Genomic DNA, 230,686 nt, shown 5'->3' with positions numbered 1-230,686 from the left:
CTCGGCATCGGCTGGTCCTCCCTGGTGGCCGCCGAGCTCGTGGCTGCCCAGGACGGGCTCGGTGCCGCCATCCAGAACGCGAGCAACTTCCTCGACGTGCCCCGGATGTACGCCGGGATCATCCTCATCGGGGCGGCGGCGCTCGCGATGGACCTCATCATCCGACTGATCGCCGCGCGCGTGCTGCGCTGGCAGGACAGGGGCGAACGATGACCGCATCCATGGACCTGGACGTCCGCGACCTCAGCGTCGGCTTCGGCCGGGGCAGCCGGCGGGTCAGCGTGCTCGAGAACATCAGCGTTTCCGTAGCCCAGGGGGAGTTCGTCGCGATCGTGGGCCCCAGCGGCTCCGGCAAGAGCACCCTGCTGAACGCCGTCGCCGGCTTCCTCTCCCCGGACGGGGGCACCGTCGAGGTAGGCGGCGAACCGGTCACCGGTCCGGGCCCGTCCCGGTGCGTGGTCTTCCAGGAGTACGCGGTGTTCCCGTGGCTCACGGTCGAGCGCAACATCGGCTTCGGCACCCGACTCGGCGCGTGGACGGGAGATCCGGCCCGGCGCACCGAGATCGTGGACCGCTATCTCGACCTGATGGGCCTGACCGCGTTCCGCGACGCCCTGCCCAAGACCCTGTCCGGTGGGATGCGCCAGCGGGTGGCCATCGCCCGTGCCTACGCGGTGGACCCGACCATCCTGCTGATGGACGAGCCCTTCGCGGCGCTCGATGCGCAGACCCGCGAGCACATGCAGGAAGCACTGCTGGACATTTCCAGGCAGGAGCACCGCACCGTCCTCTTCGTCACCCACCAGGTGGAGGAGGCGCTGTACCTGGCCGACCGGGTCGTCGTCATGGGCGCCCGGCCCGCCCGCATCCAGGAGGTCGTCGACGTCCCCTGGGGCGATCGACGCGACCACGACATCAAGCTCACCGACGAGTTCATCGGTCTGCGCCGGCATGTGGAGCACCTGCTCCACGACACCGAGCCGCAGGCCACCAACGAAAGGACACCATGATGATCAGTTCCCGTCTCAGCGCCGCGGCGGCCGTCACAGCGGCCGCCGCCCTTGCCCTGGCCGCCTGCTCCGGACCGGCAGAGGAGGAGGGAGGCACCACCGAGGGTGAGACGACCACCGTCCGGGTCGGCTACATCCCGGGCGCACACGACATCGCCCAGCTCTTCGTGGCCGACGAGGCCGGCTACTTCGCCGACGAAGGCATCGAGATCGAGGCGACGGCCTTCCAGACCGGCATCTCCCTCTCCCAGGCACTGACCGGCGGAAGCCTCGATGTGGGGGTGATGGGCGCCGTCATCGCCAACTTCCCCGCCAAGGGGCAAGGGCACGCCATCGTGCTGAACAATCAGCAGGTCGACATCCACCAGATCTGGGCCACACCCGAGTCCGGGATCACCAGCGTGGAGGAGCTTGCCGGCTCCACGATCGCCACCACCTCGGGAACCGCCTCGGATCTCATCCTGCAGGTCGCGCTGAACCAGGCGGGTCTCACCCGGGACGAGGTGGAGGTCGTCAACCTGGACATGCCGGCGGTCGCCAACACCTTCGTCACCGGAGGGGTCGATGCGGCCTCACTGTGGGCGCCGTTCGATCAGCAGGTGACCGAGAACCTGCCCGAGGCCACCTTGCTCGCCAGCGCCGCCGACCTGGACGCACCGATCTCCGGCGGGTGGGTCGCCTCGAACGAGTTCTACGAGGGGCAGACAGACCTGGTGGAGGGCATGGTGCGTGCGTGGCAGGCCGCAAACACCGACATCGTCGACGACCCGGCCGCCGCGCTGGACGTGTTTTGCCCGCGCATCGAGGAGAACATGGACCGCGCGCAGTGCGAGGCCCTGTACGCCCAGACCGAGGCCTACTCGAACGAGGAGTGGGCGCAACTGTACCAGGACGGCACCGTGCTGGAGTGGATCGGCACGATGCAGTCCACGTTCGAGGAGATCGGTGCGCTCGAGGGAGCCGAGCTCCAGCCCGAGGACTACATCGACACCACCACCTTCGTCGACGTGCTCGATGACTGATCGGCCGCGCCTGGCCCCCCGGACCGGCATCAACAACCAGACGGTCCCGGCGGCCAGCGCGGTGGAGGTGATCGAGGGCGCTGCCCGGCACGGCCTGGGATGCGTTGAGCTCACCGGCGAGGTGCTGGCGCAGGATCCCGACGGCGTCCCGGCCACCCTGCGTGAGCAGGGGGTTCGCCTCCTCGGCGTCTCACCCACGAAGGCTCTGCACGGGTGGCACGTGCAATGGGACGAGCAGGTGGGGGCGGGGATGCGAAGCGAGATGCAAGCCGCCGCCACCGCCGGGGCGGAGTTCTTCGTGATGCCGTTCATGCGGCCGGGCGGGGACGCGGACACTGTGACCGCGGGGCTGCGCCGGGCCGTACCGATCGCACGAGAGGCGGGCCTGCGGCTCGCCGTCGAACCGATCGGTCACCATGAGGTGCTCCGCCGCGCCGAGCAGCTCGCCCCCGTGCTGGCCCGCCTGGACCAGGACGTGATCGGCGTGCTGCTCGACTCGTTCCACTTCTTCAGGTCCGGTCAGTCCCTCGAGGACCTGCGTCACCTCGACGGCGTGGACGTCCTCGCCTTCCAGGTCTCCAACGCCAATGACCGTCCCGTTCCGGAGCTGCTCGGCTACCGCGACCGCACGTTCCCCCTGGATGGACCGTTCGACGTGGCCGGGTTGTGCGGGCAGGTGGCGCGTCGCTGGCCGAACGCACCGATCGTCGTCGAGGTGATCGGTGAGGTCGCGGCCGCCACACCGACCGCGACCGGTCTGCAGCGGGCGGCGACCCAGCTGCGCATGCTCACTGAACTCATCACACGAGAGGATGCTCGTCTTGTCTGACCGTCCCAATGTGCTCGTCATCATGGCTGACCAGATGGTGGCCGAGCTGACCGGCGTGTACGGCCACCCGGTGGTGCGCACCCCGAACCTGGACCGGCTGGCCCAGCAGGGCGTGCGCTTCGACGCCGCCTACTGCCCGGTCCCGGTGTGCTCGCCCTCGCGCAGCTCGATGCTCTCCGGGCGGTTCGCCTCCACGAACTGCGCCTGGGACAACGCCGCGCCGATCGCCTCGGACATCCCGATGCTGCCGCACTATCTCGGTACCGCCGGGTACGACTCGGCCCTCGCCGGAAAGATGCACTTCGTCGGCGCCGACCAGGTGCACGGCTTCGCGAAGCGGCTCACCACGGACATGTTCCCCAGCACCCTGGCCTGGACGCCGGATCGGGACGCCGTCGGGCGGTTCGTCCACCCCGGCAATCCCGACGGGCCGCCGATCGCGATCGACTACGTCAGCTCAGGGCCGGTGCAGTGGACTGAACAGCTGCAGTTCGATGAGGAGACCCACTACCGGGCGCTGGAGTACCTGCGGTCCCGGCGCACCTCACGGCGGGGCTCCCTGCAGGTGCCCACCCCGGAGCCCGAGTCCGACCCGTTCCTGCTGGTGGCGTCCTACCACCATCCGCACGAGCCGTTCCTGGCACCGCAGAAGTACTGGGACATGTACGCCGACGTCGCCACCGAGCCCGTGCGGGTGACGGCGGATGAGGATCTGCCGCGTTCGGCGATGGACGAGTGGGTGGACACCCTGCACGGCGTGGACGGGGTGGACCTCACCGACCCCGAGGAGGTGGCGCGCACGCGCCGCGCCTACTACGCGCTGGTCACCTACATCGACGACAAGGTCGGTGAGCTGCTGGACGTGCTGGAAGAGACCGGGCATGCCGAGGACACGTTGATCGTGTTCACCAGTGACCACGGCGACATGCTCGGCGAGCGAGGGATGGTGCAGAAGCGCACCTTCTACGAATGGTCCGCCCGGGTGCCGCTGATCATCGGCGGTGGCCCGGTGCAGGCCAGCGGCACCACCAGCAGCACCCCGGTCTCGCTCATCGACCTGGTGCCGACCGTGTGCGAACTGGTGGGCGTGCAGCCAGTACGGCCAGACGGTCGCAGTGTGCTCGCCGAGCTGCGAGGGGACACTGCCGAACCGGCACCAGTGTTCGTGGAGTACCACTCCGAGGGGGTGTACGCACCGTGCTGGATGCGGCGCGAGGGCCACCTCAAGTACATCTACGTGCACGGCCACGGTCACCAGCTGTTCGACCTCGCCACCGACCCGGACGAGCGGCACGACCTGGCGGAGGACCCGAGGTACGCCGATGCCGTGCAACGTGCTCGAGCCGACATCATCGATCGGTTCGACCCGGACGGGATCGAGCACCGGATCCGGCAGAGTCTCGCCGATCGACGGGTGGTGCGCAGCGCGATGGCCGCCTCCGGAGCGGTGTGGGCCTACGACCCGGACCCGGCGCTCTTCACCCAATACTGGCGCGAGACGTGAGCCGCGCCTGAGCGCTACCGCACGGTGAGCGCCCCCGAGTCCAGGCGGGCGGTCACCGTGGCGGTCTCGCCGATCTCCTCGCCGTCGATCTCGACGGCCTGGGCGCTGGAGAGCCGTACCCGCAGGGTGTGGGCCTGGTGCTGGGCCACGTTGTCGCTGGTCGCCGCCTCGTCGTCGGTGCCGGGGAGCAGGCGCTTGAGCCCGTTGTCCCAGGTGAGGGTCTTCAGTGCGTCGGCCCACCCGGTGATCCCGGCGGCGCTGACCATCAGCACGTCGAGGAGGCCGTCATCGGGGCGGGCGTCGGGCAGTAGCCGCATCCCGCCGGTGATGGTGCCGCAGTTGGCGATGAGCAGGGTGTGGCCCTGCACCTGTTGCGGGTCGGCCTCGTCGATACCCAGCTCGAGGTCCACCAGGTCACTGGCAGCGATCGCCCGGCCCATCGCCTCGGCGTAGGCCACCCAGCCGATCGTGTCCTTGAGGTTCTCGTCGGTCTCGGTGATCATCTGGGCGTCCACGCCGAAGCCGACCATCACCAGGAAACCGTGGGTCTGCTGTTCGCCGTCGATCTCCATCTCCGCCCACCCCATGTCGATCGCGCGACCGGGCTGGGTGAGCGCGTGTTCCACGGCCGCATCGATTCCCAACGGGATGTCGAGGTTGCGCGCCAGCAGGTTCCCGGTGCCCTGCGGGATGATCCCTAGGTGTGCCTCCGTGCCGGCGACCTCCTCGGCGACGGCCCGGACGGTGCCGTCCCCACCGGCCGCGATCACCAGGGTGCAGCCTGCTTCGAGCGCCTCGCGGGCCGGGCCATGCCCGGGGTCCTCGGCCGTGGTCTCGAACCAGTGGAGGCTGGCGGATGCGCCCTGCTCGTCGAGCACCTTCTGTGCCGGATCCTCGAGGTCCGAACGCTCGCACTTGGTGGGGTTCCAGACGATCCCGATGGTGGTGTCCATGCGAATCTCCTTCGACGGTAGTGATCCCCGCGCGGATAGCGCGCTCGGAGTTACAGTAAGTCCAGTGCGAGCGGTACGCGCTCTGTTGCGTCGGGAAACGCCGGGCGCCTCACGCCGGTGCTGGTGCACCGTCGCCCCCACGGGGAAGCACCCGGCGCAGGATGTCGGTGATCGTGACGACTCCCACGAACCGTTCGCCCTCGGTCACCACCGCGAGCTGTTCGCCGTGATCACGCATGAGCGCGAGTACCTCGTGCACCGGGGTCTGTCCGTCCAGGCTGAGTGGTTCCCGGGAGAGCTCGGCCGCGGGCCGGCGGGAATCCTCGAGCAGTGTGTCCCGCACGTGGACCACTTGGGGGCGGCCGGGCGCGTCGCGGTAGACCAGGATCCGCAGGTGGCCGGATCTGATCGAGGCCTGGCGAACATCGCCTACCGTCGCGTTCGGCGGTACCGCGGTGGGGATCGCCCCGGGGCGGATCAGGTCCACGATCTCGAGGGAGTCCAGGTCGATCGCTCGGGCGATCTGGGTGCGGAACGACGGCTCGATCGTGCCGACTGCGGCGGAGTGCTCCACGAGGTGGCGGATCGTGGCTGCATCCTGTCCGCCGACGGCTGCCTGGTTCACCGGCGTCACGCCCGTGGCAGCGACGAGCCGGTTCGCGATCATGTTGACCCACAGCAGCAGCGGACGGAACAGCCAGATGAACGCTCGAGCCGGGATTGCGATCGCCGTCGCCGACCCTTCTGGGTGCGCGATCGCCCACGACTTCGGGGCCATCTCGCCCACCACGAGGTGCAGGAACGTCACGATCAGCAGGGACAGTGCGAAGGCCACCGCATCGGCCGTCCACGTCGGCATGCCCCAGGTCTCGAACAGCGGTGTGAACCAGTGGTGGACGGCCGGTTTGGTGATGGCACCGAGGGCGAACGTGCAGGCGGTGATGCCGAGCTGGGCGCCGGCCAGCATCACGGTCAGCTCGTTCACCGACCGCAGCGCCGCCCGGGCGGACCGGCTGGTGACCGCCGCATCCTCCAGCCGGTGCCGCCGCGCGCCCAGCAGGGAGAACTCGACGATCACGAACAGGGCGCTGAGCACGATGATCGCCACGGTCACGCCGAGCACGAGCACGGGGTTGTCCATCAGCGTGCCCCCTCGTCCTCGGACGGGTCCTGCACCTGCACGGTGAGGCGGACCGTGGCCGGGACGTTCCGTTCGACGTCCATCACCTCGGCCAGGATGAGGTGGCGTTCGGGAGCGTCCTCGACGAGGTCTGCCGGGTCGAGCGGGAGCAGGATCTGCACCGTCTCGCCAGGGGCCAGCAGTGCCCCGTGCTCGGCGAGCAACAGCCCGGACACCGTTTCGTAGTCGCCCTGCGGCAGATCGTGTCCGATCGCTCGTTCCGCCTCGTCGACGTGGACGTCGCCGCCCATCACCCAGGTGGTCTCACCCTCGGCGGTGATGGTGCCCTCCTGCTCAGGGTCGTGCTCGTCGGTCACCTCACCGACCAGTTCCTCGGCGAGGTCCTCGATCGTGAGGATTCCGGTGAACCCGCCGTACTCATCGATCACGCAGGCGAGCTCGTCATGAGCGTGGGTGAGCTGAGTGAAGGCGTCCGGCAGGGTCATCGCTGTGGGCACCAGGACCGGTTCACGCATCAGACGGGTGACCGGGGCGTCGTCGGAAAGATTACTGGCCAGCAGGTCCCCGAGCTGGACCACCCCGACCGCCTGGTCGTGATCGTCGACCACCGGGTACCGCGTGTGCTCGGTGGCCATCCGCTGGCGCACGTCGGCGATGGTGGCGCGCACGGGGACCGTCCCGACCTGCGAGCGGGGGATCATCGCGTGCTCCGCGTCCCTGTCCGGGAAGTCGAGGATGCGGTCCAGCAGGATGGACAGTTCCTCCGGCAGGTCGCCGCTCTCCCGGGAGTCGGCCACGATGTGCTCCAGATCGTCCGGGGTGGCCGAGGAGTCCAGGTCATGCACCGGCTCCATCCGGAACAGCCGGAGGAGGCCGTTGGCGGCATGGTCGAACACGGTGATCAGCCAACCGAAGACGCTGAGATAGATCCTGGTGGACCTGGCGAGGGCCAACGCCAACGGTTCCGGGTTGGCGATCGCGAGGTTCTTCGGGAAGAGCTCACCGAAGATCATCTGCACCACGGTGGACAGGGCCAGTGCGGTGACGGTGCCGATCGAGATCCCGACGGCGGTCGGTACACCGGCTCCACCGAGGAGTTCCCCGAGTGCCTCACCCACCAGGGGTTCGGCCACGTAGCCGATCAGCAGACCGGTGACCGTGATACCCAGCTGGGCCCCGGAGAGCATGAACGAGGTGCGCCGGGTGACGGCGAGCGCGCGGGCCGCGGCGCTGTCGCCGGCTTCGGCGCGGGCACCGAGCCGGGAACGGTCCACGGACATGTAGGCGAACTCCTGGGCGACGAAGTACCCGTTCGCGGCGATGATCGCCAGGATCACCAGGATGCCGACGAGGAGCATCAGGACACTCATACCGGTATCACCGCCGTGGAGCTCGCCGGGATCGTCAGGCTGCGGTGGTCAGGACAGTGGGCGGCCGGGTCGGCCGCGGGACTGTCGTACTCCATCTGTGGTGGTGCCTCTCCTCGTTCCAGGAGTCCATCCTGCGCGATCGACGCCCCGTCGTCCAGGCACAAGCGCGAGACGACCCAGTCGGTCAGGGACCGTGCGCGGCTCCGGGATCGCGGGTCGCGTGGCCCACAGTGCTGGATAACTGCCGGCGTCGCGATCAGAATTGACGACGTCACGAGTCGATCGTGGTCACAGCACCTCGGGAGGAGAGCGATGACTGATCAACCGTCCCACGAATACACGCCAGGCCTGCACGGCCACATCACGCATACCGAACTCATCAGTGACGACCCGGAGGCCACCCGCGCCTTCGCGGCCCAGGTGTTCGGATGGCAGTTCCAGCCGGCATTCCCGAGCCCGGCCGGGCCCTACCACCTGTACGCCTACTCCGACGAGGGCGGCGGCGGGATCCGCGGCACCCAGGACGGAGAAGCGCCCGGGTCCACGCCGACCGTGCACGTGGACGACACCGACGCCGCGTTCCGGGCTGCGGTCGAGGCCGGTGCGACGGCCATCGGCGAGCCGAACGACATCATGCCCGGGGTACGGATCGCGCTGGTGCAGGCGCCCGGTGGGGTGGTGCTGGGGCTGTCCGGACCGACCGGCACCGACGCCTGACGCACCGCTCGGGCGAACCCTGCTCGATCTGCCCCTCCGCCGAGCGCAGCGTTCTGCGGCATCTGATGCATCAGATGCCGCACAACCCTGCGCTCGACGAGGGGTTGGGTGGGTGATCAGTTGCGGTGGGTGTTGCCCTGGCAGGAGTTGTCGGCCACGACCTCGCCGTCGGCGGTCAGGTCCAGGGTGACGACGTCGTCGTAGACGCGGCGCTCGGTACCGGTGACGGTGTACTCGGCGTCCATCTGCGGGAACAGGTAGACCGGGGTAAGCGTCAGTTCGGAGCCGCACCGGGTGCGCTCCAGATCGAGCTGGAGGTGGCCGTAGTGCAGGCCGCCGTCGACCAGTTGCGGGTTGCCGTTCGCGTCGTTCTCCCACAACTCCGGCTCGTCCACCGCGGCCATCCACTCGGAGTGGGTGTTGAACCGGATCGGCTCGAAGGTGCCGTCGGCGGTCTCGTACAGCTGCTCACCGCGCAGTCCGTCCGCGGCCACACCCACGTCGTACATCTGCACACCCACGCCGTCGCCGTCGGAGTCGACGAAGGAGCGTTCGAACATCTCATCGTGCCCGCTGATCACGGCGGCCACCCCGTACTCCTCGAACATCGGGGTGTACGCGCGCATCGCGACGCCGGACTGGTTGTCCGCGAACTCGTGGTTCGGCGGGGTGCCGTGCACGCCGCTGGAGTAGGCGGCGTGGTGGAACTGCACGAGCACCACCTGACCCTGGGCGCGGGCGTCGGCGAGTTGGGCCTGGGCCCACTCCCACTGGGCACTGCCTTCGCCTAGGTCCGGCAGGTCGGACTCGCTCGCGTCGGTGGCGTAGACGTTCGCGAACGCTGAGGCGTACTCCTCGGCGGTGAACGATCCCTGGGTGTCGGTGGACATCCGCTCCGGGGTCAGGTTCGTGTCGTCGCCGGAGAACACCTCACCGGAGAGCATGCCGGTGGTGGTGTCCTCGTCCGGGAGCCCGTTCGTGGAGTCCAGCGTGAGGATCGTCACCGGGCCGTGGTCCAGGCGGTAGTAGGAATCGCGGACCTGCGGGTTCGCCGGGTCGCCGGGGGTGACCATGTAGTCGAGGTAGCGGTTGCGGGCGACCACCACCGGGGAGCGGTCCTCCGGGGTGCCGTAGCCGCCGCTGATGCTCGCGTAGGTCTCCCAGTTCCCGATCGCGGTGACCAGGGGAACGTTGGAGGCGAGGTCGCTGGACTCACCGGCGAAGTGCCGCCAGAACTCGTCCCAGGCGGGCTGGTAACCCGAACCCTGGGTGAGGTCGCCGGCGATCAGCAGCAGGTCCGGGTCCTGCTCGGCGATGGTGGCGATGTTCGCGTCAAGGGCGTCGGCCTGGTTCATCGGATAGCGCACCAGCTCCTCGCCGTAGCGGACCGCGGTGCCGTACCGCTGCGCCCAGAGGGAGTCGATGCCGGGGCGCTCGGCCGAACCGTCCGCGAGACCGGCGTGGGCGGTCTCCCACTCCCGGTGCTCGATCCGCCCCGCGGGCTCGGTCTCGGTGTCCGAGAACGCCATCATCCGCACGTGGTCCCAGCGTTCGGCATCCGGGGCGGTGCTGAATCGGGCCGTGTGCTCGACGCCGTCCTGGGTGACGGTGTAGCGATAGGACTTGCCGGCCTGGAGCCCGTCGATCTCGACGACATGCTGGTAATTGGCGTCGGAGTGCAACCACGAGCCCTGATTGAGTCCATCGATCGTCTGGGCGAGCTCGGCGTCGGAGTACTCCATCAGGTCCAGATGCACCGGCTCGCTGGTCAACTCCTGCCGTCCACCGGGGCCGGTGACAGTCACCGTGCCCGGAGTGTCCAACTCGCTGATCCACACCAGGGTCATCGAGTCCGACGACGGCGCCTGCAGGTAGGGCAGCACGCGGAAGCCGGCCTGTGGTTCCACGGGGGAGGTTCCCGTCGACGGCAGCGGGGTCATCGGCTGATGCGCGCCCGGTGCAGCTGCGGCCGGTGCAGCCAGGGCGGCGGTCGCGCCCAGCGCGACCAGGATCGGGGCAAGCTTTCGGCGCACAGTGTCTCCCCACGTTGGATGTGCCCCATCGTCGGGGTACATGGTGACCTCATCATGGCCGAGGAGTGGCACGCAGGTGAAGGATGGAATTATCGACTGGCCTAAGCACACAGCTGCCAGATCTGGCAGGAACGCGCTCAGGCCAGTCGATAATCTCCCGGCGGGTGTCTATCCGGCCTGCACCGGGTGCGGAAACTCGGCCGCGCGGCCCTGGAAGGCGAGCACGTCGGGGTTGCGGATGTGACCGGCGGCGATCTCGGTGGCCCGGGTGATCGTCTCGCTCGCTGCCCAGCCGCTGGGGCCCTCCATCACGGTGCGCAGGAAAGGCAGCAACGCTTCGCTGTTCTCCCAGGTGGCGGACTCCCACAGGTGGGAGGGGCTGTGGTCAACGGCGTAGTAGTGCACGTTGTCACCCACTGTGAACATCGGGTCCACGAACGACGTCGCCCGGGCCCAGCTGAACCCCATGCCTTCGTCGCAGGAGACGTCCACGATGATGCTGCCGGGCCGGAACGCCGCCAGGTCCTCGTCGCGCAAGTAGGTGAGCGGGGCCAACGGGTCCTGCAGGGTGCAGTTGACCACGATGTCGCTCTCCGCCAGGAACGGAGCCAACGGCACCCGTCCCTTCTCGCTGATCACGTAGCGGGGATGGGTGGGGTCGTCGTCGTGGTCGAGTTGGAGGATCCGTACGGAGGGGATCGGTGATCCGACGGCGGCGACCTCCCGGTTCGTCAGCACCCGCACATCGTGGATGCCCTGGGCATGCAGGGCTGTCACCGCTCCCCGTGCGGTCGCCCCGAAACCGATGACGACGGCGCGCAGCCACCTGCCGTAGTTGCCGGTAAGTCCGCGCAGCTGCAGGGCGTGCAGCACCGAGGAGTACCCGGCCAGCTCGTTGTTCTTGTGGAAGACGTGCAGTCCGAAGCCGCCGTCGTGCTTCCAGTGGTTCATCGCCTCGAACGCGATCAGGGTGAGGCGCTTGTCCACGGCGAGCTGGGTGAGGTCCTGGTCCTGCACGCAGTGCGGCCACCCCCACAGCACCTGGCCCTCACGGACGTCGGCCAGGTCGCTCAGCTGCGGCTTGGGCAGGACCAGCACGTCCGAGCAGGCGATCACCTCGGCGCGTGGTCGCACGCTCGCCACATGGTCGGCCAGGACGGCATCGGTGATGCCGAATCGGTCGCCATAACCCGACTCGAGCACGAGGTGGGCGCGCAGATCTGGATCGATCCGCTCCAGGTGCGACGGGTGTAGAGCCTGACGGCGTTCGTCCGCCTTGGCCGATGTTCCCAGTACTCCGAGGGTGAGAAGGTCCGCGGGCACCCTCAGCGCTTCTTCTTCGCGACTACAGTCTCGATCGCGCTGGCGTGCTCGGCGTTCTTGGCCCGCTTGTCCGCCTTGTCGGCGCGCTTCTCCTTGAGGGACTTCCCGACCTTCTTGGCGTTGGACTTGTTGTTCACAACAGAACTCCCTCGTCACCGGGTCCGAAGAGGGCCCATATGCTGACAGTAGGCTACGGTGGCGCCCGAGCGATACCGATCCGCCCATCGACTCGGACACACCGGGCCTCCTGCGCTGCCACGGATAGGGTGACGGCACCCGACGAGAGGCGCCCTGTGATCAAGAAGCCAGTACTGGCAGTGCTCGGTGCGGTGTGGGCCGGTCAAGGGATCGGGTGGCTGCCCGGCAGCTCGATGACCGGCGACCGGACCTGGCTGCTGATCGGCACCGCGACCGTCGTCGTCGGCGCCGTGCTGGTCTTTCTCAGCACGCGCGGACGGTCCTGGCACAACCCGAACGGGCCCTCTGGTCAGGAGTGATCCACGCCGCGGTTACCGGAGCGTCAATGAACATGGCGGACCATCTCCGTGAAACGGGCGCGGTTGACCATCCAGGCGAGCGGACTGAGTGCGCCGCAGGACCCATGGCGGTTGCTCAGTATCGTCAGATCCGACTCGCCGGCACGTTCTGGGTGCACCTGAGGATCCGGAGGTTGCACCGACACGATGAGGTCTGAGTTCTCTTTGATCGTTTGGGACATGGGAATTTGCGCGAGCCCGGGGTGATCGATCTCGCTGCTGTCGGGATGCATACGCACCACTAGGACAACCGCGACGGCGAGTTCGCGTGCGGCTCGGCGGAGCGCCACGACCTCATCAGCGTCACGAAGTCTGCGATCCACCACGGCGAGCGTGAGCTGCGATTGTTCGGCGTGACGGCGTACTACCTGATCTGCGGGCTCATTGACACCCGACTCAGTTGCTTCAATGACGATCGGTGCGGTATCCAGTGCAGGTCGCGCCTTCTCCAACCGCCCGCTGTCCCAACCGCTGAGGTTGCCCGCGCGCAGAGCCCTCAGGTCCACGCCGGCATGAGCAGCGATCAGTCTCAGTAGAACCTCTGTGGCATCCATCTCGGTGGCGTGGACCAAAGTCGTCCAGCCGTCGACGAGTGCGCAGCTCCGCACGAGACCCAGTGCGAAGGTTGTTGATCCTGCGCCGGGTGGAGCCGTGACGACGCTGAGCCCTCCGACGCGCAGTCCTCCACCAGTGAACGTGTCGAGCTCTGCTAGGCCACACGAGATGCGCCGGTCGCGAGCCCGATAGGAGCCGTCGAGGAGCCAGCGGGTGAGTTCGCCCAACGTCGGTGGCTTCGGTGCCGAGTGATCGTTTGACATCAGCGCGCTCGTTCCAGGTTGGCACGCGAGTCGTGCAGCGTCGGCCGCGTCAGGCAACGGAAGTGAGCGCCCGTATACCCACGGTCCTCTCGCCACTGGAACGTCACGCCGTTCCCCTGGTCCGCATGCGGGAACTCTCGGCAATGGTCTTCGCTGTATGCGACTGGGCGATCTGGTGATTGATCATCGTGACTAATCCTTCCCTCAGGTGGGAGCGTGCTCGGAGTCGAGCATGCGAGGGCAGGCTATTGGCGGGGTCCGACAGTGGGCCCCGCCCGGCAGTTCGTTGGCTGGCGATGCGACGTGGTTGGTGATCGGTCCTACTCCCGCGGTGGGCGTTGCGCTCCTCGTCCTCAACACCCGAGGGCACATGCAGTCGCTGCCGCCAGCGCGACTACCTGTCCGCCACGGGGCCAGATCGCCCAGAAGCATAGCGCCAGATTGCATGGTCGAGCCGTGTGGGTGAGACATCGAGAACTTTCGCAGCCTCCGTCACCACAGCTGCGGCCTCGTCAGTGCGGAGCTGGCCTAGTTCGGTCTCCTGACGAATGAAGCGCAGAATCATGCGGTCTGGCTTTACCCCGGCAACCCCGGCAAGCATCAGCATGTACCTCCACGTTATCCCTGACCTCTGCCCGTGAAGACTCAGCCACTGACGTTTAAGATCGATGAGATCTTCGGATCCAATTGCCCGCAATTCTCTTGTGGTGGTCACACTCTGCTTGTGCAACGTCAGAGCTGCCGTCTCGATTACCTCGGCCTTGAGTACGCCGCCCCGACTTGACGTGAGGTTGCGGGTACCGATTGTCGCTACCCAACCCTGCACACCCCCCAGTCTGTCGAAGGTATCCAGAAGTTCTCGAGTGCCATCGCTTCGAGCGGTTTCGCCTCGATGATCGCGGTAGCGTCGTACAACACTCTCCACGGTGCCATAGTGGACGCTGGGCGACTGGATCGAATCAATGATGCACAGGGCTAGCGAGTCGGGATATCCGATGGGCAGAACCCATTCAGATCGATTCGGTAGCCGTCGGTGAGCCGCGTCGGCTACTTGTTGAGCGGGGGAGGCCTTCATAGTAGTATCCAATCACGGGATCTGCATTCAACATATGTATGAACTCGCTTCGACGCTACCGTGGCACACCGACGGTCACGTGATCGGGAAGTTCCCCGAGAATACGTTCTCCGGGTCCCAGGCACGCTTCAGCTCCCGCAACCGCGGCAGGTTCGCCCCGAACGCCGCCTCCAGCAGGTCCGGTCGGGCCGAGGTGTCGGCGGTGTCGAAGGACAGGTACAGCCCCTCGCCATGACCGACCATCTCGCCGTCCCACACTTCATCCAGTCGCTGCTGGTTCGCGCCCATGGCACTGAGCAGGAAGTTCTGATGCCGGTGCGGGTAGGCGGTGGCATCCGGAGCGAGATCATGCGAGGCGCCACCGGTGGCCCGGATCTGCAGGAAGTACGCCACCCCGGAACCCGCCACCCGAGCGAACGCGTCCGCAGCACCATCAAGATGTGTCACCAGGGCTGAGCGCACCGCCGGGTTGCCGCCACCGGAATGATTGCGGTCCCCGGCCCGCACCACCTGCGCATAGGGCAGCTGGTAGGCCTGGTGCCCGAGCACGGGTCCGGCGTCGGCCAACCGCTCCAGCTGACGCACTGCCATCTCGGTGTCACTGCTGGCCACCACAGTTATCAGCTGCGCCACGGCCGGTTGCCCGCGCCGCGCGGGGGAGAGGATGAGGAAGCTGGTCAACTCCCGCGGAGCGGCCTCCACCACCGCGCCCCAGCGCTGCAACAGGCCAGCGGTGTCGGTCGCGTCCAACGTCATCTGGGAGAACACCACGTCGCCGAGTTCCATTGGCGCAATGTCGACGGAGCTGACGATCCCGAGATTTCCACCCGCGCCGCGAAGCCCCCAGAACAGGTCGGGATGACTCTCCGGCGAGGCGTGCAGGAACTGGCCGTCCGCCGTCACCACCTGCGCCGCGCGCACCCGATCGATGGTGAGCCCGAAGGCGCGCCCGAGCAGTCCCACCCCACCGGTGGTCGCCAACCCGCCCACGCCCACGCCCCCGTAGTCACCGGAGCTGATCGCCAGCCCGTGCGGGGTGAGCGTCTCGGCCACCCGACCCCAGGTGGCCCCCGCACCTGCCCGCACGAGGCGAGGTGCGCCGTCGAGAACCTCCACAGACGCCAGCGCACGTAGATCAAGCACCAGTCCGCCGTCGTTGGTGGATCTGCCACTGATGCCGTGCCCACCGGAACGCACCCCGAGCGGCACCTCCTGCTCCCGCGCGAACGCCAGTGCGGACGCGACCTCCTCCGGGGTGCGCGGCTGCAGGATCAGCCCCGGCGATCCCGCGCGCAGGTAGTTGTGCTGCATCCCGCGATACGCCCGATCGCCCGGCTCGACGGCGGTCGCGGCCAGGGTGCGTGGCACGCCGTCGTAGTCGATTCCGTCCCGGCGCTTGGCCAGGGCTGCACTTCCGCGCTGCGCCGTGGCCGGGGTGGTGCCCCGCGCGCTCCGTTCCTTCCCGACGGCGTCCCGTACTGCCGGGGCGATCTCCTCACCGAAGGTCTGGATAAGCGTGGGGTCGTCGGTGCCGAGAATGACAGTGCCGATGCCGTGCTCTAGTGCCAGCGTGGTCAGCTCCTCGACCCACTGCTCCACGGGGCCGTTCAGGTGCCCCTGGGAGGTGGGGGAGATGGCGCCATTGATGTTGAGCAGGCGGCGGATCTCGGCGGGGTGGCGGCCGGCCTTCTCCGCAGCAGCGTCGATGGTGGCGTTGCCGCGGGCGAGGTCGCCGTCTTTCAGGTAGGACAGGGACGGCAGCCAGCCGTCGGCCTGGGTTGCGACCAGGCGGAGCATGCGGGGCTTGTAGGCGCCGAGCCAGATCGGCACCTCGCCCTTCGGTGCGGGGCCGCGTTTGGCACCGGTGAGCCGGTAGTGCTCACCCTCGGTGCGCAGGGGGCGGGGAGTGGTGGTGTCCCACAGTTCGCGGATCACCTCGATGGCCTCGGTGAGGGCGTCGACCGCTTCGGCAGGAGCGCGGCGCGGCGTGCCCAGGGCCTCGATCGCGTCCCAGAACGCGCCCGCGCCAAGGCCGAGTGCGGCCCGGCCACCGGAGAGCAGATCGAGCGAGGCGAGGGACTTCGCCAGCACCGCGGGAGGGCGCAGCGGAAGGTTCAGCACATTCCCGGCCAGAGTGACCCGCTCGGTCTGTGCCGCGATCCAGGTGAGCAGCGTCCAGGTGTCCAGGAAGCTCGGCTGGTACGGGTGGTCCTGCAGGGTGACCAGGTCGAGCCCCACCTGCTCGGTGAGCTGGGCGAGCGCCACCGGTGCCTGCGGGTTCGCTGCCTGCGGGGTGAGGAAGGTACCGAAGGTCAGGTCGTGACCGTAGTCAGTCATAGGTCCTCAAGAAGTTGAAAGTTGTATCGTATAGACGTCAACGCGGGGGCGCGCGAAATGTTCCAGTCCTAGCGGTCGAGCTGTAGGCGTGACCACGAGCTCGCGGTCAGTGCCGCGAACGCGACCGCGAGCACCACCACGAGGACCAGTTGCGGCACGGCGACCGTATCCGGAGCGAGGGCCCACAAGGCGGGTGCGGCAACAGGGAACCACGCGCCCACCCCAGCCACGGCCATCACCTGGCCGCAGATGACCAGACCGATGGTGGCGGCAATGCCCGGCAGCAGCCCTCGGCCGAGCGTCGCTGCCCACGCCGCGGGCACGGCGACCAGCCCGGTCAGCATCGTCAGCGCCAACTGGCGCACCAGCCCGGCGATCGCCTGCGCACCGGGGAACCCGTGGCCGACGGCGACCCCGGTGACACCGACGACAACAGCGACGGCCAGTGCAACGCCGACCACCCAGGCCAGATACACGGCGAGCTTCGCGAGCACGATTGCCGGCCGGGTCACCGGAAGGCCGAACAAGCCGGTGATGGTGCCGTCGGTGAACTCGCGTCCGACCAGCCAGCTCAGTGCCACACCGAAGGCGATCAGGGCGCCGGCCGCAGTGATCTGAGCGACCAGGCCGAGCATCCGCGGCCAGCCCTCCAGGGTGGCGAGCGGACCCAGCTGAGCGGTCACGTTCGGGTTGCCGGACTGGGCGCCGAGCTCAAGCCCCACCGTCAGCGCCGCCAGGCCGAGCACCAGGATCGCCGTGGTGGCGCACAGTACCCGGGAGGCGGTGGCCTTCCGTGCCTCGACCGCGACGGCGACCATGAAGCCGTTCACGTCGCCCCCTCGGTCACCGGGCGCCGTTCATCGTCGGCGAGGACGAGAGCGAAGAAGGACCTTTCGAGATCTGTGCCGCTCGGGTCCAGGGTGCCGATCGCCCGGCCCGCGTTCAGCACCGTGATGCGGTCGGCGATCCGGGCGACCTCGTCGAGGTGGTGGCTCGAGACGAGGATCCCGGCGCCCTCGGCGGCGCGCCGGCGTAACGACTCGCGCAGCAGGATCACTCCCGCCGGGTCGAGAGAGTTGCTCGGCTCGTCCAGCACGATGACCCGCGGCTCGTGCACCATGGCCGCGGCGATGCCCACACGCTGCCGGTTGCCGAGGGAGAGTCGCCGGGCGCGCACGCCGGCGTACCGCTCCAGTCCCAGCTCGGTGAGCACCTGCTCGACCGTGGCCTCCGCCTCACCGCGCGCGATCCCGTGCAGACGGGCAGCCAATACGAGGTTCTCCCGTCCGGTCAGCTCACCGTAGGTGAGGGGGTGCTCCACCAGATGACCGACCTCGCGCCACACCTGCGATCCCGCATCGGCGACCGCACAGCCGAGAAGGTGGACTCCGCCGGCATCGGGCCGCAGCATTCCGAGCAGCACCCGCATGAGCGTCGACTTGCCGGCCCCGTTCAGACCGACCAGGGCGTGGATCTCGCCAGCAGCCACCGTGAGGTCGACGCCATGCACCCCGGCGCCACCGGCGAACACGCGGCGCACTCGCATGGCTTGGAGTCGAGCAGTCATCGCGCGGTTCCGTCCAGCACGTCGAGGGCGCCGAGGACGGCATCGCCGAGCGTGCCGCCATCGGTCTCCGCCCAGTGCAGCAGTGCGGTGGTGAGTGCGGCCAGGGTGGCCGCCGCGGCGATCCGGGCGCGCTCCCTCGGCACGTCGCCGCTGACCAGGGCTTCGGTGATCGCCTCCTCCGTCGCGCGGGTGTTCGCATACAGCGCCGCGGTCAGGCTCGGGGTGTGTGCGGCGATGCGCACGCGCCGGCGGAGCTCCTCGGTGTCAGGTTCCGGGAGCGCGGCCCACGCGGTGCGCACGCCGGCGGTGGCCCGGGCCAGCGGGGGGAGCGAGGTGGGCTGGGCCGCCACCGCCTCGGCGATCGCCGGGTCGTACGGGTCGTCTGCGACCAGTCGTTCCTTCGCCGGGAAGTGGCGGAACAGGGTCATCTCGCTCACCCCCGCGGCGGCGGCGACCTGCGCGGTGGTGGTGGCGTCGTACCCGTGCTGCTCGAAGAGCTCGAGCGCGCAGGCGGCCAGGCGTGCGCGGGTACGTGCGGCGCGGCCGGTCGGCTCTCCCATCCTCGTATGTTAGTGACTAACATTTGCGGTCACAACCGTGCACTCCTGTCCAGCCGGGTGCCGACCAGGTCGCGAACCCGCGCCGTCGGCGTAGGCGCCCGACGGCGTCCGGTCACCCGACGGTGGTTCAGTCGGGTCGCCGTCAGAGATCCCAGGCCTCCACGGGCGGGTCCTCCAGGACGATGGAGACGTCCTCGTCGCCCGCGAACGGGACGCCGTCGGTGTCCACCGAGGCCGCTGCCAGGACGGCCTCGGCTACCGGGAGCACTGCGGTGGCGATCTCCGGCTCGGTCGGCCCGACCAGGGCGACCACGGCACGATCCGGCCGGGCGAACACCCACCGGATCGAGGTTTGGACACCGGTGCCCTCGGTGGAGGTCACCACCGCGGCCCGGGTCCCTCGACCGAGCCCCTCGATCGTGACGCGCTGACGTGTGGGTGGAAGGAAGGCCGGCGGGTCCAGCAGTTCGCGCTGCCGGTCCTCCCTGATCGGTTCGTCGAGAAGGAGCACACGCATCGTGGTGAACCGATGGTTCTCGGGCTCCACCAGCACCAGCCATGAGCCCGCACCGGGCTCGTCCCGGACGGCCTCCAGGATCTGCTGGACCGGTACGTCTTCGGACCACTCGTGTGCTTCGCGCACCTGCTGCGCCGTGGTGGCGGCCCAGTCCGGACCGGGCTCGGGTGGGATGACGATGGCCCATACGTCGTCGCCGAAGATCCCGATGCTGCTCATTCGACCTCCCAGGTGAACGTGCCGACGAACCCGTCAATCGCATTGAGCCATCGTTGCACCGCGGGGGAGGAGGCACTCTCCTCCAGCGAGTGGGTAACGATGCCGGTGAGCTGCAGGGCCTCTCGTTTGCGGGTGTTCGGTACCGGGACCAGGTAGTGCACGCTCGTGGTGCGCACGGTCTGCTGCGGGACGGGACGCTGGTCGGCCTCCACCCAGCGGAGGAACTGGCCCTGGTCGTCCGGGTGGGTGGCGCCCTGGGAGTCGACCAGGCTGCGGGCGAACTCGACCATCTCGACGCCCGAGGCGGCCGTCCGATGGGTGCCCAGGATGACGAACGGTGCCGGGCTCGCGTCCTGCACCACTGGTTGGAGCACCATCACCGCCTCCGAGTGACGGATGGACTCCAGGGCGTCCGGGGCCGCGTCCCGCAACCACTGCGGGACGCTCTCGTCGTGGCTGCTCATCGCGGCCTCCGCCTGCCGTGCCGCGTCCTCGACGCCCACGAACGCCCACCCTGCTGGGGTGAGCATCCGGAACTGGGGGAGTGATGCGCCGTTCATCGGCCAGGTCCCATCTCCGAACGATCGGGTGCCTCGCGCGGTCCGGATGACTCCAGCACCGCACCCACCCAGGACCCGAGACTCATCTGCTTCTCGGTCCCCGTGTGGCCGAGGGCGAGGTCCGCGGCACTGTCCGCTGTGCCCAGAATCCCGTCCTTGCGCTGGTTCAGGTCCATGGTCGCGACGCCGGCGAGGAGCAGCGATTGCGTCTCGGGGCTCAAGTTGTCGAAGTGATCCAGCATCCGCTCACCCTGGGCCGCGTACCGCGATCCTGCAAGGGGGTTCCGTGCGGTGAGGCGGAGCATGCCATTCGGGAGCGCCCTTTCCACCTTGTAGAACTTCGAGACCGGAATCGCACCGGCGCCCACCCACAGGACGTCCCCGGCGCTCGCTTCTCCCTGTGCGTACCGGTACGTCTCCACCCCGACCGGGGCGACCGTCAGCGCGACGCCCAGACGAGCGGCCCACGTCACCGTGGCGGCGCCCCACCCCATGGGGTTCCAACACATCACCACGGACAGCACCGTGCCGCCGACGGATACCCAGTCGAGGAACTTGTCTAACCCGGACGGCGGGTCCAGTTCCGACTCGGAGAGCACGATCCCGTAGCCGACCGTGGCTGTGGCCTTCTCGAGCGCCGACTCCCACTCCTGGTACAACATCTCGTACTGGTGGCGGAGGGACCCCATCTCGGCGCGGACTTCCTCCGGCGACTGCCCACCGGGGATGTCCTGGTCGATCCCGGCTGCGGCCGGTCCGATCATGACATTGAGATCGTCGAGCTCGGTGTACCTGTCGACGATCGGCTCCATCTCCTCTTGCACCGACTTGTGTACCGCCGCATACCAAGAGAGGCCCGAGCCGCAGTTGTAGTACTGCTCACTGGCGTTGCGGTACTGATCGCCGATCGACTCCCCGTGCTTGCGAAGCGCCTCGACGGACCGTGCAGCACTGGAATCGAGCTCGGCCGTGACGGTGTTCCGGAGGAAGTCGTCGGCACTCGCCAACGCTTCGGCGAAGGTGAGGATGCTCTGCGCTCGCTCCTCAATCGCCTCCGGGTCTCCCGGCAGGTACTCGACGTCATGTAAGGGCATCGGCCGTCACTCCGGTATGAAGGTTGTCGGAGGGGCGATGACGGGCTCCGGAGCGCAACTGGTGTCAAGGTCGCGCCACCCTGTCGCGACGGCCCGCGTGTGCTCCAAGGCCGTCTGAAGACTGGCCACGAGCTCGTCTCGTGCCATGTTCCAGTCCTCGTGGAAGAACTCGAGGGCATGTTTGAGATCGGACCTGCCGAACGGGTCGCCGACCTCTTCCGCGGCGCGTTCGAGGTAGTCGCGCTCGTGCTCCACATTGGTTGCCAGCATGCCGAGGTTGTTCTGGAACTCCTCCAGCTCGGCATAGGTGATACGGATGGTCATGACTCAACTCTTCCGGGATGGGGGAGATGAGCGGCACACACTCGGACGGGTCTCACCGAGCGGGGTACCGCGTGCGGTCGACTGGCTCGGGATTCTCCGGAGGAGCCGGGGGCGTGACAAGGCCCTCGAACTCGACGACCTCACCGGTGTCACGGTGCCGGTAGACCACATTGCCGGCCGCATCGACGCCACCGAACAGCCCGTCGAAGGTGTTCTTCATGTCGCCGTAAGCCGCGCCGGTGAGCAACAGCTGCGTCTGGGGGCTCAGCTGTCCGAAGGCTTCCAGCGACTCGTCCGACATGCCGGTGGTCTTCGCGAAGTTGACCCCCTTGCCCGGCACGATCTGGTAATTGCCGTCTGGGAGTGCCTTGAACTTGTAGAACCGACCGAATGGGATGACGCCGACGCCCGCGCCGGCGAGATCGCCGAGACTCGCATCTCCCTGGGAGTACCGGTATCCCTGGATCCCGAGTGAGGTGACCCCGGCGGCGGCGGCACCCCACCCCACCCCAGGGATCCAGATCGCCGCGATCGCCAGGATTGCACCGCCGATGGCCAACCAGTCGAGGACCTTCTCGAGCTTGGAGGGTTCGTCCAGTTCGGGTTCGGAGAGCTGGATGCCGGCGCCGATGAGAGTGGTGGCGTCCTGGAATGCCTGTTCCCACTCCTCGTACAGCTCGTTGTACTGCCCGCGCAGTTCGGCCTTCTCCGTCTGAATCTCCTGTGCCGACATGCCCTCGGGAAGGTCCTGCTCGATTCCGGCGGCCGCAGCCCCGCGGAGCACGTTGTAGCCATCGAGTTCGTTGTACCGCTCGACGATCGGTTCCATCGCCCGTTGCACCCAGTCGAGCGTCATCGCGTAGCGGGCGAGCCCGGTGGCGCAGAGGGCATATTGCGAGCTGGCGCTTCGGTACTGCTCACCGATCGACTCGGCCTGCTCCTGGAGCGCGTCGATCGACTTGGCCGCACTGGAGTCGAACTCACCGCTGACGTCATTGCGCAGGAACTGGTCCGCTCGGTCCAGAGCCTCTGCGAACTTCTCCATACGGATGGCGTTCGACTCGAGAGATTCGGGGTCTCCGGGCAGGTTCTCGATGTCGGGCATCATCCGCGGTCACTCCTGAATCGGACTGGCCACCGGCGGGTCCGGCAGGCTCGGTTTGGCGTTGGAGTCCAGGTTCCGCCACCCTTCGGCGACGTTCTGCGCGTTGTCCCTGGCATCCTCCAGGCTGGTGATCAACGCATCTCGTGCGGTGTTCCAGTCCTGGTGGAAGTACTCGATCGCGCTCTTCAGATCTGGATCGCCGAACGGCGTGCCCACAGCCTCGGCGGCCTCTTCGAGGAACTGGCTCTCGTTCTCCAAGCTCACCGCCAACGACGCGACATCGTCGTGGAACGCGTCCAGCTCGGAGTAGGTCACCTGGACCACTGGTCATCACCCCTCGGCTCTGCGTGCGTGTCCCGTCCACCGTAGGAGCACTCCGCACCGGACTGTCCATGGGGAGGACTACCCAGCATGCCTGGCTGCGCCGCCGCACGCAGGCTGAACACCCCGACGGCGGAGCCTCCTTGCGAGGGGTGGCTCACCGCGGCCTCGGGTTGGCAGGTCAGCGCGTCCGCGCCACCCGGCCCTCGTCCCAGACCGGCTCATCGCTCGGGTAGATCGAGCCGTCGGCCCCGAACACCAGGAACCGGTCCAGGCTGCGCGCGAACCACCGGTCGTGGGTCACGGCCAGCACCGTGCCCTCGAAGCTGGCGAGCCCGGCCTCGAGCGCCTCGGCTGATTCCAGGTCGAGGTTGTCGGTGGGTTCGTCCAGCAGCAGCAAGGTGGCGCCGGAGAGCTCCAGGAGCAGGATCTGCAGACGCGCCTGCTGCCCACCGGAGAGCGTCTCGAAACGTTGCTCGGCCGCCCGGGCCAGCTCATAGCGATCCAGCACCCGCGCCGCCTGCTCGCGCCCCATCCCCGCGCGGTGGTCGTCGCCTCGGTGCAAGATCTCCAGCAGCGTCCGGCCGAGCAGCTCAGGGTGGTGATGGGTCTGCGCGAACCAGCCCGGACGGACCCGCGCGCCCAGTCGTGCCTGACCGGTGTGCGCCACCGGCGCGATCTCCACCTCACCGACTGGCAGGTGCTCGACCTCCGGCTGACTGCCGCCACCGGCGAGCAGCCGCAGGAAGTGGGACTTTCCGGACCCGTTGGAACCGAGCACGCCGATCCGGTCGCCGAACCAGATCTCGGCGTCGAAGGGGTCCATCAGCCCGGTCAGCTCGAGAGCGTCGACCACCACGGCGCGCTTCCCTGTGCGGCCGCCGGACAGGCGCATCGCCACCTTCTGCTCCTGCGGGATCGTCTGCGGTGGCCCGGCCGCCTCGAACTTCTCCAGGCGGGTCACCGCCGCCTGCAACCGGCCCGCCATGTCGGCGTTGTAGGACGCCTTCTGCCGGTACATCACCACCAGCGCCTTGAGCTTGGCGTGCTCCTCGTCCCAGCGCCGGCGCAGCTCCTCGAAGCGGGCGAACCTGGCCCGGCGAGCCTCGGCGAACCCGGTGAACGAGCCGGGGTGCACCCACAGCGTGTTGCCAGCCGCGCCCAGCTCCAGCGCCGCGACCGAGGTGGCCGCCCGGGCGAGCAGCTCGCGGTCGTGGGAGACCAGCAGCACCGACTTGGTGGTCGTGCGCAGCTGCTCCTCGAGCCACCGCTTGCCGGGAACGTCCAGGTAGTTGTCCGGCTCGTCCAGCAGTAGCACCTCGTCCGGTCCACGTAGCAGCACCTCCAGGGCGAGACGCTTCTGTTCCCCGCCGGAGAGCGTGGTCACCTCACGCCACTTCACCCGGTCGTATCCAGCACCCAGCGCCGCGGTACAGCAGACGTCGAAGGTCACCTCCGCCTCGTACCCGCCGGCGTCGGCGTACTCGGCGAGCGCCGTGGCGTAGCGCAGCTGCAGGCCTTGCGAATCGTCCTCCATGAGCTGTTCCTCGAGGGCGTCCACGGTTGCGGTCGCCTCCCGCAGCCGCTGCGGCATCAGCCCCACGAGCAGGTCACGCACGGTGGAAGAGTCCCGGATGCTACCGATGAACTGCCGCATCACCCCCAGCCCGCCGCTGCGAGCGACCCCACCCGCGTCGGCAGGGAGGTCGCCGGCGATGATCTGCAACAACGTGGTCTTCCCAGCCCCGTTCGGACCAACGAGGGCCACCACGTCGCCGTCGCCGACTCGGAACGAGACCTCGTCCAGCAGCACCCGGCCATCAGGCAGGCTGACGGTGATCCCGGAAAGGTCGACGTGGCCCATGATCCACCGAGCCTAAGCACCACCACCGCCACGGTCGAGGGAATACTCCCGACCGTGCTGCCAGGTGCCACGACCCCTCGTACGGTGGGAGCCGTCGTCGGGAATCATCGCCCGACGTGCCGTGAACGAGGAGAGGACAGCACCTGTGACTGCTCAGCAGCACACCCTGGCAGGGCGACGCGTGATTGTGACCGGAGGCGGGGTCGGGATCGGCCTGGGCATCACCCGGCGGTTCGCTCGCGCCGGTGCACGCGTGGCGATCACCACCCACTCTCGGCCCGCCCGCGGCGTGGTCGAGGCGCTCGCAGCGGACGGGATCGAGGTGATCGGTGCCCAGCTGGACGCCCGGGACAGCGCCGAGGTGGACCGCGTGGTCGACGATCTGACCGCGCAGCTCGGCGGCCTGGATGTGCTGGTCAACAACGCCGGCGGACTCATCGCCCGCCACCCGATAGCGCAGATGAGTGACGAACACTGGCACCAGGTGATGACCCTCAACGTCACGTCCGTGTTCTACGCCAGCCGTGCCGCGCTGCGACACCTCGGCGACGGTGGCCGGATCCTCACCATCTCCTCTCTGGCCGGCAAGAATGGCGGCGGCAATGGATCAGCTGCCTATGCCACTGCCAAGTCCGCTCTCGACGGCTTCACCCGTGCGCTGGCGAAGGAAGCCGCACCGGCGGGCATCACCGTGAACGCCATCGCCCCCGGCCTCATCCTCGACACCCCGTTCCACGAGACGTTCACTCCACCAGAGGCGCAGCAGCACACGATCGACGGAATCCCGGTGGGCCGGGCTGGATACCCCGATGACGTCGCCGCCGCGGCCGAGTTCTATGCGCGAGCGGACTCCGGGTTCACCACGGGCACCTCGCTCGACCTCAACGGGGGCGCGTTCTTCAGCTAGCCCGGGTCTGTCGACCAGCCCCGATCCTCGCCCCGACTCAACCGCGACCCTAGGAATCCCCTTCCCGCCACCGAATCCCCGTGCCGCTTGCCGGAGGCGGGTTCGACGGCGGAAAGGGGATTCGACGAGAAGCGTCACGGGATGGGTGGGACACCGTCAACGAGCGGTCCAACGAAGCGCGGTGGCCGATACAGGGAGCTAGCTGGACTTCTTGCGCCGGTTCGCATTGAAGCGTGCCTTCTTGTGGCGATTCCCACACGTGTTCATGTCGCACCATCTGCGGGTACGGCTCCGGCTGGTGTCGAAGAAGGCGGCCTGGCAGGTGGGCGATGAACAGAGGGCCAATCGTCCGTCTCGCTCGCCGGCGATGATGCTGATCGCGTCGGCGGCGATGACGCTGAGCGCATCCTCCACGGCAGAGGTCGAGCTGAGCCGCCACTGCCGGTTCCTCTCGGGCGTCAGGATGGCCGCGGCTAGCCCCTGAGCGCTGCAGTCATTGATGACGCGCACAGCGGACGCCGGGAGTTCATCGTCGATCGCGGCCGCTGTTGCAGCGGCGTGAATCGCTTCTCGCAACTCCCGAGCGCGCGCGAGCTGGGCGGTGGTGCAGGACTCCACGGCGAGGCCGTTCACCGCCAGCCAGTCGGTGAGTCGCTGCGGTGTGGGGATGCGCTCCACTGCGTCGCCACGACGCTCCGTCAGCGTCGCCGTGAAGCTGGTCGCCAGCACGCTACCGAGGCGGAAGTCGGGGTACTCAGTGCGCATGGAACCACCTTAGCTGGTTGCGTCCAACGCCAACCTCGTGAAGAATGGAACCGCCTTAGCCGGTTCGTCCTAGTTCCCCGCCGGCTCCACGATGACCAGGAGGTCTCATGTCCAGTCCGAGCAGCGACGTGCACGGATTCGAAGCTCACGCCACCGATGCTGACCTCACCGATCTGCGCGCGCGCCTGGCCGCGGCGCGGCTGCCTGAGGCGGAGACGGTCTACCGCGCTGCGCCCCACTCGCGCCGCTGGGACCAGGGTGTTCCGCTGGCTGACCTGATCGATGTGGTGAACTACTGGCGTACCGAGTACGACTGGCGGTCGTTCGAAGATCGCCTCAACCGCCTCGGCCAGTTCCGCACGACGATCGAGGGACTGGGTATCCATTTCCTGCACCACCGATCCCCGCGCGCAGACGCCACACCGCTGCTCATGACCCACGGCTGGCCCGGCAGCATCGCCGAGTTCACCCACGTCATCGACGAGCTGGCGGACCCGAGAGATGCAGCCGCCCCGGCGTTCCACATCGTGGCTCCTTCACTCCCCGGCTTCGGCTACAGCGACAAGCCGGACACCACCGGGTGGGGCACCGAGAAGATCGCGGCAGCATGGGTCGAGCTGATGGGAAGGCTCGGCTACGGCACATTCCTGGCCCACGGCGGCGACTGGGGAGGCAATATCACCACGGTGCTCGGCGGCAGATTCCCGGACCAGGTTCTCGGGATCCATTCGACGTTCGCGCAGGGGCCACCCGGGTTGACAACGGATGGGCTGACTGCGCTCGAGCGCACGTGGGCCGAGAACACTCGCGATTTCTGGAGCCAGCGCGCGGCCTACGCGAAGCAGCAGGCCACCCGGCCGCAGACCATTGGCTATTCGCTGGTGGACTCCCCGGTCGGGCTGCTTGCCTGGATCCTGGACAAGTTCGCCGAGTGGTCCGACACCACCGACAGCCCGTTCGAAACGATCTCCCGAGACAGCATTCTCGACGACGTCACCCTGTACTGGCTCACGCGCACCGGGGCATCGGCGGCGCGTATCTACTACGAAAGCCACGCCTCACTCGATCCCGAACTGCGGGTCGACGTCCCGTCAGCGATCACGATGTACCCCGCGGACATTGAGAAGTGCCCTCGCCCCTGGGCGCAGGAGCGGTACCGGCGCATAGTCCGATGGAACTCGGCCGAGTCCGGTGGACACTTCCCCTCGCTGGAGGTTCCCGAGTACTTCGTCAAGGATCTCCAGGAGGGTCTCGCGGCAGTGCTCGGCGTCCATCGGTGAACAGGTCCGCCACCGCTACCTTGCTCGATCTCGACCGGTACGTCTTGGTCTGAGCCCGAGCCTCAGCTTTCGGAGACCGAGGCACGCCACGAAAGTGATCCACGGCCAGGTTGGCGTGAGGAGCTTCTCGATCGCCTGGTCGAGCACCCAGCGCTGGCTGGCCCGGAGGTTGCGTTCGTTCGTGCTCGTGTGGCGCGTGCTCGCGGCGATCTTGTATCGGCCTGCGCCGATATTCGCAGGTGCCGCAGGGTGCTTCCCAGTCATCCGGAGTTTCAGGCATTTGCGCAAGAGATCGAGTGACAGAGCGCCCGCAGTCGACCTTTTGCCTAAATTCGAGTCGCCCTTCTCATAGGCGTGGGGTCGAAATGAGTACGCCATATATCGGTTCCATGCGCACCGAGCGGATCGAGCGAGCGGTGCGCAAACCGTAGACCAGGGTGTGTCCAAACGGTCGTGTAGCGGGTCGAGTTGAGGGGGCAGTCGCCTGGTGTCGCAGGCCTGTCACTCGTGGGACCACAGCGTGGTGATCGGCAGCCCCCAGATGCGGTCGGCGAGCTGACGTCTGTGGGTGGACAGACCCAGGACGGCTCCGCCGATGAACCGAGTGCCGATCCTGTCGGCGAGAGCGCGCATCCCACGCGTGTGCTCGCTGCGGTAGGTGCTGGTGGCCTTCACCTCGATGAGGAAGACCGAGCCGTCGGCGAACTCGATGACCACGTCAACTTCCAGGCCGTTGCGGTCGCGGAAGTGGTACAGGTCGAATTCGCTCGAGGACCAGCCACGTTGGGCGGTCAGTTCCCCGACGACGAACGCTTCGAGCTGCATCCCGAGCACCGGTGCTGCGGTCAGCTGGGTGAGGGTGTCCAGGTGCAGACGCGCGAGTCGTGCAGCGAGACCTGCATCCGCCACGGACACCTTCCGGCGCCCGACCTCACGTTTGGTGAGGTTGGCCCGCCAGGGTGGGAGATCGTGGGTGAGGTACAGCGTGGACAGCGCCGAGAGATAAGCGGAGATGGAGGATCGGGGGATGGACAGCTCGCTCGCCAGCCGTGCGGGCACGAGTTCGCCACCCTGATTGGCGGCCACGAGTCGCAGCACGGCATCCAGACGGTCGCTGGAGAGTCCGCGTGAGACATCACCCACGTCGCGCGTCAGCAGCCGATCGAGGTAGCTGTCCAGCCACACCCCTCGGTGCCGCGCGTTCAGGAGCTGCAGCTCGGGGAAGCTGCCGCGGACGATCGCGGCCACATAGTCTTCACGGTCCCATGGAGAATCCGCCCCGCCCAGTTTTCCTGCACTGGCGTGCACCCACGCAGCGAAATCGTCGCGCTGGCCGAGAATCTCCCCCTGGGAGAGGCCGTGAAGGTCCAGCGTGACCGCTCGCCCCGCGAGGGAGTCCGGCGTCCGCGAAAGCCTCAGAAGGTCGGACGAACCCGTGAGCAGGAATCGTCCAGGGCGACGGTCGGTGTCGATCGCCGACTTGATCGCCAGCAGGAGGGACGGGTCGCGCTGGATCTCGTCGATGATCAGGAGGCCATCACCCGCCTGGGTGACGAAGGCTCGCGGATCGATCTGCGAAGCCTCCTGGGTGTCAACATCGTCGAGGGCGACTTGGGCGTGCGCGCGGTCGGCCGCCAACATCTGGGCGAAGGTGCTCTTTCCGACTTGCCGTGCACCCTGGACGACGACGGCTGGAAAGGTATCCAGCAGGTCTCGCCCCGTAGCGAGGAGGTGGCGTGGTATCAGCGGCTTCACAGCACCAGCCTACCGCCAGGTCGAACATTCGCTGCGGTCAGCTCGAACATTCGCTGGAGAGTCGTCGGCGTTCTGCTGCCCTGATTCGCCCTCCCGCCCTCAGGGCTACCAGGCCGGAACAACCTCGATACCGGCGCGCCGCAGCGCCCGGTGGAACACCTCGTCGCGGAGCAGGCGCAGCTCCCAGAGCCGCTTGCGCGCTTCCGCTGCAGGCAGCCACTCCGCAGCCGAGGGCGGGGACGGGTGCGTGATCAGTTCCGAGGTCCCGGCGGGCAGGCGACGCAGCTGGTGCAGCACCTCGGCGCGCAACTGCCCGTAGCTGAGCACCATCGTGCCCGGCAGCCAGGAACTCGCCAGTACCTCCGGCAGCCGCACCCGCAAGGTATCGGCTTGCTGCACGGCGCTGCGATGGGCGCGGCGAAGTCCGCGGACAGTGAGACCCAGGGTCCGGCTTAGCTTCCGGGGCATCCGGAAGTCCAGACCGTTCGCGGCGCAGAAGTCCACTGCCTGGCCGGCCATCGAGCGTCCGTACAGTCCGTACAGGGTGCCGGAGTGCGAGTCCAGCCCGGCCGGCCGCATCCCGAGCTGGCGCATCCAGTCGAGCTGGGCGAGTAGCTCGCGGGCGACGTCAGCCGCCGTGGCGCGCCGCTCGGCGTGTGCCGGGTCGAGCGCGAACATCCCCTCCCGGTCGGTCAGTGTGCTCACTCCAGGGGCGAGCGGGCGCCAGGCCGGCAGTCCCCGAGCGGAGGAGAACGTGACGTGCAGACGCGGCTGGGTCAAGCCCGCTGCCTTGAGTCGGCGGACAGCGTCCTCAGCAGCAGAGGCCACCGGGATGAGCGTGGTCGCCGAGACCACGCCCTCGCGCAGCAACTCGACGATGGTCGCGTTCGTCTCCGGATCGACGCCGAGGTCGTCCGCGGTGATCACGAGTCTGCGCTGCATCGCGGCCTTTCACGCGAAAGAAGGACCTTTCCAGGATACGTGGGCGGTCCGCGACATTCACCTCAGGTTCTCGCGTGACGGATTGTGCCCGGGCAAGTCGTACTCAGTGTCGGACCGCTGCACAGTGCGGCGGCAGCCAGAGGAGGCAGGAAGACGATGCAGACGGATTCAACACGGGGCGTGCTGGTGCTGCGGCTGGCGGTGCTGGTGGGAATGACGGCGATGCTGACGGCGAACCTGCTGAGCGGCGTCTCCGTCTAGAAGACCACGGCGGTCCGCGACAGTGGAGCCCATAGACTGGGCGTGATGAACCACTCGCGCGCTGCGGGCGCATACCAGCGCGCCGCCCTGGCCTTCCGCAACCCGACGCTCGACCTCCTGCACGGCCGGTACGCACCCTTCGTCGTCGCGACCCTGTCGCTGGTTTTCACGGCCGAGCGCACCGCGGTTGCGATCAGTGATGCGCACGTCGAGGTCGCCGAGATCGTCGACGAGCTGCGCGCGGCCGGCTATGACGAGGACGAGCGCCGCCTCCCGGCGGGCAACGGTCGCGAGATCTGCCGGTACTGGGTGCGGGTGGGCTGGCTCGTGCCGCAGATCAAGGATGACGTCGAGGTGTACCGTCTCTCGGCGCAGGCAGTGGGCGCCCTCGAGATCGCCGGACGGGCGGGCGGCGGCCGCGCACGCGTGTCGCGCTCGCGGGTACGCACGCTGCTCGACTCGATCGACGCGCTCGCCCGCGACGCCGAGGCCGATCCGGAGAAGCGCCGGGCCCGGCTCTTGGCTGACCGCGCGGCCATCGACGCTGAGCTCGCCGAGCTCGACGATGACCACGTCGAGCCAGCCGACGACGAGCAGCTCCTCGAAGAAGCCGAGAACGTGCTCCACCTGACGCGTGAGCTTCCGGCGGACTTCTCCCGTGTGGCGGAGTCGATCGCCGCCATGCAGCGCGACGTCGTCGCTGATCTGCGCCGCGACGTACGCCCGGCCGGTGAGGTGCTGCGGGAGTACCTCCATCGCGGACAGCACATCATGCAGTCCACATCCGAGGGGCGGGCCTTCTCCGGTGCGTTGCGTCTCATCGGGGACCCGGACCGGATCGACGAGCTCACCGACCAGCTCCACCGGCTGCTCGCGCAGCCGTTCGCCCGACTGATGGCGAGGGACCAGCAAGCCGAGCTCGCTGCGATCGCCCGGCGCGTCGAACAAGGCGTGGAGGAGGTGCTCACCGCACAGCGGCGCGCCTCCCACGTGATCACTGCCCAGGTGCGCACGCACGACCCGATCCGCGACCGGGAGGTCGACGATCTGCTCCGCGGTGCGATGTCCGCGTTGCAGGAGTGGACCCGGCACGCCGGATCGGCGGAGAAGGTGGAGCCGCTGCGCGGTTTCCCCGTGGCGCACGTGGCGGACCTGCGCCGCTCGCTCAGCGACCTGAGTCCATCCCGCGTGCCGGCCTGGCTCGCTACCGACGAGGAGGAACCGGAGTTCGTCGGCGGGGATTCCCGCGACTGGGGCGGCCCCGCTTACCCCGAGCTCGAGGCGTACGCTGCCACCCTCGGACCCGAGTTCGATCTGGCCACCGCCTTCGCCGGGGCGTCCGATGCGACCCGGCGCCCCGTTGATCTCGTGGGACTGCTCGAGATCGCCCATCGCCGTGGCATGTCCGAGAATGATGAGCTTTCCGTCGTCGAGGCGCTGCGCCCCGACGGCACGACGCGCCGATTCGCCTTCGGAGCCGTCACCGCCCGCACCGTGGAGGACCTAGCCGATGACTGACCTTGAGGCGACCACCGAGGATCCGTTCATCACCCCCGTGGCGATGGAGGACGACCCCGACGCGACCTTCCCCGGCGACCGCGGCGTGCTAGACCCTGCCGTGCGCCGGGTCCTCGTGCGCCTGCTGCAACGGCGTTTCCTGCTTGCCGACCGGAACAAGGAGGACTGGTCCGTCCTGATGGACAACCAGCAGGTGGTCGAGTCGCGTCTGCACGATGTGTTCGTGCGCCTCATCGTCGACGTCGAACGTGGCGTGGCGTACAAGCAGCAGGTGCGCTCGGAGGACCTCGAGGTGCCCATCCTGCTGCGCGACGAGGCGTACTCGCAGGCCGAGACGCTCGTGCTCGTCTACCTGCGCACGGTCTACCAGCGCGAGTCGACGGCGGGAGAGCGGTCCGCGCGCGTGGACGTGGAGGAGGTCGAGCAGACCGTGCTCACCTACTTCCCGGACGCCGACGGCGATATCGCCCGCCGCCAGCGGGCGGTCCGGGCAGCGCTCGGTCGCCTGCGCCAGGACGGCATCGTCGAGGAGGAGTCCGAAGGGCGCTATCTGATCAGCCCGCTCGTGGAGATCGTGATGAGCGCCGACAGGTTGCGCGAGTTCACCACCTGGCTGCGCGATCAGACCCAACCGGAGCAGAAGCCCGACCACACCGTGCCCGACCACACCCAGCCGGAGACCGCCTCGTGACCATGCTCGACACCCTCTTCGGGATGATCCCTGCCACCAGCCGTGGCCAGCAGTGGGTCGCGGACGAGCTCCAGCTCGTCAACTGGGGCGGCTATGAGGGCGTCCACCGGGTGAAGCTCTCGTCCGACGCCACGCTGCTCGTCGGCGGCTCTGGATCCGGCAAATCGACCCTCATGGACGCCTACATCGCGCTCATGATGCCGCACACCACCCCGTTCAACGGTGCATCCAACGGCGGGGTGACCGGCAGGCCGCGCGGTCAGGACCAGCGCAACATCGTCTCCTACGGTCGCGGAAAGATCGACGAGTCCCGCACCGAGGACGGCACCCAGGTGCGCGTGCTGCGCGGCGACGGTGAGGACACCTGGACCGCCGTCGCGATGACCTGGATCGACCACGACGGCTCCCGGTTCACCGCCGTACGCGCCTGGTACATCCCTGCCGGGGCGCGCCTGGTCGACGACACCGTGAAGGTACGCGCCACGACCGACGGCGACTTCGACCTGAGCACGCTCGAGACCGCAGCGATGCACCGGCTCGCCGATGCGGCCGTGGCCGCGACCGGGCTCGACACGGTGCCCACGGACCGGGAGTTCACCGCCCGGCTGCACGCGGTTCTCGGGATCGGCGCCGCCGGTGCCGGCCACAAGGCGATGAGCCTGCTCGCGCGCATCCAGGCCGGCCAACAGATCACCACCGTTGACGAGCTGTACAAGCGCATGGTCCTCGAGGAGCCCGAGACTCTCGCCACCGCCGATGCCGTGGTGAGCCACTTCGACGAGCTCGAGAGCACCCGTGAGCGCATGGTGACCGCGCGCAAGCAGGTCCGCACGCTGGAACCCATCCGTGAGATGAAGGCGCGCATCGTTGCCGCGGCCGACCGCCTGCGCTTGATCGACGAGGTCGGGCGCTTCACCGACCCGGAATCTCCCGCCACCTTGTGGCGTGCACAGAAGCGCCTCGGTCTGCTGCGGGACGTCGAAGCGGAGCTGCAGTCACGCAAGCGCGCGGCCGATGACACTGCTCGTGCCGCACGGGTGCAGGTGGATGCCGCCGAGCAGCAGCGCGATGCGCTCGCCGAGCTCCTGCGCGCCGCCGGTGGTGACCGATTGGTGACGGCGGAGCGAGAGTTGCGTAGTGCCGAACGCCACGCCGAGGAGGTCGCCAGAGAACGCGAGCGTTTCGATCAGATCCTCGACGGGATCGGTGCCACCGTCGAGACCGCCAAGCAGTTCGATGCTCTCGTTGCGCAGGCGCGGGGGAGTCTGGATGATCCGCGGGCGAAGGACACCGCGCGTGAGGCATGGGCCGCGGCACGGCAGCGGACTGGCGAGATCGACCAGGAGTTGCGCGAGCTGGAGGCGGAGGCGGCGCAGGCGGGGGAGCACGACGGCGCGATCCCGACGGCGCAGCACGAGGCCCGCACACTGCTCGCCGAGGCCGCCGGGCTCGACCTGGCGGACCTGCCGTTCGTCGGCGAGCTCATCGAGGTGCGCACCGAGTTCGAACCGTGGCGTGACGCCTTCAACCTCGCCCTCGGTGGATTCGCGACGACGCTGCTCATCGACCATGCGCACCTCGACCGGTTCCGCCGGGCGATCGACAGCGTGCCCACCCGCGTGCGGTTGCGCTATGAAGGGGTACACACCGGATCGCCGCGGCTGCCGGAGCTCGATCCGCGGCGCCTGCCCGGGCGCCTCGACTTCCGTGAGTCGCCGTTCACGGGGTGGCTGCAGGATCGCCTCGACCAGCGATTCGGGTTCCTGTGCGTGGACAGCGCGGCCGAGATGGCCCGCCACGACATGGCGGTGACGATCTCGGGGCAGATCTCGCAGGGTGCCCGCGGCGCGCACGGTGGGCACGGGCGCCGCAACGTGATTGGGTTCTCCAACCACCGTCGCCTCGACGAATTGTCGAAGGCGATCACCGACGCGCAGACCCGCCGCACGGCCGCACTCGAGGCGCAGCAGCGCGCCGCCGAGGCGCTGGATGAGCTTGATGCACGGCACACCGCCTACGGCAAGATCGTGGAGCTGACGTGGGCGCACGTCGATGCCGCATCCGCCGACGCCGGGCGGGACCGGTGGTCCGGACTGATCAACGAGATCTCGACGGGCAATCCCGAGATCACGAAGCTGCAGCGCCAGCTCGCCGAGGTGAAGACCACGCTGTCGATGCTGATGACCTCGGCCGCGCGCGCCGATGGTGAGGTGGAACGTCTCGGTGAGCAGTGGGCCCTCATCACCGACCAGGTTGATGACGCCCAACTGTTGCTCGATCGTGCCGAAAGCGCGGAGCGCACCCTCACCGAGGACCAGTCCGGGTATCTGGAGGAGCGGTTCGCGGTGGTCGCCCCGGTCGAGGGCGCGAGCCGGGCGCACGAGCTGGAGCGATTCGACCTCGCACTGGAGAACGCCTCACGCCTGCTGGCCGAGGACCAGCTCACCGCGCAAACGACGCTCTCGGAGCAGCGCGACGCCCTGCAGCGCACGTTCGAGTCGTTCCTGGAGAGTTGGCCGAACCCGAACCTTCGCGCCGACCCCGACACCTCCTACGGTGACTTCGAGCGGATCCTCACCGAACTCGAGACCAGCGGGCTGCATCAGCTCGAGGCGGAGTGGAAGGACAGCCTGCTGCAGCTGTCCGGCAACGACCTCACCAACCTTGACTCGACGCTCGGACGGGCGCTGCGGGAGATTCGTGACCGGATCCAGCCGATCAACCAGATCATGGCGGACCTCCCCTTCTACGACGACGCCCATCGCCTGCAGATCGCCGCACGTGAGACCTCCTCCGAAGCGCGCCGCCGCTTCCGCCGCGAGCTGCGCGAGGTACGCGGGCTCATCGACAGTGCCGAGACCGACACCGATCGGGAGGCCGTGTACGGCCGGATGGCGCGGCTGATCGCACGCATGCGGCGCTCGGCTCCCGATTTCGCCGAGCTCGTCGACGTGCGCAACCACGTACGGATCAGTGCGGAGAAGGTGCACGCTGACACGGGAGAGCACGCCGCCCTGTACGACCACATCGGCGAGAAGTCCGGTGGTGAGTCGCAGGAGCTGATCGCGTTCATCGTCGGCGCGGCGCTGCGCTACCAACTCGGGGACCCCGACTCCGAGCGCCCGCGCTACGCCCCGGTCTTCCTCGACGAGGCGCTCATCAAGGCCGACGCGCACTTCACGAAGCGGGCAATCGGCGCATGGCGGGGGCTGGGCTTCCAGCTGATCATCGGTGCGCCGAACGACAAGTACAGCGCGATCGAGCCCCACGTCGACGTGGAGTACGACATCCTCAAGGACACGCGCGGCCGGTCCTGGGCGAAGCCGAAGGTGGCGCTCGTCGGGTGAGCACGGTGTCGCTCCCGGGAATCAACGGCCTGGCTGCCGGGGCGGTGACGTAGCGAAGCCCTCCGCGGCGACCTCCGTCAGCGGAGGACGTCGTCGATGCTGGTGGCGTCGATGACCCGGTCGACCCAGGCGTCGAGCTGATCGGGGGTGGCGGACTCGATCCGAGCGGTCTGCTCGGACGTGAGCGGGCCGAATCGCCTGACCAGCAACCGCGTCAGAGTGCCTGCGACTCCCTTGGCAACTCCCTTGGCGACTCCTTCAGCGACACCCTCGGCTCTGCCTCGTTCGAGTGTGTTGGACATGTAGGCCTCCTGTGCGTCTGGTCCCAGGTCTTCGAAGTAGTGGCGCACCTGCGCCGGTGGGGTATCGCTGACCTGGTAGGCGTACTCCATGATAATCGTGAACATCTGATCCGCCCGGGTTCGCACCAGGTCCAGCACGTCCGGGGTGAACCGCTCCAGCACCTGAGCCAGGTGCTCCTGCCGGGGAGCGAACCGAAGCATCGCCAACGCCAGCCTGGCTGCCGGAGTCAACGGCGCCGCCAGCAACTCCTCCACCTCCACGCCGGTCAGATCCTGGAGCACGAACTGATGCCGGGGCAGAAACGAGCCGAGCGCTTGCTCGGAGGCATCGTCGTACAGGCCGTCCATTGCAGTGGGCGTGTTCCACCGGCGCCGGCCTTGATAGACCACCACCGGGAGGACCGGCGGCAACGTCCTGGCCGTTGCCCCGGGACGAGGTCGTGGTTTGTGCGGGTCGTCGGACTCGTCGCCGGCGTCGAGGTGGCGCCACCAGATCCGGGTGACGTATTCCAACACCCGCAACGCCATCAACGGGTCCGGGCTGGACTGGTGCTCGACCAGCACATACACCAGTGTCGGGTCGCGGTTGAGCCGGGTGGAGAACAGCAAGTCGGTGTGGCGCTGACGCATCTCCTCGTCCACGAAGCTGCCCGGCTCCAGTCGCAGCCCGTCCAGGTCCAATCCTCCCGTGATCTTCGCAGGGAGCGCCGAGGCCAGCACCGACGCCGCATTCGCCGGTACCCCCACCACCGCTCGGAACATCGCATCATGCGGGTTCGGAGTCTCGTTTCTCCTTGCCATTCGTGCACGGTAGAGGCCACGATCCCCACTCCGCCGGACTCACCCCAGGGGGTTGTGGACAACCCGTCATCCGGGTGCCGTCTCACCCTCGGGTATGCGCAACCAGCACCGCCGCGGGTTGGCTCAATGTCGAAACTCCGCGGATCCACGACACCCAGGCAACCCTCGTGAGCACGTACAAGTCAGTCCTTCCCACCGGATCCGTTCACTGGCCCGCGACGCCCTGGCTTGCTGACCCCAAACCTCCGTGCTACTGTCCTGGAATCGTTTCCAATGGAATCGTTTCCAAAGTCGCGGATGAAGCCGGAGGCACCCGATGGGCCGAGTGACCATCGCCGATGTGGCCAAGCGGGCGGGCGTCTCGCTCGCCTCCACCTCGCGCGCCCTCAACGGCCAGGTGGCCAGCGCCGCCACGGTGGAGAAGGTCCGCCAGGCCGCCACCGAGCTCGGCTACATCCCGGACACCGCCGCCCGCAGCCTGCGCACCCGCCGCACCGGCCAGCTCGCCTTCGCCGTCGCCGACATCGGCAACCCCGTCTACGTGGAGATGATGCGCGAGATCGAGTCTGTGGTCGCCGCCGAGGACTACCGCCTGGTGGTCTCCCGCACCGGTGACGCCGACGCCACCGTGGACCTCGTCCGCGACCTCAACCGCGGTTACGTCGACGGCCTCATCCTCTCCCCGCTGCGCGTGACCGACGCCCTGGTGGCGGCCCTCGAGGAGTCCACTGTGCCCGCCGTCGTCATCGGCCGCCTGCCCGACGGCGCCGGCGTGGATACCGTGATGGCCGACTCCGAAGGGGGAGTGGCCCTGGCGGTGGAGCACCTGCTGACCGGCGGCGCCCGCCGCATCGCCTTCCTGAACGGGCCCGCCGACACCACCCCGGGACGGTTCCGGCACGCCGGCTTCCTGCGCGCCACCGCCGGCAACGCCGACCTCGTCACCGCCGAATACTCTGCCGACGACTTCACCATCGACGCCGGATACGCCGCCGCCTCGGCGATGTTCGACTCAACCGAGGCCCCCTGGGACGCCGTGATCGCGGTGAACGACCTGGTCGGCATCGGCGTGATGCACGCCGCCGCGGAGCATGGCATCTCCGTACCGGAGGACCTGGCCGTGATCGGCATCGACAACACCGCACTCACCGAGGTCAGCCACCCGGGCCTGACCAGTGTGGACCTCGGTTCGGCCCGCCGTGGCCGCAAGGCCGCCCAGCTGCTGCTGGCGCGAATGGACGACCCCGAGCTGCCCACCCGCGCCGTGCGCGTCCCACCCTCATTACAGGTCCGGGGATCCACGACGGCGCAGCTCACCTCGGTCAGTGCCCTCGCCTCGGGTGAGGGGAGGACCACGTGAGCGCACCCGCTCCAGCCCTGACTCCGCCGTCGGGCGGCTCACCCCGCCGGAAGGCGGGCCTGGGACCACGGCAGAAGGCCGAACGCCGCGAGGCCATCGCCCTGGTGATCCCCGCCCTGCTGCCGATCATCGTGTTCTCGATGATCCCGCTGCTGGCGGGCGTGTACCTCGGGTTCACCAACGCCACCCTGGCGCGTAACGCCGAGATCGAGTTCACCGGCTTCGACAACTTCGTCCAACTCGCCCAGGACAAGCAGTTCTGGGATTCCTTCGGCATCGGCCTGATCTGGGCCGGGTCGGTGGCCGCGCTCACCGGGATGAGCGCGATCGCGCTGGCGCTGCTGCTGAACTCCAAGCTGCGGTTCAAGTCCCTCACCCGGATCATCGTGCTCATCCCGTGGGCGATGCCGCCGGTGGTGACCGGGATCCTCTGGCGGATGATCTACGACGTCAACTCCGGTCCGTTGAACGCGGCGCTCGGCTGGTTCGGGATCGACAAGGTGAACTGGCTCGGCGACTTCTCCACCGCGCTGCCGGCGGTGATCGTGGTGGGCATCTGGTCCGGCCTGCCGCAGACCACGGTGCTGCTGCTGGCCGGGATGCAGTCCATCCCGGGGGAGCTGCACGAGGCCGCCGCGCTGGACGGGGCGAACGCGGCGCGCCGGTTCTGGCACGTGACGCTTCCGGGCCTAGCGCCGGTGCTGATCGCCATCACCAGCATCGACTTCATCTGGAACTTCAACGACTTCGGCATCGTCTACGTGCTCACCGAGGGCGGACCGGGCGGCCGGACCATGATCCCGCCGCTGTTCACCTACCTGGAAGCCTTCCGCAACCGCGAGATCGGGTACGCCTCGGCGATGGGCGACGTGCTCGTGCTGGCGATCCTGCTGATCCTGAGCATCTACCTGGTGAACCAGTTCCGGCAGAACAAGGAGGGGCGGGCATGAACACCAACATGAAGACGCCCCTGCCGGTGACCGTGCTGCAGTACGTGGCGCTCGGCGGCTTCCTGCTGTTCCTCGGCTTCCCGGTGCTGTGGATCGTCTCGGCCTCGTTCAAGTCGTCCGCGGAACTCAACTCCCTGAGCGCGAACCTGATCCCGAACGAGTGGGTGTTCACCAACTTCACCGATGCGCTGGAGCGGCAGAACCTGCTCACCTCGGCGGGGAACTCGTTCCTGGTGGCGGTGAGCACGATGGTGATCGCGGTGATCGTCACGCTGCCGATGTCCTACGCGTTGGCCCGGTTGCGCGGGAAGCTGCGCGCGGCCGGCACCGTGTGGATCCTCGCCACCCAGGTGTTCCCGCAGATCCTGATCATCATCCCGTTGTTCCTGGTGCTGCGGGCGTTGATGCTGAACGACACCCTGCTCGGGCTGATCCTGGTCTACGTCACGTTCACGCTGCCGTTCACGCTGTGGATGATGCAGGGCTATGTGGCCGCCGTGCCGCGTGAGCTCGAGGACGCCGGCTCGATGGACGGGGCGAGCCGGTTCAAGGTGCTGGTGCACATCGTGTTCCCGTTGCTGCGGCCCGGGCTGATGGCCACCGCGATGTTCACGTTCGTCTCGGCGTGGAATGAGTTCTTCCTCGCCCTCGTGCTCCTGCAGAGCCCGGAGCTCTTCACGCTGCCGATCACTCTGCGTGCGTTCCTCGGTGCCGAGGGGCAGACCCAGCTGGGTCCGCTCGCCGCCGGCGCCGTGCTCGCGACGATCCCCTCCCTGATCGTCTTTTCCTTCCTCCAGAAGAAGCTCACCGGCGGGATGCTCGCCGGTGCCGTCAAGGGCTGACCTCCCCGGTGGCCCAGAAAGTGAGAATCTCATGAACAGCAAGAAGAGCATCGGCGCTCTCGCGCTGCTGACGGCAGGCGCGTTCGCCCTGACCGCCTGCCAGCAGGGCAGCGCCAGCGGTGGTGGCGGCGATTCCGAGGATGGTGTCGTCACGCTGCAGTTCCAGTCGCTCTCGGACCAGCCGGCCACCCAGGCCGCCATCCAGGAGGCCGTGGACTCGTGGAACTCCGACAACCCGGACGTGCAGGTGGAGATCATCCAGGCCGGCTGGGACGGCGCCTACGACAAGCTGATCACCCAGTTCACCGGCGGCACCGCCCCGGACATCGTGCACTTCGAGGCCGCTTCCATCGTGGCCTTCGCGCAGGACGGCTACCTCGCCGACCTCTCCGAGGGGCTGAGTGAGGAGACCATCGCGGACATCCCGGAGGGCATCTGGGACTCGGTGACCGTGAACGACGAGATCATCGCCTACCCCTCCACGATGCAGTCCTACGTGGCGTTCGCGAACGCGGACCTGCTGGAAGAGGCCGGCGTGGAGGTGCCCACCGGGGACTCGATGAGCTGGGACCAGCTCGCCGAGATCGCTGAGGCGACCACCACCGATGATGTCTACGGCCTCGGCTGGGGACTCGGTTCCCCGGCCGCGACTGTGATGACGCTCGCCCCGGGCTTCGGCGGCGACTTCTTCTCCGGCTCCGGTGATGACGTGCAGATCGAGGTCGGCGACGCCGAGCTCGAGGTGCCCGAGCGCATCCACGAGATGGCCTACGAGGACGAGTCGCTGGACCCGGTGAGCCTGACCCAGTCCGGTTCGGACGTGATGGCCTCGTTCTACGGCGGCACCGTGGCGATGACCCTGCAGGGTTCCTACCAGGCCGCGAACATGGCCACCGACGCCCCGGAGGACTTCAACTGGGTGGCGCTGCCGCCGCTGGAGGGCTCCGAGGGCGCGCTGCAGGCCGCCAACCCGCAGACCTACTCGGTGAACATCGACTCCGAGCACGTGGAGGAAGCGACCGCGTTCCTGGACTTCTTCGCCTCGGGGGAGACCCTCGCCGCGATCGCCCAGGCGGATGCGCTGATCCCGGCCTCGGAGTCGGCGCGTGAGGTCGTGGCCACCGAGACCGGCGGCGAGGACGGCTGGGAGCAGATCCTGGCCACCGCCGACGGCATGGTCGGCGCCCCGTTCCTGCAGGCGAACGGGTACGCCGAGTGGAAGGAAACGGTGCTGAACCCGGCGCTGCAGCAGTACCTGGGTGACCAGATCAGCTCCGAGGAGCTGGCGACTCAGCTCACCGACGGCTGGGGCTGACCCACCCGGTAGGTGCCGCCGCCTGAGCGCATGGCGACGGTGAGCGGCACCTACCCCGGGCCCGCCTGGGCACGAGGTGCCACCGGTTGTCGCTCTGGCTGCGGCGAGGCGACACCGAGCGGCACCTACCTCCGGCCGGCCCGGTGCGAGGTGCCACTCATCGTCGCCACGACCGGGACGAGGCGACACCGACTGACACCCACCGGGCGAGCCCGGGCACTGATCGATCGATGAACCACAGCGAATGGAGATCCAACGTGAGTTGGCTGGAAGACCGGGTGGCGGGCGTACTCGCCGGCGCCGCCGTCGGGGACGCGCTCGGGGGAGCCACGGAAGGGTGGACTCCGGAGCAGATCGAGGAACGGCACGGCGGGAGAGTGACCGGTATTGTCGGCCCATTCCTGCCCGACTGGCGCACCGCACGGCCGATCGCGCCCTATCACAAGGGCGACGGGCACGTCACCGATGACACCTTGATGACGCACGCGCTGATCGAGGTCTACGCCACGCACCACACCCACCTGGACGCCTATCACATGGCCTCCGACCTGGTGCCGCTGATGCTCGGCGAGCGCCGGTGGGTGCCCGAGTTGGAGGACGAAGCCCTCATCCTGCAGCGCGTGTTCCTCGCCGAGAAGCACCTGGTGGCCAAGCTGCACTACGGCCACGTCGACCCGCGCGAGGCCGGGGTAGGCAACATCGTCAACTGCGGCGCCACCATGTACATGGCCCCGGTCGGACTCGTGAACGCCGGCGACGCCGCAGGTGCTTACGCCGAGGCGATCGACCTGGCCGGGGCGCACCAGGTCTCCTATGGCCGTGAGGCTGCCGGCGTGTTCGCCGCCGCTGTCGCGGCCGCTCTGGTTCCTGGCACGACGGCGGAGCGCGCCGTGGACGAGGCTCGTCGCCTTGCCCATGACGGCACCCGGGCCGCGATCGACGCGGTGCTCGAGGCCGTCGCCGCCTTCCAGGCCGCCGGGGGACTGGCCGCACACGACGAACGCGAGCTGAACCGGGTGCTGCGCGCCGCGGTGGCCCCGTACGACACCGTGGGCGAGACCTACCGGCAGCCGGCGATGGACGCCCGCCTGCCCTCCCGCACGAAGTCGATCGAGGAGCTGCCGGTCGCGCTCGGGCTTGTGGTTGCCCACGACGGCGACGCGCGTGGTGCGATCTTGGATGCGGTGAACTACGGCCGCGACGCCGACTCGATCGCCACCATGGCCGGCGCCATCTGCGGTGCTCTCGCCGGCCGGGATGCCATTCCGGGGGACTGGGTGCAGGACGTCACGACGGCGAGCAAACTGGACCTGGACGCCGTGATCGCCTCGATGGACGCCAGCGTGCGCGCCATCGCCGCCGACGACGCCCGCCGGGCCCGGCAGCGCACCGAGGCCCTGAACGCCATGCTGGAGGAATCTGCGTGAGACTCACCTGGGCCCAGCCCGAGGACCTTGTCGCCCACGAGTTGGTGGCGCTGGCCGAACAGGGCGCCGACTCTGCGGCGCTCGATTCGGTGGCCCGCCGGTGGGAGGCCGCCGGGGGATCGGTGCAGCCCGAGCGCTCCGGAGCGAGCGCCCAGGCTGCCGACCCGCAGCTGCGGCTGATCGCCCGCCAGGTGCTCGCCCAGCTGGCCGAGCTCGACACCACCGACCCGGCCGAGCCGGATGACTGGGCCGACATCGCGGCGCAGATCCCCGCCACCCCCGCCGCACCGGGCGAGCCGGTGGCGGCGGACCTGGACCGGGTCGCCGGCGCCTGGTGGGGACGCTCGGTCGGCTGCCTGCTTGGCAAGCCGGTGGAGAAGATCCCGCGGCAGGGCATCGAGGAGATCGCCCGCGCCACCGGGAACTGGCCGCTGCAGGGGTACTTCACGGCGGAGGGTCTGCCGGAGGATGTGGCCGCCCGGTGGCCGTGGAACCGCCGTTCGGCGCCCACCTCGCTGGTCGAGAACATCAACGGCATGCCTGAGGACGACGACCTCAACTTCCCGCTGCTGGCGCTGGACCTGCTGGAGACCCACGGCTCGCACCTGACCACCACCGATGTGGCGCAGTCCTGGCTGGCGAACCTGCCCGGCGGGCGCGTCTTCACCGCCGAGCGGGCCGCCTACCGCAACCTCCTCGACGCCCGCGCGATCACCGAGACCGGTGCCTGCGAGACGGCCACCCACCTGAACCCGTTCCGCGAGTGGATCGGCGCCCTCATCCGCGCCGACGTGTACGGCTGGGCCCACCCCGGCGACGTGTACGCCGCCGCCCGGCTCGCCTGGGTGGACGCCCGCCTGAGCCACACCCGCAACGGCATCTACGGCGCCATGTGGGCCGCCGCCCTGTGCTCGGCCTCCCTGGTAGCGAGCTCGGTGGACGAGGTGCTCGACGCCGCCGAGTCGGTGCTGCCCCCGGCCTCCCGACTGCTCGAGGCCGTTCGCTCCGGCCGTGCGGCAGGGGAGGGCCTGCGCGAGGGCCGCATCGACGACGAGGAAGCACTCGACGCGCTGTATGAGCAGTACGGCCACCTGCACTGGGTGCACACGCTGAACAACGCTGCCCTGATCGCGATGGCCGTGGCTGCGTCGAACGGCGACCACACCCGCGGCATCACCCTCGCCGTGGCCGCCGGGTGGGACACCGACTCCGCCGGCGCCACCGTCGGCTCCGTCCTCGGTGCCCTCACCGGCAAGTCCGGTCTCGACCCCAGGTGGACCGACCCGCTGCACGGCCGGCTGCACACGTCCCTGCCTGGCCCGCAGACTCACGAGCTGGATGAGCTCGCTGCCCGCACCCACACAGTGTCTGATCGGATGATGACCTCATGAGCGGCGGCTTCGACCCCCTCGTCCCACGCCCCCTCGACCTGCCCACCGAGGTGCCGCGGACCGGCGACCTCACGAGCGGCGAGACCGCCGAGGCGCTGGACGAGGCAAAGATCCTCGCCGCCCCCGGCACCCAGGCTGACCCGCCCGACCAGGCCACCCTGGACGTCTGGCGCAAGCAGCTCCACGCATGGCGCGACGGCGCCCTCGCCCGCTACGGCACGCCCACCCGCTACGACGCCCCGGAAGCCCAGTGGGCGAACCGCTGCTTCACGGTGGCGCAGACCTGGCTGTGGGACGAGCTGTTCTTCGACTTCGACGCCCAGGTCTTCACCCCGGAAGGCTTCCTCGCCGACGCCCAGGAACGCTTCGGCGGGCTCGACGGCGTCGTGCTCTGGCACGCCTACCCGATCATCGGCATCGACGAGCGCAACCAGTGGGACTTCTACGACGTCCCCGGCCTGGCCGAGGCCGCCGCCACCCTGCACGAGCACGGGGTCGCGGTGTTCGTCGACTACAACCCGTGGGACACTGGCACCCGCCGCACCGGAAACACCGACGCCGAGGATCTCGCCACCGTCGTCCGCCACCTGAACGCCGACGGCGTCTTCCTCGACACCCTGAAGAAGGCCGACCCGGAGTTCGTCGCCGCGATGGAGGCGGCGCGCCCCGGCATCGGCCTGGAGGGGGAGTCGAAGCTGGTGACCGAGCGGGTCGCCGATCACGCCCTCTCCTGGGCGCAGTGGTTCGCCGATTCCGAGATCCCCGGGGTGCTGCGGGCGCGGTGGTTCGAGCGCCGGCACATGCAGCACCACATCCGCCGCTGGAACCGCGACCATGCCGCCGAGCTGCGCTCGGCCTGGCTGAACGGCGTCGGCGTGATGGTCTGGGAGGTCGTGTTCGGCGTCTGGGTCGGCTGGAACGAGCGCGACGCCGCCACGCTGCGCCGGATGCTGCCCGTGCAGCGCGCCATGCACCGCTGGCTCACCGACGGCGAGTGGACTCCGCTGGCGGTGTGCGAGCCACCCGTGTTCGCCTCGACCTTCGAGCTCGACGGCGTCACCCTCTACACGCTGGTCAACACCTGCGACGAGGACGTCACCTACCAGGCCGGTCCCGGCACGTGGGTCACTTTCGACGGCCCGCTCCAGCACGGGGAGGCCGAGGTAGTGGTGCCCGCCCAGGGCGTGGCAGTGTTGGTGCAGATCGCCGACGGCGCAGACCTCCCTAACGAGGTCGCCGACCTTCGCCTCGAGTCGCCCGTGCGCGACGCCTCGTTCCCGCACCGCCGCTCTGTCCGGCTCACGGCACCTGCCTGGACCGGCCCGACGGCGGAGCGCGCCACCGCGGACGCGTTGCGTGCCGAGGTGGTCGAGGTTCCCGCCGGTGAGCATGTGCTCACCGTCCGGCACCGCCAGCGCGAGACCGGCATGTACGACGGCGCCCCGTACGTGGAGGAGTGGAAGCCCCTCCCGCCACGCCTGCACGACCAGCGCACCCTCGAGCGCGTAGCGCAGATTGCCGACGGCGTCCGCGTGGCCGCGCGGGAGGTCTCGGCGGCCGAGTACGCCCAGTTCCTCGCGACCATCGGTGAGGCACCGGACTCCGACGTCGATGCGGTTGCTGATCGCCCGGCGACCGGGGTGACTTTCGCCCGCGCCCGGCAGTTCGCCGCCTGGGTGGGTGGCCGGTTGCCCACCGAGGACGAGTGGCAGCTCGCCGCCACCCAGCGCGGGTTCGAGCGCCGCACGCCCGTGGTGTGGAACTGGACCGAGTCGGAGCACTCGGATGGGCGGAGCCGGTTCGTGATGCTCAAGGGCGGCGCAGATCACCTCAGTGAGGGCTCGGACTGGTACGTCGACGGGGGAGTGCAGGCCCCGGAGTTCGCGCTGAAGTTCCTGCTGCCCGGTCTGGGCGTGGATGCCTCGCCCTCGATCGGCTTCAGGATCTGCTGGGACGGTGAGAACCGATGACTACTCCGCTCGATGACCTGCTGGTGGTGGATGCCTCCACCTTGTTCGCCGGCCCGATGGCGGCGATGCACCTGGGCGACATGGGCGCCCGGGTCATCAAGGTGGAGCACCCGCAGCGCCCGGACCCTTCGCGCGGGCACGGCCCGGCCAAGGACGGGGAAAACCTGTGGTGGAAGACCCTGGGGCGGAACAAGGAGACCGTCACGCTCGACCTGCACACCGCTGGCGGGGTGGAGGCGTTCCTGCGCCTGGCCGAGCGGGCGGACGTGGTGATCGAGAACTTCCGCCCCGGCACCCTGGAGAAGTGGGGGCTGGGGTATGAGCAGCTGTCGGCGAAGAACCCCGGGCTCGTGCTTGCGCGCGTCACGGGTTTCGGGCAGAAGGGCCCGTATCGGTCGCGCCCGGGCTTCGGCACCCTCGCGGAGGCGATGAGTGGGTTCGCGGCGATGACAGGTGAGCCCGACGGGCCGCCGACGCTGCCGCCATTCGGACTTGCGGACGGAATCGCCTCGCTGACCACGGCCTATGCGGTGATGACCGCACTGCACCATCGATCCCGTGTCGGTACGGGGCAGGAGATGGACATCGCGATCATCGAGCCGATTCTGGCGATGCTGGGTCCGCAGATCACGCGGTGGGACCAACTGGGCACGGTGCAGCCGCGGACCGGGAACCGGTCGGCGAACAACGCGCCACGGAATGCGTACCTGACGGCGGATGCGAAATGGGTGGCGGTCAGCACGAGCGCGCAGTCGATCGCCGAGCGGGTGATGGAGCTGGTCGGCCGGCCCGAGCTGACGCGGGAAACTTGGTTTGCCACCGGTGCCGGGCGTGCCCAGCACGCCGATGAGCTGGACGAGGCAGTGGGCGCGTGGATCGCCGAGCGCTCCCGCGATCAGGTGGTGGCCGAGTTCGAACGAGTGCACGCCGCGGTGGCGCCGATCTACGACGCCGGTGACATTATGGCCGACCCGCACTTCCAGGAACTCGGCACCATCCACGGGATCGAGGACCCGGTCCTCGGGGAGATGAAGATGCAGGGCCCGTTGTTCCGGATGTCGGGCGCTGACTCGCGGATCGCCTGGACCGGCCGCGCGCCGGGGGCGGACACCGACGCGCTGCTGGGGGAGCTGGGCTTCTCCGAGCAAGAGGTCGCCACCATGCGGGAGGACGGCGCATGCTGACCTCGCTCTACGTCCCCGGCGATCGGCCCGACCGCGTGGCCAAGGCCCTCAAATCCGGCGCCGACTGCGTGATCGTCGACCTCGAGGACGCGGTCGCGCCCTCGCACAAGCAGCTCGCGCGGGAGTCTCTGGCCGAGGCACTCGGTGGTGAACTGCCCGTGCCGGTCCAGGTGCGGGTAAACGCCCGTGGCTCGGCCTGGCACAAGGACGACCTCGCCGCGGTGGGGGAGTTGAAGGCAGACATCGGCGTTCGCCTGCCGAAGGTCAACGGCCCCGACGACGTCGCTGCCGTGCAGGATGCCCTGCCTGGTCGCGACGTGCATGCCCTGATCGAGACGGCCATCGGCGTCGAGCGGGCCTTCGACATCGCCAGAGCCGACGTGGCATCAGTGACCCTCGGCGAAGCCGACCTGCGCGCCGAACTCGGCCTCGCGGCCGGCGAGGCGGGGGAGCCGGGGCTGGCCTGGGTCCGCTCCCGGCTCGTCGTCGCTGCCGCGGCCGCGCGCCTACCGGCCCCACAGATGAGCGTGTGGGCCGACGTGAAGGACATGGACGGACTTGCCCGCAGTTGCGCGGCGGGCAAGGCGCTGGGATTCGCGGGGCGATCGGCGATTCACCCGGCACAGCTTCCGGTGATCCGGGACGCCTTCCGGCCTACCGAGGCCGAACTCGCCCGCGCCCAGGAGATCATCGACCGCGTCGGCTCCGCCGAAACCGATGGCGCTGGGACCGTCGTGCTGGACGATGGGACATTCTTGGACGCCGCGATGGTGCGCGGCGCTCGGCGGACCGTGCGCGTAGGTCGGGGTCAGGTCGCATGAAGCTCAACCCCGCCCCCTCATCGTCCTAGCCGCACAACAGAGATCGCCAGGTCGACGAGGGACTGCGCTCGGCGTACCAGGGGCTCGGCTTTCGATGCGTCGATCAAGGCAATTCCGTACTCGACATCTGCTTTGCCAGCGATCAGTTCGCGGAGCGCCCGCTCGGCTGTGGCTGCCTCGGGCCGATGCGCGAGGGCGCGGCCGAGTTCCTTCGCAGCCAGCGTGTGGTCGCGCCGCTTGCCGGTCGATCCCGTGAGCGCCGTCACGATGGCATCCTTCGCGCTGATCCCTGCGTGGATCGCGTCTCCGGCGGCGGGGGTGTGACGCTCCAGGTCGCGGTTGTCTTGGGCCGACGCCAGGTACTGCTCGGCCTTCTTGAGATAGGCGCGTGCATGATTGCGCTGCTCGGCTGTCGTCATCGTGTCTCCGCCAGGCGCGAGATCCTCGGCTTGTTCCCGATGAGCGCGACCCCGTCCCGCAGAATGTCGGTGACGACCGGCTCGGCCTGTGCGGCGCGTTCCTGGAACTCGTCTTGGGTGAACACGACCACGTCGCACTCGTTCCCGAGCCGGGTGCGGACGGCGTCCTGGAGATCGACGCGGCGGTCCCAGTGTGACGCGGAGATCACTGCCAAATCGATGTCACTGTCGATTCGCCCCTCGCCTCGGGCGAGAGAGCCGAAAAGCAACGCGGTCTGCGTTCCGGGATTAAGCATCTGCTCAAGTGTGGAGACTAGAGCCGCAATCGGGTCCACGAGTGCGCGTAGCGGAGCGACTGCTACGTGGTCCTCGTTGATTGTGTGAAGGCCAGCCCGACCGGCGGTATGAGTCTCGACGATGCCTAGCTCGGTGAGCGCCTTGAGCGCCTCCTGCACGGACCAGAGACCGACATCGTCACTGACCAAGGCATGGATCTGGCGCCCGGTGAGAGGCTCGGAGGTTCGAAGAAGAACCTCGAGCACCGCTCCTCGGGCACCGATGATGACCCCGCCGAACGGGGAACCGAAGTGCATGCCGCTATTCTAACGCGTCGTGATCGGCATGCCAATCATGTGATCGGCTCACCAATCATGACGGTGCCTGGAGTGGCAGCAATAGTCTGGAGTGGCAGCAATAGTAAGGAGCCGAACGTTCCTCATGCCCCAGGCCCCCATGCTCCATGCCGCAGTCAGCGTCTGCGAGCCGACAGTGCGACCGCAGCCAGACATCCCATCGCCAGCAGCACCAGCGCGCCGAGCATCAGCGGATAGCTGAACCACTGAGCCAGCGCGGCCAACGCGGCGGGCAGTAGGAAGCCCGAGTAGCTCAGCGTGTAGAAGATGCCGATGATGAGGCCCCGGTGCGAGGCGGGTGCGATGCGATCGACCTCCTGCAGGCCGGAGACGAGATTCAGGCCGTAACTCGAGCCCAGCATCACCGCCGCAGCGATTCCGAGCGCCGGGCTGCTGGCCATCCCCGCCGTAGCAGCAACCGCAGTACCGCCGGCAACCATCCCCAGTGCAATCAGGGTGGCGTACCCGCGCACCGGATCGTCGACCCGCCGAGCGAGCGGTTGCACGGCACCGCCGGCCGCGAAAGTGAGGGCGACGAGCAGCGTGGAGTAGGCCAAGGAGTACGGTTCGACCGCCTCGGCTACCACGACCGGCACGACGGCGAACGAAATGCCGTTGGCGCCGAAGATCCAGGGAGCGGAGGGCGCGACGACCCGCATGAAGCGGGATCGGTCGATGGCGACCGGCGCGCGCCCCGCCTGCCGGGCCGGGCGTACTGACTGCGAGGGATGGGGCGCGGCACGCAGCACAACCAGGCCGAGCACGGTGACGGCGACGTGCAGCAGGTAGGGCAGAACCTGCGGGGAAGGTCCCCACTGCACGCACGCTGCGGTGACCGCGGGCCCGACACCGAAGCCGATGGTGAGCGCGAGAGTCGTGCGCCTGGCGCCGGCTCGGGTGCCTGTTGCTGGGGCGAACGGGTCCCGGGAGATCTCCGCGATCCAACTCGTGGCCGAAGCCATCCCTGCCCCCACGGACAGTCCGGTCACGAAGCGCCCTACCAGGAGGAACCACGGGTCAATCGCCCCCAGCGCCATCAAGACCGAGCCTGTCACGGCAGTCGCGGCCGCAGCGACCAACACCCTTCGCGGTCCGAAGCGATCCGTCGCCCGCCCGCTGAGCAGCAGCGCCGGCGTGAGACCCAGGACATAGACACTGAGGATCGCGTTGACGGCGACGAGGGAGAGACTTGATGCCTCGCGGTAGTACAGGAGGAGGGGAGTGAACTGGTTCCCTCCCCACGCAATCACGGTCAGGGCAGTCGCGACGGGAGCCCACGGACGCTGCCAGAGGCGCCAGCGGCGGTTGCCTGTCATGGCCAACTGGAGAGGCGTCGTTTCACTGGGTGAGGGTCTCCGCCTGATGGATCCAACCGTCGATCGCCGCTGGCTTCATGATCTGCTCGATCACGGCCGTAGCGGCACCCTGAACTCCGGCGTCGTTACCCAGGGTGGCGCGCGTGATGACGAGGGATTCACTGGCGGCGGGCAGAGCGCCGGAATAGATCGCCTCACGAACGCCCGTCAGCAGGTACTCGCCGGCATCGTCCAGATAACCCCACACCGCCAGCACCTCGGGGTTGAGCAGATTCACCACTCCGGCAAGTACTTCGCCGACGTGCCGCCCGGCCTGCCGGATGGCATGAATCGCAGCAACGTCACCGGCAGCCGCCCGCTGCGCAACGTCGCGGGTCGAGAGGCTGGAGGAGCCGTCTTGGCCCCGCAACTGGGCCACCAACGCTGCACCGCTCGCGGTGGCGTTCAGGCAACCGATATTGCCGCAATCGCACTGATGCGTGCTGCCTTGGACCGGTGTGTGAGCGATCTCGCCTGAGAGGCCTGCTCCGCCGCGGAAGACCTCGTCGTTGAGCACGATGCCGCATCCGATCGTGGTGCCGACCTTGACGCACACGAAGACCTGCGTGCTTGGCCAGGACGAGCGGTGCTCAGACAGGGCCAACAGGTTGACGTCCTGGTCAACGTAGACGGGAACGTGCAGGGCGCTCTTGATGTGGCCAGCGACGTCGAAATCGCTCCATGGCCGCACCTGGTGCTCCCCCCGCGAACGGATGGAACTGAGTTCGGTGCGTCCCGGTACGCCCAGCCCGACGCCGCGGAGCTGCTCGCGCGTTGAACCTACGGCGCGCAGATCGTCGTCCAGCTCTTCGATGACGGTGTCGAAGACCCGTTGCGGTCCGAGGCTGAGGTCGACGTCAACGGTGCGGCTCGTGAGGACGCGCGCTGTGAGGTCGGTCAGCGCAATGCGTGCACCGGACATCCCCAGCTGAACGGCAAGGACGTACCCAGCTTGTGCGTTGAAGGCGTATCGCACGGGTGGACGGCCACGGCCGAGCGTCACTTCGCCGTCAGGCACGAGTAGCCCGTTGCGTACGAGCAGATCGATCCGTTCGCTGACGGTCGACCGGGCGAGGGACATCACCTCGGCGAGCTGCGTCGTCGTGGTCGCCTTCCCAGACCGAATGAGGCGGAGTACCTCACCAGCACGTGCCACGCGTACAGGCACATTGCCAGCTGCGCCGGTGAACCCGCTGACCTGCAGTGATACCTGCCCCACCGGCACCTCTCCTTAGAACCTGTCGCGCTGGAGACGACTGTACCCAACCTCGATGATCAGCGTAACAATACCTATTGACGGCGATGATCGACAGCATTATGTTGGCTATCAACGTAAATCGGAGATGTTCACCCAAAGGAGAGTGACCTGATGACGCGACGTCGCAGAGTGATCAGCACGGGCGTAGTAGCCGGGGTGCTGCTCCTCGCAGCGTGCGGGGGAACGGGGACGGCGGTAGCAGCGACGCCGACGGCGAGACCCTGACGGTGTGGAGCTACTTCACCTCACCCGGTCAGATCGCTGCGCTGGAGGAGCAGAACGCGTTGTTCGAGGCGGCGCATCCAGACGTCACGCTCGAAAGTGTGACGTTGCCTGGCGACCAGGTGGTGCAGCGGCTGTTGTCGACGGCGACGACGCAGGAAGGCCCTGACGTGGTCTTCGACAACGTTGTGGTCGATTTCCCCACGTTGGCGGGTTCCGGAGTGCTCTACGACATGAGCTCTTACTGGTCCGAGTACGAGCACGCGGACCAGTTCCCGGACAACGCCACCTGGGAGTACGAAGGTGGCATCTACAACGTGATGTCCTACACCAACCTGCTCGGGCTCTACTACAACGCGGACGCACTCGCAGAGATCGGCATCGAGCCGCCCACCACGATCGAGGAATTCGACGCTGCTCTGCATACCGTCCTGGAGGATGGCCGCTACACGCCGCTCGCCCTCTCCGGTGCGCCAGACGTCGGCTCCGCGTGGGTCACTTTCCCGCAGCTTCTCGGGGAAGGAGTCAACTACTGCAACATCTCCGAGGAGGCCACGGAGTCCGCCTTCTCCCGACTGCAGTCGTGGGCGGAGAGCGGCATCATTCCCCAGGATGCGGCCACCTGGGACCAGACTGACGCCTGGCAGCCGTTCATGACCGGCAACTATGCCTTCGCGATCAACGGCAACTGGCAGCTCGGAAACGTGCCCGATGCGAGTTTCGAGGTCGGTACGACCCGATACCCCGCCGGTTCAGAAGGCAGCCACGTGTTCCCCGGTGGAGAGGGCATCGCCATCGGCGAGTACGCCTCGAATCCCGACTTGGCCTGGGAGTACATCAAGACCGCGTTCATGTCCGATGAAGGCTCGGAGATCAACTACGAGAACTCCGGTCAGATCCCGATGCGTGCGGACGTCGCCGAGAACCTCGACCTGTCTGAGAACGAACTCGTGATCCCGTTCGTGGAGGCTGCCGCCGAGACTGGTGTGTGGCCGGCCAACGAGCAGACCGGGGAGATGCAGTTGCAGTTCGGCCAGGCGACCAGCGCAGTGATCTCGGGTCAGGCGCCGGCGAGCGAAGCCGCTGCGATGGCCGTCACTGGCATCGAGGAGGCCCGTGAGGCGGGCGGCGGCGGTTGCTGACGATGGTACGAACTGCTACCGCCGAGGCGCCTGCGCGCCAGCGGCCTGACCGCCTCGGCACGCGCAAGGCACTGGCGCCCGCCTCACCGGCGCTGTACCTGCTGCCGGCGGTCCTGGTCGCTGCGGCACTCTCGGTCTATCCACTGGTCGAGATGGTGCGGATGGCCCTGAGCTCGGTGGGCCCCACCGACCTGATCAGCCAGTGGGAGTTCCTGGGTCTGGAGAATTTCCGCAACGTCCTGGGTGATCCGCTGTTCTGGGAGTCCGTGCGCGCGACGGCGTTGCTCACCGTTGGTCTGATCTTCTCCAACCTGGTCGTGGGCTACTTGGGTGCGATGGTGCTGGCACGCCGGGGCAGGCTCGCCTCCGGTGTGCTGGCACTGATGGTGTTCGTGTGGGCACTGCCACCGCTGGTCTCGGGCTCGGTGTGGAAATTCATGCTCTCCGGTGACGGCGTCGCGAACGCGGCGTTGGGGCTGGTCGGGCTCGGACCGGTCAACTGGCTGAGCTCGCCGCAAGTGGCGCTCGGATCGGTCACGATGGTCACCGCCTGGGCGGCGCTGCCGTTCGCCATCCTGGTGATCCGCGGTGGTCTGCTGGGCATCTCACCGGAGGTGCTCGAGGCGGCAGCCATCGACGGCGCCGGACCGGTCCGGACCACGGTGAGCGTGATTGTGCCGCTGTTGCGGCCCACGTTCGGGGTGCTGTTGATCCTGACGATCCTGCACTCCTTCCGGAGCTTCGATTTCGTGTTCGTGATGACGAGCGGCGGCCCGGGCACCGTGACGAACACGTTGCCGTTCTTTGCTTACACGACGGCGTTCACCACCTATGACTTCGGCGTCGGGAGCGCAATCGCGGCGTTGGCCATGCTGATCATCGCGGTGCTGGCGATTCCCTACATCCTCAGTGTGCGCAGGGAGGAGCAGCAGTGATGCGATCCATGCGAAGCGTCCTGCCCGTGGGATTCACGCTGGTCCTGGGTGTCTTGTACATCGTCCCGCTGCTGTGGATCATCCTGACGACGTTCAAGAGCAACAGCCAGGTGCTGCAGGCGCCCAACAGCGTCATCTTCACGCCCACCTTGGATGCGCTCCAGGGCATCCTGTCGGCGGCGGCTGATTCGATCGTCATCTCGCTGATCGTCTCCAGCATTGTGACCGTGGTCGTGCTGGCGCTTGCTGTCCCGGCTGCGTATGCGCTGGCTCGGAGAGTCTCGGCAACCTGGGTCACGGTCGGGGCGATCGCGCTCGGTGCGTTCCTGGTCTTGCAGATGGTGCCGCAGCCGATGGCGGTGATCCCCATCTACGGCATCCTCGCCAACTGGGGCCTGGTCAATGAGATCGCCGGCCTCGTGCTCGCCGATACGGCGCTGTTCCTGCCGTTCGCGATCCTGCTGCTGCGCCCTTTCGTACTCGCCATCCCCACGGAGCTGTACGAGGCGGCGCAGATCGACGGCGCCAGTCAGTTCCGCTCGTTCCGGTCCATCGTCATCCCGCTCCTTCCGAACGGGATCGCGACTGTCGCGTCGTTGCTGTTCATCATCACGTGGGGGGAGTTCATCTACGCGACCACGTTGCTCGACCCGAGTTCCATGCCAGTCAGCGGTCTGCTTGCTCAACAGGTGTCGATGTACGGCATCAACTGGAACCAGATGATGGGCCTGGCCCTGTTGACGTCCCTGCCGTTGCTGGTGGTCTTTCTCATCGCCAAGCGATACCTGGTCGAAGGTCTATCCGTAGGAGCGGTCAAATGAGTCCCGAGAATGAGCCAGTCGAGACGGGGGAGTCCGCCACGATGCGCATCGCATTGATCGGCGCCCTCGACACCAAAGGCGAGGAGTACGCATTCCTCAAGGACGAGATCGAGGAGCTCGGTCACATCGCCGTGCTGATCGACGTCGGAGTACTCGGTGATCCGACGCTCGCTGCGGACGTCTCTCGCGAGGCGGTCGCGGAGAGTCAAGGCGCCTCGATCGAGCACCTGCAACAGGCGGGCGAGCGGGGCGCTGGAATGCGCGTCATGGCCGGCGGCGCAGCCGAAGTGGTGGCTGACCTGGTGGGCAAGGGGGCGGTCGGGGGAGTGTTGGCCGTCGGTGGATCCAATGCCGCGTACATCATGGCCCGGGTGAGCGAAGCGCTCCCCGTGGGACTGCCCAAGGTGTTGGTCTCCACGATGGCCTCTGGCGATACGCGCCCGTACGTCGGCTCGACTGACCTGACGATGATGAATTCCATCGTCGACATCAACGGGCTGAATCGCATCACCCGACCCGTTCTGCGCAATGCGGTCGGTGCGGTGGTGGGCATGGCGTCGGAGTGGTTCGGTGGGGCGAGCGATGCCCGATCGGCTGATGAAGCGCCGGTCGTGGCGATCTCGATGTTCGGAGTCACCACAGCGTGTGCTTCGCAGCTGGCACAGCACCTGCAGGCTCACGCAGATCCCTTGAGCTTCCATGCCAACGGTGCTGGTGGGCGTGCGCTCGAGGCGCTCGTGCGCCGGGGGCAGGTCCAAGCAGTTGCCGACATGACCACCACCGAGTTGGCTGACGAACTCTTCGGTGGCGTGTGCTCCGCGGGTCCGGATCGTCTGACGGCGGCCGGTGCGGCAGGTGTGCCGCAGGTGGTGAGCCTGGGCGCGCTGGACATGGTCAACTTCGGGGCCCGCGCGAGCGTGCCCGCGCACCTGGAAGGGCGGCTGTTCTACGAACACAACCCTGACGTGACACTGATGCGCACCAACGAGGAGGAGTGCGCACAGCTGGGTGCGTTGCTGGCACGGCGACTGAACGACGCCGAGGGACCCTGCGCCGTCGTGATTCCTACCCGGGGGGTCTCGATGATCTCGGTGGCGGGCGCTCCGTTCCATCACCCCGCGGCCGACGCCGCCCTGATCGAGAGTCTGCGCGCGGACCTCAACCCGGACGTTCACGTCACCACGCATGATACCGACATCAACGACCCGATCGTTGCCGACACCATCTCCACCCTCGTCGTGGACCACCTGAAGAAGGGACACCATGTCTGAAACCCGTACCGAGATCCTCTCGCGCCTCCACGACAAGATTCGCGCCGGACAGCCAGTCATCGGCGGCGGTGCTGGCACCGGGCTCTCGGCCAAGTGTGCCGAGGCTGCAGGGCTCGACCTGATCGTCATCTACAACTCCGGCCGCTACCGGATGGCCGGGCGGAGCTCCATGGCGGGACTCATGCCCTATGGCGACGCCAATGCGATCGTGATGGATATGGCCAAGGAAGTCCTGCCTGTCGTGAACCGAATGCCGGTCTTTGCGGGCGTGTGCGGGACGGACCCGTTCCGGATCATTCCCCGGTTCCTGGACGACGTCGTCAATGCGGGCTTCAGTGGTGTTCAGAACTATCCGACGGTGTGCCTCTTCGACGGGATCATCCGCGCGAACCTGGAAGAGACAGGCCTGGGTTTCGACAAGGAAGTCGACCTCATCCGCGCGGCACGTGAGCGCGACCTGTTGACCATGGCGTACGTCTCCGACGAGGAGGAAGCAACGGCCATGACCGAGGCCGGGGCTGACATCCTGGTGCCGCACATGGGCCTGACCACCTCCGGCATGATCGGTGCGCAGACGGCGATGACCCTCGATGATGCCACCGACCAGGTGGCCGAACTCCAGCGGGTGATCTCCAGCATTCGCTCGGAAGCGATCGTGCTGTGCCACGGCGGCCCCATCGCTGGTCCGGAGGAAGCGCGGCATGTCATCTCTCGAACGCGCGGTGTGCACGGATTCCTCGGTGCCTCAAGCATGGAGCGCCTGCCGACGGAGGTCGCGATGGTCGACCACATGCGGTCCTACTCCGACATCACCCTCCCGTCCTAAGCCCGCCGATCGTCAAAGAGGAGAGCCATCCATGTACCGCGTCAGTGTTCTGTACGGGCATCCTGAGAATCCCGAGGAGTTCGACTCCTACTACGAGAAGGTTCACATCCCGCTCGCGCAGCGAATGCCTGGGCTGGTGCGCTGGACCTTGACCAAGCCAGACCGCCAGGACGGTGAGATGGCAGGCGTCTACCTCATCGCCGATCTGTACGCCGAGACGAAGGAAAAGCTCGACGAGGTACTGGCCTCACCTGAGGGGCAGGCCGCCGCGGCGGACGTGGCGAACTTCGCCACCGGCGGTGCCACGTTCGTCTTCGGTGAGGAAAGGGAGATCGACCTGTCATGAGCGCTGCCATCAATATTGCTGTGGTCGGCCTCGGTTTCGGAGAGGCCTTCGTGCCGATCTATCAGGCCCATCCCTCGGTCGGGCGGATCGCCCTGGTGGACGTGTCCACGGAGCGGCTTGCCCGCGTGGGGGAGATGTACGGCGTCGAGAGTCGCTACACCAGCTACGAGGACATGCTGGCCGACTCGACCTGGGACGCCGTCCACATCCTGGCGCCGGTGTCGTTTCACGCCAACTACACGCTGGCCGCGCTGCGTGCCGGCAAACACGTCGCGTGTGCGGTGCCGATGGCGACCGACCTGGCCGATATCGACGAGATCATCGAGGCTCAGGCCGCGAGTGGCAAGCAGTACATGATGATGGAGACCTCGACGTTCGCGCGGGAGTTTCGCGCCGTGCAGAACCTGCTGCAGGACGGCAGCCTCGGGGACCTGACCTTGTACAAGGGCGTGCACATCCAGAACCTCGACGGATACCCGCCCTACTGGCTGGGCTTCCCGCCGATGCAGTACATCACCCATGCACTCTCGCCGGCGCTGCGGCTCACGGGCACCAGTGTTAAGGATGTCGTGGCGTACGGGAGTGGCCGACTGGATGAGGACCAGACGGGGACGTCACAGAACCCGTACCCGACGGAGGTCGGACTGTTCCGGCTCGATGGCCACGACCTTGTTCCGGAGGTGACCATGTCGTTCTTCAAGGTCGCACGCCCGTACATCGAGGGCTTCAGCGTCTATGGCAGCAAGGCGTCGGTGGAGTGGCCGCCCGTGGAGAAGACGACACCCCTGGTGTACGAACTCCAGGACCTGGACCCCAACCAAGCGGATACCGGGCTCCGAGGGCGACGCTCCACCACTGTGGAGCTAGCCGTCGATGATGGCACCGAGTTGCTCCCCGAGCCGTTGCGCCGCTTTGTGGACACCTATGAGGTCCTGCCCGCGAACGGGGACGCTCCGGTGTGGAAGTCAGCCGAACACGGCGGCTCCCACCCGCATCTCGTCCACGAGTTCATCTCCGCTGTCGTGGAGGGGTGTGTGCCGACCGTCGGGCCGGTGACAGCGGCCGAGTGGACTGCCCCTGGGATCTGCGCCCATGAATCTGCCATGAACGACGGCGAGCGGGTGGTGGTTCCTCAGTACCGGGGCAGGTCCGGCCGCTGATACCCGTGGCACCATGAGCGTCTGGGCCGACGTGAAGGACGTGGAAGGCCTGGCGCGCAGCTGTGCAGCAGGCAAAGCGCTCGGATCTTTGGGGCGGTCAGCCATCCACCCGGCTCAGTTGCCGGTGATCTGGGATTCCTTTCGGCCAACAGAGGCTGAAAGCGCGCGCGCCCAAGAGATCATCGACCGCGTCGGCTCTGCCGAAGCCGACGGCGCAGGAACTGTTGTGCTTGATGACGGGACGTTCCTGGACGTAGCGATGCCGCGTCTTGGCATCAGATCACGACGAAGGTCGAGCGCCATAGATCGCGGAGAGTGTCCAACGGTTTCATTGCCGTAGAGTCCCTTTGGGCACGAGAATTAGGAGAGCATCGGGGATGGCATCGAGGGGATCTGGCCGATATGTAGAGTTTCGATATACTGCCGAAGCGTCCGGTGTAACAGGCGGGGCAGATCACGGCTCGTTTTCTGACCAGTCTTCGTCCATTGAAGAGAGGTAAGCAAGTAGTCCGAGAAGATCGAATCCAAGAGATCTGAGTCGATCTGCCAACTCGTCCATTGATACCTGGTACTCCACCGAAAGTCGCCCGCCGAAGTGCCTAGTTGAGTCGCGTAGCTTTGCGATCTCGGTCGACGCTCCTTCGTCGACCCGAGTGCTTCGATACCCGAAGACCACCGATACGATCACCATCGCAAGGATTAGCCCTGCGGAGGCCCAGGCGAGTATGTTGGCGGCCGCTGCTATCGAGCCGTTCGGGGTGATGGCTGCAATCTCGCTCCCGTACATGGATGCGATCGAATACCGCACAAACGTAAGAAAGTTTGGATCTCCGGTGACTTGAAACTGTTGGGTGTCGATCGACCACACGGCAAGGTTGATTAGGGTGAACAAGTAGACGCCAAGAAATGCTGCTCCGACCATCGCGATAGCGCTGAAAGCGATGGAAGCGGCGCTTTTTCTGTATCGATCCAGCTTCGTTGCCCAGTAGTGCGCTACTCGATAGGAAATGAACCCGAATCCGGCAGCTTGAACGATCCTCTGACTCTCGCTAACGGTGAAAACCTCGCCGCGGTTCTCGCGAGCCTCGCTAGGGAACTGCACCACGCGCCAAACGACGCCGCTATCCAGCACTCTCTGTATGAGCGAACGCTGGGTTTGAACAAAGCTGCCGGGCGAGAACGCATAGCAAACCACTCGGTAAAGTGTGATCATCCAAACAGTAAAGACTGCAATGATCGCTGACCATCCAACCCATGGAGGCGCAGGCAACGTCACTGCGAGAGTTGAAAATGCGCATACCGTGAACAGGGTGAAGTTTGCCCTGAATGTGCGACCGAGCGCCGTGATGGCGTGTACTGCACCAATGGCTAGCGACATGCTGCGCCGTTTATAGATCGCGGAAGGTATGATCCAAAATATAACTATCAATGGGAAAAGTGTCACGTAGAGCGGGATCCAGAAATGTTTCCTGCGAAACATCATTAGGGCTAAGCTAGTCACCCCAAGTGCGATAAAGAACCGATAATCCAGGATCCATGCGTAGCCTGGGGCGGTTCGCTCAGCGATCCATGTATCAATATCTCCCACAAAAATGCGCGCTAGTGAATATAGCCATACCAGGACCGACACAATTTTCAGGAGTCGAAACTGTCGACGCCGGCGCCGCTTTTTTGCCGCGGCATCCTGCTCCTGGGTCGCTTCGTCGGATCCGGAGGAATGCGGGACTGCCGCAGGGCGGTAGTTGAGACGCTCCCACAGGTCATCATTTTCAGGCATCTATGCTCCGGAACAGTGGCAGGATCGGCTGGACTTGGGTTTAGTATGGCAGATGGCTGGGCGGTTCTTTGGGTGATCATCTCAATGCCCTTTGAGTAGCGAGGATCGCAAGCGACGTGCATGGCCTGCTTCGGATACGGGTGCTGCACGGCGCCGTTCGACGCCTCGCCCGCGCCAAGAAGTAAGGAAGTGGCGAGTCGGCGTGCGTCGCGTTCAGTCGCGAGACCCATTGAGTCGGGGCCATCTCGGGTCGGATCGTGGCCAGCGGTGCACAAGTTCGAAAGATGACCACTGTACCGCGACCTATACGGCAGGATGGCCCTGTGAAGACCGTTGCTGATCTCCTCGACAAGTTGTACTACGCCTCGACGTCCGAGGCCGACAAGGGCGCGAGGTTCGAGCGGCTGACGCAGGCGTTCCTTCGTGCGGACGTCTCGTGGGCGGACCGGTTCGCGGACGTGTGGCTGTGGACTGAGTGGCCGGGCAACGGTGGACGCCGGGACGCGGGGATCGATCTGGTGGCGCGTGAGCGCGAGAGCGATGAGCTGGTGGCGATCCAGTGCAAATTTTACGACCCGCAGACCAGGTTGACGAAGGCGCACATCGACTCGTTCCTCTCGGAGTCGGGTAAGGACCCGTTCGCGCGGCGGATCGTGGTCTCGACGGCGCTGGAGTGGGGGCCGAACGCGGAGGCGGCAATCCACGAGCAGACCAAGCCGGTCTCGCGGATGGGGTTGAGCGACTTCATCGAGTCCTCGATCGACTGGGAGCAGTTCTCCTTCGAGACCCCGGAGTTGTTGGAGCAGAAGGAGCGCAAGCAGCTGCGCCCGCACCAGCGCAAGGCGCTGGAGGAGGTGCGGGACGGTTTCACGGCCAGTGGCCGGGGCAAGCTGGTGATGGCTTGCGGGACGGGCAAGACGTTCACCGCTTTGAAGATTGCCGAGGACCAGGTGCCCCTGGGTGGGCGGGTGTTGTTCTTGGTGCCCTCGATCGCGTTGTTGTCGCAGACGTTGACGGAGTGGTCGATGGAGGCGGCGGAGTCGTTGCGCACGTTCGCGGTGTGCTCGGATGGCAAGGTCGGCCGAGGCGGCGCACGGGCGGGTGAGGACGTATCGGTGGTGGACCTTCCGATCCCAGCCACCACGGACCCCGTGAAGCTGGCAGCGGCTGCGAGTGATCCGGATCGGGAGTCGGGCCGGCTGACGGTTGTGTTGGCGACGTATCAGTCGATCGATGTGGTCCATCAGGCCCAGCAGCAGGGGTTGGGGGAGTTCGATCTGGTGATCTGCGACGAGGCGCATCGCACCACGGGCGCGACGCTGGCAGGGCAGGAGGAGTCGGCGTTCGTCCGGGTGCACAACGCCGACTACATCCGCGCGGCCAAGCGCCTGTACATGACCGCCACTCCCCGCATCTACGGTGATGCGTCCAAGACGAAGGCCGGTCAGGAGCAGGTGGTGCTGGCCTCGATGGATGACGAGGATCTGTTCGGGCCGGAGTTCCATCGGCTTGGGTTCGGGGAGGCGGTGGAGCTGAATCTGTTGACCGATTACCGGGTGCTTGTCCTCGCGGTCGATGAGGGTGCGGTCTCGCGCACGTTCCAGGGGGATTTCTCCGCGCACGGTGAGTTGAACCTGGATGATGCGGCGCGGATCGTGGGGTGCTGGAACGGGCTGGACAAGCGTGGCAACACCGACGGCGACTTCGCCTCGGATCCGGAGCCGATGCGCCGGGCGGTCGCGTTCGCCCGCGACATCAAGTCTTCCCGGGCGTTCAGTGAACTGTTCGCGTCGGTGACCTCGGACTACGCGCGCCTGTCCGGAGTGGGCGATGACGGTGACCGGGATCCGCTGTCGGCCGGGGTCCGGCACGTGGACGGTTCGATGAACATCATGCAGCGCACGGCCGCGCTGGATTGGCTGAAGGAGCCGGCCGGTGAGGACGAGGCCCGGGTGCTGTCCAATGCCCGGTGCCTGTCGGAGGGGGTGGACGTGCCGGCGCTGGATGCGGTGATGTTCCTCAACCCGCGCAAGTCCGAGGTGGACGTGGTGCAGTCGGTGGGGCGGGTGATGCGCCGCGCCCCGGGCAAGCGGTACGGCTACATCATCCTGCCGATCGGGATCCCGGCAGGGGTCAGCCCGGAGGAAGCGCTGGCCGACAACGACCGCTACCGGGTCGTCTGGGAGGTGCTGCAGGCCCTGCGCGCTCACGATGAACGGTTCGAGTCGATGATCAACAAGATCGACCTGAACACCGGCCGCGATGACCGGATCCAGATCATCGGCGTCGGCGGCGACGACGAGGACCTCGAGGGCGACTCCGCCTCTCCCGATCGGGGCGCCCAGGGCGTGTTCGACCTGGCCTCGTTGGGCGAGTACCAGGATGCGTTGTACGCGAAGATCGTGCGCAAGGTCGGCTCGCGCCGGTACTGGGAGGACTGGGCCAAGGACGTCGCCGACATCGCCGAACGCCATCGCACCCGGTTGCTGGACATCATTGCCACCGGCCACGCGGCCGAGGAGTTCGCCGAGTTCCACACCGCGCTTCGCCACAACCTGAACGAGGGCATCAGCCGCGAGGACGCGGTACAGATGCTCTCTCAGCACCTGATCACCAAACCGGTCTTCGACGCTCTGTTCACCGACTACGACTTCGCGGCCAACAACCCCGTCTCGCGGGTGATGCAGACGATGCTGGAGACCCTCGAGGGCGCCCAGCTGGAGTCCGAGACCGAATCCCTGGAAGGGTTCTATGAGTCCGTGCGGGCCCGGGCGGCGGGCATCGACAACGCGCAGGGCAAGCAGCGCATCATCGCCGACCTGTACGAGCGGTTCTTCTCCCTCGCCTTCCCCAAGGCCGCCGACGCCCTCGGCATCGTCTACACCCCGGTCGAAGTGGTCGACTTCATTCTCCGCTCCGTTGACCACCTGTCCAGGGCGCACTTCGGCAAGGGTCTGACCGATGAGGGCGTGCACGTGCTGGACCCGTTCACCGGCACTGGCACCTTCCTGACCCGGTTGATCGGCTCGGGGCTGATCTCCCCGCATGACCTGGCGCGCAAGTACGTCGGCGAGCTGCACGCCAACGAGATCATGCTGCTCGCCTACTACATCGCCGCCATCAACATCGAGACCACCTACCATCAGGCCCGCCGCGACCACGCCGGCAACGAGAATGAGCCGACGGCGGAGACTGCGCCCGTTGTGCCGGGGGAGCCGTTCGGCGGGATCGTCCTCACCGACACCTTCCAGATGACCGAGGACGACGAACTCGACGACCAAGCCGTCTTCACCACCAACAACGACCGCGTCAGCGCCCAACGCCGCCTCGACATCCGCGTCATCGTCGGCAACCCGCCCTACTCCAAAGGGCAGACCTCCGGCAACGACAACAACGCCAACCTCAAATACCCCAGCCTCGACCGCGCCATCGAGGAGACCTTCGCCGCCCGGTCGCGAGCGACGAACAAGAACTCCCTCTACGACTCCTACGTGCGCGCCATCCGCTGGGCCCTGACCCGCATCGGCGACGCCGGTGTCATCGGGTTCGTCACCAACGGCGGCTTCATCGACGCCAACACCGCCGACGGCCTGCGTCAGACCCTCGCCGAGGAGTGCACCGACATCTATGTCTACAACCTGCGCGGCAACCAACGCACCAGCGGCGAACAGTCCCGCAAGGAAGGCGGCAAGATCTTCGGCTCCGGATCCCGGAACACCGTCGCCGTGACCTTCCTCGTCAAAGACCCCACCAACACCGCGGGCAAGGCGACAATCCGCTATCGCGACGTTGGCGACTACCTCACCCGCGAACAGAAACTCGACACAGTCGCCAAGTCCACGATCGAGCAGCTCGACTGGCAGGACATCACCCCCAACGACGCCGGAGACTGGATCAACCAACGCACCGACGCCTTCGACACCTACCAACCCCTCGGCGACCGCACCGGAACCCCGATCTTCGCCACCTACTCGCGAGGTCTATCGAGTGGCCGCGACGCCTGGGTCTACAACGCCTCGACCGAGAAGCTCACCGCCAACGTCTCCCGCATGGTCGACTTCTACAACACCGAGGTCGACCGGTTCGAGCAGTTCGTAGACGAGCACCGCATTGCCGACCCTAAGAAGCACGTCGGCGACTTCATCAACAACGACCCCACCCGGTTCAGCTGGAACCGTGCCGATCGCACACAACTGGCACGCGGACGCCGCTACGAGGTGCGACCCGAGCGACAGTACGTCGGTCTCTACCGGCCCTTCACCAAGCAAGCAGCGTGGTTCGACGCCGAACTCAACGACATGGTCTATCGCATGCCGTCGATGTTCCCGACGCCGAACCACCCCAACTACGGCTTCGTAGTGGTGGCGCCTGGGTCTGATAAGCAGTTCAGCACCCTCGCTGTCGGCACGGTCCCTGATCTTTCATTCTGGGGCTCGGGGCCGAGCCAGTTCTTCGCTCGATACACGTACGAACGAGTCGACGACGGAACGCTAGAACTGGATGCCGACGTCATCGACGGTTACCGGCGGATCGACAACATCACCGATGTCACGCTCGCGACCTACCGACGCTGGTACGGCAACGACGTCACCAAGGACGAGATCTTCGCCTTCGTCTACGGCCTGCTGCACTCGACCGACTACCGCGAACGATTCGCCGCAGACCTCAAACGCTCCCTCCCACACATCCCACGCATCGCAGCCGACGATTTCGCTCCCTTCGCCGACGCAGGCCAGCGCCTGCTCGACCTCCACATCAACTATGCGTCAGCCGAGCCGTATCCGCTGACGGTCACCGGCGAACCTGCGTGCCTCGCCGGTGAAACGACCGAGGAAGCCTTTGACGCCTACCGAGTGCGGAAGCTGACCTATGCGGGCTCGGTTCGGAACAAGGACCGCTCCGTGATCGTCTACTCCCCGACGATCACGGTCACCGGGATACCCGAGGATGCGCACCAGTACGTCCTCGGCACGCGCACCGCCCTCGACTGGATCCTCGACCGCTACCAGATACGTACCGACAAGTCCTCCGGCATCGTCAATGACCCGAACGATTGGGCCCGCGAGGTAGGCAACCCACGCTATATCTTGGACTTGATTGCCCAGGTGACAGCAGTGTCCGTTGAGACTGTGCACCTCGTGGGATCGCTACCGCCCTTGCGGCTAGTGAATCAATCATGATGGCAATGAAATTGCTGAGATATGTGTTTTGGTTCCTATATACAAGTCGGCGGTCCGCAGCGCGCGCGAATTCGTTGAATAGCGATGCTCGCAGTTTCAAACGTAACTGCGTCGAGCCAGTAAGGGTTTGTACGCACGGCACGAACCGAGCCAGTGGAGGCAAAAATTGAAGTCAATTGCAGTGTTCAACAATAAGGGGGGCGTGGGTAAGACCACTCTTCTTTGTAATCTGGCGGCGCACCTAGCGTCGAGGCACAATAAGAAGGTGCTAGTGATCGACGCCGATCCGCAGTGCAACGCGACGCAGAGTCTATTCGATGATGAGACAGTAGAGGCCTTCTATAGCCGCGGCAAGTTCACGGTGTACAGCGTCGTTCAGCCACTTTCTCGTGGGAAGGGATTTTCGAAGGTTCTTCGACCTGAACGGAGTTCCAACTTTGGAATTGATCTGCTGGTCGGCGATCCAGAACTTGGATTGACGGAGGATCTTCTCGCAACAGACTGGGTACAGGGAACCGCGGGAGATGTACGTGGACTCCGAACCACACTCCTATTCTCGCACCTGCTCGAGCTGTGCGAGGAGTATGATTTCGTATTCTTCGACATGGGTCCTTCGCTTGGTTCAATCAACCGTGCCGTATTATTGAGTTGCGACTACTTCATCACGCCGATGTCCCTGGACATTTTTAGTCTCAAGGCGATTGAGAATATATCGAAATCGCTTCGAACTTGGAAGCTGCGATATCAACGAGGCCTGGATGCAATTGTCGATCCGAAAGAGGAGCTCGAAGTGGGGGATCCGCGGTGGCGCTTGTCTTTTGGAGGATATGTTACCCAGCAGTATACATTCAAGCGTGATTCCGATGGGCAGCCGCGTCCGGTTAAGGCTTTCGAGCGGATCATGCGCCGTGTTCCAGAGGTTATCAAAGAGAATCTGCTCGACGAGTCAATGCCAGATATGGCGGATGAAGATCTCCATCTTGGGTCGATTCCGACCCTTCATTCCTTGGTTCCTTTGAGCCAGTCTAGCCGGAAGCCCATATTCGAGCTTTCTGGCAGCGATGGAGTTGTTGGAGCCCATTTCAGTAAAGTCCGCGAGTTCGATCAGATTATTGGCAAGATTTCGACGAAGTTGCTTTCGAATCTTGAAGGTTCGCGATGAAGTGGCCCGATGAGCTGGTGGGCGATATTGCTCGGCGACGAGCTGTACTTTACTTGGGCGCCGGAGTCTCGGCATCTGCTGCGTCAGAAGATGATAGGAGGCCGCCGCAGTGGGAGGAGTTCCTATTGCGTGCAAGGCGTCGTCTCGGAAAGCGGGTTCCGTCAGACACTGTGAAGCAATTGATAGATTTGGGAGACCTCCTCGGTGCGTGCGAGCTGCTTAAAGCGTCTCTAGATGAGTCATGGCCAGAGTTGCTGAAGCAGGAGTTCGTTGCACCAAAGTTTCGCCCGAGTCGTTTGCACAGACGACTTCACGAGCTTGATCTTCCCATCGTTCTAACCCCTAATTTCGACGCTGTGTACGACAACTTTGTTTCAGCTGAGACCAATGGTACAACCGTGGTGAAGCAATACTATGATGCGGATCTTCCTCTCTTCTTGCGCAGGAGCTATCGATTCGTTCTCAAGATGCATGGATCAGTGTCCGAGCCGAGTAGAATGGTCTTCACTCGGAGTGAATATGCCCGCCTTCGATCTGAGCATGCTCGCTTCATGGAGTTGATGGGTTCGTTGATATTGACTCATACATTTCTGTTCGTCGGTACGAGCCTGAATGATCCCGACCTTCGACTATTCCTGGAAAACTATCATCATTCGCATCCGAATAGTCCGCCCCACTATATGACTAGTCCTCGTTCGGAAGTTTCGCCGCACCTCGATGACAGTATTCGCAAGAATATGAATTTGAAGCTACTACGGTACTCTCCCGAGAACGAGCATTCAGACCTAGTTGAGAGTATCTCGGATCTAATATTGCGCGTCGAGAGCGAGCGTCGAGTGATTGCCGACTCGGAGTCTTGGTGACTGCGAACTGCTGCTGAGTTGCTGGGTCTTTGGGCGACTTCATCGAGAGCGTCGTGCTCGTGCGGCGCTGATCTGGATAGTATTTGCGGACTGATCGGTTACGTATATGGCGAACTCTACTACAGGCCAATTGCGTTCGGGGCGCCGCTGGTGGCCGGTTTAAGGCGTGCAGATCCCTTGTTTTCATACCGTATGTGCAGCCCTGTTGGCCACGTCGCTGAATGCTCCCAGCGCCGCGTTCGGCACCCGCTCCAACACGCCCCCCGCCGTCCTCCTCAACTCCAGCAACCCCAGGTGGTTCCAGTGGTTGTCGGCGCTGTCGGTGTCGTACCGGTACAGCCAGTCGATCAACGAGAAGAACGGGAACCACGTGTACCCGGTGATCAGGACGCCGTCGGCACGCAGCTCCTCCAACGCCGCCAACGACTGCTGCAGCCACTGGATCTTCGCCTCGGGTGATTCGTTCCGTGAGGTCTCGGTGATCGCGATCGGGAACCCGTAGCGCTCGTGGTAGGCCCGCACCAGCTCCACGAGCCCCTCGACCCCGCCTTCGCCGGGCACCTCGGCACCGTCCGAGTCGAAGGACAGCGTCGTGAACCCGGGGTAGTAGTTCACGCCCATCACGTCCGGGGTCTTCGCGTTCTCCCGGAACCAGGCCAGTTTCTCGTCCGTCACCCCATGCTCACGCAGGTGTCCGAACAGCGAGTGCTCCTCATCCACCCGGCCAAGCACCAGATCCGTCGCGATGAACCGCCACTCCTCCAGGTGCTCGCGCGAGTGCCCCGGGAAGTGGTCACCGGCATACCGGAACCCCGCGTCCACGAACACGATCTCCGCCTCCGGTGCCACCGCATGGATAGCCTCCTGAGCCCGCGACATCCCCTCAGCCACCGCCGTCACGACCTTGACGAACCCGTCCTCACCGGTCAGGTACGGGGGCCAGCCGCCGTCGCGGCCGCACCACTGGGCGTTCACCAACGGCTCGTTCGCCGGCGTGAACGACGTGAACACGCCCCGGTAACGCTCGGCCACCGCCCCGGCATACCGGGCGAAGTACTCCGGGTACTTGGCATTGATGAACGAGTTGTCCAGCCACAGCGGTGTCCCGTAGTGCAGCAGGTCCACCACGCAGTGCAGCCCGATCTCCTGCATGTGGGCGGCCACCTCGTCGATCCATGAGAAGTCGAACTCCCCCGGGCGAGGCTCCACCTGGAACCACGGGATGCCCCACCGGATGAACTCCGCCCCGGCCTCCCTCGCCAGGTTCAGGTCCTCACGCCAGTACTGGTAATGCTGGGTGAGCTCGTACTCGTCCAGCTTGCGATGGCCCACCCGCTCCTGCGGGATGAACGTGTCCTCGATACCGACACCCATCGCGATCCGGTCCGGGGAGAAGAAGTGCGTCATGAGCTGCAAACAGTCCTAACTGGTCTCGTGCGTTACTTGATGCCGGTGGTGGCGATACCGGTGACGAACGTGCGTTGAATGAGGAGGAAGAACAGGATCAGGGGGATCAGCGCCAGCACCGAGCCGGCCATCAGCAGCCCGTACTCGACCACGTGCTGCCCGGCGAACAGCGCCAGCCCGGCCGGCAACGTCGCGCCGTCAATCGAGTTCGACATCACCAGCGGCCACAGCAGGTCGTTCCAGTTGAACTGGAAGTGGAACAACCCCAACGTCAGCAGCGCCGGTGTGGTCAGCGGCAGCATCACCCGGGTGAAGATCCGCCACTCACTCGCCCCATCGATCCGCGCCGCCTCCTCCAGGTTCTTCGGCAGGGCAAGGAAGAACTGGCGCATGAAGAACACCCCGAACGCATTCGCCGAGCGGGGCACGATCATCCCGGCCACGGTCTGACCCAGCCCGAGGGAGTGCACCAGGTCATACAGCGGGATGATCACCGCTTGGTAGGGGATCATCAGCATCACGATGATGGCGATGAACGCCGCCGTCTTGCCGCGGAAGTCGAACCGCGCCAGCGCATACCCGGCCATCGTGTCGAAGGCCAGGGAGAGCACCATCACCGAGCCGGCGAAGATGATCGTGTTCCCGTACAGCTGCGCGAACGGGATCGCCGACCAGATCTCGGAGAAGTTCTCCAGCGTCCACGTCTGCGGTAACAACATCGGGGAGGCCGACGCTGCTTCGGCGTTCGGTTTGAACGCCGTCAGGATCGACCACACGATCGGGAAGATCATCGCCAGCCCGATCGCGAGCATGGCCACGGTCAGCGCGACAGTCCACGCGCGGCGCAGCGCGGGGGATGTGGTGTGCATCAGTACCTCACCTGCTTACGTCCGAAGTAGAAGTACTGCGCCATCGACAGCACCAGGATCAGCAGCAGAAGCACCACCGACACCGCCGAGCCGTACCCGAACTCCAGGTTGTTGATCCCCACCCGGTTGACCATCACCACCAGCGTCTCGGTGCTCATCGCCGGCCCACCGTTGGTCATCACCTTGATCTGGTCGAACACCTGGAAACTGGCGATCGCGGCCAGGATGCTCACCAACATCGTCTGGTTGCTCAGCAAGGGCATGGTCACCGCACGGAACTTCTGCAGGCGACTTGCGCCGTCGAGCTGGGCGGCCTCGTAGAGGTCGCGGGGGATGGACTGCAGGCCCGCCAGGAACATCACCATGTAGAAGCCCACGTTCTTCCACACACCCACGGCCATGACGGCGGCCATCGCCGTACCCGGTTGGGCCAGGGCTCCCTGCGTGGGAGCCAGACCGACCCCGTCCAGCCAGTGCGTGACCAGCCCGTAGTTCGGGTCCAGCAGGAACCGGAACGCGATCGAGACGACGGCGAGCGAGACCACGAAGGGCACGAACACCGCCGTGCGCACCAGCCCACGCCCGAAGAACTTCGCGTTCAGCGCCATGGCCAGGCCCAGCGCCAGGGCGATGGTCACCGGAGTCACCACGACGGCGTAGATCACCGTGTTCTGGAAGGCGTTCGTGACCTGGTCGTCGCCCAGGAGCTCACGGTAGTTCGCCAGCCCCACCCACTCCGGGGGCGTGAGCAGGCTGTACTCGGTGAAGGACAGATAAGCCGTGCGCAGCAGCGGCCACGCCGTGAACAGGGTCAGCAGCACCAGCCCGGGGGCGAGGAACATCCACGCCGCCCGCGCCTGCCTGCCGGCAACCGTGCGACCGATTCTCATAGGTCATCCCGTGGTCGGTGGGTGGGCCCGTGTTTGCCAAACGAGGCAGGGCCCACCCGGGAGCGGATGGTCAGGAGCCGTCGTCGAGGATGGCCTGGATCTCCTCACCCGCGGCGGGGAAGAGATCGGCCACCTCACCGGTGCCGTTCAACGCCGACTGCAGCGCCGGGGTGAAGATGTCCTCGTTGATCTCACCCGAGCCGGGCACGCCCGTCAGGTAGGGGCGCACGTTGTCCAGCACCTCCGGTGCACCGAAGACGGCGGCCCATTCGTTGGTCACAGCACCCTCCGGCATGTCGGTGCGGATGGCGGGAAAGCCGGAGCCGTTGGCCCAGGTGGCCTGGCTCTCCACCGACTCCCAGAAGGCGAAGAACGTGAAGGCGGCGTCCTTCTCAGCGTCGGTGAGGCGCTGCGCGATGGTCATGGAGACCACGTCACCGAGGATCGACTGACCCTCCGGGCCCGCCATCGGCACCGTGACGTCGTAGTCCAGTCCGGCCTCGGTCAGGCCGGCCGTCATCCACGGTCCGTTGATGGTGATCGCGGCGAGCTCGGCCTGGAACAACTGGTCCGAATCGGCGCCGGACATGCCCACCGGGGTGATCTGCTCCTCGCGGATGAGATCCACCCAGCGCTCGGCGGCGGCCACGGTGGCCGGGTCGCCCAGCAGGGAGGTCGTGCCGTCGTCGGAGACCACACCGCCACCGCCGTTCCACAGGAAGCTCGGGAACACCGGGACCGTGGAGTGATCGCCCATGGCGAGCGGGTACTGCTCGGGGGTGCCGTCGCCGTCCTCGTCCACGGTCAGGTCCGGGATCATCTCCTCGAACTCGGCCCATGTGGTGGGCGGAGCCTCGGGGTCGAGCCCGGCTTCGTCGAACAGGGCCTTGTTCCAGTACATCAGGACCGGGCCGAGGTTCAGGGGTACTCCGTAGTTGACGCCGTCGTAGACGGAGGCCTGCACGGCGCCCTCGGCGAGGACGGAGGTGTCCATGTAGGTGTCGTCGGCGTAGAACTCGTCGGTGGAGCCGAGCACGCCGCGTTCGGCGTACTGGGGGAGCCGGGAGGCGCTCATCGCGACCAGGTCCGGTCCGTCGTCGGAGGTGGCTGCGGTGAGGAACTGCTGATAGAGGGAGTCCCAGGGGAGGGCCTCGGCCTCGATGGTGACCTCGTCCTGCGAGTCGTTGTAGGCGTCGACCACTTCCTGGAAGGCGGGGCCGTCCGGGCCGGTGAGGCCGTGCCACATGGTCAAGGTGACGGGGCCGCCGTCATCGGTAGAACCGCCGTCGCTGCAGGCGGCCAGGCCGGCCGCCAGAGCGAGCGCGGCAGCGGCAGCGGTGCCGGTACGTCGGGTGAGTCTCATGGTGCCTCCAGTGCTCTTGCAACGTTGAAAGACAGTGTCACTGTAGCCAACTGGAAGCGTTCGTGCAACGATGCAAGAAGGAAAGGGGATTCCATGGCAACTCTCAAAGATGTGGCGCAGCTGGCCGGAGTCTCACCACGCACGGTGAGTAACGTCGTCAACGATCAGCCGTATGTGGCGGGGGAGACCCGGGCGCGGGTGGAGGCGGCGCTGGCGGCGCTGGACTACCGGCCGAATCAACTGGCGAAGAGCCTGCGTACGGGCAAGATCGGGCTGCTCGGGTTCGTGGTGCCGGACCTGGCGCAGTCGCACTTCGCGCGGCTGGCGGCCGAAGTGGTGCAGGCGGCGACCGCCCGCGGTTACACGGTGGCCGTGGACCAGACGCATGGGGACATCGAGCGCGAGCGACGGCTGATCCAGCTCGGGCCGCGCGGTGCGATGTTCGACGGCGCGATCTTCCACCCCGAGGCGCTGCGGGCCGAGGACATCGAGCATCGCGAGTCGGAGTTCCCGCTGGTGCTGGTGGGGGAGCGGATCGCCGGAGATCACCTGGATCACGTGTATATCGACGACCGCGCGGCGGCGTATGAGGCGACGAAGAAGCTGATCGCTGACGGGCACCGGCGGATCGCTGCGATCGGGCTACGGCGGGCGGACTACGCAAGGACCGCGCACCTGCGCGAGGAGGGGGTGCGGGCGGCGTTGGCGGAGGCCGACGGCGTGGCAGCCGGGCATCACCAGTACGTGGAGCGCTACGACGCCGAGGATGGCTACGAGGCGATGGCGAACCTGGTCGACTCGGCCGAACGGCCGGATGCGGTGATCTGCTTCAACGACATGCTCGCCATGGGAGCGCTGCGGCGGTTGCACGAGCACGACGTCGACGTGCCAGGGGACATGGCCCTGGTGGGGTTCGACGACATCACCGAGGCGTCGTTCTCATTCCCGCCGCTGACGACCGTGGCGGCCGATCACGGTGAAATTGCCGAGACGGCGGTGAACGCGCTGATCGGGCGGATCGGGGAGCCGGGGGGAGCGGTGCGGGAATACCTGGTTTCGCATCGGTTGGTGGTGCGGGGGTCGACGCGAGGGTGAGGGATCGGCTAGCAACGGTACCTTGGTACCGCAGGGTTGACGGTAGCTCTCATGCGACATATGGTCGCGACTCGACCTAGGAGAACCTCATGACTCCCGCACTCGCACCTGTAAAGATCGACCCGGAGACGGACAACCTCCTCACGCATGCCTCCCACTTCCTTGGGGCTTCTAAGAAGGATGTGCTCGGACAGGCGCTGCGTGAGTACGTGGACAATCATCGCGACGAGATCCACGCAGGGGTGCGCGAAGCGCTCACCCACCTCGATGGCAGCACAGCGTCGGCTGTATCGCTGCTCACGGGTGCGAGTGCCGAGGAGATCGAGCGATACGGCGGGTTGCGCGAGTCCTGACGCGCTGCAGTGTCATGGGTCGCCGATACCTTCCGATCTATGACGAGCTGGCCAGGAGTACGCCCCACGATCCGATGCATCGAGTCTGACCTCGAGCTGACGCTGCCGCCGCTCGAGCAATCGCTGACAAGGCTCGATCACCCGATCGTCAAACGGGCGCAGGCGTTACCCGAAGAAGTTTCCGGGTCGCTCTGGCCACGCGATCGACCCGTGGGTACATGGCTACTTCAGCGCACCAGCGGTGAGGCCGCGCTCAAACTGCCGCTGGAAGGTCAGGTACGTGACGACGATCGGTAGGCACATCAGCGTGAGGGCCGCGAAGATCTTCGGCACATCTGACCCGTAGGTGCTCGTGAAGTACGTCGGGATCTGGGTGATGGCCTGCATCTCCTCTTCATGCATGAACAGCAAGGGCAGGAAGAACTCGTTCCAGGCGTTCAGGAACGACCAGATCACCACAACAGCGACAATCGCCTTCGACAGGGGGACGACGACGCGGACAAGAGTCACGAATGTGGTCGCTCCATCGATCTTTGCGGCATCGATCAGTTCATCGGGCACATTCGCCATGAAGTTGCGGGTCAGCAGGATCGTCATGGGCATGATGACAGCGGCAAGTGGGCCGATGACCGCGACATAGTTGTTGAACAACCCCAGTTCACGGACGACGATGAACATCGGCACTGTCAGCGCGATGCTCGGCAGCATCAGGCCGGCGACGATCGAAAGGAACAGCAACTGCTTGCCAGGCAGATCGAGCTTGGCCAGCGCGAAACCGGCGAGCACAGTGCACGCGGTCACAATCAGCACGGTGCCGGCGGAGATGATCACGCTGTTGACGATGAAGCGCAGGAAGGGCGTCTCGGTCAGAACTGCCGCATAGTTCGCCATCGCACCCTGGCCCTGGAAACTGATGGTCACGATCCAGAACAGCGGGAGGGCGAACGGCAGTATGAGGACGGTCGCCAGGACCTGATAGATGATGCGAGAGCGAAGTGTGACCCGTCCGAACATCAGCCCTCCCGGTCGAGTCGATAGATGCGCATCTGGATGACCGTGAGCAAGAGTGCGATCACGAGGACGACCATCGAGAGCGCTGCTCCGTAGCCGACGTTGAACTGCACGATCGCCTCCTTGTAGATGTAGGTGGTGAGGAACTCCGTGCTGCGGCCAGGGCCGCCCCCGGTGATCAGGAAGACGAAGTCGAACATCTTCAACGAGCCGATGACGCCGGTCAGCGCAAGCGTCACGTGGGTCATGCGCAGTTGCGGGACGACGACACTCCACACGGTTCTGACCGTGCCCGCGCCATCGAGTTGTGCGGCCTCCAAATGGCTGGTGTCGATCTGCGACAGCCCTGCTTGGTAGAGCAGGAAACTGAAGCCGGTCCAGGCGAAGATGTTCACGGCGGTCAGTGCGAACAGCGCGACGTCCGGGTCGGCGATCCAGGCGCGTTGAAGCGCGTCGAGGCCGACGATCCCGAGCAACTCATTGACCTTCCCGTCCGGATGGTAGAACTGCCGGAAGGCCGTCGAGACGGCGGCCGGTGCGAGCACCACGGGAATGAACACGATGGCTCGGTAGATGCCGCGGCCCACGACTGGACCGCTGAGGACCAGCGCGAGGAGCAGGCCGACGCCCATCTGGACCAGGATCGTCACGACGCCGAAGATCACGACGTTGGACAGCGCCGTCCAGAAGGTGGGGTCCGCAGCGATATCGGCGTAGTTTCCCGCGCCAACCGGTTCGGGGTCAGGGTCGATCCCGTTCCAGTCCAGCGTCGAGATCCAGGCGTTGTAGAACGCTCCGAAATAGACGATTCCTACGATGAACAGGAGCGCTGGCAGCACGTACAGATAGCCAGCGAGTCGAGTCCGCCGCGACCGCGTGGCCGAACGGCCCACCGTCGACGGCAGTTTCGCGGTAAGAGTCATGACTGTCCTCCCCGGGGCGAGGCTGGTCACGGCATCGCCCCCGGAATAGGTGGGCTACTGGCCGGAGGTGTCGATGGCAGCCTGGACAGCGGCCACGGCATCCTGCGGCGTCTGCTGGTCGGAGGCAACAGCGGACAAGGCATCGCCCAGTGCCGTGCGGACGTCAGCATCGTCGATCTCGCGCTGACCGACCATGTTCTCGAGAGCGGGGGCTTGCGCCTCGAGCGCGGCTTCCTGCTCCGCAGTCATGACGTCGGATACGTCAAGCGGCACGCTCGCCAGGGCAGGCTGTTGCACAGTGGCGGCCATGAGTTCCTGGCTGCTCGTGCCCGCCGTCAACCAGGTGACGAAGGATGCGGCTTCCTCCGTGACATCGCTCGCGGACGACACCGCGAAGCCCACGTCCGGCCCACCGAACAGCGTGCCCGTCTCGCCTCCTGGCACCATCTCCGGGAAGAAGTAGGGCATGAAGACGGTCTCGGTGTCGAAGTCCGAACCGTACGTCTCCGCGTAACTCTCCATCCGAGCGGTGGTGGTGTCCGCGTTCTGCCAGGTACCGAACGCGATCAAAGCTGCCTCACCCTGCTTGAAGGCATCGTTGGCGTCCGGGTACGCGGTGAGACCGAGTGCGCCTTCGTCGAAGATTCCCTCGGTGAAGAGCGACTGCCACACCTCGAAGGCTTCGACGAAGGGTTCGGAGGTGAAGTCACTCTCACCGGCGAGGGCCGTATAGAACTCACCGGGTGCGATCTGGTTGATGATTGCTTGGTAGACGTCGATGTTCTGCCAGGCATCCCGGCCGCCGTGCGCCATGCACGTCAGTCCTTCGGCCCGAATGTCACCGCAGAACGCGGTGAGTTCGTCGAACGTCGTCGGCACGGTCAGACCCAGTTCGTCGATGAGCGTCTGGTTCGCCCAGACCAGGCCGCCGCCGGTGACCATCCACGGCAGCGCCACCTGCTTCTCGTCTGCTCGCAGCTGATCGGCAGAGGTGAGTTGTTCGCTCCAGTCTGAGCCCAGTTCCTCCTCGATATACGGCGTGAGGTCCTCGGCGAGTGGCGCGAACTGATTGGTCAGCGCGCCCACCTGCAGGCCGAAGACGTCGGGGCCAGAGCCCGACTGGAGGGCCAGCTGGGTGGTGTTGACGTAGTCGGAGTACTGGATGAAGCGGTGGTCGATGGTGATGTTGTCGTGCTCGGCCTCGAATGCGTCGATGTACGGCCCCACGGTCTCGTCGCTGGGGTTCCACGACCAGAACGTGAGAGTGACGTCGCCGCCGTCCTCCACGGTGTCGTCACCGCTACCGCCGCAGGCAGAGAGCAGGAGCGTGGCGGCGGCTCCAGCCGCGAGCAGTGCCGCACCCTTGCGGCGTGGGTGGTGATGCATGATTGCTCCTTTCAACAGATGCGCCGTGGGCGGCGCACCAGGGTCAGTGACTGGTTGCCCACGGGAAACTGGTCCTGTCGATATCGAACTGGTAGTTGTGAATTCGTCCCGGCCCCGAGACTGCGAGATGGAGTTCGGCCGGCGGGTGTTGGCCGTCGTGCGCGATCTTGATCAGCACCTCGTTCCAACCCTCGCGAAGCTCCACCGCGGCACCGATCCCGTCGGCCGACTTCTGATTGGGACGGATCAGCCGGAACTCGTCGTTGCGGCCCGTCTCGACACCGTTGAGCCAGTACCGGATCGGAGTGCTGGGGTCGACGACGAGCCAGCCCGACCGGGCCGTGGGCACGTGCAGGAAGGCCTGCAGATACACCACGCCTGGTCCACTCCTGAAGGCATCAGCGATGCTCTGCCCGTGCCCCTCGGAGTGGATCTCTCGCCAGGTGCCGGGACGCCCGGCAGCAGTGGTGGCCTCGGCCGTAGCCTCCTCGGGCTCGAACACTGTGTCGAGCCAGGACCTCACGTCGCTGCCCTCGATCGGGTACACGCCCGTGAGGCGTGCGGCTGTCGTTCCGACCAGGACGACCGGGACCGTCGATGGGAGGGGATAGCCCTTCGGCGTCAGCTCGAGCGAGAGCCGGTTCGAGGGTGCGATCTGCTCCATCGTGAGCGCCGGGACCTGCCAGTTCAGGTCGATGCTCGCACCTGGCTCCACGGTGACCCGCTGGTCCTCCAGGGCAGGCCAGGACTCGGGCGCCCGCAATGCCGCCGTCACCTGGACCGGGTCGCGACGCCGGTTGCGCAACCGCGCACGGATCTCCCGGGCGGCGCCGGGTGCGATCGCCGGCGTACGCCCATAGTCGATCGTGACCTCGAGGTCGTCGCCTCCGAACGGCACCTGCATCGGGCTCGTTGCGTGCAACGCCTTGATGGTGTCGTCGGCGTACAGATCCTCAAGGGTCGTGGAGAAGGCTGCGGAGTCACCGAGGATCCCGTGGTGACGAAGCACCGGGCCGCTGACCTTCCGGATCCGAGCGACCAGATCGTCCAGATCGGCCGGGACAGGGTTGTCGCTGCCGCCGAGGTGGCGCACCCCGCCCCAGTCCTCGTTGGTGGAGATGCCGTTGCCGAGCGGCTCCACCCACTTCTGCGGCAGCCGGCTCGCGCCATGCAGGATGCCGAGGTAGCTGCCGATCGCGGCACCCGAGGAGTCGGTGTCGTAGCCGCAGTTGACCGTGATGCAGATGCCTTCGCCGAAGTCGGCCCCGTAGAGCAGTCCGATGACTTGGAAGCCGGTGTTGATCGGGGCGTACTGCGCGTTGTAATGCGGGGTCGCTGCCAGCACCGCCTTGCGCGCCTCCTGCCACGTGAGACCGGCATCTCGAGCGTCGACCGCCGCGTCGACCGCGACCCTCACCTGACTCTCCTTGGATACGTAGGACAGTGCGATGTCGATCAACAGCCGCGGGTCCTGCACGACGAACGCTGCCGACTCCAGAGCCGCGTTGAAGAGTTCGCCGTCGACCCCCTCGCCTCCGGCGTGGTCGCAAATGGCGTCCTGATAGGCCAGCAGCGCGGCCACGCGCGGGGCACCCGGTGCTACGCATGCCCAGATCTCAGACCTGATGGGGGAGCCCATGCAGTCGATGAACCAGTTGTTGTACCGGCCGCTGACCGGCGGCTCGAGTCCGAGGCGCAAGTTGAGCTTCGAGAGGCCGTACTCGTCGAAGTTGTAGCCGATGTGGTCGAGCCAGTAGCGCGAGAGGTCCCGCGCTGTCAGGCCGGGGCCGATCTCTTCGAGTGCTTTCAGCCAGACGAGCTGCATCTCGAAGTCGTCGTTGGGCAGTCCACCTTCCTGCAGCTCCGGGTACCACCAGACATCGAAGGGCTCCTCCTGACCCCAGGCGACCTCGAGCGGCGTACCGAGGGTGCCGCCGGCGTTCTTCCCCTGCCAACAGCCAAAGACTCGGTCGCGGTAGTCCTCGCTGTTGAGGTCAACGGTGAGCGTGCTCTGGTCGTGCGTCATTCGTGTCCTTCGTTCTCGTCGTCGGTGTGCGGTGTGCGGTGTGCGGTCAATGCGCAGATGCCTCGCTACGCCAGCGGTGCGCAGGACTCGCGGATGATGAGCTCGCTGTCGAGCCGCACCTCGGTAGGGGTGTCGTCAGCGGTGCCGGAGAGTCGGTCGAGCATCAGTCGCACTGCCTCCTCGCCGAGACGCCGGATCGGCTGGGCGACCGTTGTCAGCGGGGGAGTGGAGTGCGCCGCGAGGTCGACGTCGTCGTATCCGACAACCGAGAGGTCATCGGGCACCCGCAGGTGGTGTCGGTGAGCTGCCTGCACCACTCCGAGAGCGGTCGCGTCGTTGACGGCGAAGATCGCGGTAGGTCGAGGATGCTGGTCAAGGAGCGCCGTCATCGCATCGAAGCCGAAGTCGCGGTTCAACGGACCGACCTCGACCAGTGACTCGCGTACCGGGATACCGTGCTCGATCAGAGAATCTTCGTAGCCTCGGTAGCGCCCGCTTGCCATGGTCGCGCTGCCGATGAACGCGATGTCCCGGTGCCCCAGACCGGCCAGGTAGTCGACCGCCGTGCGCGATCCGGTGTAGGTATCAACCGTCACGAGGTCGATCGACATCGGCTCGGTGCGCAGTCCAATTCCGACGATCGGGACGTGGCGGATCGCTGCCAGGATTGCCGCCTCCAGTTCCGGACTCTCTGGTGGCGTGATGATGATTCCGTCGACGTCGTGGCTGCGCAGGAGGTCGATTGCCTCGATCGCGACGGTGGGGTCGGCCATCGAGTCCGACAGGACGACCCCGTAGCCGTGTGTCCGCGCATAGTGATTGATCGCCGCTGCCACCTCGGCGGTGAAGGGGTTGCGCAGATCGGAGACGACGAAGCCGATGAGTCCCGTCTTCCTCGTCTTGAGGCTTGCCGCAGTCCGGTTGTGCACGTATCCGAGTTCGGCGACGGCGGCCGCGATCTTCGTCCGACTCGTCTCGCCCACATAGCCGTTGCCCGTGAGATATCGCGACACGGTGCCGATCGAGACCCCAGCGAGTGTCGCGACGTCATACGCGGTGACCAATGCGATCTCCTTCGACCATGTGTAACTGGTTACATATGGAACCGGTTACACACTAGGTCGAAGGGTTCTCGTGGTCAAGGGCGGTCTTCGTCGTTGTCGTTTCCGGAGCGCCACGGAACGCGCTGGCCGGACTTACTCAGCTCGGGTCGGTGAACGTGCCGCGTCGGAGGCCCCGTGGCGACCGGACCACGCACTCGTGCGGAGCTGGGTAGGAGTCTGCCCCGTGGCCTGCTTGATCTTGCGGGCGAAGTGGAAGCTGGAAGCGAACCCGGCCCGCTCCGCGACCCTGGTGACCGGTAGTCCGCTGCTGGTGAGTAGCTCGACACCGAGCGTGACCCGGCGGTCCCACAGGTACTTCGTGGGCGTGGTCCCCATGTGCTCTCGGAACAGCCGGATGAGGTACGGGCCGGTGACGTGTGCGGATCCCGCGATGTCGGCGAGGGTGATGGGCCGGCCGAGATTGTCGTGGATGAAAAGGCGCGCCGCCTCGATCGGCTCCGGCAGTGCGGCGGGGAAGTTCTCGAACTCGGCGACGAATCGCCACAGCAGTGCTGTCGCCAGCGCGTCGACGAGTGCACCGTGCGCTGTGAGTCTGGTCTGCTCGCTGGCGACGGCCTCGCGTGAGATGTAGGTCAGGGCGGCAGAGAGCCGACGGGTCGGCCGGACGGACTCCAGCCATTCACGCATGCCATCAGTGAGGTCCACGGGGGTGCCGCGGACCAGTGTCTGACGCGTGAGTGCGTCGTCGGCGAAGGCGACAACGTCGGCATGCCCGGGCAACAAGATGCACATCTGGCCGGCAGGGACGACGTACGGCTCGCGATCGTCGACGGTCACGAACATGGCGCCTGCGTGGATGAGGAGCATCTGAATCTCGGTCTGGGTGCGCGGGCCGACAGTGGTGCCCGGTTCGTGCTCCACGGTGCGCGCGACGCAGTCAACAAGGCGCAGTCGGCGTGCCTCCAGGTCAATCCTGGACACAGACGGGTGTGGTGTGGCCATACCGGAATGTAACCACGGGCGCAAAGATGACGGCATGAAGAACATCCACGCGAAGGTGCTGGTCGTCGGTGGCGGGGTCGGCGGAGTTGCCGCTGCGCTGACCGCCGCTCGGCGCGGCCTCCATGTCGTTCTGTCGGAACCGACCCGCTGGATCGGTGGCGTGCTGACCTCCCAGGCAGTGCCACCGGACGAGCATCGATGGATCGAGCAGTTCGGCTGCACCGCCACCTATCGGCAGTTACGCGCCGATATCCGGGACTACTACCGGCGCCACTATCCGCTGACCGATACCGCTCGCGCGGACCGCTCCCTGAACCCCGGCGCCGCCAAGGTCTCCGACCTCTGCCACGAACCTCGGGTGACGCTCGCTGTACTCGAGGCGCTGCTGGCACCCCACCGGGCTTCCGGCCGGGTGGAGGTGCGGCTCGAGCACGCACCGGTCTCCGCCGAGGTCGACCAGGACGCGATCCAGGCGGTCACGCTCGAACACCTGCCGACCGGTGACCTCGTGACCGTCGCAGCCGACTGGGTGGTCGATGCCACCGAGACCGGAGATCTGCTGCCACTGGCCGGGGTCGAGTATGTGACCGGCGCCGAATCGGCTGAGACGACCGGGGAACCGCATGCCCCATCTGCGGCGGCCCCGCTCAACATGCAACCGGTCAGTGTCTGCTTCGCGGTCGACCACCGGCCGGGCGAGGACCACCGAATCGACAAGCCGGCGCTGTACCAGCACTTCGCGGATGCGCGAATCGAACACTGGCCCGGAAGTCAACTGTCGTTCGAAGCGCCGCACCCCAAGCTGCTCACTCCCGTCCAGCACTTCTTCGAGCCGAATCCTGACGGCGACCACACCGCAATCCGTCCCGACTATGCCGACGAGCGGGTCGGGAGCATGGACAAGAATCTGTGGACGTTCCGCCGTATCGCGGCTCGGCAGAACTTCCAGCCAGGCGCCTATCCCTCAGACATCACGCTCGTGAACTGGCCGCAGGTGGACTACTGGGAGGGCCCAGTCATCGAAGGTCCCGACGGCGCACGGCACGCCGAGCGAGCGCGCCACCTCTCGTTGTCCTTCCTGTACTGGTTGCAGACCGACGCGCCCCGTCCGGACGGTGGCACGGGATGGCCCGGCCTGAAACTCCGCGGTGACCTGCTCGGTGATAGCCCCGACGGACTAGCGCTCGCGCCTTACATCCGCGAGTCGCGGCGAATCGTTGCCGAACACACCATCACTGAGCAGGAGATCGCTCTTGAGGTGCGTGGTAACCACGGCGCCGCCGAGCACCGCGACTCGATCGGCATCGGCATGTACCGCATCGACCTGCACCCCTCCACTGGTGGAGACCCCTACATCGACATCCCATGCCTCCCGTTCCAGGTCCCGCTCGGCGGGCTGCTGCCCGTGCGGGTGCGCAACCTGCTCCCGGCGGCCAAGAACATCGGCACCACGCACATCACCAACGGTGCCTATCGCATGCCGCTGGTGGAGTGGAACATCGGTGAGGTGGACGCCCACCTCATTGCGTTCTGCGAAGGGCGCGGCTGCACACCTTCCCAGGTTCGCGCCAAGGACGACCTGCTCGCCGACTTCCAGTCCGAGCTCACCGCATCCGGGGTGGAACTCGCGTGGCCACGCATCGCCGGCTACTGAACGTGGGCCGTGCATCAATCACAGACACACCCGTTCGAACCGTCGAAGGAGACGAACATGTCCGCACGTGCACGTCGAACCACCGCAGGGGCGATCCTGGTGTCCGCCGCACTCACCCTGTCCGCCTGCGCAGGCGGATCGGCAGAGGAACAGGGCGACGAAATCGTGGTCACCTGTGCCACCTGCCAGGAATCACCCACCGACCCGTTCCTGCAGTACAACTTCGAGGCGGCGACCCGGTTCAACGAGCAGTTCGCCGGTCAGTACCGCATCGAGATGCTCAACAACGCCAACGCAGGCTCCAGCGAGGACCGACTGCAGTACTACCAGCGCCTTGCCCTGGCTGATGACCTCCCGGACATCTTCCAGCTCAACTCCGCGGAGATCGCTGCACTGTCCGAGACAGGCGAGCTGCACGACTTCACCGGCAACCTCGACGCCGATACCGCGTGGGCAGAGTCGTTCCAGCCGGGCTCGCTCGACGCGCTGACCGGTGATGACGGTCAGGTCTGGGCGATCCCGCAACAGCGGGACCCGATCGGCACCTACTGGAACACCGAGTTGTGGGGCTCGGTCGGTTTCGACGAGTTCCCGACCACCTGGGACGCCTTCGAGGAAGGCGCTGCGGCCCTCGCCGAACAGGGCGAGCTCGCGTTGGCGCTCGACGGTGATTGGGCCACGATGCTGACCTGGACCAACCTCATCGGCACACAACCCGGAGGAGTGGACTTCCTCACCGCTGAGATCGCTGGCGGCGACTGGAGCAGCAACGAGGTGGTCGTGGCCGCCACGGAGCGTCTGCGCCAGTGGCATGTCGACGGCTATGTGAACTCCGACGCCTTCAGTGGTGACTTCTCCAATGCCGCCGCGGCCTACCTCTCAGGCGATGCGGCCACTGTGCCGAACGGGCCCTGGTTCGTGAAGACCAACCTGCAGACCGAGGCCGCCGCCGAGGGCCTGTACGAGCGCACCGGCTACGCCGTCTCGCCGGGATGGGACGACGGCCAGGGAATCATCGTCGTCTCCGGTGCCGGCTGGGTCTCCGGCGCCACCGACGACCCGAGCCAGGAGGCGGTGATGGCGTTCATGCGCTTCGTGACCTCCCCCGAGGAGGCCCTCACACAGGCTGTCGAGACCGGGGCCAACCCTGCCGTCGTCGTCCCGGACGCCGACCTGGAGTCCGCCGACCTGGAGCCGCTCTCAGCCGGTCTGGTCCTCGCAGCGGCCGAAGCCGAGTTCTCCTACCCGCATGTGCGGGTGTTCGGACCAGCCGGTTTCGGGCCCGCGTGGAAGAACCTGTGGCCCGCATATGTCAACGGTGAGATGGACACCGGCACGTTCCTCTCCCGATTGTCCGCAGACGCCTCGGCGGGTTCCTGATGGTGTCACCGTCCCTAGCCCGGCCGCGCACCAGGCAGCCCACGCGCGCGGCCGGGCCCCGGGTTCCACGCGGCATGCGTGGCCCGATCCTCCTCTCGCTCCTGCCCGCGGTCGTCCTGTTCTGCGTCTTCTTCGCCGTCCCGCTCGTGGTGCTCGTCGGCACGGCGTTCACCGACTGGTCCGGCGCGCAGCTGGCGTTCGTCGGCTTCGACAACTTCGCCCGGCTCGCCGGCGACCCCGTGTTCGTGAAGGTCGTCGGCAACACGCTGTTCTACCTGGCGGCGTCAGTGGTGGTGCAAGTGCCGCTCGGCGTTGCCGTCGGCATCGTGCTCGCGACGAAGGTGCCCGGCTGGAGGGCCTTTCGCACCGTGCTGTTCATCCCGTTCGTCATCTCCGGTGCCGCCTACGCGCTGATCTTCTCGATGTTCTACAACCCACGCTTCGGCCTGTTGAACAACCTGCTCGTTCCGCTCGGGCTGCCGCAGCGCGACTGGCTCTACGAGACCGGCACGGCACGCTGGGCGATCGCCGGCACCTTCGTGTTCATCCTCGGCTTCGTCATCGTCGTGACCATGGCCGAGATCGCTTCGATCCCGGCCGAGCTCTACGAGGCTGCCGAGGTCGACGGCGCAACCGGCTGGCAGCGCGAGACCCGCATCACGCTGCCACTGCTTCGCAACGCCATCGGCACCTGCGTCCTCGTCCGGCTCCTCGCCGACATCGGGATGTTCGACCTTGTCTTCATCCTGACCGCCGGTGGTCCCGACGACACCACTGCCACGCTGGCGCTGTATGCCTACCGTGCCTACCTGAACGGAGAGTGGGGTCACGCCAACGCCGTCGGGCTGGTCATTCTGCTGCTCGGCGGCGCACTCATCGTCGCGGTACGCCGCGCGTTCAGAATCGGGGAGCGAGACCGATGACGACGATCACCCAGCGGCCTGCGGCCGGTACGACCTCGACCATGCCAACCAGGCCCACGCGACCCGGTCGGTCGAGGTGGGCGAGCATCGCTGTCTACGCCTTCCTGGCAGCGGTCACCGCCGTCTCGCTGACGCCCACCGTGTGGGTGATGTCCTCCGCGTTCAAGACGGCCATTCAGATCAACTCCGGCTCCGGATTGTGGCCCTCACCGTGGACGCTGCAGGGCTTCGCCGATGCGTTCACCGAAATCCACCTGCACGCCTACATCGGCAATTCGGTCCTGTACGCCGTCGGTGGCACTACTGGCGCGCTCGTCGCGGCCTTCCTGGCTGCCTACCCGTTGGCCCGCTATGCGTTCCGAGGTCGCAACGCGCTGGTCGCGACGTTCTCGCTCGCCCTGGCGATTCCGCTGGTCGGCCTGGCAACGCCGCTGTTCTTCGTGGTCCGCTCCCTGGAGCTGTTCGACTCCCGCCTCGGCCTGGTTATCTTCTACGCCGCGCTCGAGTTCCCGTTCACATTCATCGTGCTGCGATCGTTCCTGCTCTCGCTGCCGGGCGAGATCGAAGAGGCCGCGGTCATGGACGGCGCCGGCTATTTCACGATCGTGCGCCGGATCGTCGTGCCACTGTCACGGCCCGCCATCGCCACGGTCTGCGTGGTCGCGTTCGTCAAGATCTGGAATGAGTTCTACTTCGCGAACCTCCTGACCGTCTCGGCAGACAACCACAACGTCCAACTCGCCCTCGCCGGCTTCAAGAGTCAGTTCGGATTCAACATCACTGGGGCGCTGGCGGGCGCGGTGCTGGTGATGCTCGTCCCGATCGGTCTGTTCCTCATCCTGCAGCGACAAGTGATCGCCGGTCTGACCGCCGGTGCGGTCAAGTAGCGTCTCGTCGTCCGGTCAGGAATCGAGAAGCAGGGCCCGGGCCCCGACTCCTAGCGTGGAGACCAGGCGACCGGGCCGGTGACGACGTGATTCAGGAGTCTTGGTCTTCATGGCTAGAGGCCTGATCTGACCACCCGGAGGCCAAAGCAAGTTCCCCCGATCGTTGCGCGTCACGTTGTTCGGTCACCCAGAACTCGACGTGCTGCACAGATTGCGCGACGGGTCGGTCGGTGGTGTCGAGCAAATGGGTGCACCAACGGGGGTCCTCAGCGGACCACCCTGTCCAGCGGTGCCAGGCCATGCGCGGCCAGCTGCCGTCGATGATGACGTCAGGCTGGTAGCGAGGATCCATAGCGTGTCGGCGGTGCCAGGCGGCCCAGCCGGAGAAGGCGTCGATGGCCGACGCGTTCCACTGACCGGGGTCACGCTTTGTGAGCCTGTCTCGTCGCGACTCGTCACCGACATCGACCAGAGACACCGCGATCCCGTCCAGTAGCGGAGCTGATGGGGCGGCCAGGATCTCGCCGAGTGGGGACTGCCCGGCCAGCAGGAGGTCGATCCCTCGGTCTTGATACTCCAGCGCCCGACACACCCACCACTCGGTCATGCGATGGCGCCAGTGGTGATCAGGGTGCTCCGGTACACCGACCTCATCGAAGTCGTGCACGGCAACCTGCCGCAGCCGGTCGGCCACACCGAACGCGAGAGTGGACTTGCCCGAGCAACTGGATCCAGTCAGTGTGAGGAGCATCTCGTGAGGGTGCCACGCAGGGCCGTGATCCTTCGACCGAATTCCGCTGCTCCGAGCAGGGCTTCCAGGTTCGGGGTCTGGGGTGGGGAGTGAGCTCCCTGCACGGGATGGGCCGCTTGGCGTCAGCCCGGCGCCGGCAACCGCTCCACGACCGCCTCCCACAGGTCGCTCCCCGGATCGATCGGCGTGCCATGGTCGGCTTCGTCATCCACGACGTACTCGATGCCTGCCCCCGCCTCGCGTGCGCGCTCGACATAACCAGCCACGTACGGCTCGAGGATCACCGGATCGGCGCCCCCTTGGACAACCAGCTGAGGCACCGTCCCGGGCAAGCGTTCGGCAGGGGAGGCGGCCGCGTAGGCGGCCGGGACGTCGTCGGGCGTGCCGCCCACGAAGTCCGTAACGGCGCTGCCGCCCATCCCGGACTCAGCCGCGGTGACCAAGTCCGGCACCGGCGCCTGCCCGACCACCAGCACCGGCTCCACCTCGGTATCCTCCCGGGTACCGGCCCACAGGCTCAGGTGCCCGCCGGCCGAGTGTCCCACGACGACCACCTGATCCAGGTCGATCGGATGTGCGTCGGCCAGCGCGGCCAGGTGCTCGATCGCGGCGTCGACGTCCTCGAGCGTGCCCGGATACCCGCCGCCTGGTTCACCGACCTTGCGGTACTCGACGTTCCAGGTGACATACCCCCGCTCGACCAGATCCTCGGCCAATGGCTCCATGAAACCGAGTCCGGAACCGGCCTGCCAAAAGCCGCCGTGGATGAGCACCACCACCGGCCGGCTCTGCCCGCCAGGGATGCCACCGGGCACCCCCAGGTCGCCGAACTGTTCCGGCGCGGAACCGTACTCGATCCGGGAGGTGACCTCCGCCGTCGGGGGCTCCGGTGACGCGCTGCACGCGGCGAGCACGGCAGCGACAAGCACCAGCACGCCCAGCCGCCGTCTCATCGACCCAGGGTAGGCGGGCGGGACCGCAGCTCGACACCAGTCTTGACATACCCGACACACGCCCGAAATACTCGTTGTATACAACCTGGATACGACGTTGTTTCCACCAACGAGGAGGCGTGATGGTCACCGACGGCTATCGGCAGTTCCTGCGCCCGGTTGCCGTGCTCGCCATCGCGTGGTCGGTGTTTCAGCTCTACGCCGCCGCGGCCGGAGCCCCGCACGCGATGGTGTTCCGGCCCGTGCACGTGGCCATCGGGATGGCATTGGTGTTCGCGATCCATCCCTTCCGCCGCTCCTACCGCCGCCGGGTGAGCGATCACTCCGACGAGGGAGAGACCCCGTCCGGTCGCCGGGCGCCCCGATGGGCCACTGCGAGCGACATCGTCCTCACCCTCGCTTCCCTGGCCATTGGCGCCTATTACGTCCTCAACTCCCAGCGCATCTCCGAACGCGTGACTTTCATCGACGAGGTCACCGCCGGCGATCAGATCGTCGCGATCGCGCTGCTGATCGTGGTGCTGGAGGCCTGCCGCCGCGTCGTCGGGCCGAGCTTGTCGATCGTGGCCCTGATCTTCCTTGCCTATCAGCTCTGGGGTGACCAGCTCGCCGGAGTGCTCCGCCACCGCGGACTGGACTTCGAACGCTTCGTCGACCTGCAGATGCTCTCCCCGCAGGGCCTGTTCGGTGTGCCCGTCGGAGTCTCGGCCGACTACGTCTTCTACTTCATCCTGTTCGCCGCCTTCCTCGAGGTCTCCGGCGGCGGCAAACTCTTCATCGATCTCGCCCTCGCGGTCACCGGACGCGCCCGCGGCGGCCCCGCGAAGGCAGCCATGCTCGGCTCGGCCCTGATGGGCTCCATCAACGGCTCCGCCGTGGCCAACGTGGTCGGCACCGGAGTGTTCACCATCCCGCTGATGAAACGCACCGGATACAAGGCCAAGTTCGCTGCCGCCGTCGAGGCGCTCGCCTCCACCGGCGGGCAGGTGCTGCCCCCGGTGATGGGAGCAGGCGCGTTCATCATGGCCCAGATGCTCGGCTGGGACTACCGGGCCGTCGCCCTCGCCGCACTCATCCCGGCCGTGCTGTACTTCGTGGCCGGCTACTTCATGGTGCACAAGGAAGCACAGCGCGAAGACCTGCGCCCGATCAGCGCCGACGAACGCACCCCCATGGCCGAGGTGGTCCGCCGCATCCACCTGCTCCTACCGCTGATCCTGCTGGTGGCGCTCATCCTCTCCGGGCGGTCGCTGATGTCCTCGGCGTTCCTGGCGATCGCCGCCGTGGTGGTGATCAGCTTCCTGCGTCGCGCCACCTGGTTCACTCCCGCAGCGATCCTCAAGGCCCTCCAGATCGGTGCCCAACGAGCAGTCAACGTGGCCCTGCCCACCGCAGTGGCCGGCATCATCGTCGGCGTCATCGTGCAGACGAACCTTGGCTTGCGATTCACCGAGCTGGTGCTGTTGCTCTCCGGCGGTTACCTCGTGCTCGCCCTGATCATCACGATGATCGGCTCCATCGTGCTCGGCCTGGGGATGCCCACCACCTCGGCCTACATCATGGCCGCCGTGCTGCTCACGCCCCCGCTGATCGAGCTGGGCCTGCCGCCGATCGCGGCGCACCTGTTCGTCTTCTACTTCGCGTGCATGTCGATGATCACCCCACCGGTGGCGCTCGCCGCGTTCGCCGCCGCGGGGATCGCAGGCAGTCCCCTGCACCAGACCGGGCTCACCGCGTTCCGCATCAGCCTGGCGGCGTACCTCATCCCGTTCGCATTCGCGCTCTCCCCGGCGCTACTGCTGCAGGACGGACCCTGGCGCGCCGTCTGGTTCGCCACGACCGCTGCGCTCGGCGTGTACGCCCTGGCAGCGGCGGTGATCGGCTACCAGAGCCGCATCCTTTCCGGCTGGCAGCGCGCCGTGTTCTTCGTCCTGGCCATCGCCCTCATCTACCCCGGGGAGATCGCCAGCGCGATCGCTGCGGCCGGCTTGGTCGTCGCGGTCGTGCTCACCAGGGCGAGCGCCACGCGGAACCCGGGGGACGCCGTCGAGCCGGAACTCTCCCCAACCCCCGACCAACAGAACGCGTTCGAGCAGGTCTCGAACGGGAAGGAGAACTGACGTGGCAGACAATGACGCCCAGGTCGTCATCGCCGGCGCAGGGCCCGTGGGTATGACGGCGGCCCTCATGCTGGCGAACCGCGGCGTGCGGGTGCATGTGCTCGAAGCGGGGGAGGAGCTCAGCAGCGAGTCCCGCGCCTCCACCTTCCACCCGCCCACGCTGGAGATGCTCGACGAGCTCGGTCTCGCCGAAGAACTGCGCGCCGAGGGCCTGGACGTGCCCACCTTCCAGCACCGAGACCGCAGTGAAGGTCTGGTGGCCGAGTTCCGGCTGGACACCCTTGCCGAGGACACTCGGTTCCCGTTCCGGGTGCAGTGCGAGCAGTCCAAGCTCACCCGGATCATTCTGGCGAAGGTCGCCGACATGCCGAACGTGCAGGTCACCTTCGGCGCCCGCGTCGCCTCCGTGGACAACGCCCCCGACGGCGTTCGTGCCGTGCTGGAGGACGGCTCCACCCTGGCAGCGGACTACCTGATCGGGGCCGACGGCGCCAGCAGTGCCGTGCGTACCTCGCTCGGGATCAGCTTCGAGGGGGAAACCTACCCCGAGCGGTACGTGGTGATCTCCACCAGGGAAGACATCCAGGCGTGGATGCCGGACATCTCCTACGTCAATTACATCTCCGACCCGGCCGAGTGGCTGGTGCTGCTGCGCACCCCGGACCACTGGCGAGCGATGTTCCCCGTGCGGGAGGGGCAGACCGAGACCGACGCTGTCGCTCCGGAGAACGTGCAGCGGCTGATGGCCACGATCGGGGAGCGTCCCGGCGGCTGGCCGATCCTGCACACCACCGTCTACCGGGTGCACCAACGGGTGGCAGGCACCTACCGGGAGGGGCGCGTGTTCCTCGCCGGAGACGCCGCGCACATCAACAACCCGCTCGGTGGGCTGGGGATGAACAGCGGCATCCACGATGCGTACCTGCTGGCGTCCCTGCTCGCCGACCGGCTCGACGGCACCCTGGAGGAGGCCGACCTGGACGTCTACGACCAGCGGCGCCGCGAGGTGAGCCGGGCCTATGTGGCGGTAGAGACGGACAAGAACTGGCGCCGCATCCGCGAGCGTGACGAGACCGCGCGGCAGCAGCAGTTTGCCGAACTGCGTGAGATCGCCGCCGACCCGGTGCGCCACCGCGAGCACGTCCGGCACACCTGCATGGTGGCCGAGATCGCCCGGGCGCGATGATGCCCGGCCAGCCACGCACCGAGGGTGCACCGTCAGAAGGGGAGTGCCATGGACGTCCGCACTGAGACCTACCAATGGGTCAAGTCCTACATCGCATCGCTGCCACGGGACCAGGGGACCTTCCTCAACGAGGCGGAGATCGCCAAGGAGGCCGGCGCATCCCGCACCCCCGTACGGGAAGCATTCATGCGGTTGCAGTCCGAGGGCCTGCTCGAGCGCATCCCGCACCGAGGCGCCTACGTCCCGCCGCTGCCGGACTCGGAGATCCGGGCGGTGATGCAGGCCCGCAGCATGATCGAGACCTGGGCCGTGGACACGCTGCTCACCGGCGCCAAGCCGGTGCCCCTGGACGAGCTCGACGAGCTGCTGGAACGCCAGGCCGGGCTGTGGTCCGCCCCGGTGCAGTTCATCGAGCTCGACCGGGAGTTCCACTCCCGCATCGTGGCTGCCGCGGGCAACGCCGTGATCGATCAGTTCTATGGCGAGCTCCGCGACCGCCAGCTGCGGATGGGCGTCTACGCCGTCAGCAGCACCGAGGACCGGGCGGCCCGGGTGGTGGAGGAACACCGTCAGATCGTCGATCAGCTACGCACCGGTGACGCCATCGGGGCACGTGGGGCAACGGATGATCACTTGCAGAACACGTTGGAGGCGATGCTCGGATGAGCGCGAGGAGCCCCCACGGAGGCACGGCGAAGGATGAGGTGTGCCGGAGTGAGGCACCGCAGGGCACAGACCAGACCACTCGGATGACATCCACCACCCGCATCGGGCTGGTGCAGATCGCCAGTCCGGACGAGGAGAGCCCCGAGGCCCGCCGCGAGCGGGTCCACGACATGATCGCCGACCTGCCCGACTGCGACCTCATCGTGCTTCCCGAGCTGTGGGCGCCCGGCTACTTCGCCTTCGACCACTATCGCGACCGTGCCGAGCTGCTCGACGGCCCGACGATCACCGGTCTCGCCGAGATCGCCCGGCAGCGGGAGACCTATGTGCATGCCGGCAGCGTGATCGAGGAGGGTGACGGTGGGCTGCTACGCAATACCACCGTGCTGCTCGACCCGGCCGGTCAGATCGCAGCCAGCTACTCCAAGATTCACGTGTTCGGCTACCAGTCCGCGGAGGCGCAGCTGCTCGAGCCCGGCACCTCGGTGAGCGTGACCGACAGTCCCGTCGGACGCACGGCCGCCACCACCTGCTACGACCTGCGCTTCCCGGGGCTGTGGCAGCGGATCTCCGACCTCGGCGCCACCGCCGCGATCGTGCCCGCTGCCTGGCCGCACGCCCGACTGCGGCACTGGCAACTGTTCACCAGTGTGCGGGCCGTCGAGCACCAGCTCTTCGTGATCGCTTGCAACGCCGCCGGTACCCAGGCCGGCACCCAGCTCGGTGGGCACAGCCGCGTGGTCGACCCGTGGGGAGAGGTGTTGCTAGAGCTCGACGAAGCCGAGCAGGTGGCGGTGTGCGAGATAACGCCCAGTCACGTCGCCGACGTCCGGCACGAGTTCCCCGTGCTCGCCGACCGGCTGCCCAACTACGCCGCCCTGTGACGAGGGCCACGACCGACCCTGTGATGAAGGAGACTGTGATGACGATCGAGCTCGACCCGGCCACGCTGAACGCACCCACGGTGCGAGTAGTGGTGGCCGGCTACACCGGCCGCAACGAGGCCGCTGTGCGCCACCACATCGACGAGCTGGCCCGCATCGGGGTGGCGCCGCCGGAGAACGTGCCCGAGTTCTACCCGATGCCGAGCGGCACGCTGAGCTTCGGTGAGACCACCGCCGTCACCGGCACGCAGACGTCGGGCGAGGTGGAGCCGGTACTGATCCGGCTCGCCGGGAGGTACTACCTCACGGTCGGCTCAGACCACACCGACCGCGAGCACGAGGCGATCTCCATCGCCGAGTCCAAGCAGCGCTGCCCCAAACCGCTCAGTGCCACGGCACTGCCGGTCGAGCTCGGCCAACTGGAGTCCGCCTGGGACTCCATCCAGCTGACCACCACTGTCGACGGCGTCGCCTACCAGAGCGGGTCGGCCGCGGCGCTCCGACCGCTCACCGAGACCCTCCGCCTGCTGCAGCAACGCGAGGGTCTGGACGGCGGGGAGGACCTCGTCCTCTTCGGCGGGACGGTCCCCCTGCTCACCGGCGACTTCCAGTACGGGACGCACTGGGAGCTCGCCCTGCGTACGCCCGAGGCGAGCCTCGGCCTCACCTATCGCACCGCCGTCACCGCCCCGGAAGGAGCAGCCCATGCCCAAGGATGAGATCGAATTCTCCCCGACGGACGCCGTCGCCTGGACCCCCTGCGAAGGCAAGGTGCCCGAGCTCACCGAACGCATCCTCACCGGCACCGGACGACCCGGCGTGGTGACCCGCCTGCTGCGGTTCGCTCCCGGCACTGACACCACGCCGAACGGCACGCTCACCCACGACTTCTGGGAAGAGGTCTACATCCTCGAAGGCTCGATGACCGACCTGCGCCTCGGCGAAACCTTCACGGCAGGCATGTTCGCCTGCCGCCCGCCCGGGATGGAGCACGGTCCCTGGGCGACCGAGGAGGGGTGCCTGACCTTCGAGGTCCGCTACGAGGCACCCTCCACCCCCGACGACAGGAGTTCACGATGACCCGCACGCAGACACGTTCCGCCACCGCGCTAGCCCTGCTGGCGACGGTGTCTCTCACCCTCGCGGCATGCGCCGACGACTCCGGTGGTGGTTCCGGTGGTGAGGGGCCGGTCGATCTGTCCTTCGCCTCCCTCGACCAGGGCTCGGCCTGGTACAGCTATGCCGTCAGCATGGGGCAGGCGATCGAACCGGCGCTCGAGGACAACTCCGTGGTGGAGGTTCTCACCTACGCCGGATCCATCGGCAACCCCGAACTGGTGGCCACCGGCGAGGCGGACCTGGCCACCTCCTTCAGCGCCGTCACTTCTTGGGCCGTCAACGGTACCGAGGGCACCCCCTTCGAGGGGGAGGCCTTCGACAACCTCCGGGTACTCGTCGGCGGGCTCGACCAGTACTACTTCGGTCCCATCACCCCGGCCGGGTCCGGCGTGGACTCGCTGCGGCAGGTGGTGGACGAGCAGATCGGCGCCGACCTGGTCAGCCAGCCGCGCGGCTCGCTCGGGGACGCCGGCACCCAGCTGGTGCTCCAGGCATACGGCACCAGCGTGGACGACGTCACATCCTGGGGTGGCAGCTTCGAGCCGACCAGCACCGACGTGGCCACCAACGCCCTCCGCGACGGGAATGCCGACCTGTGGATCCAAGCGATCACCGCCGGGCACCCCAACATCACCGAGCTCGCCGAGACCTCCGACATCCGCATCCTCGACATCGACGACGACGCCGTTGCAGCGCTCGAACCGCTCGGGCTGCAGGCGGCCACCCTGCCCGGCGGTACGTTCACCGGACAGGACGAGGACGTCCAGCTCCTCGGCTTCACCACCACCCTGATTGCTTCAGCCGACATGCCCGACGACGTCGCCTACGCCATCACCGAAGCCGTGATCGACTCGGCCGACTCCCTGCGCGAGGCGAACGCCAGCATGGCCGGGTTCGACCCCGCGACGGCTTGGACCGCGGAGAACACCGGCGGGGTGGACCTGCACCCGGGCGCCGAGCAGTACTACCAGGACGCCGGCCTGATGGAATGATCTCCTGTACCTGAACCGCCCCGGGTCGCGTGCACGCGTGGCCGGGGCTTGTCCGAGGGGGAACGTGACGCGCGACGGCACCACCATGACGGTGGCTTTCGGCGCTACAGCGCTCGGTGTCTCCAGCGTCTCCCTCCTCGCCCCCGTACTGCCCGAGCTCGCGGTCCGGTACGGGGTGAGCGTCGACCTGATGGCCTACTTCCAGACCGCGGTGATGCTGCCGGGGATCGTCACCGGGGTGCTCGCCGCGCGGCTGGCACGGGCGCGTGGGCGCCGCCTCGCGTTGGCCCTGTGCCTGCTGATGTTCGGTGCAGCCGGTGTGGCTCTCGCGCTCGTGACGACGTTCCCGGCGGCCGTGCTGTTGCGGGTACTGCAGGGCATCGGCGGAGGCGGGCTGGTCGCCCTGTCGTTCCAGATCGCCCGGTCGGTCTCGCCCCGGTGGCGGGTCCGCGCGATTGGCTACAACGCCGCCGTCGTGAGCACCATGATGGTGGTGCTGCCGTTGATCGGCTCCACCCTCGGCGGGTACAGCACCGCCGCCCCGTTCGCTTTCTACGGTCTCGCCCTGCCTGCGGCCCTGGTGGTCTGGCGGGTGCTGCCTGCCGGTGGTCAGGGCGGGCAGCCGCCGACGGCGTCCCGCACCTCCCGACGTGGGCCACCTCGGGAGGTGCTCGGCATCCTGGTGATGACCGTGCTGCTGAACGTGCTGGTGTTCGGCTGGTTGCTGCTGCTCACGCCGTTGCTGCTCGACGCGAACGGGGTGGACCTGACCTGGCGAGGCTGGGCACTCGCGGTGCAGTCAGCCCTGGCGACGCTGGCGACCTTCGCGACCGGTCGATGGCGCACCCGGGGGAGTTTCGCCGTGCTCGCCGTGGCCGGCTGGGGAGCGGGCGCGTTCTTCCTGGTCGGTGCCGGGGTGCTGCCCGGGTCGCTCGCCGTGGCCGCACTGGTGGGTGCGGGAGTCTTCTACGGAATCCTCAACCCCGTGCTTGCGGCCCGGATCGGCGCGGTCGCCGAGGGGGCATGGTTCGGCTGGTGGCAAAGCTGTGCCCGGACGGGCCAGGTGCTCGGTCCCGTGGTGGCAGCCGGGTTGATGGCGGGTCTGCCGATCACGCTCGTGCTGGTCCTCGGTGGAGCGTTCAGTGCGGTGGTGGCGGCGGTGGTACTGACCCGGTCGGTGCGGCCCGGGAACGGTTGAATCGGGGTATTGCCGCGTTATGCGGTGCGCAGGATCGCGACCAGGAAGCCGGCGTCGGGGGTCCAGGGTCGCAGGTCCCAGGTGGCGAGCCGGACGTCCTCGGTGAGCCCGGCTGAGTGGGCGTCGGCGACGAACTCCTCGACCGCATAGCCCCGGCCCGCGCCGAACCCCACCACGAGTCGACCCTCCGGCGCGAGCGCACCAGCGAGGTTGGCCACCACGGCCCGCCTGGTGCTCGGCGCGAGGAAAGCCATCACATTCCCCGCGGCGACCACGACATCGAACGGCTCACGCACGCCCGCCCCAGCCAGGTCCAGCTCGGCGAGGTCCTGCAACAGCCAGGTGCAGTCGCCGAACTCGGCCTGGGCGGCATCGATCAGCACCGGGTCGACGTCCACGCCGACGACGGTGTGCCCGCGGCGCGCGAGCTCACCGCCCAGACGGCCCGGTCCGCAGCCGGCATCGAGCACCCGCGCCCCGCGCGGCAGCATCGCATCGATCATCCGAGCCTCGCCGTGCAGGTCGGCACCCTCGGCGGCCATGTTCTTGAAGCGCTGGACATACCAGTGCGAGTGCTGCGGGTCCTGCTCGACCTTCTGTGCCCAGAGGCTCTTCTCCACCATGAGCACCAGTGTCCCTGACACTCAGCCTGCCGCAGTGCGTGTGATCCTTCCGGGGGAGCGCCCTGGCGAGTGTCATGACCGGGTGAAAGGGTGGGCGAATGGCCCACGAACACGACTGGGACGCGGAGTATGCCGCGCCGACGCCGCCACCCTGGGATATCGGCGAGGCGCAACCGGCCCTTGTGGCATTCCTCGATCGCACGCCGATCGACGATCCCGTGCTGGACGTCGGGTGTGGCACCGGGGAGCTGGCACTGCTTCTCGCCGGTCGTGGCCACCAGGTGATCGGCGTGGACGGCTCCGCACCGGCGATCGAGCACGCCACAGCCAAGGCGACCACACGGGGAGTCGACGTCGACTTCCAGGTCGGTGACGCATTGCACCTGACCGATCTGGGCGTTCGACCCAGGACCGTGATCGACTGCGGACTGCTGCACGTGCTCGATGAGCAGGAGCGGGATGCCTACGTCACCCAGCTCGCCGAGATCTGCGGCCCTGGTGCCCTCGTGGCAGTCCTCGCCGTCTCTGCCGAGGCGGACGAGGGGTGGGACCTGACCGAGGCGAGCCTGCGCGAATGGTTCCTTTCCCCGCACTGGGTGAGCTGCGCCGTCGGCACTATCGAGGTACGTGCCCACTGGCAGGGGGCAGATCTGCGCCTGCCCGGCTTCCTGCTCACCTGCCGGCGCGGGTGAGGTAAGGACTGACGAGAGTTCCCCTGCCGCCACGTGTTCACTGCGGCTGACCTACCAGCCCTGAGTGCCCTCCCAGCCCCAGTGCGGCAGCGAGAGATCCGCGGGGATGTCCTCCGGGTCGGACCAACGATGGTTCAGCATCGCGGTGGCCCAGGTGAACCACGCGATGAGCTGGAACCGCAGGTCCGGATCGTTCGGGATCGCGGCATCGTCGAGCGCCAGGGTGAATGCGGCCACCGCACGGCCATCCATCTGCTCATGCGGGCCGTTTCCCGAATGCTTGGCGATCACCTCGGCGTAGGTGCCCAGATGAGCGGTGTACTCGGCAGGGCCGCCCAGCTGTTCGGCCCAGTAGGCGGCGAGCCGGTCGGTGTGCTCGGGATGGACACCGGCATGGAAGGCGTGGGCGAGGATCGGGTCGGCCAGGCACCGGCGGTGCCACGCCTGCGCGAGGGATCGGACGGCATAGGCGCCGCCCATGGCTGCGTAGATGCTGGACGCCATAGCCGTACCGTAGCCCCGCCGTCACCGAGCCGCCTTCGGGGTGTGCGGTCTGGATCGGGTGGACGCGGGCATTCTCAGGTCGCGAGAACGAAGAAGATTCTCGGTCTGGTTGTACTGAGATCACTAAAGCGATAATCGCTTCCGAAACGCCGTCGGATCGAAGGAGATCGCTATGGAGCGGGCCCGCCCGGGGCATGGATCATGACCATGACGAACAAGGTGCGACCGCAGCGGCGAGACGCATCCGGATCGACTGCCCACGAGCCTCAGCGGTCCGCTCGCCGGATCAGCGATCTGCGGTTCGCGTGGCTGTTGATCCTGCCCGGTGTGGCGATGCTGCTCGCCGTGGTGCTGTACCCGCTGGTGCGCTCGCTGAGCTCAGCCTTCTTCAGTGAGAGTCTGCTCTACCCAGGCAGGGAGTTCGTCGGCCTGGCCAACATCCAGGCCGCACTTGGAGACGACTTCCTCCGGCTGTTGTGGCAGACCGGGATCTTCACCGTCGGCGCGACGGTCCTCCCGTTCGTCGTGGGGTTGGGGGTAGCCCTCGCCCTGAACGCACGCCTGCCCGGGCGCAGCATCCTGCGCGGCGCCTTCCTGTTCCCATGGCTCCTGCCCGCCGTCGTCGTCTCGTTCCTGTGGATGTGGATCTTCGATGCCAGCTATGGCGCACTCAACGGCCTGCTCGAGCAGTTGTCGCTGATCGATGAGCCGCGTGCCTGGCTCTTCGACACCGCCACCGCCCGGGGCGCGCTGATCGTGGCGAAGTCCTGGAACGCGTTCCCCTGGATCATGGTGATGCTCCTCGCCGCCCTGCAGACCGTTCCGGAGGACCTGCACGAAGCGGCCTCGCTCGACGGTGCGGGGAAGGTGCGCCGGTTCTGGACCGTGACCTGGCCGCACATCAGTGGCGTCGCCGGGATCATCATCCTGCTCGAGTTCATCTGGAACTTCCAGCACTTCGATCTGATCTTCGTGATGACCGGCGGCGGGCCAGCACAGACCACCCAGACCTTGGCCACCGCCCTCTACGATTCGGCGTTCCGCTCCTACGACCTCGGGCAGGCGGGCGCGATCGGGATCTTGTGGATGCTCGTCCTGCTGGTGCTCGTGGTCTTCTACATCCGATTCTCCGAGCGCAAAGAGGCGAACTGATGGCCGTGGGAACCGAAACGCCATTGGCACCGCGCCGGCAGGCCGTGGCACGTACGCACACGAGAAGGCGCAGGTTTCCACTGGGGCCGTGGGCCGCCGTCGTGGGTTTCGGGCTGTTCGCCTTCGCCCCCGTGTACTGGTTGCTGATCACCTCGATCACCCCGGACAGCCTCGTGTACCGCTACCCCGTGACCTTCTTCCCGGAGTCGGTCACCTTCGACAACTATCGCAGTGTCTTCACCGATCCGGAGATCTTCGGTTGGCTGGCGAACTCCGTGATCGTCTCGGTGATCACTGCCGTGCTCAGCGTCGTGACCTCGATGTACATGGGCTACTCCATCTCGAAGTTCCGCTACCGCGGGCGGCGCACCCTGCTGTACTTCGTCCTGTCCAGCCAGATGTTGCCCTCGGCACTGCTGCTGGTGACGCTCTACGGGGTCTTCTCGACGTTCGGGCTCCTCAACACCTACTTCGTCCTGATCATCTCGTTCACCACGTTCACCTTGCCCCTGTGCGTGTGGATGCTCAAAGGGTTCTTCGACAACCTCCCCGACGACATCATCGAGGCGTCCAAGATCGACGGTGCGTCCAACTGGCGCACGCTGCACGCGATCGTGCTTCCCCTGGCTGCGCCGGGGTTGGTGGCATCCGGACTGTTCGCGTTCATGCGTGGCTGGAACGACTTCATCTTCGCCCTGACGCTGACCGGACCGGAGCGCCAGACACTCCCACCGGCCCTGGTCAACCGCTACATCGGTGAAGCCGCGACCGACTGGCCTGAGCTCATGGCCGCCTCCGTCCTCGTCGCGCTGCCCGTGGCGGTGGCCTTCGTCGCGCTCCAACGCCACCTGGTCGGCGGTATTACTGCCGGCGCCGTCAAGGGATAACAGCTCCCCGTCCACCATCAACGCCGATGAGCGACCACGCATGTCACGAAGGAGATCGCAGATGAACCGCATGACCAGCACGAACCACCGCCGTCCTGTTGCCACGGGGCTGAGCCGCCGGAACCTGCTCGGCCTCGGCGGTGCTCTCGGCCTTGGCGGGTTGGGCCTGACGGCCTGCTCCGACGGCGAAGGTACGGAGCCCGGGGAGGCCGGCGAGCCCTCGGGTGAGGGCGGCCAGGACTTCACCTTCACCTCGTTCGCATTGTCTGAGGACCCGCCGAAGGAGTGGCTGGAGCAGACGGTAGCGGACTACGCCTCCGACGAGGGCATCAGCATCAACGCGTCGAGCTATGCCTACAACGAGGCTCTGAACCAGATGATCCTGCAGAGCCGTGGCGGCGAGCTTTCCGGCGTCGCTCACCTGGACATCGCCTGGCTGGCGCCCATGGTTGCCACTGGCACGCTGGTGGATCTGTCCGCGTACACCAGCGACGTCGGCTACACCGACGCGTCCTTGGGGACGGGCCAGTTCGATGGTGTGCAGTACGGGATCCCGTGGAGTACGGCGGCGATCGGACTGATCGGGAACTCCGAACTCCTGGAGCAGGCCGGCGTCGACTTCGTACCGAGCACGCTGACGGAGTTCGAGGAGGTGCTGCGGGAGGTGAAGAGCCTGGGCAGCGACATCGTCCCGTACGCGGCCTCCACCGAGGTCGCCCAGCTGAAGGACTTCATCGTCTGGATGCAAACCTTCGGATCGGCCGTGGTCGAGGACGGGCGCTGCACGGTGGGTGACGAGGCCTCCATCGAGGCGATGACCTGGTACAAGAAGCTCTACACCGACGGTCTCATCGCTCCTGACATCGAGCGCAGCGCGGCGCGCAACCTCTTCAGCCAGGGGCGCACGGCCTACTACGACGATGCGCCGATCGGCTCGGCGATCGTGGTGACCAACTCACCGGACGCCGAGATTCGGTCGAAGATGATCCCGCTGGCGCGCCCGGTGCACGACGACGGCGATGTCCCGCAAGCACTGGCGTGGGGACACATTCTCGTCGTGACCGACGGCGAGGAGTCCACCTCAGGGGCCGAGTTCGCGCAGTGGCTCACCTCGGACCCGGAGGCGATCCTCGGCTACTTCGGAGCATCGAGCAACCCTCCCGCGACGATGGAAGGGCTCGAGAGTTCGGACGTGCAGGAGGACGAGTTCCTCTCCGCCTTCACCGAGAGCATCACGGCCACCGCCACACCCAGCCCCTTCTGGGAGTTCACCGCCTACGCGCAGATGGAGACCGCGGTTGCCGACAGTGTCCAGGCAGTGCTGCTCGGCAACCAGACGCCCGAGGAAGGCATGCGAGCGGCTGGCGAAGCGGTGAACGGATTGATCTCCTGATGGTGTGTGGCTCACTGGAACATCGAGGCAAGAAGGAGTAGGTACGTGACAGATCGGGAGGGTACGGAGAGTGCGGACGATCAGCATGTCGCGGATGTCGACTATGGGCCAAGCCCCTTGCACGCTCTTCGAGAGGCGCTACCGCGACTGAAACGGACGATGGCCCGGAGCGCGCAGTACATCGTCGACCATCCTGGTGAGGTCGGCGAGTCCTCCATCACCGGTCTGGCACGGTCGGCCGATGTTTCCCCCGCGAGTCTGAGCCGATTGGCGGCCTATCTCGGCTTCGCCGGGTTTCCCGCCATGCGCGCCGCGATCGCCACCGAGCACGGGCGCGAGATGGAAGCGGGCTGGCACCGGGACATCGGTGACGAGATCCTGCCCGAAGACGGTCCGAAGGCCGTCTTGGAGGTCCTGGCTGCCAACCAGCAGCGCGCGGCGCGTACGGCTATGGGCGCCATCGACGTCGATCTGGTGGTGCAGGCCGCGGACTGGATCGCTTCCGCTCGGCGCATCCACCTGCACGGCGAGTGGGCGGACTCGGTGGCCGTGTCCGAGCTGTACATGCGGCTTCTCCGGATCGGTCTGCCGGTCTGGTTCCACGACGGTGCCGTCACCTCACAGGTACTGGCCAGCATGATGGGCCCCGGTGACGTGGCGCTCATTCTCTCCCGCAGCGGAAACGACAAGGTCGGACTCGACTTCTGTGACCGTGCGCAGCAGAACTCCGCGCACACCGTGGCCATCACCGGCGACCCGGACTCGGTACTCGCCGACCGCTCAGAGATCAGCATCTTCACCGGGATCCGGGAGGGGCTGACATGGACCGACTTCTTCGCCGGGCGCGCCAGCGACACCTTGACGACCTCGCTGCTCTGGGTGCTCGTCGCCCAACGCGTGCCAGGTGGCCTCGGGTTGGCAGCGAGCCTGTTCGACAAGATTCCTACTGCTGATGGAGATCGATAACACGTGACGTCCCACGACGTTGACCTCATTCCGCTAGAAACCGTGCACAGCGACATCACCGTGGTCGGTGGCGGGCTGGCCGGGGTTTGTGCGGCACTTGCCGCCGCACGGCAAGGGATGCGGGTCGCCCTGGTCCAGAACCGACCCGTGCTGGGAGGGAACTCCTCCAGCGAGGTCCGGGTCTGGGTGTGCGGCGCCACCGCGCACGGGGTCCAGCATTATGCACGCGAGACCGGGATCATGGGCGAACTGTTCGTCGAGAACCAGTTCACCAACCCCGAGGGCAATCCGTACTACTGGGACCTGGTGCTGCTCGAAGCCGTGCGCGCTGAACCAGGGATCGAGCTGTTCCTGAACACCGACGTCCGGGAGGTCGATGCCGACGGCCCGAGCGAGGATCGCCGGATCAGGTCGGTCTCAGGGTGGCAGATGGGGTCCGAGCGGCGACTGCAGTTCCGTTCGACGACGTACATCGATGCCAGCGGCGACGGCATTGTCGGGTTCCTCGCCGGTGCGCAGTACCGGACCGGCCGGGAGTCCCGTGCGGAGTATCAGGAATCGTGGGCGCCCGAGTCCGCCGACGCCGAGACGTTGGGCTCGACGATCTTGTTCTATGTCAAGGACGTCGGCTACCCGGTGAAGTACGTGCCGCCGTCGTTCGCTCGGGACATCACCGAGACTTCCATCCCCACTCTCCGCGACATCCACGAGGGAGCCAACGGGTGCGACTACTGGTGGATCGAGTGGGGCGGCGACCGTGACGTCGTCGCGAACAACGAGGAGATCCGCGACGAGCTGCAGGCGGCCATCTACGGGATCTGGGACTACCTGAAGAACTCCGGCAAGTTCGATGCCGACAACCTCACGCTCGAATGGATCGGCGCCGTGCCAGGGAAGCGTGAGTACCGGCGGTTCCTCGGTGACCATGTGCTCACGCAGCACGACGTGCTGGGCCAGACACCGTTCGAGGACCGGGTGGCCTTCGGGGGGTGGTCGATCGACCTGCACCCGCCAGGGGGCATGTACGCCACCGAGAAAGGGTCGCGACACTGGCATCCGGACGGGAACTATCACATCCCGTTGCGATCGCTGTACTCGCGGAACGTCTCCAACATGTGGATGGCAGGCCGCAACATCTCGGCCACACACGTGGCATTCGGCAGTACCCGAGTGATGGCCACCTGCGGTGTGATCGGCGAGGCGGCCGGGATCGGTGCGGCGCTGAGCACGCGGCGCGGATGCACCCCGCGCGAGCTTGCGACGGAGCACATCCACGACGTACGACGCACCCTGGTGCGGGCCGACGCCTCGGTGCTGGGGGTGCGGCATGACGACCCTGCCGACCTCGCCGTGACCGCCCGGGCGGCGGCGAGCTCACACCTCACCGCGCTCGGTGGGAGCGAATCGGCCGGTCGATGGGCGCTGAGCTCCGCTCTGGGTGTGGTGGTCCCCGTGGATCCAGCTCTGGAAGGTGTCGAGCTGCTGATCGATGCAGACCAGGACACCGAGCTGGTGATCGATGTGCACGAGGTGAGCCGACCCCAGAACTACGTGCCGCACCAGAAGGTCGTCGGCGCATCTGTACATGTCCGCGCCGGAGCGGCGCAATGGGTCGACGTACCGGTGCGCTGGGATCCGGACACGCCGCAGAACGCCTTCCTGGTGGTGCACGCCAACCCGCATCTCAGTGTGCACACGTCACCGGGCCCGTTCCCGGGTGTTGTCGCGCTGACCTACCGCGAGCTCTCTCAGGCAGAGCCTTACACCGAGCAGTGGCGCGCATGGAAGCAGGTGCTGCGCCGGAACGCGCCATGTCTGCGGCTCACGCCCGCGACGCACGCGTACTCCGCGGACAAAGCGATCGGGGGATATGCGCGGCCGTGGGCGGGTCCCCAGATGTGGGTCTCACAGCCACTCACCGTCGACCCCGAGCCACAGTTGGAGCTGCGCTGGGATCAGTCCGTCACGATCGGGGAGGTGGCCGTGATCTTCGACGACGACCTGGATGAGGACCTCATCAACCTCCACCACCATCGGACCCCCTTCGACGTGCTGCCGACACTCGTGCGTGACTACCGGATCGAGGCGGTCGACGAGGCGGGGACGCGTGTGGTGATCGCCGAGATCACTGCCAACCGGGTGCGGCACCGGCGCCACCGGCTGGCCACACCTGTGACTGCCACTGGACTTCGGCTCGTGGTCACCGGCACGAACGGTGCCCCACATGCCCGGGTGGTGTCGTTGCGGGCGTGGGACGCGCAGGGGTAGTCGTATCGGCGTCAATCGGACGCTCTCCTACGGCGCTGAGCTGTATGGATGACGGTCGGCGGACGCCTGTGTGGCCACTCTGTGAAGCACCCGAATCAGATGCGCCGACACGAGCAGGGAGGCTTCGTACACCTCGGTGGGACCTGGCTGGTCCACCATGCATGGTGGACCAGCCAGGCACCTACATCGCTAGCCTTGCAGGCTCGCTGAAGGGGGCAGAACGAGCAAGCACCCGGCGATTGAACTCTCCACCCGCCGGGTGCCGGCGGTCAGAACTGCGGAACTTCGACCGGCCGCCCGCCCTGCATCGCCGACTCGTGCGCTCGCAGGCCCACGCTGGTCCAGTTCGCCGCAGTGTCGACGTCGACCGACGGGGCCCGACCTTCGACGATGCTGCGCACGAACTCGTGAGCGAGGTGCGGGTGAGAGCCCCCATGCCCGCCTCCCTGGGCGAAGGAGAGGTGACCGTTCTCGGCGTCGTAGACACCACGGGTGGTGAACGACTGGATCTCCTGCGGCAGCAGGTGAGCATAGTCGGGCACCGTGATGCGTTCGGCGTTCTCCCCGTGGAAGAGGACCGGCTGACCGCCCTCGGTCTGTGCCCACTCGAAGGAGGTCTGCGAGCCGTAGACGTCGAAGCTCTCCACATATTCGCGCGCGGTGGAGAACAGTGACCGCGACACCTCCGCCGTCAGGTCGCTGCCGGCCAACGTGATGTGCGCGGATTCCACCGCGAACGGTGACCCGTACCGGCCCTGCAGATGCTCCGGTATCGCCCCCGAGCCCACACAGGAGACCGTCTCGGCCCGCTTCCCGGCCAGGGCCAGCAGCGGAGAGACCGCGTGGGTCGCGTAATGCATCGGTGGTAGGCCCTCCCAGTAGTCCGGCCACCCGGTCATGTCCTGGTGATGGGCGCCCCGCAGGAACTGCAGTCGCCCGAGCTGACCGCTCTCCAGCAGATGCTTCACATGCAGGAACTCCCGCGAGTACACGACCGTCTCCATCATCATGTAGGTCCGGCCGCTGGCCCGGGCCGCAGCAACGATGCGTGCACAGTCCTCGATGGAGGTAGCCATCGGTACAGTGCACGCCACGTGCTTCCCGGCTTCCAGAGCCGCCACGCTCTGGTCGGCGTGCAGCGGGATGGGCGTGTTGATGTGCACCGCATCGACGTCCGGATCGGTGAGCAGTTCCTCGTAGGAGGTGTACCGCCGCTCGAGAGCGAAGCGCTCTCCGGTCGCATCGAGGTTGCCGCGATCGCGCTGGCAGATCGCCACGAGCTCGGCGTCCGGATGCGCCTGGTAGATGGGCACGAACTCGGCCCCGAATCCGAGCCCCACCAGGGCCACATTCACCGTCATGATTGTTCCTCCTGTGTGCTGACTGTTCCCGTCCGGCTCACCCGAGACGTCCGGAGAGCGCGGTCAGACCGCCATCCACGGCCAGGCAGGCGCCCGTGATGTAGGACGCGTGGTCGCTGGCCAGGAAGGCGATCGCGTGGCCAATCTCCTCTGGACGCCCCTGACGGCGTTGGATACCGGGGCCGCCTTCGTGCGGGGTCATCACGGCAAGGTCGATCTCCTTGCCGGCCTCGGCGGCGCGATTCTTGTGGAAGTCCGTCAACGTGGGCCCGGGGAGGATGGCGTTGACCCGGACCCCGGCGTCGGCGTGGTCGCACGCCATCGAGCGGGTGAGTGCCAGTACTCCGGCCTTGGTGGCGTCGTACTGAGCCATTCCCGCCCGGCCGGTGATGCCGTTGGCGGAGGAGACGCTGACGACCGAACCCGCACGCCCCGCCATCAGCGGGATGATGTGCTTGCACGTCAGCCCCACGCCGATGAGGTTGACCTCCGTGATCCATCGCCACGAGTCGACGGTCGCTTCGGTCACCGGTCCCCAGACCCGCGCTGCGGCGTTGTTGACCAGGACGTCCACGCCACCGAAGCGTGAGGCGCACAGCTCGGCCAGCGCGATGTTGGCTTCCTCCGAGGCGATGTCGAGTTGGATGGACGCGGCATCCGGGGCTCCGAGGCGGACGGCCTCCTGGCTCGCCTCCTCCGCGAGCCGTCCGTCGAGATCGGCGACCACCACACTGGCCCCCTCAGCGGCCAGGATGTTGACAGTCTGCCGGCCGATGCCGGCACCGCCGCCGGTGACGACGGCGACCTTGTTGCTGAAACGCATGGTTCTCCTTGTTTTCGGGGTAGGGGTATCAGGCGAGAAGTGAAGCGGCCTGGTCGAAGAAGCTGTCCACCGCGGCCGGGATGTCGGTCTGTTCGAAGCGCAACTCCTCAGCGGTGCGCGAGAGCAACTGATAGACCTCCCGACCGGCGCGGGGTGTCAGCGAGTCCATCGGGTCGCCGATCTCGGTGATGAGCGCCAGGTAGTCCGACGGGGTGAGGAGGCCGTCCTCGCCGGCATCCTCCTGCACCAGCTCCGCCGAGCTCGGGCTCGGTGGCACGCCGCGGGAGTTCCCGATCACCTCGACCGCCTCGGGGTCGTTGATCCAGAACTGCATGAACCGAGAGCACTCCATCGGGTAAGCGGTCCCAGCCCATGCCGACATGAACAGGTTCGGGCGGACGAAGTTGGCCCGCTTGCTCCCGCCCTCCGTGTCCGGCATCGGCAATGCCTGAATCTGCGACGGAGTGAGGGCACGCACACCGGTGAGCTCGCTGCTCGTGGTGAAATACAGGGGAGCGACGCCGGTGATGATCGGGCTGGTCTCGTGACCGGTGTCCTCGGCGGACACGTTGGGCGGAACGCAAGCTCCACTGGCGCGCATGTCAGCCCACCACTGCCAAAACTCGCGCAGGTCGTCCTTGTTGAAGCCCAGCGTGGTGGGGGAAGCCTCCGTGTCGAAGAAGCTCAGTCCACGGCCACGAACCCAGGGTTCGAAGACCTCGTACATCCCGCTGCCGTCCTTGATGCCCCACAGCTTCTCACCGGAGGCCTCGCGAATGCTGTTCGCGAGCTCGGAGACGTCGTCCCACGTCCACGCGCCGTCGGGAATCTCCAGACCTAGATCCTGGATCACCTCTCGGTCGGCGAGAATCGTGAAGGCGTCGGTACTCATCGGTACGCCTGCACGGATGCCGTCGATAATTCCGTAGTTCTGCAGGTCGCTGTTCCAGTCGCTGATCTCGATGGGGTCGCCGATGTACTCCTCGAGATCGAGCAGTGCGCCACGCTCGGCGTAGTCGACAAGCATCTGGTTCGACATCTGGAAGGCGTCCGCACCGTTGTCGCCTGCGATCTGGGTGGCCATCCGATCCCAGAAGTCATCCCAGGAGGCATTTTCCGGGGTGATAGTGACGTTCTCGTGGCGACTGTTGTAGAGCTCGATCGCTTCGTTGGTGGTGCGGTTCATCTCCTCGTGGCCCCACCAGGCAAACCGCATGTCCTTGGGTGCGTCGTCGTTCTCGACACTGTTACTACCGCCGCCTTGACCACAGGCCGAGGTAGCGCCGACGGTCGCGGCGCCAAGCGCGATGCCGGAGGTACGCAGGAAGGTCCTTCTGCTGACCATGATGTGTCCTTTCGTGTGACGGCTGCGTCGTCGCAGCCGGCTCTGGGGTGGGATGGGTCAGGTCGTAGGGATGGGTCAGGTGTGCGGGGCAGGTCAGGCTGCTGGGAAGGGCTCAGGTCGCACGGCCGGGAGGTCGCAGGCCTTGAGCGCGTCTTCGATCAGGCGCAGGGTCGCTGCTCCCGACTCGGCGTCCACCGGGGAGGGGGAGTCACTGTCGACCGCATCGATGAAAGCGCTCATGCCCCGCCGCATCAGCTCAGCGTTCTCGGCCGACATGCGTGTGCGGATCGCGTCCGGGTCGTCCAAGGCGACGGGCGAGTGCACGTCCGGCACGTGGCCACCGCTGCCCAGCGAGGTGCGTGCCGGTGTGACACCGAAACGCAGGGTGGCCGCATCGCCGAAGAGGTCGCCTCCCCAACCGATGTTCCATGGGTCGGCCTCATGGGCGGTGAAGTCGATCGTCACCACGGTGTCAGCACAGCGCATCGTCGCCGCCAGGGCGTCCTCGCCGGGACTGGGTGTCCCGCTCCGGCGAACCCTGGTGGCACGGATCTCGTGCGGTTCACCGAGGAGCAACCGCAGGACGTCGACCAGGTGGCAGCCAGCCTCCATGAATGGCGTCACGACGTTGCTCGCGTCGCTGAACCAGTGAGCCATGCTCGTCCAGGCCTGGTGCGGGATCGCGGCGTGGAAACGCGCCAGATAGAGGTCGCCCAACGCACCTTCCTCAAGTGCTTGGCGGGTGCGCACGACGGAATCGGAGTAGCGCATGAAGTAGCCCATCTGCGTGAGGACACCAGCACGCGAGGCGCGGTCGGCAACCTCGGCCAGCCGCGCGGAGGTCCGAGCGCCGGTCTTCTCGATGAAGACCGGCACTCCCGCGCCGATCGCGATCTCTGCGAAACGGGGCGCTTCATCGTTACGCCCGTCTACTACCGCCGCGCCGGTTCCGCGCAGCGCCTCGTCGGCGCTGCGGACACTCTCGGCGGCGTACTTCTCCGCGAAACTCCGCGCGGCGGTGGGGTCGGGATCGTAGACACGGGTGATCCGCGTGCGGGGGTCCTCATGAGCCGCGCTGGCCCACGCGTCCGCATGGGGGTGGGTCACACCCAGGAATGCGACGTCAAGCATCGTTACAAGTCACCTCTGCAGGGTCGAAGGGAGGTCGTGGGCCGTGGGGCGGCCACACGACCCAGATACAGGGCGAGGCCGGGGCCGAAGATCACGCCGACGAGCGGGACGTAGATCACGAGCGCCACGGTGAGCGCCGCCCCCAGCAGCACGGCAACGTGCCAGAGACCGAAACGCGTGGCTCTGCTCGTCGCACGTCTGACCAGTTCGGCACGCGCAACCTCGGGATCCTCAGCCAGCTCGTGAACGCACGCAGCCAGCCACCACACAGCGATCAGCAGCGCCGAGACATTGACGGCGTAGAAGGCTCCCGCCGCCAGCGTCGCCTGACCAGCCAGGAACGCGAGGTTGAGCACGCTGATCGCTCCCACGGCCACGCTTGCCGGACCGAGGAACCACGTGGTGGGCAACGCACGGCGGACGTCTCCCGGAAGCTCTCGCCAGAGCCCGGAGACCCGGCCTTGTGAGGCCTTGAGCAGGAGCCGCGAACCGGCTCCGAGTGCGGGTACGGCGGAGACCAGGGGGAGTGTGAGCACGATCATGACGAGGCTGAGGCCCGCCAACAGGCTCACCGTCCGAAGCGCGTCCATGACGCGTTCAGCGAGGGGTGTGGGCTCTGCTGTCCGTCTGGGCAATCCTGCTGGCCGGCCGAGCATCTCCGCGACGGTCTTGTCATGCCAACTCAATGGAGCGCCCTTCCGCGATGGACCGGTACGCCGCATCCAGCGTGCGCATCGACTGCAGCGAGTCCTCTACCGTCACGAGTGGCCGAGCGTCCCCGGCAGCACAGTCGAGCGCGTGTGCGATCGAGCGGGTGACCGACCGGTCGAACCAGTTCTCTTCCACAGCAACAACCTGGTTGCCGCCGCGGCTGTCCCGTCGCCGGAGCACGTTGTCGCTACCAGTCTCGATCGAGAGGCGGATCTGCTCGGAGGTGAAGATCTCCTTGCGCCAGTCCCATCCCGGGGCACCCCAGAATCCGACCAGCGTCATCATCGTGCCCGAGTCGAACTCGACCATCATTGTCGCGGTGTCCTCACCCTTCTCGGGATTGCCGGCAGCGAGCTGGTTAGCCGTCGCGGTCACTCGGCGTGAGGGTCCGAACCAGAAGTGCGCCAGGTCGATCAGGTGCGAGCCCGACTCGAACAGGCACCCGCCTCCGGTCATGGCCGGATTGCCGCGCCAGTGGTGTGGGGAGCGCAGGGCAGCGAGGTGGTCGCCGAGGATCTCGATGTGTGCAACCAGACCGGCACCCCAGAGTTGCTCAGCGAGCCCGTCACGGACACGCTCGTGAACCGGGTCGAAGCGCTGGTGGTACTTCACCATCAGGTTGCCAGTGGAGGCTCGGTCCGCGTCGGCGACCTCGGTGGCTTCCTCCAAACCCAGCGCCATGGGCTTCTCACAGAGGACGAAACGTCCCGCGTCGAGCACCTGGATCGCCTGAGGTGCATGCAGCGCCACAGGTGTGACGAGATCAACCAGATGGACATCGTCGTCGGCCAGGATGGTGTCGAGGTCGGGCGCGATCCGCGGTACTCCCCACCGTTTGGCTGCAGCGTGGGCAGCATCGCGGTCGGGGTCGCAGATCCACGCGACTTCGGCGCGGTCCAGGTGGGCGTAAGCGGCGAGATGGGACTGCGCGAAGGAGCCCGCACCGATGACGGCCACCCGCACCCGCTCGGCGCTCACTTGAGCCCCGTCGTGGCGATGCCACGGATCAGGTACCGCTGCCCGAACACGAAGAAGACGAATATCGGGACGAGGGACAAAACGGACATGGCGAACAGGGCTCCCCAGTCAGTGCCGCCGAGGTCGACGAAGAGTCGGATCGCCAGCGGCACGGTGAACAGATCGTTGTCGGTCAGGAAGACCAGTGGACGGAAGAAGTCGTTCCAGGTCCAGATGAAGGAGAAAATCGCGGTGGTGGCCAGGGCCGGAACCACCAAGGGCAGCATGATCCGCCAGTAGATCTGGAACGGCCCACACCCGTCGATGGAGGCTGCCTCATCGATGTCACGGGGAATGCCGCGCATGAACTGCACCATCAGGAAGATGAAGAACGGGTCGGTCGCGAAGAATTTCGGAACCGTCAGAGGAAGGAAGGTGTTCAGCCAGCCGAGCTCCGAGAACAGAATGTACTGGGGAACAATCGTGACGTGCTCGGGAAGCATGATGGTGACGAGCATGACACCCATGAAGAGCGCCTTGAGCCGGAACCTCATCCGTGCGAACGCGAACGCGGTCAGGGAACAGGCGATCAGGTTCCCCAGAATCACCGAGCCGGTGACGATGAAGCTGTTCCGGAAATAGATCGCGAAGGAGTTCTGCTGGGCATCCCAGCCGCGAACGTAATTGTCGAGTGTCGCGTCGGTCAGCGCCAGTCCGGCGCTGGTGAAGATATTCTCGTTCTCGCGCAGGGAGCTGACCAGCATCCACAGCAGCGGGTAGAGCATCCCGATGGCGAGCGCGATCAAGAGCAGGTGCATCGCGACTCGACGCATCGGCGGCTTGGTGCGGGTAGTGACTGCGGCCTCGGCGCTCATCGGTCACCATCCGCATAGAAGACCCAGTATCGGGAAAGTAGGAAGTTGATTCCGGTGATTGCGGCGATGACCACCAGCAGCACCCAGGCCATCGCGGAGGCATATCCCATGTCGAAGTTGGCGAATCCCTGCTGGTAGAGGTACAGCGTGTAGAATAAGGTCGAATCCGCGGGGCCGCCTTGACCGTTACTGACGATGTAGGCGGGAACGAAAGCCTGAAAGGCGTAGATCGTCTGCAGGATGAAGTTGAAGAACACAATCGGTGTCAAGAGAGGGATCGTGATGCTGAGAAACCGTCGAACATGCCCGGCACCATCGACTTCGGCCGCTTCGTAGTACGAGCGTGGGATCTGACGCAGGCCCGCGAGAAAGATGATCATGGGCGAGCCGAAGGTCCACACGTTCAGCGCGATGATTGTCATCAAGGCGGTATCCGGGTTGCCGACCCAACTGTGGGTGGTATCGATGCCGATGGCACCGAGTGCGGCGTTCACGAGCCCATCGCTACCGAATACGGTCCGCCACAGCACGGCGACCGCGACACTGGTTCCGATGAGCGAGGGCAGGTAGAAGACCGCGCGGTAGATGGCGATTCCGGCGATCGCTCGGTCCAGCAGCATCGCCAGTGCCAAGGCGAAGATCAACTGTAGCGGGACCGAGACGAGCACGTAGGTGGCGGTGACCACGACCGAGCTGAGGTAGCGCGGATCGCTCGTGAACATTCGCACGAAGTTGTCCAGTCCGATGAAGTTCGGGTCCTGGAGGAAGTTGTAGTCGGTCATGGATAGGTACAGCGAGGCCGCCATGGGGCCCATCACGAATACGAGTAGGCCGATCAACCAGGGGCTGAGGAAAAGATAGGGCGCGACTGCTCGCCGTCTGCGTGACTGTGGTGGTGAGGATGGTCGGAGCGCGGGCGCTGGTGCGCGCCGCCTCTCCTCGGTGAGTGAGCTCATCGTGGTTTGCTCCTGGGATTGCTGGAGAATCACCAGGCCGAACGCGACCGCATCGGCGCGTCGGTCTGGCTGCTTCTCGGCCGGCACGGGGGCCCGACCGATGTGATCAAGGAAGGTGATACGTCGTCGTTGTTGACCTCCTGACATCCACGTTAGGCAGCCGTCTGTGGCAAGACCATGCGTGATTACGCAGCGTTCCGTAGAATTTTTACATGGTCGATGACGCCCGCTCCACGCACGTCGCGCTGCTCGTGGAGACCTCCAACGCCTACGCGCGCGGGCTGTTGCGCGGGGTGCACGAGTACGTCGCCGCGCACCGGGATTGGTCGCTCTACCTGGTGGAGCACTCCCGGCTCGATACCGACTTCTCTTGGCTCGAAGGCTGGCACGGGCATGGGGTACTGGCCCGGATCGAGAATCCGGAGACTGCCACTTTCATCCGCCGGCTCGGTCTGCCCACGGTGGACCTGAGCGCTGGGCGCCTGCTGCCCGAACTGCCCGGAGCCGAGACCGACGATGACCACATCGCGCGCTGGGCGGTGGAGCACTTCGCCGAGCGAGGCATCACCAACTTCGCCTTCTGCGGCGATCCGCGGTACGGGTGGTCGATCAAACGGGGGAGCGGGTTCGCCGAGCACGCCGACCGGCACGGCTCACCCGCGCACGAGTTCACGATGCGCCCCACCGGCACACGCGCCACCGACCGGGATCGACTCGCCCGCTGGCTGACCGATCTTCCCAAGCCGGTCGGTGTGCTCGCCTGCTACGACATCGCCGGGCATGAAGTGCTGGAGGCGTGCAAGGTTGCCGACCTCGCCGTGCCCGACGAGATAGCAGTGATCGGCGTCGACAACGACGAACTGCTCGGCACACTCTCGTCCCCGGCACTGTCCAGCATCGAGCCGGACACTCGCCGCACGGGATACCTGGCCGCCGAGCTGCTCGACCGGATGATGACCGGCGAGCACGTCGAGCCGGGCCTGCGCCTGATCCCGCCGGTCCGCGTGGTCGCCCGGCAGTCCTCCGACTTGCTCTCGGTGGACGACGAACTCGTCGCTCACGCCTTGCGCTACATCCGAGACCACGCGGACGTGAACGTCACCGTGCCGGAGGTGCTGCGGGAGGTGGGACTCTCCCGCCGCGCGCTGGATCTGCGGTTCGTCAGGCAAGTCGGGCGCACGGTGCACACCGAGATCCTGCGGGTGCGGATGAACCGGGTGGCCGAGCTGTTGACCTCCACCGACTGGACGCTCACCCGGATCGCCGAGCGGTTGGAGTTCAAGCACGCTGAGTACATGGGTGCGGTGTTCAAGAAGCACACCGGGCGTTCACCCGGCCGGTATCGCCGGGATGTGACCGGCTCCATCGCTCGTCAGGACGGGTGGCGATGAGCTGTCACGTTCCGATCGAATGAAGGCGGGCGAGTGATCGAGGACAGGCTCATCCGACGTCGTCCTCGGTATCAGGTCTGGTCCGCTGATCCGCGTGCCGCCAGTTGCCGGACAAACCGGGTGATCTCCTCCGGCTTCTCCTCGGCCATGAAATGCCCGGCGTCGATCGGCTCGAAGGTCAGGTCCGCCGCCCAGTCCCGCCACAGGGCGGCAGCGTCGAAGCCGAGCACGGACCCCCAGTCCTGCGAGATCACTCCCACCGGCATCGGCAGCTGCGCGCCAGCGGCGCGGTCCGCTCGGTCCATCTCCACATCGATGCCGGCGGTGGCGCGGTAGTCCGCCACGATGGACGGCACCGCGGCTACGGAACTGTCCAGGTAGTGCCGGCGCATCTCGGGGGAGAAGGTGCCGCCGTTGTCCCAGGCGTCGAGGAAGGAGGCGAAGAAGTCCTCGGCCACCGCCCCGATCATCCGCTCCGGCAGGTCGGCAGGTTGGGCCATCAGGTACAGGTGCCAGGCCACCTTCGCATCCACGCCGTGCAGCACGTCCCAGGTGTCGAGGGTCGGCAGCACGTCCAAGATGCCGAGGTAGCGCACCGTCTCCGGATGATCCAACCCAGCGCGGACGCCCACCAGGGCACCACGGTCGTGCCCCACCAGGCCGAACCGGTCGTGCCCCAGGCGCTGCGCCACGGCCAGGATGTCACGTGCCATCGTGCGCTTGGAGTAGGTGTGCGGCCCATCCTCGGCGGGCTTGTCACTGGCGCCGTAGCCGCGTAGGTCGGGGATGATCACGGTGTGCTCGTCCGTGAGGCGGCGTCCGACCTCGCGCCACATCACGTGCGTCTGTGGGAAGCCGTGCAGGAGTATGACGGCGGGGCCGCTCCCGCCGACGGCGACGTTCAGTTCGACGCCATCCTCGCCGGGCAGTCGGTGGTAGTGGAAGTTCTCGATCATGGGCATCGGTGCAGTACTCCTTGGGTCAGTGTGCGGAGGCTGGGGCCGGGTGTCCGGAGAAGATGCCGGCGGGAAGGGTTCCTGAGGGGGCCGGAGTGGCCTGCAGGGCAGGGATCAGGACGGAATCAACAAGCGCCTCGAGGTAGGGCTGGTCGGTGGCCAGCCCGTTCAGCCGGCGTAGCAGCAGGGCCGAACCGGTGACCTCCTCGAAGACGAACGGGTCGACACCCGCAGGCAGTTCACCGCGGGCGACGGCAGCCTCGATCACCGAGGCGGGAAGCCGCGCACCGGTCGGTCCGACGGACTGCTCGATGGCGTCGCACAGCTCTGGGTCCTCGAGACCTGCCTGCAGCAGCATCAGTGCGGTCTGACCATCGCTCGCGTGCATCGTGGCCAGCAACCGGGCGCACAGGGCGAGCAGGTCACCGCGCAGCGAGCCCGTGTCGATCGCGTCCGGACCGTCGCGTCGCGCGGGGCCGGCCCGCAGCGCGGCGACCACCATCTCCCGCTTGGACGCCCACCGCCGGTACAGCGTGGCCTTCGACGCGCCGACCCGGCGGGCGGTCGCCTCGAACGTGAGGCCCTCGTAACCGCGCTCGGCGAGCAGTTCGTTCACCGCCGTGAGAATCTCGGCCTCGCGGGCATCGTCGCGTGGGCGTCCCTGCCGGCGGGAGGAGGTGTGGGGTTCAGCATTGCGATACGGCACGTTCCGTATCGTATACATGATGACGGGATGATCGCGCACGCTCCTTCCGGATGTGCCGCGGTCTCACTGCCGACGCGGCCTTTACCGGGCGCACCGAAGACGGGATGTAGCCAGGCCGATGTGGCTCGGAGCCTGGGTCAGGGGGTCTGTGTCGGCCTGCTGCCAGCCTCCTCGACGGAGGCGTCCTCGCCTGGGTGACCTTCGCCGTCGGGCGGGGCATTCTTCGCACGGCGCATCCCCTGCACTGCCTCGATCCCGACCAGCACGGTGGCCACGATGATCACCAGGTCCAGGGCCAGCAACAGCCAGTTCTGGTCGGTGACGAAGGTGCCCACCTGCACGATCGCGGCATAGAACGCCATCACGAACACGATCCCCAGCGGGATCAGCGCGGGCCACGGGTTGCTGCGCTTGCGGATCAGCATGATCGCGATGATCGAGAGAGTGAGCGAGGCGAGCAGCTGGTTCGTGGTGCCGAACAGTGGCCAGATCGTCAGTCCGCCGGACCCGTCGGCGCCCTGGCTGAACACCAGCGCCACGGCGATCACCACCACGAGCACGGTGCCGAGGATGTTGTTCACCTTGACGCCGGCCACCTCGCCGACCTCCTGGATCACGAACCGCAGCAGCCGCACCCCGGTGTCCATCGTGGTAGCGGCGAACAGCACCGCCATCGTGGCCAGCACGGTCGAGCTCAGGGAGACCGGCAGGCCGAGTCCGGCGTTGACCAGGGTGCCGCCACCTTGCACGAAGGCGGCCACCCCGCCCTCGTTGAAGGCGCTGTAGACCTCTTCCCACTCCGCCAGGGTCCGGAAGCCGGCCGTGGCGGCGATGATCGCGCCGAGCGCGAGCATGCCCTCACCGACCGCACCGAAGTAGCCCACGAAGCGGGCATCCGGCTCGCTGTCGAGCTGCTTGGAGGACGTTCCGGAGGAGACCATCCCGTGGAATCCGGAGATCGCTCCGCACGCGATGGTCACGAACAGCAGCGGCACGAGGCTGGGTGTGCCTTCCGGCACCGCGGAGTTCCACGCCGGAGCCACCACTTGCGGGGCGCCGAGCAGCACGGAGGTGAACAGGATCCCCAGCCCCACGAAGAGCTGCACCCCGTTGATGTAGTCGCGCGGCTGCAGCAATACCCACACCGGCAGCAGCGAGGCGATTCCGGCGTAGAGGAACAGCGCGATGATCCAGAACGTCGCCGGGCTCATGCCGAGGATCTGCTCCGGTAGCACCACCGGGAACCGGTCGCCGAGCAGGATCAGCGAATACAGGGCGGCCACCCCGCCGATCGTGACCGCGATCAGGTTCCATTTCATCCGGTAGATGGCCACTCCCACCAGCAGCGCGACCGGGATCGCGCCCCACGCCGGGATCACCGCGCTCGGGGTGGAGATCAGCAGGTTCTTGATCACCACCGCGAACGCGGCGATCACCATGAGGAGCAGCAGGAAGATCACCACCAGGAACAGGTTCGCTCCGCGCCTCCCGATGTATCGCTCCGAGAGCGAGCCCATCGACTTGCCGTCGTTGCGCGCCGACGCCCACAGGGACCCCAGGTCGTGCATCCCGGCGAAGAACACGGTGCCGATCGTCACCCACAGGAACGCGGGCAGCCAGCCCCAGATCACTGCGACCGCAGGCCCCACGATCGGGGCGGCGCCGGCCACCGAGGTGAAGTGGTGCCCCCAGAGGACGAACTTGTTCGTGGGCACGAAGTCGACGCCGTCGGACTGGGTGTGCGCGGGCGTGGCGAACCCCCGATCCAGTTGCAGCACCCGGCGGCTCAGGTACCGCCCGTAGACGAAGTAACCGCCGGCGAAGATGGCCAGACCGACGACGAGCAGCACGATCGCATTCATGCTTGCACCCCCATGTGCGCACGGATGATTCCGCTCGCCACTGTAGTGACGCCGTCGGGCCGTGCGCGGGCGACGCTCCGATGATCAGTGCGGAACCAGGGTCCGCATCGCCTCGATCGTGGGCGCTCGTCCGGCCTCGATGTGCGCATACGTGGCCGCTTCCGCCAGCCGCTCGTTCCCCGAGCTGATCGCCTCGATCAGCTCATGGTGCTCCCGGCAGGCCGTCTGATGGTCACGCTGCGAGGTGAGCAGGAACAGCCACGTCATCCGGCTCGTCAACGAGCCCATCAGCTTTGTCATCAGTGGATTGCGTGACGCCTCCACCAGGGCAGCGTGGAAACTCGCGTTCGCCTGGGCGAACCCGAGCTCGTCACGCCGCCGCATCTGGATCTCGGAGGACCGCAGGGCGTCCTCCAGGTTCTCCAGGGACACGCCGTCCGCGGTCGACCGGGCCGCATACGAGGCCGCTGCCACCTCGATCGCCAGCCGTGCCTCGAACAGGTGGTGGACTCCCTCGAGCGTCCAGGTGGCGACGACCGCACTCCGGCGTGGCAGGGTGGTGATCAACCCCTCGGCCTCAATTCGCGGAAGTACTTCACGCAGCGGGATCCGGGACACGTCGAGATCGGCGGCCAGTCGATGCTCGGGGAGCCGGGAGCCCTGCGGATAGACGCCCGTGATGATCCGGTTCCGCAACTCTCGGCACAGCCGATCGCTCTGGCTCTGATCGATCGTGCCGGCAGCGGGGGCCGGTTCACCGGTGGGCGTCTGCTCGGGCGCTGGCACGCCGCTCACCTTACTCACTGGTTACCGCACGCTTCCGAGCGTCAGGCCGCCCACCCAGTACCGCTGCAACGCCAGGAAGGCCGCCACGAGCGGTAGGAGTGCGATGAGCGAGCCGGTGATCACGAGGTTGAACAGCAGAGTGGTGGCGCCCGCGGTCGCCTCGGCACGCGCGTACCAGTCAGCCAGACCCACCGTGATCGGGTAGAGGTCGCTGTCGGAGAGCATCAGGAGCGGGAGGAAGTAGTTGTTCCAGATGGCCACCAGCGCGAAGATGAGGACCGTGGCGAGCGCGGGCCTGAGGATGTGCAGGGCGATCGAGCGGAACGCCCGGAACTCCCCGGCCCCGTCGAGCCGCGCAACCTCGAGCAACTCGTCCGGAACGGCGTCCTGCGCGAAGACGCGGATGAGGTAGACCGCGAACGGATTGAGCATCGACGGGATGATCACCGCCCACGGGGTGTTGACGAAGCCGATCCCGGACATCAGCAGGTACTGCGGAATGACCAAGGCCGTGAGCGGGATCATCATCACGCCGAGCAGGGCGGCAAAGAGCACCTTCTTCCCGGGGAAGTCGTACTTGGCGAAGCCGTAGCCGGCCAGGGCCGAGACGGCCAGTGCCCCCAGACCTCCTCCGGTGGTGTAGAGGACGGTGTTCAGGAGCCACCGGCTGTACGCGCCACCGTCCTCGGTAAACGTGGCGACCACGTTCTCGATCAGGGAGTTCTCCGCGCCGAACCACAGGGCCGCGGAGGAGTACAGGTCGGCGTTCGACTTCGTGGCGTTGACCACCAGCCACCAGATCGGCAGCAGGTAGTACGCCATCATCAACCCCATCACGAGCCACAGGCCCATGGTGCTCCGCGTGGGTGGGACTGTTCGGGTCCGTGCCGGTGCGTCGTGGCGTGTCGGCGCGTGTGTGGGCGTGCTGGTCATGACGGTCATGACAGACCACTTCGCTTTCGGGTGAGTCGGAGCAGGATGAAGGAGGCGATGAACACGAGGAAGCCGATCGTGAAGGAGACCGCCGCCGCGTAGTTGAACTGGGCATAGGAGAAGGCCAGGTTGTGGGCGTAGGTGTTCGGTGTGTACGCGGGCACGAACACGTCTGGGGCCTGGGCGCTGAGAATGTCCGGTTCGGTGAAGAGCTGCATCGCCCCGAAGACCGCGAGGAGGCCGGTCAGCACGAGCGAGGGCGCGATCATCGGGATCTTGATCCAGATCGCGAGCCGCACGGGTCCTGCACCGTCCACGCGTGCCGCCTGGTAGATCTCCTGCGGCACTCCCTGCAGGGCCGAGTGGATGATGATCATCATGAAGCCCGTCGCGCTCCAGACCAGCACGTTGCCGATGGCTGCCAGGCCCGTCGACGGCGTCAGCACGTTGGTCTGCAAGGGGCCGAAAGTGGGGCTGTACAGGTACCCCCACATCAGTACCGCGACGACCCCGGGAACGGCGTAGGGCAGGAACAACGCGAGCCGGTACAGCTTCGGGTACTTCCCCGTGAAATGGTCCAGAAGGAGGGCGGCGAACATCGCCAGTCCGAGCGTGACGGGCACCTGGACTGCTCCGAGCAGGAGGATGCGACCGACGCTGCCGAGGAACTCCGGGTCGCGCAGGACCATCGCGAAGTTGGTGAGCCCGGTGAACTGCTCCCCACGCGCGAGGGTGTCGGTGAACAGGCTCATCCGCACCGCCCAGAGCAACGGGATCACGATGAGCACCAGCAGCAGGAGTGCGAACGGTGCCACGAACAGCCATCCGGCCCGGTGCTGAGCCGCGGTCGACCTGCTGCGGCGGTGCGTCGGCACGGGCCGCGAGCGGCGGTGCAGGAGTGCATCAGTAGACATCGAAAGCCTGCTCTCGGGCGTAGGAGACCATGCGGTCACGGGTGGCTGCCATCACGTCGGACCAGCCGAGCTCACCGTGCATCGCCTGGAAGATCATCTGGTCGAAGATGTCCGTGAAATACCGGTCGAACGGGGAGTAGTCCGGAATCGTGGCGGCTCGGCTGGAGTCGACGTAGACGTCGTTGACGGCTTGTCCGCCGTAGAAGTCGGCGGGACGCTCCCGGAACTCGGCGGAGTCTCGTGGGCCAAGCCGGGTCGGGAAGAGCCGGGCTGTCCACAGCGCCATGTCCCATGCGGTCGGGTCGCCGCCGAACAGGGTCCGCGCGACGTGGGCCGCGGCTTCCGGGTGCTCGGTGGTGCGACTGACCGCGTATCCGGATCCGCCCCAGTTGCCCGAGCGCGGCGTGCCAGAATCCCACTGAGGGATCCCGGCCACTCGCCAGGCGCCGGCTGTCGAGGTGGCCTTCGACTCGATCTGCCAGCTGTACCAGCTCGCCGACACCAGCCCCCAGTAGCCGCCGCGGATCAGTCGCGCGTCCATCTCCGTGGTGAACATCGGCGTCGAATCGACCAGGTCGTTGTCGAGGAGCTGGCCCCAGAACTCCATCACCCGATTGGCGGGCTCGGTGTCGACGGTGATGCCGAGACTGGTCGGATCGGTCAGATCGTAGGAGAAGAAGGTGCCACCCGCCTGAGCGATCAGTGCGGCGAACCAGGAGGAGGGACCGGCGACGGCGAGATACGCGTCGTCGTCGGCCGTCCGGACGCGATCGGCGGCGGCAGCGAACGAGTCCCAGTCCGTGGGTACATCGATGCCGGCCTCTTCCAACCGGTCCGCCTGGTGGAAGAAGGTGAGCGGACCCGCGTCGACCGGGATGGCGAACACCTGCTCGTCCTCGGACAACTGTGTCCACACGGACGGGTCGTAGTCCTCGGCGTCCTCCGCAGCACCGTACGGTCCGAGGTCGAGCACGTAGTCCTGCACCACGAAGTGCGGGACGAGGCTCAGGTCGGTCATGAACACGTCGGGTGCACCGGTACCGGCATGCATGGTCGTCATGAACTTCTGGTAGTACTGCCCAAGGTTCCAGCCGTTGTCGACCCACCGGATCCTGACGTCCTGGGTGGCATTGAAATGCGCGATGAGATCGGCATTCATCGACTCGAACCCGCCCCACACCGTGACCACGGGACGCCCGTCGTCAGCATCCTGAGCGCATCCGGCGAGCACCGACGCCGTCGTTGCTGCACCGGCAGCGCCGAGGAAACGGCGCCGGGAGAGATCTCGGGACGAGGGACTGAACTTGCTCGTGCCGCCGCGTGATGCGGGCCTGATGTGACTGAGCACGTCGTTGTCTCCTTCTGACGTCTATGTCATTGCTGTATACAAGAATCGCGCGACGCCACTCACGTGGCGGTCGCGAACCGGTCTGTCTCGAGTGTTGTTGCGACTGCAACGATGCAGTTCAGAGGCGATTCTGGGGCGATGGTGTGCCCGCTGATCGATGTCGCGCGGGATGGCGCCGACACCAATATGGTATACAGAAAATGTTAACGTGCTCAAGCCCTGGCGACGCGGCCTAGGGTTCCGACAGAGAGGACGGCACTGTGACTGAATCCGAGGACTTCTACTTCCGGACGATGGAGCTCCCGGACGAGCTCCTCGTTGGTGCGATCGATACGCATGTGCATGCCGGGCCGGTGCTGGCCTCGAACCCCGGGCACTCCGATCCGATCGAGATCGCGCTGGAGGCCAGAGCGGCCGGGATGCGAGCGATCGTCTACTACGACGTCTTCGGCGGATCCTCCGGCACGGCGTGGATGGTCAACCGGCACGTGCCAGGGATCGCGACCTATGGCGCGTACCTGATGAACTCCGGCCACGGCGGGCTCAACCCGCGTGCGATCAAGACGGCGCTGCACATCGAGGGCGGGTGCCGGATGATCAGCTTCGGCTCCCACTGCACGCACCATCAGGCGTCCCGGGAGTCGACCGTGATCGACGGGAAGGCCGTCCCGCTGCACGAGGCCTACCCGAAGTTCGCCGCCGAGGAACTCTCCCGGGCGATCCGGATCCCCGCCGAGGGTGCGATCAGCGACGAGCTGGCCGAGATCCTCGAGCTGGTCGCCGCCCGTCCCGAGGTCTACCTCAACACCGGTCACGTCTCCCACGACGAAGTCTTCCGGATCGTCGAGCTGGCCGAGGAGTACGGCATCGGCAAGGTGCTGGTCTCCCACCCGGCGCGGGGTCTGCTCAGCGTGGCCGAGCAGAAGGATCTCGCCGCGCGAGGGGTCTACCTCGAGGGTGCTCTCGTAGACATCTTCGCCACTGCTGTGCCGCTGACGCACTATTACGTCGAGCGTGACTACATCGATCGTGGGTTCGAGATTCCCCGGACCACGCGGCCGGTGCCGACCTACATGGAGACCCTGCGTGAGGTCGGCCCCGAGCACATCGTCCTCGGCACCGATTACGGCGTGCGCAACCTGCCCACCGCCGTCCAGGGCATGCGCACCTGGATCACGTTGCTGCTGGACTACGGCTTCACCGTCGACCAGATCCGGGCGATGACCGCCGACAACCCGGCACGCATGCTCGGCATCGACGATGACCCCGAACCCGCCCGCAGCCGCGTGGCCCAGTATCCCGAAGAACCATGAAATACTCCGGTCCGCCGTCGCCGGAGAGCAACGAGAGGTGGCATTCCTATCGTCTGTCGAGCGTGAAGGTGCTACCTTCACGGCCACCAGGTGGTCCGCAGAGTGGGCGGCCGACCACCGACGAGGGGCAACGAGATGGCGAACGCACGAGCACGCACGGCGGCAGCGGCTGCGGTGGCCGGACTGCTGCTGACCGCCAGTGCGTGCGCCGATACCCCACCGATGGTGCAACCCACCGCCGAGGTACCCACGGTGCCCACGGACGAGACCCCCTCGCCCGAGCCCAGCGAGGAATCCACCTCAGACCCGTCGGACTCTCCTGACAGCGGGTCCGCCGACATCATCGCGCCGGCCACCGACTTCGACCCGTGCACCGTGCTGACCGCTGAGCAGGTGAGCACCGCCGTCGGCTATGACGTGGCCGACGGCCAGTCCCAGGAAGTGACCGGCACCATCAAGTGCGACTTCCTTGCCCCCGACGGGTTCGCGTTCGTGCAGTGGGCACCATTCCCGGATGGGATGGATGGGGCGATCGAGGTGGTCGGAGGCGTCTTCGACGTGACCGAAGAACCGGCGGAGGTCACCGTATCCGGCAGCAACCGGGCCGTGCAGGTGGGCGTCACGGTCGCCGACCAGGGCAGCGGCCGGCTGATCTACGTAGAGGTCAACGGCGGCTACTTCCAGATCGGTGCCATGCGCGAGGGCGCGAACGAGATCGACGTGATCCCGCTTGCTGAGCTGATGCTCGCGGAGTCGGCCTGAGACCATGGCACGCGCCACCCGACCAGGGTGAGCGGCCGCCGTCAGGCGTTCGGGATGTCCCGGTCCACAGCCCCGACGAGGCGCTCCACCTTCTCTCGTGGCACCCCAGCGTGGGTGACCAGCAGCTCGGCCAGGCCGGTGACGTACAGCATCAGGTCTTCGACCTCGCCCTCCAGCTCGGCGATGCGGTGCTTGGCCGCCTGCAGCGCGGCATCCTGGGAGTCGTCGCGGGTGTTGCGATTCCGGTGCATGTGGTTGAGCTGGGAGCGTAGGTTCCCCACGCTCGCCTCGACGTCCTCGATGTCCAGCCGGTTGCCCACATCACCCAGCAGCAGCGTGCGTCCCCACCCCATGGGTCTCCCTCTCCTCGGTTCGCGTCACGGCCCCGACGGCGGAGCCGCACGTGCACTATGACACTCGCCCCGCGTATGGGGCGAGGAATACTCACGGGGTCGATCGCCTTGGACTGCATATGAGCTTCACTGACGTGACGAACCTGCTCGAGAAGACGCAGGTGGTCGCCATCGTGACCACCCGGGCCAATGGTGACCCCGTGGCCACTCCCATCTGGTCGATGGTCGTCGACGGCGAGGCCTACCTGCGCTCCGCCTTCGGAGAGTCCTCCTGGTGGTACCGGCACGTGCGCGCCGGCCGTCCGGTGGCGTTCGCCATGGGGGACGGAGCGATCGCTGAGCGCGACCGGGATGCGGCGTTGGCGCTCCCGCGGGAGCGGGTGAGCACCAGTGAGGTTACGACCGGGCACCCGGTGCAGCAGCTGATCGACACCGAACTGCTGCGCAAGTACGCCGGTGCGCCGCAGACCTCCATCGACGCGATGCTGAGCGCCGAAGCGCGGGCCTGCACCCTCCGGGTGGACGTCCCTTCGCCGGGCGCCTAGAAGAACGCCCGCTCGAGCAGCGGCGCACGGAGCGGACGCGCGAGCCGTGCTCGGTCGTACGTCGCATGCACATACGGCACGGGGCACTCGATGAGAATGGTCTCGACACAGTCGTTCCGGTCGCAGCAGACTGCTTCACCATGATGCATTCGGATCAGCTCACCATCAGCCCACCGGACGTGACCGCGCTCCTTCAGGAGCAGTTTCCCCACCTGGCGCATCTGCCCGTCCGCGCGGTCGACTCGCACGGGACAGTCAATGCGCTGTTCCGCCTCGGTGAGGACCTCGTTGCGCGGTTTCCGCTGCAAGCGAGCGATGATGCCGCCGCCATGGTGCAGCGAGAGGTCGACGCCGCACGCCGATTGCTCGAGTGCTCACCGGTACGTACGCCGGTACCGGTCGGCGTGGGCAAGCCCGGAGCCTCCTACCCGGTGCCGTGGCTGATCGTCGAATGGCTTCCCGGCACCACGGCGCAGGCGGCAGCTGCACCTGACTGGCGAGGGGTCGCCGTCGGGTTGGCGGACTTCATCCAGGCTCTCGCGCGGATGCCGACGCAGGGGCGCACGTTCGATGGGCAGGGCCGAGGTGGGGACCTGACCAGTCATGACGCCACTGTCGCCGAGTGCCTCGACCGCGGCGCGCACCTGGTGGACGCAGCCCCGATCGCCGAGCTCTGGGCACAGGTGCGTGACCTACCGCGCAGCCGCCCTGACGCCTGGGTGCACAACGACCTGATGCCGGGCAACATCCTGGTCGCCCCGGCTGAGGGTGCCCGGCCAGGGTGGGTGCTGGATGGCGTGATCGACGTGGGGTCCTTGCAGATCGCCGACCCGGCCGTTGACCTTCAACCTGCGTGGAACTGCTTCGACGCACCCGCTCGTACGGTCTTCCGGGAGCGGATAGGTGTCGACGACGTCACGTGGGATCGGGGACGTGCCTGGGCACTCGTCCAGGCACTGCCGTGCTTGTGGTACTACGAGCACACCAATCCGGTGATGTCCCAGACGGCGCTGCACACGTTGCGGGCGTTGGTCGAGGATGCGAGTCGTCCTGCCTAGGATCACCGGGTTCGGGATCGTCCCGTGCAGCGGTGAGGTGCGGTCACGGATCCGTGCGGGGCTCACCCGGGCGGTGCCGGTCGTCGTGCTGTCCGGTCGCCCACGCCACCAGGTCGGTGGTGACCAGGTCGCCCTCGGCCGCGACGTCCGGGCACAGCGCCCCCAGGTCGAGGAGGTAGACCTCGCCGGGGCGAGGGACGCCGTCGGGGGGTGGTGCACCTGCGGTGAGGGCACGCATCAGGTATCCGGCCCCTCCGCCGTCATCGCCGATGAGCACCCACCCGGGCGAGTACTCGGCCACCTCGTAGGTGTCATTGCGTTCGGCGAGCGAGTGCGGACCGTAGATCGCCGAGCCGTCCGGCAGGTACAGGCCGGGCATGATCTCCCACAGCGCCGCCACATCCGGGTGCGGTGGCTCCGCTAGTGGACCGGTGTGCTCAGCGAGCTCGGCTGTGGTCTCGGGGTCGGGGATCATGATCCCCATTGTGCCGACAGAATCGACTGGCCCGAGTGATCTGGTGCTGAATGTGGCATGAGGTGGCTTAGGACCGTCGAAACTTCCGCGGAGTCAGGTGCCCGCGGGTGGTGGCGAGGCGGACTGCCCGGGCGAGGGGCCGCCGTCGGGAGTCTCAGCCCATGGGCTGGGACGGCGCAGGTCCCGTACGACCATGAGCACGAACGAGACGCACACGGCCAGCAGGATCACCGTGAACGGCACCGCCGCCACCACGGCCGCACCCTGCAGGCTCTCCGGACCGCCAGCGAGCAACAGCACCGCGGCGAAGGCGGCCGAGAACGACCACAGCAGCCGCACCGGGCGTGGCGGTTTCATACTGCCGCCCGAGGTGGAGCTGCCCAGCATGAAGGACGCAGAGTCGGCGGAGGTGATGAACAGCAGTGCCAGCACGAGCGCCACGGCCACCGCCACCACCTCGGCAGCGGGAAGCGTACTGAACACCTCCACGGTGAGGGCTGACTTGACGTTCCCGTCCACCAGCGCCGGATCCACAGCGCTGTTGCGCACCCGGTTCAGGGCGGTGCCGCCGAACACGGAGAACCACAGGGCGCTGATCGTGCCTGGCACCAGCACTACACCGGCCACCACGCTGCGGATCGAGCGGCCCCGGGAGATGCGGGCGATGAAGGTGCCCACGAAGGGTGCCCAGGAGATCCACCACGCCCAGAAGAAGAATGTCCAGGTGGCTTCCCACACCGAACCCGGGGTCTCGGTGGCCAGCGACATCCCGGGAAGGTTCGCGACGAACCCGCCCACCGTGGTGCCGATCGCCCCGATCAGCTCTCCGGTGGGGCCGGCGACGAACACGAACACCAGCAGCGCCGCGCTCAAGGTGGCGCAGCCCAGGCTCAACCAGCGGATCCCTCGCCCCAGACCGGTCATCGCCGAGATCGTGCTCACGGTCATCAACGCCACGATGATCACCACCTTGGCGCCGTAGCCGATCGGAACCCCGAACGCGTGTGCAAGGCCCTCGTTCAGCTCCCGGGTTCCCAGGCCGAGTGAGGTCGCCACCCCGAAGAGAATGGCGATGACGGCGAGCAGGTCGATGATCTTGCCCGGCAGCTTTCGGGTGGACTCGCCCATCAGCGCATACAGCGCCGAGCTGATCAGCACCGGGCGGTCCTTGCGGAACGCGGCGTAGGCCACCGGGATCGCGACCCCGGCGTAGAGCGCCCACGCGTGTGGTCCCCAGAAGAACAGGGAGTAGCGCAGACCCGCGGCAGCCGCTTCCTCCGACCCCGCGGCGCCAGTACCGGGCGGCGGATCCACCGTGTGCAGCAGCGGTTCGGCGGTGCCCCAGAACAGAAAGCTCAGCCCGACCCCGGCGCTCATCAGCATCGCCAGCCAGGAGAACCAGCCGAACTCCGGGGTGCGGCCGGGCTTGCCGAGGTGCAGCTTGCCCACCGGGGAGACCGCCACCACGACCACCAGCAGCAGCACCACGATCACCGTGCCCACATACACCGGCCCGAAGGTGGTGACCACGACCGACTGCATGGACTGCAGCGCCGACTGCAGCAGGTCCGGCCAGATGAGGCCGAACAGGATGAACGCGGCAGCGAGGATCAGCGAGGCGCGGAACACGAAGCCCAGCGTCGGGATGTCGCGCCCGGCCACGTCGGTGCGGATCTCGGAGCCGGCCATGGCCACCGAGTCTGACGGAATCCGCACGGTCCGCAACTGCACTCCCGCGGATGCCGCCGCTTAGGATCGACGGTTGTGAGCAGACCCGCGATCCCCACCGAGATCAAGGTGCTGGTGGCGGCTGCGTTCGTGATCGCGATCGGGTTCGGCCTCGTCTCGCCCGTGCTGCCGGCGTATGCGCGCTCCTTCGACGTGGGAGTGGCGGCCGCCTCGGTGGTGGTGAGCGCCTTCGCGTTCTTCCGCCTGGTGTTCGCCCCCGCGGGCGGGGCGTTGGTGGCACGGTTGGGGGAGCGGCCGATCTACCTGACCGGTCTGGTGATCGTGGCCTTGAGCTCGCTGGCAACGGCGTTCGCCCAGTCCTACGTGCAGCTGCTGGTGCTGCGGGGCGTGGGCGGGATCGGTTCGACCATGTTCACGGTCTCGGCGATGGCGCTGGTGGTGCGGCTGGCGCCGCCGGAGATTCGTGGCCGGTGCTCCTCGGCGTACGGGACGGCGTTCCTGCTGGGCGGAATGCTCGGACCCGTGCTTGGTGGGTTGCTGGCCGAGCTCGGGCTGCGGGTGCCGTTCGTGGTCTATGCGGGGTTCCTGCTGGTGGCAGCGGCGATCGTGGCGGTGCGACTGCGGGGCGCGCGGTTGCGTGGGGGATCGGGGCCGGACGCCCCGCAGCGACCGCCGATGCGGGTGGCCGAAGCGTGGGGGAACCGAGTGTTCCGGGCGGCGGTGGTCTCCGGATTCGCGAACGGGTGGTGCAACTTCGGGGTACGGGTGGCGGTGATCCCACAGCTGGCGGTGGCAGTCCATGACGCGACCTGGGTGGCCGGTGCGGCGCTCGCGCTGGCGTCGGTGGGGACTGCGGGGGCGTTGCAGGTCTCCGGTCGGTGGGCGGATTCGGCGGGCCGGCGGCCGGTGGTGCTCACCGGTCTGGTGGTCTCCGGGGTGGGCCTCGGGGTGATGGGTGTGGCTGACTCGTTGGCGATGCTGCTGGCTCTCTCGGTGTTCTCCGGTGTGGGGGCCGGGTTGATGAATCCGGCACAGCAGGCGTCATTGGCGGACGTGGTGGGCAGCGACCGCAGCGGGAGCAAAGTGCTCGCCGCGTTCCAGATGTCGCAGGATTCGGGGGCGATCCTGGGGCCGATCCTCATCGGAGTGGTGGCCGACCAGGCCGGGTTCGGGTGGGCGTTCGCGGCGACCGGTGTGGTGGCGCTGCTGGCGACACTTCCCTGGCTGGGTGCACCCGAGACAGCTCCCGCGCAGCAGGACGAGGTCGGCTGACCCGCTCGGTGGGATATCCACAGGGGGAGTGCTGTGGTGGGAGGGGTTGTGGCACTCTCGTGGGCATGGTTGCTCGGGGATGAGGGTGTGCGCTGGGGTTGTGGTGCTGGGTGTGGGGGTGGTGTTGGGGGCGTGTACGCCTTCTGGTGAGGAGCCGACGCCGACGGCGGAGCCTACGTCGGAGAGTCCGTCGCCTTCTGGGGGGTCGAGTGGGGAGTCGACGGATGAGCGTCCGGAGGTGGAGGCGCCGGAGCGGCCGGTGGAGATGGGGGAGGAGACCGTTGAGGGGGCGGTGGCCGCGGCTAAGTACTTCATGCAACTGCACCCGTACATCAACGCAACGGGAGATTTCACCGAATGGGACGCGTTGGTCGACCAGCGCTGTGTGAACTTTTGTGCTGCCGCACGTTCAGATGCGGACGAGTTGCACGACGCAGGGGGCTACTCGATCGGCGGTGACGTTGAGTTTCTGTCCGAGTCAGGGGACGGCCCGTATGACGTGGACTCGCTGGAGAACGCCTACGTCGTGGATCTCAGCGTGCGATTCGCCGCATCGGAGGATGTGAGCGGGGACGGTTCGCGGCAGTCGTACGAAGCCGGTGAAGTCGACTTCCGTGTTGCCCTGATCTGGTCGGATGGAGATTGGGCCGTGGTAGATGCTTGGACACCGGAGGCAGAGTGAGTTCCACGCTCATGAGCCTCGTTTTGGTTCTCGCTGCTGCAACGGCGCCATCGAGCGACGATGACGGACCGAAGGCCGCTGCTCAAGCAACCGGGAGCACGGTGGTCGTAGAGATCCAGGAGGTCGTAGACCAGCAGGATGCCGTCGATGAGATAGCTGACGAGGAGCCCGCAGCAGCGGGAACCGGAGGTAACGGGGATTCGGCGGCACCCGCCTCGCCGGAAGCCGTTGCCGCAAGTGTGTCCGGTGACGGTTCGGTCATCGCGTGTCAGATGACCCCCGAAGCGCCGGAGAATCCGTTCGTGCAGGCGTGTGGTGGTGAGGTTTCTGATGAGGAGGCTCCTGAGGATCCGGAGGAGGAGGCGGATGAGCCGGAGCCGGTGATCATTACGGTGTCGGCGTCGGATTTTGCGGAGTTGCCGTTGGCGCCGGCGGAGTTTGGGGTGCAGCCTGATCCTGCGGATGGGGCATGGACGGTGGTCAACATGGACACGATTGCGTATGCCTCGGATGATCCGCAGGTGGTGAGTACGCAGGTGCTGGGGTTCCCGGTGGCGGTGCGGGCGACGCCGGTGGAGTTTGCGTGGGATTTTGGTGATGGGTCGGATCCGTTGGTGACCACCGATCCTGGTGCGCCGTATCCGGATCACACGGTGGCCTATGCCTACACGGAGCCGGTGGAGGAGGTCACGGTGTCGTTGACGACGACGTGGGTGGGGGAGTTTCAGGTGGGTGGTCAGGGTCCGTGGATTCCGATTGCGGGGACGGCGCAGACGTCGAGTGAGTCGGCTGCCTTTGAGGTGGTGGAGGTGACCACGCGCCTGGTTCCCGGCCCGCGGACAGGCAGTTCGTGATCTGCACTGTCATTGGAATGGGGTTGCGTCATGGGAACGGGCTTGCGGGCGTCCGGGAGCCCGTTCCCATGACGTAACCCCATTCCAATGGCTGGATAGCCGTGCGGCCCACGGGCAGGAAGGTCAGGCGGCGCGCAGCTGCGTGGTCGCCCCGCCGAGGGTGTGTGAGGCGCGGGTGGTGAGGGTGGCCAGCTCCAGACCGAGGGACTCGGCCGCAGCCGCCAGGATCTCCGAAGAAGCCTCCTTGCGGCCCCGTTCCATCTCCGACAGGTACTGCGGGGAGATCCCGGCCGCCTCGGCCACGTCCGCCAGGTGCCGTTCCTGGCGGTGACGCTCCCGGCGGAGCTCGTGCCCGACCGCCTCACGCCAGAGCAGCGGCCGTGGTGACACCTCCGGTACAGGTGAGTCAGTATGGCCTCCACCAGGATGGCCGTCGCCTGTGCGAGCAATGCGGCGAGAGCCGGGGAACTGCAGAACGTCACCCATGACGTGATCGTAGGCTCCTGTGCCCCGGGGCGGCGGCCTGTTCGTCCGAGGCGAACGGCTCCGTGCCATGGGCAGCATTCCTCCCTGCCATCGGCAGCAATCCTCCGTGGCATGAACTACGCTAGAACGCATGTTCGAGCACGTGTCGTATGCCGAGCTGCACGCCCATTCGGCGTTCAGTTTCCTCGACGGTGCCAGTCAGCCCGAGGAGCTCGTGATCGAGGCCGCGCGACTCGGCCTTTCTGCCATCGGGATCACCGACCACAACGGCCTCTACGGTGTGGTGCGCTTCTCCGAGGCCGCCCTCGCTGCGAACATGCCCGCCCTGTACGGCGCCGAGCTGAGCCTGGACACCCCGGTGCGCCCCACCGGGATGCCCGACCCGGCCGGCACTCACCTCCTCGTGCTCGCCCGCGGCCCGGAAGGCTATCGGCGTCTCTCCCGGTCCATCGGCACCGCCCACCTGGCCAGCGGTCGCAAGGGCGAGGCCGTCTACCGCCTGCCCGAGCTCGCCGACATGGCCGGTGGGAACTGGCTCGTCCTCACCGGTTGCCGCAAGGGCGCCGTCCGCCGCGCCCTGGAACCCGAACCCGGCCAGTTCGACCTCACCGCTGCTCGCACCGAGCTGGACCAGCTCGTGGACCTCTTCGGCGCCGAGAACGTGGCCGTGGAGATCAGCGACACCGGCGCCCCGCTCGACTCCGTGCGCAACGACGCACTCGCCGAGCTGGCCGGCCGCGCCCGCGTGCCGTTGGTGGCGACCGGTGCGGTCCACTGTGCCACGCCCGCCGACCAGCGGCTCGCCCACGTGCTCGCCGCCGTCCGGTCCCGGTCCAGCCTGGACGAGCTCGACGGCTGGCTCCCGGCGAGCGCGCCGCACCTGCGCAGCGGCGCCGAGATGCTCGCCCGGCACCACCGCCACCCCCGCGCCGTCTCCACCGCCGCCGCGCTCGCCGCCGAGTGCACCTTCGACCTGCACCTGGTAGCCCCGAACCTGCCCCCGTGCCCCGTCCCGGATGGGCACACCGAAGCCACCTGGTTGCGTGAGCTCACCTACCGCGGCGCCAGGGAACGCTACGGCCCGCCCGACGTCCCACGGCACAGCGGCGCCTACGCGATGATCGAGCACGAGCTCGACGTGATCACCGCTCTGGACTTCCCCGGCTACTTCCTCATCGTGCACGAGATCGTCGACTTCTGCCGCCGCGAAGGCATCCTCTGCCAAGGGCGCGGCTCGGCCGCGAACTCCGCCGTGTGCTTCGCCCTCGGGATCACCGCCGTGGACGCCGTGCAGCACCAGCTGCTGTTCGAGCGATTCCTCTCACCCGGCCGCACCGGCCCACCGGACATCGACCTCGACATCGAGTCCGGCCGCCGGGAGGAGGTCATCCAGCACGTCTACGCCAGCTACGGACGCACCCACGCCGCCCAGGTGGCGAACGTGATCTCCTACCGGCCCCGCTCCGCTGTTCGGGACGCCGCCCGTGCGTTCGGTTACGACACCGGCCAGCAGGACGCCTGGTCGAAGTCCATCGAGCAGTGGGGCACGCTGCGCGGCAGCAGCGACCTGGACGGCGCCCCGGCCGAGGTGGTCGACACCGCCGAGAAGATGCTCCGCCTGCCCCGCCACCTGGGCATCCACTCCGGCGGCATGGTGCTCTGCGACCGGCCGGTGATCGACGTGTGCCCGGTGGAGTGGGCCACCATGCCCGGGCGCACCGTGCTGCAGTGGGACAAGGACGACTGCGCCGACGCCGGTCTGGTGAAGTTCGACCTGCTCGGCCTCGGGATGCTCACCGCACTGCGGCTGGCGTTCACGATGATCGCCGAGACCGACGACATCGAGCTGGGCCTGCACTCGCTCCCGCAGGACGACACCGCGGTCTACGACCTGCTCTGTGCCGCCGACACCGTGGGGGTGTTCCAGGTGGAGTCCCGCGCCCAGATGGCCACCCTGCCCCGGCTGCGCCCGCGCACCTTCTACGACATCGTCGTCGAGGTGGCCCTGATCCGCCCCGGGCCTATCCAGGGCGACGCGGTGCACCCCTACATCAACCGCCGCAACGGCCGCGAGAAGGTCACCTACCTGCACCCGCTGCTCGAACCGGCACTGAAGAAGACCCTGGGCGTTCCGCTGTTCCAGGAACAGCTCATGCAGATCGCCATCGACGTCGCCTCCTTCACCCCCGACGAGGCCGACCAGCTGCGCCGGGCGATGAGCGCCAAACGCTCCGCCGAACGGATGGAAGCCCTGCATCAGCGCCTTCTGGACGGGATGGCGGCCAACGGTGTGAGCCTCGAGATCGGAGAGCAGATCTTCGACAAGCTTAAGGCGTTCGCCGACTTCGGCTTCCCCGAGTCGCACGCCTTCTCCTTCGCCTACCTCGTCTACGCCAGCGCCTGGCTCAAGGTGCACCACCCGGAGGCCTTCTACGCCGGGCTGCTCGCCGCTCAGCCGATGGGGTTCTACTCCCCACAGTCGCTGGTGGCCGATGCCCGCCGCCGCGGGGTGCGGGTGGAGCGGGCGAGCGTGGTCGCCTCGCAGGTGCAGGCATGCGTGGAACGGGCCGAAACTCCCGACGGCGGAGGGCTGGCCCTGCGCCTGGGCCTCGCCCCGGTGCGGGGCGTGGGGGAGAAGACTGCCGAGCGGATCGTGGCCGCCCGGGAGGAGTCGCCATTCGTCGATGCGGCCGATCTGGCCCGCCGGGTGCGGTTGAGTACCGCCCAGCTCGAGGCGCTCGCGACGGCAGGCGCCCTGGCAGACCTGGGGCACGACCGTCGTCAGGGGGTGTGGGTGGCCGGGGCGCTCGCCGGGGAGAGCGGACGCTCCCACGGCAGGTGGACGCAGGAGCCTCTGCCGTTCACCTCGGTCGGGCTGGACGTGCCCGACCTGCCTGCGATGGACGAGGTGACCACAGCGGTAGCGGACGTGTGGGCCACGGGGATCTCGCCGTCGTCGTTCCCCACCCAGTTCCGCCGGGACGACCTGGACGAGGCCGGAGTGCTACGTGTACGGGACGTCCCCGGTGCCGGTTCGCGGCGGGTGCAGGTGGCCGGAGTGGTCACCCATCGGCAGCGCCCCGGCACCGCCAAAGGGGTCACCTTCCTCTCCCTGGAGGACGAGACCGGGCTGCTGAACGTGATCTGCTCGGCCGGGTTGTGGCAGCGCTACCGCAAGGTCGCCCTCAGCAGTGCCGCACTGGTGGTGCGCGGGGTGGTCGAGCATGCCGACAACGTCACCAACCTCATGGCCGACCGGATCGAGGCACTCAGCCTGCGGGTACCGAGCCGATCCCGGGACTTCCAGTGACCAGCGTCACCGGGTGGCCAGGTAGAGCCAGTACTGCTCCGCACGGGACTGCAGTCGAACCGGCAGCGGCACCTCCTCGGCGCGTCCGAACACATCGGCCAGCGACTCCAGCAACGCGGTCGCCCGGTTCGCCGCCCACACCACCAGGACCCCGCCTGGGCGCAGCACCTGGCGCGCCGACGCCAGAAACGACGTGCCATACAGCTCGGCGTTGCCCGCGTGCACCAGATACTCCGGGCCGTTGTCCACGTCCAGCAGCGCCAGGTCCAGCGACTCCGCCGGGCTCTTCGACACCACGTCGGCCACGTCCTGCACCTCGACGTGTACCCGATCGTCGGCGAGCAGGTCAGGCCCGTGCGGGACGGTGCCGTCCCGCAGCCAGTCCACCACCGCCGGTTCGATCTCGGCCACCAGCAGATCATCCACGCGCGGATCCGTGAGCACCTCAGCGGCGGTGAAGCCCAGCCCGAGACCACCGACCAGCACCGAGGACGCGTGCGGCGCCCGCTCGAGGGCCGCCTCGGCGAGCGCACGCTCGGTAGACGTCTCGGCAGTGTCCATCACGAACACTCCGTTGACGCGCAACTCCAGGACGCGCCCGCGGCGCAACAAGGTGATCGGGCCGCGCGGGGAGTCCCGCTCGGCCACCAGTTCGGCCGGCCCCGCCATCACGAACGCGGCAGGACGTCCGGTTCTTCCAGGTCCTGCATGGGTGGGTCGACGGTACGGAGCTTGGCATAGACGGCCCAGATCACGGCCACGATGGGGATCACCACGACCGCACCGAGGATCCCCGCCACCAACGTGCCGGAGGTGACCGCCAGGGCCACCACCACCGGATGCAGGGACACCTGCTTGCCCATCACCAGCGGCTGTAGCACGTGCCCCTCGAACTGCCCGATCAGGGCGATCGCGATCCCCACGATCACCGCGTTCCAGACACCGTTCGCTGCCAGCGCCACGATCATCGCCACGATCATCGCGGCCGGTGCACCGACCAGCGGGATGAACGCACCGATGAAGACCAGCACCGCCAGCGGGGCAGCGAGCGGCACTCCCGCGATGAGCAGCAGGATCAGCGCGAGCACCCCGTCCACGAGGGCGATGATCACCGTGCCGCGCGCGTAGCCGGAGAACGTGTACCACCCGACTCCGCCAGCGGCGATCCACTGTGGCCGCACCCGTGCGGGCAGCTGGTTGATGAACCACCGCCACATCTCGTCCCCGCGGGCCAGGAAGAACACGGTGCAGAATGTGGCCAACGCCAGGATCGCGAACGTGACGAAGACCGACCCGGCACCCTCGGCCGCTCGGTCCAGCAGCTCGGACTGGTTCTCCCGAATCCACTGCAGCCCTGTGTCGGACCACTCCCGCAACTGGTCGGCGGTGATCGAAACACCGAACGGGAGATTCTCGGCCAGGTCCCACAGTTCGTTGATACCGGCGGTGAACTCTTCCGAGAGGTCCTCCCACTGACCGGTGACCGAGCGGACCACGTACGTGACCATCCCGCCGATCACCAGGATGGCGCCGAAGATCGACAGCGCCGTGGCCAGAGCCCGCGGCATCACCTTGTCCATCAGGTTCACGAACGGGCGCAGCACGGAGGCGAACACCAGCGCGAGGAAGACGGCGATGAAGACCAGCTGGATCTTCGCCGTCGCCCACACCAGCAGGGCCACCACGGCCACCACCACGAGCAGCCGCCACGACCAGCCGCCTGCCTTGACCATCCATCGCGGGACACCATCGCCGGTGGCGTCAGAGCTCAGGTGCCGCTCCGGGAGCCGGTGCGGGTGCAGCCTCGCGCCCCGGGCTGGGGAACGGACGAGCTTCGGCATGGCCGGTGCCTTGGCCGTAGCTCTGCGACGGGTGGTGATCTTCACGTGAGTCAGTCTGCCGCAGTCACCGTAGTTCTCGCGATGGATGCGACCGCTGTGTCGACGTGCCTAGTGGCGCAGCAACCCTGCCCACAGCTGCACCTGGTACAGGTCGTCCCGGGTACGCGCCTGGCGAGCGGGATCCTGCCAGGTCTCCCACTGCCACAGGATCGACTCCACGCTGCGAGCCAGCGCCCACTCACAGATACGGCGAGCCGGAACGCCGAGCGTGGTCTCGGCGAGTCGGACCCGTGCGGCGATCTCGGCCGGGGGATCGGGGTACCGGAACGGCTGGTCGAGCTGGGAGAGCAATGGCCACAGGTCGTAGCCGGGATCACCGGCCATCGGCTTCGGGTCGATCGCCAGCCAGTGACCGGTGCGCCCGTGCGGGGCGTCCAGCAGCACGTTCCCCGGGTTCAGGTCACCGTGCAGCAGCACCGTCGGACCGGGCATCGCCCCCGGGCTCCCGAACGCGCGCAACAGCTCCACCCCCCAGTGGATCGGCTCGACGGCGTCGGGGTACAGATGCGCCCAGCGTGCGGCCCGCTCGGTGGCGAGTCCCGCCCAGTAGGCGCTGACCTCCACCTGGGAGGGCACGTGCTCGGTCAACGGAGCGCCGTGCAGGTTCGCCAGCACGTCCAGCCCGGCCTGCAGGCGCGCCGGTGCCGGGGTGGCCTCGTGCAACATCGGAGTGCCCGGGTGTGCCCGGCGCAGCAGCAGTGCCCAGTCCTGCTCGTGCTGGTCGAGCAGCTCCACGGCAGCCAGTCCGTGCCACATCCGCAGTGCCGCCGCCTCGTACTTGGCTTCGTCGTGCGGGAACGAGATCTTCAGCACCACGGGGGTGCCGTCGGCTGTGGTGCCCGGTGCCGTCCAGGCAGCGGTGCCCACCCCGAACGGTTCCGACAGCTGCAGGTGCCACCGTGCCACCGCGCGGTGCACCAGACCAGGCAGTCGGTCCAGCCATGCGGCACCGGCCGGGGTCGACCCGGCACCCTCCGCGAGGGACGGTGGGATCGGCACTGGGCCGGGTGGCCCTCCGGCGGTATCACCGTGGACGGCAGTGCGGGCGTCTGGTGGGCTCACGGTGCCAGGTTATCGAGCACGTACGCTTCCAGGGTGCCCGAGATCGAACTGACGGCGGACTGCGCCTCTTGTGTAGGCCTATGCTGCGTGGCGCTCGGGTTCAGTGCCTCCGCTGACTTCGCCTTCGACAAGGCCCCGGGCGAGCCATGCCGCAACCTGCAACCCGATCACGGATGTGGAGTGCATGCCGGACTGCGCTCCCGCGGGATGGTCGGGTGCACCGTGTTCGACTGCCAAGGCGCCGGGCAGCACACCACTGCCGCCTTCGCCGAGGCTGCCGAGCGTGGCGGGGTTCCGGCAGCCGACTGGCGCGAGCCTGCCGTGGCCTCGCAGATGTTCGCGGTCTTCGCCCGGATGCGCCGGTGGCACGATGCGGTGTGGCATCTGCAGCACGCATCGCAACTGGACGTCGATGATGACCTGCTCGCCCAGGTGAGACGCGAGCTCGACCTGACCAGCGCCGTCGGGAACGCCCGACTGGAGGACCTCCCGGAAGACGCTGCAGTCGAGGAGTTGTGGGGCCGGATCGGCCCCCTCCTCGCTGCGGTCAGCGAGCAGGTGCGCACCGAGACGGTCGCCGAGCCGGACGAGCTGCGTGGGGCGGACCTGGCCGGTGCCGGGATGCGCGGGTACGGGATGCGCGCGGCGAATCTGCGCGGAGCCATGCTGGTAGGCGCCGACCTACGGGATGCGGACCTGCGAAAGGTGGACCTGGCCGGAGCTGACCTGCGCGGAACGCGGCTGCATGGCGCGGACCTCACCGGCGCACTGTTCTGCACGCAGTCTCAGCTCGACGCGGCGATCGGTGACGATCGCACCAGGGTGCCAGTGGGATGCCGGCACCCGGCTCACTGGGAACTATCCGTGCTGGATGTGAGCGACACCGGAATATGAGGCACATCACACCATGACGGCGTGAGGATCCGGTCGTCGATAGCACGTATGAGGTGATGGCCACGGGGGAGGTGGCGATCCCGCTGTTGCCTCCTACCCAAAAGGTGATCACTCGTGACCACACGCATCCCTCGGCGGCGCCACATGCGCGCTGCGATCGTCGCGCTGCTTGGCGCCTGCCTGACCCTGCCGGCGATCCCGGCCACGGCACAACCCACGAACAGCGACCTGGAGCCGTTCGGCTGCCAGGGAGGCGGAATCCTCACTCAGGTCAGCGGGAACTACTTCGTGGATCTGGCCACCGGGGACTACGAACCGATGCCTGCGGTCCCTGAGCTCATGAACGGGGTCGGCTTCAACCCGACCGACAACCTGGTGTACGGCTGGGCGTACGGAGGGGAAGGAATCGGGCGCTTCGGCGCCGACGGCGGGTACGAGTTCCTCGGGCTTCCGGACGGATTGACGGTGGACAACTGGAACACCGGTGACGTGGACGCCGAGGGCTACCTCTGGCTCGCCACCTCCGGCAGGCGCGTGAACTGGGCGCAGATCGATGTGCGGGCCGGTTCGGACACGTTCGGCGAGCTTGTCGACTCCGGAATGGTCGAACGGCCGGCCGGCGTCGCGAGCAGTTCCGTGGACTGGGCGTTCTCACCCACGGACCCGACGGGCCTCTACCTGCTCGGGTTCGGCGACGGCGCCCGTACCCAGCTGGTGCTGGATCGATTCGACACGGGCACGCACACCCGGGAGAAGGTGGCCGACCTGGGGACCTTCGAGGGAGTGCGAGCGTTCGGCGCCCTGTACGCCGACGCGGACGGCTTCGTGTACGGCTCGGACAACGACTCCGGCACCATCGTGCGGGCCGACATCGCGGCCGGAACCGCCGATGTCTTCAGCGCCGGCCCGGCCAGCTCGGTGAACGACGGTGCGGCTTGCGCGTCCACGATCATCCCGCTGGACTTCGGCGACGCCCCGGACAGTTACGGGTCGTTACTGGCCGACGACGGTCCGCGACACGCGCTGCGGGAGTGGACCGAGGATGTGGCACCACTTCAGCTCGGCAGCTCGGTCACCCGGGAGCCGGACGCCCTCACAGCGGACGCTGACGATGCCCTGGCCACGGCGCCCGAGGCGATCGCCGGGGTTCCGACATCGGTGGAGGTGGAGGTCACGAACTCCACCGATACCGGCGCCCTGCTCTCTGCCTGGTTCGACACCGCGATCGACGGCGCGTTCGACGAGACCGACGCCATCGCGCCGGTCGAGATCCCCGCAGGGTCCGGAACGACCACAGTGAGCCTGGAGCTTCCCGCCGCATCCGCGCACGGTGAGAGCTGGCTGCGGTTGCGCCTCGCCGACGCTGACACACTCACACCGATGGGCCCGGCCTCCGGCGGCGAGGTCGAGGACTGGCCGGTGCAGGTGAGTGCGGGAACCCCCGGGATCACCGTGGTCAAGGACGTCGCGGAGGCGACCTTCGCTGCTGCGGGGGACACCCTCGACTACAGCGTCGAGGTGACGAACTCCGGCGACGTCCCGCTGACCGAGGTCGAGGTTGCCGACCCGCTGTGCACGCTCAGCGGCGGCCGCGACACCCTCGACGTTGCGGAGTCCACCACGTTCACCTGCACCTATGAGGTCACCGCAGAGGACGTCTCGGCAGAGTCGGTCGTGAACACGGTGAGCGCGACTGGGTCCGATCAGTTCGGCACCGTGGCGACAGCGTCCGACGACGCGACTGCGACCTATGAGTTGACCGAACCGACCGAGGACCCGACGGACGAACCGAGTGGGCCGAGCGATCCGCTCGAGCCGAGCGACGGGCCGGAGACGGAAGCCCCGACAGCGGACTCGACTGAGAATGCGGCAGGAACGACGGATACCGCCACCGGCACAGGGTCACTTCCCCGTACTGGCGCGTCACCCGGGATGTTGGCCGCCATCGGGGCCGCGCTCCTCGCGGCTCTCACGGGAGCCACGCTGCTGATCATGCGCCGCCGCGCCATCGGCTGACCGTGTTGCGCAGGTGCCGGGCCGGCTTCGCACCGGCTCGGCACCTGCTCAGACACCCCCGGCGTAGCCCTGCTGCCGCCATGCCTCGAAGGTGGCGATCGCCGCCGAGTTGGACAGGTTCAGTGACCGCACCCCCGGGTGCATAGGGATCCGAACGAGCGCGGTGAGCCGGTCGTCGGCGAGCACGTGCTCGGGCAGGCCGTCCGGTTCGGGACCGAACAGCAGTGCGTCTCCCGGCTGGTAAGCCACCTCGGCGAACGATGCCTTGGTGCGCCCGGTGAACGCATAGATGCGCCCGGAACCATGCTGACCCAGGTGTGCCAGGGTCGCCTCCAGGTCGGGGTGCACATGCACCCGGGCGAGATCGTGATAGTCCAGGCCGGCGCGACGCAGCTTGGCGTCGGAGAGGTCGAACCCGAGCGGCTCCACCAGGTGCAACGTCGCTCCCGTGGCCGCCGTCATCCGGATCGCGTTACCCGTGTTCGGCGGGATCCGGGGCTCGTAGAAGACGATGTGGAACACAGCAGGCCACAGTAGCGGCTCAGATGCTCAGCGTGAGGGCCATGTCCAGGCGGGACGGTCCAACGGTCCCTCCTGACCATCGATCCGGGTCTCACCGAGCTCTTTCACGAGGTGCACGTGCTCGGCGCCCTGGCCCAGCGCTTCCTGCAACGCGGTGGCGTGGGTGACCACCACCAGCTGAGTGTCCTCGGATGCCTGCCGCATCAGGTGTGCCAGCGGCTCCAGCAGTTCCGGGTGCAGGCTCGTCTCTGGCTCGTTGAGCACCATCAGTTGCGGAGGCCGTGGGGAGAGCAGAGCCGCGGCGAGCATCAAGTAGCGCAGCGTGCCGTCGGAGAGCTCCGCGGCGTGCAGGGGACGCAGGATCCCCGGTTGGTGCAGCTGGACCGAGAACCGCCCGGCAACGACCTCGATCTCCACCCGGCTGTCATCGAACGCCTCTGCCACTGTGGTGTGCAGCAGGTCGGCCTTGCCGATCTCCTCGATCGTGGCGAGTGCGCTCGGCAGGTCTGAGCCGTCCGCGGCCAGTGCCGGTGTGCGGGTCCCGACGACGCCCCCTCGCGCGGGCGCATCGGCGTCCGTGCGCAGATGGTCGTAGAAGCGCCACCCACGCAGGGATTCGCGCAGGGTTACCAGCTCCGGCGCCCGGGCCGGGTCCGACAGTGTCGTGACACAGGAGTCCCCGGGCGTGAGCGCGTGGGTGAGTTCGCGCCAGCCTGTCTCGTCCCGCACGGTGACCAGGGGGCCGTGACGGCGTACCAGCTGTGCTCCTGGGCGGGCGAGCGGGCCGTTCCAGACAGTTTCGGCCTTGATCTCTGGATCGAGTCCGAATCGCGTAGGCAGGCCATCCGGTTGGGGGAGTCCGAGGTCCATCGCGTAGCTCAGGTCCTCGGAGGCGAACCCGACCTGCAGCCGGACCGGACCCGTGCGGCGGGTTCCCTGCACCGGCACCTCCCCGCGGTGCATCGCGCCACTGAGCCGCTCCGGACCGGCCCACATCGTCGACCCCAACCCGCCCTCGGCGGCTAAAGCCGCGATCGCGGTACCGCGGGCGGAGTCGGCGAGCAGCCGGAGCGCGCGGTAGAGACTGGACTTCCCGCTCCCGTTCGCTCCCGTGACGACGGTCAGTTGCCCGAGTGGCACCACGAGGTCCCGCAACGACCGGTATCCCTGGACGGCGAGGGTGGTGAGCATCCGGCCAGACTATGCGCTCGGTGGGACACCGCCGCAGGTACCGCCAGCGGTCAGCGGCCCCTCCCCGCGCGATCTCGTCGAGATCGGCGATGTGTTCGGATTTGCCCCCGAGACCCTGGTGCAGCGTGCTGCGCGCTTCCGCAAGGGGCAAGGGCTCTTCGCGGGTGGGTTCGTCGAGGAGCCGACGGTGGTGCAGATGGGTGCCCGGCTGTGCCGCGAAGGCGGCGGTGACGTCCCGGTCCCGCTCGGCTGATCGGGTGCGGAGTCAGGGACGGAGCAGGGCCCGCACCGTGTCGATCGTATCGGCCTCCGCGGCCGGCTTATCGTCGCGGTAGCGCACCACCCGCGCGAACCTGAGCGCGATGCCGCCGGGATAGCGGGTGGAGCGTTGCACCCCGTCGACGGCGATCTCCACCACCTGCTCCGGGCGCACCAGCACACCGGCATCAATGCGTTCGGTGGTGAGCTCAGTGAACCGCTGGGTCTGCCAGGTCAGCATCGCGTCGGTGAGGCCCTTGAACGTCTTGCCCACCATCACCAGGCTGCCGGCGTCGCCGTAGCGGCCTTCGGGGTCGCGCGCACCCAGGTGCAGGTTGGACAGCCACCCGGTCCGTCGCCCGTACCCCCACTCCGCGCCCAGCACCACCAGATCGACGGTGTGCACCGGCTTCACCTTCAGCCAGGCGGACCCGCGCCGCCCCGCCGCGTACACCGAGTCCACGCCCTTGACCAGCACGCCCTCATGACCGGCGGCGAGCGAGTCCGCCAGCACCTGCTCGGCGACGGCCGGGTCGTCGGTGATCGTGCCGGGCACCATCAGGTCACCGGCGATCCGGGCGAGCAGCTCGAGGCGCTCGGTCAACCGTGAATCGATCAGGTCGCGACCGTCCAGGTGCAGCACGTCGAAGAACCAGGGCCGCAGCACCACCTCACCGGCCTCGCTGCCGAAGCGGGCCATCGAGTCCTGGAACAGGCGCGGCGCACCGTCGTCGGTCAGGGCGAGCGTCTCCCCGTCCAGGATCACCGTCTCCACCGGCAGGCTGCGGACCGACTCGACGATCTCCGGCACGCGGTCGGTGATCTCAGCCAGGCTGCGGGTATACACCCGCACCTCCTGGCCACGGCGGTGCACCTGGATCCGTGCGCCGTCCAGCTTGGCCTGCACAGCGGCCCTCCCGACGGCGGTCATCGCCTCGGTCGGAGTGGTTGCAGTGCCGGCGAGCATCGGCAGGACCGGGGTGCCCACGCGCAGGCCGACCTCGGTGAGATCCGCGCCGGTGCGCGCAAGCCGCGCCGTCTCGCCGAGGTCACCGGTGAGCATCGCGGCGCGGCGCACCACGGCGAGGGGCAGGTCCGCGGCGCGCGCCACGGCGTCGGTGAGCACACCGTCCAGGGCGCCGGTGCGCATGTCGCCGAGGATGACTCTGATCAGCACGTCCTGCTCCGGCTCGGTGGCCCGGCTGAACAGACCGGTGAGCAGCTCGGCGCGGCGTGCCTGGGACCCGGGGCCGTGCGTGCCCGCCAGCTCGGTGAAGGCCTGGTCCACCTCGAGCACGGTCAGGCTCGCCTCGGCTGCTGCATCACCGCGCATGTCCTGGAGGGTGCGCCAGCCCACGCCCAGCCGGCCCTGGCGCACTCGCCCGAGCAGCATCCCGACGGCGGCCCTCACCTCTCCCGGATCGAGCACCCGGAGCAACTCGGCCAGGGCCGTGATCTTCGCTGTGCGCGAGCGGGTACTGCCGACCGTGCGAGTGACACGATCGAGCTCGGCTATCGGCGTGCTGGGCACCGGCTCAGTGTGCCACCAGGATGTGACAGGCGTCAGTGTGCCCGGGCGCGGACCGTGACGATCTGGAAGGCGTGCAGGTCGAGCTCGAGCTGGTCTGCGACCGGCCCGGCGTCGGAATCGAGCACTCGTTCGAGCAGGTCGACCTGCCGGATCTGCGCGCCGTTCACCACGATCCGGGCCCGGGTGGGGCGTCCATAGGCTTCGTGCACGCGCACGATCAGGTCGCCGGTGCCGTCCTCGGCCAGCTTCACCGTGTGCAGCACCACGCCGTCGCCGAACGCCTGCGCCACTGGCGCGATCTCGCGGCCGTCACCGCGGGCGGTCCGCAACGGGGTATCCATGTCGTAGGCCTCGTCCACGGCGCCGGACACGTCCGGGGTCAGCACCAGGCGAGTGCGGAAGGTGTGCCGGCCCTGATCGCTCTCCGGATCGGGATACAGCGGCCCTCGCAGCAGCGTCTGCCGGACCTGGGTGAGGTACTCCTGCGCGGGGAGGCGGGCGACGTCGTGGCCGTAGGTGGAGTCGTTCACCACCGCCGCACCGACGACACCGTCGCTGACGTGCAGCCAGCGATGGGCGACGATCTCGAACCGCGCCTCGTCCCACGAGGTGTTCTCGTGCGTGGGGCGCACTACATGACCGAACTGGGTCTCGGCGGCGGAGGTGCGCGCGTCGATCCGGAACGGGTGGGCCAGCTTGAGCAGGCGCTGGCGTTCGTGCCAGTCCACCTCGGTGACGATGTCCACGACCGGTCGGTCCGGCGCCAGGGTGACCACCTGCTCCACCCGGGACGCACCCACGGTGCGGGTGATGTGCACCGCCGGTGTGCCGTCGTCGGCGATCCGTACCTCGGCGGTGCCGTCAGCGGGCACGGTCAGCTCACGGTAGTGCGCGTCGATGTCCCAGGCGTCCCAGTCCGTGGGGATGTCCTGGTGCAGGTCCAGGGTGTTCCCTGGAGCGTCCGGGCTGAACAACGAGCGCCCGGACGCGTGGTCGAGGAGCTCGACGAAGGTGCCGTCGGCGGCGACCTGCAGCTCCAGGTGGGAGGTGCGCAGCACGTGCCGGTCGCCAGACCTCTCCACGCTCACCTGCTGGTTCGGCGGCGCCGGTTCGGCCACCCCACCGAGCGGAGGGATCCCGGCGCGCGGGAACGGTGCGCCGTTCACGGTCAGCGTCTGCTCGCCGGTACCGGCGAGGATGTCCAAGGCATCGGCGATGATCTGCTCGAGCGCGTCACGGTCCTCGCCGTGCATCCGTTCGGCGTCGGCGTGCACCCAGGAGATCGAGCTGCCGGGCAGGATGTCGTGGAACTGCAGCAGCAGCGTGCGCTCCCAGATCCGGGCCAGCTCCTCCTGCGGATAGGCCGCGCCGGCGCGCACGCTGGCGGTGGCGGCCCACAGCTCGGCCTCGCGCAGCAGCGCCTCGGCGCGCCGGTTGCCGTACTTGGTGCGGGCCTGTGAGGAGTAGGTGCCGCGGTGCAGCTCCAGGTACATCTCCCCGGTCCAGGTGGCCGGGTCGGCGTCCTGCGCCTCGGCCTCGGCCTCGGCGAAGAACTCCGACGGCGCACCGAACCGTACCCGCGGAAGGCCTTCCACGTCCGCGGCACGGCGGCCGGCCTCGAGCATCTCTCGGGTGGGCCCACCACCGCCGTCGCCGTATCCGAACGGCACGATGCCGCCGGAGAAATCGGCGTGGTCGGCGAAGTTGCCGTGCGCGTAGCCGAGCTCGACGGGGGAGAGGTCGGAGTTGTAGGTGTCCACCGGGGTGAAGTGGGTGAGGATCCGGGAGCCGTCGATGCCCTCCCAGGTGAAAGTGTGGTGCGGCATCCGGTTGCTGCGGTTCCAGGACATCTTCTGCCCGAAGAACCAGTGTGCTCCGGCCAGGCGGGCGATCTGGGGGAACGCGCCGGTGTAGCCGAAGCTGTCCGGCAGCCACACCTCCGGGCACTCGATGCCGAACTCGCGCATGAAGAAGCCCTGACCGGCCACGAACTGGCGCACCAGGGACTCACCGCTGGGCATGTTCGTGTCGGACTCCACCCACATCCCGCCCACGGGCACGAACTGGCCCCGCGCGACGGCGTCGGAGATCCGCGTGTACAGATCCGGGTAGTGCTCCTTCATCCACGCGAACTGCTGGGCGGAGGAGCAGGCGAACACGAAGTCCGGGTTGTCCTCCATCAGGGTGACCACGTTGGAGAAGGTGCGTGCGCACTTGCGGATCGTCTCCCGCAGCGGCCACAGCCACGCCGAGTCGATGTGCGCATGTCCGACGGCGGTCAGCGTCATCGCACTGGCATGCGCCGGGGTGGTCAGCACTGCGGTGAGCCGTTCGCGGGCTGCTGCAGCGGTTCCGGGAACGTCGGTCGGGTCGAGTACGGCGAGCATCCGCTCGATCGCGGCCAGGATCAGGTCGCGCCGGCGCACGTCGGTGCCGTCGTTGGTGGCGATCCCGCGCAGCAGGTCCACGTCATGGGCGAGGGCGACGACCTCGGCCTCGGGCACCACGACGTGCGCACCGGCGAATCGGTAGATCTCCTCCTCGCCGGCGCTCTCCCAGCTGCCCAGGTGGGCGAGCGGGATCAGGTTCGTGCCGTGGGCGTTGTTCAAGGTGGGGTTGGCGGCGGCCTCGACCCAGTACTCGATGGCCGCGCCCGGACCCACCTGGAGCGGCACGCGGTGATTCAGTGGGGAGAGTGCGCGGACCACTGATCCGTCCGTGGTGTACACCAGCCCCTCGGCCTGGAATCCGGACTGCGCCGTGGTGAAGCCCAGGTCGATCTCGAGCTCGGCCGCGACTGCGGTGCGTGCGTCCCACTCACCGGGGACGGCGCCGCTGACGTGCATCCACACGGTGTCCCAGGCACGGCCCCACGAGTCGCCGACGGCGAGAGGGGTGAGGTCGCCGCGGGTGCCGTCGGCGAACGAGACGGGCTCGCCCCCGACCCGTCGAGCGGAGACCGTGAGCGGACTGCGATAGCGGATCCGCGCGGGACGGATCACCTCGCGGACCGCGCGGTCCAGGCGCCGGACGATCTGGGTGGAAGCATCCTGCTGGCGGATCTCGGTCATCTGTCTCGTCCCTTCAGACCGCATCGGCGCGGCGTCGGTTCTGCGGTCGCTAGTTAGTCAACCATATGGAATTACAAGAAGGGTGTCATGGCGGGCTGCTAGGGCGCACGGAGGCGGTGTGGGCCACGTGCCCGTGCGGTCGGTGGCGTCGGGTCTCAGTGCGGGAGGAACAGCTGTGTCGGTGCATTGAAGGTGCTGGACCACATCGCCAGCGACGCTGCACCCACGGCGCCCACCTGGTTGCCGATCGACGTCCCGCGGACGGTGACCGGGTGCACCGCACGGCCGATGAACATCCGTGTCACGACGTCCGGAACGATCCGCAGGATCGTGGGCGCGAACGGCTCCCACTGGGGTCCGCCGAAGACGATCGTGTCCAGGTCGAGCAGGTTGGCGAGCTGACCGGTGATCCGGCCCAGGCCACGTGCGGCGCGCTCGACGATCTCCACCGCCTCGGCCTGGCCGGAATCAGCGAGGTGGCACAGTTCGGTGAGCGCAGCGCCCAGGGCGCGAGCGTCTCCGATGTCGACCGCGGGCAGAACGCCACGGACCGTGCCCTCGCCGACAAGGTTGCGCGGCAGGATCGTGCTCTCCAGGCAGCCACGGCCGCCGCAGAAGCAGATCGGGCCGTTCGGATCGGCGTTCATGTGGCCGATGTTGCCGCTGGAGCCTCGCATCACCTCGCCGTCGAGCACCAGGCCGGCTGCGATTCCGGTGCCGATGTAGACGAAGGCCATGTTGCGCGGGCCGTCCTCGGCGTTCCACATCTCTCCGACGGCGACCGCCGTCGAGTCCTTGTCGATCGTGACGGGAAGGTCGAGCCGGCGTTCCAGGTCGGTCCGCAGCGGCACGCGTTCCCACCCCACCAGGTAGGGGGCGCCGACCACGGCGCCGGTGCGCACATCGATCGGACCGGGTGTTCCCACGCCCAGTCCGGCCAGGCGGTCGGCCGGGATGCCGGAGTCGGCGATGAGGGAGCGGATCATTGCCTCGATCGCGTCGAGCACCGAGGTCGGGTCCGGTGAGGCCGGCGTCGGGATACGGACGGTGCCGACCACCTCGCCGGCGAGGTTGAGCACCACCGACGTCAGCCACGCCGGGTCGATGTGCAGACCGAGCGCGTACAGGCCTCCGGGTTCCACCTCGAAGATCGTGCGGGGGGCGCCGGCGCCGGCGTAGATCCGGCCGGACTCCTTGATCAGGCCCGCGTCGCTGAGACGGCGGCAGATATTGGACATGGTCTGCGCCGTCAGACCGGTGTGCTGCACCAGCTCGACCCTGCTGATCCCCGCCGACCGGCGGATCAGGTCCAGCACCAGCATCTTGTTGTAGTCGGCCACTCGGGGCAGGTTCGTGCCGCGCCGGCCCGGTGCTGCGGGCGCAGCTGGGTCCTCGGAGGGCGTCGGTGTCCGGCTCGGCATGCGCCGATGCTACGCAGCCCATGCCGCGTTGACAAACTCAAAATGGTGGATTTAACTGTGGCCCACTCGCATCAACGGAGAGGCAGTCACGTGAAGACATCCAGGTTCATCGCCGCCGCAGCAGTCGGCGCTCTTGCAGCGACCCTCGCCGCATGTGGTGGGGAAGGGGCGGAGCCGGACGACGGAGTTGTCCGCCTCACCTTCCGGCAGTTCGATCCTGCCGATCAGATCCAGGGACTGGTGGAAGCAGTCGACGCCTGGAACGCGGACAACCCGGACATCCAGGTCGAGCTCGAGACGCTCACCCCCAACAACCCCCAGCAGCTCGCCCGTGAGGCCAACTCCGGGTCCGGACCGGACATCGCTCACCTTGCCCTGGCGGATGTGGCGTTCCTGGCGGAGCCGAACATCCTGCTGCCGCTCGACGACCTGATGGCCGAGCAGCCGCTGGACGATGCCGACAGCCTGCTCGCCACCGAGATGACCGTCCTGGACGAGACGACATGGGCCATCCCCTGGACGGCCGACACCATGGCCATGGTCTACCGGGAGGACGTGCTCGCCGATGCAGGCGTGACTGAGACTCCGAGCGACTGGCCCGAGCTGCTCGACGTGGCGGGGCAGATCACCGACGCCTCGGGTGGTGAGGTGAGCGGCTTCTGCTTCGCAGCCGGTGCCCCACAGCAGGCGGCGCAGTGGTTCGCGATCAATTACTACATGTGGAACAACGACTTCCAACTGATCGAGAACAACGGCGGCGACTGGTCCGTCGGTGCCACCCAGGAGCAGCTGGCCGGCGCCATCGACTACTTCAACTCCTACTTCACCGAGGGCATCACCCCGACGTCGATGCAGGCGATCACCGACTACGCCGATCCGTCCATCGCGGCGGGCCTCGGTGATGGCACCTGCGCGATGACCTTCATGCCGCCCGCCGCCTTCCGGGCGGTCCAGGAGCAGGTCGACGCCGAGCTTCTCACCGCTCCCATGCCGGGAGGGCTGGACGACGGGTCGACCCACCTGGGTGGACGCGCGCTGGGCATCAACGCCAACAGCGAGCACCCGGACGAGGCGTGGCAGGTCGTGCAGTACCTGCTCAGTGCCGAGACGTTCGAGACCTACGACCAGTACCCGGCATCGGCGAGCACGCTGACCCAGCTCGACGTCGATCCGGCCGAGCAGGGATTCGTCGACCAGCTTCCGCACTCGGTGCCGTTCGTGCGCTACATCGGTGCCCCGATCACGATCGCGTCCCTGCAGGAGCTGGTGAACCAGCAGTTCTCGGCGGTGTACTCGGGCCAGGCGGACTCCGCCACGGCAGCACAGGCGATCATCGACGCCATCGAGCGCGAGCTGCAGGGCTGAGGCGGTGACGATGACGACGCGCCGGACCTCCCTGCAGGCGTACCTGTTGAGCGCTCCGGCGCTCGTCATCGTCGCCCTGCTGTTCCTGTTCCCCTCGATCTACAACGTCATCCTGTCGCTGCAGGAGATCTCCCCGTTCCAAGGCCCGGGCGACGGCGAGTGGACCGGGCTGGGCAACTTCGAGTACGTCTTCGGCAACCCGGAGTTCTGGGCGATCGCCCGGAACACGGTCTTCTGGCTCACCGCCCTGACCGTGCTGCTGCGGATCGTGTTCGGACTCGCCCTCGCCGTCGCGCTGCACTCGCCGGTGCTGCGCCGGTGGAAGGTCCGCGGGCTGGCGCGCACACTCGTGCTCATCCCGTGGATGGTGCCGCAGGTGGTCGCGATCGCCTCGTGGCGCTGGCTCCTGGACGGTAGCTCCGGTGTGCTCAACCAGGTGCTCGTCGGATCCGGGCTCACCGACTCCGGAGTGGCGTTCCTCGCCCAGACGAGCACCGTGTGGTGGAGCATCGTGGCGATCATCGTGTGGCGTGAGCTGCCCTTCGTGGTGATGGTGCTCCTTGCCGGTCTGCAGTCGATCCCCGACGAGCAGTACGAGGCTGCATCGCTCGACGGCGCCGGCCGGATCCGCGCGTTCCGCAGCATCACGGTGCCGAATCTACGGCCCGTGCTGACAGTGGTGGTGCTGGTGACCGTGATCCAGACCTTCAACAACTTCGTCTACGTCTGGCTCACCACCGGTGGCGGACCAGGCACCTATACGGCGGTGCTCGCGACCGAGCTCTACTCGATGGCGTTCTTCGCCAACAAGCTGGGCGCCGGTGCAGCCATCGGTCTGGTGATGACGATGATCATGGCCGTGTTCGCCATCCTCTACATGCGCGCGACCCGGACGGAGGACCAGTGATGAGCGCCGTGACCCAGCGGGAGGCTGCACCCGCGCCCAGCCGGCTTCGCGCGCGACGCCGGGACAGCTCAGCGCGCCGCGCGAGCGACCTCGTGCTGCTCGTGCCGCTCGCCGTGGTGCTGCTCGCCATCATCTTCCCGGTGCTGTGGATGGTCTACAGCGCCCTCCGCCCGGTGCAGGACATCGCCGCCGGCGTGAGCTGGTCGACGCTCCTGGACAACATCAGCCTGGATGCCTTCGCCCGGCTGTTCGAGGCCACGAACTTCGAGCAGTACATCCTGAACTCGCTCCTGGTGTGCCTCGTCGGCACGTTCTGCACCGTGATCGTCGCCAGCCTGGCCGGCTTTGCCCTCTCGCGCTACTCCTTCCGGGGCAGGGGAGCGATGTTCCTGTTGCTCGTGGCTACCCAGCTGCTTCCGTTCGTCGTACTGATCACACCGGTGTATCTGTTCTTCTCACAGCTCGGCCTGCTCAACAGCTACCCGGGCATCGTGCTGGTGTACGTCGCGATGACCCTGCCACTCGCGGTGCTCCTGATGAGCGGATTCTTCAACGGCGTACCGCGCACCCTGGACGAGGCGGCGCGCATGGACGGCGCATCGACCTTGACCGTGCTCGCGCGAGTGATCGCTCCGTTGGTCTGGCCGGGGATCGTGACCGTCTCGGTGACGGCGTTCATCGCGATGTGGGAGGAGTTCCTCTTCGCCCAGGTGTTCCTCACCGACGATTCGTTGAAGACCGCGCAGGTCGGCTTGGCGGGTCTGTTCGGTGAGTACGGCACCGACTGGGGCGTGGTGATGGCGGCGTCCACCATCGCTGCCGCACCGACGATCATTCTGTTCTCGTTCCTGCAGCGGCGCCTGGTGGCGGGTGTGGCCGCGGGCGCCGTCAAGGGCTGAGGGATCGTCCGCCTCTTCTCCACCGACCAATCCGACCGTGCTCTGCGAGGAACCATGACCGACTCGACCGCCCGCCCGAACATCGTCGTCCTCTATGCCGACGACCTGGGCTGGGGTGACCTCGGCTGTTTCGGCGCCGAGTTCGAGACCCCGGCCCTGGACGGCCTGTGCGCCTCCGGCGTGAAGCTGTCGCAGTGGTACTCCAACTCTCCGGTGTGTTCACCGTCGCGGGCTTCCCTGCTCACCGGGAAGTACCCGGCGCACGCAGGGGTGGAGGCGATTCTGGGCGGGACGCGACGCACCCCCGGACTGCCCCAGCAGGACACCCTCGCAAGCGAGCTGCGCCGTCGGGGGTATCGCACCGGACTGTTCGGCAAGTGGCACTTGGGAGCCTCGGACGAGTACAGCCCGAGCCAGTACGGCTTCGAGGAGACCTTCGGCATCCGCGCCGGATGCGTGGACTACTACTCGCACATCTTCTACTGGGGCGACCACAACCCGATCCACGACTTGTGGGACGACGACGAGGAGGTCTGGCTGAACGGCGAGTACCTCACCACGGTGATCGGCGACCGGGCCGCCGACTTCATCGACCGGCACGCCGACGAACCGTTCTTCTGTTTCGTCCCGTTCAACGCCCCGCACTACCCGATGCACGCTCCGGCCGAGTACATGGACCGCTTCGCCCACCTGCCCGAGGGGCGCCAGGAGATGGCGGCGATGGTGGCGGCGATGGATGACGCCGTCGGAACGATCCTGGCGGCGCTGACCGAGCACGGACTGGCTGAGAACACGCTGGTGTTCTTCTCCTCCGACAACGGCCCCTCCGCAGAGAGCCGGAACTGGCTGGACGGGGAGGAGATCTCCTACGACGGCGGCTGGGCCGGCGGTCTGCGCGGCACCAAGGGATCGGTCTTCGAGGGCGGCGTGCGCGAGCCCAGCATCATCTCCTGGCCCGCTCGGCTACCTGCTGGCGTCGAGTACGAGTCCGTCGGGATGATGATGGACGTGCTCCCCACGGTGCTGCACGCCGTGGACGGAACGCCCGCCGAGGCGGAGTCGATCGATGGCGTCTCCCTCCTGGAGGCCCTGACGGCGGCCGGTGCGCCGGGTGCGGGTGGTCCCGATCGTTCGGTGTACTGGACCTATGAGGGCCAGTGGGCCGTGCGGCGCGGCGACCTCAAGCTCGTGCACGAGGCACGTGAGGGGATGGACCCACCGGCGGCCGTGGTGCAGGCGCTCTATGACGTGACGACCGACCCGGCAGAGACCACCGACGTCTCGGCTGAACGAGGGGAGCAGCTCGCGGCACTCACCGAGGAGCTGAGCATCTTCCAGGCGAAGAACCGCGCATGGGTGGAGGCGGAGGCACCTGTTCGTTGACTGTGCGGCCATGACTCAGTCGCGGGCAGCGAGCACCCGTTCCACGCCGTTACGGATCAGGGCCACCCGGTGCTCCAGCGGGGCGCCCTGCGGGCGGCACCCGACCTTGAGGCCGCACCACACATGCGGGCCCGCCGCCGTGAGAGTGGTGGTAGCGCGGGCGTCGGTGAGCAGCGAGCCTCCGGCTCCCGTGCCGGTGCGGTCCGGGGCGAACGAGGGGTGCGCGTCGGCCCAGGGCGCCCCGTAGTCGGTGGCCACGGCAGCCACTCCGGAGAAGACCACGCCGGCCAGCACACCGGCCTCGCGGATCGACCGGACCTGCTCAGGCACCAGATCCGGATCGCCGAGCTCGATGGCTGAACGGCCCCAGTTCACCATCATGCCGGTGCCTGTGGCCGCGTCGGCGATCGCTTGAAGTTCCTCCGCCACGGAGAGGAAACCCTTGGCGGTCGGTCTGCCGCGGCTACGTTCGTCGCAGTGCTCGATGAGCGGCTCCGCACCGCCCCAGTCCCAGGCCGCGATATCCCGGAGCGACTCGGCCAGGGCAGCGGTGGTGCCGCGGGCGGCCGTGGAGGCCGGGGCGCTGTGCAACTCGACCCCGGTGACCACCTGACGGCCGAGCGCATCGTGCAGGCGCGCGACGTCGTCACGAATGGTCGCCACATCGGCCACGGCGCGAGCCCGCCCGCCCCGGTCCGCCGAGGCCAACCCGTAGTCGGGATCGTCGGTGAGCCGGTGCATCACCCCACCGATCTGGGTGATCACCATCTCCCAGCCGGCGGGGAGGTGCTCGGCGTACCAGTTCTCCTCGTGGGGGTGCAGCGACGTGATCCACGGCACCTCCAGACCTCGCACGCCGGGGATCTCGGCGATCCGGTCCAGGTACGCCCGTTCCAGCTGTGGGTCCCAGGACCGTGCCGTGGGGGAGGAGGCGTATGCACCGACGAAGACGCCAGGCGGGGACGGTGTGGGCATCGGCCTACCGATCTGTGGAGGGAGAGACTCGGTTCAGGCTATCCACCCGGCCGCCTTCGCCCTCGCGGCTACGCTCGACGCATGGACACTGTGCGGTGGGGGATCATCGGCGTCGGAGATGTCACCGAGACCAAGAGCGGGCCCGGTTTCCGCCACGCCGAACGGTCCGAGCTGGTGGCCGTGATGCGCCGGGACGGCGCGAAGGCCGCCGACTACGCCCGGCGCCACGGCGTGCCACGCTGGTATGACGACGCCGAGGCGTTGCTGAACGATCCCGAGGTGGACGCGGTCTACGTCGCCACACCGCCGGACTCGCACCGTGACTACACGGTTCGCGCGCTCGAGGCCGGCAAACCGGTCTATCTGGAGAAGCCGATGGCGCGCACTACGAGTGAGTGCGAGGAGATGCTCGCCGCCGCTGAGCGGGCCGAGCTGCCGCTGTTCGTGGCGTACTACCGGCGGTCGATGTCGCGCTTCGCCACCGTGCAGGAGCTCCTCGACGGCGGTGCCATCGGCCGGGTGCATGCCTTCCGCGTGGAGAACCTCCGTCCGGCGCCGGCCGCGGGCGACCAGGTGCCCTGGCGACTGCGCCCGGAAATCTCCGGAGGTGGGCTCTTCGTCGATCTTGCCTCGCACACGCTCGACCTGCTCGACCACCTACTCGGACCGATCACCCAGGTGCACGGGCACGCCCTGAACATCTCCGGCACCTCCCAGGCCGAAGACACGGTGAGCGGGACCTTCCAGGTGGGCTCCGCCGTCGTGGGCACGGGACTGTGGTGCTACGCGGCCGGCGAGGACCGTGACCTGGTGGAGATCATCGGCACTGAAGGGTCCCTGGCGTTTTCCAGTTTCGGCCAGGAACCGTTACGGCTGCGGACCGGTTCCGGGGTGCGCGAGATCGAGGCGCCGTACCCGGCCACGGTGCAGCAGCCGCTGATCCAGGCGGTCGTTGACGAGCTCACGGGTGTGGGAGTCTCGCCCAGTACCGGAACGAGTGCCATCCGCACGGCGCGGGTGGTCGATACGCTCCTCGCCGACTACCGGTCCGAGCACGGCTTCATCTTCGCGTAGGGATCACGGATAGCGGATGGCTGGGCCCTTCGTGCCAGCGAAGACGTCGGCGGCGTAGCCCTCGACAGGTCCATCCATGCGGGAGCACCAGGCTTCTGGCCGTCGTCGGCGCATCGCAAGGTCGTTGACCAGCCGGCGCCCGTTGTCTCTTCCGTGGCTCGATCTGCTCAGCTCGCTCCGTAAGGGCGTGCTGCCCAGCCCAAGGCGTGGGACAGCGCCGTGGCTGCCCGTGCGGTTGTCCTTCCCAGAGCATCGAGGTCTGCGACCCGCTCCTTGCGGGCGCTGACGTTGAGCGCGGCGACTACATGACCGGTCCCGTTGCGTACCGGGGCCGAGGCACCCACCAGGCCGATCTCCCACTCCTCGTCCACGGTGGCGTATCCCTGCTGGCGAATCCTGGCGACCTCTGCTGACAGGTCACTCATGCTGTGCACCCGACTGATCCGGTGCTCCGAGGCCAGATCGACATCTGCGAACCGCAGAGCCAGTTGCTTTTCGGTGTGATCGGAGCACAGCACCCGCCCGGCGGAGGTCCGATGCGCCGGTACGACGGGAGCGGTGAGCCCGGGGGCGCGGCGTCCGTGGGGGAACTGTGTGACGAGTGTCATCACATCGGTGCCGTGCAGCACACACAGGTGGACCGACTCGTCGATCTGTGTCAACAGGTCGTCCATCGGTCCGCGTGCCTCTTCCAGCATGTGCATCTCCTCGCTGCCCGCCGTGAGCGCGAAGAGTTGCCAGCCAATCTGGTATCGCCGGTTCTCGGGGTCCCGGGCGACCAGACCGACCGTTGCGAGTGCACGTAGCGCGCGCGACACCTGGCTCTTCTCGCGCCCCGTGATCTCGGCCAGCCGCGAGACGCCGAGTCCGCCGGCTCGACGTGCCTCGGGTGAGGCCAGTGCCCTCAGGAGGTCGACATCGCGGCGCAATCCGCCGCTGCTACTCACCGCTCCGCTGGTGCCCGATCCGGATCTCGTGCCTGATGCGTCGTCCGCCGCCGCATCCACCTCCGTGTAGTTGCTCATATTGCAACTCTACATGCCGATATCGCTCCGGAAGTTGCTACACCTGCAACAAGAATGATTATGTAGCGGAGGACCCACGCCGACCAAAGCCCCCGACGCCGGAGGTTGCTCCAGTTGGCATCAGTCATGGCATGAGGCAACGCCGTGCCGTACGGGCGCACCAGAAGGGCGAACATCACGTTGAAGATCACCGACATCCGGATCACCCACCTCGAGCAGAAGTTGGATCCCCCCTTCGATGCCGCATGGGATCCGGTGCCACGCACGTCGTTCGGAGCAACTCTCGTCTTCGTCGACACCGACGCCGGACTGACCGGCGTCGGTTCGGGGGACACGATGGTGGGCTTCGCAGCCCACGCCCACCACTTCATCGGCCAGGATCCCCTGCGCATGGTGCGTCACGTGGAGGCGATCGAGTCCATCAACTTTCACGCCGGCCGGTTCTGGCCGCTCGAGGTCGCTCTGTGGGACCTCGTGGGCAAGGTCTGCGGCCAGCCGGTCTCCGTGCTGTTCGGCGGGGCAGTCGATCGGCTGCCGGTGTACGCATCGTGCGGCGAGCTCAAGGCACCGCAGGACCGAGCCGAGTCTGCTCTTGCGCTCCGCGAGGAGGGCTTCCGCGCGTTGAAGATCCGGATCGACCCACGGTCGGCGAGCACCGGCATTGCCGCTGTCCGAGCGGTCCGGGACGCGGTGGGGCACGATCTCGACATCATGGTCGACCTCAACCAGGCCTGGCGCGCACCCGGTGACACCACCAGGTCGATCGACCTCCCGGCGGCACGCCGGATCGCGGAGGAGTTGCGTGAGCTCGACATCCTCTGGCTGGAAGAGCCGCTCAAGGGCGATGACCACCGTGGTCTCGCCGACCTGCGTCGCAGTACGGGTGTCCGCATCGCCGGCGGTGAGATGACGCAGACCTTCGGTGACTCCCTCGCTCTTCTCGAGGCCGACGCCTACGACGTGTATCAGAACGATGTCGTCCTGGCGGCAGGAATGCACCGCTCGCGACAGCTGGCCGAGCTCGCCAAGGCTCGCAACCGCACATTCACGCCGCACACGTGGAGCAACGGAATCGGACTGCTGGCCAATCTGCACGTCGCTGCAGGAGTGGGAGCCGGCCCGTACCTGGAGTACCCCTACGACCCGCCGAACTGGACGCCCGAACGGCGTGACTTCATGCTCGCTGAGCCGTTGCGCATCGATTCCGACGGTTGCCTACCGGTGCCGTCGACCCCGGGCCTGGGGATCGCCCTGGCCCCGGAGGTTGTATGAGCCTTCTCGACTTCGTCGTCGAGCGTCGGGAGGACCTGCTGGAAGCCGCCCTGGGTCACCTGACGATCGTGGGTGTCAGCTTGCTGTGCGCGACGGTGATCGGAGTACTGCTTGCCGTACTGACCTACCGCAGCCGGCTCGGCTCTTCCCTGGCCGTCGGATCGACCTCGATCATCCTGATGGTCCCGTCCTTCGCCCTGCTCGGCCTGCTCATTCCGCCGTTCGGGCTGGGCTTCACACCGGTGGCCATCGCACTCACCCTGTACGCGCTGCTGCCCATCGTGCGCAACGCGACCGTGGCGCTGCGCACGAACGATGCCGCGGTGCTCGAGGCTGCCGCGGGTGTGGGGATGGGTCGGCTGTCGAGCCTGCTGCGGGTGGAGCTCCCGCTCGCCTGGCCGGTGATCCTCGCGGGGATTCGGTTTTCTGCCCAACTCATCCTGGGCATCGCCACGGTGGCTGCCTACGTCAACGGGCCCGGTTTCGGTCAACTGGTCTTCCGGGGCCTGTCCACCTTCGGGGGGCCCAACTCCCTCAATCTCGCACTGTCCGGCACCTTCGGAGTTCTCGTGCTCGCGATCATGGCCGATCTCGCCTTCGCCGCACTGCGGCGCCTGACCATCCCGGAGGTACGCCGTGGCTGAACCGATGATCCGCTTGGCCGAGTTGACCAAGACCTATCCAGGGCAGCAGCACCCGGCCGTGGACGGAATCTCCATGGAGGTCGCGGAAGGCGAGATCGTCGTGCTCGTCGGACCTTCCGGGTGCGGCAAGACCACGACCCTCAAGATGATCAACCGCATCATCGAGCCGACGTCTGGCCGAATCTTCGTCGGCGGCGAGGACGTCACCCACATCGATGCGACGAGCCTGCGCCGACGGATCGGCTACGTCATCCAGCAGGGCGGGCTCTTCCCGCACATGACGGTGGCCGGAAACATCGGGATCGTGCCCTCGTTGTTGGGCTGGGACAAGAAGCGCACGGCGGCGCGCACCGACGAGCTGCTCGAGCTGATCGGCCTGGAGCCGGCGCTCTACCGTCAGAAGTACCCGCAGCAGCTCTCCGGTGGCCAGCAGCAACGGGTCGGAGTGGCACGCGCGTTGGCCGCCGACCCGCCGGTTCTGCTCATGGATGAACCGTTCGGCGCCGTGGATCCGATCGCCCGGGCGGGTCTGCAGGACGAGCTCCTGCAGATTCAGTCGGAGGTGCGCAAGACGATTGTCTTCGTCACGCACGACATCGATGAGGCGGTCAAGATCGGCGATCGGATCGCCGTGCTGCAGGACGGCGCGCACATTGCTCAACTCGACGGGCCGGGACGGCTGCTCGCCTCACCTGCCAACGCATTCGTCGAGCAGTTCGTCGGGGCAGGTGCGCAGATCCGTGGACTAAGTCTGAGTCAGGTCGCCGAGCTTGATCTGGAGCCCGTACCAGCTGACGCAGCCGCATGGGAGACCATCGCCCCGCAGGCGACCCTGCACGCAGCCTTGGACCGCCTGCTCACCGCTCCCGGCCACGCCCTCGCGGTCGTCGGCGGTGATGGACGAGCCCTCGGCGCGCTGACCGTGCCCACGCTGCTCACAGCGATCGACCGGCGGAACGCGGGCTGGGACGCCGAGCTGGATCCCGGTGAGGCGCGATGAGCGTCGACACCGAGCACCGCGGTGCGGACCGGGGCACGACTGCGCGACCAACCATTCTGGCGCGCGGTTGGACTGCCTACGCGGTGCGCCCCGTCCTCCTTGCCGCACTGTGTGCAGCGACCTGGTGGTGGATCTCGGCACGCGAGCTGGACTCCATCGAGGCACGCATCCTCACCGCAGACAACCTCTCCACCGCTCTGCTCGAGCATGTGCGTCTGAGCCTGGTCTCGTTCGCCATCGTGCTGGTTCTGGCCGTGCCGATCGGCGTCGTCGTGACCCGCCGTTATGGGCGGTGGCTCATCCCGGTTGTCACCGCCCTGGGCAACCTCGGGCAGGCTGTACCGAAGATCGGTTTGCTCATCGTCCTGGCGATCATCTTTGGTCTCGGCTTCAAGATCGCCGTCGCTGGTCTCGTCGTAGGAGCGGTGCTGGTGCTGCTGACGAACACCGTGGCCGGGCTGCTCGCCATCGAACGTTCCACCCTCGAAGCCGCGCGAGGAATGGGTATGGGACCGCTGACCGTGCTGCTGCGGGTCGAACTGCCGCTGGCTGTACCGGTCATCGCGGCTGGTGCCCGCACAGCCCTGACTTTGATCGTCTCCTATGGAGTCATCGCTGTCTTCGTCAACGCCGGGGGACTGGGCGGTGTCCTGCTCACCGGCATCGACGTCTCCCGGGTGTCGATCACGTTCGTCGGCGCCGTCCTGAGCGTCACTCTCGCCCTCATGGCCGACTGGCTCGGCTGGATCGCCGAGGACCTACTGACCCCACGTGGCCTCGCCGCCAGGTGAGGCGTTCTCCCAACGAAGAAGGAAGTGTCTCTATGCGTCTGCGCCCCACGATCACTGTCCCGGTGTTGCTCTCTGCAAGTCTCCTACTGACCGCCTGCAGCGACGCCGGATCCTCCGCCGACGGAGGTGACGGCCCGTTGGCCGGTGCCGAGTTGACGGTGGGTTCGAAGAGCTTCGCCGAGAGCATCATCCTCAGTTACATGGCCATGGCCGTCCTGGAGGACGCCGGCGCCACCGTGCAGGACGAGACCGGGATCGAGAGCAGCGCCAATGTCCGCACTGCGCTGACTTCCGGCGACATCGACCTGTACTGGGAGTACACCGGCACCGGATGGATCTCCTACCTAGGGGAGACGGAGCCGTTGGATGATGCGCAAGAGCAGTTCGATGCCGTGGCCGAAGCCGATCTGGAGGAGAACAGCATCGCCTGGCTCGCGCGCTCACCAATCAACAACGCCTACGCGATCGCCGCGAACACTCAGACGGCCGAGGAACTGGGAGTTTCGACGATGTCCGATCTGGGGACACTGCTGGCAGAGGACCCCGATGCCCTGACCATGTGCGTGGAGTCGGAGTTCGCGGCCCGGGATGACGGTCTGCCCGGAGTGCTCGAGGCATACGACCTCCAATCTCTCCCCGAGGAGAACATCAGCACTGTCGGCGAGGCGATCATCTACACCGAGCTCCGCGACGGCGGTACCTGCAACTTCGGTGAAGTCTTCGCCACCGATGCACGCATCTCGGCGTTCGGCCTCACCGTCCTCGAGGACGACCGAACCTTCTTCCCGATCTACAACGCCTCGCCGACCGTGCGGGCGGAGACGGACGAGAACTACCCCGAGATCGCCGAGCTCCTCACGCCGATCGCCGAGGCCCTCGACAACGAAACCATGGCCGCGCTCAACGCCGAGGTTGACCTCGAAGGGCGCACCGCGGAGGACGTCGCCGAGGAGTGGCTCACCGAGAAGGGATTCCTCGACTGACGGCCCTCGGACCGCGATGTGGCCCTCGGCAGTCGCCTGAGCCACCGAGGGCCACATCGTTCACCTAGCCGGAGATCGTGCCGCCGACCGATACTGGTGTGATGAGCGCCACGGATGGGTCGCCAGGACGTCACGAGTCCACGGAGGAGCGAGCCGACAGGAACTGGGACGAGCTGCTGCAGGAGCTGCGTGTCACGCAGACGGGCACCCAGATCCTCACGGGTTTTCTGCTCACCTTGCCGTTCCAGCAACGATTCACAGATCTGCGTAGCGATCAGGTGGTCATCTATCTGTGCCTGGTGTGTCTCGGCCTCGCCACCACCGCGTTCGCGGTCGCGCCTGTGAGTATCCACCGCATGTTGTTCCAGCGACGCCGGAAACCGGAGATCGTTCGGATGGCCAATGGGATCGCACGATTCGCACTGGCGACCCTCGGACTCCTCGTTGCGGGCATCGTGCTCTTCGTCTTCGACGTCGTCGTGGGCAGGGGAGCAGCGATGGTGGCGGCGGGCGCTGCGGCGCTCTTGGCAGCGGTGCTCTGGCTGGCTCTGCCCCTGCGCCTCCGCGGACGCGGCGGGTAATCAAGGGGTGAGCGGACCTTCCAGGCGACCTCCGCCGTCGTGGGTTCGCTGAGCGGTCACAGGTAGCGGGCGAGCCGGTCCGTCGTGCTGACGAGGGCCTCCTCGGTGCCGTGCAGGGTGTTGTAGACGATGTGGTCCAGGCCGATGTGCAGCAGGCAGGCCTTGCGCCGGTGCGGGTGGTCCAGTGGCGCGATCCCGACGGCGTCCCACCGGTTCTCGAGCTCTGTCACCAATAGCGGTACGTCCAGGTTCGGGTGCCAGGGTGCCCAGAACTCCAGCCACGCAAGGTCGTAGAGGTGGTCGCCGTGGCGTGAGCAGCCCCAGTCGAAAATGCCGGTGATTCGGTCGTTGGTGACGTGGACGTTGCGGTTGATCCAATCGGCGTGGAACAGGGAGATGGGCACGTCTGTCGGCGTGATGTCCTGCAGGACCGCCAGCCCGCGGTCGAACAGGGCGCAGGCAGTCGGGTCGGCGCGGTCGCGCCATCCGTGCTGCCAGGGGTAGGTGCCCACCCGGATCAGGTGGTCGCTCCAGTCGGGGACCGGCCGGATCTCCGGGGGCGGTGGGGTGGCGCGCAGCGCCTCGTAGATGTCAGCGAGCTGGGGCACGAGTGCCGCCCACGCTGTGGGGGAGACCTGCTCCAGTGGCGTTCCGGGAATGAACTCGGAGACCGCGTAGGTGGTAGCTGCCGGCCGGTCCTGATCGAGAGAGCCGCGCGCGAGCATGGCGGGAACCGGAATCAGCGGGTGCGCGAGCGTGGCTGCGAAGGCATCGGCGGCGTAGTCCTCAGCGGGGCCGCCCACGCGGATGACCAGGGTCCGGCGGTCGACAGTGAATCGGAAGGCTGCCGACCATACTCCACCCGTGAGTGGGGTCAGATCGGCGCGAGAGTACCCGAGAGTGTGTAGCACCTCGTGGGCGAGGCCGATGTGGTCGGTCACGGATACGAGGGTAGCGAGCGTCGGCGACACCATGCTGCACACTCCGCGCCGTGGCCCGCGCGGGATCGGTGCGTTTACGGCTCAAGGAGCCACTCTGGGAAGTGAGGGCGGTCCGGCGGCCGGTCATCACATCAGGTTGCCGAGTGTTGCCTTCTGTGAGGGTTCTTGCAGGGTGTTTTTGCGGCGTCGTGCGAGGTGGGTCATCCCGGCTCCGATTCCGAGCAGGAGCAGTGTTGCGAGTAGCACGGTGGTGGTGTCTGCACCTGTGTTGGGCAGGTTCCCACCGGGCTCTTGGGGTGGTGTCGGGAGTGCCGGTGGCTCGGGGATCTCGTGCTCGGTGCACAGCGATGAGTCGTCGACGCAGACCGGTTCCTCACCGGTGACGGCGATGACATTGTTGAGTTGGTGGTTGCCTTGCTGGTCGTAGGCATTCACTGTCACGGTGTAGTTGACCGTGTGCACTGCTCCGGCGGGCACCGTGCCGGTGATTCGGATCGTCTCGCCCTCGGTGATGGCGGTGAGGTCCTGGTTCGAGGCCGTGGGGCCTGCTGTCAGGACGGCATCGTCAAGGACGTCGGTGAGGTGGTCGGTATAGTCCACAGCGCCTGCTGCCTCGCCGGTGTTGGCGAAGGTGAGCGTGTAGGTGACCTCTTGGTCGGCCGTCACGGACGAGCCCGATTCTGGGTCAGAGGACTTGCTCGCCTCGACCTGCGGTAGTGGGGTGGTGGTGCAGTCGGTGGCCCCGTCTTCGCATTCGGCCGGTGGGGTATCACCGGGGGTAACGAGGAAGTTGTCGGCTGTGTTGTTACCGCGCTCGGTGTCGGCGTTCACGGTTGCTTGGTAGGTGATCGTCGCAGTCTCACCAGCAGCGAGCTCACCACCGATCTGGAAACGGTCCTCGGCCACGTCCGAGATGGTCACCGAGTCGGTGTCCGACTCCGGAACACTAGTCAGTTCCGCGTCGTCGAGTACGTCGGTCAGGACATCCTCACGAGAGAGTGGGGCGGTGGCCTGGCCGGTGTTGGTCACCGTGATGGTGTAGGTCAGGACCGTGCCCGCGGCCACAGGATCACTCGATGCCGTCACGTTCTTGGTGTACTCGACTGCGCCGATGGGTGTGCTTGTGCAGTCGGGGAACTCCGTGTCGGTGGGGTTGCATACTGGCTCTTCTGGGGGCGTTGGTGGGTTGTCTGGGTCGTTGACCAGGAGGAAGTTCGCCGCGATGTCGTCTCCGCGTTGCCCATCTGGCTTCACCGTGACCTGGTAGGTGGCGGTGCGTGTCTGCCCCGCGGGCACGTCGCCGGTGATGGCGATCTGGTTGCCGTCGCGGGAGACGAGGAGTCCGTCTGTGCTTGTCGGTTCTGAGGTGATGTCGGCGTCGTCGCTCACGTGGGCTAGGTCGTCGATGTGGTCCACCGTCGCGGTGGCCTCGCCATCGTTGGCGAAGAACAGTGTGTAGGTCAGTACGCTGCCTGCGACTGCTGGTTCGTCGCTGGAGTCGACTTGCTTCCATGCGGTCAGCCCCGCACCGGGGATCTGCACGGCGTCACATGAGGCCTCATCGGGTGCGGTCTCGGACTCGGGGACGCAGGCGAGGTTGCGCAGGTTCTGGTCTGCCTCACCGGTGTAGGTCACCGAGTAGGTGATGGTGGCTGATGCGCCGGCCTCAAGTGCCCCCTGCCAGGACAGGGTCGGTTCGTCGTAGGAGACCTCGCCGGTGGTGGCGGTCGCGTCGTTGTTGAAGGTCGCGGCGTCGAGGACGTCTTCCAGATCGTCGGTGAGGGTGGCCGGTGAGTCTGCCGTGTAGGCACCGGGGCCGTCGTTGGTGACCGTGATCGTGTACTCGACGCTCTCGCCGACGGCGGGCAGTTCGGCGCGGTCGGCCGTCTTCGTCACCGTCAGGCGTGGCAGCAGATGCTCGGTCTGCGCGCACGGCTCACCGGTGTCGGGGTCGGCGCCTTCCTCGGGCGGGTCACACTCCGGTGGCACCGGGTTCTGCGGGTCCTCCGGCTCCCAGGCGACATTACGGACGATGCCGTCACCACCGGGTTCGACAGTGACGGTGTAGCTCAGTTCTACGCTCTCGCCGGCACCGAGCGCACCGGTCCAGGACACAGCGGTTCGGCATAAGACACCTCGCCGGACTGGTCCGCCGCCGCGTCATTGTTGTAGGTCGCGTCGTCCAGCACACCGGACAGGTCGTCGAACACCGCGGCCGGGGAGTCTTCGGTGAACGCGGCATCGCCGGTGTTGGTCGCCGTCACCGTGTACGTGACCGTATCGCCAGGGCGGGTGTTCTCAGTGGCATCGGAAGTCTTCTCAATTTCCAAGCCGGGCAGGGCGATGTTCACCGCATGGTCCTCAACCTCACCGGACGTGGACATACCCGTCGCACTGGCGACGCCAGCCTCATCCTGCGCGATCCGCAACCGCAGGAAACTCAGATCGTCACCGCTTGAAGTGACGGTGTCGGCCGGGACTGTCCAGGTCAGATCCACCGCGCCACCGGCGGCAACCACATCGGACTGCTCGCCATCATCGAAGACGCCGTTGCCGTTCCAGTCAATCCACCCCGCTACGAACCCATCGCCCCGCGCATCGACATCCTCAAGGGTGTATGTCTCGCCCGGGGTGACGTGAATCGTCTCGGGTAGGTCGACGGAGTCTTCATCTGCCTCATCGGTGACGTCGTCGCCGGTAGCGTCCGGGGTGTGCTGGTGCTCCGGCTCAGAGTCGACCATCGCGCCGAGGCCGAGTGCCGGCTCCCCGGGCACCCCGAGTTCGAAGTCATCACCGGAGACCGCAGTCGTCCCGACGGCGACTTCACCGCCCTGCCACCCCCGGTCGAACAACGCACCAGCCTCGCCGTAACTTTCCGGAGCGTCACCAAAATCACTCGCAAGGACCACACCAAGCGCGATCGCGCTCTTGCCCCTGCCTTGTAACGCCACGCTGGCGCCGGTGGCGCCTTCCATGAAGCCGACCGCCATCGGCCCGTCCCCATCAGCCATTCTGACGGAGCACTCATCGCCGTCGGTGGTGAAGCGCAGCGTGTTGCTGCTGTCGACCGACGCCAACGTCGAGGCGTCGCAGCCGTCCGCCCGGAACCGGTCGATCACCCGCCACGTCGAGTCCGTACTGTTCGGGGTGGCCTCAATGTACTCGTCGGGCCGAGAACTATGACCGCTGTTGCTTGCTTCAGCATCGGCGATCACGAGCCCTTGCAACGGCACCGGCACACCGTCGAGGGTGACCTGGCAGTCGAAGTTGAAGCTCACGAGCGTGCCGAGGTTCGTGTTCGAGATGCCCGAGATGAGCTGGTTGCTGGTGCCAGTGCCGCCGATGTTGTACAGGTTGTCCAGCCCGTCACCCTCCCAGGTGCCGGGCCGATACGCCTCGGCCTGCCCGTTCAGCCCGGAGATCGTGCACGTCGTGGCCAACTCCATGCCAGCGACGGTGTGCGTGTTCGTCACCGTCTGGTCGCTCAAGCCCTCGCCGTGCTCGCCCCACTCGAACCAGTCAATCGAGTCCGGGTACAGGCCGTCACCACCGGTGGCATACGCCGCGCGCGCGGGAGCAGCCGTGACCAGCGAAGCACCGGCGCCCAGGACACCTGAGACAAGGGCAAGAGCACCCGTCAAAGCAACCAAGCGCTTCAGCGCCGACCACTTCAGGAAAGGACGGTGACCATTACCACTCGAGTTGAGGGATCGTCTGGCACCATGGTGTTGCGAGGCGCGATGTTTCACGAGCGTTCCCTCCACGTCCGAGTCAGCGTGCACGCGGCACACCGCGCGCAAGACTATCAAGGGAATCTAGGGGTTGACCCCGGTCGTTCGTGTGTTCTACGGGTGATCCGTAGTGATCTGTAAGCGTCCCCGTGCTGAGGGAGTTCAGAGCCTCGCATCGTTGCAGGTCAGGCGTGGGGTCCGAGGGGGTGTTGAGATTCACGACATCGTTGACCACCCCAACGCTGAACCCACAGCCCGACACCCTTGCCGAACCACCACAGCGAACCCCCAGAAATGACTTGAGTCGCGACACCGTCTGTCAACGGTGTCGCGACTCAAGACAAGTGGTGTCCGAGGGGGGACTTGAACCCCCACGCCCTATACGGGCACTAGCACCTCAAGCTAGCGCGTCTGCCATTTCCGCCACCCGGACAAGGGTGAGGCGAACACTCCCGAGAGCGTCCGCGACGGCGATAAACATACCACGCACGACACCGCAGTTCGTAACCGGAGCGGCGTGCTCAGCGTCACGGTGGCAGCACCTGTGTAGGCGCGGCATCGGCGTGCCAGCGGGGTCCGAACCTGGTGGTCCGGACCCCGCCGCGGTCAGATCATCTGGCTCCCGCCGTCAGATCATCAGCACTGTCCCTGCACGATGCAGCGCAGCTCGCCCTTCATCTTCGGCGGGACGTCCCGCAACTGCTCCTCGAACTCCTCAGGCGGGTTCCCGTCGCCGTCCCGGTCGATGGTGAACACCGCCGTTTCGGCGGTCTCCACGTGATCGGGGTTGTCCGGGTCGCCGAGGGCGTTCACGGCGGTCAGCCCGATGATGTAGTCACCGTCCGGCACCGCCCAGTCCTGGTTGTGCCGTCCGGCCCGGTACACGGACCCGAGCACGCCATCCCAGGTGTAGGGCGTGAACGCAGCGGCACCGCCACTACGGCCGACGTAGTCGGTGTCCAGGAAGGTGGCCGTGGAGCCGATCGGCTCACCGCGCTCACCGTCGACGGCTGCATACACCGTCAGATCCACCGACTGTGCCGGCGCGTCCAGGTGCACCAGGACCGTCGGGACGTCGCCCTCGGCCATGGAGTACGTCGCGCCGTCCGGCATCAGGTTCCACGTGCCGTTCCAGGTGCAGTCCACGCCGACCAGGCGGTCGCAGGCGGTCAGCTGTCCGAGCACCGGGAGGTCGTTCGCCCCGATGTCACCCAGCAACGGGAGGTCCTGATAGTCGCCTGCGAATCCCGCGTAGGGCACCCGCACCGGCTCGCCGTCCTCCGGCATGAGCGTGAGATAGCCCCCGTAGAGTGCCTGCTCCAGGTCCGCGGCCGGCGAGACGGTCACGTCGAAGGACACCTCGCCTCCGGCCGGAACGGTCACCGACTCGCGCACGTCCACGGTGCTCTCGCCGTAGAAGAAGCCCGGGTCGTCCGGGTTCCCCGCTGTGGAGATCGCGTCCTCGTGGGTGATCGTGTACGTCACGTCCTGCGCACCGTCGTTCTGCACGGTCAACGTCTCCGAGACCGGTCCGCCCTCGCTCTCTCCGAGCGAGAGTTCACCGGGGGAGACCCGCACGGTGCTGAGGATGGCGTCGTCGATGTCGAGCATGCCGGCGCCTTGCCGGAAGACCGGCTCGAGCAGTCCGACGTCGGTGTTCAGCGACCACAGCGTCGGGTCGGCCGAGTTCTGCAGCACGTCGAGGATCTCGGCCGGACCGAGATCGGCGCGTGCCTCCAGCAGCAACGCGATACCGCCCGCGACGTGGGGTGCCGCCATCGAGGTTCCGTTCTTCGACCCGTATCCGCCTTGCTCCAGCGGGACCGTGGACCAGATCTGCCCACCCGGTGCGCCCAGATCCGGCTTCAGGCTCAGGTCCGCGGCCATGCCGTAGGAGCTGAAGTCGGAGATGAGACCCGCGGTCGGGTTGGGCACCGAGATAACCTCGTCGGACCAGGCCAGGTCCGTCGCCGAGCCGTCCTCGATTGCCGCGACCAGGTTGGCCCCATCGGCCAACGAGAGCGCCGCCACAGGGATCGTCACCGGCGGGTCGCCGGCCACCGTCGGGCTGACTAGCCCGTCGACGTTGTTGTAGAGCACCATCGCCGCGGCGCCCGCCTCCTCGGCGTGCACGCCCTTGATGTGGAACGAGCAGTCGCCACGCTGGACCACCACAGCCTGCCCCGTGTAGTCACCGGCAAGCGGTTCACAGGCGAGCGGAGCGTCCGCCACGGCCAGCGGGAGGGTCCCGCTCGTGGGTGCCTCACCACCACCGGACGCCGTGATGTACGGGTACACCCCGCCGTCGGGCTCGGTGGTGAAGGAGGTGGTGGTGAACTCCACGTTGTCGTAGGAGGCCACTCCGATCACGTCGGACCCCGTCCCCGGAGCACCGGTGGCCCACAGCCCGAGATCCCCGGAATTCCCCGCTGAGGCAACGACCACCACACCGGCGTCCACCAGTGCGCTGCTGGCCACCGAGGTCGGATACTCCGGCCATGTGGCGAACGCGGCGCCGATGGACATGTTCACCACGTCCATCCCGTCGGCCAGGGCACGCTCCAACGCCGAAATCATGATGTCGCTCGTGGTGGAACCGTCGCAGCCGAACACCCGGTACGCACCGAAGGTCACGTCCGGGGCCACGCCCCGGACGCCGTCTGCCGTCGGGTCACCACTCGCGCCGGCGATTCCGGCCACGTGCGTGCCGTGGCCCTGACAGTCGTCCGGGTCGTCATCGGGACGAGGCTCGGGTTGGTAGGCGGCCGAGCCGGAGTCCGCGTTGTAGTCGTCTCCCACGAAGTCGTAACCCACGGGTACTCGGTCGGTCGGGAACGTGGTGTCCTCGCCAGTACCTCCGAGGTCGGGGTGGTCGTAGTCGACGCCGGTGTCGATAATTCCCACCCGCACGCCCGCGCCGGTGTACCCGAGCTCGCTCTGGGTGATGTCTGCACCGGTCAGTGTGACGGCCGTGCCCATCTCCGGTTTCTCCGTCGACGTGGGTGTCGGCGGGACGGAGACCGTGAGCACGGGGTAGACCGCCTGCACTCCCTCGGCTCGCGCCATCAGGGCTGCACCGTCGTCGGTCATATTCACCGATAGACCGGCCCATAGGGCCGAGAACTCCTCGCGGACCTCCATGTCCACACCGAGGGCCTCGGCTTCTGCCCGGACCTCCCGAGCGTGCCGGGAGTTCTCGGAAGCGTTCCCGCCTCGGCTGGTGGGCGCGCCTGAGGTCTCGACGAACCAGGCCCCTGTCGGGGAGGACTCGGCCTGCAGGCCGGTCGGCTCCGCGGCCGCACCGTAGTCGGAGGCAGAACCGAGGCTGGTGACGTCGTCGGCTGAGGCCGCACTGATCGGGATGGCGGTCGTCAGCGCGAGAGCCGCTGCACCGCCGATCGCAATGGCCGCGCGCCTCGTCCGGGAAGTGCCGGACCGGAAAGATCGACGCATGAAGGGTCTCCTCATTCGTGATTTCGGGAGTGTCCCGGCTGTGGGACACCGTCCGACGATAGCCGGAACGGTTCACGATGTGAACCGTGTCACAGCCGGTTGCCGGTGCTCGACCGAGGAGCGGCGGGTCTAACGCCCACCGGAAGGCCTGCGACCCACGCAGAATGAAAGCGGCCCCGACGCGTCTGGCGCAGTCGGGGCCGCCGCGCGATCGGCCGTTCAGAGGGGGCCGTTCGGCCGTCGCGGCTGACCGGAACTTCTACGCCTCCGAGGGGGACGGGGACTGATCCCGGCTTGTCAAAAAGTGTACGACATGAGACCCGCGATGTGCGACCGGTTCGGACGAACTCGCTCCGGTCATGCATCAGGTAAGAATGAGGGATGCCCTCGACCTCCCTCCCAGCCGCCAATCCTTTCGCGGCTCCGTCGCCGTTGCCGTACGGATTACCGGACTTCGCGGCGGTCCGCGTCGAGCACTTCCGCCCAGCCTTCGAGGCGGGGTTGGCGCAGCAGCGAGCCGAGTGGGAGGCCATCGCCAGCAATCCCGAACCGGTGACTGTGGCCAACACGCTTGACGCTCTGGAGTCCTCCGGTGCGCTCCTGGACCGGGTGCAGGCGGTCTTCTTCACGCTGGTCAGCTCGGCCGCCACCGACGAGATCCGCACGATCGAGGCCGAGGTCGCGCCACGCCTGGCCGACCACTCCGACGCCCTGTGGCTCGACGATCGCATCTACACCAGGATCGTCGAGGCGGCACGCAACCTCGACGAGTCCACGCCGGCCGAGACACGGTGGGTCCTGGACCGCTACCGCACCCTCTTCGAGCGCGCGGGGATCACCCTCTCAGCCGCCGACAAGGCGCACCTACGCGAGCTCAACGGTCGCATCACGTCACTGGAGACGCAGTTCTCCCAACGAGTCGTGGCCGGTATGGAAGCAGCGGCCGTGCACGTGCCCGATGTTGGGGAGCTCGCCGGCCTCTCGGCCGGCACGGTGTCCTCCCTGCGGGAAGCAGCGCAGGACCGCGACCGCGAGGGGTACCTGATCACGCTCGGACTGCCGACACCTCAGCCAGTGGTCGGACAGACCACCAACCGCACCCTCCGGGAACGCGTGCACACAGCCTCGCTGAGCCGCGGCACCGGGCTGGACAGCGCCTCGGACACCCGGCAGATCGTGCTGGACCTGGCGCGCCTGCGGGCCGAACGCGCCCAACTCCTCGGCTATGCCCACCACGCTGACTACGTGGCGCAAGGTGCCACGGCCGGGACGACGGACGCCGTCAACGGGATGCTCGCCCGGCTGGCCCCGGCGGCGGCGCGCAACGCGATGCGTGAGGCGGAGGACCTGACCATCGCTCTGCAGGCGGACTCACCGGATGCCCAGCTCGCCGCCTGGGACTGGGCGGTGTACGCCGACCGGGTGCGCGGGCAGCGCTACGCCTTCGACGAAGAGGCGCTACGCCCCTATCTGGAGCTGGACCGGGTCCTGACCGACGGTGTCTTCTATGCCGCCGGTCAGCTGTACGGGATCACACTCACAGAACGCCCCGACCTGATCGGCTACGCCGACGGCGTGCGGGTGTTCGAGGTGCACGAGGCCGACGGCACCGCGCTGGGATTGTTCCTCGGCGACTATTACGCTCGCGAGGGTAAGCGCGGTGGAGCATGGATGCACACCCTCCTGGACGCCTCCGAACTGCTCGGGCATCGACCGGTGGTGGTGAACAACCTCACCATCAACCGTCCTGCCCCCGGGGAGCCCACCCTGCTCACCTGGGACGAGGTGATCACTGCGTTCCACGAGTTCGGCCACGCCCTGCACGCGCTGTTCACCGCGGTGCGGTATCCCTCCGTTGCCGGCACGTCCGTGCCGCGGGACTTCGTGGAGTACCCCTCCCAGGTGAACGAGATGTGGGCGTGGCACCCGCAGGTGCTTGCCCATTTCGCCCGCCACCACCTCACCGGCGAGGCGCTCCCGGTCGACACCCTCGACCAGCTGCGCGCCTCCCAGGCCTATGGCGTCGGCTTCGATACGACCGAGTACCTGGCCGCCGCGATGCTCGACCAGGCATGGCACCAACTCACCCCGGAACAGGTTCCCACCACACCCGGCGAGGTGGAGGCGTTCGAGGCGGCAGCGTTGCAGAAGGCCGGGGTGGCGCTCGACCTGGTGCCGCCGCGCTACCGCTCCACCTATTTCAACCACACCTTCGGCGGCGGGTACGACGCCGGCTACTACTCCTACATCTGGAGTCAGGTGCTCGACGCCGACACCGTGGACTGGTTCCGCGACGAGGCGGCCGAAGGCACCGACGGCGGACTCAACCGCACCGCCGGTCAACGCTTCCGAGAGGCGCTGCTCAGCCGTGGGCACGCCCGGGACCCCCTCGCCTCCTACCGCGACCTGCGTGGTCGTGACTCCGTGATCGAACCGCTGCTGCGACGCAAAGGACTCCTCTGATGGCCACCGACACCACGCCTACTCCTACCCCGGCCGAGCTCGATGCCGTTGCCATCTGCCGTGCCCTGATCCGGATCGACTCCTCCAACTACGGGGACAGCTCCGGGCCGGGGGAGCGGGAGGCTGCCGAGTATGTGATGGGCCTGCTGACCGAGGTGGGCTACGAACCGGAGTACTTCGAGTCCGCGGACCGCCGCGCCAACGTGGTGCTGCGCATCCCCGGCACTGACCCCACTCGCCCCGCCCTGGTGGTGCACGGCCACCTGGACGTGGTGCCCGCGCAGGCGCGCGACTGGAAGATGGACCCGTTCGGCGGCGACGAGATGGACGGCATGATCTGGGGCCGTGGAGCCGTGGACATGAAAGACATGGACGCGATGATCCTCGCCGTGGTGCGGGACATGAAGCGTTCCGGGTGGCAGCCCCCACGGGACCTGATTATCGCCTTCTTCGCCGACGAGGAGCAGGGCGGTACCTACGGCGCCCGGTACGCGGTGGAGAATCGGCCCGAGCTGTTCGCCGGGGCCAGCGAGGCGATCAGCGAAGTGGGCGGCTACTCGGTCGAGCTGGGCGGGCGCCGTGCCTATCTGTTGCAGACGGCCGAGAAGGGCCTCGCCTGGATGCGGATGATCGCTGAAGGCACCGCCGGTCACGGTTCTCAGATCAATACGGACAACGCGGTGACCCGGCTTGCCGGGGCGGTCGCCCGGATCGGCGCGCACACCTGGCCCAGGGACCTCTCACCCACGGTGCGCGCCCTGTTGGACGGGGTGTCCGAGCTCACCGGGCTGCCGTTCGATCCGGATGACCCGGCTTCGGTCGACATGCTCGTGCAGGCGCTCGGCTCCACCAGCAAGTTCGTCGGAGCCACCCTGTCCGCGTACTCCAACCCCACTCAGCTCGACGCAGGCTACAAGGCCAATGTGGTGCCCGGCAGTGCTGAGGCGGTGATCGACGTGCGGTTCCTGCCCGGGCAGGAGGAGCAGACGATGGCCACCCTGCGTGAGCTCGCCGGTGACGGCGTCCGGTTCGAGGACGTCCAGCGCGCGATCGCCCTGGAGGTGCCGTTCACCGGTGACCTGGTGGATCGGATGGTGGCCGCCCTGGACGCCGAGGACCCAGGGGCGACAGTACTGCCGTACATGCTCTCCGGCGGAACCGACAACAAGCACCTCGCCGATCTGGGCATCACTGGATATGGCTTCGCACCGTTGCAGCTGCCCGCCGAGATGGATTTCGCGGGGATGTTCCACGGCGTGGATGAGCGGGTGCCGGTGGCGGCCGTGGAGTTCGGCGTGCGAGTGCTGGAGCGGCTGCTGCGCACCTGCTGACCCGCAGGCTCACAAGGTGCTGTGCACGCGAATGATCTTGCGGCGCAGCCACACCTTCCGCAGACCGCCCATGTAGATGCGGTGCCGGGCGAGTTCCCACCGGCCGTACTCGGCCTCGTCGGTGAGGAGCTGGCGCACGTCCGAGCGGCTCGCGGGCGGCCGGATCGTCACCACGCGGAACTCGTACTGTGCAGCCGATCCTCGACGTGTGCGACTCACCGATGCCATACGCGCCACGATAGTGCGAAGGTGCACCTCCTCGCATCGGCGCGCCGGATGAGGAGCAGGTCCGCACGCGCACCGCGTCCGGCACGGAAATTGGCTCTCCGCAGGCCCGGGTCGAGGTGCTACCGTCAGGCCATGGCCAAGGATCTACGTGCAGCGCTCGACCGCGTTCTGACGGCGTTCGAGTCCCATCTCGACGCTGTGGAGGCCGCCCAGGACGAGGACGATCCCGCGGTGCTGCACGCGGCAGGCACGCTCGCGGACGCCTTCGAGGCGTACGACGAGCTGCTCTACGACGAGTACGGCGTGGACACCCCGTTCGTGGTGTACGACGGTGATGAGGATGACCTCGAGGACGACGACCTTGAGGACGATGATCTCGACGACGCGGACGACCACGACGACCTGGACGTCGACGCGGGGCGCGACTGATCCTCAGCCGCGCCGTTCGGGGTAACCGGTGGCCGGTTCGGTGACCTCGTCGAGAGCCGTCCGGATCTCCTCGGGCAGCTGCAGGTCGTCGGCTGCCAGCGTGCCGCGCAGCTGGGCCGGTGTACGAGCCCCGACGACGGCGCTGGCCACCCCGGGTGCGTCTCGCACCCAGGCCAGGGCTACTTCGATCGGCGCGCGTCCGAGCCCGTCGGCGGCCGTGGCGACCGCTTCGACCACGCCACGAGCTCGATCGTTGAGGTAGGGCTCGACGAATCCCCGAAGGTGCGGGGACGCGGCCCGGGAGTCGGCCGGGACGGAACGCCGGTACTTGCCGCTGAGTACGCCCCGTCCTGCGGGAGACCAGGCGAGCAGTCCGATGCCGAGGTCCTGGGCGGCCGGCAGCAGTTCTCTCTCCACGCCGCGCTGCAGCAGCGAGTACTCCATCTCGACGCCGGTCATCGGCACCTTCTCCGCTTCCAGCAGAGTCGCCACCCGGGCGGTCTGCCACGCGGGGTGGTTCGACAGCCCCACGTACCGCGTGCGTCCGCTACGCACGGCATAGGTGAGGGCCGAGACCGTCTCGCTGAGCGGTGTGCCCGGGTCCGGCGCCTGCACCAGCCACAGGTCGAGGTGATCGGTTCCCAACCGGGCGAGGGTGGCGTCCAGGCCGTCCAGGAGCGCACCACGGGAGGCGTCCACCCGGCCGTCGCGGACCCCTGCCTTGGAACAGATCACCACCTCGTCCCGGTCGGCCACCTGCCCGAGCATGGCGCCGATGACCTCCTCGGCCACGCCACCGGAGTACGTGGCGGCCGTGTCCAGCAGCGTGCCGCCCTCCTCGAGGAACACCTTGAGCTGTTCGGCGGCCTCGTGCTCGTCGGTGTCGCGCCCCCAGGTCATCGTGCCCAGGGCCACCGACGAGACGCGTAACCCACTGGTGCCGACGCGCCGAATCTCCATGCCAGCGAGGGTACCCGGAGCGGGAGGTCCGGCGGTTATCGTTGACCCTCGTGACATGGTGGGAAGCCCTCGTCCTGGGGCTGATGCAAGGACTGACCGAGTTTCTCCCGATCTCCTCGAGCGCGCACCTGCGTATCGTCGGCGACCTGATGGGGCAGGACCCCGGTGCGGCCTTCACAGCGATCACTCAGATCGGCACCGAGGCCGCCGTGGTGCTGTACTTCCGGCGAGACATCGCCCGCATCATCAGCCACTGGGCACAGTCCCTGCCGATCGGACCATGGAAGCGCCAGATGCCGGCCAGTGACCCGGATGCCCGGATGGGCTGGTTCGTGATCTGCGGATCGATCCCCATCGTGCTCCTCGGTCTGCTCTTCCAGGACGCCATCGAGCACGCGTTGCGCAACCTGTACCTCACCGCCCTGGTGCTCGCCGTGTTCGCGGTCTTCCTCGGGATCGCGGATCTGAAGGGGCGCAAGGAGCGTGTGCTGACCGAGCTGACCTGGAAGCACGCGTGGCTCTACGGGTTCGCCCAGTCGCTCGCCCTGGTGCCCGGGGTCTCCCGCTCCGGCGGCACCATCACCGCGGGTCTGCTGATGGGCTACACCCGCGAAGCCGCCGCCAGGTACTCGTTCCTGCTGGCGATCCCGGCCGTGCTCGGATCCGGCTTCTACCAGCTGTTCAAGAGCGGCGGCACCGGGGGAGAGGCCGGCTTCGGTCTCACCCTGCTCGCCACGATCGTCGCCTTCGGTGTCGGCTACGTGGTGATCATCGCCTTCCTGAAGATCGTCTCCACCTACTCCTACCGCCCGTTCGTCTACTACCGGATCGTGCTCGCCGCGATCGTGGTGGTGCTGTTGATCGGTGGGGTGCTGGAGCCACTTCCATCCAGCTAGCCCGGGAACTATCGACGGTCCTGAGACCAGCACTGCCGCATTCAGCAGCAGTGTTCTCCGGCCCGTCGATAGTTCCGGACTGCTGAGAGTGGTTAGGCTGAGATGGTGCAATCTTGGACCTCTCCCGCGCTCCCCACGCTCCCTGGACGAGGGCACGCCCTCCGGTTGCACGACACGGCTACCGACCGTGCGTTCGACCCGGCCGCCGACGGCGCAGGTCGCCTGTACGTGTGCGGCATCACGCCGTATGACTCCACGCACCTGGGGCATGCGTTCACCTACGTCGCGTTCGACACCTTGCTCCGGGTCTGGCGGGACGCCGGGGTGGACACGTCCTACGTGCAGAACATCACTGATGTGGACGATCCGCTGCTCGAGCGCGCCGACGCCACCGGCGTGGACTGGCGCGACCTGGCCGCCGACCAGGTGGCGCTGTTCGCCTCGGACATGACGGCCCTGCGGGTGATCCCACCGAACCATTACATCGGCGTGGTCGAAGCCGTGGACCTCGTGGCGGCAGCGGTGGAGCGGCTCGTCGCGGCCGGTGCCGCGTATCGGGTGGACCAGGACGTCTACGCCGACCTTGGTGCCGACCCCCGGTTCGGCTCGGTCTCCCACCTGGACGAGACCACGATGACCGAACTGTTCGGCGAGCGCGGGGGAGACCCCGACCGCCCCGGGAAGCGACACCCGCTCGACCCGCTGCTGTGGCGGGGTGAGCGGCCGGGTGAACCCCACTGGGATGGTCACTCCCTCGGCCAGGGCCGCCCGGGCTGGCACATCGAGTGCGGCGCGATCGCCTCGGAGTACCTCGGCCTGCCGATCTCCGTGCAGGGCGGCGGCGAGGACCTGATCTTTCCGCACCACGACATGGGGACCAGCCACCTGCGCTACCTGGGCGACGGCCGCATCGAGGACGGGCCGGCAGACGAGCCAGTGCGGTCCTTCGTGCACACCGGCTTGGTCGCCTACCAGGGCCACAAGATGAGCAAGTCCCGCGGGAACCTCGTTTTCGTCTCCCGGCTCATCGCCGACGGCGTCGACCCGCGGGCGATCCGCCTCGCCCTGCTCTCCCGGCACTACCGGGCCTCCTGGGAGTTCAGCCACGAGCACCTCGACGAGGGCACAGCACGCCTACGGCGCTGGCGGGACGCCGTCGGCGATGGCAGTGCCACCCCCCAACAGCACGCCACCGACCACCTCGACCAGGTGCGCGCCGCCCTAGCGGACGACCTGGACACGCCGACCGCCCTGCGCGCGATGGATGCGTGGGTGGACCAGCTCAGTGGGGCGGCCGCGCAGGACCGTGCCCTGTTCGCCGACGCCGCAGACGCGCTCTTCGGGGTGGACCTCCGCGGGTAGGCGCAGGCTCAGCCGCCGATACTCCCGTGCCCGGGGTCGCGGCGGCGCAGGTACTTCTCGAACTCCCGCGCGATCGCCTCCCCGGAGGCCTCGGGGAGCTCGGCGGTGTCCTTCGCCTCCTCGAGCTGGTGCACGTACTCGGCCACCTCGGGGTCCTCGGCGGCCAACTCGTCCACCCCGTCCTGCCAGGCTTTCGCGTCCTCGACCAGCTCACCGACCGGGGTGGGCTCGCCGAGGAGCTCTTCCAGCGCCGTCAGCAGGGCGAGGGTGGCCTTCGGCGACGGTGGCTGCGCCACATAGTGCGGCACGGCGGCCCAGACGTTCAACGCATGCAGACGACGCTCGGTCGCCATGTGCGTAAGCACGCCAGTGATCCCGGTGGGACCCTCATACTCGCTCGCCTCGACGTCCAGCAGTGCCTGCACCCGTGGGTCGTCCGAGCTGGTCTGCACCGGGATCGGGCGCGTGTGCGGCACGTCCGCCAGGAGTGCCCCCATGCACACCACGGTGCTCACGCCCAGATCCTCGGCGACGTCGAGCACCTGGCGGCAGAACTCCCGCCACCGCATCGATGGCTCCACCCCCTGGACGAGAACGATCCGGCGCCCCAGCGTGGGGGAGACGGTGAGCGAGATTGTGGTGCTCGGCCAGGTGAGCGTGCGTTCGCCCTCCTCGCTCAGGCCCACCATCGGGCGGTTCACCTGAAAGTCGTGAAAGGTGTCCACGTCCAGGCTCTCCACCTCGCGGACGTCCCAGGCCTCAGCGATCTGCGCGAGCGCGGTACTGGCCGCGGAGCCGGCGTCGTTCCAGCCCTCGAACGCAGCGATCAGCATCGCCGGGGGAACATCGACGGCTTCGCTGTGCTGGCCCTGCTGCTCCTCAGGATGGGTTCCGCGGTGGCGTGGCTGACTGGTCACCGCACCAGCGTACGGCGTTCCCACCCTGCCGACGGCGGCCACCGGCCATCGCAGGGCCGCCACCGGCGAGCCGGGTGAGCATCTAGACTGGGCCGGTGCCCCACACCACCACTGACACCGATCTGGCCGCGGTCCTCTGGGACATGGACGGCACTCTGGTCGACACGGAACCGTACTGGATCGCCGTCGAGCTGGCGATGTCCGCCGAGCAGGGCGGTACCTGGGACGAGAGCCTGGCCGAGGACCTCGTCGGGCTCCCGCTGCAGGTCTCCGCCGCGGAGCTGCAACGCCGTGCCGGTCTGCGCGGGACCGTCGAGGAGATCATCGACGAGATGATCGCCCGGGTGATCGACAAGATCGCCACCGAAGGGCTGCCGTGGCGGCCGGGCGCGCGGGAGCTGCTCACCGAGCTCGGGTCTGCTGGGGTGCCGTGCGCACTGGTCACGATGTCCTGGCGGCGCCTCACGGACGTCGTACTCGCCGGGCTGGACCCGTGCCCGTTCGAGGTGATCGTCACCGGGGACGAGGTGACCCAGGGCAAGCCCCACCCGGAGCCCTACCTGCGTGCTGCCGAGGAACTCGGAGTGGACCCGGCGGCGTGCGTGGCCATCGAGGACTCCCTGCCCGGGCTCGCGTCGGCGGAAGCCTCGGGTGCCGCGGTCCTGGGGGTGCAGGCCAAGGTTCCGATCCCGGCGGCACCCGGCCGCAGCCGTCTGTCCAGCCTGACCGGGGTGACGGTGGCACAGCTGCGTCAGATCGTCGGCGGTAGCGTCCAGGACCGCCTGCTGCATGCCTGAGACACCGCAGAACCCGCCGCGCCGTCCCGCCGCGGCACGGCCAGGCCGCTCGACCACACGGGGCTGGCGGATCGGCACCCTGGACGGTGCGCCGGTGATCGTGACGGCCGGATGGCTGCTGATCGCAGCCGTGCTGGTGGCCCTCGTCGGGCCCCAGCTGCAGGCACGTCTCGACGCCGGTCCGGTGGCCTACCTGTGGGCCTTGGCCGTACCGGCGCTGCTGTTCGTCTCGGTGCTCGCGCACGAGCTTGCGCACGGATTCGCCGCCCGGAGCCGGAAGGTGCCCGTCCGTGAGTATGTGATCACCCTCTGGGGCGGGCACACCTCGTTCACCAGCGGGCTGCGCACGCCCGCCGATTCCGCCATCGTCTCCGTCGCCGGACCGGCCGCGAACCTCGCCCTCGCCGGCATCGGATGGTTCCTCGGTGACGGTCTGCCCGGTCTGCCCGGGCTCGCGATGGCGGCCTTCACCTACACGAACGCGTTCGTGGGGGTGTTCAACCTGTTGCCGGCGTTGCCGCTGGACGGCGGCAAGCTGCTCGAGGCGGCGATCTGGGCGATCCGTTCGGACCGCATCACCGGCACCCTGGTGGCGGCCCGCGCCGGGCAGGTGCTCGCTGTGGTGATCCTCGTCGGCAGCATCGGGTGGCCGCTGCTGCAGGGGCAACGCCCGAGCGTCCTGACGGCGGTCTGGGCGGCGCTGGTGGCCGGGGTGTTGTGGACGGGAGCCCAAGGGGCGCTCCGACAGGCCCAGGCTCAGCAACGTGCGCGCGATGTCGACCTGGACCGGCTCGCCACCGGCGCCCATGTGCTGCCCACCTCCGGCACCGTCGCCGACGCCGACCGCGTGCTGGCCGCGACGCCCTCAGTGGGAATCGTGCTGGTTGACGGGAAGGGCCGACCGACAGCGCTGGTGGACCGCCGGGCGCTCGCCCAGGTGCCAGGCCAGGGTCGGGACCAGGTCCCGCTGAGCGCGGTGGCGCACACCGTCCCTCCCGCGGCGCTGGTGACCCAGACCCGGGGACCAGAGGCCGTGGCCCAGGTGGCGCGCGCTGCCCAGGCGGGGGCCGCCGTCGTGATCCTGATCGGCCTGGCCGGGCAGGGCCAGGGCACCGGACGAGCCCAGGTGCTCGGGCTGGTTCCGATCGCGCAGGTGGTGCACCTGCTGGGTGGACCGCGCGCGTAGACTCCGCCCACGTGACTATCGACGATCAGCCCACCGGGGCCGCGATGCGGCGCGGCCCGTTCCGGCCCGGAGACAAGGTGCAGCTCACCGACCCCAAGGGCAGGCTCACCACGATCACCCTCACCGACGGTGGGGTATATCACACCCACCGCGGCTCCTTCGAGCACGACCAGCTCATCGGGGCACCCGAGGGCACCGTGGTGGCCACCACGGCCGGGATCGAGTACCTCGCACTGCGGCCGCTGCTCGGCGACTTCGTGCTCTCCATGCCACGCGGCGCCGCCGTGATCTACCCGAAGGACGCCGCGCAGATCGTCACCCAGGCAGACGTCTTCCCCGGTGCGCGAGTGGTGGAGGCCGGCGTCGGTTCCGGTGCCCTCTCCCTGTCCTTGTTGCGCGCTGTGGGTGACGGCGGGTCTCTGCTCTCGGTGGAGCGGCGCGAGGACTTCGCCGAGATCGCCCGCGGCAACATCGAGGACTTCTTCGGAGCCGAGCACCCGGCCTGGTCCCTGCGCATCGGTGACCTCGCCGACGTGCTGCCGGAGGCCGTCGAACCCGGATCTGTCGACCGGATCATCCTGGACATGCTCGCCCCGTGGGAGAACTTCGACGCGGTCGCCGAGGCGCTGGTTCCCGGCGGCGTGCTGCTCGCCTACGTGGCCACGGCCACCCAGCTCTCCCGGTTCGCCGAGGATGCCAAATCCGACGGCCGGTTCACCGAACCGGTTGCCTGGGAGTCGATGGTGCGGGGCTGGCACCTGGAAGGCCTCGCCGTACGACCGGAGCACCGGATGATCGGGCACACCGGGTTCCTGGTGACCACCCGCCGGATGGCGCCGGGAACGACCGCCCCGATCCGGCGCCGACGACCGGCCCCGGGTGCGTACGCCGAGGAAGCGGTGCAGGTCGAGGAGGAGCAGCTCTCGGCCGACCTGGGCGAACGCGACGTCTCACCGAAGAAGCTGCGCAAGCTGCGCCGATCCTTCGATGCCCGCCGCCGCGCCCGTGAGGGCGACCAGCAGACGGACCAGCCGCCGACCGGCCCGGATGCTGACCTAGAGTAGAAGGACCGCGAGCAGGAGGGAGCCCCGAGATGGTCACCGGGAGCAGTGGCAACACCGACCGGACCGACTCCGCTCGCGAACGAGAGCTGGCCGAGCAGGCCGCCTCGCTCGCTGCGAAGAACGAACGCCTCGTCACCGCCCTGACCACAGCGCGCTCGCAGCTGGTAGAGATGCGCTCCCAGCTGGAGGAGATGACGAAGCCGCCCGGCAACTATGCGATCTTCCTCAACGCACACCCGGACCGGACCGTGGACGTGCTCTCCTCGGGCCGCAAGTTGCGCGTCGGAATGTCGCCCAACGTTGTGGCGGACTCGTTGCGGCCCGGCCAGGAGGTGCAGCTCAACGAGGCGATGACCGTGGTGGCCGCCGGCGGGTTCGAACCGGTCGGCGAGCTGGTCACGGTCAAGGAGGTCATCGACTCAGACCGTGCCCTGGTGCTGGGCCGCGCGGAGGAGGAGCGGGTGATCCGCCTCGCCGGACCGCTGGTGGAGTCCGGCGTGCGGGTGGGCGATGCGCTCACCGTGGACACCCGCACCCACTTCGCCTTCGAGCTGATCCCACGCTCGGAGGTCGAAGACCTGATGCTCGAGGAAGTGCCGGACGTCGCCTACGCCGACATCGGCGGCCTGGCTCGGCAGATCGAGCAGATCCGGGACGCTGTCGAACTGCCGTTCCTGCACCCGGACCTGTTCCTCGAGCACGGGCTGAAGCCGCCGAAGGGGCTGCTGCTGTACGGCCCGCCCGGATGCGGCAAGACGCTCATCGCGAAGGCCGTGGCCACGTCGCTGGCGCAGACGGCGGCGCGGGACGCCAGGGGCGCTGCGGGCGCCGGGCAGGTGGCCCCGGCTGACGGCGCGGCCACCTCGCAGGCCCGCAGCTACTTCCTGAACATCAAGGGCCCCGAGCTACTGAACAAGTTCGTGGGGGAGACCGAGCGGCACATCCGGCTGATCTTCTCCCGCGCCCGGGAAAAGGCCTCCCAGGGCGTGCCGGTGGTGGTCTTCTTCGACGAGATGGAGTCGTTGTTCCGCACCCGTGGCACCGGCGTCTCCTCGGACGTGGAGACGACGATCGTGCCGCAGCTGCTCGCCGAGATCGACGGCGTGGAGCGGCTGGACAATGTGATCGTGATCGGGGCCTCGAACCGCGAGGACATGATCGACCCGGCCATCCTGCGGCCCGGGCGGCTGGACGTGAAGATCAAGATCGAGCGGCCGGACGCGGAGTCTGCGCGGGACATCTTCAGCAAGTACCTCACCTCCGCCCTGCCGATCCACCCCGACGACCTGGCCGAGCACGGTGGGGACGCCGAGGCCGCCGTGGAGGCGATGATCGAGCGCGTGGTGGGCCGGATGTACTCCGAGGATCCGGAGAACGAGTTCCTCGAAGTCACCTACGCCAGCGGTGACAAGGAGGTCCTCTACTTCAAGGACTTCAACTCCGGAGCGATGGTGCAGAACATCGTCGACCGGGCGAAGAAGCAGGCCATCAAGGACCTGCTCGCCACCGGCGTGCGCGGGATCCGGGTGGAGCACCTGCTCAGCGGTGTTGTCGCCGAGTTCCAAGAGAACGAGGACTTGCCGAACACCACCAACCCGGACGACTGGGCCCGCGTGTCCGGCAAGAAGGGGGAGCGGATCGTGTTCATCCGCACGATCGTGCAGCACAAGGGTGCACCCCAGGCGAGCCGGACGATCGAGAACCTGAACCCCACGGGTCAGTACCTGTAGACGCATAGGCTGAACCCGTGAGTGTGCGACGGGTGATGGGCATCGAGACCGAGTACGGCCTGCTCGGGGTCGGCAACCCGGGCGCGAACCCGATGCTGATGTCAGCGCAACTGGTCACGGCGTATGCGAACGAGGGGATGCCCGCTGCCGCGCGCGCTCGGTGGGACTACCAGGACGAGGACCCGCTGTGTGATGCTCGCGGTTTCCGCCTGGATCGTGCCGCGGCCGACCCGAGCCTGCTCACCGACGATCCGCTGCACCCGGCCCCCGAGGGGGACCTGCACCGGATCACCCTCCGACGGCGTCCCTCACCCCAGCCCGAGCAGGCCACCGTGGCGAACGTGATCCTTCCGAACGGCGCCCGCTACTACGTCGACCACGCCCACCCGGAGTACTCCAGCCCGGAGGTCACCACACCACGTGATGCGGTGCTGTGGGACCGGGCCGGTGAGGAGGTACTGCTGCGCTCGGCCCGGCTGCTCGCGCAGATCGCTGGGATGCCGGACGTCGCCCTGTACAAGAACAACACCGACGGCAAGGGCGCCAGCTATGGCACCCACGAGAACTACCTGGTAGATCGGGCGGTGCCGTTCGAGGACATCATCGCTGCGCTCACGCCGTTCCTGGTGACCCGGCCCGTGTTCTGCGGTGCGGGGCGGCTCGGCCGCGGCCAGCGTGGCCAGACGCCCGGGTACCAGCTCTCCCAACGGGCTGACTTCATCGAGGCCGAGGTGGGGCTGGAGACCACGTTGCGCCGCCCCATCATCAACACCCGTGACGAGCCGCACGCCCAGGCGGGCCGGTACCGGCGGCTGCACGTCATCGTCGGCGACGCCAACCTGCTGGAGATGTCCACCTACCTCAAGGTCGGGACCACCTCGCTGCTGCTGTGGTTGCTGGAGCAGGGGTCGCTTCCGCTGGAGCTGGCCGCTCTCCGCCTGGCCGACCCCGTCGAGGCCACGCACGAAGTCAGTCATGACCTCAGCCTGACCCGTGAGCTCGAGCTGGACGACGGACGGCGGATGACTGCGTTGGAGATCCAACGTGCCTACTGCAAGGTCCTCACCACCGCCGTGCGCGAGCAGGCCGATCGCACCGGGATCACGCCCGACGACCAGACCGTCGATGTGCTGGACCGTTGGTCGGACCTGCTCACGCGGCTCGGGAGCGACCCGACCAGCTGCGCGCGGGAGGTGGAGTGGCTGGCCAAGCTCCGGGTGATGGAGGCGATGCGCCGGCGCGACGGTCTCGGCTGGGACTCCCCGCGCCTGGCCGCCACGGACCTGCAGTGGTCGGACCTGCGCCCCGAACGCAGCATCTACGGCAAGCTGCGCGCTGCCGGTGCTGTGGAGCGCGTGGTCACCGAGGACGAGGTCGACCATGCCGTGCTGCACCCACCCACCAACACCCGGGCGTACTTCCGGGGGGAGGCGGTGCGGCGGTACCCGGGTGCGGTGGCCGCCGCCAGCTGGGACGCGATCGTGTTCGACGTCGAGGGCGCACCTGCGCTCCAGCGGGTCCCGATGAGCGACCCGCACCGGGGTACGCGGGAGCACGTGGGTGCTTTGCTGGACCAGCACCCCGACGCCGCGTCACTGCTGGCTGCACTCACCGCACCGCAGCCGCCAGACACGTAGGATCGAACTACGCAGGAGTGAGGCACCGCCCGGCCACCAGAAGAAGGAGAACTGATGTCGCCACGACAGTTCGACCAGCGCACTCCCGAGCCGCGCCCCGACGACGAGGTCCCGCCGCCCCCGGCCGCGTCGGCCCAGGCCCGGGACACCGAGGTGGACTCGCTCCTGGACGAGATCGACGACGTGCTGGAGACCAATGCGGAGTCCTTCGTGCGTGGCTTCGTGCAGAAGGGCGGGCAATGACCGCTCGTGCCGACCAGCAGTACCCGGACCGGCTCCCCGCCGCGTTCACCCGGCCGGGCAGCGCCTCGTTCGTGGAGTTCCTCAGTTCCTACGCACCGGAGCTGATGCCCGGGGTCGGCCCGCCGGAGGGCAGCACGCCCGTCGCCGCCTCCCCGCACGCCACCACGATCGTCGCGCTCACCTACGACGGGGGCATGGTGATGGCCGGGGACCGGCGAGCGACGATGGGGTCGACCATCGCGCACCGTCAGATGGAGAAGGTGTTCCCCGCGGACGAGTACTCGGCGGTGGGCATCGCCGGGACGGCCGGCCTGGCGGTGGATCTGGTGCGGCTGTTCCAGCTCGAGCTCGAACATTACGAGAAGATCGAGGGCACCTTGCTCTCCCTGGAAGGGAAGGCGAACCGGCTCGGGTCCATGGTGCGCGGCAATCTCGGCATGGCACTGCGCGGGCTGGTGGCCCTGCCCCTGTTCGGCGGCTACGACCCGCGCACCGGCGCCGGGCGGATCTTCTCCTACGACGTCGTGGGTGGCCGCTACGAGGAGACTGAGCACCACAGCATCGGGTCCGGCTCGGTGTACGCGAAGGGGTCGCTGAAGAAGGTCTGGCGTCCTGGCCTGAGCGCCGAGGAGGGAATCCAGACGGTGCTGCACGCCCTGATGGACGCGGCCGACGACGATTCCGCCACCGGCGGGCCGGACGTCGAGCGAGGCATCTATCCAACCGTCGCCCGGGTGAGCGAGGCCGGATACGAACGGGTGCCGGACAGTGAGCTGGCCGAGGCGGTGGCCCGCGTGGCCGCACTGCCGGAGAGGAACCGTCAGGCATGACCCAGCCGTTCTACGTCTCACCCGAGCAGCTGATGAAGGATCGGGCGGACTTCGCGCGCAAGGGCATCGCACGGGGCCGCTCGGTGATCGTCGTCGGATATGACGACGGCATCGCCTTCGTGACCGAGAACCCGTCTCGTGCGTTGCACAAGATCAGCGAGATCTACGACCGCATCGCCTTTGCCGCCGTGGGCAAGTACAACGAGTTCGAGAACCTGCGGGTGGCCGGTGTGCGCTACGCCGACCTGCGCGGCTATTCCTACGACCGGGTGGACGTGAACGCACGGGGCCTGGCGAACGCCTATGCCCAGACCCTCGGCGCCGTCTTCACCACCGAGTCCAAACCACTCGAGGTCGAGATCGCCGTCGTCGAGGTCGGTTCCGGCCAGGACGAGGACCAGATCTACCGGCTCGGGTACGACGGCTCGGTGGCCGACGAGCCCGGGCACGTGGTGATGGGTGGCGCGGCCGAGCGCCTCGGTGCTCACGTGGGTGAGCACTGGCGCACCGGCCTGACCTTGGCGCAGGTGCTCGCGCTCGCCGTGGGCACTCTCGGCACGGACGAGTCCGGCCACCGACGGCGGATCCCGACCGAGCACCTCGAAGCAGCCGTGCTCGACCGCACCCGAACGCGGCGTACATTCCGCCGGTTGGACCCTGACGCGCTGGGCACGCTGCTTGACGAAGGCGCTCGAGCAGGGACCGGACCCGCATGATCCGCCGGATCTTCGGCCTGGAGACCGAGTTCGGCGTCACCTGCGCAGCGCCGGAAGGGCGCGGCCTCTCCGCCGAAGAGGTGGCGCGGTACCTGTTCCGCAAGGTGGTGGCATGGGGACGATCGTCGAACGTCTTCCTCGGCAACGGCGCACGCCTGTACCTGGACGTCGGTTCGCACCCGGAGTACGCCACGGCCGAGTGCGACGATCTCGCCCAGCTGGTGGCCCACGACAAGGCCGGCGAGCGCATCCTGGAAGGACTCGTCAGGGACGCTCAGGAACGCCTGGACGCGGATGGTGTGCCCGGGCGGGTGCACCTGTTCAAGAACAACCTGGACTCGGCAGGAAACTCCTACGGCTGCCACGAGAACTACCTGATCCGCCGTCGGGGAGACTTCGGCCGGTTCGCGGATGTGCTCGTGCCGTTCCTCATCACCCGGCAGGTGCTCACCGGTGCCGGACACATCCAGGTGACCTCTCGTGGTCCCGTCTACTGCTTCTCGCAACGCGCTGACCACCTCTGGGAGGCCACCAGCTCGGCCACCACGCGGTCCCGGCCGATCATCAACACCCGCGATGAGCCGCACGCTGACGCCGAGCTGTACCGGCGGCTGCATGTGATCTCCGGGGACTCCTCGATGTCCGAGACCACGACGTTGCTCAAGGTGGGGATGACGGACCTGGTGCTGCGGATGCTCGAGGCGGGCCAGCTGTTCCCGGACCTGAGCCTGGAGAACCCGGTGCGGGCGTTGCGTGAGATCTCGCACGACATCACCGCCACCACCCCCGTCACATTGGCCACCGGCGCCCGGTACTCGGCCGTGGAGGTGCAGCAGGTCTACCTCGACAGGGCCCGGGACTTCCTCTCCTCCGCCCAGGAGAAGGGGCCATACGACGATACGATCCTGGAGTTGTGGGGCCGCGGGCTGAAGGCGCTGCGCAGCGGTGACCTGTCCCTGGTCGACCGTGACCTCGACTGGGCCATCAAGAAGCGGCTACTGGATCGGTACACCGCCTCGCACGGTGTGCCGCTCTCCGACCCGCGGGTGCTGCGTCTGGACCTGGCCTACCACGACATCTCCGCCCAGGATGGGCTCTTCGCCAAGCTTGCTGCGCGGGACATGGTCAGCCGGGTGGTGACCGACGCGCAGATCGACGAAGCCGCGACGAACCCGCCGCAGACGACGCGCGCGAAGTTGCGCGGGGAGTTCGTGCAGGCGGCGACTGCTCGCCGTCGGGACTACACAGTGGACTGGGTGCACCTGAAATTGAACGACAGTGCGGGACGCACGGTGCTGTGCAAGGACCCGTTCCGTTCCGAGGACGACCGGGTCGACCGCCTGATCGCCTCGATGACGGGCCCTCCGGCGGACGCAGCCGGGCTCGGCGCGTAGGATCGGCACTCGTGTCTGCCACCCTTTTACCTCGTTCGACCCGGCGTCGCGCACGCCGGCGGTCGCGTGTTCTGCTGCGGCCGGTGCTCGGTCTGCTGGCAGTCCTGCTCGCGCTGACCGGTTGCACGGAGCCGGACGTGGAGCCCACTCCCACGATCGACCAGGTGCAGGTGGCCGGCGAGTTCGGGGTCCGTCCGCAGGTCGTGTTCGAGGCGCCGTTGGAGATCACCGAGACCGCCACGACCACGGTGATCGAGGGCGACGGGCCGACACTTGCCGACGGCGACTTGGCGCTGGTCTCCTACATCGCGGTGGATGCCGACACCGGCGATGTGGTGGGCGATATCTACGGGTCGCAGCCACAGACCATGCAGGTGACCGAAGCCGCCGCAGGTCCCCTGTATTCCGAGCTCGTCGGCGTCGCCGAGGGCACCCGGCTGCTCCGCGCTGAGCTCGGCACGGCGGAATCTCCCGAACCGGTCGTCATCGTCTATGACGTGCTGCACACCCGGGCGTGGGGCGAGACCGTCGAACCCCCTGACGACGTCCCCTCGGTGACCTTGGACGAGACCGGAGCACCCACGGTCGAGATCCCCGATACTGAGCCACCGACGGAGTTGCGCATCGTCACCCTGAAGCGTGGCGAGGGCACCCAGGTGCGTGCCGAGTACGCCGTCACCGTGCGCTACACCGCTGTCTCCTGGGAGAGTGGCGAGGTGGTGGACGGCACCTGGTCCGAGGGGCAGGGGCCCACCACGATTGCCTTCACCGGCCTGATCGATGGGTGGCAGGACGGTCTGGTGGACGCCACCGTCGGATCCCAGGTGATGCTGATCGTGCCCCCGGAGCAGGCGTTCGGGGACGATACCCTGGTGTACGTGATCGATGTGCTCGCCGTCTCCCCGATGGACGGTACCGAGGGGGGAGCCGAGTGAGCGTTGCGGTACGCGTGATCCCGTGCCTGGACGTCGATGCTGGCCGCGTCGTCAAAGGGGTCAACTTCGAGAACCTCAGAGATGCCGGCGACCCCGTCGAGCTGGCGCACCGGTACGACGACGAACGCGCCGACGAGGTCACCTTCCTGGACGTGAGCGCCTCCACCGAGGGGCGCGCCACCACGAAGGAGATCGTCAGTCGCACCGCCGAGGAGGTGTTCGTCCCGCTCACCGTCGGTGGCGGAGTGCGCAGCGTGGACGACGTGGATGCGTTGCTGCGCGCCGGAGCGGACAAGGTCGGGGTGAACACCGCGGCGATCGCACGCCCTGAGCTGATCGCCGAGATCGCGCAGCGGTTCGGCTCGCAGGTGCTCGTGCTCTCCGTGGATGCTCGGCGTACTCGAGGCGACACCGTGACACCCTCGGGTTTCGAGGTGACCACGCACGGGGGCCGCCGCGGCACGGGGATCGATACCCTCGAGTGGGTCCGCCAGGCCGAACGTCTGGGCGTGGGCGAGGTGCTGCTGAACTCCATCGACGCCGACGGTACGAGCGCGGGCTTCGACCTGGAGATGATCGCCCAGGTACGGTCTGAGGTCAGGGTGCCGTTGATCGCGAGCGGCGGCGCCGGCAGCACGGAGCATTTCGTCGAGGCTGCGCGTGCCGGGGCCGACGCGTTGCTCGCGGCGAGCGTGTTCCACTTCGGAACGTTCACGGTCGGCGCGGTCAAGGACGCGCTACGCGCGGCTGGCCTGCCCGTTCGCTGAAGCCGCCGCCGGCGCCGGCGCGGCGGTATGCGGTCAGGATGCGGCCCAGTCCCGCATCCGGGCGACGGCGTCCGGCGCCCCGTGCAACGTGACGTCGCTCTGGTCCCGGCGCCCGAAGGCATACAGGGCCTGCTCCACCGGGGGACCGATCACGGCGACCCCGTCCGAGTCCCGGCGGGCCCGCAGCCGCGGACCGTGCGGGACGACGAGGATCACCCCGACCGGTGCCGTCCGGTAGGCGATTCGAGCCATCCCCGCCACGCGCCGCCACACCGCATCGAGCATTCCCTGGTCGTGCTCGCGCGGTGGCGGGAGCGTCTCCGCCCGCCGCACGTCCTCGTGGTGCACCACGTACTCGAGCAGATTCACCGCATCGTCGGCGCGGGCGGAGACGCGACGAAGCCCGGATGCACCGGCCAGCCCCCGTGGCGGGGCGATGAAATCGGCGAGCAGCTGCTCGTAGGTGTGGGCCTCGGCGCACTGATCGCCGAGGCGCATGGTCGCATCGTCGGCACTAGTCGCCAGCGCCCAGGGCCGGTGGCCACGCAGGTAGAGGTGGGCGGCCAGGTGCCGGGTCCGCCACCCGGCGCACAGCGTGGGCGCGTCCGGACCGGCCGCACGCATCGTCGACACCAGGTCCACCTGTTCCTGCTGCGCCCACATGCAGCACAGCCTCGCACACCGTCGTCAACCTCTGCACTGCCCGTCCCCCGCAGCACCTGAGACCGTTACCACGCGCGCGACCGGCTGTGCCAAGATAGGTGCCGTCCGTTTCGCCACAGCGCCCGCCTGCCGGGCTCGCGCCGCCCGCAGCCCTTCGAGGGAGTCGTCCTCGCATGCCCACCGTGCCATCCGGCCCGGACACCCACCCAGACCCTGACAGCCCGCACGCACTCTCCGGCAGCGCCGTCCGGCGTTCGTTGCTCCTCCTGGGGCGTGGCCTGAAGTCTCAGCCCCGTCCGTTCGCGATCGCCATCGGCGCCAGCGTGGGCTACGGCATCGCCATGGTCGCCTCCGGGTGGGCCCTGGGTCAGGTGACCGACCGGGTGGTCGTGCCAGCCCTCACGGGGCCGGGCATCTCGTCGAGCACCCTCTGGGCAGCCGGAGCGATCCTGCTGGTCATCGCAGCGGCGACCGCGGTCGGGGTCGCGCTGCGACGCACCTTCGCCGGGGTGGCGGCCCTGGGCGTGCAGGCGGGGCATCGCCGCGCCGTCACCCGCCAGTACCTGCGTCTGCCGATGACCTGGCACCGCAAGCACCCGGCCGGGCAGCTGCTCTCGAACGCCAACGCCGACGCCGAGACAGCGGGATTCGTCTTCGGCCCGCTACCGTTCGCGCTCGGAGTGATCGCGATGATCGTGGTGGCCAGCGGCGCCATGCTCGCGGCCGATCCGTTTCTCGGCGCGATCGGGATCAGCATGCTGCCACTGATCCTGGTGGCCAACGCCGTGTACCGCCGGAGGATGGCTCCCGCCGTCACCCAGGTGCAGCACGAACGGGCCGTGGTCTCCGACGTCGCCCACGAGAGCTTCGAAGCTGCCGCAGTCGTGAAGTCCCTCGGCACCGTCGAGATCGAGGAGGAGCGCTTCACCGCCGCAGCCGACCGCCTGCGTGCGGCGAACGTCGGTGTGGGGCGGATCCGCTCGGTCTTCGACCCGGTCATCGACCTCTTGCCCGCGCTGGCCACCCTGCTGGTACTCGCCGTCGGGTCCAGCCGGGTCGCCGCCCGAGCGATCGAGACCGGGGACGTGATCACTGCCTCCTATCTGCTCACCGTGCTCGCGATCCCGGTGCGCGCGATCGGGTTCGTGCTCGGTGACCTGCCCCGCTCGCTGGTCGGGCACGACCGGATCTCCCGGGTGATCGACGCCCGCGGATATCTCTCCGAGGGGGACCGCACCCTGGACGATGCCGATGGCGTGCATCTCGCTGTCGAGGCGGTCACCCTCCGCGCACCCGACGCCGACTCCCCGGACGGACAGCGGACCATCCTCAATGACGTCAGCTTCGAGGTCCCCGCAGGTCGCACACTCGCCATTGTCGGCTCGACCGGAGCCGGAAAGTCCACCTTGGTGGACCTGCTCGCCCGGCTCCGCGACCCGTCCGAGGGAGTCGTGCGCTACGACGGCGTGGATCTGCGCGAGATACGCAGTGGCAACCGCACCGGGACGGTCGCGCTGGTGGCCCAGCAGGCCTTCGTCTTCGAGGACACGGTGCGCGACAACGTCACCCTCGGCGACGGGACCGAGGACCGACCGTTCTCCGACGAGGAGGTCTGGAAGGCCCTGCGGATCGCCTGCGCAGACTCGTTCGTGGACGCCTTACCGGACGGCCTGGACACGGTCATCGGAGAGCGCGGAGCCTCCCTCTCGGGTGGACAGCGGCAGCGGCTGGCTATCGCACGGGCCCTGATCCGCCGCCCACGGTTGTTGCTTCTGGACGATGCCACCTCTGCGCTCGACCCGGTGGTGGAGCAAGCGATCCTCACCGGTCTGCGGGAGATCGCCGGTGACGTGACGGTCGTGGTGGTGGCCTACCGCAACGCCACGATCGCACTGGCGGACACTGTGCTGCACCTGGACCGCGGTCAGGTGACCGGGACCGGGTCGCACGCTGAGCTGCTGGCCAGTGATCCCGGGTACCGGCGCCTGGTCACCGCCTACCAGCGCGAGCGGGACGAACGTGCGGAGGTGTCCGGATGAGTGAGCCGACCAGTGCGCACATCGAGCAGACCTCCTCCCTCGGGGTCCTGGCGACGATCCGCGAGGGCATCCGGATCTCTCCGGCGATCAAGGAGGGGATCGTCGTCTCCGCTCTCCTCGCGATCGTCGCCACGGCCGGCAAGGTCATCGTGCCGATGGCGGTCCAGCTCACCACCGACCGCGGTCTGTTCGCCGAGGGTGGGGTGAATGTGCCGCTGGTGATCCAGTTGTGTGCCCTGAGCGGCGTCGCGCTGCTGCTCACCTCTGCCTGCACTACCTGGGTGAACATCCGCCTGTTCCGTGCCGCGGAGGCCGGCCTCGCGCAGCTGCGGGTGAAAGCGTTCCGGCATGTGCACGACCTGTCGGTGCTGACCCAGAACACCGAGCGGCGCGGTTCGTTGGTCTCCCGAGTGACCTCGGACGTGGACACGGTCTCGATGTTCGTGCAGTGGGGCGGCATGATGCTGCTGCTCTCCACTCTGCAGATCGCCGCCGCCACGGTGGCGATGTTCGTGTACTCCTGGCAGTTGACCCTCGTGGTGTGGGCAGCGCTCGCACCGATGGTGATCCTCGCGCCGCGGGCCCAGCGGGCCCTCAGCCGTGCCTACGGCGGCGTTCGAGAACGCGTCGGCATCATGCTCGGCCGCATCTCGGAGTCGGTGGTGGGCGCGCAGACGATCCGTGCCTACGGTGCGGATGCGCGGACCCAGCGTCGTGTCGACGCCGCGATCGATGATCACCGCAGCGCCGCTGTGCGCGCCCAGACCTTCGCGGCAGTGGCGTTCTCCACCGGGGTGCTGCTCTCCGGCCTGGCGCTGAGCGCCGTCGTCGTGGTGGGCACGATGCTCGGTCTCGCCGGTGAGATCACGGTCGGCGGCCTGCTCGCCTTCCTGTTCCTCGTGCAGCTCTTCGTCGGCCCGGTGCAGTCGGCCACCGAGGTGCTCAACGAGATGCAGAACGCCGTCGCCGGCTGGCGGCGGGTGATCACGGTTCTGCACACGCCACGAGACGTGACCGACCCGGAGCGGCCGGTCCCGGCGGGGCCCCGTGGGCCCGCCGACCTGCACTTCCAGGACGTCTCCTTCGCCTACCCGGGCACCGAACGCGTGCTCAAGGATGTGACGTTGACCATCCCGGCGGGAGCACGCGTGGCGATCGTGGGTGAGACGGGGTCGGGCAAGACCACGCTGGCCAAGCTGCTCACGCGGATGATGGATCCTGCGGCGGGGTCGGTGCGGCTGAACGACACCGACCTGCGGGACCTCACCCTCGCTGACCTGCGCGACCGGGTGGTGATGGTGCCGCAGGAAGGATTCCTGTTCGACGGCACCATCGCCGGGAACATCGCCTACGGCCGGAAGACCGGCACCAGACCCACGGACGTGTCCGAGGTGGTGCACACTCTCGGCCTGGACGACTGGGTGGCGACGCTCCCGGGTGGGGTGAGTACCGACGTCGGGCAGCGCGGGGAGGCGCTCTCGGCGGGGGAGCGTCAGCTGGTCGCGATCGCTCGTGCCTACCTGGCCGATGCGGACGTGCTGGTCCTGGACGAGGCGACCTCCGCCGTCGATCCGGCGACCGAGCAGCGGATCAGCACTGCGTTGGCCCGGCTCACCCATGGCCGTACCTCGGTGGCGATCGCACACCGGCTCTCCACTGCCGAGGCCGCCGACATCGTCGTGGTGGTCGATGCCGGCCGCGTGGTCGAGGTCGGCAACCACACCGAGCTCCTGGCCGCCGACGGCGTGTACGCGCGGATGTACGCCTCCTGGATCGTCGCCAGCGAGTAGCCGTCACCCGGCCAGGCGGGCGCCGACAGGCCCGGAACATGGCAGGATCGAGGGGTGTCCGATGCGAGCCTCACCCTGGATCCGGCAGTCGCCCAGCGACTCATCCGCAACGATCAGGGCCTCGTGTGTGTCGTCGTGCAGGACGATGACTCCGACGAGGTCCTGATGGTGGCGTGGATGGACGACGAAGCACTGCGCCGCACGCTCACCGAGGGTCGGGCCACGTACTGGTCCCGGTCCCGGCAGGAGTACTGGCGCAAGGGCGATACGTCGGGCCACGTGCAGTATGTGCGTTCCGTGGCGATCGACTGCGACGGGGACGCCCTGCTGCTGCGGGTCGAGCAGATCGGCCCGGCGTGCCACACCGGCGTGCGCAGCTGCTTCCGCGCCGGTGGACTCCTGCCGCTTGGCGGACGAGATGAGTGAGCCGTGCGCCGCGCCCGCGTGGGGTGCCACCTGGCCCGCGCTGCCGGAGTTCCGGGAGATGGCCAACCACCGCCGGGTGATCCCGGTGGTGCGCCGCCTGCTCGCCGACGACGTCACCCCGGTGGGCCTGTATCGCCAGCTCTCCTCGGGTCGGCCGGGCACGTTCGTGCTGGAGTCCGCCACCGACGGCGCCTGGTCCCGGTGGTCTTTCATCGGCGTCTCCGCACGCGCCATCCTCACCGAACGGGATGGCCAGGCGCACTGGACCGGTGACGTGCCGGTGTCGGTTCCCACCGAGGGCGACGTGCTGGATGTGCTCAGGGGGACGTTGGCCGCCCTGCACACTCCGAGTATCGAGCACCTGCCACCGCTCACCGGCGGACTGGTGGGCTCGCTCGGATGGGACGTGACCCACCACTGGGAGCCCACCTTGCCTCAGGTGCCGCCGGACGAACTGAACGTCCCGGAGGTCGCGCTGTGCCTGGTCGGCGACATGGCGGCGATCGATCACCACTCCGGGGACGTGTGGCTGATCGCGAACGCGATCAACGCCGATGACACCGACGCTCGGGTGGACGAGGCGCACGCCGACGCCGTGGCACGCCTGGACGTGATGCAGGCTCGGCTGGCCGCACCGGCCCGCTCGCACGCGCTGCGCAGCGTCCCGGCCACCGAGCCGGAGCTGCGGTTCCGGACCTCTCGGGAGGACTACGCCGTCAGTGTGCAGGCTGCCAAGGCGGCGATCCGGGACGGTGAGGTGTTCCAGGTGGTGCTCTCCCAGCGCCTCGACCTGGACTGCCCGGCTGACCCGCTGGACGTCTACCGGGTGCTGCGTACGATCAACCCGAGCCCGTACATGTACTTCCTGCACCTGGCCGATGCCGACGGCGGGGAGTTCCACGTGGTCGGGTCGAGTCCGGAGACGCTGGTGAAGGTGACCGGCCGGGAAGCGCAGAGCTTCCCGATCGCCGGTTCCCGGCCGCGCGGGCGTACCCCGGCTGAGGACCGGACCCACGCCGAGGAGCTCCTGGAGGATCCGAAGGAGCGTGCCGAGCACCTGATGCTGGTGGACCTCGCCCGCAACGACCTGGGCCGGGTGTGCGAGGCGGGCTCGGTGGCGGTGGTGGAGTTCATGGAGATCAAGCGGTTCAGCCACATCATGCACATGAGCTCGACCGTGGTGGGCACGGTGCGCCCGGAGGCCTCGGCCGTGGACGTGCTCACCGCGACCTTCCCGGCCGGCACTCTCTCCGGGGCGCCGAAACCACGCGCGATCGCTCTCATCGACGAGCTGGAGCCGGCCCGGCGGGGGATCTACGGCGGCACCGTCGGCTACTTCGACCTCGACGGTGACCTCGATATGGCCATCGCGATCCGGACGGCACTGATCAAGGACGGGCAGGCGAGCGTGCAGGCGGGCGGGGGACTGGTGGCCGACTCCGACCCCGAGGCGGAGTACTGGGAGACCCGGAACAAGGCAGCGGCGGCCGTACGTGCGGTCCAGGTGGCAGCGGGCGTGGCGGGTCTCGATGCTGATCCCGAAGGTTCTGCATGAGGAAGCCCAGCGGTCCCGCCAGATCAGGGTTGAGTCGCCGGACGGCGGTACTCATCCTGCTCGTGTGCGGTGCCGCCCTGCTCGGGGTGAGTCTGCTGGAGTGGGCCAGTGCTCCCGTGCGCACCACCATCGGCTCAGGCGGTACCGCCCGCGTGACTGGCACTGACGGAGCGCCGTTGGTGCCCAGCGTGGCGTTGCTGATCATGGCGGCTGGTCTGGCGATCGGGCTCGCCGGACGCATCACCCGGGTGGTGGCCGCTGTCTTGGCTGCCCTCGGGGGTGTGCTCGCGGTGGTCGCGTCGGTGGCGTTCCTGCGTGATCCGAGGACGCCGGTCACTTCAGCGACCGCCGAACTGACCGGGGTGCGTGAGCTCGGCGGGGCAGTGAGCATGACGGCGGCCCCGTGGGTGGCGCTGGCACTCGGCGCGGTGGTGGCGGTGCTCGGGTTGGTGCTGCCCCTGCGGATGGGGCGATGGGCGGCGGCAGCGCAGCGCTACGAACGCAGCACCTCGGATCAGGACAGCGGCTCAGGTGAGCGGACCGGAGACGATGCCGGGACCGGCGGCTCGCGGGCCGCAGGCCCGAGCACCACGATGTCCGACTGGGACGCGTTGAGCCGCGGCGAGGACCCCACGGACCGGTAGGCTGAGCCCAGAACTGATCTGCCTGGAGGAGGGCCCTGTCCATGACCACCACGTCCCGTACCGGTGTCGTTGAATCGGCGTCGGCCGATTCGGTAGCCGGCGGCCACTATCCGGCCGAGAACCTCCCTGTCGCTGCGCCGCCGCAGAACCATGGTCGGACCGTCGCCGCCTGGGCGCTCTTCTGGTTCGGTGTGATTGCTTCCACCGTGTCAGGAATCGGATTCGTACTCCCGTCGATGCCGGTGATCCTGGCAGGCGTGGCTGTGTTCGTGGTGGGTGCTGTGGTGAGCGTGGCGCTGCGCGCCGCCGGCCACGGTCAGGCCCCCAAGGCACGGGCTCGCGGCTGACTCTGGTGAATATGCAGACTGATCGACCGGAGTCGGTCGAGCAGGCTGCACCGGTGACGCACGGCCACGCGCGTGCGAAGCGCGACACGATCGCACCGACGGTACTCGGCGCCTCGATCGTGGTCGGGACCGCCGTGGTGGTCCTGATGGAACCGCACGATGGCGGCCCTGTGATGTGCCCGTTCCTGCTGTTGACGGGGTACTTGTGCCCAGGGTGCGGTGGTCTACGCACCACCTACGCCCTGGCGACCGGGGATCTCGTCGCTGCCTGGGACGCCAACCCCATGCTGGCGGTCGGATTGCCCGTGGTCGCGGTGCTGTGGCTGGTGTGGGCGGTGCGGTCCTGGCGCAACCTGCCGAAGTTGGCGCTGCCGCGGTGGTTGCCGCTGCTGGGCATCCTGGTGGCGATGTTCTGGGTGGTGCGGAACATCCCTGCTGTGCAACCGTTCCTGGGCCCCTAGCGGCCCATCATGTGTGAGAGGTGAAGAGATGAGCTATCCGCCCCCCGGTCAGGGCAACGGTCCATACGGCCAGAACGACCCGTACGGCGGGTCGTCGAACCCGTCGTCGCCGTACGGCTCCCCGGGGCAACAGCCCGGCCCCTACGGCGGATCGTCAGGTCAGCCCGGCCCCTACGGCGATTCCGCCGGACAACCGGGGCAGCAGCCCGGGCAGTACCCCCAGCCCGGGCAGTACGGACAGCCCGGCGGTGTGCCGGGGCCCTACGACGCTGCACCGGGCGCGTACCAAGCTCCGGGCGCGTATGCCGGCTACGGCGGCGGATACCCGCCGGTCGGCGGGCAGAACAACGCCCTGGGCGGATGGTCGCTGGGTCTGGGGATCGGCGGGATCGTGCTCACCTGCATGTGGGTGGGATGGCTGGCTGCGATCGGTGCGGTGATCACCGGATTCATGGCGCGCAAGGCGGTGGCCGAGGGGCGTGCCAGCAACGGCGGGATGGCCCTGGCCGGCATCATCCTGGGCTTCGTCGGGATCGCGGCAACGATCGTGCTGATCGTCCTCGCGGTGATCGGCGTCGCCTACGGCGACATGTACAACATGTTCTGAGTGGCGCGAAAAGCAGTGGCGTCTCTGCTCGGTACGCGGGCGGGTGGCTCGGGCGCTCACGGTGAGCACCTACCATTGGGAGCACACCGAGCGAGAGGCGGATCGTGACCGTTCTGGAAGACATTGTCAGCGGGGTCCGAGAGGATCTGGCCGCCCGTGAGGCTGCCGTCCCGCTCGACGCGGTGAAGCGTCAGGCGGACGCGCAACCATCGGCGAAGAACGCTATCGACGCGCTGCGCCAGGAAGACGCGGTGACGGTGATCGCCGAGGTGAAGCGTTCCAGCCCGTCGAAGGGTGCGCTGGCCGAGATCGCCGATCCGGCCGGTCTGGCCGCTGACTACGAGAGCGGCGGGGCGAGCGCCATCAGCGTCCTCACCGAACGACGGCGCTTCGGTGGGTCGTTGGAGGACTTGGCCGGTGTGCGCGCCCGGGTGGACGTGCCGGTGCTCCGCAAGGATTTCGTCGTGGCGCCTTATCAGGTCTGGGAAGCCCGCGCGCATGGGGCCGATCTCGTGCTGCTGATCGTCGCGGCGCTCGAGCAGACGGTGCTCACCTCCTTGGTCGACCGCGTGCACTCGCTCGGTATGACGGCGCTGGTCGAGGTCCACTCGGAGGAGGAAGTGCTCCGCGCGGTGGATGCCGGGGCGCGAGTGATCGGTGTCAACGCTCGGGATCTGCATACGCTCGAGGTGCATCGCGGGGTTTTCGCCCGGGTTGCGCCGCACGTTCCCGCTGGCATCGTCACCGTGGCCGAGTCCGGCGTTCGGGGCCCCCACGACGTGCTCGAGTACGCACGCGCCGGAGCTGACGCGGTCCTCGTGGGTGAGGCGCTGGTGACCCAGGGCGACCCGCGCGCCGCGGTGGCGGACATGGTGGCGGCCGGGGCGCACCCCGCCCTACGAGCGGTGCGTTCTCGATGAACTCTCGGGCAGGGGCAGCAGAGATGAGCACAGAGGCCGCACACGCGTTGCGCGAGGCCGTCGGCCCGTACTTCGGGGACTTTGGTGGTCGGTTCGTGCCGGAGGCACTGATCGCGGCGCTGGACGACCTGACCGCCGCTTGGGAGAAGGCCAAGCAGGACCCGGAGTTCGGCGAGCGACTCGCCGGCCTACACCGTGACTACACCGGCCGGCCGAGCCCGGTGACGGAGGTGCCGCGGTTCGCTGCGCACGCTGGGGGAGTGCGCGTGCTACTCAAGCGGGAGGACCTCAACCACACCGGTTCGCACAAGATCAACAACGTGCTCGGACAGGCACTGCTGACCGAGATGGTGGGGAAGACGCGGGTGATCGCGGAGACCGGGGCCGGCCAGCACGGGGTGGCCACGGCGACCGCGGCGGCACTCTTCGGCCTCGAGTGCACGATCTATATGGGCGAGGAGGACACCCGCCGTCAGGCGTTGAACGTGGCACGGATGCGACTCCTCGGCGCGGAGGTGGTTCCGGTCTCAACCGGCTCTCGGACCCTCAAGGACGCCATCAACGAGGCGTTCCGGGACTGGGTCGCCAACGTGGACACGACGAACTACGTGTTCGGAACCGTGGCCGGCCCGCACCCGTTCCCCACCTTGGTCCGGGATCTGCAGAAGATCATCGGCGAGGAGGCACGCGCTCAGGTGCTGGATCGGCTGGGCCGCCTGCCCGACGCTGCGGTGGCTTGTGTGGGCGGGGGATCGAACGCGATGGGTCTGTTCCACGCCTTCCTCGACGATCCAGTGCGGCTGATCGGCTGTGAGGCCGCGGGTGACGGGGTGGACACGGGCCGGCATGCGGCCACGATCACCGCGGGTGACCCTGGGGTCTTGCACGGTGCTCGCTCGTACCTGCTGCAGGACGAGGACGGCCAGACGATCGAGTCCCACTCCATCTCTGCCGGCCTCGACTATCCGGGGGTGGGTCCGGAGCACTCCTGGCTCGCCAGCATCGGCCGAGCCGAGTACCGGCCGGTCACCGACGCCGAGGCGATGAACGCCTTCGAGCTGCTGTGCCGTACCGAGGGGATCATCCCGGCGATCGAAAGCGCGCACGCCCTCGCTGGCGCGCTGCGGTTGGGCAACGAGCTGGCCGACGCCGCGGCGTCCGGTGACGACCGGACCGACCCGCACGAGATCGTCCTGCTGGTCTCCCTCTCCGGGCGAGGGGACAAGGATGTCGCGACCGCCGCCACCTGGTTCGACCTGGTGGACCCGGCAGACGTGAAGGAGGAGTCCCTGTGACTGAGGTGATCGCCTCCAAGACCGCGGCTGTGATCGATGCCGCCCGAGCCGAGGGGCGAGCCGCCTTGGTGGTGTACCTGCCGGTGGGCTACCCCGATGTGGCCGGTTCCATCGCTGCCGCTCGCGCTGCCGTCGAGGCAGGAGCAGACATCGTCGAGCTGGGGTTGCCGTACTCCGACCCGGGGATGGACGGACCGGTGATCCAGGAGGCCGTGCAGGCGGCCTTGGACGGCGGTACCCGCGTGGCTGACGTGCTGCGCGCTGTGCGTGAGGTGGCCGAGACCGGGGCACCGACCTTGGTGATGACGTACTTCAATCCGGTGCACCGCTTCGGGGTGGACGCCTTTGCCGATGCCCTCGCCGAAGCGGGTGGCGCCGGCCTCATCACTCCGGACCTGATTCCGGACGAGGCAGGCGCGTGGACCGCTGCGGCTGACCGAGCCGGTCTGGACAAGGTGTTCCTGGTGGCACCGAGCTCCACCACCGAGCGCCTGCACCTGACGGCGGCCGCTTCGCGCGGGTTCGTCTATGCCGCATCCACGATGGGCGTCACTGGCGCGCGCGCAGCTGTGGGCGATCGCGCCGAGGCGCTCGTGGCGGCCACACGCGCAGCGGGAGCGGAGCGGGTGTGCGTGGGGCTGGGAGTGTCCACGGCCGCGCAGGCCGAGGAGGTCGCTCGGTACGCCGACGGGGTGATCGTGGGCTCGGCGCTGGTGCGCACACTGCTGCGCGCCGACGCTGACCGCGCCGCCGCCCTGGCAGATCTGCGGACGCTGACCGCCGACCTGGCGACCGGTGTGCGCGCGGCATCGCGAACGGGAGCCGTCTCGTGACGGCGGTGACCGCTGCGGTTTCCCTTGCCCGGGAGGCCACGGTCGTAGCCGCGGGGATCCCGAGCCCCTCGCAGGGCACCTGGTACCTGGGGCCACTGCCGATCCGTGCCTATGCCATCGCGATCCTCGCCGGGATCGCCGTCGCCGCATGGATCTCGGTGCGTCGCTACCGCGCGCGGGGCGGCCCTGAGGGGGCGATCCTCGATGCGATCTTCCTCGCGGTGCCGCTGGGCATCATCGGAGCCCGGATCTACCACGTGTTCTCCTCCCCGGACGCCTACTTCGGGCCGGACGGGAACCCCTGGAACGCTTTCGCGATCTGGAACGGTGGGCTCGGCATCTGGGGGGCTATCCCAGCGGGTGCCATCGGCGTCTGGATCGCGCTCCGGCGTGCCGGGCTACGTCTGTCCACGGTGGTGGACTCCATGGCGCCTGCCGTGCTGATCGCCCAGGCGATCGGCCGGCTCGGCAATTACTTCAACCAGGAGCTCTTCGGTGCGCCGACGACGCTGCCCTGGGGGTTGCAGATCGACCCGTCCGTGCTTGCGGCACAAGGGATGGACTACCCCGCCGGCACCCTGTTTCATCCGACGTTCCTGTACGAGCTGGTGTGGAACCTCGCCATGGCGGCTGTGCTGGTCTGGGCGGACCGGAAGTTCCGGCTCGGGCACGGTCGTGTGTTCTGGCTGTATGTCGTGGTCTACACACTCGGTCGTGTCTGGATCGAGATGCTCCGCATCGACGAGGCGGAGATGGTCCTTGGGCTCCGGCTGAACGTGTGGACCTCGATCCTGGTCGGCCTGGTGGCAGTGGTGATCTTCATCGTGCTCTCCCGCCGGCATCCCGAACGGGAGCCGTCGCCGTGGCTGCCCGGACACGAGCCCGACGCGGGTGATACCGAAGACGACACTGATGACGGTGTAGACACCGACACCGACACCGACACCGACTCCGGCGACGCTGATGGTGACTCCGGTCATGATTCGGTCAACGTTGCTGACACGGCGGATACGGCTGGGCCCGACGTGGAGCAGCAGCACGCTGACGGTGCAGCCGGAACTGACGGGAGTGATGGCGGGACGGAGCCGGACCTATCGGGTTCGGCGGCCCCGTCGTCGTCCGCGAGCGGTTCGCCTGATGAGACTGTCGCCTCGGATGAAGGTCGGAACGACGCTCCGCGCTGACAGGTGCGATATCGTCCCGGATGCACCGCCACTGGGCATCCGCCGTCCGACCGCCCGTCCGGGTCAGATACGCGTGCTGACACACAAGCACGGTAAAGTTTAGGTAGAAGATGGGTCGACGGCGTCCCAGCAGTACGTAATCGATGCCGCAGGATCGCCCTCGAATCCTTGCGGTGGTGAGGATGGTCGGATGAACAGCACCCCGCTGGGCGTGAGCCCCTACGAGCGTTTCAGTGCGGCACCTGCGAAGCAGGGTCTGTACGACCCCGCTCGGGACCGCGACGCGTGTGGTGTCGCCTTCGTTGCGACCATGCGTGGCACTCCCGGCCGCGACATCGTCGATGCTGCTCTGACGGCGTTGGCGAACCTTGATCACCGCGGTGCGGTGGGCGCCGAGGAGAACTCGGGCGACGGGGCAGGGATCCTGACCCAGGTTCCGGACGCGTTCGTGCGCGACGTGGTGGATGCTGAGCTCCCCGCAGCGGGACACTATGCCATCGGCCTGGGCTTTCTGCCGCAGGACAGCAAGGAGGCGGCCGAGGCCGCCACCTTGGTCGGCGAGATTGCCGTCGAGGAGGGCCTGGAGGTCCTTGCCTGGCGTGATGTGCCGACCACCGATGGGCTCGTCGGGCAGATGGCACGCGACTGTATGCCCACCTTCCGGCAGCTCGTGGTCGCCGCGCCTGATCGCGAACTGTCCGGTGAGGAGCTCGACCGGCGTGCCTATCGTCTCCGCAAGCGCGCCGAGCACACGGCGGGTGTCTACTTCGCGTCGCTGTCCAGTCGCACGCTGGTGTACAAGGGGATGCTGACCACCACCCAGCTGGAGCCCTTCTTCCCGGATCTGTCGGACGCGCGCTTCGCCAGCGAGATCGGGCTCGTGCACTCCCGCTTCTCCACCAACACCTTCCCGTCCTGGCCGCTGGCCCACCCGTTCCGGATGGTGGCCCACAACGGTGAGATCAACACCGTGCGTGGAAACCGGAACTGGATGGCCGCGCGGCAGGGAACACTGGCCTCCGACGCGCTGGGCGACATGAGTGCGCTGCTGCCGATCTGCGACGAGGAACAGAGCGACTCGGCCAGTTTCGACGAGGTGCTCGAGCTGCTGCACCTGGGGGGCCGTTCGCTCCCGCACGCCGTGCTGATGATGATCCCGGAGGCATGGGAGAACCACGCCTCCATGGACGCCAAGCGGCGCGCGTTCTACGAGTACAACTCCACGATCATGGAACCGTGGGACGGTCCGGCCGCCATGTGCTTCACCGACGGCCGGTACATCGGTGCCGTGCTGGACCGCAACGGGCTGCGCCCGGGGCGATACTGGATCACCGATGACGGGCTCGTGGTGCTGGCCAGCGAGGCCGGAGTGCTCGACATCGAACCGTCCAAGATCGCCCGCAAGGGCCGGCTCTCCCCGGGCAAGATGTTCCTCGTCGACACCGGTTCGGGCCGGGTCATCGAGGACGCACAGATCAAGGGCGAGCTCTCCGACGCCTACCCGTACTCGCAGTGGCTCGAGGACAACCTGGTGCGCCTGGAGGACCTGCCGGACCGGGAGCACGTGGCGCACTCGCGCAGCTCGGTGCTGCGCCGTCAGCAGACCTTCGGTTATACCGAGGAAGAGTTGCGCATTCTGCTGCGTCCGATCGCGGCCACTGGTGCCGAGGCACTCGGCTCGATGGGTACGGACACCCCGATCGCGGTGCTCTCGGCACGTCCGCGGATGCTGTTCGACTACTTCATCCAGATGTTCGCCCAGGTGACGAACCCGCCGCTGGACGCCATCCGCGAGGAACTCGTCACCTCACTCGGTGGTGCGATCGGCCCCGAGCCGAACCTGCTCGCGGACATCGGCGATCATGCACGCAAACTCATCGTGCCGTTCCCCACGATCGACAACGACGAGCTCGCCAAGATCAGGCACATCCAGCGCACCCGTGGCCCGGGCAAGGACTTCCAGTCCGTGACCATCCGTGGGCTGTACCGCGTGGCCGGTGGCGCCGAGTCGCTCGAGGCGCGTCTCGAGGAGATCTTCGCCGAGGTCGACGAGGCGATCGAGCGCGGTGTGAGCTTCATCGTGCTCTCCGACCGCGAGTCCAACTCTGAGTGGGCGCCGATCCCGTCGTTGCTGCTCACCGCGGCCGTGCACCACCACACCATCCGTCAGCAGACCCGGACCAGGATCTCGCTGCTGGTGGAGGCCGGAGACGTCCGCGAGGTGCACCACGTGGCCCTCTTGATCGGGTACGGTGCCGCCGCGGTGAACCCCTACCTGGCGATGGAGAGCGTGGAGGAGCTGGTCCGCTCCGGCGTGGTCGAGGGGGTCACTCCCGAACAGGCCGTGAAGAACCTCATCAAGGGCCTGGGCAAGGGCGTGCTCAAGGTGATGAGCAAGATGGGCATCTCCACCGTGCACTCCTACCGGGGTGCGCAGGTCTTCCAGGCGATCGGCCTGTCCCAGAAGCTGGTGGACAAGTACTTCACCGCCACGGCTAGCCCGCTCGGTGGGGTGGACCTCGACGTCATCGCCACCGAGGTGGCCGCCCGGCACGCGACGGCGTACCCGCGCAGCGGAATCTCCCCAGCTCACCGTCGTCTGGACGTCGGTGGCGAGTACCAGTGGCGTCGTGAGGGTGACCCGCACCTGTTCGACCCGGAGTCGGTCTTCCGCCTCCAGCACTCCACCAGGAACCGCCGCTACGACGTGTTCCGGGACTACACCTCACGGGTGGACGAACAGTCCAAGCGCCTGATGACGCTGCGCGGCCTGTTCGACTTCAAGGAGGGCGTGCGTGCGCCGATCCCGATCGACGAGGTGGAACCCGTCAGCGAGATCGTGAAGCGGTTCTCCACGGGGGCGATGAGCTACGGCTCGATCTCCGTCGAGGCGCACGAGACCCTGGCGATCGCGATGAACCAGCTGGGCGGGAAGTCGAATACCGGTGAGGGTGGTGAGGACGAGGACCGTCTCTACGACCCGAAGCGCCGCAGCGCGATCAAGCAGGTGGCCTCCGGCCGTTTCGGGGTGACCTCCGACTACCTGGTCAACGCGGACGACATCCAGATCAAGATGGCTCAAGGTGCCAAGCCTGGTGAAGGTGGTCAGCTGCCCGGGAACAAGGTCTACCCCTGGGTGGCCAAGACCCGGCACGCCACCCCGGGCGTCGGGCTCATCTCCCCGCCGCCGCACCACGACATCTACTCGATCGAGGACATCGCCCAGCTCATCCACGACCTGAAGAACGCCAACCCGCAGTCGCGGGTGCACGTGAAGCTGGTCTCTGAGGTGGGCGTGGGGACGGTCGCCACTGGTGTGTCCAAGGCACACGCCGACGTCGTGCTGATCTCCGGGCATGACGGCGGGACGGGGGCGAGCCCGCTCACCTCGCTCAAGCATGCCGGTGGTCCGTGGGAGATCGGTCTCGCGGAGACCCAGCAGACGTTGGTGGCCAACAACCTGCGCGACCGGATCGTGGTGCAGACCGACGGTCAGCTCAAGACGGGTCGGGACGTGATCGTGGCGGCGTTGCTCGGTGCGGAGGAGTACGGCTTCGCGACCGCACCGCTGGTCGTTTCTGGTTGCGTGATGATGCGGGTGTGCCACCTGGACACCTGCCCCGTCGGTGTCGCGACGCAGAATCCCGAGCTTCGCACCCGGTTCTCCGGGAAGGCCGAGTTCGTGGTGACGTACTTCGAGTACATCGCGCAGGAGGTGCGTGAGTACCTCGCTCAGCTCGGGTTCAGGTCGCTGGACGAGGCGATCGGCGCCGTCGACGCGCTGGACACCAAGGCAGCCGTGGAGCACTGGAAGGCCTCCGGGCTGGACCTCTCCCCGATCCTGGTGCAGCCGACCCTGCCCGAGGGTTCGGCCCCACGGTGTGTGAAGGGGCAGGACCACGGGCTGGAGAAGGCGCTCGACAACGTGCTGATCGAACAGGCCCGCTCGGCCATCGAGACCGGTGCGCCGGTGCAGATCACCGAGCAGGTCCGCAACGTGAACCGCACCGTCGGCACGATGCTGGGCAACGCCGTCACGAAAGCGCACGGCGCCAAGGGCCTTCCGGACGGCACCATTGACATCACGCTGCACGGCTCCGCCGGGCAGTCGCTCGGTGCGTTCCTCACCTCCGGGGTCACCATCCGGTTGTTGGGTGACGCCAACGACTATGTCGGCAAGGGACTCTCCGGTGGGCGTGTGATCGTGCGCCCCACCGAGGACGCCACCTTCGAGGCTGCCTCCAACGTCATCGCCGGCAACGTGATCGCCTACGGCGCGACGGCTGGGGAGATCTTCCTGCGCGGCGTCGTCGGGGAGCGCTTCTGCGTGCGCAACTCCGGTGCGACCGCTGTGGTCGAGGGCGTGGGCGACCACGGTTGCGAGTACATGACGGGCGGCACCGTGCTGGTGCTCGGTCCGACCGGGCGCAACTTCGGCGCCGGCATGTCCGGCGGCACTGCCTACGTACTCGACCTCGACCCGGATCTGATGAACGGTCCGGCGCTGGCGGCCGGCGACCTTTCCCTGTCCGAGTTGGACGAAGAGGACCTGAACATCGTGATGGACCTCCTCGCCCGGCACTACGAGCACACCGGCTCGCAGGTAGCGGAGGCCCTGAGGGGCGACCGGGAGGAGGTGCGGCGACGCGTCACCCGCGTCCTGCCGCCCGCCTACGCCCGCGTGAACGCTGTGCTGGCCGACGCCCGCGCCGACGGTGTCGACGTGGCCGAACCCGACGTGTGGAACCGAGTGATGGAGGCGACCCGTGGCTGACCCCAAGGGATTCCTGAAGGTCCGGGAGCGGGAGCTGCCTACCCGGCGCCCCGTCCCCGTCCGGATCATGGACTGGAACGAGGTCTATGAGAAGCGCGAGGAGGATGCCGCAGCGCTGACGCGGCAGGCCGGCCGCTGCATGGACTGTGGCATCCCGTTCTGCCACAACGGCTGCCCGCTGGGCAACCTGATCCCTGAGTGGAACGACCTCACCCGCACCGGGCGATGGGACGAGGCCATCGAGCGGCTGCACGCCACCAACAACTTCCCGGACTTCACCGGGCGGTTGTGCCCGGCGCCGTGCGAGACCTCCTGTGTGCTCGGGATCAACCAACCGGCCGTGACGATCAAGAACATCGAGCTCTCGATCATCGACGAGGCGTTCGAGCGTGGTCTGGTCACCCCGCAGGTTCCCGAGCAGCTCACGGGCCAGACCGTGGCCGTGATCGGGTCCGGTCCGGCGGGGCTGGCCGCTGCCCAGCAGCTCACCCGCGCCGGTCACACGGTGGCGGTGTACGAACGGGACGATCGTATCGGGGGTCTGCTCCGTTACGGCATCCCCGAGTTCAAGATGGAGAAGCGTCATCTGGACGCCCGGTTGGAGCAGATGGAGGCCGAAGGTACCCGGTTCCGCCCGGGTATCGAGATCGGCGGAGAGGGCCAGCTCACCGGCACCGACCTGCTGGAACGGTACGACGCCGTGGTGCTCTCGATGGGCGCCACGGTGCGCCGGGACCTCCCGGTCCCGGGCCGTGAGCTGGACGGTGTTCACCAGGCGATGGACTACCTGCCCCAGGGCAACCGTGCCGCGCTCGGTGAGGACGTGCCTGGTCAGGTCACTGCTGAGGGCAAGGATGTGGTGGTGATCGGCGGCGGCGACACCGGCGCCGACTGCCTCGGTACCGCACTGCGCCAGGGCGCGAAGAACGTGATCCAGCTCGAGATCATGCCGCGCCCGAGCGACGACCGTCCGGCGGGCCAGCCCTGGCCCACCTACCCGATGATCTACCGGGTCTCCTCGGCCCACGAAGAGGGCGGCGAGCGGGTCTACGCCACGTCCACCGTCGAGTTCGTCGGCGACGAGAACGGGCGCGTCAAGGAGCTGCGCGTGGTGGAGGTCGACATGTCCTCCGGGCGCCCGGAGCCGGTCGAAGGCACCGAGCGCACCATCCCGGCGCAACTCGTCCTGCTCGCCATGGGCTTCACCAGCGTGCAGACCGACGGGCTCGTCGACCAGCTGGAGCTTGAGGTCGACCAGCGCGGACGACTCACCCGCGACGAGGAGTTCCGCACCTCCCGCGAGCAGGTGTTCGTGGCGGGGGACGCCGGCCGTGGACAATCCCTCATCGTGTGGGCCATCGCCGAGGGTCGATCCGCTGCGGCAGCCGTGGACACCTACCTGCGTGGCCAGACCGAGCTGCCGGCCCCGATCGAGCCGACGACGATGCAGGTGACTGTCTGAGGCCTCAAGAGACGAACACAGCCATCCGGTGTACGGATGGGCAATTCAGGACGAACGCCCGGTACACGGGTGTACGCCCGCGTGGCCGGACGTCTCGCGCGTCGGTCGGAAGGCATAAGGTTTGAGGTATGCGTAGAGCCAAGATTGTGTGCACGTTGGGACCGGCGACGGAGTCCCCTGAGATGGTCCAGGCGCTCGTCGACGCCGGGATGGACGTGGCGCGGATCAACCGCAGCCATGGCGATGCAGATGCTCATGCCGCCGTGATCAAGCGGGTCCGTGAGGCCGCTGAGGCATCGGGGCGCGCGGTCGCCGTACTCGTAGACCTGCAGGGACCGAAGATCCGGTTGGGCCGGTTCACGGACGGGAAGCACTATCTCGCCGAGGGCGACACCTTCACCATCACCACCGAGGACGTGCCGGGCACCAAGGAGCTCGTCTCGACGACCTTCAAGGGCCTGCCGGGCGACGTGAACCCCGGTGACGCGATCCTCATCGATGACGGCCGGGTGACCGTGCGGGTCACCTCGGTGGATGGCCCCCGGGTCACCACTCGTGTGGAGGTACCTGGGCCGGTCTCGAACAACAAGGGCTTGAACCTGCCGGGTGTGGCGGTCAACGTGCCGGCACTGTCGGAGAAGGACGCCGAGGACCTGCGTTGGGGGCTGCAGCAGGGCGCCGACTTCATCGCCCTGTCGTTCGTGCGCTCGGCGGCGGACTATGAGGATGTCGCCGCGATCATGTCCGAGGAGGGGCGCACTGTCCCCGTGATCGCGAAGATCGAGAAGCCGCAGGCGGTGGAGAACCTGCCCGAGATCGTGGATGCCTTCGACGGCATCATGGTCGCGCGGGGCGATCTGGGTGTGGAGCTGCCGCTCGAGCAGGTGCCGATGGTGCAGAAGCGCGCCACCGAGCTCTGCTTGCGCAACGCCAAGCCGGTGATCGTGGCAACGCAGGTGCTGGAGTCGATGATCAGCTCGCCGAGGCCCACGCGTGCGGAGGCGTCCGACTGTGCGAATGCGGTGCTCGACGGTGCCGATGCCGTGATGCTCTCTGGCGAGACAAGCGTGGGTGAGTACCCGCTCGACTGCGTGCGCACCATGGCTCGGATCATCGAGAACACCGAGGAGCACGGCCTCGAGCGGATCGCCAAGCTGCGCGCGACCCCGCACACCCGTGGTGGGGTGATCACCAAGGCGGCTGCGCAGATCGGGGAGACGCTCGGAGTCAAGTACCTCGCGTGCTTCACCCAGTCAGGGGATTCGGCGAAGCGGATGTCCCGCCTGCGTTCGGCGATCCCGTTGCTGGCTTTCACCCCGGTGCCGGTGGTGCGCAACCAGCTGGCGCTGAGCTGGGGCGTGCAGACGTTTACCGTGCCGCAGGTGCAGCACACCGACGACATGATCAACCAGGTGGACGTGGTGCTCAAGGCCGCCGACCAGGTCGACGAGGGAGACAACCTCGTCGTCGTCGCCGGAATGCCGCCCGGAGTGTCCGGGAGCACCAACTCCATCCGTGTGCACACCGTGGGCGAGGAGCTGGGCGGCTGACGCTGCCGGGCGACACATGATGACGGCGACCGCCCGGCTGTCCCGGGCGGTCGCCGTCATCGTCCTGGCGGGCCTCCTCGCTCCGCTCGCCGCGTGCTCTGGCAACGACGGGAGCGACCCGGCACCGACCGGCTCGCCCGGGACAGGAGGCGGTGACTCCGGCGGCGACGGGGCCAGCGGTGGGCCCAGGACTGTCCCGCCGCAGTTGCGCGAGTGCGAGGACCGTGGCGATGTGCCCGACCTGGCCGCGGCCACCTGGACCAACCCGGACGGCTTCGACGAGGAGGGTGGCTACACCCAGATCGCACCCATCACCGAGTCGCGGACGGACACCTACCTGGTGCCGAGCTCGCCCGGGACGGGTATCGAGATCATCTCCCTGGTGCACTACACCGATGTCCCGGAACCGCTCGTCGACGCCTGCGGTGTGGTGGACCGGAAGGCGGTGGAGCTACTCCTGGACCGGTGGCACCGCGAGGGCGACATCACCGCGACCGCGCCGGAATGGGCCGAGGTCGGCAACGGGGTGGCCGCCGTCACCGAGGCGCAGCAGTACGCCGGATACGACTTCATCGTGGCCGCCACACTCGTGATCGGCGAGGGGGAGCTGTTGCTGATCGGCTGCCAGTGGGTCACCAGCGAGGTGGAGGTGACGTCCGGCTGCGACACGGTGGTCGACTCCCTCGCCTTCGGCTGACGGGGAGTCCTCCCCGTGCCGCGACACGGCCGGGACCAGGGCGTCGCGGTACCGTGCTGTCAGATCACCAGAGACGGGAGCGGGTGAATGAGCAGGACCGGGGTACGAGCCAGTGTGGCGCTGCTTGGCGCCGTGCTGCTGGCCGCATGCGGCAGCATGCCGGAGCTGCCGGGCGGGCCCGATCCCACCGGGGCCGAGGGGTCCGATCAGGGTTCGTCGGACGGGTCGGGCAACGGCGGCACCATTCCACCGCAGCTGCTGGAATGCGGTGACGAGTCCGCCGATCCCGGTGCGGACGACAAGAACAGTGGCGACGGGGAAGAGGACGACGAGTCGCTGGTGCTCACCGAGACCGACCTGACGACGGTCCGCTGGTCCACGCCGAGCGGGTACGCCGAGGCCAGCGGGTACCACGAGGACAATCCAGTCGAGGAACTGCACAGCCTCTGGGTGGCCGAGCCGGTCGATGACCCGGCACCATCACTGAACGTGCTGAACGTGGCGATCTACGTGGGGCTGGACTGGGGGCAGCAGGCGAGGCAGTGCGGTCAGGTGCCGCTGTCCGCCGTCGAGGAGCGCCTTGCCGGGTATATGGAGCAGATCGACGCCGAGCTCCTGGGGGAACCGGAGATGACCGAGGTGGCCGGCCTCCCCGCGATCAGCCAACGGGTCCGGTTGTCGAACTATGACTATGTCGGCTACTGGCTGTTCTCCCAGACCGACCTGGTGCACCTCTATTGCCAGTGGACCGACGGGCAGTACCAGGAGTTGATCGAGCAGGGATGCGCGGAGCTGGTCCCCACCGTGGAGGTCGGCTGAGATGCGCCGCAGGTCGATTCGCCTCGCGGGACTCTTGTCCTTGGTGGTCCTGCTCGCAGGGTGTCGGGGGCTTCCCGGACTCGGTGGCGACCCGACTAACGGTCCCGCGACGCCATCGACCGACCAAGGCGGGTCGGCCGGCGAGGACGGTCCGCGCACGATCCCGCCACAGCTGCTCGAGTGCGGAGAGTCCGCCGAGCCGCAGGTGGATCTCACCGACGAACTGGTGGCCTCGGACGGAGGCTGGTCGGTGCCGTCGGGATATCGTTCAGCCAGCGGCTATTACGACGATCTCGCCTACGAAGAGCAGTCGTTCCTCGAGACACTGGTGCCCCAGGAGCCGGGCTACGACAGCCTCGACCTGCTCGGTGTCATCGGATACGTGGGCCTGGACTGGGGACAGTACGCGCGCGAATGCAACCGTGTGCCGCTGGAGGCGATGCTGGAACGGGTCGCCGAGTATGAGAGCGCCCTGGGTGCCCAGGCCCTCGACGGCGCCGAGCTGACCGAGGTGGCGGGTCTGCCGGCGGTCACGCAGACCATGCAGATCCCGAACTACACCTTCCGCGGCTACTGGCTGTTCTCCCAGACCGAACTGCTCTTCATCGGCTGCCAGTGGACGAGTGACCGGGCGCAGGAAGAGATCGCCGACGGGTGTGCCGACCTGATCGGGAGCGTGCAGGTCGGATGAGCACGATGAAGAGACGATCGGTCGCGGCGGGCGCAGCCCTGGCGGCGGCGCTTGCATTGCTCACCGGCTGCCAGCTGGTCGACGAGCTCGGACCCGACGGCGAGCCTGACTCGGGCAGCGATGGGGCTGGTAGCAGCGAGAGTGGCAGCGACAGCGGTGGTGATGGCCCTCGGACGATCCCACCGCAGTTGCTGGAGTGTGGGGAGAACGCCCCGGACGAGAACGAACTGCAGCTGGCCGACCTGGACCTCACCACTGCCCAGTGGTCGATGCCCGAGGGATTTGTCGAGAGCTTCAGCTACCACGAGGACAATCCCGTCGAGGAGGTCCACTCCACCTGGTACGCAGAGCCGAACGACCCTGCCGTGCCGGGCCTGAACGTGATCCAGGTGGTCGTCTACACCGGGCTCGACTGGGACGAGTTCGCTGACGCGTGCGGACGAGTACCCCTGGAGGCGGTGGAGGAGCAGCTCGGGCGCTATCGCGACCAGATCGACGCCGAGCCGCTCGGCGAAGCCGAGATGACGGAGGTGGCCGGGCAGCCGGCGATCACCCAGCAGATCGGCCTGGCGGAGTATTCCTATGTGGGCTACTGGCTGTTCTCCGAGACCCAACTCCTGCACGCCTACTGCCAATGGACCGACGACGGCGCCCGGCAGGTGATCGAACCTGCCTGCACCCCGTTGGTGGAGAGCATCACGGTCGGCTGAGAATGGCCGATCCTCCGTGGCACAGTAGGAGCACGGAGCGCAAGGAGGGTGTCACGGTGAGATCGCCATTGGTTGTCGGCGTCGACATCGACGACGTGCTCTACGACTGGTCCGGCCGTGCCCACGAGCTCAGCCTGGCGGCCGGGATCGCCGGTGATCGCCCGCCTGCACAGATCACCAGCTGGACCCCCTACGTGGAGTACGGCTGCTCGGCGGACTCCTGGCACGCCGTCATCCATCGTGGGGTGCAGGACGGCACCCTCTACTCGGCGGACCCGCTCCCCGGCGCCGGTGCGGCGCTGCAGGCCCTCGTGGACGCGGGGCACCAGGTGCAGCTGATCACCGCCCGGGGCTGTGGCGACTTCGCCGGTCTCACTTCGGAGCTCGTTCGCCAGCAGACCCGCGCCTGGGTGGACCGGCACGCCCTCGCCCACCACGGTCTGACGTTCTCCGCGGACAAGACCGTGGTCCGTACCGACGTGTTCGTCGACGACAACGCCGACAACGTGGCGCGCCTGTGCGCGGCCGGGACCCGTGGTTACCTGATGGACCGGCCGTGGAACGCGCACGTGACACACGTCGACCGGGTGCGCCACATCGATGAGTTCGTACGCGCCGTGCTGGCTGACCGAGGCCTGGGATGATCACTCACGGGGTGCACTCCGAGGTGGGTCGGCTACGCAAGGTGCTGGTCTGCGCACCCGGGCTCGCGCACGAGCGGCTGACTCCCTCCACCTCCGATGCGCTGCTGTTCGACGATGTGCTCTGGGTGCGTGCCGCGCAGCAGGACCACGCCGACTTCGTGGCCCAGCTCACCGACCGCGGCGTCGAAGTGGTGGAGCTGCTGGACCTGCTCACCGAGACCATGGCGCAGCCGGAGGCGCGCCGGTGGTTGCTGGAGCGCACCATCGAGGCGAACACGGTGGGTCTGGGCCTGGTCGCGGACACGTTGGCATTCCTGGACACGCTCCCGGCGCGAGACGTGGCCGAGTACCTCATCGGCGGGCTCGCTACCTCTGACCTGCCCGGCGAGTTCCGGCCGGCCTATCTCGCCCTGGCCGAGGTGGGCGGACCTCGCGCGGAGTATCTCCTCCCGCCGCTGCCGAACATGCTCTACACCCGCGATACGACAAGCTGGCTGTACGGCGGCCTCACGCTGAACCCGCTGTACTGGCCCGCTCGACGGGGCGAGACACTGCTGATGAAGGCGATCTACAGCTTCCACCCGGACTTCTCCGCCGACCGCATCTGGTGGGGCGATCCCGAACTGGACTGGCGCCAGGCGACCCTCGAGGGTGGTGACGTGATGCCAGTGGGAGACGGGGTGGTGCTCCTCGGGATGGGGGAGCGGACGTCGCGCCAAGCGATCACCCAGCTCACCCGGGTGCTGTTCGACGCCGGAGCGGCGCGGCAGGTGGTGGTGGCGGGGATGCCGAAGCTGCGGGCCGCGATGCACCTGGACACCGTGTTCACGTTTGCCGACCGTGACGTGGTGACCGTGTACCCGGCGATCATGGACGGCGTGCGCACGTTCAGCCTGTACCCCTGTGAGACCGCGCCGGGGCTGGAGGTGCGGGACGAGGGGGTGGGCAGTTTCGTTGACGTGGTCGCCCGTGCCATGGGGCTGCCGGCGCTGCGGGTGATCGAGACGGGTGGGGACGCCTATGCCTCGGAGCGGCAGCAGTGGGACAGCGGCAACAATGCGGTGGCCGTCGAACCCGGAGTGGTGTTCACCTACGATCGGAACACCGTGACGAATGCGCTGCTGCGTGACGCAGGAATCCAGGTGATCGAGATTCGCGGCGCCGAACTCGGCCGGGGACGTGGCGGCGGACACTGCATGACCTGCCCGATCGCGCGCGACCCCCTGCCGGGTTGATGTCTCTCGTGTTCAGCCACGTCCCGCAGGCACGCTAAGATAGCCGACCGCAGCCTGTTGGCGGGCTGCGACGCCCCGTTGGCGGAATAGGCAGACGCGGTCGGCTCAAACCCGGCTGCCCTCACGGGCGTCCCGGTTCGAGTCCGGGACGGGGCACTGTCCGGTATGCGCACGTTAGGATCACTCTGTGACGGATGAGACCACCGGCGGGACGCCGGAGACGAACAACCCCGACCTGCTCGACCTTGAACTGCCGGAGAGCGCGCCTGAGGAGGCCCCGAAGGCGCGAACGGCCCGCCGGGCTGTGGTCGCTGAAGACGAGGCGCTCATCCGGCTCGACGTCGTCGAGACGCTGGCCGAGGCCGGCTACGAGGTGGTCGGTGAGGCCGGTGACGGTGAGACCGCTGTTGCTCTGGCGACCGAGCTCAAGCCGGACATCGTCGTGATGGACGTCAAGATGCCGGTGCTTGATGGCATCTCGGCTGCTGAGCGGATCACCAAGGCGCGGATCGCGCCGGTCGTGCTCCTCACCGCGTTCTCCCAGACCGAGCTCGTCGAGCGGGCACGCGACGCCGGTGCGATGGCCTACGTGGTGAAGCCGTTCACCCCGGGTGACCTGCTGCCTGCCTTGGAGATTGCCCTCTCCAGGCACCAAGAGATCGCAGCGCTGGAGTCCGAGGTCGCGGACCTGACGGACCGGTTCGAGACCCGCAAGCGGGTGGACCGGGCGAAGGGGCTGCTGATGACCAAGATGGGCCTGAGCGAGCCCGAGGCCTTCCGCTGGATCCAGAAGACGTCGATGGACCGCCGCCTCACGATGCGTGAGGTCGCCGACGCCGTGATCGACCAGGTCGGCTCCAAGTAACACCCGCCGCATCTGTGCCCCGCACTCCCGACCTTCGGTGTTCGGGCGTAGTGTGTGCCACGACGTCCGTCCATGAGCGGGAGGTGCGAGTGTGGTGAAGCTCTCCGCCGTGCGCGCCCGGCTCGCCGAACCGTCCGATCTGGCAGCGGTCCTGCCGCTGGTGCGGTCCGCGCGGGCTGATTCCCCGCTCGGCCCTCAGTTCGTGGCGCCTGAGGTGGCGGGCCTCGAGACGCACCTACGCGCATGGTTCGAGATGCCGGAGAGCAGGCTCGTGATCGCCGAGGTCGATTCCGAGCTGATCGGCCTTGCCTTACTGCAGTGTGTTTCACCGGGACTGCTGTGTGACGTGCCCTACCTCCAGGTGGAGGCGCTCTACGTGCACGGTGACCACCGTCGCCAGGGTGCCGGCCGGGCGCTGATGCAGCAGGGCGCGATCGAGGCGGCCCGGCACGGTGCCGAGCGCATCGTCACCGTGCCCCTCACCGGTGCCCGGAGCGAGCAGCGATTCTTCTCCGGCCTCGGCTTCTCCCCGGCCGGTTCCCGCCGCGTGGCCGAGACGGCCTCGGTGCTGCGGCGTCTCGAACTCGCGCCGTCGGCCACGAGGGAACGGCGCACCCGAGGGTTGGATGAGCTCATTGCACGTCGACGGCGTAGCAGGGGACTGCCGGAGACTCCTGCGCGCGGCGTGGACCTCACTGCGCTGGTGGAGCGTTCTCAGGCCGAGTCGAGGAGCATGCACGTCAACCGTGCGGTACAGACGCGCCGGTCAGACCCTTCTTCGAGCACTGCGATCTCATAGGCGGCTGTCGTCCGGCCCAGGTGCAGCGCCTGCGCCGTACCGCGCACCCACCCGGTGCGTACCGCCCGGTGATGGGTGGCGTTCAGGTCCAGCCCGACGGCGGCCCGTCCGCGCCCGGCATGCAACGTCGCCGCGATCGAGGCGAGGGTCTCCGCGAGCGCAGCCGAGGCGCCCCCGTGCAGCAGGCCTGCCGGTTGGGTGTTCCCGTCGACAGGCATCCGCCCGACGGCTCGTTCCGGACGTGTCTCCAGCAGCTCGATCCCGAGCTTCTCCACGAGTGTGCCGCGGAGGTCCCACGCGGTGAGATCGGTCGGCTCGGTCAGCGCTGAATCGGAAGTGTCGGTCATGCAGCCTAGGCTGTCAGGTGTGAGTGACACTGCGCGACCCCGGCTCCTGCTCATCGACGGGCACTCGATGGCCTACCGTGCCTTCTTCGCCCTCCCTGCTGAGAACTTCTCCACGACCACCGGGCAGACGACGAACGCCGTCTACGGCTTCACCTCGATGCTCATCAACCTGCTCCGGGATGAGGATCCCACGCACGTAGCGGTGGCCTTCGACGTCTCCAGCCAGACGTTCCGGAAGGAGACCTACGCGGACTACAAGGGCACCAGGGACGAGACGCCCCAGGAGTTCCGGGGACAGATCCCGCTGATCGAGGAGGTGCTCGCGGCACTCGGGATCACCACGCTGGGCCGGGAGGGCTTCGAAGCCGACGACATCCTGGCCACGCTGGCCACGCAGGCGGAGGCAGCTGGGTATGACGTGCTCATCTGTTCCGGCGATCGGGACACGTATCAACTCGTCAACGAGTCGGTCACGGTGCTGTATCCGCGCAAGGGTGTCTCCGACCTGGTCCGGATGACACCGGCCGCGGTGCAGGAGAAGTACGGGGTGTCCCCGGCGCAGTACAGCGACCTCGCGGCTCTGGTGGGGGAGACCAGCGACAACCTGCCCGGCGTCCCGGGTGTGGGACCGAAGACCGCGGCCAAGTGGATCCTCGCCCATGAGGGACTCGAGGGCATTGTCACTGATGCGCCGTCGATCACCGGCAAGGCCGGCCAGTCACTCCGGGACCACCTGGACCAGGTGCTGCTGAACCGACAGCTGAACCAGTTGCTGCGGGACATGGAGCTCCCGGTCGGGCTGGATGATCTGCCCCGGCGGGCCTTTGAGCGCGAGAAGGTGCACCAGGTGTTCGATGCGCTCGAGTTCCGGGTGCTGCGCGACCGACTCTTCGAGATGGATGCCGGCGACGCGGAGTCCGCGACGGCCGAGTCGTTCGACCTCGACGTCACGGCGCTGACGCCCGGAGGGTTGCAGGAGTGGCTGGATACCCATGCCACCGGCCGGGTCGGTGTGGATGTTCGTGGCACCGTCGCCTCCGGCGCCGGTGATGCGTGGGGGATGGCCGTAGCAGCCGAGGGCGGCGCGGTCCTGACCGTGGACCTGACCGAGATCACCCCCGACGACGAGTCCGCCCTGGCGACCTGGCTCGCCGATCCGGGCCGGGAGAAGGTCCTGCACGACGCCAAAGCGGGCTGGCACTGCTTGGACGGGCGTGGGCTGGTCCTCGCCGGCGTGAGCTTCGACACCGCCACCGCCGCCTATCTGTGCCACCCGGATCAGCGTTCCTATGCGCTGGCCGACCTCACCGTCCGGTTCCTCGGTCGCGAGTTGCGTACCGAAGGCTCCGACGGCGCCCAGCAGATGCTGGTGCTCGACGGTCCGGACGAGGCCGAGCTCAGTGCGGTGCGTGCTGCCGCGGTGGTCGAGCTCGCTGTGGTGCTCACTGATCAGTTGAACGACCGTGCCTCGGGGGCATTGCTCACCGATCTCGAGCTGCCGGTGGCCGATGTGCTGGCTCAGATGGAGAAGGCCGGTATCGGCGCAGACTCCGAGTATCTGCGTGGGCTGGAGCGTGAGTTCGACCAGCGCGTGCGTGACGCCGCGTCGCAGGCGTATGAGGTCATCGGACGCGAGGTGAACCTCAGCTCCCCGAAACAGCTCCAGGAGGTGCTCTTCGGCGATCTCGAGATGCCGAAGACGCGCAAGACGAAGACCGGATACACCACCGACGCCGACGCGCTCGCCGACCTGTACACCAAGACCGAACACCCGTTCCTGGAGCACTTGCTCACCCATCGGGACCAGATCCGGCTCCGGCAGACCGTGGAGGGCCTGCTGCGTACGGTCGCCCCGGACGGACGCATCCACACCACCTACTCGCAGACGATCGCGGCCACGGGGCGGCTCTCCTCCGCGGACCCCAACCTGCAGAACATCCCGATCCGTACCGAGGAAGGGCACCGGATCCGCGCGGCCTTCGTGGTGGGCGCGGGGTACGAGTCGCTGCTCACCGCGGACTACTCCCAGATCGAGATGCGGATCATGGCCCACCTCTCCGGGGACGACGGCCTCATCGAGGCGTTCCGGTCCGGAGAGGACCTGCACTCGTTCGTCGGTTCGCGCGTGTTCGACGTCGCCCCCGAGGCCGTGACCGCCTCGATGAGGTCCAAGATCAAGGCGATGTCCTACGGACTGGCGTATGGACTCAGCGCCTTCGGCCTGTCCCGCCAGCTCAAGATCGATACCGGTGAGGCACGCGGGCTGATGGAGGAGTACTTCGAACGGTTCGGCGGTGTTCGCGACTACCTCGCCTCCGTGGTGGACGGTGCCCGGGTGAACGGCTACACAGAGACGATCCTCGGCCGCCGTCGGTACCTGCCCGACCTGACCAGCGACAACCGGCAGCGGCGTGAGATGGCCGAGCGGATGGCACTCAACGCCCCGATCCAGGGCAGCGCCGCGGACCTGATCAAGGTGGCGATGATCGGGGTGCAGGCCGCGTTCACCGAGCAGAATCTCCGCTCACGTCTGTTGCTTCAGGTGCACGACGAGCTCGTCGTGGAGGTCGCGCCCGGCGAGGCTGAGGTGGCTGAGGCCGTGCTACGGGAGCAGATGGGCGCGGCGGCTGACCTGGCCGTGCCGCTCGAGGTGAGCGTGGGAACCGGGTCGAACTGGCGCGACGCCGGGCACTGACCGGGCACCGTCACCTGGTGCGCCGTCGAGCCACCAGGATCAACGTGCCGGGCAGGAACTCGCCGCGCTCGGGTCCCCATCCGCCCCACACGTTGGTGTTCTGCGCCGGCCACTCCGGTTCCACCAGGTCCAGCACGTCGAATCCGGCGGCGACCAGCTCGCGGACGTGATCGCCGACGGTCCGGTGGAACTCGGCGTAGACGTGCCGACCGGTGGCGTCCACCTCGCTGTACGGAGTGCGGTCGAAGTAGGAACGCACCGCCGTCAGGCCCGCACTGGTCGGATCGTCCGGGAAGGCCCAACGGACCGGGTGGGTCACGGAGCAGACCCAGCGTCCGCCCGGACGCAGCACCCGAGCGGCCTCCGCATGCACACGACCGGAGTCCGGCACGAACGGGATCGCGCCGAAGGCCGTGAAGACCACGTCGAACGCCGCGTCGGCCAGCGGAAGCTCCCGGGCGTCCGCAGTCAGGAAGGGCACGTCGATGCCCGTCTCTGCGTCCAGCCGGGCGGCCGCTTCGGCCATTCCCGGCGCCACGTCGGTGGCCAGGGCATCCACCCCGTGACGGCGGAGCCACCGTGAGCACTGGGCGGCACCGGCGCCGATCTCCAGCACGCGCTGTCCACGCAGCGAGCTGAGTGGTCCCAGCAGCCCCGCTTCGGACTCCCGCACCCCTTCCGGACACCAGCAGAAGTCGGCCGGCCCCAGGAAGGCGCCGTGCTCGTCCAGGTACTCCTCGGCGGTCTCGCTCCACCACCGCGCGTTGGCGGCGGCGGCGTCTTGGCTCGTTGCGGCATCGACCTGGTGGAATCCGGCACTGGCGAGGCGCTCGTCGCCGTGCTCGTCGCCCGCTGTCTGCATCCGGCCATCATGCCTGTTGCGCGCCGCCGTGCGAGGCCCCGTGACCGCCGCCAGCAGCACTGACGAGGCACTTTGCCAGCAGTTCCACGGGCGGGGTAGGATTACCGAGGTCATTCGTGCGTTCCTGCGCCCACACCGGGTGCGGGGTGAAGAAACTGGCGAGATTCAGATCGTCGGATCACCCGCCCACCGGAGATCGTGGGTTCTCACGTGTGCCTTGCGAGCGATCCTCGCGCACGTCCCTGTACCCCACTATCCCTGTCCGCAACGGAGTCCAACACTCAATGACTATCACCAGCCCGGCCACGACGAACGCACCGCAGGTCGCGGTCAACGACATCGGCTCGGAAGAAGATTTCCTCGCAGCCGTCGACGCGACCATCAAGTACTTCAATGACGGTGACATCGTCGAGGGCACGGTCGTCAAGGTCGACCGCGACGAGGTTCTCCTCGACATCGGTTACAAGACCGAAGGCGTCATCCTTTCGCGCGAGCTCTCCATCAAGCACGACGTCGACCCCGACGAGGTCGTGGCTGTCGGAGACGCGGTCGAAGCTCTCGTTCTCCAGAAGGAGGACAAGGAGGGCCGTCTACTCCTGTCCAAGAAGCGCGCACAGTACGAGCGTGCCTGGGGCACCATCGAGAAGATCAAGGAAGAGGACGGCGTCGTCACCGGCACCGTCATCGAGGTCGTCAAGGGCGGCCTGATCCTCGACATCGGCCTGCGTGGCTTCCTGCCCGCCTCGCTGGTGGAGATGCGCCGTGTCCGCGACCTCCAGCCGTACATCGGCCAGGAGATCGAGGCCAAGATCATCGAGCTCGACAAGAACCGCAACAACGTGGTCCTCTCTCGCCGCGCCTGGTTGGAGCAGACCCAGTCCGAGGTGCGCTCCACCTTCCTGCAGACCCTGCAGAAGGGTCAGGTGCGCCCCGGTGTGGTCTCCTCGATCGTCAACTTCGGTGCGTTCGTGGACCTCGGCGGCGTGGACGGATTGGTGCACGTCTCCGAACTGTCCTGGAAGCACATCGACCACCCGAACGAGATCGTGGAGGTCGGCCAGGAGGTCACCGTCGAGGTGCTCGACGTGGACTTCGACCGTGAACGGGTCTCACTCTCGCTGAAGGCCACGCAGGAGGACCCGTGGCAGGCCTTCGCCCGGACCCACGCCATCGGCCAGGTCGTGCCGGGTAAGGTCACCAAGCTGGTGCCGTTCGGTGCGTTCGTGCGCGTCGAGGACGGCATCGAGGGCCTGGTGCACATCTCCGAGCTGGCCCAGCGCCACGTCGAGGTGCCCGAGCAGGTCGCGAAGGTCGACGACGAGGTCTTCGTCAAGGTGATCGACATCGACCTGGAGCGTCGCCGGATCTCGCTCTCGCTGAAGCAGGCCAACGATGGAGTCGACCTCGCCGGGGACGACTTCGACCCGTCGCTGTACGGCATGGCCGCGGAGTACGACGAGCAGGGCAACTACAAGTACCCGGAGGGCTTCGACCCGGAGACCAACGAGTGGCTCGAGGGGTACGAGACCCAGCGCGAGGCCTGGGAAGAGCAGTACGCGAAGGCGCACGCTCGCTGGGAGGCCCACAAGGCTCAGGTCCAGCGCGCCATCGAGGCCGACGCCGAGTCTGCCGCGGCACCCGCCCCGGCCAGCAGCGGCAGCAGCTCCTCCGAGCCCGCGGCCGAGTCCTCCTACACCTCGGCCCCGGTCGAGGGTGGCGGCACGCTCGCCTCGGACGAGGCGCTCGCCGCGCTTCGCGAGAAGCTCACCGGCAACTGACCGGATGATCGATCACCGGCCCGTCACCTCGCGAAGGTGGCGGGCCGGTGTCGTTGTGTCGACCGTCGTCTGACCCAGTGGCGGCAGTCTGACCGAGCGGCGGGAATGAATCAGACTGCGGATGCTAGGTCAGACGGGCCGTAGGGTAGGCACGTGGCCGAACCCGCGACCGTCCTCCTCACCGGATTCGAACCGTTCGACGGTGCCCGCACCAACCCGTCGATCGATGCCGTCCGGCTCGTCGCCGAGCAATGGCGTCGCCCGGAACGGCTGGTGACGGCGCAGCTCCCCGTCTCCTACGAGCGAGCCGCAGAGCGTCTGGAACGTCTGTTGGCCGAGTACGAGCCCACGCTCGTCGTGGCCACCGGCCTGGCCGCTGCGCGACCAGGGATCAGCCTGGAACGACTGGCGGTGAACCTGTGCGATGCACCGATCCCGGACAACGACGGCGCGCAGCCGGCGGAGGTCGCCGTGGTCGATGGCGGCCCGACGGGCCTGTGGACGTCGCTCCCGGTCAAGCGAGCGCTCGTTGCGCTCCACGCCGCCGACATTCCAGCCGTTCTGTCGATGACGGCGGGGACCTACGTCTGCAACGCCGTCTTCTACCGGGCCTCAGCGTGGGCGGAGACCGAACCGGGCCGGCGGCGTGCCGGATTCGTGCACGTGCCTGCCACCGAGCAGCTGGACCTGGCGAGCATCGCCCGTGCACTGCACGTGGTCCTCGAGGAGGCCCTCGACCCGCGGCCCGACCTCACGGCGACGAGCGGGAGCGTGTCATGACGCACGCCCTGAGCATCGGCCTCACGGGAGGCATCGGTGCGGGCAAGTCCAGCGTGGCACGACTGCTCGAGGCGAGGGGCGCCGTCGTGGTGGACTCCGATGTGCTCGCACGGGAGGTCATTGCTCCGGGCACCGATGGGCTGGCCGAGGTGGTGGCTGAGTTCGGTGCACAGGTTCTCGGGCCCGACGGAGCGCTCGACCGGCCAGCGCTGGCCGAGCTGGTGTTCGGTGACCCGAAAGCCCGCGCGCGGCTGAATGCGATCGTGCACCCCCGGGTACGGGAGGCAGCCGAGACGCGAGTGGCTACCATCGCCGCCGGTTCAGTGGTGGTTCACGACATCCCGCTGCTGGTGGAGAACGACCTGGCCAGGGACCATCACCTCGTGATCGTCGTTGGAGCCTCCGAGCGTGTTCGACTGGAACGGTTGGCACGGGACCGCGACATGGACACCAGCGCTGCCAGCGCACGGATGGCGGCCCAGGCTGACGACGACGCCCGGCGTCGCGTGGCCGACGTGTGGATCGACAACGAGGGCACCCCCGAGCAGACGGTGGCGCAGGTACAGTGCGTCTGGTCTGAGCGGATTGCGCCATACGCTCAGAATGTGCGGGACGGCCGCCGGGCCGACCGTCCATCGGCCCCAGCGGTCGTCGCCGACCCGGGGGCGCCACGGGACTGGTCGGCACAGGCCGAGGATCTGCTCGAACGGCTGCGCCTCGCCGGGGGACCCGCGATCCGCAGCGCCCACCACATCGGTTCGACCTCGGTGCCCGGTCTGGTGGCCAAGGACGTGCTCGACCTCCAGCTGGGCGTCGCGGACCTGGATGCCGCCGATCACCTGTCGGAGGCGCTTCACCTGGCGGGTTTCCCGCGCCTGCCCGGGCACTGGTGGGACTCAGCCAAGGATGGCGTGCCGGCGGAGGTGTGGCCCAAGCGCTTCCATGCCAACGCCGACCCTGGCCGGCCCGTGAATCTGCACGTGCGCGTGCGTGACGGACCGGGGTGGCAGTTCGCGCTGTTGTTCCGGGACTGGCTGCGCGCGGACACCGGGGCCCGCGCAGAGTACGCGAGGCTCAAGCGGGAGCTGGTCGACCGGTGCGAGACCACCGGCGACTACGCCGAGGCAAAAGAGCCATGGTTCGACCACGCGTGGCCGCGGATGCGGGCCTGGGCGGCTGAGACCGGCTGGGTTCCGCCGCCGTCCTGACCGCTGCGGGGCTCGCCGCGACCGGACTCAGTGCGACCAGGTCTCGTACGCCCAGGCCCAGAGGCCGAACGTGGCGGCTCCTGCCGCGCATGCCACGGCACCCTCTGCACGCCGGTCGAGCCGCCGGTGGGCGCTGACGGCAAGGGCCACGCTCGCCGTCAGGTTGATCGCGCCCCAGGCGAGGTTCGCGGTGGGACCGGAGTCCTCGCCGGCGATCGGGGTGAGCATCCGTCCCCGCCGTGCGGCGGTGACCAGGTGCGGCACGCAGTTCGCGCCGAGCACGCCGCCGCCGAACGCCGCCCAGTGGCCGGTGGAGATGTGCATACGGCTCAGCCTCCTACGCTCATCGCGGGCCGCGAGATCAGCCGGGCGAGGGTGATGTGGAATCGAAAGCTCTGACTCATCGCGCGGGTGGAGTGGAAGTTCAGTATGACGTGCGCGCGCTGCTGCGGATAGTAGAACATGTGGGTGGCGGAGAGCCCGATGCCACCGGCCGGCTCTGCAACGCCGCGCAAGAACGGCGGGGCGAACTCGCCGAACTTGATGGTGGCCATGCCCGCGCCGTAGTGGATGCCACGCCGGAACCGGTTCCGAGGCCGCCGCATGCGGTCGAGGTGGTCCCTGGTGATGAGCTGTCCGGTGTGGAGTGCCTCCTGGAACCGCATCAGATCAGCCGGGATGGTCACGATGCCGCCGTCGGCGCGGCCGGCGCTCAGGCACAGTGCACGGCTGAGTTCGTGACCGCGGATCCACATGGGCACGATGTCCAGCTGGGCGAGGTCGGCGGGCACTGTGGCGTCGCCATGGGGCGTTGACGTCGTACTCATCCCACACCGGTCGAAGACGTGCTCGCGCAACGCCGTCTCGAATCGCGTGCCGGTGATCTCCTCGGTGATTCTGCCGAGCAGCGTGTAGCCGGTGTCCGAGTAGCAGAAGCGTTCCCCGGGGCGGCCGACCGGTGGGAGGTTCCGTGTCGAGGCGAGAATCTCTGGCACGGTCCAGAGCCGATCGGGATCGGTGGTGAGCGTCCGGGCCGAGCAGGCGGTGTCATGGCCGCGTGAGGTGACGAAGTAGTCCGGCAATCCGCTGGTGTGGGAGAGCAGGTGGTCGACGGTCACCTCAGACGCGATGTCGACGCCGGGAGCGGCCGGCAGTGGATCGGTGTCGGATGCCGGCAGCAGGGCACCGAGAGGTGTGTCGAAGTCGAGATCTCCTCGTTCGACGAGCATGGTCACCAGAGTGGCCGCGAGCACTTTGCTGATGCTCGCCGAATGGAACGGACGATCGTGCTCCCCGAAGGTGAAATCCCAGTCCGGGGTGCGAACGAGGACTTGCGGCGCCGGCATTGGTGCGCGGCGGCGGGTGAGGCGTTCGAGGCCGGCGTGCAGCCGGTCGAGAGTGTCGGGCGGGGTCATCCATACCTCCTTGGCATGTCTCGTAGACAGGTCTAGTAGATATGTCTACGAGAGTCAAGGGTGTTAGCGTGTCCGCATGGCTCACGTGATCCTTGGCTTGCTCCTGATTGGTCCGCAGAGTCTCTACGGGCTCGTCAAGGCGTTCGAGGCCGGCCCGTCGCTGTTCTACAGCGCCAGCTCCGGCAGCATCAAGCGCGCATTGGACGGGTTACTCGCGGACGGTCTGATCGAAGTGGTCAGCACAGAGGAAGGTGCGCGAGGCAAGAAGGTGTACGGCGTCACAGACGCCGGCGGTGCCGCGTTCCGGCGTTGGATGACCAGCGAGATCGTCGGCCCCGACCTCGAGACGGCCGTCCTTCCGAGGCAGTTCTTCCTCGGCCTCGTCGCACCAGCGGAACGCGTCGCGGTGCTCCGCCTGATCGTCGACCGGATCGACTCAGACGTTGCCGGCCTCGAGGCTCTCGAGCAGCGCCTCGAGACAGTAGAGGTCCCGGACGGATACCAGGACATCGCCGAGTACCAGCGCGCGACGCTCAGTTTCGGAATCGCCTCCGGCCAGTTCACCGCGAACTGGTTCCGAGAACAACTGGACGAGGTCACGGCGGCTCCGGACCCGGTCCATGGGCCCGATGGTGGTCCGGCGGCACGCTCCAAGGAGACGGCCGGCCCGCCAGAGGCGGACCGGCCGTGATGGTGCCTGCGGTCAGGAGGCGAGGGACGCCGTCAGGGTGATCGGGGTGGCCTTGAGCGCACCCGAGACGGGGCATCCTTCCTTGGCGGCGCCCGCGATCCGCTGAAAGTCCTCCTCGCTGATCCCCGGCACGTTCGCGGAGACCGTCAGGGCGATCCCTGTGATCCCGGTGCCCGGGACGAAGGTCACCTCAGCGGAGGTGTTCACCGTCTCCGGCGGCGTCCCGTTGCTGGCCAGCTCGTTCGAGAAGGCCATCGAGAAGCAGGACGCGTGCGCCGCGGCAATGAGCTCCTCCGGGGTGGTGGTTCCGGCGCCCGGACCGGTACGAGCGTCCCAGGACACATCGAAGGTGCCCAGACCGGAGGTGTCGAAGGTGGTACGACCGGAGCCGTTGAACAGGTCTCCGGTCCAGGCGGTGCTGGCGCTGCTGACGACGGACATAGGGTTCTCCCGAGATGTCGATGGCTGATGCATCTCCATCCTGCCCCCTGGGCGCCCAGGTTGCAGCATTCCGATAGCCGACGGCGGCCCGCGCCCGGTCGTTCTTCTCGCCTATGTGTTGAGGTGCTCGGCGAGGAAGGACGCCACCTCGTCCACCTCATCCTGTGCGATGCCGTGCCCCAGACCTGGGTACACGCGCGTGGTGAGCTGCGTGTGGGAGGCGAGGAACGCCGTCGTGCGGTCGCTCACCTGTGCGGGGATCAACGGATCGGCGCTCCCGCGACCGAAGAACATCGGAGGGCGGATCTGAGCGAGCGCCTCGTCCCCGCCCACCAGGCCGGGCACGGTGAACCCGGAGAGGGCCACACCGCACGCGAACAACTCCGGGTGGTGCCGCATCAGGTGCGTGACCATCGCACCGCCCTGGGAGAAGCCCAGCAGGCCGACCGGCCCGTTGGTGCGGGCCAGCGCCTGGGTGCGTTCGAGCCATCGCATCACTCCAGCGGTCGTGGCGGCGGCGATGGCAGGATCGGGTGACCCGGCGTTCTCGACATCCTCGATCGGGAACCACGCGTAGCCCGGGCCGGCCGGCAGTGGGGCACGCAGGCTCGCCACCACCGCGTTGCCGGCGATCGCGGGAACCAGGGGAGTCAGGTCGTGCTCGTGCGCACCGTAGCCGTGCATCAGCACCAGCAGCGGACGGTCGGCCAGCGCGGTCGGCAGGTCGGCGGTGGGGTCAGACCAGACGACCCGCTCCTCGTCGATGGGGAGCAGGGTCGGGCGGTGCTGCGGACGGGGCTGAGTGGTCACGACGGGAAGGATGTCACACCCCGCGCGTACCGTAGGAACCATGCGTCCCGTCACCGATCTGCAGCGCACCCTCGCCCCGCTCGAGGTCGTCTCCGAGTTCCAACCCGCGGGAGACCAGCCCACCGCCATCGCCCAGCTGACCGAACGCCTCAACGCGGGGGAGAAGGACGTGGTGCTCCTGGGCGCCACCGGTACCGGGAAGTCGGCCACGACGGCCTGGTTGATCGAGCAGGTGCAGCGGCCCACACTCGTGATGGCGCCGAACAAGACCCTCGCTGCCCAGCTGGCCACGGAGTTTCGTGAACTGCTCCCGAACAATGCCGTCGAGTACTTCGTCTCCTACTACGACTACTACCAGCCCGAGGCCTACGTCCCACAGACCGACACCTACATCGAGAAGGACTCCTCGATCAACGACGAGGTGGAGCGGCTCCGGCACTCGGCCACCAACAACCTGCTCACCCGGCGGGACGTCGTCGTGGTGGCCTCGGTGTCCTGCATCTACGGCCTCGGCACGCCGCAGGAGTACGTGGACCGGATGGTCCCGTTGCGGGTGGGGGACCAGGTCGAGCGCGACGACCTGCTCCGGCAGTTCGTCACCATGCAGTACACCCGCAACGACATGGCGTTCACCCGCGGCACCTTCCGGGTGCGTGGGGACACGATTGAGATCATCCCCGTCTACGAAGAGCTCGCGGTGCGGATCGAGATGTTCGGCGACGAGATCGAGTCGTTGGCAGCCCTGAATCCGCTCACCGGTGAGGTGGTGCGCTCGGAGCAGGAGGTCTATCTGTTCCCCGCCACGCACTACGTCGCAGGTCCGGAGCGGATGGAGCGTGCGATCACCACGATCGAGGCGGAGCTCGAGGAACGGCTCGCGGCGCTGGAGTCGCAGAACAAGCTGCTCGAGGCGCAACGGCTGCGCATGCGGACCACCTACGACATCGAGATGATGCGCCAGATCGGCTCCTGCTCCGGCATCGAGAACTACTCCCGGCACATCGACGGGCGCGAGGCGGGTACTGCGCCGCACACGTTGCTGGACTACTTCCCCGAGGATTTCCTCCTCGTCGTGGACGAATCACATGTGACCGTGCCACAGATCGGGGCGATGTACGAGGGCGACATGTCCCGCAAGCGCACGCTGGTCGAGCACGGGTTCCGGCTACCGAGCGCGATGGACAACCGTCCGTTGCGCTGGGAGGAGTTCCTCGAGCGGATCGGTCAGACCGTGTACCTCTCCGCCACGCCCGGTGACTATGAGTTGAGCCAGTCCGACGGCGTCGTGGAGCAGATCATCCGGCCCACCGGTCTGATCGACCCCGAGGTCGTGGTCAAGCCCACCCAGGGGCAGATCGACGACCTGCTCGCCGAGATCACCGAGCGCACCGGGCGGAACGAGCGGGTGCTCGTCACCACCCTGACGAAGAAGATGTCCGAGGACCTCACCGACTATCTGCTCGAACGTGGGGTGCAGGTGCGGTACCTGCACTCCGAGGTGGACACGCTGCGTCGGGTCGAACTGCTCCGGGAACTCCGGATGGGCACTTTCGACGTGCTGGTCGGGATCAACCTGCTCCGCGAGGGGCTCGACCTGCCAGAAGTCTCCCTGGTGAGCATTCTCGATGCCGACAAGGAAGGATTCCTACGCTCCGGAACTTCACTCATCCAGACCATCGGGCGAGCGGCCCGAAACGTGTCCGGACAGGTGCACATGTACGCCGACACTGTGACGGCGTCCATGCAGCACGCGATCGAGGAGACCAATCGGCGCCGGGAGAAGCAGCTCGCCTACAACCTCGAGATGGGGATCGACCCGACGCCGCTGCGCAAGCGGATCGGCGACATCACGGACATGCTCACCCGCGAGGACATCGATACCAAGGAACTCCTCGAGGGCGGCTACCGGAAGGCCAAGGGCAAGGCTCCCGTGCCGAGCGGGCGCGACAGTCTCGCCGGTGCGGCGGCGAGCGATCTGGCGGACCTCATCCAGCAGCTCAACGACCAGATGCACGCCGCAGCCGAGGAACTGCAGTTCGAGCTTGCCGCCCGGTTGCGGGACGAGATCGCGGACCTGAAGAAGGAGCTGCGGCAGATGACCTCCGCCACCGCGTGAGCGGGGATCAGTTCCGCCGTGCCGCGATCGTCTCACTGAGGCGGTCGAAGGTCGCCTCCGACACCGTCACGCCGCCTCGACGGAGCGCCAGCACGGCCGCGCCGACCAACCCGTCGGAGGTGAGCAGCGGTTCCTGGCCCGGCACCGCGGCGGCAACGGCCGAGGCCACCGCAGGCTGCTGGGTGAGCACGCTCCCGCCGAACACCAATGGTCCGGACACCTCTGGGACGAGCATCGAGGTGAGCGCGGCACGCAGTGCGCGCCCGGCTTCGTCGACGATCTCGACGGCAGCAGGGTCGCCCGCCTGTGCGGCCGTGAAGGCCAGGGGCGCCAACCGGGCGAGTTCCACCGGGCGCCAGGTGTAGAGCAGGTCGACGGCGTGCTGAATCGCACCCGGGCGTCCCTCCACCTCCGCTGGCGCCTCCGGATCGAGCTCCAGCGACTCGAGGAGCGCGTCCGTGAGTGTCGACGCCGGGGCACGGCCGTCCAGCGCGGCCAAGGCGTGCCGGATTGCCTGGTGGCCGATCCAGAACCCTGATCCCGCATCACCGAGTAGCCATCCCAAGCCATCGGTGACGGCCTCGAGCTCGAAGCCGCGTACGCGCACGGCCACGGCACCGGTACCGGCGACCACCGCATAGCCGTCCGGCTGCGGCGTGGCAGACAGGAAGGCGGCGAGCAGGTCCGGCTCCAGGGTCAACGAGATCCCGATCCCGGCCTCGTGGAGCGGATCGTTCAGCCAGTCCGCGTGGCGAGCCACCCGGCTTCCCGCCATCGCTGCGATACCACCGACCATCCGGTCCGCGCCGATGCCTGCGTCCTCGAGTGCGTGGCGGGTGGCGAGCAGGACCTGTGCGGCGGCATGGTCGGGTCCGGCGCTGATCGGGTTCCCGCTGCCGGCACGCCCCACACCGACGCAGGTGCCGTCGGCACGGACCACGGCGGCACGGGTCGAGGTCCCGCCGGCGTCGATCCCGAGATAACAATTGGTCACGATTCCTCCGATTGGCTTGACGAGTGACCTGGTTGAGAATACCTTTCACGTACTTCACCAATGATGCGAGAGGGATTTTCACGTGCGGATTGCTCAGGCCGAGGTCGACCGGACACTCCGGGTGGCTGAGCGTATCCATGCCAACCGCCCGTTGATGTCCGCGGCGATGGACAAGATCGCCGATGTTCTCCTCGAGGACCCTACGGCCCCGCTGGAGCTGTCCATCACCGAGCTCGCCGAACGGGCCGGGACCTCACCGGCCACCGTGACGAGATTCTGCCGTCAGCTCGGCTACCCCGGCTACGTCCAGTTCCGCGTGGGTGTG

The 230,686-nt window shown here is 67.7% G+C and carries 206 protein-coding genes and 2 tRNA genes (2 of these 208 only partly in view); 121 read left to right on the top strand and 87 right to left on the bottom strand.

All coding sequences use genetic code 11. The features are described 5' to 3' along the window. The 5 genes in view from BLU77_RS09185 to betC are tightly spaced (each overlapping or abutting the next) and all read left to right on the top strand, a layout consistent with a single transcriptional unit that may run on beyond the window. Window positions 1-213, top strand: the 3' end of a protein-coding gene (locus tag BLU77_RS09185; RefSeq protein WP_217632387.1) for an ABC transporter permease. 639 nt of this gene lie to the left of the window's left edge; only the last 213 of its 852 coding nucleotides appear in the window; its start codon lies off the left edge, out of view; its stop codon occupies window positions 211-213. Further along, complete coding sequence (locus BLU77_RS09180) at window positions 210-1,010, top strand: ABC transporter ATP-binding protein (protein WP_217632386.1); 801 nt, start codon at window positions 210-212, stop codon at window positions 1,008-1,010. The genes BLU77_RS09185 and BLU77_RS09180 overlap by 4 nt, the downstream gene beginning before the upstream one ends. Beyond that, window positions 1,010-2,032 carry an ABC transporter substrate-binding protein gene (locus BLU77_RS09175; RefSeq protein WP_175477003.1) on the top strand — a complete coding sequence of 341 codons (1,023 nt, stop codon included), beginning with the start codon at window positions 1,010-1,012 and terminating at the stop codon, window positions 2,030-2,032. Before BLU77_RS09180 ends, BLU77_RS09175 begins: the two co-directional genes overlap by 1 nt. Then, complete coding sequence (locus BLU77_RS09170; RefSeq protein ID WP_089772650.1) at window positions 2,025-2,861, top strand: sugar phosphate isomerase/epimerase family protein; 837 nt, start codon at window positions 2,025-2,027, stop codon at window positions 2,859-2,861. Before BLU77_RS09175 ends, BLU77_RS09170 begins: the two co-directional genes overlap by 8 nt. Continuing rightward, window positions 2,854-4,365, top strand: a complete 1,512-nt coding sequence (betC, locus tag BLU77_RS09165; protein WP_175477002.1) for a choline-sulfatase — start codon at window positions 2,854-2,856, stop codon at window positions 4,363-4,365. The genes BLU77_RS09170 and betC overlap by 8 nt, the downstream gene beginning before the upstream one ends. A gap of 14 nt (window positions 4,366-4,379) precedes the next feature. Here betC and BLU77_RS09160 read toward each other — a convergent pair whose 3' ends face one another. The 4 genes from BLU77_RS09160 to BLU77_RS21730 form a co-directional block, all read right to left on the bottom strand. Then, window positions 4,380-5,318, bottom strand: coding sequence for a diacylglycerol/lipid kinase family protein (locus BLU77_RS09160; protein ID WP_089772648.1), 939 nt, complete (start codon window positions 5,316-5,318; stop codon window positions 4,380-4,382). 109 nt (window positions 5,319-5,427) lie between these two features. Next, window positions 5,428-6,459, bottom strand: a complete 1,032-nt coding sequence (locus BLU77_RS09155; RefSeq protein WP_089772647.1) for a CNNM domain-containing protein — start codon at window positions 6,457-6,459, stop codon at window positions 5,428-5,430. After that, complete coding sequence (locus BLU77_RS09150) at window positions 6,459-7,829, bottom strand: hemolysin family protein (protein ID WP_089772646.1); 1,371 nt, start codon at window positions 7,827-7,829, stop codon at window positions 6,459-6,461. Before BLU77_RS09150 ends, BLU77_RS09155 begins: the two co-directional genes overlap by 1 nt. Continuing rightward, window positions 7,826-8,104: a hypothetical protein gene (locus BLU77_RS21730; RefSeq protein ID WP_139177691.1), complete on the bottom strand. Its 279-nt coding sequence runs from the start codon at window positions 8,102-8,104 to the stop codon at window positions 7,826-7,828. Before BLU77_RS21730 ends, BLU77_RS09150 begins: the two co-directional genes overlap by 4 nt. Window positions 8,105-8,141: 37 nt before the next feature. On the opposite strand from BLU77_RS21730, the gene BLU77_RS09145 reads away from it, so the two are divergent. Next, window positions 8,142-8,546 carry a VOC family protein gene (locus BLU77_RS09145; RefSeq protein ID WP_089772645.1) on the top strand — a complete coding sequence of 135 codons (405 nt, stop codon included), beginning with the start codon at window positions 8,142-8,144 and terminating at the stop codon, window positions 8,544-8,546. Between the two features lie 116 nt (window positions 8,547-8,662). On the opposite strand, the gene BLU77_RS09140 is transcribed toward BLU77_RS09145, so the two are convergent. The 3 genes from BLU77_RS09140 to BLU77_RS22905 form a co-directional block, all read right to left on the bottom strand. After that, the gene (locus BLU77_RS09140) at window positions 8,663-10,579 is read right to left on the bottom strand and encodes a metallophosphoesterase family protein (protein WP_245708743.1); all 1,917 of its coding nucleotides are present in this window, start codon (window positions 10,577-10,579) and stop codon (window positions 8,663-8,665) included. Between the two features lie 168 nt (window positions 10,580-10,747). Next, on the bottom strand, window positions 10,748-11,902 hold the full coding sequence (locus BLU77_RS09135; protein WP_425441213.1) for a N(5)-(carboxyethyl)ornithine synthase: 1,155 nt from the start codon (window positions 11,900-11,902) through the stop codon (window positions 10,748-10,750). Between the two features lie 2 nt (window positions 11,903-11,904). Next, window positions 11,905-12,039: a hypothetical protein gene (locus BLU77_RS22905; RefSeq protein ID WP_089773101.1), complete on the bottom strand. Its 135-nt coding sequence runs from the start codon at window positions 12,037-12,039 to the stop codon at window positions 11,905-11,907. Between the two features lie 156 nt (window positions 12,040-12,195). Between BLU77_RS22905 and BLU77_RS09125 the strand changes: the two genes are divergently transcribed. Beyond that, window positions 12,196-12,399, top strand: a complete 204-nt coding sequence (locus BLU77_RS09125) for a hypothetical protein (RefSeq protein ID WP_089772644.1) — start codon at window positions 12,196-12,198, stop codon at window positions 12,397-12,399. Between the two features lie 23 nt (window positions 12,400-12,422). Here BLU77_RS09125 and BLU77_RS09120 read toward each other — a convergent pair whose 3' ends face one another. The 12 genes from BLU77_RS09120 to BLU77_RS09065 form a co-directional block, all read right to left on the bottom strand. Then, entirely contained in the window at window positions 12,423-13,256 is an 834-nt protein-coding gene (locus tag BLU77_RS09120) for a DnaB-like helicase C-terminal domain-containing protein (protein WP_089772643.1), read from the bottom strand. Between the two features lie 1,150 nt (window positions 13,257-14,406). Continuing rightward, the gene (locus BLU77_RS09115; protein WP_089772642.1) at window positions 14,407-16,668 is read right to left on the bottom strand and encodes an LLM class flavin-dependent oxidoreductase; all 2,262 of its coding nucleotides are present in this window, start codon (window positions 16,666-16,668) and stop codon (window positions 14,407-14,409) included. 68 nt (window positions 16,669-16,736) lie between these two features. Further along, window positions 16,737-17,498 (bottom strand): ABC transporter permease, encoded by a 762-nt coding sequence (locus BLU77_RS09110; protein ID WP_217632385.1) that lies wholly within the window; start codon window positions 17,496-17,498, stop codon window positions 16,737-16,739. Further along, the gene (locus BLU77_RS09105) at window positions 17,495-18,235 is read right to left on the bottom strand and encodes an ABC transporter ATP-binding protein (RefSeq protein ID WP_089772641.1); all 741 of its coding nucleotides are present in this window, start codon (window positions 18,233-18,235) and stop codon (window positions 17,495-17,497) included. The genes BLU77_RS09110 and BLU77_RS09105 overlap by 4 nt, the downstream gene beginning before the upstream one ends. Then, window positions 18,232-18,795: a TetR/AcrR family transcriptional regulator gene (locus BLU77_RS09100; protein WP_089772640.1), complete on the bottom strand. Its 564-nt coding sequence runs from the start codon at window positions 18,793-18,795 to the stop codon at window positions 18,232-18,234. The genes BLU77_RS09105 and BLU77_RS09100 overlap by 4 nt, the downstream gene beginning before the upstream one ends. Window positions 18,796-18,937: 142 nt before the next feature. Continuing rightward, window positions 18,938-19,531: a hypothetical protein gene (locus BLU77_RS09095; protein WP_089772639.1), complete on the bottom strand. Its 594-nt coding sequence runs from the start codon at window positions 19,529-19,531 to the stop codon at window positions 18,938-18,940. Next, window positions 19,528-20,091: a hypothetical protein gene (locus tag BLU77_RS09090; RefSeq protein WP_139177689.1), complete on the bottom strand. Its 564-nt coding sequence runs from the start codon at window positions 20,089-20,091 to the stop codon at window positions 19,528-19,530. Before BLU77_RS09090 ends, BLU77_RS09095 begins: the two co-directional genes overlap by 4 nt. Beyond that, window positions 20,088-21,185: a hypothetical protein gene (locus BLU77_RS09085; protein WP_089772637.1), complete on the bottom strand. Its 1,098-nt coding sequence runs from the start codon at window positions 21,183-21,185 to the stop codon at window positions 20,088-20,090. Before BLU77_RS09085 ends, BLU77_RS09090 begins: the two co-directional genes overlap by 4 nt. A gap of 6 nt (window positions 21,186-21,191) precedes the next feature. Further along, window positions 21,192-21,509: a hypothetical protein gene (locus tag BLU77_RS09080; protein ID WP_089772636.1), complete on the bottom strand. Its 318-nt coding sequence runs from the start codon at window positions 21,507-21,509 to the stop codon at window positions 21,192-21,194. A gap of 52 nt (window positions 21,510-21,561) precedes the next feature. After that, window positions 21,562-22,617, bottom strand: coding sequence for a hypothetical protein (locus BLU77_RS09075; RefSeq protein ID WP_089772635.1), 1,056 nt, complete (start codon window positions 22,615-22,617; stop codon window positions 21,562-21,564). A 6-nt stretch (window positions 22,618-22,623) separates the two neighbouring features. Continuing rightward, the gene (locus BLU77_RS09070; protein WP_089772634.1) at window positions 22,624-22,938 is read right to left on the bottom strand and encodes a hypothetical protein; all 315 of its coding nucleotides are present in this window, start codon (window positions 22,936-22,938) and stop codon (window positions 22,624-22,626) included. 178 nt (window positions 22,939-23,116) lie between these two features. Further along, on the bottom strand, window positions 23,117-24,799 hold the full coding sequence (locus tag BLU77_RS09065) for an ABC-F family ATP-binding cassette domain-containing protein (protein WP_089772633.1): 1,683 nt from the start codon (window positions 24,797-24,799) through the stop codon (window positions 23,117-23,119). A gap of 145 nt (window positions 24,800-24,944) precedes the next feature. Here BLU77_RS09065 and BLU77_RS09060 point away from each other — a divergent pair, with 145 nt between their 5' ends. Further along, window positions 24,945-25,706 (top strand): SDR family NAD(P)-dependent oxidoreductase, encoded by a 762-nt coding sequence (locus tag BLU77_RS09060; RefSeq protein WP_245708742.1) that lies wholly within the window; start codon window positions 24,945-24,947, stop codon window positions 25,704-25,706. 198 nt (window positions 25,707-25,904) lie between these two features. On the opposite strand, the gene BLU77_RS09055 is transcribed toward BLU77_RS09060, so the two are convergent. After that, entirely contained in the window at window positions 25,905-26,471 is a 567-nt protein-coding gene (locus BLU77_RS09055; RefSeq protein ID WP_089772632.1) for a CGNR zinc finger domain-containing protein, read from the bottom strand. Between the two features lie 107 nt (window positions 26,472-26,578). Between BLU77_RS09055 and BLU77_RS09050 the strand changes: the two genes are divergently transcribed. Next, a complete protein-coding gene (locus BLU77_RS09050) occupies window positions 26,579-27,751 on the top strand; it encodes an epoxide hydrolase family protein (protein WP_089772631.1) in 1,173 nt (390 codons plus the stop codon). Between the two features lie 501 nt (window positions 27,752-28,252). On the opposite strand, the gene BLU77_RS09045 is transcribed toward BLU77_RS09050, so the two are convergent. Both BLU77_RS09045 and BLU77_RS09040 read right to left on the bottom strand, forming a co-directional pair. Then, entirely contained in the window at window positions 28,253-29,506 is a 1,254-nt protein-coding gene (locus BLU77_RS09045) for an ATP-binding protein (RefSeq protein ID WP_089772630.1), read from the bottom strand. Window positions 29,507-29,611: 105 nt separating this feature from the next. After that, the gene (locus BLU77_RS09040; RefSeq protein WP_089772629.1) at window positions 29,612-30,448 is read right to left on the bottom strand and encodes a carbohydrate deacetylase; all 837 of its coding nucleotides are present in this window, start codon (window positions 30,446-30,448) and stop codon (window positions 29,612-29,614) included. Between the two features lie 306 nt (window positions 30,449-30,754). On the opposite strand from BLU77_RS09040, the gene BLU77_RS09035 reads away from it, so the two are divergent. The 3 genes from BLU77_RS09035 to BLU77_RS09025 are packed head-to-tail and all read left to right on the top strand — an operon-like array spanning window position 30,755 to window position 36,265. Next, window positions 30,755-32,227 (top strand): DUF3375 domain-containing protein, encoded by a 1,473-nt coding sequence (locus tag BLU77_RS09035; protein WP_089772628.1) that lies wholly within the window; start codon window positions 30,755-30,757, stop codon window positions 32,225-32,227. Beyond that, on the top strand, window positions 32,220-32,918 hold the full coding sequence (locus BLU77_RS09030) for a DUF4194 domain-containing protein (RefSeq protein ID WP_217632384.1): 699 nt from the start codon (window positions 32,220-32,222) through the stop codon (window positions 32,916-32,918). The genes BLU77_RS09035 and BLU77_RS09030 overlap by 8 nt, the downstream gene beginning before the upstream one ends. Then, window positions 32,915-36,265, top strand: a complete 3,351-nt coding sequence (locus tag BLU77_RS09025) for an ATP-binding protein (protein ID WP_089772627.1) — start codon at window positions 32,915-32,917, stop codon at window positions 36,263-36,265. The genes BLU77_RS09030 and BLU77_RS09025 overlap by 4 nt, the downstream gene beginning before the upstream one ends. A 77-nt stretch (window positions 36,266-36,342) precedes the next feature. Here the strand turns inward: BLU77_RS09025 and BLU77_RS09020 are convergent, their stop codons facing one another. After that, a complete protein-coding gene (locus tag BLU77_RS09020) occupies window positions 36,343-37,368 on the bottom strand; it encodes an Rpn family recombination-promoting nuclease/putative transposase (protein ID WP_089772626.1) in 1,026 nt (341 codons plus the stop codon). A 316-nt stretch (window positions 37,369-37,684) separates the two neighbouring features. On the opposite strand from BLU77_RS09020, the gene BLU77_RS09015 reads away from it, so the two are divergent. The 9 genes from BLU77_RS09015 to BLU77_RS08975 all read left to right on the top strand — a co-directional run bounded on the left by BLU77_RS09015 (window position 37,685) and on the right by BLU77_RS08975 (window position 48,628). After that, window positions 37,685-38,728: a LacI family DNA-binding transcriptional regulator gene (locus BLU77_RS09015; RefSeq protein WP_089772625.1), complete on the top strand. Its 1,044-nt coding sequence runs from the start codon at window positions 37,685-37,687 to the stop codon at window positions 38,726-38,728. Beyond that, window positions 38,725-39,678, top strand: a complete 954-nt coding sequence (locus BLU77_RS09010) for a carbohydrate ABC transporter permease (protein WP_245708741.1) — start codon at window positions 38,725-38,727, stop codon at window positions 39,676-39,678. Before BLU77_RS09015 ends, BLU77_RS09010 begins: the two co-directional genes overlap by 4 nt. Next, window positions 39,675-40,520, top strand: a complete 846-nt coding sequence (locus BLU77_RS09005; RefSeq protein WP_245708740.1) for a carbohydrate ABC transporter permease — start codon at window positions 39,675-39,677, stop codon at window positions 40,518-40,520. The genes BLU77_RS09010 and BLU77_RS09005 overlap by 4 nt, the downstream gene beginning before the upstream one ends. Window positions 40,521-40,551: 31 nt before the next feature. Beyond that, window positions 40,552-41,835 (top strand): ABC transporter substrate-binding protein, encoded by a 1,284-nt coding sequence (locus tag BLU77_RS09000; protein ID WP_089772624.1) that lies wholly within the window; start codon window positions 40,552-40,554, stop codon window positions 41,833-41,835. 257 nt (window positions 41,836-42,092) lie between these two features. Then, window positions 42,093-43,262 (top strand): ADP-ribosylglycohydrolase family protein, encoded by a 1,170-nt coding sequence (locus tag BLU77_RS08995; protein WP_217632383.1) that lies wholly within the window; start codon window positions 42,093-42,095, stop codon window positions 43,260-43,262. Further along, window positions 43,259-44,653: an ADP-ribosylglycohydrolase family protein gene (locus tag BLU77_RS08990; protein WP_089772622.1), complete on the top strand. Its 1,395-nt coding sequence runs from the start codon at window positions 43,259-43,261 to the stop codon at window positions 44,651-44,653. Before BLU77_RS08995 ends, BLU77_RS08990 begins: the two co-directional genes overlap by 4 nt. Further along, window positions 44,650-46,623, top strand: coding sequence for an SUMF1/EgtB/PvdO family nonheme iron enzyme (locus tag BLU77_RS08985; protein ID WP_089772621.1), 1,974 nt, complete (start codon window positions 44,650-44,652; stop codon window positions 46,621-46,623). The genes BLU77_RS08990 and BLU77_RS08985 overlap by 4 nt, the downstream gene beginning before the upstream one ends. After that, complete coding sequence (locus BLU77_RS08980) at window positions 46,620-47,807, top strand: CaiB/BaiF CoA transferase family protein (protein WP_089772620.1); 1,188 nt, start codon at window positions 46,620-46,622, stop codon at window positions 47,805-47,807. Before BLU77_RS08985 ends, BLU77_RS08980 begins: the two co-directional genes overlap by 4 nt. After that, a complete protein-coding gene (locus BLU77_RS08975; protein WP_089772619.1) occupies window positions 47,801-48,628 on the top strand; it encodes an HpcH/HpaI aldolase/citrate lyase family protein in 828 nt (275 codons plus the stop codon). The genes BLU77_RS08980 and BLU77_RS08975 overlap by 7 nt, the downstream gene beginning before the upstream one ends. A 17-nt stretch (window positions 48,629-48,645) precedes the next feature. Here BLU77_RS08975 and BLU77_RS08970 read toward each other — a convergent pair whose 3' ends face one another. From BLU77_RS08970 to BLU77_RS08955, 4 genes are all read right to left on the bottom strand, one after another. Further along, window positions 48,646-49,047 carry a hypothetical protein gene (locus BLU77_RS08970; protein WP_089772618.1) on the bottom strand — a complete coding sequence of 134 codons (402 nt, stop codon included), beginning with the start codon at window positions 49,045-49,047 and terminating at the stop codon, window positions 48,646-48,648. Beyond that, window positions 49,044-49,640: a nucleotidyltransferase domain-containing protein gene (locus tag BLU77_RS08965; RefSeq protein WP_089772617.1), complete on the bottom strand. Its 597-nt coding sequence runs from the start codon at window positions 49,638-49,640 to the stop codon at window positions 49,044-49,046. Before BLU77_RS08965 ends, BLU77_RS08970 begins: the two co-directional genes overlap by 4 nt. Window positions 49,641-49,795: 155 nt before the next feature. Next, complete coding sequence (locus tag BLU77_RS08960; protein ID WP_089772616.1) at window positions 49,796-50,995, bottom strand: MFS transporter; 1,200 nt, start codon at window positions 50,993-50,995, stop codon at window positions 49,796-49,798. Between the two features lie 22 nt (window positions 50,996-51,017). Continuing rightward, window positions 51,018-52,190, bottom strand: coding sequence for an ROK family transcriptional regulator (locus BLU77_RS08955; protein WP_089773095.1), 1,173 nt, complete (start codon window positions 52,188-52,190; stop codon window positions 51,018-51,020). Window positions 52,191-52,465: 275 nt separating this feature from the next. On the opposite strand from BLU77_RS08955, the gene BLU77_RS08950 reads away from it, so the two are divergent. From BLU77_RS08950 to BLU77_RS08920, 7 genes are read left to right on the top strand one after another with little or no spacing between them, the layout of a single operon-like run. Further along, a complete protein-coding gene (locus tag BLU77_RS08950; protein WP_089772615.1) occupies window positions 52,466-53,656 on the top strand; it encodes an ABC transporter substrate-binding protein in 1,191 nt (396 codons plus the stop codon). A gap of 2 nt (window positions 53,657-53,658) precedes the next feature. Next, the gene (locus BLU77_RS08945) at window positions 53,659-54,591 is read left to right on the top strand and encodes a carbohydrate ABC transporter permease (protein ID WP_089772614.1); all 933 of its coding nucleotides are present in this window, start codon (window positions 53,659-53,661) and stop codon (window positions 54,589-54,591) included. Then, entirely contained in the window at window positions 54,591-55,412 is an 822-nt protein-coding gene (locus BLU77_RS08940; RefSeq protein WP_089772613.1) for a carbohydrate ABC transporter permease, read from the top strand. Before BLU77_RS08945 ends, BLU77_RS08940 begins: the two co-directional genes overlap by 1 nt. Next, complete coding sequence (locus tag BLU77_RS08935) at window positions 55,409-56,683, top strand: Tm-1-like ATP-binding domain-containing protein (RefSeq protein WP_245708739.1); 1,275 nt, start codon at window positions 55,409-55,411, stop codon at window positions 56,681-56,683. The genes BLU77_RS08940 and BLU77_RS08935 overlap by 4 nt, the downstream gene beginning before the upstream one ends. Then, complete coding sequence (locus BLU77_RS08930; protein WP_089772611.1) at window positions 56,676-57,509, top strand: phosphoenolpyruvate hydrolase family protein; 834 nt, start codon at window positions 56,676-56,678, stop codon at window positions 57,507-57,509. The genes BLU77_RS08935 and BLU77_RS08930 overlap by 8 nt, the downstream gene beginning before the upstream one ends. A 31-nt stretch (window positions 57,510-57,540) precedes the next feature. Further along, window positions 57,541-57,855, top strand: a complete 315-nt coding sequence (locus BLU77_RS08925; RefSeq protein WP_089772610.1) for an EthD family reductase — start codon at window positions 57,541-57,543, stop codon at window positions 57,853-57,855. Beyond that, window positions 57,852-59,015, top strand: coding sequence for a Gfo/Idh/MocA family protein (locus BLU77_RS08920; protein WP_089772609.1), 1,164 nt, complete (start codon window positions 57,852-57,854; stop codon window positions 59,013-59,015). Before BLU77_RS08925 ends, BLU77_RS08920 begins: the two co-directional genes overlap by 4 nt. A gap of 454 nt (window positions 59,016-59,469) precedes the next feature. On the opposite strand, the gene BLU77_RS21725 is transcribed toward BLU77_RS08920, so the two are convergent. After that, the gene (locus BLU77_RS21725) at window positions 59,470-60,792 is read right to left on the bottom strand and encodes a hypothetical protein (RefSeq protein WP_139177688.1); all 1,323 of its coding nucleotides are present in this window, start codon (window positions 60,790-60,792) and stop codon (window positions 59,470-59,472) included. Between the two features lie 323 nt (window positions 60,793-61,115). On the opposite strand from BLU77_RS21725, the gene BLU77_RS08910 reads away from it, so the two are divergent. The 3 genes from BLU77_RS08910 to BLU77_RS23175 all read left to right on the top strand — a co-directional run bounded on the left by BLU77_RS08910 (window position 61,116) and on the right by BLU77_RS23175 (window position 67,997). After that, entirely contained in the window at window positions 61,116-65,972 is a 4,857-nt protein-coding gene (locus BLU77_RS08910) for a DEAD/DEAH box helicase (RefSeq protein ID WP_245708738.1), read from the top strand. Between the two features lie 181 nt (window positions 65,973-66,153). Further along, on the top strand, window positions 66,154-67,134 hold the full coding sequence (locus BLU77_RS08905; RefSeq protein ID WP_281242104.1) for a ParA family protein: 981 nt from the start codon (window positions 66,154-66,156) through the stop codon (window positions 67,132-67,134). Then, on the top strand, window positions 67,131-67,997 hold the full coding sequence (locus BLU77_RS23175) for an SIR2 family protein (RefSeq protein ID WP_089772605.1): 867 nt from the start codon (window positions 67,131-67,133) through the stop codon (window positions 67,995-67,997). Before BLU77_RS08905 ends, BLU77_RS23175 begins: the two co-directional genes overlap by 4 nt. A gap of 183 nt (window positions 67,998-68,180) precedes the next feature. On the opposite strand, the gene BLU77_RS08895 is transcribed toward BLU77_RS23175, so the two are convergent. From BLU77_RS08895 to BLU77_RS08880, 4 genes are all read right to left on the bottom strand, one after another. Beyond that, window positions 68,181-69,404 carry a family 1 glycosylhydrolase gene (locus tag BLU77_RS08895; protein WP_089772604.1) on the bottom strand — a complete coding sequence of 408 codons (1,224 nt, stop codon included), beginning with the start codon at window positions 69,402-69,404 and terminating at the stop codon, window positions 68,181-68,183. A gap of 32 nt (window positions 69,405-69,436) precedes the next feature. Further along, on the bottom strand, window positions 69,437-70,273 hold the full coding sequence (locus tag BLU77_RS08890; RefSeq protein ID WP_245708737.1) for a carbohydrate ABC transporter permease: 837 nt from the start codon (window positions 70,271-70,273) through the stop codon (window positions 69,437-69,439). Then, window positions 70,273-71,163 (bottom strand): carbohydrate ABC transporter permease, encoded by an 891-nt coding sequence (locus BLU77_RS08885; RefSeq protein ID WP_089772602.1) that lies wholly within the window; start codon window positions 71,161-71,163, stop codon window positions 70,273-70,275. Before BLU77_RS08885 ends, BLU77_RS08890 begins: the two co-directional genes overlap by 1 nt. Before the next feature lie 70 nt (window positions 71,164-71,233). Further along, window positions 71,234-72,526: an ABC transporter substrate-binding protein gene (locus tag BLU77_RS08880; RefSeq protein WP_089772601.1), complete on the bottom strand. Its 1,293-nt coding sequence runs from the start codon at window positions 72,524-72,526 to the stop codon at window positions 71,234-71,236. A 93-nt stretch (window positions 72,527-72,619) separates the two neighbouring features. Here BLU77_RS08880 and BLU77_RS08875 point away from each other — a divergent pair, with 93 nt between their 5' ends. Both BLU77_RS08875 and BLU77_RS08870 read left to right on the top strand, forming a co-directional pair. Further along, window positions 72,620-73,621: a LacI family DNA-binding transcriptional regulator gene (locus tag BLU77_RS08875; protein ID WP_089772600.1), complete on the top strand. Its 1,002-nt coding sequence runs from the start codon at window positions 72,620-72,622 to the stop codon at window positions 73,619-73,621. Window positions 73,622-73,710: 89 nt separating this feature from the next. Then, entirely contained in the window at window positions 73,711-73,974 is a 264-nt protein-coding gene (locus tag BLU77_RS08870; protein WP_089772599.1) for a hypothetical protein, read from the top strand. Between the two features lie 222 nt (window positions 73,975-74,196). Here BLU77_RS08870 and BLU77_RS08865 read toward each other — a convergent pair whose 3' ends face one another. The 6 genes from BLU77_RS08865 to BLU77_RS08840 all read right to left on the bottom strand — a co-directional run bounded on the left by BLU77_RS08865 (window position 74,197) and on the right by BLU77_RS08840 (window position 81,386). Beyond that, a complete protein-coding gene (locus tag BLU77_RS08865; protein ID WP_089772598.1) occupies window positions 74,197-74,988 on the bottom strand; it encodes a carbohydrate ABC transporter permease in 792 nt (263 codons plus the stop codon). Further along, entirely contained in the window at window positions 74,988-75,908 is a 921-nt protein-coding gene (locus BLU77_RS08860) for a carbohydrate ABC transporter permease (protein ID WP_089772597.1), read from the bottom strand. The genes BLU77_RS08865 and BLU77_RS08860 overlap by 1 nt, the downstream gene beginning before the upstream one ends. A 54-nt stretch (window positions 75,909-75,962) precedes the next feature. Then, complete coding sequence (locus tag BLU77_RS08855; protein ID WP_089772596.1) at window positions 75,963-77,294, bottom strand: ABC transporter substrate-binding protein; 1,332 nt, start codon at window positions 77,292-77,294, stop codon at window positions 75,963-75,965. A gap of 43 nt (window positions 77,295-77,337) precedes the next feature. Beyond that, window positions 77,338-79,320 (bottom strand): ADP-ribosylglycohydrolase family protein, encoded by a 1,983-nt coding sequence (locus tag BLU77_RS08850; RefSeq protein ID WP_089772595.1) that lies wholly within the window; start codon window positions 79,318-79,320, stop codon window positions 77,338-77,340. Window positions 79,321-79,385: 65 nt separating this feature from the next. Then, complete coding sequence (locus BLU77_RS08845; protein WP_089772594.1) at window positions 79,386-80,384, bottom strand: LacI family DNA-binding transcriptional regulator; 999 nt, start codon at window positions 80,382-80,384, stop codon at window positions 79,386-79,388. Between the two features lie 132 nt (window positions 80,385-80,516). Further along, a complete protein-coding gene (locus BLU77_RS08840) occupies window positions 80,517-81,386 on the bottom strand; it encodes a helix-turn-helix transcriptional regulator (protein ID WP_175477000.1) in 870 nt (289 codons plus the stop codon). A 34-nt stretch (window positions 81,387-81,420) separates the two neighbouring features. Between BLU77_RS08840 and BLU77_RS08835 the strand changes: the two genes are divergently transcribed. The 4 genes from BLU77_RS08835 (at window position 81,421) to BLU77_RS08820 (ending at window position 86,230) form a co-directional block, all read left to right on the top strand. After that, window positions 81,421-83,040: an FAD-dependent oxidoreductase gene (locus BLU77_RS08835; protein ID WP_217632381.1), complete on the top strand. Its 1,620-nt coding sequence runs from the start codon at window positions 81,421-81,423 to the stop codon at window positions 83,038-83,040. A 57-nt stretch (window positions 83,041-83,097) separates the two neighbouring features. Next, entirely contained in the window at window positions 83,098-84,420 is a 1,323-nt protein-coding gene (locus BLU77_RS08830) for an ABC transporter substrate-binding protein (protein ID WP_089772592.1), read from the top strand. A gap of 74 nt (window positions 84,421-84,494) precedes the next feature. Beyond that, window positions 84,495-85,343: a carbohydrate ABC transporter permease gene (locus tag BLU77_RS08825; protein WP_175476999.1), complete on the top strand. Its 849-nt coding sequence runs from the start codon at window positions 84,495-84,497 to the stop codon at window positions 85,341-85,343. Window positions 85,344-85,384: 41 nt separating this feature from the next. Continuing rightward, window positions 85,385-86,230, top strand: coding sequence for a carbohydrate ABC transporter permease (locus tag BLU77_RS08820; RefSeq protein ID WP_175476998.1), 846 nt, complete (start codon window positions 85,385-85,387; stop codon window positions 86,228-86,230). Window positions 86,231-86,321: 91 nt separating this feature from the next. Here BLU77_RS08820 and BLU77_RS08815 read toward each other — a convergent pair whose 3' ends face one another. Together BLU77_RS08815 and BLU77_RS08810 are read right to left on the bottom strand one after the other, a co-directional pair. Next, window positions 86,322-86,981, bottom strand: coding sequence for a hypothetical protein (locus BLU77_RS08815; protein ID WP_089772589.1), 660 nt, complete (start codon window positions 86,979-86,981; stop codon window positions 86,322-86,324). Between the two features lie 122 nt (window positions 86,982-87,103). Then, entirely contained in the window at window positions 87,104-87,934 is an 831-nt protein-coding gene (locus BLU77_RS08810) for an alpha/beta hydrolase (protein WP_089772588.1), read from the bottom strand. Between the two features lie 122 nt (window positions 87,935-88,056). On the opposite strand from BLU77_RS08810, the gene BLU77_RS08805 reads away from it, so the two are divergent. The 8 genes from BLU77_RS08805 (at window position 88,057) to BLU77_RS08770 (ending at window position 96,099) form a co-directional block, all read left to right on the top strand. Continuing rightward, window positions 88,057-90,054: a TRAP transporter permease gene (locus BLU77_RS08805; RefSeq protein ID WP_089772587.1), complete on the top strand. Its 1,998-nt coding sequence runs from the start codon at window positions 88,057-88,059 to the stop codon at window positions 90,052-90,054. 1 nt (window position 90,055) lies between these two features. After that, window positions 90,056-91,240 (top strand): FAD-dependent oxidoreductase, encoded by a 1,185-nt coding sequence (locus BLU77_RS08800; RefSeq protein WP_217632380.1) that lies wholly within the window; start codon window positions 90,056-90,058, stop codon window positions 91,238-91,240. Window positions 91,241-91,288: 48 nt separating this feature from the next. Continuing rightward, window positions 91,289-91,906: a GntR family transcriptional regulator gene (locus tag BLU77_RS08795; protein WP_089772586.1), complete on the top strand. Its 618-nt coding sequence runs from the start codon at window positions 91,289-91,291 to the stop codon at window positions 91,904-91,906. A gap of 83 nt (window positions 91,907-91,989) precedes the next feature. After that, entirely contained in the window at window positions 91,990-92,790 is an 801-nt protein-coding gene (locus BLU77_RS08790; protein WP_089773092.1) for a carbon-nitrogen family hydrolase, read from the top strand. 38 nt (window positions 92,791-92,828) lie between these two features. Then, entirely contained in the window at window positions 92,829-93,509 is a 681-nt protein-coding gene (locus BLU77_RS08785) for a DUF2848 family protein (protein ID WP_217632379.1), read from the top strand. Further along, complete coding sequence (locus BLU77_RS08780) at window positions 93,496-93,870, top strand: cupin domain-containing protein (protein WP_089772584.1); 375 nt, start codon at window positions 93,496-93,498, stop codon at window positions 93,868-93,870. The genes BLU77_RS08785 and BLU77_RS08780 overlap by 14 nt, the downstream gene beginning before the upstream one ends. After that, window positions 93,867-94,901, top strand: coding sequence for a TAXI family TRAP transporter solute-binding subunit (locus BLU77_RS08775; RefSeq protein WP_089772583.1), 1,035 nt, complete (start codon window positions 93,867-93,869; stop codon window positions 94,899-94,901). Before BLU77_RS08780 ends, BLU77_RS08775 begins: the two co-directional genes overlap by 4 nt. A 64-nt stretch (window positions 94,902-94,965) precedes the next feature. Next, complete coding sequence (locus tag BLU77_RS08770) at window positions 94,966-96,099, top strand: MFS transporter (RefSeq protein ID WP_139177686.1); 1,134 nt, start codon at window positions 94,966-94,968, stop codon at window positions 96,097-96,099. A gap of 17 nt (window positions 96,100-96,116) precedes the next feature. Here the strand turns inward: BLU77_RS08770 and BLU77_RS08765 are convergent, their stop codons facing one another. Then, on the bottom strand, window positions 96,117-96,722 hold the full coding sequence (locus BLU77_RS08765) for a class I SAM-dependent methyltransferase (RefSeq protein ID WP_089773091.1): 606 nt from the start codon (window positions 96,720-96,722) through the stop codon (window positions 96,117-96,119). A 98-nt stretch (window positions 96,723-96,820) separates the two neighbouring features. On the opposite strand from BLU77_RS08765, the gene BLU77_RS08760 reads away from it, so the two are divergent. Next, window positions 96,821-97,414: a class I SAM-dependent methyltransferase gene (locus tag BLU77_RS08760; RefSeq protein ID WP_089772581.1), complete on the top strand. Its 594-nt coding sequence runs from the start codon at window positions 96,821-96,823 to the stop codon at window positions 97,412-97,414. A 51-nt stretch (window positions 97,415-97,465) separates the two neighbouring features. Here BLU77_RS08760 and BLU77_RS08755 read toward each other — a convergent pair whose 3' ends face one another. After that, the gene (locus BLU77_RS08755) at window positions 97,466-97,918 is read right to left on the bottom strand and encodes a globin domain-containing protein (protein ID WP_089772580.1); all 453 of its coding nucleotides are present in this window, start codon (window positions 97,916-97,918) and stop codon (window positions 97,466-97,468) included. Window positions 97,919-98,125: 207 nt separating this feature from the next. Between BLU77_RS08755 and BLU77_RS08750 the strand changes: the two genes are divergently transcribed. The 5 genes from BLU77_RS08750 to BLU77_RS08730 all read left to right on the top strand — a co-directional run bounded on the left by BLU77_RS08750 (window position 98,126) and on the right by BLU77_RS08730 (window position 104,584). Further along, a complete protein-coding gene (locus BLU77_RS08750) occupies window positions 98,126-99,070 on the top strand; it encodes a carbohydrate ABC transporter permease (protein WP_089773090.1) in 945 nt (314 codons plus the stop codon). Beyond that, window positions 99,070-99,957, top strand: coding sequence for a carbohydrate ABC transporter permease (locus BLU77_RS08745; RefSeq protein ID WP_089772579.1), 888 nt, complete (start codon window positions 99,070-99,072; stop codon window positions 99,955-99,957). The genes BLU77_RS08750 and BLU77_RS08745 overlap by 1 nt, the downstream gene beginning before the upstream one ends. Before the next feature lie 61 nt (window positions 99,958-100,018). Next, on the top strand, window positions 100,019-101,350 hold the full coding sequence (locus tag BLU77_RS08740; RefSeq protein ID WP_175476997.1) for an ABC transporter substrate-binding protein: 1,332 nt from the start codon (window positions 100,019-100,021) through the stop codon (window positions 101,348-101,350). A gap of 45 nt (window positions 101,351-101,395) precedes the next feature. Then, window positions 101,396-102,316, top strand: a complete 921-nt coding sequence (locus tag BLU77_RS08735) for a MurR/RpiR family transcriptional regulator (protein ID WP_245708736.1) — start codon at window positions 101,396-101,398, stop codon at window positions 102,314-102,316. A 3-nt stretch (window positions 102,317-102,319) separates the two neighbouring features. Continuing rightward, window positions 102,320-104,584: an FAD-dependent oxidoreductase gene (locus BLU77_RS08730; RefSeq protein WP_245708735.1), complete on the top strand. Its 2,265-nt coding sequence runs from the start codon at window positions 102,320-102,322 to the stop codon at window positions 104,582-104,584. A gap of 269 nt (window positions 104,585-104,853) precedes the next feature. Here BLU77_RS08730 and BLU77_RS08725 read toward each other — a convergent pair whose 3' ends face one another. From BLU77_RS08725 to BLU77_RS08690, 8 genes are all read right to left on the bottom strand, one after another. Continuing rightward, complete coding sequence (locus BLU77_RS08725) at window positions 104,854-105,945, bottom strand: Gfo/Idh/MocA family protein (protein WP_089772576.1); 1,092 nt, start codon at window positions 105,943-105,945, stop codon at window positions 104,854-104,856. A gap of 37 nt (window positions 105,946-105,982) precedes the next feature. Continuing rightward, a complete protein-coding gene (locus tag BLU77_RS08720) occupies window positions 105,983-106,768 on the bottom strand; it encodes an SDR family NAD(P)-dependent oxidoreductase (RefSeq protein WP_089772575.1) in 786 nt (261 codons plus the stop codon). A gap of 28 nt (window positions 106,769-106,796) precedes the next feature. Continuing rightward, on the bottom strand, window positions 106,797-108,113 hold the full coding sequence (locus BLU77_RS08715; protein ID WP_089772574.1) for an ABC transporter substrate-binding protein: 1,317 nt from the start codon (window positions 108,111-108,113) through the stop codon (window positions 106,797-106,799). 93 nt (window positions 108,114-108,206) lie between these two features. Beyond that, the gene (locus BLU77_RS08710) at window positions 108,207-109,244 is read right to left on the bottom strand and encodes a Gfo/Idh/MocA family protein (RefSeq protein WP_089772573.1); all 1,038 of its coding nucleotides are present in this window, start codon (window positions 109,242-109,244) and stop codon (window positions 108,207-108,209) included. 2 nt (window positions 109,245-109,246) lie between these two features. Continuing rightward, window positions 109,247-109,834, bottom strand: a complete 588-nt coding sequence (locus tag BLU77_RS08705; RefSeq protein WP_089772572.1) for a hypothetical protein — start codon at window positions 109,832-109,834, stop codon at window positions 109,247-109,249. Between the two features lie 82 nt (window positions 109,835-109,916). Further along, window positions 109,917-110,933: a Gfo/Idh/MocA family protein gene (locus tag BLU77_RS08700; protein ID WP_089772571.1), complete on the bottom strand. Its 1,017-nt coding sequence runs from the start codon at window positions 110,931-110,933 to the stop codon at window positions 109,917-109,919. Next, window positions 110,930-111,787 carry a carbohydrate ABC transporter permease gene (locus BLU77_RS08695; protein WP_089772570.1) on the bottom strand — a complete coding sequence of 286 codons (858 nt, stop codon included), beginning with the start codon at window positions 111,785-111,787 and terminating at the stop codon, window positions 110,930-110,932. The genes BLU77_RS08700 and BLU77_RS08695 overlap by 4 nt, the downstream gene beginning before the upstream one ends. Further along, window positions 111,784-112,743: a carbohydrate ABC transporter permease gene (locus tag BLU77_RS08690; RefSeq protein WP_089773088.1), complete on the bottom strand. Its 960-nt coding sequence runs from the start codon at window positions 112,741-112,743 to the stop codon at window positions 111,784-111,786. The genes BLU77_RS08695 and BLU77_RS08690 overlap by 4 nt, the downstream gene beginning before the upstream one ends. 212 nt (window positions 112,744-112,955) lie before the next feature. On the opposite strand from BLU77_RS08690, the gene BLU77_RS08685 reads away from it, so the two are divergent. After that, on the top strand, window positions 112,956-114,134 hold the full coding sequence (locus tag BLU77_RS08685; RefSeq protein ID WP_089772569.1) for a XylR family transcriptional regulator: 1,179 nt from the start codon (window positions 112,956-112,958) through the stop codon (window positions 114,132-114,134). A 71-nt stretch (window positions 114,135-114,205) separates the two neighbouring features. On the opposite strand, the gene BLU77_RS08680 is transcribed toward BLU77_RS08685, so the two are convergent. The 7 genes from BLU77_RS08680 to BLU77_RS08650 form a co-directional block, all read right to left on the bottom strand. Next, window positions 114,206-115,096 carry an alpha/beta fold hydrolase gene (locus tag BLU77_RS08680; RefSeq protein WP_089772568.1) on the bottom strand — a complete coding sequence of 297 codons (891 nt, stop codon included), beginning with the start codon at window positions 115,094-115,096 and terminating at the stop codon, window positions 114,206-114,208. A 19-nt stretch (window positions 115,097-115,115) separates the two neighbouring features. Then, on the bottom strand, window positions 115,116-115,796 hold the full coding sequence (locus BLU77_RS08675; RefSeq protein ID WP_245708733.1) for a TetR/AcrR family transcriptional regulator: 681 nt from the start codon (window positions 115,794-115,796) through the stop codon (window positions 115,116-115,118). Between the two features lie 137 nt (window positions 115,797-115,933). Continuing rightward, entirely contained in the window at window positions 115,934-117,658 is a 1,725-nt protein-coding gene (locus tag BLU77_RS08670) for a carbon starvation CstA family protein (protein WP_089772567.1), read from the bottom strand. Between the two features lie 84 nt (window positions 117,659-117,742). Then, window positions 117,743-118,444, bottom strand: a complete 702-nt coding sequence (locus BLU77_RS08665; protein ID WP_175476996.1) for a GntR family transcriptional regulator — start codon at window positions 118,442-118,444, stop codon at window positions 117,743-117,745. A gap of 21 nt (window positions 118,445-118,465) precedes the next feature. Continuing rightward, entirely contained in the window at window positions 118,466-119,296 is an 831-nt protein-coding gene (locus BLU77_RS08660) for a carbohydrate ABC transporter permease (RefSeq protein ID WP_245708732.1), read from the bottom strand. An 86-nt stretch (window positions 119,297-119,382) separates the two neighbouring features. After that, window positions 119,383-120,291 carry a carbohydrate ABC transporter permease gene (locus BLU77_RS08655; protein WP_089772564.1) on the bottom strand — a complete coding sequence of 303 codons (909 nt, stop codon included), beginning with the start codon at window positions 120,289-120,291 and terminating at the stop codon, window positions 119,383-119,385. After that, window positions 120,281-121,639, bottom strand: coding sequence for an ABC transporter substrate-binding protein (locus tag BLU77_RS08650; protein WP_139177685.1), 1,359 nt, complete (start codon window positions 121,637-121,639; stop codon window positions 120,281-120,283). The genes BLU77_RS08655 and BLU77_RS08650 overlap by 11 nt, the downstream gene beginning before the upstream one ends. Window positions 121,640-121,899: 260 nt before the next feature. Between BLU77_RS08650 and BLU77_RS08645 the strand changes: the two genes are divergently transcribed. Next, window positions 121,900-122,952 (top strand): DUF6282 family protein, encoded by a 1,053-nt coding sequence (locus BLU77_RS08645; RefSeq protein WP_089772562.1) that lies wholly within the window; start codon window positions 121,900-121,902, stop codon window positions 122,950-122,952. A gap of 135 nt (window positions 122,953-123,087) precedes the next feature. Next, window positions 123,088-123,714 carry a DUF3558 family protein gene (locus tag BLU77_RS08640; RefSeq protein WP_089772561.1) on the top strand — a complete coding sequence of 209 codons (627 nt, stop codon included), beginning with the start codon at window positions 123,088-123,090 and terminating at the stop codon, window positions 123,712-123,714. A gap of 41 nt (window positions 123,715-123,755) precedes the next feature. On the opposite strand, the gene BLU77_RS08635 is transcribed toward BLU77_RS08640, so the two are convergent. Beyond that, a complete protein-coding gene (locus tag BLU77_RS08635; RefSeq protein WP_089772560.1) occupies window positions 123,756-124,067 on the bottom strand; it encodes a hypothetical protein in 312 nt (103 codons plus the stop codon). A gap of 119 nt (window positions 124,068-124,186) precedes the next feature. Here BLU77_RS08635 and BLU77_RS08630 point away from each other — a divergent pair, with 119 nt between their 5' ends. Further along, complete coding sequence (locus BLU77_RS08630; RefSeq protein ID WP_089772559.1) at window positions 124,187-124,612, top strand: DUF2255 family protein; 426 nt, start codon at window positions 124,187-124,189, stop codon at window positions 124,610-124,612. Between the two features lie 140 nt (window positions 124,613-124,752). Then, window positions 124,753-125,670, top strand: coding sequence for an aminoglycoside phosphotransferase family protein (locus BLU77_RS08625; protein WP_175476995.1), 918 nt, complete (start codon window positions 124,753-124,755; stop codon window positions 125,668-125,670). Between the two features lie 43 nt (window positions 125,671-125,713). Here BLU77_RS08625 and BLU77_RS08620 read toward each other — a convergent pair whose 3' ends face one another. Further along, window positions 125,714-126,145 carry a hypothetical protein gene (locus BLU77_RS08620; protein ID WP_139177683.1) on the bottom strand — a complete coding sequence of 144 codons (432 nt, stop codon included), beginning with the start codon at window positions 126,143-126,145 and terminating at the stop codon, window positions 125,714-125,716. Window positions 126,146-126,238: 93 nt separating this feature from the next. Next, window positions 126,239-127,834 carry a BCCT family transporter gene (locus BLU77_RS08615; RefSeq protein WP_175476994.1) on the bottom strand — a complete coding sequence of 532 codons (1,596 nt, stop codon included), beginning with the start codon at window positions 127,832-127,834 and terminating at the stop codon, window positions 126,239-126,241. Window positions 127,835-127,909: 75 nt separating this feature from the next. Here BLU77_RS08615 and BLU77_RS08610 point away from each other — a divergent pair, with 75 nt between their 5' ends. The 3 genes from BLU77_RS08610 (at window position 127,910) to BLU77_RS08600 (ending at window position 130,642) form a co-directional block, all read left to right on the top strand. Next, the gene (locus tag BLU77_RS08610; protein WP_089772555.1) at window positions 127,910-129,106 is read left to right on the top strand and encodes an MFS transporter; all 1,197 of its coding nucleotides are present in this window, start codon (window positions 127,910-127,912) and stop codon (window positions 129,104-129,106) included. A 238-nt stretch (window positions 129,107-129,344) separates the two neighbouring features. Beyond that, entirely contained in the window at window positions 129,345-129,788 is a 444-nt protein-coding gene (locus tag BLU77_RS08605) for a DUF6318 family protein (protein WP_089772554.1), read from the top strand. After that, window positions 129,767-130,642 carry a hypothetical protein gene (locus BLU77_RS08600; protein ID WP_175476993.1) on the top strand — a complete coding sequence of 292 codons (876 nt, stop codon included), beginning with the start codon at window positions 129,767-129,769 and terminating at the stop codon, window positions 130,640-130,642. The genes BLU77_RS08605 and BLU77_RS08600 overlap by 22 nt, the downstream gene beginning before the upstream one ends. 123 nt (window positions 130,643-130,765) lie before the next feature. Here the strand turns inward: BLU77_RS08600 and BLU77_RS08595 are convergent, their stop codons facing one another. Continuing rightward, the gene (locus BLU77_RS08595; protein WP_089772552.1) at window positions 130,766-131,128 is read right to left on the bottom strand and encodes a helix-turn-helix domain-containing protein; all 363 of its coding nucleotides are present in this window, start codon (window positions 131,126-131,128) and stop codon (window positions 130,766-130,768) included. Between the two features lie 130 nt (window positions 131,129-131,258). Here BLU77_RS08595 and BLU77_RS08590 point away from each other — a divergent pair, with 130 nt between their 5' ends. Continuing rightward, window positions 131,259-134,438 carry an error-prone DNA polymerase gene (locus BLU77_RS08590; protein WP_089772551.1) on the top strand — a complete coding sequence of 1,060 codons (3,180 nt, stop codon included), beginning with the start codon at window positions 131,259-131,261 and terminating at the stop codon, window positions 134,436-134,438. Window positions 134,439-134,444: 6 nt separating this feature from the next. Here BLU77_RS08590 and BLU77_RS08585 read toward each other — a convergent pair whose 3' ends face one another. The 3 genes from BLU77_RS08585 to BLU77_RS08575 all read right to left on the bottom strand — a co-directional run bounded on the left by BLU77_RS08585 (window position 134,445) and on the right by BLU77_RS08575 (window position 137,401). Continuing rightward, window positions 134,445-135,107, bottom strand: coding sequence for a spermidine synthase (locus BLU77_RS08585; protein WP_217632378.1), 663 nt, complete (start codon window positions 135,105-135,107; stop codon window positions 134,445-134,447). After that, window positions 135,107-136,324 carry an AI-2E family transporter gene (locus BLU77_RS08580; protein ID WP_342741460.1) on the bottom strand — a complete coding sequence of 406 codons (1,218 nt, stop codon included), beginning with the start codon at window positions 136,322-136,324 and terminating at the stop codon, window positions 135,107-135,109. Before BLU77_RS08580 ends, BLU77_RS08585 begins: the two co-directional genes overlap by 1 nt. Window positions 136,325-136,387: 63 nt before the next feature. After that, window positions 136,388-137,401, bottom strand: a complete 1,014-nt coding sequence (locus BLU77_RS08575; protein ID WP_089772550.1) for an aminoglycoside phosphotransferase family protein — start codon at window positions 137,399-137,401, stop codon at window positions 136,388-136,390. Window positions 137,402-137,434: 33 nt separating this feature from the next. On the opposite strand from BLU77_RS08575, the gene BLU77_RS08570 reads away from it, so the two are divergent. Then, window positions 137,435-138,295 (top strand): pentapeptide repeat-containing protein, encoded by an 861-nt coding sequence (locus tag BLU77_RS08570; protein WP_089772549.1) that lies wholly within the window; start codon window positions 137,435-137,437, stop codon window positions 138,293-138,295. 114 nt (window positions 138,296-138,409) lie between these two features. Next, the gene (locus BLU77_RS08565; protein WP_089772548.1) at window positions 138,410-140,311 is read left to right on the top strand and encodes a DUF7507 domain-containing protein; all 1,902 of its coding nucleotides are present in this window, start codon (window positions 138,410-138,412) and stop codon (window positions 140,309-140,311) included. A gap of 48 nt (window positions 140,312-140,359) precedes the next feature. Here BLU77_RS08565 and BLU77_RS08560 read toward each other — a convergent pair whose 3' ends face one another. Continuing rightward, window positions 140,360-140,833 (bottom strand): tRNA (cytidine(34)-2'-O)-methyltransferase, encoded by a 474-nt coding sequence (locus BLU77_RS08560; protein ID WP_089772547.1) that lies wholly within the window; start codon window positions 140,831-140,833, stop codon window positions 140,360-140,362. Between the two features lie 27 nt (window positions 140,834-140,860). Then, window positions 140,861-142,024, bottom strand: coding sequence for an AAA family ATPase (locus BLU77_RS08555; protein ID WP_089772546.1), 1,164 nt, complete (start codon window positions 142,022-142,024; stop codon window positions 140,861-140,863). Between BLU77_RS08555 and BLU77_RS21720 the strand changes: the two genes are divergently transcribed. Continuing rightward, window positions 142,017-142,277, top strand: a complete 261-nt coding sequence (locus BLU77_RS21720; protein WP_139177679.1) for a hypothetical protein — start codon at window positions 142,017-142,019, stop codon at window positions 142,275-142,277. The two genes, BLU77_RS08555 and BLU77_RS21720, sit on opposite strands and share 8 nt — an antisense overlap. A 12-nt stretch (window positions 142,278-142,289) precedes the next feature. On the opposite strand, the gene BLU77_RS08550 is transcribed toward BLU77_RS21720, so the two are convergent. The 3 genes from BLU77_RS08550 to BLU77_RS08540 form a co-directional block, all read right to left on the bottom strand. Continuing rightward, window positions 142,290-143,813 (bottom strand): ATP-dependent DNA ligase, encoded by a 1,524-nt coding sequence (locus BLU77_RS08550; protein ID WP_245708731.1) that lies wholly within the window; start codon window positions 143,811-143,813, stop codon window positions 142,290-142,292. Window positions 143,814-143,845: 32 nt separating this feature from the next. After that, window positions 143,846-146,884, bottom strand: coding sequence for an alpha-mannosidase (locus BLU77_RS08545; protein ID WP_089772545.1), 3,039 nt, complete (start codon window positions 146,882-146,884; stop codon window positions 143,846-143,848). A gap of 155 nt (window positions 146,885-147,039) precedes the next feature. Then, a complete protein-coding gene (locus BLU77_RS08540; protein WP_089772544.1) occupies window positions 147,040-148,305 on the bottom strand; it encodes an ROK family transcriptional regulator in 1,266 nt (421 codons plus the stop codon). Window positions 148,306-148,395: 90 nt separating this feature from the next. Between BLU77_RS08540 and BLU77_RS08535 the strand changes: the two genes are divergently transcribed. Genes BLU77_RS08535 through BLU77_RS08520 form a run of 4 tightly spaced genes read left to right on the top strand, consistent with a single transcriptional unit; the run spans window position 148,396 to window position 152,859 of the window. Continuing rightward, window positions 148,396-149,670, top strand: coding sequence for an ABC transporter substrate-binding protein (locus BLU77_RS08535; RefSeq protein ID WP_175476992.1), 1,275 nt, complete (start codon window positions 148,396-148,398; stop codon window positions 149,668-149,670). 10 nt (window positions 149,671-149,680) lie between these two features. Then, entirely contained in the window at window positions 149,681-150,577 is an 897-nt protein-coding gene (locus BLU77_RS08530) for a carbohydrate ABC transporter permease (RefSeq protein WP_089772542.1), read from the top strand. After that, a complete protein-coding gene (locus tag BLU77_RS08525; RefSeq protein ID WP_089772541.1) occupies window positions 150,577-151,476 on the top strand; it encodes a carbohydrate ABC transporter permease in 900 nt (299 codons plus the stop codon). The genes BLU77_RS08530 and BLU77_RS08525 overlap by 1 nt, the downstream gene beginning before the upstream one ends. 54 nt (window positions 151,477-151,530) lie before the next feature. Further along, window positions 151,531-152,859, top strand: a complete 1,329-nt coding sequence (locus tag BLU77_RS08520) for a sulfatase-like hydrolase/transferase (protein WP_089772540.1) — start codon at window positions 151,531-151,533, stop codon at window positions 152,857-152,859. 15 nt (window positions 152,860-152,874) lie between these two features. Here the strand turns inward: BLU77_RS08520 and BLU77_RS08515 are convergent, their stop codons facing one another. Next, window positions 152,875-153,834, bottom strand: coding sequence for a DUF4862 family protein (locus BLU77_RS08515; protein WP_089772539.1), 960 nt, complete (start codon window positions 153,832-153,834; stop codon window positions 152,875-152,877). Window positions 153,835-153,915: 81 nt separating this feature from the next. On the opposite strand from BLU77_RS08515, the gene BLU77_RS08510 reads away from it, so the two are divergent. Beyond that, entirely contained in the window at window positions 153,916-154,908 is a 993-nt protein-coding gene (locus BLU77_RS08510; RefSeq protein ID WP_089772538.1) for a Gfo/Idh/MocA family protein, read from the top strand. Between the two features lie 167 nt (window positions 154,909-155,075). Here BLU77_RS08510 and BLU77_RS08505 read toward each other — a convergent pair whose 3' ends face one another. Continuing rightward, window positions 155,076-155,933, bottom strand: a complete 858-nt coding sequence (locus BLU77_RS08505; protein ID WP_089772537.1) for an IclR family transcriptional regulator — start codon at window positions 155,931-155,933, stop codon at window positions 155,076-155,078. Between the two features lie 180 nt (window positions 155,934-156,113). Between BLU77_RS08505 and BLU77_RS08500 the strand changes: the two genes are divergently transcribed. The 6 genes from BLU77_RS08500 (at window position 156,114) to BLU77_RS08475 (ending at window position 161,204) form a co-directional block, all read left to right on the top strand. Further along, complete coding sequence (locus BLU77_RS08500) at window positions 156,114-157,205, top strand: mandelate racemase/muconate lactonizing enzyme family protein (RefSeq protein WP_089773083.1); 1,092 nt, start codon at window positions 156,114-156,116, stop codon at window positions 157,203-157,205. Next, a complete protein-coding gene (locus tag BLU77_RS08495) occupies window positions 157,202-157,849 on the top strand; it encodes an ABC transporter permease (protein WP_089772536.1) in 648 nt (215 codons plus the stop codon). Before BLU77_RS08500 ends, BLU77_RS08495 begins: the two co-directional genes overlap by 4 nt. 4 nt (window positions 157,850-157,853) lie before the next feature. Then, window positions 157,854-158,849, top strand: coding sequence for an ABC transporter ATP-binding protein (locus BLU77_RS08490; RefSeq protein WP_089773082.1), 996 nt, complete (start codon window positions 157,854-157,856; stop codon window positions 158,847-158,849). Then, window positions 158,846-159,640, top strand: coding sequence for an ABC transporter permease (locus BLU77_RS08485; RefSeq protein ID WP_089772535.1), 795 nt, complete (start codon window positions 158,846-158,848; stop codon window positions 159,638-159,640). Before BLU77_RS08490 ends, BLU77_RS08485 begins: the two co-directional genes overlap by 4 nt. 32 nt (window positions 159,641-159,672) lie before the next feature. Next, entirely contained in the window at window positions 159,673-160,623 is a 951-nt protein-coding gene (locus BLU77_RS08480; RefSeq protein ID WP_089772534.1) for a glycine betaine ABC transporter substrate-binding protein, read from the top strand. Window positions 160,624-160,724: 101 nt separating this feature from the next. After that, window positions 160,725-161,204 (top strand): DUF6328 family protein, encoded by a 480-nt coding sequence (locus BLU77_RS08475; protein ID WP_089772533.1) that lies wholly within the window; start codon window positions 160,725-160,727, stop codon window positions 161,202-161,204. Between the two features lie 56 nt (window positions 161,205-161,260). Here the strand turns inward: BLU77_RS08475 and BLU77_RS08470 are convergent, their stop codons facing one another. From BLU77_RS08470 to BLU77_RS22900, 5 genes are all read right to left on the bottom strand, one after another. Next, window positions 161,261-162,145: a phosphotransferase family protein gene (locus BLU77_RS08470; protein WP_175476991.1), complete on the bottom strand. Its 885-nt coding sequence runs from the start codon at window positions 162,143-162,145 to the stop codon at window positions 161,261-161,263. A 126-nt stretch (window positions 162,146-162,271) separates the two neighbouring features. Further along, window positions 162,272-164,260: a DUF7927 domain-containing protein gene (locus BLU77_RS08465; RefSeq protein ID WP_089772531.1), complete on the bottom strand. Its 1,989-nt coding sequence runs from the start codon at window positions 164,258-164,260 to the stop codon at window positions 162,272-162,274. Continuing rightward, window positions 164,221-165,795, bottom strand: coding sequence for a CshA/CshB family fibrillar adhesin-related protein (locus BLU77_RS08460; protein WP_139177675.1), 1,575 nt, complete (start codon window positions 165,793-165,795; stop codon window positions 164,221-164,223). Before BLU77_RS08460 ends, BLU77_RS08465 begins: the two co-directional genes overlap by 40 nt. A gap of 426 nt (window positions 165,796-166,221) precedes the next feature. Beyond that, window positions 166,222-166,309, bottom strand: a tRNA-Leu gene (locus BLU77_RS08455). Window positions 166,310-166,512: 203 nt separating this feature from the next. Further along, entirely contained in the window at window positions 166,513-169,329 is a 2,817-nt protein-coding gene (locus tag BLU77_RS22900) for a S8 family serine peptidase (RefSeq protein ID WP_175476990.1), read from the bottom strand. Between the two features lie 381 nt (window positions 169,330-169,710). Between BLU77_RS22900 and BLU77_RS08445 the strand changes: the two genes are divergently transcribed. Then, window positions 169,711-171,792 (top strand): M3 family metallopeptidase, encoded by a 2,082-nt coding sequence (locus tag BLU77_RS08445; protein ID WP_089772528.1) that lies wholly within the window; start codon window positions 169,711-169,713, stop codon window positions 171,790-171,792. Further along, window positions 171,792-173,123: a M20/M25/M40 family metallo-hydrolase gene (locus tag BLU77_RS08440; RefSeq protein ID WP_089772527.1), complete on the top strand. Its 1,332-nt coding sequence runs from the start codon at window positions 171,792-171,794 to the stop codon at window positions 173,121-173,123. Before BLU77_RS08445 ends, BLU77_RS08440 begins: the two co-directional genes overlap by 1 nt. A 9-nt stretch (window positions 173,124-173,132) precedes the next feature. On the opposite strand, the gene BLU77_RS08435 is transcribed toward BLU77_RS08440, so the two are convergent. Then, window positions 173,133-173,351, bottom strand: coding sequence for a DUF5703 family protein (locus BLU77_RS08435; protein ID WP_089772526.1), 219 nt, complete (start codon window positions 173,349-173,351; stop codon window positions 173,133-173,135). Window positions 173,352-173,483: 132 nt separating this feature from the next. Here BLU77_RS08435 and BLU77_RS08430 point away from each other — a divergent pair, with 132 nt between their 5' ends. Then, a complete protein-coding gene (locus BLU77_RS08430) occupies window positions 173,484-173,780 on the top strand; it encodes a DNA primase (protein WP_089772525.1) in 297 nt (98 codons plus the stop codon). Window positions 173,781-173,783: 3 nt separating this feature from the next. Here BLU77_RS08430 and BLU77_RS08425 read toward each other — a convergent pair whose 3' ends face one another. Then, window positions 173,784-174,740 (bottom strand): aldo/keto reductase, encoded by a 957-nt coding sequence (locus BLU77_RS08425; RefSeq protein ID WP_089772524.1) that lies wholly within the window; start codon window positions 174,738-174,740, stop codon window positions 173,784-173,786. Window positions 174,741-174,790: 50 nt separating this feature from the next. Between BLU77_RS08425 and BLU77_RS08420 the strand changes: the two genes are divergently transcribed. After that, window positions 174,791-175,636, top strand: a complete 846-nt coding sequence (locus BLU77_RS08420; protein WP_089772523.1) for an undecaprenyl-diphosphate phosphatase — start codon at window positions 174,791-174,793, stop codon at window positions 175,634-175,636. A gap of 105 nt (window positions 175,637-175,741) precedes the next feature. Beyond that, window positions 175,742-176,998: a cysteine--1-D-myo-inosityl 2-amino-2-deoxy-alpha-D-glucopyranoside ligase gene (gene mshC / locus BLU77_RS08415; RefSeq protein ID WP_089773081.1), complete on the top strand. Its 1,257-nt coding sequence runs from the start codon at window positions 175,742-175,744 to the stop codon at window positions 176,996-176,998. 8 nt (window positions 176,999-177,006) lie between these two features. On the opposite strand, the gene BLU77_RS08410 is transcribed toward mshC, so the two are convergent. Beyond that, window positions 177,007-177,831, bottom strand: coding sequence for a PAC2 family protein (locus BLU77_RS08410; protein ID WP_089772522.1), 825 nt, complete (start codon window positions 177,829-177,831; stop codon window positions 177,007-177,009). Window positions 177,832-178,010: 179 nt separating this feature from the next. Between BLU77_RS08410 and BLU77_RS08405 the strand changes: the two genes are divergently transcribed. From BLU77_RS08405 to hisF, 11 genes are all read left to right on the top strand, one after another. Beyond that, window positions 178,011-178,712 carry an HAD family hydrolase gene (locus BLU77_RS08405; protein ID WP_245708730.1) on the top strand — a complete coding sequence of 234 codons (702 nt, stop codon included), beginning with the start codon at window positions 178,011-178,013 and terminating at the stop codon, window positions 178,710-178,712. Continuing rightward, window positions 178,705-179,898, top strand: a complete 1,194-nt coding sequence (locus tag BLU77_RS22895; RefSeq protein ID WP_089772521.1) for a site-2 protease family protein — start codon at window positions 178,705-178,707, stop codon at window positions 179,896-179,898. Before BLU77_RS08405 ends, BLU77_RS22895 begins: the two co-directional genes overlap by 8 nt. Before the next feature lie 44 nt (window positions 179,899-179,942). Then, on the top strand, window positions 179,943-180,962 hold the full coding sequence (locus BLU77_RS08395; RefSeq protein WP_089772520.1) for a tRNA (adenine-N1)-methyltransferase: 1,020 nt from the start codon (window positions 179,943-179,945) through the stop codon (window positions 180,960-180,962). 29 nt (window positions 180,963-180,991) lie between these two features. Further along, on the top strand, window positions 180,992-182,692 hold the full coding sequence (arc, locus tag BLU77_RS08390; protein WP_089772519.1) for a proteasome ATPase: 1,701 nt from the start codon (window positions 180,992-180,994) through the stop codon (window positions 182,690-182,692). Window positions 182,693-182,709: 17 nt separating this feature from the next. Further along, window positions 182,710-184,329 (top strand): depupylase/deamidase Dop, encoded by a 1,620-nt coding sequence (gene dop / locus BLU77_RS08385; RefSeq protein ID WP_281242076.1) that lies wholly within the window; start codon window positions 182,710-182,712, stop codon window positions 184,327-184,329. 54 nt (window positions 184,330-184,383) lie between these two features. Further along, a complete protein-coding gene (locus BLU77_RS08380) occupies window positions 184,384-184,572 on the top strand; it encodes a ubiquitin-like protein Pup (RefSeq protein WP_089772517.1) in 189 nt (62 codons plus the stop codon). Then, the gene (gene prcB, locus BLU77_RS08375; protein ID WP_089772516.1) at window positions 184,569-185,402 is read left to right on the top strand and encodes a proteasome subunit beta; all 834 of its coding nucleotides are present in this window, start codon (window positions 184,569-184,571) and stop codon (window positions 185,400-185,402) included. The genes BLU77_RS08380 and prcB overlap by 4 nt, the downstream gene beginning before the upstream one ends. Beyond that, a complete protein-coding gene (prcA, locus tag BLU77_RS08370; protein ID WP_089772515.1) occupies window positions 185,399-186,118 on the top strand; it encodes a proteasome subunit alpha in 720 nt (239 codons plus the stop codon). Before prcB ends, prcA begins: the two co-directional genes overlap by 4 nt. Further along, the gene (pafA, locus tag BLU77_RS08365) at window positions 186,115-187,512 is read left to right on the top strand and encodes a Pup--protein ligase (RefSeq protein ID WP_089772514.1); all 1,398 of its coding nucleotides are present in this window, start codon (window positions 186,115-186,117) and stop codon (window positions 187,510-187,512) included. Before prcA ends, pafA begins: the two co-directional genes overlap by 4 nt. Window positions 187,513-187,595: 83 nt before the next feature. Then, window positions 187,596-188,447 carry an FKBP-type peptidyl-prolyl cis-trans isomerase gene (locus BLU77_RS08360; RefSeq protein WP_089772513.1) on the top strand — a complete coding sequence of 284 codons (852 nt, stop codon included), beginning with the start codon at window positions 187,596-187,598 and terminating at the stop codon, window positions 188,445-188,447. Beyond that, window positions 188,444-189,214: an imidazole glycerol phosphate synthase subunit HisF gene (hisF, locus tag BLU77_RS08355; protein ID WP_089772512.1), complete on the top strand. Its 771-nt coding sequence runs from the start codon at window positions 188,444-188,446 to the stop codon at window positions 189,212-189,214. The genes BLU77_RS08360 and hisF overlap by 4 nt, the downstream gene beginning before the upstream one ends. Before the next feature lie 33 nt (window positions 189,215-189,247). On the opposite strand, the gene BLU77_RS08350 is transcribed toward hisF, so the two are convergent. Then, a complete protein-coding gene (locus tag BLU77_RS08350; RefSeq protein ID WP_089772511.1) occupies window positions 189,248-189,877 on the bottom strand; it encodes a TIGR03085 family metal-binding protein in 630 nt (209 codons plus the stop codon). A 173-nt stretch (window positions 189,878-190,050) separates the two neighbouring features. On the opposite strand from BLU77_RS08350, the gene BLU77_RS08345 reads away from it, so the two are divergent. From BLU77_RS08345 to BLU77_RS08230, 24 genes are all read left to right on the top strand, one after another. Next, window positions 190,051-191,916, top strand: a complete 1,866-nt coding sequence (locus BLU77_RS08345; RefSeq protein WP_089772510.1) for an ABC transporter ATP-binding protein — start codon at window positions 190,051-190,053, stop codon at window positions 191,914-191,916. Beyond that, window positions 191,913-193,706: an ABC transporter ATP-binding protein gene (locus tag BLU77_RS08340; protein ID WP_089772509.1), complete on the top strand. Its 1,794-nt coding sequence runs from the start codon at window positions 191,913-191,915 to the stop codon at window positions 193,704-193,706. The genes BLU77_RS08345 and BLU77_RS08340 overlap by 4 nt, the downstream gene beginning before the upstream one ends. Window positions 193,707-193,760: 54 nt before the next feature. After that, window positions 193,761-194,132, top strand: coding sequence for a phosphoribosyl-AMP cyclohydrolase (gene hisI / locus BLU77_RS08335; RefSeq protein WP_089772508.1), 372 nt, complete (start codon window positions 193,761-193,763; stop codon window positions 194,130-194,132). Continuing rightward, the gene (locus BLU77_RS08330) at window positions 194,125-195,687 is read left to right on the top strand and encodes an anthranilate synthase component I (RefSeq protein ID WP_089772507.1); all 1,563 of its coding nucleotides are present in this window, start codon (window positions 194,125-194,127) and stop codon (window positions 195,685-195,687) included. The genes hisI and BLU77_RS08330 overlap by 8 nt, the downstream gene beginning before the upstream one ends. Then, a complete protein-coding gene (locus BLU77_RS08325) occupies window positions 195,684-196,331 on the top strand; it encodes a Trp biosynthesis-associated membrane protein (protein ID WP_089772506.1) in 648 nt (215 codons plus the stop codon). The genes BLU77_RS08330 and BLU77_RS08325 overlap by 4 nt, the downstream gene beginning before the upstream one ends. Before the next feature lie 41 nt (window positions 196,332-196,372). Then, window positions 196,373-196,678: an HGxxPAAW family protein gene (locus BLU77_RS08320; RefSeq protein ID WP_089772505.1), complete on the top strand. Its 306-nt coding sequence runs from the start codon at window positions 196,373-196,375 to the stop codon at window positions 196,676-196,678. An 11-nt stretch (window positions 196,679-196,689) separates the two neighbouring features. Then, window positions 196,690-197,139, top strand: coding sequence for a DUF2752 domain-containing protein (locus tag BLU77_RS08315; protein ID WP_089772504.1), 450 nt, complete (start codon window positions 196,690-196,692; stop codon window positions 197,137-197,139). Window positions 197,140-197,167: 28 nt separating this feature from the next. Continuing rightward, on the top strand, window positions 197,168-197,746 hold the full coding sequence (locus BLU77_RS08310; RefSeq protein WP_089772503.1) for a DUF4190 domain-containing protein: 579 nt from the start codon (window positions 197,168-197,170) through the stop codon (window positions 197,744-197,746). 104 nt (window positions 197,747-197,850) lie between these two features. After that, on the top strand, window positions 197,851-198,666 hold the full coding sequence (gene trpC / locus BLU77_RS08305; RefSeq protein WP_089772502.1) for an indole-3-glycerol phosphate synthase TrpC: 816 nt from the start codon (window positions 197,851-197,853) through the stop codon (window positions 198,664-198,666). 23 nt (window positions 198,667-198,689) lie between these two features. Further along, window positions 198,690-199,961, top strand: coding sequence for a tryptophan synthase subunit beta (gene trpB, locus BLU77_RS08300; protein WP_089772501.1), 1,272 nt, complete (start codon window positions 198,690-198,692; stop codon window positions 199,959-199,961). After that, window positions 199,958-200,794: a tryptophan synthase subunit alpha gene (gene trpA / locus BLU77_RS08295; protein ID WP_089772500.1), complete on the top strand. Its 837-nt coding sequence runs from the start codon at window positions 199,958-199,960 to the stop codon at window positions 200,792-200,794. The genes trpB and trpA overlap by 4 nt, the downstream gene beginning before the upstream one ends. Beyond that, entirely contained in the window at window positions 200,791-201,978 is a 1,188-nt protein-coding gene (gene lgt, locus BLU77_RS08290; RefSeq protein WP_342741459.1) for a prolipoprotein diacylglyceryl transferase, read from the top strand. The genes trpA and lgt overlap by 4 nt, the downstream gene beginning before the upstream one ends. Before the next feature lie 190 nt (window positions 201,979-202,168). Beyond that, window positions 202,169-206,752 (top strand): glutamate synthase large subunit, encoded by a 4,584-nt coding sequence (gene gltB, locus BLU77_RS08285; protein WP_089772499.1) that lies wholly within the window; start codon window positions 202,169-202,171, stop codon window positions 206,750-206,752. Beyond that, window positions 206,745-208,214 carry a glutamate synthase subunit beta gene (locus BLU77_RS08280; protein ID WP_089772498.1) on the top strand — a complete coding sequence of 490 codons (1,470 nt, stop codon included), beginning with the start codon at window positions 206,745-206,747 and terminating at the stop codon, window positions 208,212-208,214. Before gltB ends, BLU77_RS08280 begins: the two co-directional genes overlap by 8 nt. A gap of 128 nt (window positions 208,215-208,342) precedes the next feature. Continuing rightward, the gene (gene pyk, locus BLU77_RS08275) at window positions 208,343-209,764 is read left to right on the top strand and encodes a pyruvate kinase (RefSeq protein WP_089772497.1); all 1,422 of its coding nucleotides are present in this window, start codon (window positions 208,343-208,345) and stop codon (window positions 209,762-209,764) included. 19 nt (window positions 209,765-209,783) lie between these two features. Next, window positions 209,784-210,461, top strand: coding sequence for a hypothetical protein (locus tag BLU77_RS08270; RefSeq protein WP_139177673.1), 678 nt, complete (start codon window positions 209,784-209,786; stop codon window positions 210,459-210,461). Window positions 210,462-210,548: 87 nt separating this feature from the next. Next, window positions 210,549-211,280, top strand: a complete 732-nt coding sequence (locus tag BLU77_RS08265; RefSeq protein ID WP_139177671.1) for a hypothetical protein — start codon at window positions 210,549-210,551, stop codon at window positions 211,278-211,280. Between the two features lies 1 nt (window position 211,281). Beyond that, the gene (locus BLU77_RS08260; RefSeq protein WP_089772494.1) at window positions 211,282-211,971 is read left to right on the top strand and encodes a hypothetical protein; all 690 of its coding nucleotides are present in this window, start codon (window positions 211,282-211,284) and stop codon (window positions 211,969-211,971) included. 5 nt (window positions 211,972-211,976) lie between these two features. After that, window positions 211,977-212,681, top strand: coding sequence for a hypothetical protein (locus BLU77_RS08255; RefSeq protein ID WP_089772493.1), 705 nt, complete (start codon window positions 211,977-211,979; stop codon window positions 212,679-212,681). A 56-nt stretch (window positions 212,682-212,737) separates the two neighbouring features. Beyond that, window positions 212,738-213,325, top strand: a complete 588-nt coding sequence (locus tag BLU77_RS08250; RefSeq protein WP_175476989.1) for a 5' nucleotidase, NT5C type — start codon at window positions 212,738-212,740, stop codon at window positions 213,323-213,325. Continuing rightward, the gene (locus BLU77_RS08245) at window positions 213,322-214,560 is read left to right on the top strand and encodes an arginine deiminase (protein WP_089772491.1); all 1,239 of its coding nucleotides are present in this window, start codon (window positions 213,322-213,324) and stop codon (window positions 214,558-214,560) included. The genes BLU77_RS08250 and BLU77_RS08245 overlap by 4 nt, the downstream gene beginning before the upstream one ends. Before the next feature lie 72 nt (window positions 214,561-214,632). Further along, window positions 214,633-214,716 (top strand) — tRNA-Leu (locus BLU77_RS08240). A 79-nt stretch (window positions 214,717-214,795) separates the two neighbouring features. Beyond that, window positions 214,796-215,425 (top strand): ANTAR domain-containing response regulator, encoded by a 630-nt coding sequence (locus BLU77_RS08235; protein ID WP_089773078.1) that lies wholly within the window; start codon window positions 214,796-214,798, stop codon window positions 215,423-215,425. A 94-nt stretch (window positions 215,426-215,519) separates the two neighbouring features. Further along, window positions 215,520-216,224 (top strand): GNAT family N-acetyltransferase, encoded by a 705-nt coding sequence (locus BLU77_RS08230; RefSeq protein WP_139177667.1) that lies wholly within the window; start codon window positions 215,520-215,522, stop codon window positions 216,222-216,224. Here BLU77_RS08230 and BLU77_RS08225 read toward each other — a convergent pair. Then, a complete protein-coding gene (locus tag BLU77_RS08225) occupies window positions 216,140-216,571 on the bottom strand; it encodes a hotdog fold thioesterase (protein ID WP_089772489.1) in 432 nt (143 codons plus the stop codon). The two genes, BLU77_RS08230 and BLU77_RS08225, sit on opposite strands and share 85 nt — an antisense overlap. On the opposite strand from BLU77_RS08225, the gene polA reads away from it, so the two are divergent. Next, a complete protein-coding gene (gene polA / locus BLU77_RS08220; RefSeq protein ID WP_089773077.1) occupies window positions 216,570-219,266 on the top strand; it encodes a DNA polymerase I in 2,697 nt (898 codons plus the stop codon). The genes BLU77_RS08225 and polA overlap by 2 nt on opposite strands. 10 nt (window positions 219,267-219,276) lie before the next feature. On the opposite strand, the gene BLU77_RS08215 is transcribed toward polA, so the two are convergent. Next, window positions 219,277-220,128 carry a class I SAM-dependent methyltransferase gene (locus tag BLU77_RS08215; protein WP_089772488.1) on the bottom strand — a complete coding sequence of 284 codons (852 nt, stop codon included), beginning with the start codon at window positions 220,126-220,128 and terminating at the stop codon, window positions 219,277-219,279. 284 nt (window positions 220,129-220,412) lie between these two features. Between BLU77_RS08215 and rpsA the strand changes: the two genes are divergently transcribed. The 3 genes from rpsA to coaE all read left to right on the top strand — a co-directional run bounded on the left by rpsA (window position 220,413) and on the right by coaE (window position 223,894). Beyond that, window positions 220,413-221,906, top strand: coding sequence for a 30S ribosomal protein S1 (rpsA, locus tag BLU77_RS08210; protein WP_089772487.1), 1,494 nt, complete (start codon window positions 220,413-220,415; stop codon window positions 221,904-221,906). Window positions 221,907-222,059: 153 nt separating this feature from the next. Continuing rightward, window positions 222,060-222,686 carry a pyroglutamyl-peptidase I gene (locus BLU77_RS08205; protein WP_089772486.1) on the top strand — a complete coding sequence of 209 codons (627 nt, stop codon included), beginning with the start codon at window positions 222,060-222,062 and terminating at the stop codon, window positions 222,684-222,686. Further along, window positions 222,683-223,894: a dephospho-CoA kinase gene (gene coaE, locus BLU77_RS08200; RefSeq protein ID WP_089772485.1), complete on the top strand. Its 1,212-nt coding sequence runs from the start codon at window positions 222,683-222,685 to the stop codon at window positions 223,892-223,894. Before BLU77_RS08205 ends, coaE begins: the two co-directional genes overlap by 4 nt. Before the next feature lie 27 nt (window positions 223,895-223,921). Here the strand turns inward: coaE and BLU77_RS08195 are convergent, their stop codons facing one another. Beyond that, on the bottom strand, window positions 223,922-224,218 hold the full coding sequence (locus BLU77_RS08195) for a hypothetical protein (protein ID WP_089772484.1): 297 nt from the start codon (window positions 224,216-224,218) through the stop codon (window positions 223,922-223,924). Between the two features lie 5 nt (window positions 224,219-224,223). Next, complete coding sequence (locus BLU77_RS08190; RefSeq protein WP_089772483.1) at window positions 224,224-225,309, bottom strand: serine hydrolase domain-containing protein; 1,086 nt, start codon at window positions 225,307-225,309, stop codon at window positions 224,224-224,226. 76 nt (window positions 225,310-225,385) lie between these two features. On the opposite strand from BLU77_RS08190, the gene BLU77_RS08185 reads away from it, so the two are divergent. Then, window positions 225,386-226,000 carry a helix-turn-helix transcriptional regulator gene (locus BLU77_RS08185; protein WP_089772482.1) on the top strand — a complete coding sequence of 205 codons (615 nt, stop codon included), beginning with the start codon at window positions 225,386-225,388 and terminating at the stop codon, window positions 225,998-226,000. Window positions 226,001-226,012: 12 nt separating this feature from the next. Here BLU77_RS08185 and BLU77_RS08180 read toward each other — a convergent pair whose 3' ends face one another. Further along, window positions 226,013-226,441, bottom strand: coding sequence for an OsmC family peroxiredoxin (locus BLU77_RS08180; protein ID WP_089772481.1), 429 nt, complete (start codon window positions 226,439-226,441; stop codon window positions 226,013-226,015). A gap of 111 nt (window positions 226,442-226,552) precedes the next feature. Next, the gene (locus tag BLU77_RS08175; RefSeq protein ID WP_175476987.1) at window positions 226,553-227,251 is read right to left on the bottom strand and encodes an alpha/beta hydrolase; all 699 of its coding nucleotides are present in this window, start codon (window positions 227,249-227,251) and stop codon (window positions 226,553-226,555) included. Between the two features lie 40 nt (window positions 227,252-227,291). On the opposite strand from BLU77_RS08175, the gene uvrB reads away from it, so the two are divergent. Beyond that, window positions 227,292-229,367: an excinuclease ABC subunit UvrB gene (uvrB, locus tag BLU77_RS08170; RefSeq protein ID WP_089772479.1), complete on the top strand. Its 2,076-nt coding sequence runs from the start codon at window positions 227,292-227,294 to the stop codon at window positions 229,365-229,367. Window positions 229,368-229,374: 7 nt separating this feature from the next. Here the strand turns inward: uvrB and BLU77_RS08165 are convergent, their stop codons facing one another. After that, window positions 229,375-230,361, bottom strand: coding sequence for an N-acetylglucosamine kinase (locus BLU77_RS08165; protein ID WP_175476986.1), 987 nt, complete (start codon window positions 230,359-230,361; stop codon window positions 229,375-229,377). 82 nt (window positions 230,362-230,443) lie between these two features. Between BLU77_RS08165 and BLU77_RS08160 the strand changes: the two genes are divergently transcribed. Next, window positions 230,444-230,686: the 5' portion of a MurR/RpiR family transcriptional regulator gene (locus BLU77_RS08160; RefSeq protein ID WP_245708729.1), read on the top strand. The gene runs 663 nt beyond the window's last position; only the first 243 of its 906 coding nucleotides appear in the window; it begins with the start codon at window positions 230,444-230,446; the stop codon falls past the right edge of the window.

Origin of the sequence: Ruania alba (assembly GCF_900105765.1) — a bacterium.
GTDB lineage: Bacteria > Actinomycetota > Actinomycetes > Actinomycetales > Beutenbergiaceae > Ruania > Ruania alba.
The sequence above is the reverse complement of the archived record's forward strand: the minus strand, read 5'-3'. Positions and strand labels throughout refer to the sequence as shown.

Excerpts from the sequence above, each read along its gene's own strand:
- BLU77_RS09180 (WP_217632386.1), top strand. The coding sequence starts at position 210 with ATGACCGCATCCATGGACCTGGACGTCCGCGACCTCAGCGTCGGCTTC.
- BLU77_RS09175 (WP_175477003.1), top strand. The coding sequence starts at position 1,010 with ATGATCAGTTCCCGTCTCAGCGCCGCGGCGGCCGTCACAGCGGCCGCC.
- BLU77_RS09170 (WP_089772650.1), top strand. The coding sequence starts at position 2,025 with ATGACTGATCGGCCGCGCCTGGCCCCCCGGACCGGCATCAACAACCAG.
- BLU77_RS09160 (WP_089772648.1), bottom strand. The coding sequence starts at position 5,318 with ATGGACACCACCATCGGGATCGTCTGGAACCCCACCAAGTGCGAGCGT.
- BLU77_RS09155 (WP_089772647.1), bottom strand. The coding sequence starts at position 6,459 with ATGGACAACCCCGTGCTCGTGCTCGGCGTGACCGTGGCGATCATCGTG.
- BLU77_RS09150 (WP_089772646.1), bottom strand. The coding sequence starts at position 7,829 with ATGAGTGTCCTGATGCTCCTCGTCGGCATCCTGGTGATCCTGGCGATC.
- BLU77_RS09145 (WP_089772645.1), top strand. The coding sequence starts at position 8,142 with ATGACTGATCAACCGTCCCACGAATACACGCCAGGCCTGCACGGCCAC.
- BLU77_RS09120 (WP_089772643.1), bottom strand. The coding sequence starts at position 13,256 with ATGTCAAACGATCACTCGGCACCGAAGCCACCGACGTTGGGCGAACTC.
- BLU77_RS09115 (WP_089772642.1), bottom strand. The coding sequence starts at position 16,668 with ATGACTGACTACGGTCACGACCTGACCTTCGGTACCTTCCTCACCCCG.
- BLU77_RS09105 (WP_089772641.1), bottom strand. The coding sequence starts at position 18,235 with ATGACTGCTCGACTCCAAGCCATGCGAGTGCGCCGCGTGTTCGCCGGT.
- BLU77_RS09100 (WP_089772640.1), bottom strand. The coding sequence starts at position 18,795 with ATGGGAGAGCCGACCGGCCGCGCCGCACGTACCCGCGCACGCCTGGCC.
- BLU77_RS09095 (WP_089772639.1), bottom strand. The coding sequence starts at position 19,531 with ATGAGCAGCATCGGGATCTTCGGCGACGACGTATGGGCCATCGTCATC.
- BLU77_RS09090 (WP_139177689.1), bottom strand. The coding sequence starts at position 20,091 with ATGAACGGCGCATCACTCCCCCAGTTCCGGATGCTCACCCCAGCAGGG.
- BLU77_RS09085 (WP_089772637.1), bottom strand. The coding sequence starts at position 21,185 with ATGCCCTTACATGACGTCGAGTACCTGCCGGGAGACCCGGAGGCGATT.
- BLU77_RS09080 (WP_089772636.1), bottom strand. The coding sequence starts at position 21,509 with ATGACCATCCGTATCACCTATGCCGAGCTGGAGGAGTTCCAGAACAAC.
- BLU77_RS09075 (WP_089772635.1), bottom strand. The coding sequence starts at position 22,617 with ATGATGCCCGACATCGAGAACCTGCCCGGAGACCCCGAATCTCTCGAG.
- BLU77_RS09065 (WP_089772633.1), bottom strand. The coding sequence starts at position 24,799 with ATGGGCCACGTCGACCTTTCCGGGATCACCGTCAGCCTGCCTGATGGC.
- BLU77_RS09055 (WP_089772632.1), bottom strand. The coding sequence starts at position 26,471 with ATGCGCACTGAGTACCCCGACTTCCGCCTCGGTAGCGTGCTGGCGACC.
- BLU77_RS09050 (WP_089772631.1), top strand. The coding sequence starts at position 26,579 with ATGTCCAGTCCGAGCAGCGACGTGCACGGATTCGAAGCTCACGCCACC.
- BLU77_RS09040 (WP_089772629.1), bottom strand. The coding sequence starts at position 30,448 with ATGCAGCGCAGACTCGTGATCACCGCGGACGACCTCGGCGTCGATCCG.
- BLU77_RS09035 (WP_089772628.1), top strand. The coding sequence starts at position 30,755 with ATGAACCACTCGCGCGCTGCGGGCGCATACCAGCGCGCCGCCCTGGCC.
- BLU77_RS09030 (WP_217632384.1), top strand. The coding sequence starts at position 32,220 with ATGACTGACCTTGAGGCGACCACCGAGGATCCGTTCATCACCCCCGTG.
- BLU77_RS09020 (WP_089772626.1), bottom strand. The coding sequence starts at position 37,368 with ATGGCAAGGAGAAACGAGACTCCGAACCCGCATGATGCGATGTTCCGA.
- BLU77_RS09015 (WP_089772625.1), top strand. The coding sequence starts at position 37,685 with ATGGGCCGAGTGACCATCGCCGATGTGGCCAAGCGGGCGGGCGTCTCG.
- BLU77_RS09005 (WP_245708740.1), top strand. The coding sequence starts at position 39,675 with ATGAACACCAACATGAAGACGCCCCTGCCGGTGACCGTGCTGCAGTAC.
- BLU77_RS09000 (WP_089772624.1), top strand. The coding sequence starts at position 40,552 with ATGAACAGCAAGAAGAGCATCGGCGCTCTCGCGCTGCTGACGGCAGGC.
- BLU77_RS08985 (WP_089772621.1), top strand. The coding sequence starts at position 44,650 with ATGAGCGGCGGCTTCGACCCCCTCGTCCCACGCCCCCTCGACCTGCCC.
- BLU77_RS08980 (WP_089772620.1), top strand. The coding sequence starts at position 46,620 with ATGACTACTCCGCTCGATGACCTGCTGGTGGTGGATGCCTCCACCTTG.
- BLU77_RS08975 (WP_089772619.1), top strand. The coding sequence starts at position 47,801 with ATGCTGACCTCGCTCTACGTCCCCGGCGATCGGCCCGACCGCGTGGCC.
- BLU77_RS08970 (WP_089772618.1), bottom strand. The coding sequence starts at position 49,047 with ATGACGACAGCCGAGCAGCGCAATCATGCACGCGCCTATCTCAAGAAG.
- BLU77_RS08965 (WP_089772617.1), bottom strand. The coding sequence starts at position 49,640 with ATGCACTTCGGTTCCCCGTTCGGCGGGGTCATCATCGGTGCCCGAGGA.
- BLU77_RS08960 (WP_089772616.1), bottom strand. The coding sequence starts at position 50,995 with ATGACAGGCAACCGCCGCTGGCGCCTCTGGCAGCGTCCGTGGGCTCCC.
- BLU77_RS08945 (WP_089772614.1), top strand. The coding sequence starts at position 53,659 with ATGGTACGAACTGCTACCGCCGAGGCGCCTGCGCGCCAGCGGCCTGAC.
- BLU77_RS08940 (WP_089772613.1), top strand. The coding sequence starts at position 54,591 with ATGCGATCCATGCGAAGCGTCCTGCCCGTGGGATTCACGCTGGTCCTG.
- BLU77_RS08935 (WP_245708739.1), top strand. The coding sequence starts at position 55,409 with ATGAGTCCCGAGAATGAGCCAGTCGAGACGGGGGAGTCCGCCACGATG.
- BLU77_RS08930 (WP_089772611.1), top strand. The coding sequence starts at position 56,676 with ATGTCTGAAACCCGTACCGAGATCCTCTCGCGCCTCCACGACAAGATT.
- BLU77_RS08925 (WP_089772610.1), top strand. The coding sequence starts at position 57,541 with ATGTACCGCGTCAGTGTTCTGTACGGGCATCCTGAGAATCCCGAGGAG.
- BLU77_RS08920 (WP_089772609.1), top strand. The coding sequence starts at position 57,852 with ATGAGCGCTGCCATCAATATTGCTGTGGTCGGCCTCGGTTTCGGAGAG.
- BLU77_RS21725 (WP_139177688.1), bottom strand. The coding sequence starts at position 60,792 with ATGCCTGAAAATGATGACCTGTGGGAGCGTCTCAACTACCGCCCTGCG.
- BLU77_RS23175 (WP_089772605.1), top strand. The coding sequence starts at position 67,131 with ATGAAGTGGCCCGATGAGCTGGTGGGCGATATTGCTCGGCGACGAGCT.
- BLU77_RS08895 (WP_089772604.1), bottom strand. The coding sequence starts at position 69,404 with ATGACGCACTTCTTCTCCCCGGACCGGATCGCGATGGGTGTCGGTATC.
- BLU77_RS08890 (WP_245708737.1), bottom strand. The coding sequence starts at position 70,273 with ATGCACACCACATCCCCCGCGCTGCGCCGCGCGTGGACTGTCGCGCTG.
- BLU77_RS08885 (WP_089772602.1), bottom strand. The coding sequence starts at position 71,163 with ATGAGAATCGGTCGCACGGTTGCCGGCAGGCAGGCGCGGGCGGCGTGG.
- BLU77_RS08880 (WP_089772601.1), bottom strand. The coding sequence starts at position 72,526 with ATGAGACTCACCCGACGTACCGGCACCGCTGCCGCTGCCGCGCTCGCT.
- BLU77_RS08875 (WP_089772600.1), top strand. The coding sequence starts at position 72,620 with ATGGCAACTCTCAAAGATGTGGCGCAGCTGGCCGGAGTCTCACCACGC.
- BLU77_RS08870 (WP_089772599.1), top strand. The coding sequence starts at position 73,711 with ATGACTCCCGCACTCGCACCTGTAAAGATCGACCCGGAGACGGACAAC.
- BLU77_RS08865 (WP_089772598.1), bottom strand. The coding sequence starts at position 74,988 with ATGTTCGGACGGGTCACACTTCGCTCTCGCATCATCTATCAGGTCCTG.
- BLU77_RS08860 (WP_089772597.1), bottom strand. The coding sequence starts at position 75,908 with ATGACTCTTACCGCGAAACTGCCGTCGACGGTGGGCCGTTCGGCCACG.
- BLU77_RS08855 (WP_089772596.1), bottom strand. The coding sequence starts at position 77,294 with ATGCATCACCACCCACGCCGCAAGGGTGCGGCACTGCTCGCGGCTGGA.
- BLU77_RS08850 (WP_089772595.1), bottom strand. The coding sequence starts at position 79,320 with ATGACGCACGACCAGAGCACGCTCACCGTTGACCTCAACAGCGAGGAC.
- BLU77_RS08840 (WP_175477000.1), bottom strand. The coding sequence starts at position 81,386 with ATGGCCACACCACACCCGTCTGTGTCCAGGATTGACCTGGAGGCACGC.
- BLU77_RS08835 (WP_217632381.1), top strand. The coding sequence starts at position 81,421 with ATGAAGAACATCCACGCGAAGGTGCTGGTCGTCGGTGGCGGGGTCGGC.
- BLU77_RS08830 (WP_089772592.1), top strand. The coding sequence starts at position 83,098 with ATGTCCGCACGTGCACGTCGAACCACCGCAGGGGCGATCCTGGTGTCC.
- BLU77_RS08825 (WP_175476999.1), top strand. The coding sequence starts at position 84,495 with ATGCGTGGCCCGATCCTCCTCTCGCTCCTGCCCGCGGTCGTCCTGTTC.
- BLU77_RS08820 (WP_175476998.1), top strand. The coding sequence starts at position 85,385 with ATGCCAACCAGGCCCACGCGACCCGGTCGGTCGAGGTGGGCGAGCATC.
- BLU77_RS08815 (WP_089772589.1), bottom strand. The coding sequence starts at position 86,981 with ATGCTCCTCACACTGACTGGATCCAGTTGCTCGGGCAAGTCCACTCTC.
- BLU77_RS08810 (WP_089772588.1), bottom strand. The coding sequence starts at position 87,934 with ATGAGACGGCGGCTGGGCGTGCTGGTGCTTGTCGCTGCCGTGCTCGCC.
- BLU77_RS08805 (WP_089772587.1), top strand. The coding sequence starts at position 88,057 with ATGGTCACCGACGGCTATCGGCAGTTCCTGCGCCCGGTTGCCGTGCTC.
- BLU77_RS08795 (WP_089772586.1), top strand. The coding sequence starts at position 91,289 with ATGGACGTCCGCACTGAGACCTACCAATGGGTCAAGTCCTACATCGCA.
- BLU77_RS08790 (WP_089773092.1), top strand. The coding sequence starts at position 91,990 with ATGACATCCACCACCCGCATCGGGCTGGTGCAGATCGCCAGTCCGGAC.
- BLU77_RS08785 (WP_217632379.1), top strand. The coding sequence starts at position 92,829 with ATGACGATCGAGCTCGACCCGGCCACGCTGAACGCACCCACGGTGCGA.
- BLU77_RS08780 (WP_089772584.1), top strand. The coding sequence starts at position 93,496 with ATGCCCAAGGATGAGATCGAATTCTCCCCGACGGACGCCGTCGCCTGG.
- BLU77_RS08775 (WP_089772583.1), top strand. The coding sequence starts at position 93,867 with ATGACCCGCACGCAGACACGTTCCGCCACCGCGCTAGCCCTGCTGGCG.
- BLU77_RS08765 (WP_089773091.1), bottom strand. The coding sequence starts at position 96,722 with ATGGTGGAGAAGAGCCTCTGGGCACAGAAGGTCGAGCAGGACCCGCAG.
- BLU77_RS08760 (WP_089772581.1), top strand. The coding sequence starts at position 96,821 with ATGGCCCACGAACACGACTGGGACGCGGAGTATGCCGCGCCGACGCCG.
- BLU77_RS08755 (WP_089772580.1), bottom strand. The coding sequence starts at position 97,918 with ATGGCGTCCAGCATCTACGCAGCCATGGGCGGCGCCTATGCCGTCCGA.
- BLU77_RS08750 (WP_089773090.1), top strand. The coding sequence starts at position 98,126 with ATGACGAACAAGGTGCGACCGCAGCGGCGAGACGCATCCGGATCGACT.
- BLU77_RS08745 (WP_089772579.1), top strand. The coding sequence starts at position 99,070 with ATGGCCGTGGGAACCGAAACGCCATTGGCACCGCGCCGGCAGGCCGTG.
- BLU77_RS08740 (WP_175476997.1), top strand. The coding sequence starts at position 100,019 with ATGAACCGCATGACCAGCACGAACCACCGCCGTCCTGTTGCCACGGGG.
- BLU77_RS08725 (WP_089772576.1), bottom strand. The coding sequence starts at position 105,945 with ATGACGGTGAATGTGGCCCTGGTGGGGCTCGGATTCGGGGCCGAGTTC.
- BLU77_RS08720 (WP_089772575.1), bottom strand. The coding sequence starts at position 106,768 with ATGCGTTTCAGCAACAAGGTCGCCGTCGTCACCGGCGGCGGTGCCGGC.
- BLU77_RS08715 (WP_089772574.1), bottom strand. The coding sequence starts at position 108,113 with ATGGTCAGCAGAAGGACCTTCCTGCGTACCTCCGGCATCGCGCTTGGC.
- BLU77_RS08710 (WP_089772573.1), bottom strand. The coding sequence starts at position 109,244 with ATGCTTGACGTCGCATTCCTGGGTGTGACCCACCCCCATGCGGACGCG.
- BLU77_RS08705 (WP_089772572.1), bottom strand. The coding sequence starts at position 109,834 with ATGGACGCGCTTCGGACGGTGAGCCTGTTGGCGGGCCTCAGCCTCGTC.
- BLU77_RS08695 (WP_089772570.1), bottom strand. The coding sequence starts at position 111,787 with ATGAGCGCCGAGGCCGCAGTCACTACCCGCACCAAGCCGCCGATGCGT.
- BLU77_RS08690 (WP_089773088.1), bottom strand. The coding sequence starts at position 112,743 with ATGAGCTCACTCACCGAGGAGAGGCGGCGCGCACCAGCGCCCGCGCTC.
- BLU77_RS08685 (WP_089772569.1), top strand. The coding sequence starts at position 112,956 with ATGGTCGATGACGCCCGCTCCACGCACGTCGCGCTGCTCGTGGAGACC.
- BLU77_RS08680 (WP_089772568.1), bottom strand. The coding sequence starts at position 115,096 with ATGCCCATGATCGAGAACTTCCACTACCACCGACTGCCCGGCGAGGAT.
- BLU77_RS08670 (WP_089772567.1), bottom strand. The coding sequence starts at position 117,658 with ATGAATGCGATCGTGCTGCTCGTCGTCGGTCTGGCCATCTTCGCCGGC.
- BLU77_RS08660 (WP_245708732.1), bottom strand. The coding sequence starts at position 119,296 with ATGGGCCTGTGGCTCGTGATGGGGTTGATGATGGCGTACTACCTGCTG.
- BLU77_RS08655 (WP_089772564.1), bottom strand. The coding sequence starts at position 120,291 with ATGTCTACTGATGCACTCCTGCACCGCCGCTCGCGGCCCGTGCCGACG.
- BLU77_RS08640 (WP_089772561.1), top strand. The coding sequence starts at position 123,088 with ATGGCGAACGCACGAGCACGCACGGCGGCAGCGGCTGCGGTGGCCGGA.
- BLU77_RS08635 (WP_089772560.1), bottom strand. The coding sequence starts at position 124,067 with ATGGGGTGGGGACGCACGCTGCTGCTGGGTGATGTGGGCAACCGGCTG.
- BLU77_RS08630 (WP_089772559.1), top strand. The coding sequence starts at position 124,187 with ATGAGCTTCACTGACGTGACGAACCTGCTCGAGAAGACGCAGGTGGTC.
- BLU77_RS08625 (WP_175476995.1), top strand. The coding sequence starts at position 124,753 with ATGATGCATTCGGATCAGCTCACCATCAGCCCACCGGACGTGACCGCG.
- BLU77_RS08620 (WP_139177683.1), bottom strand. The coding sequence starts at position 126,145 with ATGATCCCCGACCCCGAGACCACAGCCGAGCTCGCTGAGCACACCGGT.
- BLU77_RS08615 (WP_175476994.1), bottom strand. The coding sequence starts at position 127,834 with ATGGCCGGCTCCGAGATCCGCACCGACGTGGCCGGGCGCGACATCCCG.
- BLU77_RS08595 (WP_089772552.1), bottom strand. The coding sequence starts at position 131,128 with ATGGGTGACGTTCTGCAGTTCCCCGGCTCTCGCCGCATTGCTCGCACA.
- BLU77_RS08590 (WP_089772551.1), top strand. The coding sequence starts at position 131,259 with ATGTTCGAGCACGTGTCGTATGCCGAGCTGCACGCCCATTCGGCGTTC.
- BLU77_RS08585 (WP_217632378.1), bottom strand. The coding sequence starts at position 135,107 with ATGGCGGGGCCGGCCGAACTGGTGGCCGAGCGGGACTCCCCGCGCGGC.
- BLU77_RS08555 (WP_089772546.1), bottom strand. The coding sequence starts at position 142,024 with ATGCTCACCACCCTCGCCGTCCAGGGATACCGGTCGTTGCGGGACCTC.
- BLU77_RS08545 (WP_089772545.1), bottom strand. The coding sequence starts at position 146,884 with ATGACCGAGATCCGCCAGCAGGATGCTTCCACCCAGATCGTCCGGCGC.
- BLU77_RS08540 (WP_089772544.1), bottom strand. The coding sequence starts at position 148,305 with ATGCCGAGCCGGACACCGACGCCCTCCGAGGACCCAGCTGCGCCCGCA.
- BLU77_RS08530 (WP_089772542.1), top strand. The coding sequence starts at position 149,681 with ATGACGACGCGCCGGACCTCCCTGCAGGCGTACCTGTTGAGCGCTCCG.
- BLU77_RS08525 (WP_089772541.1), top strand. The coding sequence starts at position 150,577 with ATGAGCGCCGTGACCCAGCGGGAGGCTGCACCCGCGCCCAGCCGGCTT.
- BLU77_RS08520 (WP_089772540.1), top strand. The coding sequence starts at position 151,531 with ATGACCGACTCGACCGCCCGCCCGAACATCGTCGTCCTCTATGCCGAC.
- BLU77_RS08515 (WP_089772539.1), bottom strand. The coding sequence starts at position 153,834 with ATGCCCACACCGTCCCCGCCTGGCGTCTTCGTCGGTGCATACGCCTCC.
- BLU77_RS08510 (WP_089772538.1), top strand. The coding sequence starts at position 153,916 with ATGGACACTGTGCGGTGGGGGATCATCGGCGTCGGAGATGTCACCGAG.
- BLU77_RS08505 (WP_089772537.1), bottom strand. The coding sequence starts at position 155,933 with ATGAGCAACTACACGGAGGTGGATGCGGCGGCGGACGACGCATCAGGC.
- BLU77_RS08495 (WP_089772536.1), top strand. The coding sequence starts at position 157,202 with ATGAGCCTTCTCGACTTCGTCGTCGAGCGTCGGGAGGACCTGCTGGAA.
- BLU77_RS08490 (WP_089773082.1), top strand. The coding sequence starts at position 157,854 with ATGATCCGCTTGGCCGAGTTGACCAAGACCTATCCAGGGCAGCAGCAC.
- BLU77_RS08485 (WP_089772535.1), top strand. The coding sequence starts at position 158,846 with ATGAGCGTCGACACCGAGCACCGCGGTGCGGACCGGGGCACGACTGCG.
- BLU77_RS08480 (WP_089772534.1), top strand. The coding sequence starts at position 159,673 with ATGCGTCTGCGCCCCACGATCACTGTCCCGGTGTTGCTCTCTGCAAGT.
- BLU77_RS08475 (WP_089772533.1), top strand. The coding sequence starts at position 160,725 with ATGAGCGCCACGGATGGGTCGCCAGGACGTCACGAGTCCACGGAGGAG.
- BLU77_RS22900 (WP_175476990.1), bottom strand. The coding sequence starts at position 169,329 with ATGCGTCGATCTTTCCGGTCCGGCACTTCCCGGACGAGGCGCGCGGCC.
- BLU77_RS08445 (WP_089772528.1), top strand. The coding sequence starts at position 169,711 with ATGCCCTCGACCTCCCTCCCAGCCGCCAATCCTTTCGCGGCTCCGTCG.
- BLU77_RS08440 (WP_089772527.1), top strand. The coding sequence starts at position 171,792 with ATGGCCACCGACACCACGCCTACTCCTACCCCGGCCGAGCTCGATGCC.
- BLU77_RS08435 (WP_089772526.1), bottom strand. The coding sequence starts at position 173,351 with ATGGCATCGGTGAGTCGCACACGTCGAGGATCGGCTGCACAGTACGAG.
- BLU77_RS08430 (WP_089772525.1), top strand. The coding sequence starts at position 173,484 with ATGGCCAAGGATCTACGTGCAGCGCTCGACCGCGTTCTGACGGCGTTC.
- BLU77_RS08425 (WP_089772524.1), bottom strand. The coding sequence starts at position 174,740 with ATGGAGATTCGGCGCGTCGGCACCAGTGGGTTACGCGTCTCGTCGGTG.
- BLU77_RS08410 (WP_089772522.1), bottom strand. The coding sequence starts at position 177,831 with ATGCTGATCGCTGCGTTCGAGGGCTGGAACGACGCCGGCTCCGCGGCC.
- BLU77_RS22895 (WP_089772521.1), top strand. The coding sequence starts at position 178,705 with ATGCCTGAGACACCGCAGAACCCGCCGCGCCGTCCCGCCGCGGCACGG.
- BLU77_RS08395 (WP_089772520.1), top strand. The coding sequence starts at position 179,943 with ATGCGGCGCGGCCCGTTCCGGCCCGGAGACAAGGTGCAGCTCACCGAC.
- arc (WP_089772519.1), top strand. The coding sequence starts at position 180,992 with ATGGTCACCGGGAGCAGTGGCAACACCGACCGGACCGACTCCGCTCGC.
- BLU77_RS08380 (WP_089772517.1), top strand. The coding sequence starts at position 184,384 with ATGTCGCCACGACAGTTCGACCAGCGCACTCCCGAGCCGCGCCCCGAC.
- prcB (WP_089772516.1), top strand. The coding sequence starts at position 184,569 with ATGACCGCTCGTGCCGACCAGCAGTACCCGGACCGGCTCCCCGCCGCG.
- prcA (WP_089772515.1), top strand. The coding sequence starts at position 185,399 with ATGACCCAGCCGTTCTACGTCTCACCCGAGCAGCTGATGAAGGATCGG.
- pafA (WP_089772514.1), top strand. The coding sequence starts at position 186,115 with ATGATCCGCCGGATCTTCGGCCTGGAGACCGAGTTCGGCGTCACCTGC.
- BLU77_RS08350 (WP_089772511.1), bottom strand. The coding sequence starts at position 189,877 with ATGTGGGCGCAGCAGGAACAGGTGGACCTGGTGTCGACGATGCGTGCG.
- BLU77_RS08345 (WP_089772510.1), top strand. The coding sequence starts at position 190,051 with ATGCCCACCGTGCCATCCGGCCCGGACACCCACCCAGACCCTGACAGC.
- BLU77_RS08340 (WP_089772509.1), top strand. The coding sequence starts at position 191,913 with ATGAGTGAGCCGACCAGTGCGCACATCGAGCAGACCTCCTCCCTCGGG.
- BLU77_RS08330 (WP_089772507.1), top strand. The coding sequence starts at position 194,125 with ATGAGTGAGCCGTGCGCCGCGCCCGCGTGGGGTGCCACCTGGCCCGCG.
- BLU77_RS08325 (WP_089772506.1), top strand. The coding sequence starts at position 195,684 with ATGAGGAAGCCCAGCGGTCCCGCCAGATCAGGGTTGAGTCGCCGGACG.
- BLU77_RS08320 (WP_089772505.1), top strand. The coding sequence starts at position 196,373 with ATGACCACCACGTCCCGTACCGGTGTCGTTGAATCGGCGTCGGCCGAT.
- BLU77_RS08315 (WP_089772504.1), top strand. The coding sequence starts at position 196,690 with ATGCAGACTGATCGACCGGAGTCGGTCGAGCAGGCTGCACCGGTGACG.
- BLU77_RS08310 (WP_089772503.1), top strand. The coding sequence starts at position 197,168 with ATGAGCTATCCGCCCCCCGGTCAGGGCAACGGTCCATACGGCCAGAAC.
- trpB (WP_089772501.1), top strand. The coding sequence starts at position 198,690 with ATGAGCACAGAGGCCGCACACGCGTTGCGCGAGGCCGTCGGCCCGTAC.
- gltB (WP_089772499.1), top strand. The coding sequence starts at position 202,169 with ATGAACAGCACCCCGCTGGGCGTGAGCCCCTACGAGCGTTTCAGTGCG.
- pyk (WP_089772497.1), top strand. The coding sequence starts at position 208,343 with ATGCGTAGAGCCAAGATTGTGTGCACGTTGGGACCGGCGACGGAGTCC.
- BLU77_RS08270 (WP_139177673.1), top strand. The coding sequence starts at position 209,784 with ATGACGGCGACCGCCCGGCTGTCCCGGGCGGTCGCCGTCATCGTCCTG.
- BLU77_RS08265 (WP_139177671.1), top strand. The coding sequence starts at position 210,549 with ATGAGCAGGACCGGGGTACGAGCCAGTGTGGCGCTGCTTGGCGCCGTG.
- BLU77_RS08260 (WP_089772494.1), top strand. The coding sequence starts at position 211,282 with ATGCGCCGCAGGTCGATTCGCCTCGCGGGACTCTTGTCCTTGGTGGTC.
- BLU77_RS08255 (WP_089772493.1), top strand. The coding sequence starts at position 211,977 with ATGAAGAGACGATCGGTCGCGGCGGGCGCAGCCCTGGCGGCGGCGCTT.
- BLU77_RS08245 (WP_089772491.1), top strand. The coding sequence starts at position 213,322 with ATGATCACTCACGGGGTGCACTCCGAGGTGGGTCGGCTACGCAAGGTG.
- polA (WP_089773077.1), top strand. The coding sequence starts at position 216,570 with ATGCAGCCTAGGCTGTCAGGTGTGAGTGACACTGCGCGACCCCGGCTC.
- BLU77_RS08225 (WP_089772489.1), bottom strand. The coding sequence starts at position 216,571 with ATGACCGACACTTCCGATTCAGCGCTGACCGAGCCGACCGATCTCACC.
- BLU77_RS08215 (WP_089772488.1), bottom strand. The coding sequence starts at position 220,128 with ATGCAGACAGCGGGCGACGAGCACGGCGACGAGCGCCTCGCCAGTGCC.
- rpsA (WP_089772487.1), top strand. The coding sequence starts at position 220,413 with ATGACTATCACCAGCCCGGCCACGACGAACGCACCGCAGGTCGCGGTC.
- coaE (WP_089772485.1), top strand. The coding sequence starts at position 222,683 with ATGACGCACGCCCTGAGCATCGGCCTCACGGGAGGCATCGGTGCGGGC.
- BLU77_RS08195 (WP_089772484.1), bottom strand. The coding sequence starts at position 224,218 with ATGCACATCTCCACCGGCCACTGGGCGGCGTTCGGCGGCGGCGTGCTC.
- BLU77_RS08190 (WP_089772483.1), bottom strand. The coding sequence starts at position 225,309 with ATGACCCCGCCCGACACTCTCGACCGGCTGCACGCCGGCCTCGAACGC.
- BLU77_RS08185 (WP_089772482.1), top strand. The coding sequence starts at position 225,386 with ATGGCTCACGTGATCCTTGGCTTGCTCCTGATTGGTCCGCAGAGTCTC.
- BLU77_RS08180 (WP_089772481.1), bottom strand. The coding sequence starts at position 226,441 with ATGTCCGTCGTCAGCAGCGCCAGCACCGCCTGGACCGGAGACCTGTTC.
- uvrB (WP_089772479.1), top strand. The coding sequence starts at position 227,292 with ATGCGTCCCGTCACCGATCTGCAGCGCACCCTCGCCCCGCTCGAGGTC.